The organism is Acinetobacter sp. YH12155 (assembly GCF_013418255.1).
GTDB classification, from domain to species: domain Bacteria; phylum Pseudomonadota; class Gammaproteobacteria; order Pseudomonadales; family Moraxellaceae; genus Acinetobacter; species Acinetobacter indicus.
This window is the reverse complement of the sequence record NZ_VPCK01000006.1, coordinates 1-221404: the sequence shown is the minus strand read 5'-3', so window position 1 is coordinate 221404 and position 221404 is coordinate 1. Positions and strand designations below refer to the sequence as shown.

The 221404-nt window shown below is 46.3% G+C and carries 208 protein-coding genes, 6 tRNA genes and 1 pseudogene; 144 read left to right on the top strand and 71 right to left on the bottom strand.

The window, feature by feature from the left end; all coding sequences use genetic code 11:
* Positions 1 to 133: 133 nt before the first annotated feature.
* The 4 genes from FTU86_RS06475 to FTU86_RS06460 form a co-directional block, all read right to left on the bottom strand.
* On the bottom strand, positions 134 to 664 hold the full coding sequence (locus FTU86_RS06475; RefSeq protein ID WP_180036655.1) for a gamma carbonic anhydrase family protein: 531 nt from the start codon (positions 662 to 664) through the stop codon (positions 134 to 136).
* A gap of 106 nt (positions 665 to 770) precedes the next feature.
* Positions 771 to 1919 carry a D-alanyl-D-alanine carboxypeptidase PBP5/6 gene (gene dacC, locus FTU86_RS06470; protein WP_160241460.1) on the bottom strand — a complete coding sequence of 383 codons (1149 nt, stop codon included), beginning with the start codon at positions 1917 to 1919 and terminating at the stop codon, positions 771 to 773.
* A gap of 119 nt (positions 1920 to 2038) precedes the next feature.
* Positions 2039 to 2434: an MCR_0457 family protein gene (locus FTU86_RS06465; RefSeq protein WP_016658407.1), complete on the bottom strand. Its 396-nt coding sequence runs from the start codon at positions 2432 to 2434 to the stop codon at positions 2039 to 2041.
* 197 nt (positions 2435 to 2631) lie between these two features.
* On the bottom strand, positions 2632 to 3003 hold the full coding sequence (locus FTU86_RS06460; RefSeq protein WP_005176804.1) for an MCR_0457 family protein: 372 nt from the start codon (positions 3001 to 3003) through the stop codon (positions 2632 to 2634).
* Between the two features lie 110 nt (positions 3004 to 3113).
* Here FTU86_RS06460 and surE point away from each other — a divergent pair, with 110 nt between their 5' ends.
* The 3 genes from surE (at position 3114) to FTU86_RS06445 (ending at position 5859) form a co-directional block, all read left to right on the top strand.
* The gene (gene surE, locus FTU86_RS06455; RefSeq protein WP_075174788.1) at positions 3114 to 3890 is read left to right on the top strand and encodes a 5'/3'-nucleotidase SurE; all 777 of its coding nucleotides are present in this window, start codon (positions 3114 to 3116) and stop codon (positions 3888 to 3890) included.
* Positions 3891 to 4000: 110 nt separating this feature from the next.
* A complete protein-coding gene (locus FTU86_RS06450; protein ID WP_045795088.1) occupies positions 4001 to 4837 on the top strand; it encodes a peptidoglycan DD-metalloendopeptidase family protein in 837 nt (278 codons plus the stop codon).
* 92 nt (positions 4838 to 4929) lie between these two features.
* On the top strand, positions 4930 to 5859 hold the full coding sequence (locus FTU86_RS06445; protein ID WP_005176807.1) for a LysR family transcriptional regulator: 930 nt from the start codon (positions 4930 to 4932) through the stop codon (positions 5857 to 5859).
* Positions 5860 to 5941: 82 nt separating this feature from the next.
* On the opposite strand, the gene FTU86_RS06440 is transcribed toward FTU86_RS06445, so the two are convergent.
* On the bottom strand, positions 5942 to 7153 hold the full coding sequence (locus FTU86_RS06440; RefSeq protein ID WP_160255666.1) for an aspartate aminotransferase family protein: 1212 nt from the start codon (positions 7151 to 7153) through the stop codon (positions 5942 to 5944).
* 162 nt (positions 7154 to 7315) lie between these two features.
* On the opposite strand from FTU86_RS06440, the gene grxD reads away from it, so the two are divergent.
* Positions 7316 to 7657, top strand: a complete 342-nt coding sequence (grxD, locus tag FTU86_RS06435) for a Grx4 family monothiol glutaredoxin (RefSeq protein ID WP_005176812.1) — start codon at positions 7316 to 7318, stop codon at positions 7655 to 7657.
* A gap of 56 nt (positions 7658 to 7713) precedes the next feature.
* Here the strand turns inward: grxD and FTU86_RS06430 are convergent, their stop codons facing one another.
* Positions 7714 to 10326: a Lon protease family protein gene (locus FTU86_RS06430; protein ID WP_218945232.1), complete on the bottom strand. Its 2613-nt coding sequence runs from the start codon at positions 10324 to 10326 to the stop codon at positions 7714 to 7716.
* Positions 10327 to 10528: 202 nt separating this feature from the next.
* On the opposite strand from FTU86_RS06430, the gene FTU86_RS06425 reads away from it, so the two are divergent.
* From FTU86_RS06425 to rpmE, 4 genes are all read left to right on the top strand, one after another.
* Complete coding sequence (locus FTU86_RS06425) at positions 10529 to 12685, top strand: MFS transporter (protein ID WP_160241458.1); 2157 nt, start codon at positions 10529 to 10531, stop codon at positions 12683 to 12685.
* A 1-nt stretch (position 12686) separates the two neighbouring features.
* Positions 12687 to 13088 carry a lactoylglutathione lyase gene (gloA, locus tag FTU86_RS06420; protein ID WP_005176820.1) on the top strand — a complete coding sequence of 134 codons (402 nt, stop codon included), beginning with the start codon at positions 12687 to 12689 and terminating at the stop codon, positions 13086 to 13088.
* A 156-nt stretch (positions 13089 to 13244) separates the two neighbouring features.
* Positions 13245 to 14225: a bile acid:sodium symporter family protein gene (locus FTU86_RS06415; protein ID WP_104488747.1), complete on the top strand. Its 981-nt coding sequence runs from the start codon at positions 13245 to 13247 to the stop codon at positions 14223 to 14225.
* Between the two features lie 206 nt (positions 14226 to 14431).
* Positions 14432 to 14659, top strand: a complete 228-nt coding sequence (rpmE, locus tag FTU86_RS06410; RefSeq protein ID WP_005176824.1) for a 50S ribosomal protein L31 — start codon at positions 14432 to 14434, stop codon at positions 14657 to 14659.
* Positions 14660 to 14745: 86 nt separating this feature from the next.
* Here the strand turns inward: rpmE and FTU86_RS06405 are convergent, their stop codons facing one another.
* From FTU86_RS06405 to epmB, 3 genes are read right to left on the bottom strand one after another with little or no spacing between them, the layout of a single operon-like run.
* The gene (locus FTU86_RS06405) at positions 14746 to 16863 is read right to left on the bottom strand and encodes an EAL domain-containing protein (protein ID WP_180036653.1); all 2118 of its coding nucleotides are present in this window, start codon (positions 16861 to 16863) and stop codon (positions 14746 to 14748) included.
* A complete protein-coding gene (locus FTU86_RS06400) occupies positions 16845 to 18590 on the bottom strand; it encodes a GTPase (protein ID WP_180036652.1) in 1746 nt (581 codons plus the stop codon). Before FTU86_RS06400 ends, FTU86_RS06405 begins: the two co-directional genes overlap by 19 nt.
* A 20-nt stretch (positions 18591 to 18610) precedes the next feature.
* Positions 18611 to 19627: an EF-P beta-lysylation protein EpmB gene (gene epmB / locus FTU86_RS06395; protein WP_180036651.1), complete on the bottom strand. Its 1017-nt coding sequence runs from the start codon at positions 19625 to 19627 to the stop codon at positions 18611 to 18613.
* Between the two features lie 377 nt (positions 19628 to 20004).
* Between epmB and efp the strand changes: the two genes are divergently transcribed.
* The 7 genes from efp (at position 20005) to FTU86_RS06360 (ending at position 27239) form a co-directional block, all read left to right on the top strand.
* On the top strand, positions 20005 to 20574 hold the full coding sequence (efp, locus tag FTU86_RS06390) for an elongation factor P (RefSeq protein ID WP_005176835.1): 570 nt from the start codon (positions 20005 to 20007) through the stop codon (positions 20572 to 20574).
* A gap of 172 nt (positions 20575 to 20746) precedes the next feature.
* Entirely contained in the window at positions 20747 to 22846 is a 2100-nt protein-coding gene (locus FTU86_RS06385) for a carbon starvation CstA family protein (protein ID WP_005176837.1), read from the top strand.
* Between the two features lie 11 nt (positions 22847 to 22857).
* Positions 22858 to 23157 (top strand): YbdD/YjiX family protein, encoded by a 300-nt coding sequence (locus FTU86_RS06380; RefSeq protein ID WP_005176838.1) that lies wholly within the window; start codon positions 22858 to 22860, stop codon positions 23155 to 23157.
* Positions 23158 to 23254: 97 nt separating this feature from the next.
* Complete coding sequence (locus FTU86_RS06375) at positions 23255 to 24205, top strand: MoxR family ATPase (protein WP_180036650.1); 951 nt, start codon at positions 23255 to 23257, stop codon at positions 24203 to 24205.
* Between the two features lie 2 nt (positions 24206 to 24207).
* On the top strand, positions 24208 to 25119 hold the full coding sequence (locus tag FTU86_RS06370) for a DUF58 domain-containing protein (RefSeq protein ID WP_005176842.1): 912 nt from the start codon (positions 24208 to 24210) through the stop codon (positions 25117 to 25119).
* Between the two features lie 2 nt (positions 25120 to 25121).
* The gene (locus FTU86_RS06365) at positions 25122 to 27131 is read left to right on the top strand and encodes a DUF3488 and transglutaminase-like domain-containing protein (RefSeq protein WP_180036649.1); all 2010 of its coding nucleotides are present in this window, start codon (positions 25122 to 25124) and stop codon (positions 27129 to 27131) included.
* Positions 27132 to 27162: 31 nt separating this feature from the next.
* A tRNA-Val gene (locus FTU86_RS06360) sits at positions 27163 to 27239 on the top strand.
* A gap of 572 nt (positions 27240 to 27811) precedes the next feature.
* Here the strand turns inward: FTU86_RS06360 and FTU86_RS06355 are convergent.
* The 3 genes from FTU86_RS06355 to FTU86_RS06345 all read right to left on the bottom strand — a co-directional run bounded on the left by FTU86_RS06355 (position 27812) and on the right by FTU86_RS06345 (position 32089).
* Positions 27812 to 29524, bottom strand: a complete 1713-nt coding sequence (locus FTU86_RS06355) for an electron transfer flavoprotein-ubiquinone oxidoreductase (protein ID WP_180036648.1) — start codon at positions 29522 to 29524, stop codon at positions 27812 to 27814.
* A gap of 107 nt (positions 29525 to 29631) precedes the next feature.
* On the bottom strand, positions 29632 to 30876 hold the full coding sequence (locus FTU86_RS06350) for an MFS transporter (protein WP_180036647.1): 1245 nt from the start codon (positions 30874 to 30876) through the stop codon (positions 29632 to 29634).
* 58 nt (positions 30877 to 30934) lie between these two features.
* A complete protein-coding gene (locus FTU86_RS06345; protein ID WP_180036646.1) occupies positions 30935 to 32089 on the bottom strand; it encodes an acyl-CoA dehydrogenase family protein in 1155 nt (384 codons plus the stop codon).
* A 308-nt stretch (positions 32090 to 32397) separates the two neighbouring features.
* Here FTU86_RS06345 and FTU86_RS06340 point away from each other — a divergent pair, with 308 nt between their 5' ends.
* From FTU86_RS06340 to rnhB, 13 genes are all read left to right on the top strand, one after another.
* Positions 32398 to 33177: an enoyl-CoA hydratase gene (locus FTU86_RS06340; protein WP_180036645.1), complete on the top strand. Its 780-nt coding sequence runs from the start codon at positions 32398 to 32400 to the stop codon at positions 33175 to 33177.
* Between the two features lie 3 nt (positions 33178 to 33180).
* A complete protein-coding gene (locus FTU86_RS06335; RefSeq protein ID WP_180036644.1) occupies positions 33181 to 34698 on the top strand; it encodes a 3-hydroxyacyl-CoA dehydrogenase in 1518 nt (505 codons plus the stop codon).
* A 12-nt stretch (positions 34699 to 34710) separates the two neighbouring features.
* Complete coding sequence (locus FTU86_RS06330; protein WP_180036643.1) at positions 34711 to 35913, top strand: 3-oxoadipyl-CoA thiolase; 1203 nt, start codon at positions 34711 to 34713, stop codon at positions 35911 to 35913.
* A 12-nt stretch (positions 35914 to 35925) separates the two neighbouring features.
* Entirely contained in the window at positions 35926 to 37143 is a 1218-nt protein-coding gene (locus FTU86_RS06325) for a CaiB/BaiF CoA-transferase family protein (protein ID WP_180036642.1), read from the top strand.
* A gap of 127 nt (positions 37144 to 37270) precedes the next feature.
* Complete coding sequence (locus FTU86_RS06320) at positions 37271 to 38122, top strand: IclR family transcriptional regulator (protein WP_180036641.1); 852 nt, start codon at positions 37271 to 37273, stop codon at positions 38120 to 38122.
* Positions 38123 to 38371: 249 nt separating this feature from the next.
* Positions 38372 to 38800, top strand: a complete 429-nt coding sequence (locus FTU86_RS06315) for an I78 family peptidase inhibitor (protein WP_005176977.1) — start codon at positions 38372 to 38374, stop codon at positions 38798 to 38800.
* Positions 38801 to 39008: 208 nt separating this feature from the next.
* Entirely contained in the window at positions 39009 to 39245 is a 237-nt protein-coding gene (locus FTU86_RS06310) for a hypothetical protein (RefSeq protein WP_075166657.1), read from the top strand.
* A gap of 344 nt (positions 39246 to 39589) precedes the next feature.
* Complete coding sequence (locus FTU86_RS06305) at positions 39590 to 40912, top strand: NCS2 family permease (protein ID WP_005176982.1); 1323 nt, start codon at positions 39590 to 39592, stop codon at positions 40910 to 40912.
* A gap of 67 nt (positions 40913 to 40979) precedes the next feature.
* Positions 40980 to 41978, top strand: coding sequence for an adenosine deaminase (locus FTU86_RS06300; RefSeq protein ID WP_168381847.1), 999 nt, complete (start codon positions 40980 to 40982; stop codon positions 41976 to 41978).
* A gap of 145 nt (positions 41979 to 42123) precedes the next feature.
* Positions 42124 to 42882, top strand: coding sequence for a mannosyl-3-phosphoglycerate phosphatase (locus tag FTU86_RS06295; RefSeq protein ID WP_160241452.1), 759 nt, complete (start codon positions 42124 to 42126; stop codon positions 42880 to 42882).
* A 13-nt stretch (positions 42883 to 42895) separates the two neighbouring features.
* On the top strand, positions 42896 to 44107 hold the full coding sequence (locus FTU86_RS06290) for a glycosyl transferase (protein WP_180036640.1): 1212 nt from the start codon (positions 42896 to 42898) through the stop codon (positions 44105 to 44107).
* 102 nt (positions 44108 to 44209) lie between these two features.
* Positions 44210 to 44587, top strand: a complete 378-nt coding sequence (locus FTU86_RS06285) for a hypothetical protein (protein ID WP_005177001.1) — start codon at positions 44210 to 44212, stop codon at positions 44585 to 44587.
* Between the two features lie 61 nt (positions 44588 to 44648).
* Positions 44649 to 45227, top strand: coding sequence for a ribonuclease HII (gene rnhB / locus FTU86_RS06280; protein WP_104500160.1), 579 nt, complete (start codon positions 44649 to 44651; stop codon positions 45225 to 45227).
* Positions 45228 to 45292: 65 nt separating this feature from the next.
* Here rnhB and csrA read toward each other — a convergent pair whose 3' ends face one another.
* The 3 genes from csrA to alaS all read right to left on the bottom strand — a co-directional run bounded on the left by csrA (position 45293) and on the right by alaS (position 49826).
* Positions 45293 to 45547, bottom strand: coding sequence for a carbon storage regulator CsrA (csrA, locus tag FTU86_RS06275; RefSeq protein ID WP_016658388.1), 255 nt, complete (start codon positions 45545 to 45547; stop codon positions 45293 to 45295).
* Positions 45548 to 45791: 244 nt separating this feature from the next.
* Positions 45792 to 47072: an aspartate kinase gene (locus FTU86_RS06270; protein WP_160232502.1), complete on the bottom strand. Its 1281-nt coding sequence runs from the start codon at positions 47070 to 47072 to the stop codon at positions 45792 to 45794.
* 60 nt (positions 47073 to 47132) lie between these two features.
* The gene (gene alaS, locus FTU86_RS06265) at positions 47133 to 49826 is read right to left on the bottom strand and encodes an alanine--tRNA ligase (protein ID WP_180048281.1); all 2694 of its coding nucleotides are present in this window, start codon (positions 49824 to 49826) and stop codon (positions 47133 to 47135) included.
* 405 nt (positions 49827 to 50231) lie between these two features.
* On the opposite strand from alaS, the gene FTU86_RS06260 reads away from it, so the two are divergent.
* The 7 genes from FTU86_RS06260 to FTU86_RS06230 all read left to right on the top strand — a co-directional run bounded on the left by FTU86_RS06260 (position 50232) and on the right by FTU86_RS06230 (position 56863).
* Positions 50232 to 51266 carry a type I glyceraldehyde-3-phosphate dehydrogenase gene (locus tag FTU86_RS06260; RefSeq protein ID WP_075166664.1) on the top strand — a complete coding sequence of 345 codons (1035 nt, stop codon included), beginning with the start codon at positions 50232 to 50234 and terminating at the stop codon, positions 51264 to 51266.
* A 163-nt stretch (positions 51267 to 51429) separates the two neighbouring features.
* A complete protein-coding gene (locus FTU86_RS06255) occupies positions 51430 to 51744 on the top strand; it encodes a hypothetical protein (protein ID WP_005177014.1) in 315 nt (104 codons plus the stop codon).
* 297 nt (positions 51745 to 52041) lie between these two features.
* The gene (locus FTU86_RS06250; protein ID WP_104498237.1) at positions 52042 to 53208 is read left to right on the top strand and encodes an ATP phosphoribosyltransferase regulatory subunit; all 1167 of its coding nucleotides are present in this window, start codon (positions 52042 to 52044) and stop codon (positions 53206 to 53208) included.
* Positions 53209 to 53279: 71 nt separating this feature from the next.
* Positions 53280 to 54599, top strand: coding sequence for an adenylosuccinate synthase (locus tag FTU86_RS06245; protein ID WP_005177019.1), 1320 nt, complete (start codon positions 53280 to 53282; stop codon positions 54597 to 54599).
* A 136-nt stretch (positions 54600 to 54735) separates the two neighbouring features.
* Positions 54736 to 55521 (top strand): M48 family metallopeptidase, encoded by a 786-nt coding sequence (locus tag FTU86_RS06240; RefSeq protein ID WP_075166666.1) that lies wholly within the window; start codon positions 54736 to 54738, stop codon positions 55519 to 55521.
* Positions 55522 to 55609: 88 nt separating this feature from the next.
* A complete protein-coding gene (locus tag FTU86_RS06235; protein ID WP_005177024.1) occupies positions 55610 to 55918 on the top strand; it encodes a hypothetical protein in 309 nt (102 codons plus the stop codon).
* A 162-nt stretch (positions 55919 to 56080) separates the two neighbouring features.
* On the top strand, positions 56081 to 56863 hold the full coding sequence (locus FTU86_RS06230; protein ID WP_005177027.1) for a M48 family metallopeptidase: 783 nt from the start codon (positions 56081 to 56083) through the stop codon (positions 56861 to 56863).
* A gap of 82 nt (positions 56864 to 56945) precedes the next feature.
* Here FTU86_RS06230 and FTU86_RS06225 read toward each other — a convergent pair whose 3' ends face one another.
* Positions 56946 to 57995 (bottom strand): NADP(H)-dependent aldo-keto reductase, encoded by a 1050-nt coding sequence (locus tag FTU86_RS06225; RefSeq protein ID WP_168382978.1) that lies wholly within the window; start codon positions 57993 to 57995, stop codon positions 56946 to 56948.
* 170 nt (positions 57996 to 58165) lie between these two features.
* On the bottom strand, positions 58166 to 58870 hold the full coding sequence (gene crp / locus FTU86_RS06220) for a cAMP-activated global transcriptional regulator CRP (protein ID WP_005177031.1): 705 nt from the start codon (positions 58868 to 58870) through the stop codon (positions 58166 to 58168).
* Between the two features lie 147 nt (positions 58871 to 59017).
* Between crp and FTU86_RS06215 the strand changes: the two genes are divergently transcribed.
* Complete coding sequence (locus tag FTU86_RS06215; RefSeq protein ID WP_005177032.1) at positions 59018 to 59440, top strand: OsmC family protein; 423 nt, start codon at positions 59018 to 59020, stop codon at positions 59438 to 59440.
* A gap of 324 nt (positions 59441 to 59764) precedes the next feature.
* Positions 59765 to 62344 carry an ATP-dependent chaperone ClpB gene (clpB, locus tag FTU86_RS06210; RefSeq protein ID WP_180048282.1) on the top strand — a complete coding sequence of 860 codons (2580 nt, stop codon included), beginning with the start codon at positions 59765 to 59767 and terminating at the stop codon, positions 62342 to 62344.
* Positions 62345 to 62611: 267 nt separating this feature from the next.
* On the opposite strand, the gene rlmKL is transcribed toward clpB, so the two are convergent.
* A complete protein-coding gene (rlmKL, locus tag FTU86_RS06205; RefSeq protein WP_075174773.1) occupies positions 62612 to 64816 on the bottom strand; it encodes a bifunctional 23S rRNA (guanine(2069)-N(7))-methyltransferase RlmK/23S rRNA (guanine(2445)-N(2))-methyltransferase RlmL in 2205 nt (734 codons plus the stop codon).
* A gap of 215 nt (positions 64817 to 65031) precedes the next feature.
* Between rlmKL and FTU86_RS06200 the strand changes: the two genes are divergently transcribed.
* From FTU86_RS06200 to FTU86_RS06185, 4 genes are all read left to right on the top strand, one after another.
* The gene (locus tag FTU86_RS06200; RefSeq protein ID WP_016658379.1) at positions 65032 to 65373 is read left to right on the top strand and encodes a hypothetical protein; all 342 of its coding nucleotides are present in this window, start codon (positions 65032 to 65034) and stop codon (positions 65371 to 65373) included.
* A gap of 236 nt (positions 65374 to 65609) precedes the next feature.
* Positions 65610 to 66626 (top strand): aspartate carbamoyltransferase catalytic subunit, encoded by a 1017-nt coding sequence (locus FTU86_RS06195; protein WP_180036636.1) that lies wholly within the window; start codon positions 65610 to 65612, stop codon positions 66624 to 66626.
* Positions 66627 to 66636: 10 nt separating this feature from the next.
* Positions 66637 to 67872 (top strand): dihydroorotase, encoded by a 1236-nt coding sequence (locus FTU86_RS06190; protein ID WP_005177048.1) that lies wholly within the window; start codon positions 66637 to 66639, stop codon positions 67870 to 67872.
* 149 nt (positions 67873 to 68021) lie between these two features.
* Positions 68022 to 69476 (top strand): OmpA family protein, encoded by a 1455-nt coding sequence (locus tag FTU86_RS06185; RefSeq protein WP_180048283.1) that lies wholly within the window; start codon positions 68022 to 68024, stop codon positions 69474 to 69476.
* A gap of 122 nt (positions 69477 to 69598) precedes the next feature.
* On the opposite strand, the gene FTU86_RS06180 is transcribed toward FTU86_RS06185, so the two are convergent.
* The 7 genes from FTU86_RS06180 to FTU86_RS06150 all read right to left on the bottom strand — a co-directional run bounded on the left by FTU86_RS06180 (position 69599) and on the right by FTU86_RS06150 (position 77571).
* A complete protein-coding gene (locus FTU86_RS06180; RefSeq protein WP_005177056.1) occupies positions 69599 to 70237 on the bottom strand; it encodes a CoA transferase subunit B in 639 nt (212 codons plus the stop codon).
* A gap of 3 nt (positions 70238 to 70240) precedes the next feature.
* Positions 70241 to 70945: a CoA transferase subunit A gene (locus tag FTU86_RS06175; protein ID WP_127799225.1), complete on the bottom strand. Its 705-nt coding sequence runs from the start codon at positions 70943 to 70945 to the stop codon at positions 70241 to 70243.
* A gap of 96 nt (positions 70946 to 71041) precedes the next feature.
* Positions 71042 to 71944: a hydroxymethylglutaryl-CoA lyase gene (locus tag FTU86_RS06170; protein WP_104469901.1), complete on the bottom strand. Its 903-nt coding sequence runs from the start codon at positions 71942 to 71944 to the stop codon at positions 71042 to 71044.
* Entirely contained in the window at positions 71941 to 73935 is a 1995-nt protein-coding gene (locus tag FTU86_RS06165) for an acetyl/propionyl/methylcrotonyl-CoA carboxylase subunit alpha (protein ID WP_180036633.1), read from the bottom strand. Before FTU86_RS06165 ends, FTU86_RS06170 begins: the two co-directional genes overlap by 4 nt.
* A 20-nt stretch (positions 73936 to 73955) precedes the next feature.
* Positions 73956 to 74750, bottom strand: a complete 795-nt coding sequence (locus FTU86_RS06160) for an enoyl-CoA hydratase/isomerase family protein (RefSeq protein ID WP_180036632.1) — start codon at positions 74748 to 74750, stop codon at positions 73956 to 73958.
* Between the two features lie 12 nt (positions 74751 to 74762).
* The gene (locus FTU86_RS06155) at positions 74763 to 76364 is read right to left on the bottom strand and encodes a carboxyl transferase domain-containing protein (RefSeq protein WP_180036631.1); all 1602 of its coding nucleotides are present in this window, start codon (positions 76362 to 76364) and stop codon (positions 74763 to 74765) included.
* A 34-nt stretch (positions 76365 to 76398) separates the two neighbouring features.
* Positions 76399 to 77571 (bottom strand): isovaleryl-CoA dehydrogenase, encoded by a 1173-nt coding sequence (locus FTU86_RS06150; RefSeq protein WP_005177068.1) that lies wholly within the window; start codon positions 77569 to 77571, stop codon positions 76399 to 76401.
* Between the two features lie 147 nt (positions 77572 to 77718).
* Between FTU86_RS06150 and FTU86_RS06145 the strand changes: the two genes are divergently transcribed.
* The 5 genes from FTU86_RS06145 to FTU86_RS06125 all read left to right on the top strand — a co-directional run bounded on the left by FTU86_RS06145 (position 77719) and on the right by FTU86_RS06125 (position 82711).
* Entirely contained in the window at positions 77719 to 78348 is a 630-nt protein-coding gene (locus FTU86_RS06145) for a TetR/AcrR family transcriptional regulator (protein ID WP_005177074.1), read from the top strand.
* A gap of 102 nt (positions 78349 to 78450) precedes the next feature.
* A complete protein-coding gene (locus FTU86_RS06140; RefSeq protein ID WP_104488771.1) occupies positions 78451 to 80139 on the top strand; it encodes an AMP-binding protein in 1689 nt (562 codons plus the stop codon).
* 178 nt (positions 80140 to 80317) lie between these two features.
* The gene (locus tag FTU86_RS06135; RefSeq protein ID WP_180036630.1) at positions 80318 to 80989 is read left to right on the top strand and encodes a class I SAM-dependent methyltransferase; all 672 of its coding nucleotides are present in this window, start codon (positions 80318 to 80320) and stop codon (positions 80987 to 80989) included.
* Between the two features lie 63 nt (positions 80990 to 81052).
* On the top strand, positions 81053 to 81850 hold the full coding sequence (locus tag FTU86_RS06130; RefSeq protein WP_104469905.1) for a thioesterase family protein: 798 nt from the start codon (positions 81053 to 81055) through the stop codon (positions 81848 to 81850).
* Positions 81851 to 81934: 84 nt separating this feature from the next.
* Positions 81935 to 82711: a Rossmann-like and DUF2520 domain-containing protein gene (locus FTU86_RS06125; protein WP_180036656.1), complete on the top strand. Its 777-nt coding sequence runs from the start codon at positions 81935 to 81937 to the stop codon at positions 82709 to 82711.
* Between the two features lie 156 nt (positions 82712 to 82867).
* Here the strand turns inward: FTU86_RS06125 and trmB are convergent, their stop codons facing one another.
* Positions 82868 to 83584, bottom strand: a complete 717-nt coding sequence (gene trmB, locus FTU86_RS06120; protein ID WP_075166682.1) for a tRNA (guanosine(46)-N7)-methyltransferase TrmB — start codon at positions 83582 to 83584, stop codon at positions 82868 to 82870.
* A 194-nt stretch (positions 83585 to 83778) separates the two neighbouring features.
* Here trmB and FTU86_RS06115 point away from each other — a divergent pair.
* Positions 83779 to 86104 (top strand): annotated as a pseudogene (locus FTU86_RS06115) (ExeM/NucH family extracellular endonuclease).
* A gap of 69 nt (positions 86105 to 86173) precedes the next feature.
* Here FTU86_RS06115 and FTU86_RS06110 read toward each other — a convergent pair.
* Complete coding sequence (locus FTU86_RS06110; protein WP_005177090.1) at positions 86174 to 87619, bottom strand: SulP family inorganic anion transporter; 1446 nt, start codon at positions 87617 to 87619, stop codon at positions 86174 to 86176.
* 218 nt (positions 87620 to 87837) lie between these two features.
* Here FTU86_RS06110 and FTU86_RS06105 point away from each other — a divergent pair, with 218 nt between their 5' ends.
* Entirely contained in the window at positions 87838 to 88449 is a 612-nt protein-coding gene (locus FTU86_RS06105; RefSeq protein ID WP_160243377.1) for a glutathione binding-like protein, read from the top strand.
* Between the two features lie 118 nt (positions 88450 to 88567).
* Here the strand turns inward: FTU86_RS06105 and FTU86_RS06100 are convergent, their stop codons facing one another.
* The 5 genes from FTU86_RS06100 to FTU86_RS06080 form a co-directional block, all read right to left on the bottom strand.
* Positions 88568 to 89353, bottom strand: coding sequence for a thiazole synthase (locus FTU86_RS06100; RefSeq protein WP_005177093.1), 786 nt, complete (start codon positions 89351 to 89353; stop codon positions 88568 to 88570).
* Positions 89354 to 89365: 12 nt separating this feature from the next.
* On the bottom strand, positions 89366 to 89563 hold the full coding sequence (thiS, locus tag FTU86_RS06095) for a sulfur carrier protein ThiS (protein WP_005177095.1): 198 nt from the start codon (positions 89561 to 89563) through the stop codon (positions 89366 to 89368).
* 32 nt (positions 89564 to 89595) lie between these two features.
* Complete coding sequence (locus FTU86_RS06090) at positions 89596 to 89961, bottom strand: DUF423 domain-containing protein (RefSeq protein ID WP_127801157.1); 366 nt, start codon at positions 89959 to 89961, stop codon at positions 89596 to 89598.
* Between the two features lie 221 nt (positions 89962 to 90182).
* Positions 90183 to 91052, bottom strand: coding sequence for an RNA polymerase sigma factor RpoH (gene rpoH, locus FTU86_RS06085; protein WP_005177101.1), 870 nt, complete (start codon positions 91050 to 91052; stop codon positions 90183 to 90185).
* Positions 91053 to 91188: 136 nt separating this feature from the next.
* Complete coding sequence (locus tag FTU86_RS06080) at positions 91189 to 91425, bottom strand: sulfurtransferase TusA family protein (protein WP_016658363.1); 237 nt, start codon at positions 91423 to 91425, stop codon at positions 91189 to 91191.
* Positions 91426 to 91810: 385 nt separating this feature from the next.
* On the opposite strand from FTU86_RS06080, the gene FTU86_RS06075 reads away from it, so the two are divergent.
* Entirely contained in the window at positions 91811 to 92023 is a 213-nt protein-coding gene (locus FTU86_RS06075) for a cold-shock protein (RefSeq protein ID WP_005177104.1), read from the top strand.
* Between the two features lie 95 nt (positions 92024 to 92118).
* Positions 92119 to 93270: an ATP-dependent RNA helicase RhlB gene (gene rhlB / locus FTU86_RS06070; protein ID WP_005177106.1), complete on the top strand. Its 1152-nt coding sequence runs from the start codon at positions 92119 to 92121 to the stop codon at positions 93268 to 93270.
* Positions 93271 to 93382: 112 nt separating this feature from the next.
* Here the strand turns inward: rhlB and FTU86_RS06065 are convergent, their stop codons facing one another.
* On the bottom strand, positions 93383 to 93763 hold the full coding sequence (locus tag FTU86_RS06065; RefSeq protein ID WP_104488774.1) for a hypothetical protein: 381 nt from the start codon (positions 93761 to 93763) through the stop codon (positions 93383 to 93385).
* 224 nt (positions 93764 to 93987) lie between these two features.
* Here FTU86_RS06065 and FTU86_RS06060 point away from each other — a divergent pair, with 224 nt between their 5' ends.
* From FTU86_RS06060 to FTU86_RS05995, 14 genes are all read left to right on the top strand, one after another.
* Positions 93988 to 94563, top strand: a complete 576-nt coding sequence (locus FTU86_RS06060; protein WP_104471847.1) for a nitroreductase family protein — start codon at positions 93988 to 93990, stop codon at positions 94561 to 94563.
* A gap of 30 nt (positions 94564 to 94593) precedes the next feature.
* Positions 94594 to 95667, top strand: coding sequence for an NAD(P)H-dependent glycerol-3-phosphate dehydrogenase (locus FTU86_RS06055; RefSeq protein WP_005177113.1), 1074 nt, complete (start codon positions 94594 to 94596; stop codon positions 95665 to 95667).
* A gap of 84 nt (positions 95668 to 95751) precedes the next feature.
* Positions 95752 to 96207 (top strand): phosphohistidine phosphatase SixA, encoded by a 456-nt coding sequence (sixA, locus tag FTU86_RS06050; RefSeq protein ID WP_163142241.1) that lies wholly within the window; start codon positions 95752 to 95754, stop codon positions 96205 to 96207.
* A 33-nt stretch (positions 96208 to 96240) separates the two neighbouring features.
* The gene (gspL, locus tag FTU86_RS06045) at positions 96241 to 97380 is read left to right on the top strand and encodes a type II secretion system protein GspL (protein ID WP_075175183.1); all 1140 of its coding nucleotides are present in this window, start codon (positions 96241 to 96243) and stop codon (positions 97378 to 97380) included.
* A complete protein-coding gene (gene gspM, locus FTU86_RS06040; protein ID WP_180036629.1) occupies positions 97380 to 97859 on the top strand; it encodes a type II secretion system protein GspM in 480 nt (159 codons plus the stop codon). The genes gspL and gspM overlap by 1 nt, the downstream gene beginning before the upstream one ends.
* Positions 97860 to 97949: 90 nt before the next feature.
* Entirely contained in the window at positions 97950 to 98951 is a 1002-nt protein-coding gene (locus FTU86_RS06035; RefSeq protein ID WP_180036628.1) for a quinone-dependent dihydroorotate dehydrogenase, read from the top strand.
* Between the two features lie 4 nt (positions 98952 to 98955).
* On the top strand, positions 98956 to 99531 hold the full coding sequence (locus tag FTU86_RS06030; protein ID WP_016658356.1) for a CvpA family protein: 576 nt from the start codon (positions 98956 to 98958) through the stop codon (positions 99529 to 99531).
* A gap of 24 nt (positions 99532 to 99555) precedes the next feature.
* On the top strand, positions 99556 to 101094 hold the full coding sequence (gene purF / locus FTU86_RS06025) for an amidophosphoribosyltransferase (protein WP_180036627.1): 1539 nt from the start codon (positions 99556 to 99558) through the stop codon (positions 101092 to 101094).
* Between the two features lie 90 nt (positions 101095 to 101184).
* A complete protein-coding gene (locus FTU86_RS06020) occupies positions 101185 to 103074 on the top strand; it encodes a M48 family metallopeptidase (RefSeq protein ID WP_180006821.1) in 1890 nt (629 codons plus the stop codon).
* Positions 103075 to 103210: 136 nt separating this feature from the next.
* Positions 103211 to 103882 (top strand): hypothetical protein, encoded by a 672-nt coding sequence (locus FTU86_RS06015; RefSeq protein WP_180036626.1) that lies wholly within the window; start codon positions 103211 to 103213, stop codon positions 103880 to 103882.
* Entirely contained in the window at positions 103879 to 104622 is a 744-nt protein-coding gene (locus FTU86_RS06010) for an NAD(P)-dependent oxidoreductase (RefSeq protein ID WP_180036625.1), read from the top strand. Before FTU86_RS06015 ends, FTU86_RS06010 begins: the two co-directional genes overlap by 4 nt.
* Positions 104623 to 104704: 82 nt before the next feature.
* Positions 104705 to 106144, top strand: a complete 1440-nt coding sequence (locus tag FTU86_RS06005; protein ID WP_180036624.1) for a M48 family metalloprotease — start codon at positions 104705 to 104707, stop codon at positions 106142 to 106144.
* A 38-nt stretch (positions 106145 to 106182) separates the two neighbouring features.
* The gene (locus tag FTU86_RS06000) at positions 106183 to 106578 is read left to right on the top strand and encodes a GFA family protein (protein ID WP_160241430.1); all 396 of its coding nucleotides are present in this window, start codon (positions 106183 to 106185) and stop codon (positions 106576 to 106578) included.
* 48 nt (positions 106579 to 106626) lie between these two features.
* A complete protein-coding gene (locus FTU86_RS05995; protein WP_171293448.1) occupies positions 106627 to 106986 on the top strand; it encodes a hypothetical protein in 360 nt (119 codons plus the stop codon).
* Positions 106987 to 107101: 115 nt separating this feature from the next.
* Here the strand turns inward: FTU86_RS05995 and FTU86_RS05990 are convergent, their stop codons facing one another.
* Together FTU86_RS05990 and rpsU are read right to left on the bottom strand one after the other, a co-directional pair.
* On the bottom strand, positions 107102 to 107548 hold the full coding sequence (locus FTU86_RS05990; RefSeq protein ID WP_005177146.1) for a GatB/YqeY domain-containing protein: 447 nt from the start codon (positions 107546 to 107548) through the stop codon (positions 107102 to 107104).
* A 33-nt stretch (positions 107549 to 107581) separates the two neighbouring features.
* Positions 107582 to 107797 (bottom strand): 30S ribosomal protein S21, encoded by a 216-nt coding sequence (gene rpsU / locus FTU86_RS05985; RefSeq protein WP_001136722.1) that lies wholly within the window; start codon positions 107795 to 107797, stop codon positions 107582 to 107584.
* 147 nt (positions 107798 to 107944) lie between these two features.
* Between rpsU and tsaD the strand changes: the two genes are divergently transcribed.
* Together tsaD and FTU86_RS05975 are read left to right on the top strand one after the other, a co-directional pair.
* A complete protein-coding gene (tsaD, locus tag FTU86_RS05980; RefSeq protein ID WP_075175188.1) occupies positions 107945 to 108961 on the top strand; it encodes a tRNA (adenosine(37)-N6)-threonylcarbamoyltransferase complex transferase subunit TsaD in 1017 nt (338 codons plus the stop codon).
* 79 nt (positions 108962 to 109040) lie between these two features.
* Positions 109041 to 109751, top strand: coding sequence for a hypothetical protein (locus tag FTU86_RS05975; protein ID WP_163142226.1), 711 nt, complete (start codon positions 109041 to 109043; stop codon positions 109749 to 109751).
* A gap of 113 nt (positions 109752 to 109864) precedes the next feature.
* On the opposite strand, the gene FTU86_RS05970 is transcribed toward FTU86_RS05975, so the two are convergent.
* Positions 109865 to 110737 carry an ATP-binding protein gene (locus tag FTU86_RS05970; protein ID WP_005177155.1) on the bottom strand — a complete coding sequence of 291 codons (873 nt, stop codon included), beginning with the start codon at positions 110735 to 110737 and terminating at the stop codon, positions 109865 to 109867.
* 180 nt (positions 110738 to 110917) lie between these two features.
* Between FTU86_RS05970 and FTU86_RS05965 the strand changes: the two genes are divergently transcribed.
* From FTU86_RS05965 to FTU86_RS05940, 6 genes are all read left to right on the top strand, one after another.
* Complete coding sequence (locus FTU86_RS05965; protein WP_075166694.1) at positions 110918 to 112432, top strand: DUF3336 domain-containing protein; 1515 nt, start codon at positions 110918 to 110920, stop codon at positions 112430 to 112432.
* Positions 112398 to 113234, top strand: coding sequence for a protein kinase (locus tag FTU86_RS05960; protein WP_180036623.1), 837 nt, complete (start codon positions 112398 to 112400; stop codon positions 113232 to 113234). Before FTU86_RS05965 ends, FTU86_RS05960 begins: the two co-directional genes overlap by 35 nt.
* A gap of 107 nt (positions 113235 to 113341) precedes the next feature.
* Positions 113342 to 113426 (top strand) — tRNA-Leu (locus tag FTU86_RS05955).
* Positions 113427 to 113459: 33 nt separating this feature from the next.
* Positions 113460 to 113533 (top strand) — tRNA-Trp (locus FTU86_RS05950).
* Between the two features lie 39 nt (positions 113534 to 113572).
* Positions 113573 to 113657 (top strand) — tRNA-Leu (locus tag FTU86_RS05945).
* Positions 113658 to 113743: 86 nt separating this feature from the next.
* Positions 113744 to 113828, top strand: a tRNA-Leu gene (locus tag FTU86_RS05940).
* 158 nt (positions 113829 to 113986) lie between these two features.
* Here FTU86_RS05940 and FTU86_RS05935 read toward each other — a convergent pair.
* On the bottom strand, positions 113987 to 114190 hold the full coding sequence (locus FTU86_RS05935) for a hypothetical protein (protein WP_005177162.1): 204 nt from the start codon (positions 114188 to 114190) through the stop codon (positions 113987 to 113989).
* Between the two features lie 453 nt (positions 114191 to 114643).
* Between FTU86_RS05935 and FTU86_RS05930 the strand changes: the two genes are divergently transcribed.
* Entirely contained in the window at positions 114644 to 114916 is a 273-nt protein-coding gene (locus tag FTU86_RS05930) for a hypothetical protein (protein WP_168397375.1), read from the top strand.
* A gap of 15 nt (positions 114917 to 114931) precedes the next feature.
* On the opposite strand, the gene gloB is transcribed toward FTU86_RS05930, so the two are convergent.
* Positions 114932 to 115666: a hydroxyacylglutathione hydrolase gene (gloB, locus tag FTU86_RS05925; protein ID WP_104469918.1), complete on the bottom strand. Its 735-nt coding sequence runs from the start codon at positions 115664 to 115666 to the stop codon at positions 114932 to 114934.
* A 129-nt stretch (positions 115667 to 115795) separates the two neighbouring features.
* Here gloB and FTU86_RS05920 point away from each other — a divergent pair, with 129 nt between their 5' ends.
* The gene (locus FTU86_RS05920) at positions 115796 to 117772 is read left to right on the top strand and encodes an acyltransferase family protein (RefSeq protein ID WP_180036622.1); all 1977 of its coding nucleotides are present in this window, start codon (positions 115796 to 115798) and stop codon (positions 117770 to 117772) included.
* 60 nt (positions 117773 to 117832) lie between these two features.
* Here FTU86_RS05920 and FTU86_RS05915 read toward each other — a convergent pair whose 3' ends face one another.
* The gene (locus tag FTU86_RS05915) at positions 117833 to 119065 is read right to left on the bottom strand and encodes a pyridoxal phosphate-dependent aminotransferase (protein ID WP_005177173.1); all 1233 of its coding nucleotides are present in this window, start codon (positions 119063 to 119065) and stop codon (positions 117833 to 117835) included.
* A 155-nt stretch (positions 119066 to 119220) separates the two neighbouring features.
* Between FTU86_RS05915 and msrB the strand changes: the two genes are divergently transcribed.
* The gene (msrB, locus tag FTU86_RS05910) at positions 119221 to 119640 is read left to right on the top strand and encodes a peptide-methionine (R)-S-oxide reductase MsrB (protein WP_005177175.1); all 420 of its coding nucleotides are present in this window, start codon (positions 119221 to 119223) and stop codon (positions 119638 to 119640) included.
* Positions 119637 to 120119 (top strand): glutathione peroxidase, encoded by a 483-nt coding sequence (locus FTU86_RS05905; RefSeq protein WP_180036621.1) that lies wholly within the window; start codon positions 119637 to 119639, stop codon positions 120117 to 120119. The genes msrB and FTU86_RS05905 overlap by 4 nt, the downstream gene beginning before the upstream one ends.
* 124 nt (positions 120120 to 120243) lie before the next feature.
* On the opposite strand, the gene dapC is transcribed toward FTU86_RS05905, so the two are convergent.
* The 5 genes from dapC to FTU86_RS05880 form a co-directional block, all read right to left on the bottom strand.
* Positions 120244 to 121413, bottom strand: coding sequence for a succinyldiaminopimelate transaminase (gene dapC / locus FTU86_RS05900; RefSeq protein ID WP_180048284.1), 1170 nt, complete (start codon positions 121411 to 121413; stop codon positions 120244 to 120246).
* Between the two features lie 24 nt (positions 121414 to 121437).
* Positions 121438 to 124101, bottom strand: a complete 2664-nt coding sequence (glnD, locus tag FTU86_RS05895; RefSeq protein WP_180036619.1) for a [protein-PII] uridylyltransferase — start codon at positions 124099 to 124101, stop codon at positions 121438 to 121440.
* A gap of 23 nt (positions 124102 to 124124) precedes the next feature.
* Positions 124125 to 125330, bottom strand: a complete 1206-nt coding sequence (gene purT, locus FTU86_RS05890; RefSeq protein ID WP_373683652.1) for a formate-dependent phosphoribosylglycinamide formyltransferase — start codon at positions 125328 to 125330, stop codon at positions 124125 to 124127.
* Between the two features lie 190 nt (positions 125331 to 125520).
* Complete coding sequence (ygaH, locus tag FTU86_RS05885) at positions 125521 to 125868, bottom strand: L-valine transporter subunit YgaH (protein WP_180036617.1); 348 nt, start codon at positions 125866 to 125868, stop codon at positions 125521 to 125523.
* Entirely contained in the window at positions 125858 to 126616 is a 759-nt protein-coding gene (locus FTU86_RS05880; protein WP_045795021.1) for an AzlC family ABC transporter permease, read from the bottom strand. Before FTU86_RS05880 ends, ygaH begins: the two co-directional genes overlap by 11 nt.
* A gap of 102 nt (positions 126617 to 126718) precedes the next feature.
* On the opposite strand from FTU86_RS05880, the gene FTU86_RS05875 reads away from it, so the two are divergent.
* Positions 126719 to 127213 (top strand): hypothetical protein, encoded by a 495-nt coding sequence (locus tag FTU86_RS05875; RefSeq protein ID WP_163145919.1) that lies wholly within the window; start codon positions 126719 to 126721, stop codon positions 127211 to 127213.
* A 352-nt stretch (positions 127214 to 127565) separates the two neighbouring features.
* On the opposite strand, the gene ychF is transcribed toward FTU86_RS05875, so the two are convergent.
* Positions 127566 to 128657, bottom strand: a complete 1092-nt coding sequence (gene ychF / locus FTU86_RS05870) for a redox-regulated ATPase YchF (RefSeq protein WP_005177206.1) — start codon at positions 128655 to 128657, stop codon at positions 127566 to 127568.
* A gap of 323 nt (positions 128658 to 128980) precedes the next feature.
* Between ychF and FTU86_RS05865 the strand changes: the two genes are divergently transcribed.
* Positions 128981 to 129745 carry a glutathione S-transferase family protein gene (locus FTU86_RS05865; RefSeq protein ID WP_005177208.1) on the top strand — a complete coding sequence of 255 codons (765 nt, stop codon included), beginning with the start codon at positions 128981 to 128983 and terminating at the stop codon, positions 129743 to 129745.
* Positions 129746 to 129804: 59 nt separating this feature from the next.
* Here FTU86_RS05865 and FTU86_RS05860 read toward each other — a convergent pair whose 3' ends face one another.
* Complete coding sequence (locus FTU86_RS05860) at positions 129805 to 131520, bottom strand: hypothetical protein (protein WP_180048607.1); 1716 nt, start codon at positions 131518 to 131520, stop codon at positions 129805 to 129807.
* Between the two features lie 375 nt (positions 131521 to 131895).
* Here FTU86_RS05860 and FTU86_RS05855 point away from each other — a divergent pair, with 375 nt between their 5' ends.
* Positions 131896 to 132366, top strand: coding sequence for an Lrp/AsnC family transcriptional regulator (locus tag FTU86_RS05855; RefSeq protein ID WP_180036614.1), 471 nt, complete (start codon positions 131896 to 131898; stop codon positions 132364 to 132366).
* A gap of 52 nt (positions 132367 to 132418) precedes the next feature.
* On the opposite strand, the gene FTU86_RS05850 is transcribed toward FTU86_RS05855, so the two are convergent.
* Together FTU86_RS05850 and FTU86_RS05845 are read right to left on the bottom strand one after the other, a co-directional pair.
* Positions 132419 to 133168, bottom strand: a complete 750-nt coding sequence (locus tag FTU86_RS05850; RefSeq protein WP_005177213.1) for a YebC/PmpR family DNA-binding transcriptional regulator — start codon at positions 133166 to 133168, stop codon at positions 132419 to 132421.
* 109 nt (positions 133169 to 133277) lie between these two features.
* Positions 133278 to 133844, bottom strand: coding sequence for a 1-acyl-sn-glycerol-3-phosphate acyltransferase (locus FTU86_RS05845; protein ID WP_180036613.1), 567 nt, complete (start codon positions 133842 to 133844; stop codon positions 133278 to 133280).
* Between the two features lie 752 nt (positions 133845 to 134596).
* Here FTU86_RS05845 and FTU86_RS05840 point away from each other — a divergent pair.
* The 4 genes from FTU86_RS05840 to FTU86_RS13815 all read left to right on the top strand — a co-directional run bounded on the left by FTU86_RS05840 (position 134597) and on the right by FTU86_RS13815 (position 137664).
* Positions 134597 to 134673: transfer RNA gene (locus tag FTU86_RS05840), tRNA-Ile, on the top strand.
* 194 nt (positions 134674 to 134867) lie between these two features.
* A complete protein-coding gene (locus FTU86_RS05835; protein WP_180036769.1) occupies positions 134868 to 135422 on the top strand; it encodes a DUF4102 domain-containing protein in 555 nt (184 codons plus the stop codon).
* 406 nt (positions 135423 to 135828) lie between these two features.
* A complete protein-coding gene (locus FTU86_RS05830) occupies positions 135829 to 137187 on the top strand; it encodes an NAD(P)-binding domain-containing protein (protein ID WP_005177227.1) in 1359 nt (452 codons plus the stop codon).
* Between the two features lie 72 nt (positions 137188 to 137259).
* Positions 137260 to 137664: an IS66 family insertion sequence element accessory protein TnpB gene (locus FTU86_RS13815; RefSeq protein WP_227554656.1), complete on the top strand. Its 405-nt coding sequence runs from the start codon at positions 137260 to 137262 to the stop codon at positions 137662 to 137664.
* Positions 137665 to 137978: 314 nt separating this feature from the next.
* Here FTU86_RS13815 and FTU86_RS05820 read toward each other — a convergent pair whose 3' ends face one another.
* The 3 genes from FTU86_RS05820 to paaZ all read right to left on the bottom strand — a co-directional run bounded on the left by FTU86_RS05820 (position 137979) and on the right by paaZ (position 142483).
* On the bottom strand, positions 137979 to 138473 hold the full coding sequence (locus FTU86_RS05820; RefSeq protein WP_005177343.1) for a Dps family protein: 495 nt from the start codon (positions 138471 to 138473) through the stop codon (positions 137979 to 137981).
* A 267-nt stretch (positions 138474 to 138740) separates the two neighbouring features.
* Positions 138741 to 140165 (bottom strand): MFS transporter, encoded by a 1425-nt coding sequence (locus FTU86_RS05815; protein ID WP_168384153.1) that lies wholly within the window; start codon positions 140163 to 140165, stop codon positions 138741 to 138743.
* Positions 140166 to 140365: 200 nt separating this feature from the next.
* Complete coding sequence (gene paaZ, locus FTU86_RS05810; RefSeq protein WP_180036768.1) at positions 140366 to 142483, bottom strand: phenylacetic acid degradation bifunctional protein PaaZ; 2118 nt, start codon at positions 142481 to 142483, stop codon at positions 140366 to 140368.
* Between the two features lie 262 nt (positions 142484 to 142745).
* Here paaZ and paaA point away from each other — a divergent pair, with 262 nt between their 5' ends.
* From paaA to FTU86_RS05750, 12 genes are all read left to right on the top strand, one after another.
* The gene (gene paaA / locus FTU86_RS05805; protein ID WP_104490639.1) at positions 142746 to 143690 is read left to right on the top strand and encodes a 1,2-phenylacetyl-CoA epoxidase subunit PaaA; all 945 of its coding nucleotides are present in this window, start codon (positions 142746 to 142748) and stop codon (positions 143688 to 143690) included.
* A 36-nt stretch (positions 143691 to 143726) separates the two neighbouring features.
* Positions 143727 to 144017 (top strand): 1,2-phenylacetyl-CoA epoxidase subunit PaaB, encoded by a 291-nt coding sequence (paaB, locus tag FTU86_RS05800; RefSeq protein ID WP_005177351.1) that lies wholly within the window; start codon positions 143727 to 143729, stop codon positions 144015 to 144017.
* A gap of 11 nt (positions 144018 to 144028) precedes the next feature.
* A complete protein-coding gene (paaC, locus tag FTU86_RS05795) occupies positions 144029 to 144784 on the top strand; it encodes a 1,2-phenylacetyl-CoA epoxidase subunit PaaC (protein ID WP_168383024.1) in 756 nt (251 codons plus the stop codon).
* A 28-nt stretch (positions 144785 to 144812) separates the two neighbouring features.
* The gene (gene paaD / locus FTU86_RS05790; protein WP_016658268.1) at positions 144813 to 145313 is read left to right on the top strand and encodes a 1,2-phenylacetyl-CoA epoxidase subunit PaaD; all 501 of its coding nucleotides are present in this window, start codon (positions 144813 to 144815) and stop codon (positions 145311 to 145313) included.
* 39 nt (positions 145314 to 145352) lie between these two features.
* The gene (paaE, locus tag FTU86_RS05785; protein ID WP_005177359.1) at positions 145353 to 146411 is read left to right on the top strand and encodes a 1,2-phenylacetyl-CoA epoxidase subunit PaaE; all 1059 of its coding nucleotides are present in this window, start codon (positions 145353 to 145355) and stop codon (positions 146409 to 146411) included.
* 24 nt (positions 146412 to 146435) lie between these two features.
* Positions 146436 to 147206, top strand: coding sequence for an enoyl-CoA hydratase-related protein (locus FTU86_RS05780; RefSeq protein WP_016658266.1), 771 nt, complete (start codon positions 146436 to 146438; stop codon positions 147204 to 147206).
* Positions 147206 to 147997 carry a 2-(1,2-epoxy-1,2-dihydrophenyl)acetyl-CoA isomerase PaaG gene (gene paaG, locus FTU86_RS05775; protein ID WP_016658265.1) on the top strand — a complete coding sequence of 264 codons (792 nt, stop codon included), beginning with the start codon at positions 147206 to 147208 and terminating at the stop codon, positions 147995 to 147997. Before FTU86_RS05780 ends, paaG begins: the two co-directional genes overlap by 1 nt.
* 2 nt (positions 147998 to 147999) lie before the next feature.
* Positions 148000 to 149553 (top strand): 3-hydroxyacyl-CoA dehydrogenase, encoded by a 1554-nt coding sequence (locus FTU86_RS05770; protein ID WP_180036767.1) that lies wholly within the window; start codon positions 148000 to 148002, stop codon positions 149551 to 149553.
* A gap of 14 nt (positions 149554 to 149567) precedes the next feature.
* Positions 149568 to 150794 (top strand): 3-oxoadipyl-CoA thiolase, encoded by a 1227-nt coding sequence (pcaF, locus tag FTU86_RS05765; protein WP_171431971.1) that lies wholly within the window; start codon positions 149568 to 149570, stop codon positions 150792 to 150794.
* A 43-nt stretch (positions 150795 to 150837) separates the two neighbouring features.
* A complete protein-coding gene (paaK, locus tag FTU86_RS05760) occupies positions 150838 to 152130 on the top strand; it encodes a phenylacetate--CoA ligase PaaK (RefSeq protein WP_005177377.1) in 1293 nt (430 codons plus the stop codon).
* Positions 152131 to 152190: 60 nt separating this feature from the next.
* Positions 152191 to 153138 carry a phenylacetic acid degradation operon negative regulatory protein PaaX gene (gene paaX, locus FTU86_RS05755; protein WP_005177380.1) on the top strand — a complete coding sequence of 316 codons (948 nt, stop codon included), beginning with the start codon at positions 152191 to 152193 and terminating at the stop codon, positions 153136 to 153138.
* A 70-nt stretch (positions 153139 to 153208) separates the two neighbouring features.
* Positions 153209 to 153808 carry a hypothetical protein gene (locus tag FTU86_RS05750; RefSeq protein WP_005177381.1) on the top strand — a complete coding sequence of 200 codons (600 nt, stop codon included), beginning with the start codon at positions 153209 to 153211 and terminating at the stop codon, positions 153806 to 153808.
* Positions 153809 to 153915: 107 nt separating this feature from the next.
* Here FTU86_RS05750 and FTU86_RS05745 read toward each other — a convergent pair whose 3' ends face one another.
* On the bottom strand, positions 153916 to 155550 hold the full coding sequence (locus FTU86_RS05745) for a long-chain-fatty-acid--CoA ligase (RefSeq protein WP_163170044.1): 1635 nt from the start codon (positions 155548 to 155550) through the stop codon (positions 153916 to 153918).
* 660 nt (positions 155551 to 156210) lie between these two features.
* Here FTU86_RS05745 and FTU86_RS05740 point away from each other — a divergent pair.
* A complete protein-coding gene (locus tag FTU86_RS05740) occupies positions 156211 to 156420 on the top strand; it encodes a hypothetical protein (protein ID WP_075166751.1) in 210 nt (69 codons plus the stop codon).
* A gap of 42 nt (positions 156421 to 156462) precedes the next feature.
* Here FTU86_RS05740 and bioB read toward each other — a convergent pair whose 3' ends face one another.
* The 3 genes from bioB to queG all read right to left on the bottom strand — a co-directional run bounded on the left by bioB (position 156463) and on the right by queG (position 159020).
* Positions 156463 to 157464: a biotin synthase BioB gene (bioB, locus tag FTU86_RS05735; protein WP_016658258.1), complete on the bottom strand. Its 1002-nt coding sequence runs from the start codon at positions 157462 to 157464 to the stop codon at positions 156463 to 156465.
* Positions 157465 to 157607: 143 nt separating this feature from the next.
* The gene (locus FTU86_RS05730; protein ID WP_005177388.1) at positions 157608 to 157823 is read right to left on the bottom strand and encodes a hypothetical protein; all 216 of its coding nucleotides are present in this window, start codon (positions 157821 to 157823) and stop codon (positions 157608 to 157610) included.
* Positions 157824 to 157943: 120 nt separating this feature from the next.
* Positions 157944 to 159020: a tRNA epoxyqueuosine(34) reductase QueG gene (gene queG / locus FTU86_RS05725; protein ID WP_180048285.1), complete on the bottom strand. Its 1077-nt coding sequence runs from the start codon at positions 159018 to 159020 to the stop codon at positions 157944 to 157946.
* Between the two features lie 41 nt (positions 159021 to 159061).
* Here queG and FTU86_RS05720 point away from each other — a divergent pair, with 41 nt between their 5' ends.
* Positions 159062 to 160519, top strand: a complete 1458-nt coding sequence (locus tag FTU86_RS05720) for an NAD(P)H-hydrate dehydratase (RefSeq protein WP_180036766.1) — start codon at positions 159062 to 159064, stop codon at positions 160517 to 160519.
* Positions 160520 to 160522: 3 nt separating this feature from the next.
* The gene (locus FTU86_RS05715; RefSeq protein WP_005177399.1) at positions 160523 to 160798 is read left to right on the top strand and encodes an acylphosphatase; all 276 of its coding nucleotides are present in this window, start codon (positions 160523 to 160525) and stop codon (positions 160796 to 160798) included.
* Between the two features lie 52 nt (positions 160799 to 160850).
* Here the strand turns inward: FTU86_RS05715 and ruvC are convergent, their stop codons facing one another.
* On the bottom strand, positions 160851 to 161396 hold the full coding sequence (gene ruvC / locus FTU86_RS05710; RefSeq protein ID WP_045795787.1) for a crossover junction endodeoxyribonuclease RuvC: 546 nt from the start codon (positions 161394 to 161396) through the stop codon (positions 160851 to 160853).
* Between the two features lie 482 nt (positions 161397 to 161878).
* On the opposite strand from ruvC, the gene FTU86_RS05705 reads away from it, so the two are divergent.
* Complete coding sequence (locus FTU86_RS05705; RefSeq protein WP_180036765.1) at positions 161879 to 162454, top strand: FxsA family protein; 576 nt, start codon at positions 161879 to 161881, stop codon at positions 162452 to 162454.
* Between the two features lie 116 nt (positions 162455 to 162570).
* Positions 162571 to 163206, top strand: a complete 636-nt coding sequence (locus FTU86_RS05700; protein WP_075166755.1) for a LysE family transporter — start codon at positions 162571 to 162573, stop codon at positions 163204 to 163206.
* On the opposite strand, the gene FTU86_RS05695 is transcribed toward FTU86_RS05700, so the two are convergent.
* Positions 163153 to 163383 (bottom strand): hypothetical protein, encoded by a 231-nt coding sequence (locus tag FTU86_RS05695; protein WP_180036764.1) that lies wholly within the window; start codon positions 163381 to 163383, stop codon positions 163153 to 163155. The genes FTU86_RS05700 and FTU86_RS05695 overlap by 54 nt on opposite strands.
* 319 nt (positions 163384 to 163702) lie before the next feature.
* On the opposite strand from FTU86_RS05695, the gene FTU86_RS05690 reads away from it, so the two are divergent.
* Positions 163703 to 163939 (top strand): hypothetical protein, encoded by a 237-nt coding sequence (locus tag FTU86_RS05690; protein WP_370459256.1) that lies wholly within the window; start codon positions 163703 to 163705, stop codon positions 163937 to 163939.
* A gap of 40 nt (positions 163940 to 163979) precedes the next feature.
* Here FTU86_RS05690 and FTU86_RS05685 read toward each other — a convergent pair whose 3' ends face one another.
* Both FTU86_RS05685 and metK read right to left on the bottom strand, forming a co-directional pair.
* A complete protein-coding gene (locus tag FTU86_RS05685) occupies positions 163980 to 164300 on the bottom strand; it encodes a monooxygenase (RefSeq protein ID WP_306669469.1) in 321 nt (106 codons plus the stop codon).
* Positions 164301 to 164436: 136 nt separating this feature from the next.
* On the bottom strand, positions 164437 to 165603 hold the full coding sequence (metK, locus tag FTU86_RS05680) for a methionine adenosyltransferase (RefSeq protein ID WP_005177421.1): 1167 nt from the start codon (positions 165601 to 165603) through the stop codon (positions 164437 to 164439).
* Positions 165604 to 166245: 642 nt separating this feature from the next.
* Between metK and tkt the strand changes: the two genes are divergently transcribed.
* The 3 genes from tkt (at position 166246) to FTU86_RS05665 (ending at position 169468) form a co-directional block, all read left to right on the top strand.
* Positions 166246 to 168234: a transketolase gene (gene tkt, locus FTU86_RS05675; RefSeq protein WP_180036763.1), complete on the top strand. Its 1989-nt coding sequence runs from the start codon at positions 166246 to 166248 to the stop codon at positions 168232 to 168234.
* An 87-nt stretch (positions 168235 to 168321) separates the two neighbouring features.
* A complete protein-coding gene (locus tag FTU86_RS05670) occupies positions 168322 to 168771 on the top strand; it encodes a GNAT family N-acetyltransferase (RefSeq protein WP_180036762.1) in 450 nt (149 codons plus the stop codon).
* Between the two features lie 112 nt (positions 168772 to 168883).
* Positions 168884 to 169468 carry a YceI family protein gene (locus FTU86_RS05665; RefSeq protein ID WP_005177424.1) on the top strand — a complete coding sequence of 195 codons (585 nt, stop codon included), beginning with the start codon at positions 168884 to 168886 and terminating at the stop codon, positions 169466 to 169468.
* Between the two features lie 86 nt (positions 169469 to 169554).
* Here the strand turns inward: FTU86_RS05665 and FTU86_RS05660 are convergent, their stop codons facing one another.
* A complete protein-coding gene (locus FTU86_RS05660; protein WP_180036761.1) occupies positions 169555 to 170265 on the bottom strand; it encodes a glutamine amidotransferase in 711 nt (236 codons plus the stop codon).
* A gap of 237 nt (positions 170266 to 170502) precedes the next feature.
* Positions 170503 to 172014, bottom strand: a complete 1512-nt coding sequence (locus tag FTU86_RS05655) for an aldehyde dehydrogenase family protein (protein ID WP_016658247.1) — start codon at positions 172012 to 172014, stop codon at positions 170503 to 170505.
* A 244-nt stretch (positions 172015 to 172258) separates the two neighbouring features.
* Here FTU86_RS05655 and FTU86_RS05650 point away from each other — a divergent pair, with 244 nt between their 5' ends.
* Complete coding sequence (locus FTU86_RS05650; RefSeq protein ID WP_180036760.1) at positions 172259 to 173440, top strand: transcriptional regulator; 1182 nt, start codon at positions 172259 to 172261, stop codon at positions 173438 to 173440.
* Between the two features lie 57 nt (positions 173441 to 173497).
* Here FTU86_RS05650 and FTU86_RS05645 read toward each other — a convergent pair whose 3' ends face one another.
* Both FTU86_RS05645 and FTU86_RS05640 read right to left on the bottom strand, forming a co-directional pair.
* Positions 173498 to 174493 carry an alpha/beta hydrolase gene (locus FTU86_RS05645; protein ID WP_180036759.1) on the bottom strand — a complete coding sequence of 332 codons (996 nt, stop codon included), beginning with the start codon at positions 174491 to 174493 and terminating at the stop codon, positions 173498 to 173500.
* A gap of 247 nt (positions 174494 to 174740) precedes the next feature.
* Positions 174741 to 175913 (bottom strand): iron-containing alcohol dehydrogenase, encoded by a 1173-nt coding sequence (locus FTU86_RS05640; RefSeq protein ID WP_180036758.1) that lies wholly within the window; start codon positions 175911 to 175913, stop codon positions 174741 to 174743.
* Positions 175914 to 176367: 454 nt separating this feature from the next.
* On the opposite strand from FTU86_RS05640, the gene FTU86_RS05635 reads away from it, so the two are divergent.
* From FTU86_RS05635 to FTU86_RS05620, 4 genes are all read left to right on the top strand, one after another.
* The gene (locus FTU86_RS05635) at positions 176368 to 178386 is read left to right on the top strand and encodes a hypothetical protein (RefSeq protein ID WP_180036757.1); all 2019 of its coding nucleotides are present in this window, start codon (positions 176368 to 176370) and stop codon (positions 178384 to 178386) included.
* Between the two features lie 87 nt (positions 178387 to 178473).
* Positions 178474 to 180189: an AAA family ATPase gene (locus FTU86_RS05630; protein WP_104488997.1), complete on the top strand. Its 1716-nt coding sequence runs from the start codon at positions 178474 to 178476 to the stop codon at positions 180187 to 180189.
* 252 nt (positions 180190 to 180441) lie between these two features.
* Positions 180442 to 181362 (top strand): LysR family transcriptional regulator, encoded by a 921-nt coding sequence (locus tag FTU86_RS05625; RefSeq protein ID WP_005177438.1) that lies wholly within the window; start codon positions 180442 to 180444, stop codon positions 181360 to 181362.
* Between the two features lie 173 nt (positions 181363 to 181535).
* Positions 181536 to 182717 carry a CynX/NimT family MFS transporter gene (locus FTU86_RS05620; RefSeq protein ID WP_228153082.1) on the top strand — a complete coding sequence of 394 codons (1182 nt, stop codon included), beginning with the start codon at positions 181536 to 181538 and terminating at the stop codon, positions 182715 to 182717.
* Between the two features lie 43 nt (positions 182718 to 182760).
* Here FTU86_RS05620 and FTU86_RS05615 read toward each other — a convergent pair whose 3' ends face one another.
* On the bottom strand, positions 182761 to 183213 hold the full coding sequence (locus FTU86_RS05615; RefSeq protein WP_034597660.1) for a DUF441 domain-containing protein: 453 nt from the start codon (positions 183211 to 183213) through the stop codon (positions 182761 to 182763).
* A 151-nt stretch (positions 183214 to 183364) separates the two neighbouring features.
* On the opposite strand from FTU86_RS05615, the gene FTU86_RS05610 reads away from it, so the two are divergent.
* Positions 183365 to 184075: a pseudouridine synthase gene (locus FTU86_RS05610; protein ID WP_005177444.1), complete on the top strand. Its 711-nt coding sequence runs from the start codon at positions 183365 to 183367 to the stop codon at positions 184073 to 184075.
* A 21-nt stretch (positions 184076 to 184096) separates the two neighbouring features.
* Here FTU86_RS05610 and FTU86_RS05605 read toward each other — a convergent pair whose 3' ends face one another.
* The 3 genes from FTU86_RS05605 to FTU86_RS05595 form a co-directional block, all read right to left on the bottom strand.
* Positions 184097 to 184540: a GNAT family N-acetyltransferase gene (locus FTU86_RS05605; RefSeq protein ID WP_005177446.1), complete on the bottom strand. Its 444-nt coding sequence runs from the start codon at positions 184538 to 184540 to the stop codon at positions 184097 to 184099.
* A gap of 92 nt (positions 184541 to 184632) precedes the next feature.
* Complete coding sequence (locus tag FTU86_RS05600; RefSeq protein WP_005177448.1) at positions 184633 to 184968, bottom strand: type II toxin-antitoxin system RelB/DinJ family antitoxin; 336 nt, start codon at positions 184966 to 184968, stop codon at positions 184633 to 184635.
* Positions 184969 to 185080: 112 nt separating this feature from the next.
* Entirely contained in the window at positions 185081 to 185983 is a 903-nt protein-coding gene (locus FTU86_RS05595; protein WP_016658238.1) for an RluA family pseudouridine synthase, read from the bottom strand.
* Between the two features lie 128 nt (positions 185984 to 186111).
* Here FTU86_RS05595 and tsaE point away from each other — a divergent pair, with 128 nt between their 5' ends.
* The 4 genes from tsaE (at position 186112) to hfq (ending at position 190128) form a co-directional block, all read left to right on the top strand.
* The gene (gene tsaE, locus FTU86_RS05590; protein ID WP_180036755.1) at positions 186112 to 186588 is read left to right on the top strand and encodes a tRNA (adenosine(37)-N6)-threonylcarbamoyltransferase complex ATPase subunit type 1 TsaE; all 477 of its coding nucleotides are present in this window, start codon (positions 186112 to 186114) and stop codon (positions 186586 to 186588) included.
* On the top strand, positions 186581 to 188566 hold the full coding sequence (mutL, locus tag FTU86_RS05585) for a DNA mismatch repair endonuclease MutL (RefSeq protein WP_180036754.1): 1986 nt from the start codon (positions 186581 to 186583) through the stop codon (positions 188564 to 188566). Before tsaE ends, mutL begins: the two co-directional genes overlap by 8 nt.
* A 6-nt stretch (positions 188567 to 188572) precedes the next feature.
* Positions 188573 to 189517: a tRNA (adenosine(37)-N6)-dimethylallyltransferase MiaA gene (gene miaA / locus FTU86_RS05580; protein WP_104484295.1), complete on the top strand. Its 945-nt coding sequence runs from the start codon at positions 188573 to 188575 to the stop codon at positions 189515 to 189517.
* A 92-nt stretch (positions 189518 to 189609) separates the two neighbouring features.
* Complete coding sequence (gene hfq, locus FTU86_RS05575; RefSeq protein WP_005177462.1) at positions 189610 to 190128, top strand: RNA chaperone Hfq; 519 nt, start codon at positions 189610 to 189612, stop codon at positions 190126 to 190128.
* Between the two features lie 133 nt (positions 190129 to 190261).
* Here the strand turns inward: hfq and FTU86_RS05570 are convergent, their stop codons facing one another.
* Both FTU86_RS05570 and FTU86_RS05565 read right to left on the bottom strand, forming a co-directional pair.
* Positions 190262 to 191560: a peptidylprolyl isomerase gene (locus FTU86_RS05570; RefSeq protein ID WP_016658233.1), complete on the bottom strand. Its 1299-nt coding sequence runs from the start codon at positions 191558 to 191560 to the stop codon at positions 190262 to 190264.
* Complete coding sequence (locus FTU86_RS05565) at positions 191560 to 194040, bottom strand: LPS-assembly protein LptD (RefSeq protein WP_180036753.1); 2481 nt, start codon at positions 194038 to 194040, stop codon at positions 191560 to 191562. The genes FTU86_RS05570 and FTU86_RS05565 overlap by 1 nt, the downstream gene beginning before the upstream one ends.
* 120 nt (positions 194041 to 194160) lie before the next feature.
* On the opposite strand from FTU86_RS05565, the gene FTU86_RS05560 reads away from it, so the two are divergent.
* The 28 genes from FTU86_RS05560 to pyrF all read left to right on the top strand — a co-directional run bounded on the left by FTU86_RS05560 (position 194161) and on the right by pyrF (position 216288).
* Entirely contained in the window at positions 194161 to 195174 is a 1014-nt protein-coding gene (locus FTU86_RS05560; protein ID WP_180036752.1) for an aminoglycoside phosphotransferase family protein, read from the top strand.
* On the top strand, positions 195174 to 195863 hold the full coding sequence (murU, locus tag FTU86_RS05555; protein WP_168398619.1) for an N-acetylmuramate alpha-1-phosphate uridylyltransferase MurU: 690 nt from the start codon (positions 195174 to 195176) through the stop codon (positions 195861 to 195863). The genes FTU86_RS05560 and murU overlap by 1 nt, the downstream gene beginning before the upstream one ends.
* 86 nt (positions 195864 to 195949) lie before the next feature.
* The gene (gene rsmG / locus FTU86_RS05550) at positions 195950 to 196582 is read left to right on the top strand and encodes a 16S rRNA (guanine(527)-N(7))-methyltransferase RsmG (RefSeq protein WP_016658229.1); all 633 of its coding nucleotides are present in this window, start codon (positions 195950 to 195952) and stop codon (positions 196580 to 196582) included.
* Between the two features lie 24 nt (positions 196583 to 196606).
* Positions 196607 to 197389: a ParA family protein gene (locus FTU86_RS05545; protein ID WP_005177476.1), complete on the top strand. Its 783-nt coding sequence runs from the start codon at positions 196607 to 196609 to the stop codon at positions 197387 to 197389.
* A complete protein-coding gene (locus FTU86_RS05540) occupies positions 197386 to 198273 on the top strand; it encodes a ParB/RepB/Spo0J family partition protein (RefSeq protein ID WP_005177477.1) in 888 nt (295 codons plus the stop codon). Before FTU86_RS05545 ends, FTU86_RS05540 begins: the two co-directional genes overlap by 4 nt.
* A 31-nt stretch (positions 198274 to 198304) precedes the next feature.
* Positions 198305 to 198937, top strand: a complete 633-nt coding sequence (locus FTU86_RS05535; RefSeq protein WP_005177480.1) for a MotA/TolQ/ExbB proton channel family protein — start codon at positions 198305 to 198307, stop codon at positions 198935 to 198937.
* An 8-nt stretch (positions 198938 to 198945) separates the two neighbouring features.
* Positions 198946 to 199368 (top strand): biopolymer transporter ExbD, encoded by a 423-nt coding sequence (locus FTU86_RS05530; protein ID WP_005177483.1) that lies wholly within the window; start codon positions 198946 to 198948, stop codon positions 199366 to 199368.
* Positions 199368 to 201092, top strand: coding sequence for a lipid A export permease/ATP-binding protein MsbA (msbA, locus tag FTU86_RS05525; RefSeq protein ID WP_180036751.1), 1725 nt, complete (start codon positions 199368 to 199370; stop codon positions 201090 to 201092). Before FTU86_RS05530 ends, msbA begins: the two co-directional genes overlap by 1 nt.
* A 6-nt stretch (positions 201093 to 201098) precedes the next feature.
* Positions 201099 to 202115 (top strand): tetraacyldisaccharide 4'-kinase, encoded by a 1017-nt coding sequence (gene lpxK / locus FTU86_RS05520; RefSeq protein WP_075174512.1) that lies wholly within the window; start codon positions 201099 to 201101, stop codon positions 202113 to 202115.
* Complete coding sequence (gene kdsB, locus FTU86_RS05515) at positions 202112 to 202876, top strand: 3-deoxy-manno-octulosonate cytidylyltransferase (RefSeq protein ID WP_168389794.1); 765 nt, start codon at positions 202112 to 202114, stop codon at positions 202874 to 202876. The genes lpxK and kdsB overlap by 4 nt, the downstream gene beginning before the upstream one ends.
* 8 nt (positions 202877 to 202884) lie before the next feature.
* Entirely contained in the window at positions 202885 to 203868 is a 984-nt protein-coding gene (locus FTU86_RS05510; RefSeq protein ID WP_005177500.1) for a DNA polymerase III, delta' subunit, read from the top strand.
* Between the two features lie 11 nt (positions 203869 to 203879).
* Positions 203880 to 204221 (top strand): PilZ domain-containing protein, encoded by a 342-nt coding sequence (locus FTU86_RS05505; protein ID WP_005177501.1) that lies wholly within the window; start codon positions 203880 to 203882, stop codon positions 204219 to 204221.
* A 29-nt stretch (positions 204222 to 204250) separates the two neighbouring features.
* Positions 204251 to 205024: a TatD family hydrolase gene (locus tag FTU86_RS05500; RefSeq protein ID WP_005177502.1), complete on the top strand. Its 774-nt coding sequence runs from the start codon at positions 204251 to 204253 to the stop codon at positions 205022 to 205024.
* 60 nt (positions 205025 to 205084) lie between these two features.
* Entirely contained in the window at positions 205085 to 205699 is a 615-nt protein-coding gene (locus FTU86_RS05495; protein ID WP_075166784.1) for a TetR/AcrR family transcriptional regulator, read from the top strand.
* Positions 205700 to 205704: 5 nt separating this feature from the next.
* Positions 205705 to 206277, top strand: a complete 573-nt coding sequence (locus FTU86_RS05490; RefSeq protein WP_160241360.1) for a prepilin-type N-terminal cleavage/methylation domain-containing protein — start codon at positions 205705 to 205707, stop codon at positions 206275 to 206277.
* Positions 206278 to 206392: 115 nt separating this feature from the next.
* A complete protein-coding gene (gene gspI / locus FTU86_RS05485) occupies positions 206393 to 206764 on the top strand; it encodes a type II secretion system minor pseudopilin GspI (protein WP_228289532.1) in 372 nt (123 codons plus the stop codon).
* The gene (gspJ, locus tag FTU86_RS05480; RefSeq protein WP_160241358.1) at positions 206761 to 207396 is read left to right on the top strand and encodes a type II secretion system minor pseudopilin GspJ; all 636 of its coding nucleotides are present in this window, start codon (positions 206761 to 206763) and stop codon (positions 207394 to 207396) included. The genes gspI and gspJ overlap by 4 nt, the downstream gene beginning before the upstream one ends.
* A 20-nt stretch (positions 207397 to 207416) precedes the next feature.
* A complete protein-coding gene (gene gspK, locus FTU86_RS05475) occupies positions 207417 to 208376 on the top strand; it encodes a type II secretion system minor pseudopilin GspK (RefSeq protein ID WP_171296439.1) in 960 nt (319 codons plus the stop codon).
* Positions 208377 to 208523: 147 nt separating this feature from the next.
* Positions 208524 to 209120, top strand: coding sequence for a 6-carboxytetrahydropterin synthase (locus FTU86_RS05470; RefSeq protein ID WP_005177512.1), 597 nt, complete (start codon positions 208524 to 208526; stop codon positions 209118 to 209120).
* A gap of 41 nt (positions 209121 to 209161) precedes the next feature.
* Positions 209162 to 209875 (top strand): uracil-DNA glycosylase, encoded by a 714-nt coding sequence (gene ung, locus FTU86_RS05465; protein ID WP_005177514.1) that lies wholly within the window; start codon positions 209162 to 209164, stop codon positions 209873 to 209875.
* Positions 209872 to 210996, top strand: a complete 1125-nt coding sequence (locus FTU86_RS05460) for an enoyl-CoA hydratase/isomerase family protein (RefSeq protein ID WP_005177517.1) — start codon at positions 209872 to 209874, stop codon at positions 210994 to 210996. Before ung ends, FTU86_RS05460 begins: the two co-directional genes overlap by 4 nt.
* A gap of 3 nt (positions 210997 to 210999) precedes the next feature.
* Positions 211000 to 211521 (top strand): tRNA adenosine(34) deaminase TadA, encoded by a 522-nt coding sequence (gene tadA / locus FTU86_RS05455; RefSeq protein ID WP_160241357.1) that lies wholly within the window; start codon positions 211000 to 211002, stop codon positions 211519 to 211521.
* A gap of 57 nt (positions 211522 to 211578) precedes the next feature.
* On the top strand, positions 211579 to 212010 hold the full coding sequence (locus FTU86_RS05450) for an SRPBCC family protein (protein WP_104473640.1): 432 nt from the start codon (positions 211579 to 211581) through the stop codon (positions 212008 to 212010).
* 27 nt (positions 212011 to 212037) lie between these two features.
* Positions 212038 to 212721 (top strand): (d)CMP kinase, encoded by a 684-nt coding sequence (gene cmk, locus FTU86_RS05445; protein ID WP_016658215.1) that lies wholly within the window; start codon positions 212038 to 212040, stop codon positions 212719 to 212721.
* A 106-nt stretch (positions 212722 to 212827) separates the two neighbouring features.
* On the top strand, positions 212828 to 214504 hold the full coding sequence (gene rpsA / locus FTU86_RS05440) for a 30S ribosomal protein S1 (RefSeq protein ID WP_005177527.1): 1677 nt from the start codon (positions 212828 to 212830) through the stop codon (positions 214502 to 214504).
* 160 nt (positions 214505 to 214664) lie between these two features.
* On the top strand, positions 214665 to 214970 hold the full coding sequence (locus tag FTU86_RS05435) for an integration host factor subunit beta (protein WP_005177533.1): 306 nt from the start codon (positions 214665 to 214667) through the stop codon (positions 214968 to 214970).
* Between the two features lie 25 nt (positions 214971 to 214995).
* Positions 214996 to 215361: a lipopolysaccharide assembly protein LapA domain-containing protein gene (locus FTU86_RS05430; protein ID WP_005177535.1), complete on the top strand. Its 366-nt coding sequence runs from the start codon at positions 214996 to 214998 to the stop codon at positions 215359 to 215361.
* Positions 215362 to 215607: 246 nt separating this feature from the next.
* Entirely contained in the window at positions 215608 to 216288 is a 681-nt protein-coding gene (gene pyrF / locus FTU86_RS05425) for an orotidine-5'-phosphate decarboxylase (protein ID WP_075166793.1), read from the top strand.
* Positions 216289 to 216357: 69 nt separating this feature from the next.
* Here the strand turns inward: pyrF and FTU86_RS05420 are convergent, their stop codons facing one another.
* Together FTU86_RS05420 and FTU86_RS05415 are read right to left on the bottom strand one after the other, a co-directional pair.
* Positions 216358 to 217266 carry a lysine exporter LysO family protein gene (locus FTU86_RS05420; protein ID WP_104488984.1) on the bottom strand — a complete coding sequence of 303 codons (909 nt, stop codon included), beginning with the start codon at positions 217264 to 217266 and terminating at the stop codon, positions 216358 to 216360.
* Positions 217267 to 217307: 41 nt separating this feature from the next.
* Entirely contained in the window at positions 217308 to 218837 is a 1530-nt protein-coding gene (locus tag FTU86_RS05415) for an NAD(P)/FAD-dependent oxidoreductase (protein ID WP_180036750.1), read from the bottom strand.
* Between the two features lie 157 nt (positions 218838 to 218994).
* Between FTU86_RS05415 and FTU86_RS05410 the strand changes: the two genes are divergently transcribed.
* Together FTU86_RS05410 and zapE are read left to right on the top strand one after the other, a co-directional pair.
* Positions 218995 to 220002 (top strand): AraC family transcriptional regulator, encoded by a 1008-nt coding sequence (locus tag FTU86_RS05410; RefSeq protein ID WP_075166796.1) that lies wholly within the window; start codon positions 218995 to 218997, stop codon positions 220000 to 220002.
* A gap of 83 nt (positions 220003 to 220085) precedes the next feature.
* Positions 220086 to 221240 (top strand): cell division protein ZapE, encoded by a 1155-nt coding sequence (gene zapE, locus FTU86_RS05405; protein WP_005177549.1) that lies wholly within the window; start codon positions 220086 to 220088, stop codon positions 221238 to 221240.
* Positions 221241 to 221404: the final 164 nt, after the last annotated feature.

The window sequence follows — 221404 nt, the reverse complement described above, 5'->3', positions numbered from 1 at the left end:
CCACGTAGACGAGCACAGAAAACAGCAATTCAACAACGAAATCTGAATCCTGTGCTTGACTTGGAAATGTCTGTATAGGACATTTCTATTTGGTTATTAGGTAGGACATTTCTACTTGGGAATAACACCAATTTTACTTATAATTCCACGAAACCTTCACATAATTCTGCGCCGAATATGGCAAAAAGGCTTTTTCTTTATCAGTCAGCGGGCGTACTTTTTTCACTGGACTGCCAACATATAAATAACCACTTTCTAAACGCTTGCGTGGTGGTACTAAAGAACCTGCACCAATCATCACATCATCTTCAACAATCACATCATCCAGAATAATGGTGTTAATTCCGACCAGAACACGGTTACCAATCGTGCAGCCATGCAAGGTCACATGATGACCAATGGTAACATCTTCACCAATAATCAGCGGTGAGCCATCCGGTTTATCGGCATTTTTATGGCTGACATGCAGCATAGCATGATCTTGCACATTCGAATTTTTCCCAATACGAATAGAGTTAACATCCCCACGAATTACGGCAAAAGGCCAAACCGAGACATTTTCGCCGAGAACCACATCACCAATGACTACGCCCATCGGGGCGATATAACAGGAATCATCAATCTGTGGATGGGTATCTAAATAAGGACGAATGTTCTGACTCATAGTGATCTGCTCGTAAAAGTGGAATGATCAAGACAATAGTATAAAAGAAAAAGCACCCATTCGCTGAATGAGTGCCTTCACTTAAGTCTAAAGTCGTGCTTTAAACTTAGAACAGGTTGCTAAAGAACTGCTTGATATGGTCAATGAGGCGCGAGAAGAAGCCAGCTTCTTCAACTGCGTTTAAAGCCACCAGTGGTTTTTCAGCAATTACTTTACCATCTAAGCTTGCGACATATTTACCAATGACCTGGCCTTTTTGTAGCGGCGCAGTCAATTTCGGCTGAACCACCAATTGCGTTTTAATTTCATTGGCTTTGCCTTTAGGCATGGTCACATTAAAGTTTTCAGCCAGACCAATTTGTACTTCATCCGACTGACCAAACCAGACTTTAGATTTGGCCAGGACCTGATTTGCAGGCTGTACATTTTTGGTTTCAAAGTTGGCATAACCCCAAGCCAGCAATTCACGTGTTTGTGTCGCACGTTCCTGCATGGTTGGCGCACCAAAAATCACAGAAATCAGACGCGTTGGGCCACGTTTTGCAGAAGTCGTTAAACAGTAGCCGGCTTCATTGGTATGACCGGTTTTTAAACCATCAACACTTGGGTCTGTATAGAGCAGGGCATTACGGTTGCCTTGACGGATGCCATTAAAGGTAAATTCTTTTTCTGAATAAATCGGATAATATTTAGAACTGTCTTTAATGATGTGCTGGGCCAAGGTTGCCATATCTTTGGCTGTTGAATAATGGCCGTCTGCTGGCATACCGGTCGAGTTAATAAACTGGGTATTGGTCATGCCAATTTTTTTGGCTTCTTCGTTCATCATGTGTGCGAAGGTGCCTTCATTGCCGGCAATGTGTTCCGCCATGGCTTTAGAGGCATCATTACCCGACTGAACAATAATTCCACGCAGCATTTCAAGTACAGTTGCAGTGCCATTCAGCGGAACATACATACATGATTCCGCGCTACTGCCGCGACACCATGCTGACTCGTTCATGCGCACTTGTTCATCTTCAGTGAGTTCACCGCTCAATAGTTTTTGTTCGATGATGTAGCTGGTCATCATCTTGGTCATTGACGCCGGGGCTAATTTTTCATTTTCATTTTTTGAAGCGAGAAGTTGCCCTGTCTCGTAGTCCATTAGCACGTAGGATTTATTATTCAATTCTGGTGGTGCAGATAGGACAGTTGCTGCAAAGCTAAAACTAGGAACTAATAATAATGCAGCAAGGGCAGTTTTTTGGGTCATTTCTAGTGGGTTCCTATATCTTGATGTAAGCACGAAGAGCCTAGCATTTTAGGATAAAGCAAAGCCGACTTCTATGGGAGAAATCGGCTTATCGGAAAAAGTATTGTAACCAAATAGTTTTATTTGCTGTACGCGGTCAATTCCTGGCAAATGGCCTTATTTTTCTGGCTTCCCGCTTTTTTGGCATCGGCCTGTGCTTCAACCAGCATCGGCTTAAAACTTTTTTGCTTGCTTAGGGCTTGTAAAGCTGCAACCGGATCTTTTTCTGCCGGCATATATTCTTTGGCCAGTTTGGCATAGCCCTGATTAAATTTAGTCTGGTCTTTGTCCTGAATTAACGCTGGGCACACTTCAGATAATACATAAATGGCTGCCAGTTCCTGCTGGGTGACTTTTTGAAGTGGTGTGACTTCAATATTTTCATTCTGTGCCAGTGCGGTTTGCCCCAAACCCAAAGTAATGGCGATACCAGCCAGAAGTTGCAAAGATTTCGTTTTTAATTGGGAAGTGTACATAAAAAAATAGACCTAAAACTTAAAAATACCACATGCCCATAAGCTTAATGATTTTTGACAGAATGAAAAGAAAAGAAGTGTATCTGAGCAGGCTGACACACAACCAAAATTAAAAAGCCAAATCAGAAATGCAATAAAAAAGAGCAATCAACCTATGCTGATTACTCTTGATGTGAAGATGGTGCGTCAGTACAAACCTAAAGTTCGATTGCAGCAGCATCCTGACAAACAGTTTTCTGTTCATCTGCCGTGGTTTCTTTAGCAGCATCACGTGCTTCAATCAGAATATTCTTATATTCAGCATCAGCCTGCAGTGCGCTGTAGCTTAAAGTCTGACCTTTTAAGTCTGCCAGGTAAGTTTCAATTAAAGCCTGAATATTGCTATCCAGTTTGGCGTTTTTGCCAATAATGGCCGGACAAACCTCAGCCATCACCTGAGCGGCAGCAATGTCTTCTTTCACAATGGTATTGGCTTCTTCTACCGTCAAGCCTTCAGCATTGACCGCTTGAGAGAGAATTACCGCAAAACCAAGCCCCAGTAAACGACGTACAGATAAGCGACGAATCATGTTATACACACTTTTTATTGATGGAAGTTCGACACTAAATATATATACTTCTCATTATATTTCAATGAAATGTGCTGACCGGTCATTTATTTAATTTGAAGAGTAAATTTGTGAATATCTTAATTGCCAATGATGATGGCGTTTTTGCGCCAGGGATCCAGGCGCTTGCACACGCATTAAAACCTTTGGGCCGTGTGGTAATTGTCGCGCCAGAAAGTGAGCGTAGCGGGTTTTCCAGTGCCTTGACCTTAGATCGTCCTTTACGTCCAATTCCGATTGCTGAAGATATCTGGGCGGTGAATGGCACTCCGGCAGACTGTGTCTATTTATCTATGAATGGTCTGTTTGATTTTGAATTTGATCTGGTGGTGAGCGGGATTAACAGCGGCGCCAATCTGGGTGATGATGTACTGTATTCAGGTACCGTTGGTGCTGCTTTTGAAGGGCGTTTAATGACGCAGCCGGCCATAGCTGTATCACTGGCTGGCCCTAATGTCCGAGCTTATCAGCATCCGGCCGATTATGCAGTTGCCGCGCAGTGGGTGCATGATTTTATTGCCAACGGCTTGCCAACCTTGCCGCCACGCCACATTTTGAATATTAATATTCCAGATGTGGCGGAATTAAAAGGCGCAAAAATTACCTATCAGGGCCGTCGCAGTCAATCTAAACCGATTACCAGCCATGTCGATCCGCGCGGTCGCCAGGTGTACTGGATTGGACTGGCCGGAGAAGCCGTTGCAGACCCGCGTAAAGATGTGGGTGAAATCCAGTCGGATTTCTTTGCTGTGGCCAATGGCTATGTCAGCATCACCCCAATTCAGATGGATGCGACCAATTACGATATTCTGGGGCATCTGCATGACAGCTTGAGTCCAGCCCTGTAAAGAATGTTATAACTTTGTGAAAAAGTACCGTCTGAAACTCTTTTTCGGTGCTTTTTTGTTAATCTTAGCGCAGTTCAATAATTACATTTAAGATGTAGAGAGGAAGATTAATGCCTTTGGTGTCACACGGTCGTTTATTTGCAGCACCGACAACATTGTTGAAAACTTTATTTGTATCTACAGCCGTTATTTCTACGCTCATCATCAGTGGCTGTGCGTCTAAACCTCAAGTACATAATTCTGCACGTTATGCGGCTGCGCCAAATTTCTATACTGTACGCTCAGGTGATACTTTAAGCGGCATTGCAGCACGTTATGGTTTAAGTTATCTCAGTATTGCGGAAATGAACGATATTGCCGCACCATACCGGATTTATGTGGGCCAGTCGATTCGTCTGAAAAGTGGCAGTGCACCGCGTACCACCACGACGCGTCCGGTAACGCAGCCAGCACCAATCCAGCGTCAGACCATTGCTATTCCAAAAACTACGCCAGTACCGACTGCACCGGTAACCACGACGACCACAACCACACCACGAACCACTACTCCGGCGCCGACAGTGAGCTCTACCGTAGGTTCTTTACGCTGGGTGAAACCATCTAATGGTGCAGTAATTGAGAACTTTAATTTAGCGTCGAATGTGAAAGGGATTCGCTATGGCGGCAATGTCGGTGATCCGGTCTTTGCAGCTGCAGACGGGCAGGTGGTTTATGCCGCAGATGGCCTGAAAGAATACGGTAACCTGGTGTTAATTAAGCATATTAATGGCTACATTACGGCTTATGCACATAACAGTAAACTTAACGTGAATAGTGGACAAAATGTAGCAGCAGGGCAGAAAATTGCCGAAATGGGCTCATCGGGCACCACCCGCACCATGCTGGAATTCCAGGTCCGCCTGGATGGCAAGCCGATCAACCCGACTAATGTTTTACCAATAAATTAATTTTTTAAGTGCAAAACGTAAATTTCACCGTATAATACAATGAGTTGCTTTTATCAAAGGTAGGAGCATCTCATAAGTTCAGAGGGAAATTTATGTTAGATCAACTTCGAGCAATGGGTGTATTTGCTTGTGTTGTTGAAAAAAGCTCGTTTAGTGGCGCTGCGCGTGAACTCGGTATCACCACAAGTGCTGTAAGTCAGCAAATTCGTTCTTTGGAAAATGAAATGGAAGTAACGCTGTTACACCGTTCCACCCGAAAACTGAGTTTGACTGAAGCTGGACAAGCTTTTTTCCACAGCTGTCAGGAAATGCTCGCCGCTGCGGAGCGTGGTAAAATACGCATTAATGAATTACGCGATGACCTGGTTGGGGATTTGCGTATCGCAACCACCCCGGAACTGGGTGCGAATCATGTCATTCCGGCATTGTCGCACTGGATGTCAGCCCATCGTGGCCTGGCCATACATGTCGAAGCAGACAATCAGTTTATTGACCTGATTGAAGGTCGGATTGATATTGCTTTGCGCATGAGTTCAAAAATTGAAGATAGTCAGCTGAATGTAGTGCCACTGGCGCGCGTTGAGCAGGTTCTGGTGGCATCGCCAAGTTATCTGAACCAGACCACACCGGTGTCACGTCCTGAAGATTTAAAAAATCATGACCTGATTCCAGTAAATTTGATGAAAAATTATGCCAGTTTTTCATTTCATCACGCCAGTACGGGTGAAGTGGTCGGACTGGACATGAGCTCTCGCCTCACCACAAATAATGTTCTGATTGCCAAATCATTATGTTTACAAGGGCACGGAATCGCGAGACTTTTATATCTAGATGTACAAAAAGATTTAATTAACGGTTCTTTGGTCGAAGTATTACCTGAATGGAAATTGCCGACCTTTACATTGTATGCGATTACGCCAAAACGTGAGCAGCAGCCAATGAAAGTGCATCGTTGTCTGGATGCTTTAAAACAGTATTTTTGTCAGTTACCTGGTGGCAGAATTTACCAGGAAGCCTCATAAAATATAACAATTCAGAAATTAAAAAAGCCGCATCATGCGGCTTTTTTATGCAGATTGAGATCTGTTGAGATCAACACGCGGCTTAAGCCAGGAACGTTTTGATCATTTTCACCAGACGTTCAACCAGCTGATCGGCCTGTTCCTGGCTAATGTTCAAGGTTGGCAGTAAACGCACCACGGAGCCGGCGGTCACATTGACAATCAGTTTGTATTCATCACGGGCAATATCCACCAGTTCTGCGCAGGCTTTAGGTAATTCAATCCCGATCATCAGGCCAAAACCACGCACGCTGACATTTTGGTCAGCCAGCTGGTTGCGTAGCTGCTCAACAATATAGCTACCCATTTTTGCGGCATTCTCGACCAGATTTTCTTTCTGGATAATATCAATCACGGTGTAGACCACACGTGACCCCAGGGCAGTACCACTGTAGGTTGAACCATGGTTACCGGCCGTGAGTACACCCACACCGCGACCTTGGGTCATCACTGCACCAATCGGGAAGCCATTGCCCAGGCCTTTGGCAGTGGTTAAGACATCTGGCACAATATTGGTGTGCTGATAGGCAAAATATTTACCGGTACGGCCGTTACCAGTTTGCACTTCATCCAGCATCATCAGCCAGTTGTGCTGGTTACAGATGCGGCGGATATCTTCTAGGTAGCTAAAGCCTTGAGGCGCGGTATTAACACCGCCTTCGCCCTGAATTGGCTCAACCAGAATCGCGACGATGTCCGGATACTGAATGGCGGCTTCTTCAATGGCTTCAACATCACCAAACGGTACACGGATAAAACCTTCTACCAGCGGTGCAAAACCTTCCTGGACTTTTTTATTGCCGGTGGCAGATAGGGTTGCCAGGGTACGGCCGTGGAACGACTGATCGGCGACAATAATTTTCGGATTGGCAATGCCTTGTAAATAACCAAATTTACGTGCAATTTTAATGGCACCTTCATTCGATTCTGCACCACTGTTAGAGAAGAAGACTTCTTCCATACCAGCGACTTCTGCCAGTTTTTGTGCAGCGGCAGTTTGCCAAGGCACTTCAAACAGGTTGCTGGTATGAATCAGGGTCGCGGCCTGATCCGCGATGGCAGTAGCAATTTCCGGATGGGCATGACCTAAACCACAGACCGCAATACCGGTCAGGGCATCCAGATATTCGGTGCCATCTTCAGTGTACAGATAAGCGCCTCGGCCGCGGACAAAGCTGATCGGCTGACGGCCGAAGACGGGCATCAAATGAGACGGTTGATCAGTTTGCACTGGGGCAAGGGTAACGTTGTTCATGACTAACTCTTATCTGTAAGAAAGAAAGGAAAAAACTTATATAAGCAAAATCTGCCCCCGATTGAAAGTGTAAATGTAAATAAAAATGGAAATATTGCTTTAAGCATACTGTTTTGCTGTGTTTTCGGTATAATGCAAAACAGATTAGTTGAGGATTTATCAATGACTGAACAAGCACGCGATACCGAAGCGTTAATTCGTGACCAAATTGCTAAACATGCAGTTCTTCTTTACATGAAAGGCACACCGCAATTCCCACAATGTGGTTTCTCAGCTCGTGCAGTAGAAGCGCTCAGTCAAATTGGTCGTCCATTTGCCTATGTGAATATTCTTGAAAACCAGGATATTCGTGCAACTTTGCCGAAAATTGCCAACTGGCCAACTTTCCCGCAATTGTGGATCAATGGCGAGTTAATTGGTGGTAGCGATATTATGCTGGATATGTTCCAAAAAGGTGAGTTACAGCCTTTGGTTGAACAGTACAGCCCAGCGCCTGAAGCTTAATTCAGTCGTATAAAAAAAGCGCCTTTCGGCGCTTTTTTGCTTTTTCAGACCGGCCATTATGAGCCAGTCTGGTTACGGGCATCTTCCACTGGAATGGCCTCGATTGCCACTTCAGCCGGTTGATCTTTTTTCTTGGCCTTTTTTTCTTTCTTAGCTTTTTTCTTTTTCTTCGGCTCTTCCTCTTCAATTTCTGCGCCATCTTCAATGGCTTGCCAGTATTCCAGCTGCGCCATCACCATGTCATAAATCGAGCCTTTGCTATAACGGCCTTTTTTGTCCAGTTTTCCGACCGGACGCGCCATCAGAATTTCCAGCGCCTGATCAATCACATCAATGGCATGAATATGGAATTCACCTTTTTGTACCGCTTCAATCACATCTTTACGCAGCATGAGATGCTGCATGTTTTGACGCGGAATAATCACGCCCTGCTTGCCGGTCAGGCCCTGTAATTTACAGGCATCATAGAAGCCTTCAATTTTGGCATTGACGCCGCCAACAGGTTGTACCTGACCCAGCTGGTTCATGGAACCGGTAATGGCCCAGGACTGATCAATCGGTAACTGGCTGATCGCTGAAATTAGGGCAGACAGTTCCGCAACGGTGGCGCTATCACCATCGACCTGACCATAGCTCTGTTCAAAGGCCAGTGCGGCAGAGAAGTGCAGAATCTGTTCGCGGCCAAAATGGGCTTTCAGGAAGCTGGACATTAACAGCACGCCTTTGGCATGCAGCGAGCCACCCAATTCAACACTGCGTTCAATATCCAGAATATCGCCGCCGCCCTGATAGACCGATGCCGTCAGGCGTGAAGGCAGACCAAACTCGACATCGGCATAATGAATCACGGACAGGGCATTGATCTGACCCAGACGATGACCCTTGGTTTCAATCAGCTGGGTGCCGCGCGACAGGTCCTGCCAGTACAGTTCACGTAAATAGCCTAAGCGATATTTACGATGATCCAGCGCCATGTTGATATGTTCTTCTGACACCATCTTTTTGTCGGCTTGTACCGCATGATGATGTGATTCCCGAATCAGATCACCTAGCGTTAGCGCATGTAAGGACAACGAGCTTTGGTCTTCGGCCAGACGACTCGAGTCGGTTAACAGCGCAGCCAGGGCAGAGCGGTCAAAGGGCAGCAGTTTATCAGCCTGAACATAATCAGCAATCAGCTGCATATAAGCCTGCTCATTGGTGTCATTACGTTGTAATGTATCGGTGAAGTCAGCACGGATTTTAAAGACGCTGCCCAGCTCTGGTTCGACTTCCAGAATTTCATAATAGATTTCCGGCTCGGCCAGTAGAATGACCTTTAAGGTCAGGGGAATTGATTCCGGTTCAATCGAAATACTGCCGGTTAAAGTCAGCATATGTTCCAGTGAGGACAGTTTTAGCTGGCCCGATTTCAAGGCACGTTTCAGCCCTTGCCAGGCATAAGGCTGTTCCAGTAACTGTTCGGCTTCCAGAATTAAAAAACCGCCATTGGCACGATGTAAGGCACCGGAACGGATTAAGGTGAAGTCAGTGGTGATGGTGCCGTTCTGGGTCATCTGTTCCACATGACCGAGCAGGTTGTAGTGGGTCGGGAAATCTTCAAAGATCACCGGCGCACCCGAATTCGGTTTATGCGTGACAACAATATTGGCCTGATAACGCGCTGGCACCCGGCTAAACACTGCCGGAGTGAAGTCATCTTCTTCCTGTTCCAGCACCATTTCAACATTGTTGATAATGTCTTCGGCATAGTATTTCAGATAGTCTTCAAGCCCTTGAACCTCTGAAAATTTATTCAGCAATAAATCAATCCGCGGCATCACCACCTGTTTGGCAATGTCACGATTCAGGACCTGAACCCGATCTCGTGCATCATCTTCCAGATCGCCCAGATGCAGACCCAGACGTTCCAGTTTTTTATCCATATAGCGCATATTGGCGGCAATTTCGGCGCGCTCTTTGCTACTTAAGGCATTGACATCTTCCTGGGTCATTTCCTGCAGCTGGTCATCTTTAAACTGCACCGGAATAAAGCAGTGCTCGTCATTGCGCGAGACCAGTTTTAAATCCAGCGTTTCACCTTCTTTGGTCAGTTCAATGAGGGCCTGTTGCTGTTCATCGCCAGTTTGCTGGCGAATCTGTTCAATGCGGTTGTGATAGGTTTCGGCGCTAAAACGGCGTTCCAGCTGTTTTAAAATGGTCTGCCAGTTCTGATGCAGCTGGGTCTGGAATTTTGGTGCCTGACCGGCCGGCAGTCGCAGGGCAATGGGCTGACGCGGGTTTTTAAAATTATTGACATACACCCAGTCATTAGGCGTGGCCATGGTTTTGGCATGTTGTTGCAGTAAACGCCGGATCATGGTGCGTTTACCCAGTCCTGCCGTACCGACCGCAAAAATGTTATAGCCGGAATACGGCAAGGCAATGCCGGCTTCTACTGAAGCGCGGGCGCGATCCTGACCCAGAAAATTATTTAAAGGTTTAATCCGTTTGGTGGAGGCCGGAATTTTGTCCAGATCGGGAATATGGGTCAGCTGTTCCGGAGTTAAGCGGGTGTTATTAAGTGTCGTTTGAATTTCGGCTTGTTCGAAGGCTGAGGTAAGAGTTTGTTCTGGTTGTAAAACTAATGTTTGTTGTTCGGTAATTGAAGCAGATAAAGAAGAGGTCATGTGCTCGTGTCTTTGCGTCACTGTGAAATCCAAAACGAAATTATTGCAATAGAGATTTAAGGTATACAGGTTTAATAGAAAATTTCAAGCCAGGCTGCTGCATTTCTCCAGAAAATCGCAGGGCGTTTGCATAAATCAGGTTGAAACCAAATCCATTAAACGATTGAATAGCAACATTCAGTTTTTTGACAAAAATAATGTAATGACAACACAATCTACAGGATGGAAATCTGCCTTTACCGCATTTTTAGATCGGCGTGCGCTGATCATGCTGTTTCTTGGCTTCTCGGCCGGTATTCCCATTCTTCTTATTTTTTCCAGTTTATCGTTATGGTTAGGTGAAGCCGGCATTAGCCGTAATGCCGTAACTTTCTTTAGCTGGGCGGCGCTGGGTTATTCATTTAAGTTTGTCTGGGCACCATTAATTGATGAGTTACCAGTGCCATATTTAACCCAAAAACTGGGCCGGCGCCGGGCCTGGCTTTTAATTGCCCAGGTCCTGATTATATGCGCCATCTGTATTATGGCCTTTTCAGATCCGGCCTTAGGGCAGACGCATCTCTACCAGATGGCGGTGGGTGCGGTGCTGCTCGGTTTTGCTGCGGCCACGCAAGATATTGTGATTGATGCCTATCGTATTGAGCTGGCTGAAACCCAGATGCAAACTGTATTGGCTTCGACCTATAACGCCGGTTATCGTATCGGGATGATTGTGGCCGGTGCGGGTGCTTTATTTCTGGCGGCGTATCTAGGCACGGCCAAAGGCAACTATATTTATGAGGCCTGGAAATACACCTATCTGGTGATGGCCGCGGTGATGCTGATCGGGATGTGTACCACGCTGGTGATTCGTGAGCCGGTGGTGGAGCGTGTCCGTAAAGAATATAAACGCAGCGATTATTATCGACTGGTGGTGGTGTTTTTTGTTGCCGTGATCAGTTTTGTGCTGAGTTATATCTATTCCGGTCAGGCGCTGGATGCGCTGAAAAACCAGCTCAGTATTCAGGATTCCTTCCTGCTGTTTACGCTGGAGGCGATTCGCTTTATTGGCTCGGGTGCGGTGGCTTTACTGGTCGGAACTGTGCTGGTCAAACTGGGTGCAGTCAATAAACAGATGGCTTTTGAAACCTGGGTGCATCCGGTCGCGGATTTCTTTAAGCGCTATGGTTTAAAGCTGGCTTTGGTGTTATTGCTGCTGATCGGGTTTTATCGGGTTTCGGATATTATTGCAGGGGTCATTTCCAATGTGTTTTATCAGGACCTGAACTTCAGCAAAGAACAGATTGCTGAAGCAGTCAAAGTCTACGGGGTGATTTTCTCGTTGGTGGGTGGCTTCCTGGGTGGTTTGCTGGCCCAAAAAATGAATATCATGAAACTGATGTTTCTGGGCGCAGTGCTGGCCAGCTCGACCAACCTGATTTTTATTGGACTGGTCAAATCCGGGCAAAGCCTGAGTGATGTGCAGGTGAATGTCGGGGCGCAGCAATATAAGGTACAGGCTGATGAAGCCGGTTACTGGAGCATACAGGTACCGAGCAATGTGCTGGCTCAGGCCAATCAGATTCAGGTACAGGCACAATATGCCAATCAGTCCGATCAGGCACAATTAAGCATGCCGTATTTGCAGCAGACCGGCACAGCCCAAATCCAGTTATTACCGATTACTTCGGATGACCGGATTTCTGTACAGGAAGCCGAGCAAAGTCTGGTGATTCGTGGTCAGTTGAGTGGTCTTGATGCTGCACAGCTACAACCTGAACAGCCGCTGAGTTTGGTTCTGGATGGCAAGGAATATCCGGCCAAGCTGGAAGAGGGTGGCCTGTTTAGTGGCGTGATTGAAGGCCAGCAGTTACAGACAGCACAAAATAGCACGATTCAGGTCCAGGCCCGATTGCTGGATGGCAGTACACTCAGTGCTAACCGCAGCTATCAGCTGGCACCGCAGCATCCGGTGCTGGATATTGATATTCAGGCCCTGACACCGGTGGATATCAACGCTGATGCAGCGGTAGAAGTTCGCGGTAAGGTGATTAAACCGTATAGCAGTTTATGGCTCTATCTGGCAATTATTATTGATAACCTGGCCTCCGGTCTGGCCGGTGCGGCATTTATTGCCTTCCTGTCCAGCTTAACCAGTGTGTCGTTTACCGCTGTACAATATGCGATCTTTAGTTCGCTCATGACCCTCACTCCTAAAATTTTAGGTGGATATTCAGGTACCATAGTCAATAATATCGGTTATCCGAGTTTCTTCCTCATGACCACGCTGCTTGGAATTCCGATTCTGATTCTGGTGGTGTGGGTGGCAAAATTATTGCGTGCTCATGAACACGCTCAAATTCAACAAAAGGACGAATAATATGCGCATGCTGCATACCATGTTACGTGTAGGCAATTTAGAACGGTCATTGCAGTTCTATACTGAAGTACTTGGCATGACTTTACTCCGTAAACGTGACTACGAAGAAGGCCGCTTTACCCTGGCATTTGTCGGCTATGGTGATGAAGACAACCATACCGTGCTGGAACTGACCCATAATTGGGATACAGACAGCTATGAGCTGGGCAATGGCTATGGTCATATTGCCATTGCAGTGGAAGATGCCTACAAAGCCTGTGAAGAAATCAAGGCACGCGGCGGCAATGTGGTGCGTGAAGCGGGGCCAATGAAAGGCGGCGTGACCGTAATTGCCTTTGTGGAAGATCCGGACGGTTATAAAATCGAGCTGATCCAGCAGGATGACAATGCCCGCAATAACTAAGTTGGCGCAGTAGTATAGCGCCACAAAATAGTGAACATTAAGCCAGCAGACTAGCTTTATTGTTCCGGCCCAGTAAGATGGAACTTTACCGTGAGGTAAAACCCGCTGACTGGGCTTTTTTATGTCGATGCAAAAATAAAATCACAGGATGTAGACATGCTAAAACTACTTGCATTGGATCGCTTTACCATATTGTTAATTGTGATGGTGATACTGGCCAGTATCGTGCCGGTGTCTGGACAGGTCGCTGAAGTCTTTGGCGTTATTACCACGGCGGCCATTGCGGTGCTGTTTTTTTTACATGGCGCAAAGCTGTCCAGAGAGGCGGTGGTACAAGGTATCATGCACTGGCAACTGCATACGCTGGTGTTTGCATTTACCTTCTTGTTATTTCCAGTGTTGGGTCTCATGGCCAAACCCGTATTACTGCCATTGCTGGGGCAGGAGCTGTACTGGGGCTTTCTGTTTATGTGCTTCTTGCCTTCTACAGTGCAGTCTTCCATAGCCTTTACCTCGGTTGCACGCGGCAATGTCGCCAGTGCAGTCTGCAGTGCGTCTTTTTCCAATATTGCCGGTATGTTCATTACCCCGGTTCTGGTCAGCCTGTTTATTTTTGGCCAGTCGCAGCACGATTATGATCCGACCTCATCCATTATTCAGATTACCTTATTGTTATTGGTGCCTTTTATTCTGGGGCAATTGCTGCGGCCGTGGGTCTATCCATTTCTGGTCAAGTTCCCAAGTCTGGTTAAAGGCTTTGATCAGGGCACCATTTTAATGGTGGTCTATGGCGCCTTTAGTGGCGCCGTGGTGGCCGGACTGTGGAATGAAGTCAGTGGCACAACGTTACTGATTTTAACTGTGGCCTGTTCGGTGTTACTGACCATCATCATGCTGCTGGCGCTGTACATCCCAAAATGGCTGGGCTTTAAACGTGAAGACCAGATTGCGATTTTCTTCTGTGGCTCTAAAAAAACCCTGGCCAGTGGTGTACCGATGGCGCAGATTCTGTTTATTGGCCAGCCTTTGGGCATGATTGTGCTGCCGATCATGATTTTCCATCAAATCCAGCTGATGGTCTGCGGCATTATTGCCAATTACTGGTCGAAGCAGCCTGAAATTGAGGACAAAGAATAATTCGCATATTGGCATAGATTCACGTATAATATGCCCCAACTTGTTGTGCTTAGCTCTGACGGTATCCGTCTCGGTGGGCCAAAAGAATGGTCTGTTGTGGTGTTGGTCTGCAGTTTATCTCGAATAAACAGCTTTTTTCCTCAGTCTTGAGAGTGATCAATTGCGACGACAGCAAAACCTTCTTTAATCTTATGGAGTAATCGACGATGCGCGCCGATATTCACCCAAAATATGAAAAATTAGTTGCTACTTGTTCATGTGGTAACGTGATCGAAACTCGTTCAGCTGTTGGTAAAGACACTCTTTACCTAGACGTATGTTCAGCTTGCCACCCATTCTACACTGGTAAGCAAAAGAACGTTGACACTGGCGGTCGTATCGACAAGTTCAAACAACGTTTTGCTGGTATGTCACGTTCTATCAAACGTGGTTAATACCCAGAATGAAAAAAACGGGCATTTGCCCGTTTTTTTGTGCCTTAAATTTTAGGGTCTACAAATAGACCCTAATGCACAAGACCTTATTGGTCTTGCACATCAATTAAATGATCGAGTTTTTTCTGGAAATAATCACCCTGAATAAAGCGCGCATCGACATTCCACGCATTCGCAAACAGGTTCATATCATTTAAGTCACGCAATAACACTTCTACAGGTTTAATTTCACTATAAATGCTCAATTGTTCCTGTAATTCTTGCGTCGAGTCATCAGCAGCCAGTTTTTCAGTCAGTGCACTGTGCAAGGTCAAGTAGTGAATATCGACTTGTTTCAAGATAGATTCACTATAAATCGAATGACCAAAATCACGCAGAGAAATTTCAGCGCCGTGCTGACGTAATAAACTGATTTGTTTCTGCGCATCACCTAAGTTTTGGCTGATGTCTTCTTCAGAGAATTGCAAAATTAATGGATGGCTGAGGCGGCTACCAATAATCGTTATCAGTTTAGACACAAACTCAGGGAAGCTGCGGTCTTGTAATAAAACAAATTTGTTTAAATTGATAATCAGCTTCGCTTCAGGATATTGGGTGATGAAGTTGTGCAATTGTTTACAAGCTTCGACCAAAATCCAACGATCCAGTTTAATGGATAATTCTGGGTCTTCAGCCAAATCTATTAAGCCTGTCAGTGATTTCCATTCACTATTGAAAATAAAGCCACTAGTTACTTCATAGGTATATAAATTGGTGTCTTGCTTATCATAAAGTTGTTGATACTTCAGATGAATTTCATTACGATCCAGGCTGTGGCGTAAGGCGCCTAATAGCGATGAAGCAGCGGTTTCGACCACAGGTGCAACCTTTGGCTCGACAATTTCCAGCGACAGATCGGTCATGGATAAATCCAGTCCGAGGCTTTGCTCATCTTTTTGCTGATAAGGCAGTGCGGTTACAAAGGCACGTTCCATCAGCTGTTCAAACTGGGTGCTGTCGGCAATTTCACCTTCTAGTACCGCATAGCCCATACGTAAATTCAGCGGATAACTTTGCCCATTGACGCTCAATAACTGCGGTTTACTCAGTGAGCTGAGACCAATCAGTTTGGAATGCAAAATGGTGGTTGATTCTGCCTGAAACAAGCCAATATAGATCGATGAATTGACCTTGAATAAAGGCACATTGGTCTGTTCTTTCAGGAAGGTTTTAATATTACCGAAATAGTTTTTCAGCGTAACCCAGTCCGATTGCAAGACTTTTTCAGGGCAGGAGGCCAGGGCAAATACCACCAGCGCATTAATTTTGGATGGCTGATTGTTCAGGGTGCGGTTAATCAGCTGATGGGTCGGCTGCTGACCAGCTGTGCTTTCATTGCTGGCCTTGGCTGGTGCTGTAGCAGCTTGCTGAATATCAATGGTCAGCTGCAAGGCATCTTCATCAGTGGCCGGTAAAAATTCCAGCTGTAGCGGATTTTGCGCGGCGACATGACTATTTAAAGAGCTGTAGCTGAAACGGCCTAAATCAAACAGACCTTGCGATACTTTTTTAAAGCGCAGTTTAAAATCGGCTAGATCTTCCGGTTGCAACAGGTCAAGCAAAGGCAGACCAATAATCTCATCTTCATTCTGAAAGCCAAACAGCTGTAAATATTCCTGATTGGCCTGCACATGAATGCCTTCCTGAATAATCGCCACCGCCTTGTTGCTGTCTTCCACCAGAGACTGCGCCTGCGTCTGGGCATTTTCCAGCTCTTCTTTGAGCTGGGCATGGGTTTGCTGCAAACGGCTGAAAGAGAGGGCACGAAGCAGACCCAGATAGAAACTGTCACTATCGTTCAGGTTGACCAGATCATAAATGCCTTTGCGGATGAGGGCGCTATATTGGGTGGCATCATAGTCTTCAGGTTGCAATAACACCAGCGGTAAATTCGGCTGTTTTGAGGCGCGAATCAGGGTCAGGGCCTGATCAATTTTCAAGTCGTAGGCACGGCCAAAAATCACCACATCCCAGGTTAAATTCAGCTGTTTTTCAAAATTTTGCAGGTCATCGAGCAGGGTGGCCTGCACGGTATGTTCCTGTGCATTCAGCTGTTCGCAAATCTGATTAAAACGGATTTGGTTATCATCGATAATGAGTAAACGTGTTTCGGTACGTTTAAATTTTTTAGATAGTAAAGGATTTCTCACTTCAACGCTTCCCATAAATCTTGATTCTTAACGTCATTCATCTGCTTGTGAATAAAGGCATCGACTGTGGCTTGCTGCTGGTCATTTAACAGTTCAAAGTCAAAACGCATAAAGCTTTGAGTAATGAGTAACGGTTTAATTAAAAAGACTTTAATGTCTTCATCCCCCAAACGCAGCTGTACGGTCTGCTTGTCTCTTAATAATTGAATCCCCGGTAAAATAAGATGAGTGCTGACTTCATTCAGCTGAGAACTTTGCATGAGCAGGGCAGGATGATAATGCCCGCTATGCCGGTCAGATTTCACATAGACGGCACATGGAATAATGTCCTGCGCCAGTACTTCAAGGCCCAGTTCCAGGGTTTTGTCAGTCGACTGTTTAATCCAGCGAATCACGCCGCCACGCCACGGACTTTGCGGATTTTCCTGCACCAGAATAAATTCACCGGTTTTAAGATGTTTCGGCGTTTCACCTTCCCATTTAATCCGGTAACCATTCACACTGATATCCAGCACTTCCGCGCCGTAAATCTGTTTGGCTTCACGGTCCAGACTCTGGATTTTGCTGATGTCGGCAGTGGCATGACTGTGCATCTGGTTGATGAACTGGCTTTCACTCTGGAACTGGTAATTTTCACCCAGTTGCAGGGTTTCCTGAAAATTCTTGCCTTTAGACAAATAGAAGTGCGCCACGCTTAAGCCAAAACAGATTTTGACCCGGGCCGAATATTCATAACGTTCATGGCGACGCTCAGGATTATGAGTGAGCAGGGTATGAATATGAAAATGCAGGGCCGGAGTTAAAAACAGCTTTTCATTGCGGGAGAAATGTTCGGCCTTGCGGCCCTGATTTTCACTAATATGATCCAGCAGTGCCTGCGTCGAAATAAAAATATTCGGCTCAAAATCACCCGATTGATGCGAGTTATAAATTGGCGGATAGTCTTTGTTGGTATCGACAATATAGCGTGACAGGGTGGTTTCTTTGGGCAAAATCTGAATCAGCTTGACCCAGTCAAAACTGCAGAGATACAGCCCCTGAATTTCGGCCGGACGAATCTGATGGGTATTGAAAATATCCAGCAGGATTAATTGCGCATATGCCTGACTGATATTTTGCAGCTGATGCTGGGTGCCTTGCAGATGGTTAATATTGTTCTGATGAAAATTGTGCTGCAGCGCGCAGTTAAACAGTTGATGCGCAGTGAGCCATTGCCCGGAAAATGGCGAGCTATATAGCATCTGTTGCTGATACAGCAATAAGGTCAGTTGTTGCAGCGCATAATAGGTGGCCACAGTCCGCGCAGTCTGCAGGTTCTTTTTCAGGTTAAAGGCAAAAATGGAAAACTTCTGCTGGGCCAGCTGGCGGTGACTGCGGCGCGCGATTTCAATATAGACTTTGGCAAAATGACTACGTAACAACAGCGCCAGCTCGATAATGTGCTCATTGCGGTCGCTGCTAATCAGACCCTGGTTAAAAAAGTGTTTTTCCAGGCTGGTCAGGACATTTTCCAGCGTCGGGTGAATGGCCTGAATCAGGTCAAAGCGCAAGGTTTCCTGACATTTGAGTTCAGAAATTTCCAGTAAGGCTTTGAACAAGGCTTTTGACGAGTCCCCAAGCTGTAAAATGGATAAGTCAGCTGCCCACTCCTGAATACTTTTGACAGAATTCTGGCAAAAACTGAGCTGTTCCAATTTCAGCTCAGTGGCAACCTGAAAAATATCTGAATGATTCATAGTCATCGTTGTTATTTAACTCAAATTCAAGCAGTTGAAACCCCAAAAAGCGGTGTTTTATTCTTTTCGCCCGCAATTTCCCTAACGAGTTTAGGAACCAGATAACCCGGCAAGTTCGCTAAAACCTCTTTATAAATAAGATCGATGTCCTGTGGCATCAGATCGAAATGATGTGCACCTTTCACTTTATCTAATACATGCAAGTAATACGGCATCACCCCAGCATCGAACAGGCGATAACTTAAATCGACCAGAACCTGAGCAGAATCATTCACCCCACGAAGTAAAACTGCCTGATTCAGGACGGTAATTTGATATTTCACCAGTGTATTTAATGTACGGCAAGTGAAGTCATCCAATTCTGATGCATGATTTGAGTGTACCACCAGAATAATCCGTAGCCTACTGTTTTTTAATATGGAAATCAGCGCTTCATCGACACGGTTGGGGATTACAATCGGAACGCGTGAATGAATTCTCAAAAATTTAATCTGCGGCAGCGATTCCAGACGTTCAATCCAGCTCTGTAAACGTCGATTGGTTAACGTTAATGGATCACCGCCACTTAAAATCACTTCATTAATGTCGGGCTGAGATTCAATATATTGTTTGATGTTTAGCCAATCTTCATTTTTAGGCAGGTTGTCCTGATAGGGAAAATGGCGGCGGAAACAGTAGCGGCAATGTACCGCACAAGCCCCGGTCAGGGTCAGTAAAAAACGCGACTTATATTTGTGCAGGACACCCGGTTGCTGATTGGCCTGTTCTTCACCTAAGGGATCGGTGACAAATTCAGGATGATCTTCCAGTTCCAGATGATGTGGCAAGACCTGTAACAGCAGCGGATCAAAGGGATCGGCGACTTTCATTTTTCCGACGAATGCACGCGGCACACGTAATTTAAACTGTTCAGATGCCAGAATTGCGCCGGAGAGTAACTGTTCAGGCGACAGTTGCAGAAGACTCAGCAACTCCTGAGGATCGGTAATTAAATCACTGAGCTGTGATTGCCAGTTTTGCTGTTGATACAAATAGTTTGTCATGCCGGAAAAGAATCATGGAAGTGGGAGGGCAAGGCCTAATCATGCTAGTTTAACAGTTTGCAGGCGCTGGGAATGTGCTTTGTGTGCGAAAAATCAGGACATCCGGGCCAGGTGGAGTCCAGAGCGAGCTGCGCTGATTTTAAGCATCTGCCAGTTGGGAATAAAGCCGGTAGATGGATATCTGCTTGTAACTTAGGCAGCAGCGGCCGGTTAAACAAGAATTTTTCATTGCGGCAAGGCATATTGGTCATTTAGAATACGTCACATAAAATGAATGTGCATGTGGCAACTAATGTTCGTGTCAGACTTGCTAAATGACATCGCAACAGCCCGTAGCATCGATAGCTTAAAGTTAGTAAGTTTGGAGTGTGCCAGTCATGGCCAATTATTCTACGAATGAATTCAAGTCAGGCCTTAAGGTTATGCTTGATGGTAACCCATGTTCAATCATGGAAAACGAATACGTAAAACCAGGTAAAGGTCAGGCCTTCAACCGTGTGAAATTACGTAACCTTAAAACAGGTAAAGTATTAGAAAAAACTTTCAAATCTGGTGATTCACTAGAAGCTGCTGACATTGTAGAAGTAGAAATGGACTACTTGTACAACGACGGCGAACTGTGGAACTTCATGGATCCTGTAACATTTGAACAGATCGCAGCTGATAAAACAGCTATGGGCGATGCTGCAAAATGGTTAAAAGACGATTCTAATGAAAAATGTACCATTATGTTGTTCAACGGCGTGCCTTTAAACGTCAGCGCTCCGAACTTCGTGGTATTAAAAATTGTTGAAACTGATCCAGGTGTTCGTGGTGATACTTCTGGCGGTGGTGGTAAGCCAGCGAAACTTGAAACAGGTGCTGTGGTACGTGTTCCATTATTCGTTCAGCAAGAAGAAAGCGTTCGTGTAGATACTCGTACTGGTGAATATTTAGAACGTGCATAATGGTGTAAAAATATACTATTATCGAAGGGATGATGATCAATCATCCCTTTTTTTATGCCAAAGTCTTAGAGGAAAAGCAAAAGAACAGGCGTAAAGTCGCAAGGGAAAACAGCAGTACCTCGAACAACAACAATCACGCTGATTTAAATGCATCGAAAATATGAGGGATTGAATGGAAACATTACCAACGAAGTCGAGCCTAACTTCGAAAATTATCTGGCTGCTCGTCGCTATTGTGGGTGCAGTGTCTTTCGGGATTCTGGCACTCAGCCGTGGTGAGCATGTAAACGCAGTCTGGCTGGTCCTCGCCGCCGCCTGTGTCTATAGCATTGCTTACCGCTTCTACAGTTTATTTATTGCCAATAAAGTCTTTGAACTCAATGCTAGGCGTTTAACTCCCGCGCATCGCCTGGCCGACGGTTTAGATTATGTTCCGACCAATAAAAGTGTCTTGTTCGGCCATCACTTTGCTGCAATTGCCGGTGCCGGACCGCTGGTTGGTCCTATTCTGGCAGCACAAATGGGTTATTTACCGGGCACCATCTGGCTACTGGTCGGGGTGGTGCTGGCCGGTGCGGTACAGGATTTCCTAGTGTTGTTTATTTCGACCCGTCGTGACGGCCGTTCACTGGGTGAAATGGCCAAGCAGGAACTGGGCAGCTTTGCCGGTATTATCGTGATGCTGGGTGCACTTGGGGTGATGATTATCATCCTGGCGGTACTGGCGCTGGTGGTGGTGAAAGCCCTGACCAACAGTCCGTGGGGTGTATTCAGTATTGCTGCCACCATTCCGATTGCCATTTTCATGGGTATTTACATGCGTTTTATCCGTCCGGGTAAAATTGCAGAAGTGTCGATTATCGGCTTTGTGCTGATGATGCTCGGTATTATCTACGGTGAAAATATTGCACAGCATCCGTACTGGGGGCCGTTCTTTACCTTATCGGGGACTGAACTGACCTGGGCATTGATCATTTACGGTTTTATTGCGTCGGTTTTACCAGTGTGGCTGTTACTGGCACCGCGTGATTATCTGTCGACTTTCTTGAAAATTGGTGTCATTGCAGGCTTGGCCATTGGTATTTTATTTGCCATGCCGGAAATGAAACTGCCAGCAGTCACCAAGTTTGTGGATGGTACTGGTCCGGTATTTGCCGGTTCGCTGTTCCCATTCTTGTTTATTACCATTGCCTGTGGTGCGATTTCCGGTTTCCACGCCCTGGTGTCTTCAGGCACCACGCCAAAACTGGTCAACAACGAACGCGATATCCGTATGATTGGTTATGGCGGCATGTTGATGGAATCTTTCGTGGCGATTATGGCACTCATCTGTGCCGCGGTACTTGATCCGGGCGTATATTTCGCGATTAACTCGCCAGCGGCTTTACTGGGGACGTCGGTAGATACGGCAGCAGAAGCTGTGCGTAACCTTGGTTTTGTGGTGACGCCTGAAGCCTTGACCTTGCTGGCCCAGGAAGTCGGTGAAAACTCGATTCTGTCCCGTACCGGTGGTGCGCCAACCTTCGCAATTGGTATGGCCCATATCATCACCGAGATTTTCAATAGCCGCGAAATGATGGCGTTCTGGTATCACTTTGCCATTCTGTTTGAAGCATTATTCATTCTGACAGCAGTGGATGCCGGTACCCGTGCCTGCCGTTTTATGGTTCAGGATACCGTAGGTATTGTGATTCCTGCGGTGAAAAAATCTCACAACTTCTTTGGTAACTTGCTGGGGACTGCGGTTGCGGTGGCGGGTTGGGGCTTCTTCGTCTATCAGGGCGTGGTCGATCCACTCGGCGGGATTAACAGCTTATGGCCGCTATTTGGTATTGGTAACCAGATTCTGGCTGCGATGGCGCTCATCCTTGGTACTGTTATCCTGTTCAAGATGAAGAAACAGAAATATGTCTGGGTGACGATTATCCCGACCGTGTTCCTGTTTATCACCTCGATGACTGCTGGCTGGCAGAAGATTTTCCACGAAAATCCGAAGATCGGCTTCCTGGCACAGGCAGAGCGTTTCAATACCGCCATTGCCAATAATGAAATTCTGGCACCAGCCAAAAGTATTGCGGAAATGCAGACTGTGGCAATGTCGAACCAGATTAATGCGGCATTGTGTGGCTTCTTTATGATTGTGGCGTTTGTGATGCTGTTTGCTGCGATTGGGGTGATTCGCCGTGCCTTGGCCAATCCGGAACCAACCGTGCATGAAGCAGAAGCAATTTACCGCGATCCTGAAGATATTCAGCCGGCCAAAGGCCATTAAGGAGCGAGAAGATGAATCTGAAATTTGCTCGAGCGGGTAAAACGGTGATTTATAAAATCATCAAAATGACCGTGATGTCGCAGAAGGATTTAATCCTGAATCCTAAAAACTGGTCGCGGATTGCCACACTGTGGCAGCGTTTGCAGCAAAGTTTCCGGCTGATGGTGGGGGTGCCTGATTATCAGACCTATCTGGAGCACATGCGGCAGCATCATCCGGATCTGGAAGCGATGGATGCCAAAACCTTTTACCGGCACTGTGTCGATTCACGTTATCCATCTTCCGGAAACCTGAAGAAATGTCCGTGTTAAAAGTCTAGAAATCATCTGATTTCTTTAGAAAAAAAACAAAACGGTGTATGTTAGGGCATACACCGTTTTTATTTGGGGAATGAAGGTGATTTGGGGCATGAAACAGGATAAGAAATCGGAACCAGTACACGATCAGGCGCAGCTCCAGAGCGAGCTGCAGCGCTATGCACCCAAAATCCAGCAGTTCCTTGAACAGGTTAATCAGATTGTTCTGGATAAACAGCAGCAGACCAAACTGGCACTGGTCTGTTTACTGGCCGGCGGCCATGTGCTGTTTGAAGATTTACCCGGTCTGGGCAAAACTACCTTATCCAGCAGTCTGGCGCATTTGGCCGGACTGAAATTTCAGCGGATTCAGTTTACCAATGACATGCTGGCCAGTGATGTAATTGGGGTGAACATGTTAAATCAGAAAGAACATCAGTTTGAGTTTAAGCAAGGCCCGATTTTTACCCAGATTTTATTGGCCGATGAAATTAACCGCTGTAGCCCGAAAACCCAGAGTGCCTTGCTGGAAGCGATGGAAGAGGGTAACGTCACGGTCGATGGCGTGCGTTATGAACTGCCGCAACCATTTTGGGTCATTGCTACCCAGAATCCGCTGTTTCAAAGCGGAACCTATGCATTGCCTGAATCACAACTGGATCGCTTTTTAATGCGTTTATCACTGGGCTATCCATCGCGTTATGCAGAAAAACTATTGCTGCAGCAATCTTCCCGGCAGAGCCTGATTGCCAGTTTGCAGCATGTGTTTAGTGAAGATGAAATCCTGGAATTACAACAGCAAGTGCATCGGCTATATGTCAGTGACGCCGTGCAGGATTATATTCTGGATCTGGCCGAAGCCAGCCGTAAAAACCGGCATGGACTATCGACGCGCGGAGTACTGGCCCTGAAAAAAGCCGCCCAGGCACATGCGTTAATTGAACAGCGCAGTTTTGTCACTCCGGATGATGTACAAGCGGTTTTTGTGGCGGTGGTGGCACATCGTATTGGTTTAAGTGAGGGTGAAACCCAGCAGCTGCTGCAACAGGTGCAGGTCAGCTAAGTATGCTCGGGCAGAATTTTTGGCAGCACTGGCTGGAAAAGCGTTTTCAATTTCAGCAGAAAAAACGCCTCACGCAAAAAGATGTGCTGGTATTTATTTATCAGCAGGGTTATTTATATCTGGTGCTTATCCTGATTACCTTTGTGGCCGGTATTAACTATGCCAATAACCTGATTCTGGGCTTCTGCTTTTTAATTAGCGCGATTTTATGTATCAGTTTTTATTTGACCTTTAAGCAGCTGCATGGCTTGCAGCTTGAAGTGGTGGCACAGCAGGTCGGGCAGGCCGGGGAAAATGTCCAGCTGCACCTGTTTTTTCAGCAGGATACGCCACAGCTGCGTTATCTGTGGATTCAGGTTGATCAGCAATTACATAAACTGGCGCTGAGTGAAGCCAAACAGCAGTATAGCTTAGCTTTTTATACTGCCCAGCGCGGCAAGTTTCATTATCCGGCCATCCAGTTATATTCGGTTTATCCCTTTGGTCTGGTACGTGCCTGGACCTATCTGTATTTCAATGACTTTGCCTGGATTGCACCGAAAGCGGCGCAGCACACCACTGAAAATAAACACAACCGGCACAATGAAGAACCTGATTTAGATGAATTCCGGGAGCTGCGCAGTTATCAGCTCGGAGATTCCTTGCAGGCAGTGTCCTGGAAACAGGTGGCGCGTGGCCAGGGCTTATACGTCAAGGTCTTTGAGCAATATCAGAATCAGCAGCAGCTTGAAATTGACTATGCGCAGATGCCCAGCACATCGCATGAAGAAAAACTCAGCCTAATGATGGGCCTAGTCGAGCAGTGTGAACAGCAGCAATGTGCCTATGCCCTGTATTTGCCGCAGGTAGAATTACCGGCCGCCTGTGGCGAGCAGCAATTGCTGCTCGCCAAACAACTGTTGGCGCAGGCATAAAGATGAATTCCAGTATCCGTATTTCGATTCTCTCAAGCCTGGGCCTGCTGTTACTGGCACAGCTGATCTATCTGCCTGTGCTGCTCAGTATAATTTTTATCATCATCCTGATTAGTCTGTATTTCAGTCTGCAGCCCGGGCGTCAGCCGATTGCCAAATACTGGACCTTTAGCCTGATTGCGCTGGCGCTGCTGAGTATTTATTTACAGTACCGCGCCTTTATTGGGGTAGAGGCCGGCGTGGCAGTGTTATCAACCTTTTTATTTGCCAAGGCCCTCGAAACCCGAACCCGGCGCGATGTGATTATCCTGTTCAATTTCGCGCTATTTGTCAGTGCCAGTTCCTTCCTGTTTAGCCAGTCAATCTGGATGGCCTTTATGGTCATTTTAAGCCTGCTCAGTTGTCTGATCGGGCTGTATCGCCTGCAAACCAGCGAATTTGAATATCAGGCTTCGGCTGTACAGGCCTTAAAACGCGATGCCCGCCATGTGGGGCGTTTTGTGCTGTATGCACTGCCATTTTTTGTCTTGCTGTTTATGTTTTTCCCGCGGCTACCGCCACTGTGGCATATTCCGATTCCGGAAAATAAAGGTATTACCGGAATTAGTGACAGCATGTCGCCGGGCGATATTGCCGAGCTGTCACAATCTAGCGCGCTGGCCTTTCGGATTATTGGCGATGTGCAGCAACTGCCACCACGGCATGAGCTGTATTGGCGGGCGATGGTGCTGGATGAATATGATGGCCAGCGCTGGCGTAGCAGCTTTGTTAACCAGCAGCCGTTAATGCGTAGCGATGTATTGCAGCCGGCGCATGCGCGTAGTTTTGATTATCAATATCTGGCGGCTGACCCGGGCGTGCGTTGGGTGATGGGGCTGGAGAAATCGGTACCGCTGGAGCGCCGTTATTATAGCCAGCAGGATTGGGGCATTGTACCGCGGCGTTTAACCCAGCGGGTCGAGCCGATTCCATTGCGCTGGATCGGCGATATCCAGACCCAGACCGTGAGTAATGCTCATCTGAATTTACGCATCAATACTCAATTTCCGGTACAGCAGGATCTGCAAGCACAACAATTGGCCCAGCGTTTATTTTTGCACAGCGGACAAGATCCTGAGCGTTATGTACAGCAGGTGCTGCGCTGGTATCGGGAAAATGGCTTTGTATATACCTTAACCCCGGGGCGATTAGGGCAACATCGTGTTGATGAGTTCCTGTTTCAGTCACGTCAGGGCTTTTGTGAACATTATGCTTCCAGTTTTGTGATGCTGATGCGTTATGTCGGAATTCCGGCGCGGGTGGTCACCGGTTATCAGGGTGGAGAGCTGGCCCCGGATGGTAAAAGCTGGGAAGTACGCCAGTTAGATGCGCATGCCTGGACCGAAGTGCTGTTAAACGGCAAATGGCAGCGTTTAGACCCCACAGCAATGATTAGTCCGCAGCGGGTTGAGCAGGGCATGCAAAACCTGATTGCGGAAGATCAGGCGGTATTGGGCGAGCGTGGCAGTGGCTGGACTTATCGGCATTATCATTTAATGAATAAACTGCGTATCTGGAGCGACTATGCCAGCTATCAATGGCAAAGCAAGGTGGTGGGCTATAATGCCGAGTCGCAGCGGGGCTGGCTGGCCAAACTGGGGCTACATTCCAGCTATGCCAATATCCTAATGCTGATACTGACCATTTTAGGTCTGCTGGGGCTATATATGGCCTGGTTGTATTATCAGCATCTTCGCCGGCAGCCAAAACTTGCCCAGCTGTTGCAGACGTTTTCGAAGCCGTTACCGTCTGAATTACAGAAAAAGCCTGCTGAAACGTTTAACATGTGGATGTCTCGTTTGGCGGCTCAGGCTGAGTCACAGCAGCATCATGTGTTTAAGCAGACCGTGCAGTTATATGAGCAGATGCAGTATGCATCTGAGCAGGTTTCTGAGGCAGATTTGAAAAAATTCAAAGCATTGCTGAATTCTTGTGCATCTGCATTGAAAAATCATAGAAAAGGCTTGTCATAAAATTTAAAAGTGAATATGATGCGTCACATATAGGCGTATAGCTCAGTTGGTTAGAGCGCTACGTTGACATCGTAGAGGTCTCCAGTTCGAGTCTGGATATGCCTACCAAATTTTAAAGGCTTATAAGTGAAACACTTATAAGCCTTTTTTAATGTCTGTAATTTGTCGAAAATGGCGCAAATGTTATTTCTTAGGAATAAAATGCGACATAATTTACGCCAAGACCTGTACGCATGAAACTACCAAAGCCAAGAAAAAGAGGGGGATGTCTACCGCATTGCAATAATATTGAATGGAAAGCGCATCTCTGCGACTAGAGATACCGCTAAAGACTATGAAAAGTTTAGAAGACTTATAGCTGTGATCTTGCCCAATTGTTTAAAAAATACAAATTATGAGTTTTTAAGATTCAAATCATGAAACTTATTTTTCAGCAATCAATGGGCAAAGCCTAACTTTTGTATTTCCATGCTCAATGACATTCTATAATCAATATAAGAGCCTTATCTTGTTTTCATTCTTGTTATTCAAATTCACTAGGGTATAGGTTATTTCATTTTTTAATCCCAGCTCCCGAAGGAACTGGGATTACCTACAAAATTAAAGTGAAGAGTTATTCATAACGTCTTCAGGATTGGGTAAATGAGCCAGAAGCTTCGTTCTGACTCAGCGGAATTACCTTACATATTCGGGTAATTCGGACCACCACCACCTTCCGGTGTTACCCAGGTGATGTTCTGTGATGGATCTTTAATGTCACAAGTCTTGCAGTGTACGCAGTTGGCTGCGTTAATCTGGAAGCGCTTGGAACCATCATTATTTTCCATAATTTCATACACACCCGCAGGGCAGTAACGCTGTGCTGGCTCATCCCATTTAGGCAAGTTCACATCGACCGGAATCGAGGCATTGGTTAGCTTCAAGTGTGCAGGCTGGTTTTCTTCATGTACGGTATTGGAAACGAATACTGAAGACAAACGGTCAAAGGTTAATTTGCCATCCGGTTTTGGATAATTCGGCTTAAAGCTCACTGCATCTACAGTTTTTAATGCACTGAAGTCAGGCACTAAATCATGCAGGGTAAACGGCACTTTAAAGATGTTCTGGTCGATGAAGTTAAACGCACCGCCAAACCATTGACCAAACTTATGCATTGCCGGGCCAAAGTTACGCGCGTTGTAGAGCTCTTCTTTCAGCCAGCTGTTGTTGAACTTCTCGGTATAAGACGTTAATTCTTTTGTAAAGAAATCTTCACCCTCAGTCACGCGGGCAATGGCCAAGTCACCACCTTTTTCGACACCGGCAGCAATCGCTTCAAAGACTGCTTCACCACAAAGCATGCCGGATTTCATTGCGGTATGAGAGCCTTTGATTTTGGCAAAGTTCAGGAAGCCGGCATCATCACCAATTAACGAACCACCCGGGAAAGTGAATTTTGGTAGCGAGTTAAAACCACCTTTGGTTACGGCACGCGCACCATAAGAAATACGCTTACCACCTTCCAGATACTGTTTGATTAATGGATGAGTCTTCCAGCGCTGCATTTCCATAAATGGATACATGTGCGGGTTTTCATAAGACAGATCAACGATCATCCCCAGTGTGACCTGGTTGTTTTCAGCGTGGTAGAGCCACCAGCCGCCTGAAGAACCGGTTTCAGACAATGGCCAGCCGGCACCGTGCATCACCAGACCTGGTTTGTGTTTGGCCGGATCAATTTCCCACAGTTCTTTAATGCCGATACCGTAGTGTTGAGGGTCGGCATCTTTATCCAGATTAAATTTCTGGATCAGGCGTTTGCCTAAGTGACCACGACAGCCTTCAGCAAACAGGGTATATTTGGCATGCAGTTCATAACCTGGGGCAAAGTTATGGGTCGGTTCACCATCTTTACCAATGCCCATATCACCGGTTTGAATGCCTTTTACGGTGCCATCTTCATGGTACAGAATCTCAGACGCCGCAAAGCCCGGGAAAATAGACACTTCCAGCTCTTCGGCTTTCTGGCCTAACCAGCGCACCACGTTGCCGAGTGAAATGACATAGTTGCCATCGTTGTGCATGGTTTTTGGTACCATCCAGTGTGGCGCTTCTTTCGAAGTGGTTTCAGACAGCAGGAAGAACGTTTTATCTTCTGTCACCGGTACATTTAAAGGTGCACCTTCTTCTTTCCAGTTCGGGAACAGCTCATTGATGGCACGTGGTTCCAGCACCGCACCTGACAAGATGTGCGCACCGACTTCGGAGCCTTTTTCTACGACACAAACGGACAGATCATTCAGGTTATTTTCAATTGCAAGTTGACGGATTTTAATCGCCGCAGACAGACCCGCAGGGCCAGCACCTACGATAACGACATCAAACTCCATGGCTTCTCGGTTAATATCTTTCATAAAATAAAACTTAATTTCGCTTAGCGGTATTTTATCATCGCTACTCTAGGTTTTCGACAAAATTTAGCTCTCAATATAAAAAAAGCCTCCGAAGAGGCTTTTCATGTTTAGGATTTTTGAGGGTCGTATTGTTTTTCTTTAATGAACAGGGCTGGAATCACACCACAGATGAAGTAAGCCACACCCATCACCACGAAACCTAGACCAATCGAGCCGCCTGTTGCCAGATAACCGATCACGGCTGGTGCGATTGCTGCACCAAGACGACCAACGTTGTATGCACCACCGATTGCGGTACCACGAACTGAAGTCGGGAAGCTTTCGGTCATATAGGTTGCATTTACACCGTATGGAATACCATAAAGGAAACCAAAGATAACCAAGAGATACAGGATATTATCTGGTGAGTTATAGAACACGATCAGTGGAAGGAAGATCGCTGTACCGATTGCACCGAAGGCATACGTAAAACGACGTCCCAGTTTATCTGCCATATAGCCTGCAAGGATTTTACCCAGAATCATTGCGGTATAGGTACCTACCATATAGGCAGTCATTTCTTTGAACTTCATACCCAGTTCACTTTCAAGGTATGATGGCATCCAGTTATTGACACCGTAGTAACCGAACTGCAGGAAGCCCGCGGTGAGTGCCCAAAGAATAAACATATTACGGTTGCGTTTGTCCTGGAAAATCATCTTCCAGGTAGATTCGCTTTTCGCCACAGCTTCTGCTTCAAGTTTCTTGTGACGGTTTTCTTGCCATACTGCAGGTTCAGGCACCATATAGTGCATCATGATGGCCATGACAACAGGAATAGCAGCCACATAGAACAGCATACGCCAGCCATGATCTGGAATTAACCAGCCCGCCAGTAAGGTTGCCACGATATAGCCTACCGTCCAGCCGGCCTGAAGGGTACCCAAGGTGGTGGTACGGTATTTTGTTGGAACGTACTCTGCCATTAAGGTATTACATGCGATATAGAGCGAGCCTAAACCGAGTGCCGCCAGGAAACGTAAAATACCGAATTCCCAGAAAGAATTTGTGAAACCTAAACCACAGGTTAAAATTGAGAATAATAAAATTGAAATGACCACGGTGCGCACACGACCAAACTTGTCACATGCCCAGCCACCATAAATCCCGCCAATTGCCATACCTGCCAGGGTGAAGCTACCCAGCATCCCTGCTTCGACAGGTGTTAAGCCAAACTCCGCTTTAATACTATTTAAGCTATAGGAAAGCAGCATTAAATCTGCGCCATCGACCAACAGGGCGAGGAATGCAAAAGTAAATGCAACTTTCCAGGTGTTTGGCCCAATCTTAGAAACTGTATTCGTTGTCGCCATCGTCCATTACCTATAAAAAAGGCCTGATCTCAACAAGATAGGATCAAGCCAAAATTGATTATTGGGTTGCTTCTCGAATCATATTGCGGGCAATAATGACCTGTTGAATTTGTGTTGTGCCTTCATAAAGACGGAATAAACGCACGTCACGGTAGAAACGCTCAATCGCGTATTCACTGATATAGCCCGCACCACCATGAATTTGCACACCACGGTCTGCTACACGGCCACACATTTCGGTAGCAAACATTTTCGCGCAAGACGCTTCGGTACTGACGTTATGTCCAGCATCACGACGACGTGCTGCATCAAGTACCATACATTTTGCGGCATAAATTTCTGCCTTAGAGTCAGCTAACATGCCTTGAATTAACTGGAAGTTGGCAATGGCCTGACCAAACTGTTTACGTTCAATGGCATATTGCAAGGAGTCATCGAGCATACGTGTTGCAGCGCCCACACTGAGGGCAGCAATATGAATACGGCCTTTATCCAGGACCTTCATTGCTGTTTTAAAACCAACGCCTTCAACGCCACCAATTAGTGCAGAAGCAGGAATACGGCAGTTTTCAAAGATCACGTCACAGGTATGCGCACCTTTTTGTCCCATTTTCTTGTCACGTTTACCCAAGGAAATGCCCGGTAATTTGCTATCCACAATAAAGGCAGAAATAGCAGATGCACCTTTTAACTCAGGATTAGTCCGCGCCATGACGGTAAATACACCGGCATGGGGTGCATTGGTAATAAAACGCTTGGTACCGTTCAGGATATATTCATCGCCATCTTTTACGGCTGTGGTTTTCAGGGATGCAGCATCTGAACCGGAATCTGGTTCTGTTAAACAGAATGAACCAATGATTTCGCCGCTGGCCAGTTTAGGTAAGTAATACTGTTTTTGTTCTTCAGTACCATCAATAATCAGGCCAGATGCGCCAATCCCGTTGTTGGTTCCAATTAGTGAACGGAAGGCTGGAGAGGTGCGTCCAAGTTCAAACGCAATATAGACCTCTTCTTCCATGGTTAGGCCAAGACCTTCATACTCTTCAGGAATGGTTAAACCGAATAAGCCCAACTCTTTCATTTGCTGCACGATTTCTGCAGGGATCTCGTCTGTTTCTGCAACGATCTCTTCATTTGGGATTAATACGCCTTCAACAAATTGGCGAATCATATCGACCAACTGGTCTAAGGTTTCCTGATCACGAACCATGTCCTAACTCCGTATCTAGGATTATGTTTTGTTCACATTCTGATCAATGTGAATAAAAACTCATCACTACGCTAAATTTAAGCGGATACTAATTAAAATTAAAACTGAGATCAATATATACGAAAGTATATTTCGCATAGCGGTATTATTGTTTTGATCTTGGTTTTATGGATAAATCTTTGATTTAATTTGATTAAGCTTATTTTTAGGCAGATTTAAAAAATACTTGTTTCAAGAAGGAATGATTTACTTTGATGCAAAAATATGTATATTGATAACTAAATACCGCTGTGCGAAATGAGAAAATTATGGAAAGCACTGAAATTTTAAAGTTAACTGTACAGGCAGATGGCGTAGCGATTGTCGAAATCCATCGTCCAGAGGCTCGCAATGCATTAAATCTGGAATTACGACAACAACTCTCTGAAGCATTTCAATATCTCTCAAAATCAGATGCTGTAAGAGCTATTGTTTTGACCGGCGGTGAAAAAGTTTTTGCGGCAGGTGCAGATATTAAAGATTTCACCACTGCGACCACAGCACAGATGTATTTACGCCATACCGAACAATACTGGCAGAGCATTACCGACTGTCCAAAACCAATTATTGCAGCGGTCAATGGGTATGCCTTGGGTGGCGGCTGTGAGCTGGCGATGCATGCCGACATTATCATTGCTGGTGAAAATGCCAAATTCGGTCAGCCTGAAGTGAAACTCGGCTTAATGCCAGGCGCAGGTGGTACGCAGCGTTTACTGCGTGCCATTGGTAAATATCAAACCATGCTCTGGGTACTCACCGGCAAGCTGGTCAAAGCGGCTGAAGCTGAGCGTATGGGGCTGGTGTCGGAAGTGGTCGCTGATGAACAGACCATTTCACATGCAATTGAAGTTGCCCAAACCATCGCATCCTTCTCTCCAATTGCCGTACAGCAAATTAAAGAAGTAACCAACCTGGGGCAGGATCAATCCTTACAAGGTGCGTTAGCACTGGAACGTAAAGCCTTCCAGATTTTATTTGATACCAAAGACCAGAAAGAAGGCGTAACGGCATTCTTTGAAAAACGTCCTGCACAGTACACTGGAGAATAAGACATGAGCATTCAATCTATGGCGCTGATAGGGACTGGTGTAATGGGCATGGGCATTGCGCAAATTGCAGCCCAAGCCGGTCTGGAAGTACGTTTGTTTGATGCCAAAGCCGGTGCAGCAGAAGCCGGATTGGCTAAACTCAAAGTTATGCTGGAAAAGCTGCAAGCCAAAGGCAAATTCTCTGCAGAAGAATTGCAGGCAACCTTGGCGCGTTTCAAAATTCTAAACAGTATTGAAGAAATTGCTGGGGTCGATCTGGTGGTCGAAGCCATCATTGAAAACCTGGACATCAAACAAGGCTTATTTAAACAGCTAGAAAGCATTGTTTCCCCTGAAACTATTCTGGCCACCAATACATCATCTCTTTCGGTCACTGCGATTGCTTCAAATCTAGAGCATCAAGGTCGCTTGGCGGGTTTTCATTTCTTTAATCCTGTACCGCTGATGAAAATTGTCGAAGTTATTGCTGGCTTGGCAACAGATGAACAGGTGGTTGCCGATCTGCTGGAGCTGGCACAGCGTATGGGACACTTTGGCGTACGGACCAAAGATACCCCTGGATTTATCGTCAATCATGCTGGCCGTGCCTATGGCACCGAAGCGTTAAAAGCGCTGGGTGAAGGCGTGGCTTCGGTTTCTGAAATTGACCGGATTTTACGGGAGGGTGCCGGTTTCCGTATGGGGCCACTCGAATTATTTGACCTGACGGCTTTGGATGTTTCACATCCGGTGATGGAGTCGATTTTTAATCAGTATTATCAGGAAGACCGTTACCGTCCCCATGCTTTAACCCGTCAAATGCTGGCTGGTAAAAAAGTGGGTCGTAAAGTGGGTGAGGGCTTCTATAAATATGTTGATGGTCAGAAGACCAATGAAGCCCCGGCACAAGCTGTTCCAGCGGTCACAGATTTTTGCCCGGTGTGGATTAAAACCGATGATGAAAAAGATGCCCGCATCTTGCGTGATTATCTCCGTGAGCAAGGCTGTGTCATTGACAGTGCTGAAACCCCAGCGGCCAACAGCTTAATTCTGCTTGCGACCTATGGTGAAGACACTACCACAGCTGCGCTACGCTTTGATGTTGATGCAAGCCGTGCCGTCAGTATTGATATGCTAACGGACTTTGCCAAGCATCGCACCTTAATGCCGTCGATTGCGACAGAAAAAGCTTATATCGATCAGGCACATGCACTGTTTGCTAAAAATGGTCATGGCGTGTCGGTTATTGCAGAAAGTATCGGCTTTATTTCACAGCGTGTATTGGCCATGGTGGTCAATCTGGCTTGTGATATTGCCCAGCAACAAATTGCCACGGCGGAAGATATTGATAAAGCCGTCAAACTGGGATTGGGGTATCCGCATGGACCAATCTCCTGGGGAGATGTTTTGGGTGCAGAACGTATTCTACTCATCCTGGAACGTATTCTGGCCAATAGCGGCGATCAGCGTTACCGCCCAAGTCCATGGCTACAACGTCGAGCCCGTTTAAAACTATCTCTTCTTCACACTGCAGCAGTTTAAGGAATCAAACTCATGTTAAATGCTTATATTTATGATGGATTACGTACGCCCTTTGGTCGTCATGCAGGTAGCCTGGCCACAATTCGTCCAGACAATCTGGCTGCGCATGTGATCAAGGCCCTGGTAGAAAAACACCAGTTACCGGCCAATATCTTTGATGATGTGATTTTAGGAAATACCAATCAGGCCGGTGAAGACAGCCGTAACATTGCACGTCATGCGACATTGCTTGCCGGCTTAGACGTTAAAACACCGGCACAAACTGTGAACCGTTTATGTGCTTCAGGTTTGGCAGCTGTCATTGATGCTGCACGTGCTGTGACCTGTGATGAAGGCGATATTTTCCTGGCAGGCGGGGTCGAGTCGATGTCGCGAGCGCCATTTGTCTTTGCTAAATCAGAAACCCCGTTCAGCCGTGATTTTAAAGTATTTGATTCAACTATTGGCGCCCGTTTCCCGAATCCATTAATTGAAAAACAGTTCGGTAATGACACCATGCCACAAACCGGTGATAACGTTGCGGTGGAATATGGAGTAAGCCGTGAAGATGCTGATCAGTTTGCTGCTGCATCTCAGGCCAAATACGAAGCAGCCAAACAGGCCGGTTTCTTTGCCGATGAAATTGTGGGTATAGAAGTACCACAAGGCCGCAAGTTGCCGCCAAAACTCATCGACCAGGATGAACATCCGCGTCCATCTTCTACTCTGGACGCATTGCAAAAGCTACGTCCACTATTTGACGGTGGGGTAGTCACCGCAGGGAATGCTTCTGGTGTGAATGATGGTGCTGCTGCCCTGATTATTGGTTCGGAAGCAGCCCAAGAAAAACTGGGCATTCAGCCAATGGCGAAAATCATTGCATCTGCCGCCGCTGGAATTGAGCCGCGTATTATGGGTGCCGGTCCGGTTGATGCCATTAAACTGGCGTTAAAGCGTGCTAAGCTGACTTTAGCAGACATGGATATTATTGAGATTAATGAAGCATTTGCATCTCAGGTTCTGGCCTGTCTGAAAGGCTTAGATGTGGCTTTTGATGATATGCGGGTTAATCCAAATGGTGGTGCGATTGCAGTTGGTCATCCACTGGGTGCTTCGGGTGCTCGTTTAGTGCTGAGCACTGCACGAGAATTGCAGCGTAGCCAGAAAAAATATGCTGTGATTAGTCTGTGTATTGGTGTAGGGCAAGGCCTTGCGCTTGTGATTGAACGCGTATAAAAGGAAAAACACATGGGTGCATTAGAGGGTATTCGCGTACTGGATTTAAGTCGCGTACTGGCCGGTCCTTGGTGTGGTCAAATCCTTGCGGATTTAGGCGCGGAAGTGATTAAAGTTGAACGTCCTAAAACGGGTGATGATACCCGTATGTGGGGACCACCATGGATGAAAAACAATCAGGGTGAAAATACGCGTGAAGCTGCGTATTATCAATCTGCCAACCGCAATAAAATGTCGGTTGCCATTGATATCTCGACCCCTGAAGGGCAGGAGCTGGTAAAGGCGCTGGCGGCTGATTCAGATGTGGTCATTGAAAATTACAAAGCCGGCTCTTTGAAAAAATATGGCTTGGATTATGACAGCCTCAGTGCGATTAATCCGAAACTGGTGTATTGCTCGATTACCGGATTTGGCCAGACTGGACCACGTGCCCCTGAACCTGGCTATGACTTTATCATTCAGGGGATGGGCGGCTTGATGTCGGTCACCGGTGAGAAAGATGATTTACCGGGTGGTGGACCGCAGAAAGTCGGTGTGGCTTTTGCTGACTTAACCACAGGTCTTTATTCAACAATTGCAATTCAGGCTGCTTTGCTGAACCGTCATATAACGGGACTGGGGCAGCATCTGGATATGGCTTTACTTGATGTTCAGGTTGCTTTGCTGGCTAACCAGGGTATGAACTATTTGGCCTCGGGTAAAATCCCGGGTCGTTATGGTAATGCACATGCCAATATTGTGCCGTATCAGGTCTTCCGTGCTGCCGATCAGGACTTTATTATTGCGTGTGGTAACGACAAGCAGTTTGTGGCTTTAAGTAATGCTATCGGTTTACCAGACCTGCCAAATGATCCGCGCTTTGTAACTAATGCGCTGCGTATTCAGCATCGTACTGAAATTACTGAGTTATTGGCCCAGCATTTCTTGAGCAATACGGCTAAACACTGGGTAGAAGCGATTCATGCGGTGCAAGTTCCGGTAGGCTTAATTAATAATCTGGAACAAGCCTTCCAGGAACCGCAAGTTCAGGCGCGTAATATGCTGGTGGACATGCAGCATCCGTTAAAGGAAAACTTAACTGTCATTGGTTCGCCAATTAAAATGTCACGTACACCAGTCGAGTACCGCAAGGCACCTCCGATGCTGGGTGAGCATACTGATGAGATCCTGTCTCGCGTGATTGATTCAGAAAAGCTCGACTTGCTGAAATCGAAAGGAATTGTGGGTTAATTCAAACCTGCGTGTATTAAGTTTTATCAAGAAGCAACTTTAATCAAGTTGCTTCTTTGCTATCTCGTCAATAATTATCTATAATTTCGCAATGCGAAACAGAATTTGAATGCAAGGACGGTAAAACATGCCAGATGATGTACCTGAAAACGATCAGTCGGAAAAGTTACTGACTACACCTCTGCGTCATGAATTATTACATCCGATTGAAGACATGCAGGATGAAAATGACCGTCAATTTATTACTGCCCTGGCACGCGGTTTAGAGTTATTGCGCTGTTTCAGTCCAAAGCATCAGCATCTGGGCAATCAAGAATTATCACAAATGACCGGTTTGCCAAAACCGACCATTACCCGTTTAACCCATACTTTGTCGCGTTTGGGCTATTTAAAGCAGGTGCCCAATTCGAGTAAATTTCAGCTTTCCGTTGGGGTGCTGTCTTTTGGCTATTCCATGTTAGCCAATTTATCTTTGCGTTCAGTTGCACATCCGCTCATGAAAAACCTGGCAGATTATGCTGAAGCCGCAGTTGCCATGGCGACACGTGACCGCCTGAACATGATTTATCTGGATGTGGTACAAGGCAAGGGGAATGTCACCATGCGACGTCAGGTCGGAACGCACTTGCCCATTCATTTAAGCTCGATGGGGCGTGCCTGTCTGGCTGCAATGCCTGAAGATGAGCGTGAGTTTTTACTGGATGCCATTCGCACCAAACATGCTGCAGATTGGCCTAAAATTAAAGAAGATCTAGACCAGGCATTTAAAGACTATCAGGAATATGGTTACTGCTTTTCGATTGGAGACTGGCATAAGGATGTGAACTCTGTTGCCGTACCTTTTATACATGAGCAACATGGTTTACTGGTCTTTAATTGTGGTGGCCCAAGCTTTCTGCTGAATCGCGAAAAAATTGAAACAGATATTGCACCAAGGTTATTGCATATGGTGAATAATATTCGCACTGAAGTGGGTTAACTTTTATCTTGAAACTGTTAGGTGGGGCAGACGCCCACCAAATTCTAAAGGCTTATAAGTGAACTACTGATAAGCCTTTTTTTATCTCTGTAATTTCTCCATCCATCATTTTATCAGTGACTGTTCTATATAAGTCAAAGCTGCCCCTCATCAAGACTAACAAGAAGCTTTCTCCCTCTTTTGCAAAAAAGACACAGCAGGTCCAGTAAAATTTGCTAGGCTAATATTTTTTATACAAGAATACTGCCCATGAAAAATATTGTTCTTTTTGCTGCGCTTGCAGCCTCGCTTATGGCCTGTAGCACCGTACAGCAACCCCCAGCACAGGTAGGACTTGCCAATCCGGCCAGTCAATATTGTATTGAACAGGGCGGCCGACTGGAAATTAAAGACGAACACAGTGGTCAGGTGGGCTATTGCCATTTGCCAGATGGCAGTATCGTTGAAGAATGGGCGCTGTTCCGTCAGCAGCCAGGCCAGTGTGTGGCAGAAGAAGCCAAAAAACTGATTGGGCAATCGGGCAGTTTGCCACAGAGCGAAATCAAGCAGCGGACCCAGGCCAAAATTGTTCGCAGCGTCCATCCTGGCCAGCCGGTCACCATGGATTATCGCGCTGACCGAGTCACAGTAACCATTGATCCGAACAGTAATAAAATTGTGCAAGCATCCTGCGGTTAAGGCTAAACAGTCCGCCCAGTGCGGACTTTTTTATGGGTGTCAGGAAATTGAAATTTCAATAGGTGAGGGTAGGAGTGAGTTAAAGGCCAATTGAATGCTTGAATTGTTAAAATTTGATTAATACACAAAATGAAAGTTGTGACATAGTTCACGTATTGTTTATTTTTCTGTTAGTATAAATTAAATTTGTTTAATAATAGTAAAGAACATGAGGCAAATCCTGATCGTGACCTTTATTGTCATGGTTGTCCTGTTAATGGTCTGGGTGTTTCAGCAGGAACAACACCGCAGACAACAAGAAATGCAGAATATTGTGCAGGAGGCACGCGACTCTCTGCATCTGATTGAACAAGATCGGGCTTCACATCGTTCATCGCTGGATGATCACATGCGACAGATCGAACCCTCTATTGAGCGGGCTGGAAGTTTAGGCCAAAAATTCTAATTCAGCATGAAATGCTCTGAATGAAAATTAAAGATAAATTTTAGAAACAATGAAAAATCAGTGTGATATAATTTACCCATTAGACAATTAAATTAGCGTATTTATTTTTTAAATAGTTGATTTAATTATGGTAAGTAAAGCTGCATAAAGTTATGCGGCTTTTTTGTTTAGAATTTATCTGATTTGAGCTGTTAAGGGCTCAAAGCATAATGGCTAAATAGACTTATCCTGTGCGTGTAACTTTTGGCATATCCGTTGCTTGGCAATGCTAGGGGTAGGGATGAATTTTCTCCGTACTTTCGCATCACTGTTGGGTATTTAAGTTTATTTACAAGGGCGAGGTCATGACGACTCCTAATCCATCTTCAGAAAATGTGCTTGAGCGCTTATTTAAGTTAAGCGAAAACAAGACCAGTTTTCGTACTGAGGTTCTTGCCGGTGTAACCACATTCTTAACTATGTGTTACATCATTATTGTCAATCCAATGATTTTATCCGAAACCGGGATGGATCACGGGGCTGTCTTTGTTGCAACCTGTCTGGCAGCCGCAATTGGCTGTCTGGTGATGGGACTGATTGCCAACTATCCGATTGCGCTGGCACCGGGTATGGGCCTGAATGCCTATTTCACCTATTCGGTTTGTCTGGGCATGGGTGTGCCTTGGCAAACTGCGCTGGCTGCGGTGTTTGTATCCGGTCTGGTGTTTATTGCCATCAGCATGTTCAAAATTCGTGAAGCCATTGTCAATGCCATTCCAATGTCCCTGAAACTGGCCATTGGCGGCGGGATTGGTTTATTCCTGGCCTTAATTGCACTAAAAAACGCAGGCATTATTGTCGATAACCCGGCGACTTTGGTGGGTCTGGGTGACTTGAAACAGCCTTCAGTGCTGTTGGCCTTATTTGGCTTCCTGATGATTGTGGTGATGCACCAATTCAAGGTGCGTGGTGCAATTATCATCAGTATTCTGGTGTTAACGGCTATTTCTACGGCTTTGGGCTTAAGCGAATTTAAAGGTGTGGTCGGTGAAATCCCGTCTATCGCGCCAACGTTCATGCAAATGGACTTTGAAGGTCTGTTTACTGCCAGCCTGATCGGGGTGATTTTCGTCTTCTTCCTGGTCGATCTGTTTGACTCCACCGGTACCCTGGTCGGCGTTTCACACCGTGCGGGCCTGCTCAAAGATGGTAAATTGCCACGTTTGAAAAAAGCCTTATTTGCCGATTCATCTGCCATTGTAGCGGGTGCAGCACTGGGTACCTCTTCAACCACACCGTATATTGAATCGTCTGCCGGTGTTGCTGCTGGCGGCCGTACCGGTCTGACTGCGGTAGTGGTCGCGGTGCTGTTTGTACTGTGTTTATTCCTGGCACCACTGGCCCAATCGGTACCAGGCTTTGCTACTGCACCTGCCTTGTTATTTGTGGGTGTGCTGATGATTCAGGGCATTGTACATATTGACTGGGAAGATATTACTGAAGCGGTTCCAGCCTTCCTGACCATCGTATTTATGCCATTTACCTACTCGATTGCAGACGGTATTGCCATGGGCTTTATTAGCTATGCGTTGATCAAGCTGTTGACCGGTAAAGCTTCATCTGTGCCATATATGGTGTGGATTATTGCAGTATTGTGGGCATTAAAATTCGCGTTATTTGGCGGTTAATCCCCAGCAACCATTTTGAGGGTGTAAACTCGGTTTGCACCCTTTTTTATTTTCATGAGGATGAGAGATGAATCAACTTGAGCTGATTCGCGCCTTACCCAAGGCAGAGTTGCATGTCCATATTGAAGGGACGTTTGAGCCGGAACTGATGTTTGCCATCGCGCAGCGTAACAACATTGCCATTCCATATCAGTCAGTCGAGGAAGTCAAAGAGGCCTATAACTTTCATAACCTGCAGTCGTTTTTAGACATCTATTATGCCGGTGCCAATGTACTGGTACATGAGCAGGACTTTTATGATCTGGCCTGGGCCTATTTTGAAAAGTGTGCAGAAGATCAGGTGGTACATACCGAAATGTTCTTCGATCCGCAAACTCATACTGACCGCGGGATTGCCTTTGCGACAGTAATTAACGGTTTGCAACGTGCCTGTGATGATGCACAAAGCAAACTGGGCATCAGTTCCCGTTTAATCATGTGTTTCTTGCGTCATCTTAGCGAAGAAGCAGCATTTGTAACGCTGGAACAGGCACTGCCGTATAAAGAACAGATTATTGCAGTCGGTCTGGATTCCAGCGAAGTGGGGCATCCGCCTGCTAAATTTGCCCGCGTTTTTGCCAAAGCCCGTGAATACGGTTTCTTGGTGGTGGCGCATGCCGGTGAAGAAGGTCCACCAGAATATATCTGGGAAGCACTGGACTTGCTGAAAGTGAATCGTATTGACCACGGCGTGCGTTCTGAAGAAGATCCGGCACTGATGCAGCGTCTGATTCAGGATGAAATGCCGCTTACGGTGTGCCCGCTCAGTAATTTAAAACTGTGCGTGGTGCAGGATATGCGGCAGCACAATATCCGCCGTTTGTTACAGCAGGGCGTGAAGGTGACGGTTAACTCGGATGATCCGTCTTATTTCGGCGGCTATATGAATGACAACTTTATTGCCATTACCGAAGCGTTAGATTTAAATGCAGATGAGTTAAAGCAACTGGCGATTAACTCTTTTGAAGCCTCGTTCCTGCCAGCAGCGCAGAAACAGGCCTGGATTGAAAAAATCCAGGCGTTATAAGCGCATCTAGCTTCATAAAATGATGAAAAAAATAGGCCTACTTCATGTAGGCCTGTTACTTTCTTGTTATAAAAAAGTAAGTTAAACCAATATTAGGCTAAGAATCTTATAGGATTCTACACAGATAAAGCCAATATAAGTACAGATGCCAAAATTTATAATTTTTACAGATTTAGATGGGACTTTATTAAATCATGATAATTACAGCTATGGGCAGAACATAGAGCTGATCCAGCGTTTAATTCCGGATTCTCCGGTTATTTTATGTAGCAGTAAAACCGCAGCGGAAATCCGCCATTTGCAGCAACAGCTCGGTTTAAGCGGCATGCCTTTTGTGGCTGAAAATGGGGCATATATCTATTTTAATGCGCAGCATGACTATCAAAGTCCCTTATCCAGTACCGACATTGCGGTGCAACTACAGCAGTTAAAAGCAGACTATGGCTTAAATTTTCAATGCTTTAGTGATTGTGATGCCGCGCAGATTGCAGCGCTGACCGGTTTGGCGCTGGACGATGCAGCACGGGCTTTAGAGCGTCCGTATAGCGAAGTCATTATCTGGAATCCGGACAGCCGAGCCGAAGATGAAGCGACATTGTCGCAATATCTGGCCAGTAATTTGCATATGCTTCATGGTGGACGCTTTAGCCATATTTTAAGCCGGGACTGTGATAAATCACTGGCGGTGAACTGGCTGAAACAGTTTTATCCGGCACAAACGGTATGTATCGGGCTGGGGGACAGTGAAAATGATCTCGATATGCTGAAAGCCTGTCAGCATGCTGTGGTGGTCAAACGGCCGTATAAAGCAGCATTGGCATTAGAACACGATTCTGTGTACTTCACCCGGCAGCAGGCACCAGCGGGTTGGGCAGAAGGATTACAGTACTTTTTACAACAATAAACTGGAGAGGAAGATGGTCGATTTTGCACAAGAAGGCATGATTACAACAATACATGATTTAAAACAGCGCCATCTACATGAATACGAACAGGAACTTCGTGAATTTACCAAGTCCAAACCGGTCACCTTAATTTTACCTTCCTTATATTCCGAGCTTGAACATCCGGCCTTAACCCAGATTGTCGAAGAATTAAAAGGCGCCGATTATATCCAGCAGATTATTATTGGTCTGGATCAGGCCAATGCGGAGCAGTTTGCTCATGCGCGGGAATTTTTCTCGGTATTGCCGCAGAACCATGTAATTTTATGGAATGATGGGCCACGTTTGCAGCAGCTGCATCAGCAGTTAAATCAGTTAAATGTCGCGCCTTTGCAGCGTGGCAAAGGTCGTAATGTCTGGTATTGTGCCGGTTATGCCATGGCCGAAGGCAAGAGTCAGGTGGTGGCGATGCACGATTGCGATATTCGTACTTATAAACGTGACATGCTGGCCCGGCTGATTTATCCGATGGTACATCCACAATTCAGCTTCCAGTTTTCCAAAGGTTATTATGCGCGGGTGGCTGACCGGAAAATGAATGGCCGGGTATCACGTCTACTGGTGTCACCTTTATTACAGGCGCTGAAAAAAGTCTTCGGGCCGCTTGATTATCTGCTTTATCTTTCAGCCTTTCGTTATCCCTTGTCGGGGGAAATGGCAATTCATGTCGAAGCGTTACGTGATCTGAAGGTGTCAGGCGATTGGGGTCTGGAAATTGGCGTGCTGTCGGAAATTTACCGCAACTATTCCACCAAGCGCATCTGTCAGGTCGATATTGCCGATGATTATGAACATAAACATCAGGAAGTCACTACCGCCAATGGTGATGGCGGCCTAAAACGGATGAGCCGGGATATCGCACTGGCATTTTTCCGTAAGCTGGCGGCGCTGGGGGTGCAGGTCAGTCTGGACAATATCCGGATTATCCGTGCGGCCTATTATCGCAATGCGCTAGATTTGATTGATCACTATTATTATGATGCCACCACCAATGGCCTGAATTATGACCGGCACAGCGAAGAAAATGTGGTGGAATTATTTGCCCAGAGCATTGTTGAGGCAGGGGAGCAGTTTATGAATTACCCGAACCAGCAGTCTTTTATTCCAAGCTGGAACCGGGTGCAATCGGCCTGTCCAACGGTATTTGCGGATATGAGGCAGGCAGTTGCCCTGGATAATGCTTAAATTTGCCATTTATTTGTGCATTGCGGTCAAAAAGATAAACCGAATCTGCACTAAAGCCCTTAAAATAGGCCGGTAAAATGACGTAAAACTGAAGGAAAATACATGAAAAAGTTGGCTTATGTTTTAGCACCGCTGGCGTTACTGTTAAGCGCATGTGCATCTACAGGCACCACTCAGCCTACAGCGGCAACGACAACCCAGCAATTGGGCGGCGCAGCACTGAAAATTGCGATTAATGCCAAATGTGTCACCGAGCTAAACAACATTCCGGCATGGCAAACGGCCACCAAAGTCATGACCAGCACCCAAAAGCAAAATATCCAGACTGAAATCTGTGGTTGTGTCAGCGAAAAAGCACCACAAAATGTGACTGCGGTAGACTTGGCGACAGCAGCGATTGACCCGGCAGCGCGTGCCACCATTGTGAGCAATGTTGTATCAAAAACCATTCATGCTTGTGTGCAAGAAGCAGTACAATAAGCGCAAGATGAAAGAAATAGGCTGACAGGTTCAGCCTATTTTATTGAAGGTAATAATGTCGATGAAAATTGCTGGTGTAGATGAAGCAGGGCGCGGGCCTCTGGTGGGAACCGTGGTGGCTGCGGCAGTCATTCTGGATCCGAATAATCCGATTGCGGGCTTGAATGATTCCAAGAAACTGAGTGAAAAGAAACGTGAAAAGTTATTCATTGAGATTCAGGAAAAAGCCTTGGCTTGGGCCATTGCTGAAGCCAGTCCGGCTGAAATTGACGAGCTGAATATTTTACAGGCCTCATTGCTGGCTATGCGCCGTGCGGTTGAAGCCTTGCAGGTCCAGCCCGATCAGGTCCTGGTCGATGGCAATAAAATTCCGCAAGGACTAAACATGCCGTGTGAAGCGGTGGTGGGTGGAGATGCCTTGCACGCCGAAATTTCCGCAGCCAGTATTCTGGCCAAAGTCACCCGTGACCGGCAGATGCTGGAACTGGACCAGAAGTTTCCACAGTTTGGTTTTGCCAAACATAAGGGCTATCCGACCAAAGCGCATTTTGAAGCAATAGCTTTGCATGGCGTGACTACAGAGCATCGCCGTAGTTTCGGACCAGTACGTAAAGCGCTGGCTTTGCTGGAACAGCAATAATTTTGAAGCGCTAAAAAAACTTAAAGCGGCCGTAGAGCCGCTTTATAACAAGATAACTTTAAGTCTTAACGGTTAAAGTTATTTTGTGGGTAATTATCATCTTCATAAGAAGGCTGATAATCCTGATCGAGATGTTGCAAATGCTCATGCATGGCACGTTCATGTTGAATACGTTGATAAATTTCTTCACGATGAACAGACACTTCTTTTGGCGCATTCACACCAATACGCACCTGGTTGCCTTTGACACCAAGTACAGTAACACTGACTTGATCCCCAATCATTAATGTTTCTCCGACACGTCGGGTCAGAATCAGCATGTTTATCTCCTTGCAAAATGCTAAACCTGCATTGATTTGAAAGTTTTGAAAAGCACAAAATATTTCAAGCGAAATTTTATCAGAACTCTCCCTGACAAAACCTTGTCGGATACAATTCTGTTAAGATTTCTAATTCTCATTATTTCAATATAACAGAGCCACTATAAAAAATACTATAGTGGCTCTGATTTTTTGTAGTTTTTCGCAATATTGTCTGACAATTCCAATAATTGCTGACTACAGATTAAGCACGCGGGCTTGATTCACCTGACTCGCGGTCTAAACCGAACGCCGTGTGCAGTGAACGAACTGCAAGCTCTAAATAGTTTTCTTCAATAATCACTGAAATTTTGATTTCAGAGGTCGAGATCATCAGAATGTTGATGCCTTCATCTGCAAGTGCGGTGAACATTTTGCTCGCTACGCCAGCATGTGAACGCATACCCACGCCAACAATTGACACTTTTACGATGTCATCACGGGTTGCAACTTCACGTGCACCAATTTCCTGTGCAGTCGCTTCAAGAATCGCTTTGGCTTTGGCCAGTTCACCACGGTTTACGGTAAAGGTGAAATCAGTGGTGCCATCTTCTTCAACGTTCTGGATAATCATATCCACTTCAATGTTGGCAGCGCCAATTGGGGCCAAGATTTTAGAGGCAATACCTGGCTCATCTGGCACACCGAGAATAGTCAGTTTAGCTTCGTCACGGTTAAACGCGATACCTGAGATAATTGGCTGTTCCATGTTGTCTTCCAATTCAGTAGTAATAAGAGTTCCGACGTTGTTTTTAAACTCTTCGTCAAATGCACCATCGTTGTCGTTATCGAAGCTAGATAGTACGCGTAAAGGCACCTGATATTTGCCAGCAAATTCTACAGAACGGATTTGCAGGACTTTTGAGCCTAAAGATGCCATTTCCAGCATTTCTTCAAAAGAAATACGATCCACTTTTTTTGCTTTTGGCGCAACACGCGGGTCAGTGGTGTATACACCATCAACATCGGTGTAGATCTGGCATTCATCTGCTTTTAATGCTGCGGCTAACGCAACACCGGTTGTATCTGAACCACCGCGGCCTAAAGTTGTGGTATTGCCTTGCTCATCTACACCTTGGAAGCCTGCAACCACAATCACACGGCCGGCATCTAAATGACCAGTCATGACATCGGTGTCAATCGCTTCAATACGGGCTTTGGTGAACGCGCTGTCAGTTTTAATTCCGACTTGGCGACCGGTTAGAGATTTAGCTTCTACGCCAATAGAATTGAGCGCCATAGCTAACATGGAAATCGTTACCTGCTCACCCGTAGATACCATCTGGTCAAGTTCACGTGGGTCAGGGGTGTCGGTAATGGCTTTTGCGAGAGCGAGCAGGCGATTGGTTTCGCCACTCATTGCTGATACAACAACGACCACCTTGTGGCCATGGTCATGCCAGCGCTTTACGCGACGAGCAACATTTAAAATGCGCTCGGGCGTACCCATAGAAGTACCGCCATATTTTTGAACGATTAATGCCATAGTTGTTCCATATAAGCCATGACCCTGATTGCCGCCAGGGTCAGTTACACAAAAGTGAAGTTATTTTGCTTCCAGCCAGGCAGTTAACTCTGCCATCACGGTTGCAAACTTCTCGTTTAGTGGCGCGCCACCTTGTGCTAAGTCAGGTTTACCACCACCTTTACCACCAAGCTCAGAGGCCAAGTGTTTGATGATGTCACCTGCTTTAATAGACGCAGTAAAGTCTTTTGCAACAGATGCGATCAGGCTCACTTTGTCACCCTCTACACCGGCAAGTACAATCACTGCGTTGTCTAATTTTGATTTCACACCGTCATGCAGGTTGCGCAGTGCTTTGGCATCCATACCCTGAACAGTGGTAATAAGTGTTGCACGGCCAGCAATGGTCTGAACTTGGCTTAAAAGTTCACCCGCTTGCAGGCTGGCCAGTTTCTGATTCAGCTGTTCAATCTGTTTTTGCAGGCTAGAGGCTGTTTCAACAATTGCTTCAACTTTCTCAATGGTTTGCTCTTTCTGTGCTTTTAACAGCGCATTAATGGTGTTGATGTCACGATCAGCTTTTTGCGCAGCTTCAATCGCTTTGGTGCCTGTCTCCGCTTCAATACGACGCACGCCTGCAGCCACACCACCTTCAGAGGTGATTTTGAACAGACCGATGTCACCAGTGCGTTTCACGTGAATACCGCCACATAGTTCGATCGAGAAGTTTTTCTCTTCAATTACTGAACCCATAGACAGTACGCGAACTTCATCACCGTATTTTTCCCCGAACAGCATCATCGCGCCTTTGGCTTTCGCAGATTCAATATCTAACAGCTCAGTGGTCACTTCGGTATTGGCAATCACTTCCGCATTCACCAGACGCTCAATTTCTTGCAGCTGTTCAAATGAAACCGGCTGGTCGTTGGCAAAGTCAAAACGTAATACGTCTGATGCAACCAGTGAGCCTTTTTGCTGTACGTGTGAGCCCAGAATTTGACGCAGCGCAGCGTGCAGCAGGTGAGTCGCCGAGTGGTTGCGTGCAGTTGCAGCACGAATGTCCGCTTTGACAATTGCTTCCACGTTTTGTGCTGCTTTCAGGCTACCCATGGTCACAATACCCTGGTGTACAAAAGCGCCGCCCGATTTTTTGGTGTCTTGCACTTCAAAAATACCGGTGTCGTTTTTGAAAATACCGGTATCACCGATCTGACCACCGCTTTCTGCATAGAATGGCGTCTGGTTCAGGACGATCAGTGCTTCATCACCTTCAGCGACTTCGTCAACCTGTTCGCCATCTTTATAGATGGCAATGATTTGACCTTGACCTGCAGTGGCATCGTAACCATCAAACTGGGTTTCACCATCCACTTTGACTACGCTGTTATAGTCGATGGCAAATTTACCGGCATCACGTGCACGTTGACGCTGTGCTGCCATTTCAACTTCAAAGCCAGCTTCATCAATGGTTAGGTCGCGTTCACGGGCAATATCTGCGGTTAGGTCGGTCGGGAAACCGTAAGTGTCATACAGTTTAAATACCACTTCGCCTGGAATCACAGAACCTTTTAAGTTCGCCAGTTCGCCTTCAAGCAATTTCAAACCTTGCTCAAGTGTTTTGGCGAATTGTTCTTCTTCTTTCAGTAATTGCGCTTCAATACGTGCTTTTTGAGCTTCCAGTTCAGGATACGCCGCACCCATTACTTCAATCAGCGGTTGCAGCATTTTGTGGAAGAATGAACCGGTTGCACCGAGTTTGTTACCATGACGCACGGCACGGCGGATAATACGGCGCAGTACATAACCCCGTCCTTCGTTAGACGGATTGACGCCATCTGCAATCAGGAAGCAGCAAGAACGGGCATGGTCAGCCACCACTTTAAGTGAAGCTGGATATTGTACCGGTGTGCCTTTTTCTTTGGCTTCCGCTTCAAGTGCAGAGGTATCTAGACCAATAATTTCAGCTGCTGCTTTTAAAAGATGCTGGAACAGGTCAATTTCGTAGTTGGAGTTAACGTGCTGTAATACGGCAGAAATACGTTCCAAGCCCATACCGGTATCGACCGAAGGAGCAGGAAGCGGGTGCAATACGCCATCAGCAGTACGGTTGAACTGCATAAAGACGTTGTTCCAGATTTCAATGAAACGGTCGCCATCTTCTTCAGGTGTGCCTGGTAGGCCACCCCAGATATGATCGCCATGGTCAAAGAAAATTTCAGAACATGGACCGCATGGACCGGTATCACCCATAGCCCAGAAGTTATCAGATGCGTATTTCTCGCCTTTGTTGTCGCCAATACGGATAATACGTTCTGGTGCTAAACCGATTTCCTTGTTCCAGATGTCGAATGCTTCGTCATCGGTGTGGTAAACCGTGGCATACAGTTTGTCTTTTGGCAGGGCTAACCATTCATCACCGGTCAGGAATTCCCAGGCAAACTTGATCGCATCACGCTTGAAGTAATCACCAAAAGAGAAGTTACCCAACATTTCAAAGAAGGTGTGGTGACGCGCGGTATAACCGACGTTATCTAAGTCGTTGTGTTTACCACCGGCACGTACACATTTTTGTGAAGATACGGCACGGACATAATCGCGCTTTTCCAGACCTAAGAAACAATCTTTAAACTGGTTCATACCAGCATTGGTGAACAGCAACGTTGGGTCGTTGGCGGGAACCAGAGAACTCGACGCGACACGTGTATGCCCTTGCGATTCAAAGTAACGCAAAAATGCTTCACGAATTTCAGCTGATGTCATAAAACGAGTACTCACAACCAAGTCACTCCATAATTCTCGATTTGGCTAAAAGCATAACAGTCTGACAAGATTTTCTCTGCTGTTATACGGGCTTAAAATTTAAAAACGCCAAATTATAACGGAAAAAGCCACACTCACCAATGATTTTAAAGTGTTTTGATGACAAATCTGCGGCGAAAACCCAAACCTTAAAGTCATCTAAACTGCTGTGAAATCACAAGCTGTTGTCATTGCTGCGGTTTAGCCAGTTACCGTGCATCCTGCTTCTTTTTATCAAGCAGAAAATAGTGCTGCTAACTGCTTAAATATTGGACAGGTTTAAATTAATTGCTGAGTTTGGCAGGAATTATTCGCCGTGTCTGGCGGAAATCCTTTAACATAAGCACAGACAAGATTGATGTGCAGTTTGAAGGAATACGGATGCAACGAGTGGCGATTAATGGCTTTGGGCGAATTGGGCGAAATGTACTGCGTGCCTGGTTTGAAAATCCTAAAGAATTTCATTTTGATATTGTCGCGATTAATGACGTTGCCGATGTTGCCACGCTACTACATCTGTTTAAATACGATTCAACCCATGGCCGTTTTCCGGGGCAGGTAGAAATCCAGCTGGAACAGGAACAGATTTATCTGTGCATACAATCGGGTGAAGCCAAGCTGAAAGTTCAGGTGCTGAGCCAGCCACAGCCGGCACAGTTGCCATGGCAGCAGTTAAATATTGATGTGGTGCTGGAATGTACCGGCCTGTTCCGTTCGCGTGAAGCCGCAACCCAGCATATTCATGCCGGTGCCAAACGGGTGATTATTGGCGCAGCACCGTTTGACACGGTTGATGCCGCCATTGTTTACGGGGTCAATCATCATGAGGTCAAAGCCTCAGACCAGATTATTTCCAGTGTTTCCTGTACCACTCAGGCCTTGGTGCCGTTGGTTAAAATTGTGGATGATGCTTTTGGTATTGAAACCGCGCTGATGACTGAAATTCATGCTGTCACGGCTGATCAGTCGGTGCTGGATCATGCGCACCGTGATTTACGCCGTGCACGTGCATCCGGTCAGAATATTATTCCAACCACCTCAAGTGCTTTAGGCGCCTTAAAACAGGTGATGCCCAAAATGGAAAACCGTATTGATGGCTATTCGATTCGGGTGCCCACCATTAATGTCGCCGCCATTGATGTCAGCTTTATTTCCCAGTCACCCATTACCGTGCATAAATTGAATGAAGTGCTGGTGAAAGCCGCGCAGCAGGATTATGCCGAAATTATGCAGGTCACCGATGAGCCACTGGTATCGAGTGACTTTAACCATTCGCCGTATTCTTTAATTGTCGATCTTACCCAGACCATGGTGGTCGGGCATCAGGCCAAAGTCTTTGCCTGGTATGACAATGAATGGGGCTATGCCAACCGTTTACTGGATTTATGTGAATCTTTTGCCCATCAGGCGCATTAATTTCTATCTGTCCAAATCTTTGCCTAAGCTTGGACTGTACGATGGTGGTCTAACCGGGCGAAATGCGATAACAGCCGAGTATTGACAGGTTGGAGGCGATTTTTCGCCTTTTTGCTATATTTTTCGTTAAGATAAAACAAAACAAATAAGTCGAGCACTACACATGATGTTTATTCTACTTTGGGGATTTATTTTACTGTTGGCCGTAGCGGTGATTTTTCTGATCTGGCTGCAGTTTAAAAACCAGCATGATCATTTGAATCGCCAAAGCGATAATCATCAGCTCGAAAACAAAGTCATCAGTCTGGAAGAGAATCTGAAAAAGACTTTAGAGATCATGCAGGATCTGGCCAAGAAAATGCACGTGCAGCAGGAAGCGCTGGATAAATCAGCGCAGCGTATTCATCAGCTGGAAACCCAGAATGTTGAGCTGGTGAATTTAATTACTCAGGTGCTGGATCCGAATAAAGTCAAATAAGTCTTTTTTAAGCAGATGGACGCAGGGCAGAGGGAAAATGATTTCCATCTGCGCTGAAAAAAAGATGATGAGTTTGGGATGTGTCCAGCTCCTTTATCTTCCTCAGCAAAAACAGCTTTTACTCTCGAAATGACAACTCCAGCCGGGCAGGATTGCAATGGAATTGATCAGACAGAGAAAATTATCAAATTTGCGATGCACAGCCCATTTGATCGTGCTAAACTAGGAGAAATCGGGTGTGCTCCCGATTTTTTTATGCGGATTTGTTCCGCGCAGACAAGAATTTAGGTTTACAACATGCCCATTTCAGAGACATGGTTATTACCTGATGGTGTAGCTGATGTATTACCAGAACAAGCGCAAGTCATCGAAACATTGCGCCGTAATTCACTGGATTTCCTCGCATCTCGAGGTTATCAGTTGGTGTACACGCCATTTATTGAATATATCGAATCTCTCTCTTCTCTTTCAGAATCGAATCAGGATTTAGACCTGGCCACGTTCAAGGTGATTGACCAGCTGTCTGGCCGTCTGCTTGGCGTGCGTGCCGATATGACACCACAGGTGGCGCGTATTGATGCGCATGTGCATCCGGTAGATGGTGTGGCGCGTTATTGCTACGCTGGTACGGTTTTGCATACCAAGCCACAGGGCTTTAATACCACCCGTGCGCCTTTGCAGCTGGGTGCCGAACTGTTCGGTTCCGACAGCATTGATGCTGATGTGGAAATGGTTGACCTGATGATCAGCCTGATTCAGGAAGCCGGTCTGGCCGATGGTATCCATCTGGATTTAGGTCATGTGGGTCTGTTCCGCAGTCTGGTACAAAAAGCTGGTCTGAACAAAGCCACTGAGCGTCAACTGTCCGATTTATATCAGCGTAAAGCCTTGCCAGAACTGGCGGACTTTACCCAGGATTTAGCCTTTGGTTCAGATTTCTATGCGCTGGGCCGTTTTGCCAGTGATCTGGATGCACTGGAAGCTCATTTAAGCACCGATGTGCTGGCCAATGTGGAATTCAAACATGCCTTTGATGCGGTAAAAACCACCCAGGCAGAAATTCAGGCACGCTGGCCAAATCTGCATATCGGGATTGATGTGGTAGAACTGCGTTCGTATCACTACCATACCGGTTTAATGTATGCCGTTTATGCACCAAACCGTGCAGCACCACTGGCTCAAGGCGGCCGTTATGATGGTATTGGCCAGCATTTTGGTCGTGCCCGTCCGGCAACCGGTTTCTCTTGCGACTTATATGCGCTCAGCGCCGGTCGTTTCGAAGCAAAATCGGTGGTGGTTGCACCAAAGGGCAATCAGGCAGATTTATTGGCTGCAATTCAGGCCACCCGTACCCAAGGCTTAAGTGTAATTCAGTTATTGGGTCAGGATGATTTAAGCTCTGTACCGTATGCAACTCACCAGCTGGTGAATCGTAACGGTGAGTGGACGGTCGAAAAAATTTAATCGCCAGCGCATGTGTTCATGTCACATGCGCCTGGTTTTCAATTTTAACAGCATGATGTAATGAGGCTATTATGGGCAAGAATGTTGTGGTACTTGGTACCCAATGGGGCGACGAAGGTAAAGGTAAAATCGTCGACCTGCTCACAGATCAAGCGGCTGCGGTAGTACGTTATCAAGGCGGACACAACGCAGGTCATACTCTCGTGGTTGGTGGTAAGAAAACTGTATTACACCTCATTCCATCTGGTATTTTACGTGAAAACGTACTGTGCTTAATTGGTAACGGTGTGGTGCTTTCACCTGAAGCGCTGATCAAGGAAATGACCATTCTTGAACAGGAAGGCGTGCCAGTTAAAGAACGTTTACGTATTTCTCCAAACTGTCCATTAATTCTTCCGAACCACATTGCGCTGGATCAGGCACGTGAGAAAAAACGTGGCAATGCCAAAATTGGTACTACCGGTCGTGGTATTGGTCCTGCCTATGAAGATAAAGTGGCGCGCCGTGCAGTACGTGTGGCTGACCTGGTGCGTGGCGGTGACGCATTACGTGCGCAACTGGCTGAATTGCTGGATTACCACAACTTCCAGTTAACTCAATACTACGGTGTTGAAGAAGTTAAACTGGACGACGTGATTGCGCTGTGTGACCAATGGCGTGAAGTGATTGCACCATTAGTGGTGGATGTAACTACTGAAATTCATAATTACCGTAAAAACGGTGACAACATTATGTTTGAAGGTGCGCAAGGTTCATTATTGGACGTTGACCACGGTACTTATCCGTACGTGACTTCTTCAAACACCACTGCGGGCGGCGTAAGCTCAGGTTCTGGTTTAGGTCCATTGCATCTTGACTATGTGCTGGGTATTACCAAAGCCTACACCACACGTGTGGGTGCTGGTCCGTTCCCAACTGAGCTGGTCTACGACGCGGCAAATGATGTGGGTGATGCAATTGGTAAACACCTGGGTACAGTGGGTCACGAGTTTGGTGCATCTACTGGCCGTCAACGTCGTTGTGGCTGGTTCGATGCAGAAATCCTGCGCCGTTCAGTTGATGTAAACTCACTGTCTGGAATTTGCCTGACCAAGTTAGACGTATTGGATGGTTTAGAAGAAATTAAAATCTGTGTGGGTTATGAAAACACCGATTCAGGTTGTGTCGGTTCTTCTGACGCGCTGGCTTATGAAAACTTGAAGCCAATTTACGAAACCATGCCAGGCTGGTCTGAGTCAACTGTGGGGGCGACCAGTGTTGAACAATTGCCTGAAAATGCAATCAACTACATCAAGCGTCTTGAGCAGTTAATTGAATGTCCAATCGACATCATTTCAACCGGTCCAGACCGTGCAGAAACCATTATTCTGCGCCATCCGTTTGAAGCTTAATCGTTTAAGCTGAAATGAGAAAACCCTGTGCCTGCACAGGGTTTTTTATTTTTGGCCGAGAAAAATACTGCGCCATCTTGAGAATTCCCTGATTTTGTTTATAGTGCTAAGCACTTTCGAACAATTAGAGAATGTTATGAAATATAAGAACTTAGCCATTGGAATTGTACTGGCAGCGCATTTGACGGGCTGCGCCACTGTAGCAGAATTGGCCGGGGCAGATTCAGCGACCTTAAACTTAAACGCCAGCCAGAGCTATCAGCAAATGTTGCAGGAAGCTGAGCAGAAAAAGGTGCTAGATACCCGTTCTGCCACCTATAAGAAAGTCAATCGTGTGTTTTTAAAGATGAAGCCCTATGCTGACCAGATGAACCAGACCGGGCAGACCTTTGAGTGGCAGGTGGCCGTCATTAAATCGCCTGAAATTAATGCCTATGTGGCCCCGGGTGGCAAAGTAGTGTTCTATACCGGCATTGTTGAAAATCTGAAACTGACTGACAATGAAGTCGCGGCGATCATGGGCCATGAAATGGTACACGCACTGGAAGAACATGCCAAAAGTAAAATTGGCGCCCAGACCCTGACCAATCTGGCGGTTAGTATTGGCTCGCAATATGTGGGCCAGTCGGTGGGTGGTTATGGTGGTTTACTGCTGGATTTGGGCAGTCAGTTTGGGGTGGGGTTGCCTTATTCGCGTAATCTGGAAAGCCGCGCCGACAAAGGCGGTTTACTGTTAATGGCCAAAGCCGGTTATGATCCGAATGCAGCCATTACGCTCTGGCAGAAAATGAATGCCAACGATGCCCGTGGAAATAGCGCCATTGCCAAGTTTATGTCGACCCATCCCAGCAATAATGACCGTATTGCCGCGTTACAGCAGATGATGCCGGAAGCAATGCAGTATTACCGCGCTGCGAAGTAATTCAAGACTAAAGTTGCACACATCAGCACTGTCTATTCAGATGGTGCTTGCTAGAATAAAACACAGCAAAAACATTGGGTCAGGCAGGATGCATAAAAATATTTCAAGCACCATTTTCTATTCGTTATTATTTGCCATGGGCGGTGCACCGACCATTGCGATGTTGCTGATTCTGTTACAAAAGCATGATCCGAATATTATGTATCAGGCCTTTATTGGTCTGAGTGTGATTTTTGCCTGTATTTTGGTGCCACTGGTACTGATCCAAAACGCCTATTTATTCTATAAACGTAAAAATCCGGCACTGGAAGAGAAAATGGAAGTGGTTTCGCAGATGTATCTGGGCCTGAATATTTTCTGTCTGGTATTCTGGATTTTCTATCAGTTTGCCTATTAAGGCCGTATTTCGCTCGTTGCTGCTGATGTAGCTACAGTTTACACAGCACTGCCATTGTTTACATAAATGATATGATTATGAAGCCATTTCAGATTTAAAGCATTGAAATGATTTCATATAATTCATGAGTATGTGTATAGCCGAATGGCGGAGATTATTATAATGAACAAAAAATTGGTATTGAGTTTTTGTGCCGCAAGTGCAATCACTTTTTCAGGCTGTACCACCGTGGCTGATATGGCCGGTGCAGATACCGCAACCCTAAATGCAACCGCGGCGCAAAGTTATAGCCAGATGGTGCAAGATGCGCGTAACAAGGGGCAGCTGGACACCAGTTCAAGTACCTATAAACGTATTAATACAGTCTTCCAGCGTTTAACGCCGGTTGCTAACCAGATGAACCAGACTGGTCAGCCATTTAGCTGGCAGCTGGCAGTATTAAAATCTGACCAGATTAATGCCTTTGTCGCGCCGGGCGGTAAAGTGGTGTTCTATACTGGTATCGTCAATAAACTGAACCTGACTGATGCCGAAATTGCTGCGATTATGGGCCATGAAATGGTGCATGCTCTAGAAGAACATGCCAAGAGTAAGATTGGTGCGCAGGCACTGACCAATTTGGCTTTAAATATCGGTTTAAGCGCAGCAGGCAGTAACGTTGGCCAGTTAGGCGCTGCAGCGGCACAATTGGGTGCACAGGTGGGTGTGGGCTTGCCATATTCACGTAATCTGGAAAGTCGTGCTGATGAAGGCGGTTTAATGCTGATGGCGCGTGGTGGCTATAACCCGCAAGCGGCAATTACCTTATGGGAGAAAATGAACCGCTTAGAAGGTGGTGGTGGGGCATCGTTCCTGTCGACTCACCCATCGAACAGCCAGCGTATAGCAGCGATGCGTGAGAACTTGCCGGCTGCTCAGGCCATTTATAACCAGAACCGTCGTTAAGCTTCTGGGTTTAAAATAGATTTAAAAATGCCTCATATGATGAGGCATTTTTTTATGCATGAGGTTTTGTTAATACCTGTCATCAAGGTGCCGGGTTGGGCTGCTGACGGTGAATCGCTTCAATGCCTTGTAAAATGTCATCGGACAGATTGACTTCAAAGGCATCAATATTTTCTTTTAGCTGTTCCAGCGAAGTCGCACCAATAATGGTACTGGTGACAAAGAACTGCTGCTTAATAAAAGCCAAAGCTAGTTGGGTTAAGCTGAGGCCATGTTGCTCGGCCAGTTGCGCATATTGTTCAGTGGCCCATTCACTTTCTGGATTGCTGTAGCGGCTAAAGCGTGAATACAGGGTAACACGCGCATTGGTCGGACGGGCACCATGCCGGAATTTCCCGGTTAAATAACCAAAGGCCAGAGGAGAGTAAGCCAGTAAGCCGACGCCTTCATATTTGGCAATTTCCGACATGCCAATTTCATAAGTGCGATTCAGCAGGTTATACGGGTTTTGTACGCTGACAAATTTGCTTAAACCGAGTTTTTCCGCCAGATGCAAAAACTTCATGGTGCCCCATGGGGTTTCATTGGAGAGGCCAATATAGCGAATCCGGCCGTTCTGGATTTCCTGCTGCAATGCGGTCAGGGTTTCTTCAAGGTCGGTGACATGCTGCTGTGCATGGGCTTCGGTATTGCCATAACCCAGTTTGCCAAAGAAGTTGGTCGGGCGCTGTGGCCAGTGCAGTTGGTATAAGTCAATATAGTCGGTTTGCAGGCGTTTCAGGTTGCCATCCAGGGCAGTGCGAATATCGGTAGCGTTGTAACGGGTTTGACCATCACGAATATGGCTGCCGCCTTGAGCCGGTCCGGCAATTTTTGAGGCCAAAAACAGCTTGTCCCGTCCACCGCGCGTCTTGAGCCAGTTGCCAATCATGACTTCGGTGGCACCTTGAGTTTCTGGTTTCGGTGGCACCGGATACATTTCGGCGGTATCCCAGAAATACAGGCCACGTTCCAGCGCATAATCCAGCTGGGCAAAGGCTTCATCCTGGGTATTCTGTTCACCAAAGGTCATGGTGCCCAGACAGATTTCAGGCAATAAAATACCGGTATCAGCAAGGGGATTGAACTGCATAAGATGTCCTTATTCAAAATATCATCAAGCGAATAGGGACTAGGCTAAACTATCGCAGGCAGACTGTTAAATCAATATTTTAGGTTAGTTTGTAAATATTTTTCACATAGCGAACAGACACAAAAAAGGCAAATCCGAAGATTTGCCTTAAGCATGCTGTAGTTTAAAACTTATTCATCATCAAACTGTTCATCTGCTGCATCATTTTGCTCTAAAGAGGCATCAAAAATCAGAATGGCTTTACCATCAGTTTCGATCATGCCTTGTTCTTCCAGGGTTTTCAGAACACGGCCGACCATTTCACGTGAACAGCCAACAATGCGGCCAATTTCCTGACGGGTAATGCGGATTTGACGGCCATTTGGCAAAATCATGGCTTCAGGCTGCGCAGACAGGTCAATCAGACAACGCGCAATACGGCCTGAAACATCAATGAAGGCCAGATCGGTCACTTTACGCGTGGTATTTTTTAAACGGCGCACCAGTTGGGCAAATACCGCATAGCTTAAATCTGGATATTGCTTGCTGAGCTCGTGGAAGTTTTCATAAGTCACTTCGGCAATTTCACAAACGTCACGTGTGCGTACTTCTGCAGTACGTTGTGGATTTGCTTCGAATAGACCCATTTCCCCAAAGAAGTCACCCGGATTCAAATACGCCACAACAATTTCGCGATCATCATCTTCACGCAGAATGATGGAAACAGATCCTTTCAGAATCAAATAAAGTGATTTTGATTCAGACCCCGCATCAACAATTGTTGTCCGTTTCGGATAACGGTTGATATATGCACGTTTTAATAATGCCTTGACTGAATCTGGTAATTGACCAGGAGACAGGGCATCGGTGCTTAATTGTGAAAAGTTTGAAGTCATGCTAACGGTTCCGAAAATGGATAAATAATAGATCGCACAAGACCTAGTATGAACTTGTCACACAGTAGAGATGAAATTCCTTATCAACTCAAATTATGTTAGTGTACAGGCACCTTGTAAATTTATAGTTTTTTTGAAGGACTTGCAATGCAAACGAGTGTTCATTGGCTAGAGAATGTTGCTTTTGAAGCAAAATCGGAAAGTGGCCATAGCGTGGTGATGGATGGTTCTGCCGAGTATGGTGGAGAAAACCGTGGACCACGTCCCATGGAGCTCATTTTAATGGGACTTGGTGGTTGTGCATCGTTTGATATTGTGACCATTTTAAAGAAATCACGTCAGGATGTGACTGGTGTGGTTTGTCAGCTGAAAGCAGAACGTGCCGATTCGATTCCGGCGGTGTTCACCAAAATTCATCTGCATTTTGTGGTGACAGGCAAGGCAGTCAAGGAAAAGCAGGTCGCCAAGGCAGTTGAATTATCCGCAGAAAAATACTGTTCAGCCAGCAAAATGCTGTCAGATGGTGGTGTTGAAATTAGCCACGATTTCGAGATTATCGAAGCAGAATAATCATGACTGTAAAGTCATGTAAAAAGTCGGTTAATTACCGGCTTTTTTATTTTTCCATGGTTTTAGACCTCGCAAAAAATTGGCCGCAATGGGCAGAGCTCTCAAAATATGTGTTTCCTATTACATAGGTCGCAGCTGCATTACTGTATAAAAATAATCCTGATGCTGACTTGAAATTGGCCGGTCACAGACCAATATTATAATTGAGTTATATCTGTTGCATTAAAATAACACTTTGAAAAATATATGAAAAATCATTTGAAATTGCCAAAAGTACTCCCATATATGTTTCAAGTGAAAAAATTGTTGTGAGGAATAACAAGAATGCGTTTTGAAAAATTTACAAATCGCTTACAGCAAGCTCTCTCCGATGCGCAATCGCTGGCGATGGGCAAAGACCATACCGCCATTGACGGCATTCATGTCTTGGCCACTCTGTTAGAAGAAGCATCCAATGTCAGCTTGTTACAGCAGGCCGGTGCCCAGTTGCGTGATTTGCAGAGCAAGTTGCAGCAGGCACTGAATGATGCGCCAACGCTAGCCAATCCGACTGGCGACATTAATTTAAGTCCGGAAGCGGTTAAAGCCTTAAACCTGGCCGATAGCTATGCCCAGAAAGCGGGCGATGAATTCCTGTCTACCGACTGGGTATTACTGGGCCTGAGCGAAGTTGGGACCACTAAAAGCTTATTGAACAGTATCGGTGTCAGCGCAGACAGTCTGCGTCAGGTGATTTTAAAAATTCGAGGTGATGAAAAAGTGATGAGTAATAATCATGAAGATCAACGTGATTCACTCAATAAATACACTGTAGATTTAACCGAACGTGCGCTGGCTGGCAAGCTCGATCCGGTGATTGGTCGTGATGATGAAATCCGCCGTACCGTACAGGTCTTGTCACGTCGGACCAAAAATAACCCGGTACTGATTGGTGAGCCTGGGGTCGGTAAAACCGCAATTGTAGAAGGTCTGGCACAGCGTATTGTGAATGGTGAAGTGCCAGAAAGCTTAAAAGGCAAACGCGTGTTATCGCTGGACCTGGGTTCATTGCTGGCCGGTGCCAAATATCGCGGCGAGTTTGAGGAGCGTTTAAAAGCGGTCCTGAAAGATCTGGCCAAGCATGAAGGCGAAATCATCCTGTTTATTGATGAGTTGCATACCCTGGTTGGCGCAGGTAAAGGTGATGGCGCGATGGATGCCGGCAACATGCTGAAACCGGCGCTGGCACGCGGTGAATTACGCTGCGTGGGGGCAACCACGCTCGATGAATATCGTCAGTACATTGAAAAAGATGCCGCCCTTGAGCGCCGTTTCCAGAAAGTGCTGGTCGATGAGCCAAGTGTCGAAGACACCATTGCCATTTTACGTGGTCTGAAAGAGCGTTATGAAGTCCACCACGGGGTGAAAATTCTCGACTCGGCGATTATTGCTGCAGCGAAAATGTCACATCGTTATATCACTGACCGTCAGTTGCCCGATAAAGCCATTGACCTGATTGATGAAGCAGCATCGCGCATCAAGATGGAGCTGGACTCTAAACCGGAAGCGCTGGATAAGCTGGAACGCCGTCTGATTCAGTTAAAGCTGCAACTTGAAGCTGTGAAAAAAGATGAAGATGCCGGCAGTCGTGCAGAAGTCAGTCATCTGGAAAAACAGATCGAAGACGTCCAAAAAGACTATAATGATCTGGAAGAAGTGTGGAAGTCTGAAAAAACTCTGGTCGAAGGCACTAAGCAGATTCAGGCGCAGCTGGATCAGGCGCGTATTGCCTTGCAAAAAGCACAGCGTGAAAATGATCTGGGCGAGATGTCGCGTCTGCAATATGGCGTGATTCCGGAACTGGAAAAACAGCTGGCCCAAGATGAGCTGGTGGAAGAGAAAGAAGAACCGAAGTTATTGCGCAATAAAGTCACCGATAATGAAATTGCGGAAGTGGTCAGCGCAGCCACCGGTATTCCGGTTGCGAAAATGCTGCAAGGCGAGCGTGAAAAACTGCTGCAAATGGAAAGCTTCCTGCATCAGCGTGTGGTAGGGCAGGATGAAGCGGTGATTGCGGTATCCAATGCGGTGCGCCGTTCACGTGCCGGGTTGTCGGATCCGAACCGTCCAAGTGGTTCTTTCCTGTTCCTGGGTCCAACCGGTGTCGGTAAGACCGAGTTAACCAAAGCCTTGGCCAATTTCCTGTTTGACAGCGATGACGCCATGATCCGGATTGATATGTCCGAATTTATGGAAAAACATTCAGTCAGTCGTCTGGTCGGTGCGCCTCCGGGCTATGTCGGCTATGAAGAAGGCGGGGTATTAACCGAAGCCGTACGCCGTAAACCATATAGCGTGGTGCTGTTTGATGAGGTGGAGAAAGCCCATCCGGATGTATTTAACATCTTGCTGCAGGTGCTGGATGATGGTCGCTTGACCGACTCGCAGGGCCGTGTGGTGGACTTTAAAAACACCGTGATTGTAATGACCTCGAACCTGGGTTCAAGCGATGTGCGTGAACTGGGCGATAATCCAAGCCGTGATGATGTACGCAATGTAGTGATGGCGGCCGTGTCTGAGCATTTCCGTCCGGAGTTTATCAACCGTATTGATGAGCTGGTAGTATTCCATGCCCTGGAAAAAGCGCAGATTCGTGGTATTGCCGATATCCAGCTGGACCGTTTACGTGCCCGTCTGGCCGACCGCGATATCAAGTTAACGGTAGATGATTCTGCCTTTGACCAGCTGATTGAAGCCGGTTTTGACCCAGTTTACGGTGCGCGTCCATTAAAACGTGCCATCCAGCAACAGGTAGAAAATAATCTGGCGCAGAAAATTCTGGCCGGTGACTTCCAGCCGGGAGATACCATTGTGATTACGGCAGATGCAGGCCAACTGGATTTCCAGAAGCTGAAACTGAACTAATCCGCACACGGTTCATCTAAACTGTTTAATCAAAGACCTGGCTTCGGCCGGGTTTTTTTATGGAGGTATCTGCAGCAAAAAGCCGGGCAGATGTCGTGATTCATTCTGCAAAGTAAGTCCACGCTGGATGATGAGTGATAGCGTAAAGTTTCCGATGTAAAAAAGCCTGCTATAGGGTAGCAGGCTTTTTTATTGCTGATCGAATGAATTGCGAATAGAAAAGGATCAAATCATCCTTTGCCATTCACCGTCCTTGCCAATAACATTTTAGATTTGTGGATGCTGGATTTTCCAGGCGCGGTGAATCTTCTGGTTACGCTTGAAATCTGGACCAATGGTTTCATGGCTGATTTCCTGAATATCAAACAGCGCTGGCAAGGTTTCATCCATTTCAAAACCGCGATAGTTGTTCGAGAAGTACAGGGTGCCTTCTGTGGTTAAACGGTTCATGGCGCGTTTAATTAGCGAAACATGGTCACGTTGTACATCAAAAGTGCCGTAGAATTTCTTCGAGTTAGAGAAGGTGGGCGGATCAATAAAGATCAGGTCATATTGCTCATGACCTTCTTTTAGCCACTCAAAACAGTCGCTGGCAAAGAACTGGTGTTGTTCATCGGCATGGTCGACGGTTAAGCCGTTTAAGACAAAGTTTTCTTTGGACCAGTTCAAATAGGTGTTGGACAAGTCCACACTGGTGGTGCTGGCTGCGCCGCCTAAAGCAGCATGCAAACTCGCCGTCGATGTATAGCTGTACAGATTGAGGAAATGCTTGCCTTTGGCTTCTTTGGCAATACGTAAACGAATCTGGCGATGGTCCAGGAATAAACCGGTATCCAGATAATCAGTCAGGTTAACCAGAATTTTGGCTTGACCCTCCTGCACAATAAAGCGTTTCGAGGCAGTACTTTGTTTGGTGTACTGGTTTTTACCTTCCTGACGGGCACGGGTTTTAATAAACACGGCATCACGGCCTAAACCGGTCACGGCACGAATCGCTTGTAGCGCCAGGTTAAAACGTTTTTTGGCTTTTTCCGGATCAATTTTTTTCGGTGGTGCATATTCCTGCACATGCAGACGATCACCATATAAATCGACCGCGACATTAAAGTCTGGTAAATCGGCATCATACAGGCGCAGGCAGTAAACGTTTTCTTTAACCGCCCATTTCTTTAAAGCCTGCATGTTCTTTTGCAGACGGTTAGTAAAGTCTTCGGCACCTTCAATTGGTTCAAACTGCTGTGGCTGCCAGTCTGCCAGGAACGGTTTTACCACGGCTGATGGTTTGACCGTACCAAAGCGAATGTAAATTGGCAGCTTACCATTCATTAAACGCAAGGTTTGCGGCTCATTAAATGCCAGCACATCGGCCTGTTCCACCTGAGCTGCAATGACAGCAGCAGACTGGTTCGGGAAATGTTTTTGTAGCAGGGCTGACAGACCTAAATACAAGGCACGGTTCGAGGCTTTATCACCCAGACGTTCACCATACGGCGGGTTGGTCACCACAAAGGCAGTTTTGCCTTCGGCCTGAAAATCTGGCCAGTCTGACAAGGTGCGTTCTTCAATCTGGATATGATCGAGCAGACGTTCAAAACCGGCGGCAATAATATTCTGTTTGGTGGCTTTGACTGCTTCCCAGTCGGCATCAAAAGCATAGAATTTTGGCAGTGGCTGTTCCAGCGCCTGTTGATGACGCTCAGCCGCTTCTGCCTTTAATGACATCCACAGTTCATGGTCATGGCCATTCCAGCCATTAAAGCCGAAACGGCGTACCAGACCCGGCGCACGGTCGGTTAAAATCAGCAGGGATTCAATAATAAAGGTACCTGAACCACACATCGGGTCCAGAATAATGTCTGGATTTTTTTCTTTGAGTTTGGCTTTTTGCAAAATTGCCGCGGCCAGGTTTTCTTTAATTGGCGCATCGGTCATAAAACGGCGGTAGCCACGTTTATGTAGCGAATCCCCGGACAAGTCGAGACAATAGGTATGCTCGGTTTTGCCGGCCAGAATATAGAGGGTAATTTCCGGTTGCTTGGTGTCAATACTTGGACGGCGGCCTACCGCTTCCATAAAGGAATCGACCACACCATCTTTGGCGCGTAAGGTGGCAAACTGGGTATTGACCTTGATTTCACGTTCCACATGCAGGCGAATGGCAAAGGTGCTTTGTGGTGCAAAAATCAGTGACCAGTCGAAGCTGATTGCACCTTCATAAAGCTCTTCAGCTACATCACGTGCGTCGTGATGGCGTTCCAGCTCATAAGTATGAATTGGCATTAAGACACGGGAAGCCAAACGTGACCACATACAAATGCGATACGCCTGTTCCAAGCTGCCTTTGAAAATTAAACGACCCGGTAAACGTTCAATATTTTGAACCCCTAAACCTTCTAATTCCTCTTGAAGCAAGGTTTCAAGTCCATCTGCACAGGTGACCCAGTATGTAGAAAGACGCGGTTTCGAATGCATGTAAATTTCCAAAAGCAACAAAGCAATCTGATATTTTAACGTATTTTCACGGCTTTGGGCGGATGTTGTGCTGAAGATATACAAGATTTATTTGTACTAAAACCCACACAAATTTGATCCATTTTCTGTGCTTCCCATCGGTTGGTATACATTTTGCAAAATAGATAACGATAACGAAAAATGACCTTAACTTTAAAATTGGAGAACGGGGAAATATGCGAGTCGAAAGCAGTGATCAGTTAATTGCCCACAATGAAGCCTTTTCAGTGGCTACCTTATTGTATACACGTTTACGCCGGGTCAGCGGCAGGGTAATTGATGCCTTGTATCTGGTCGATCATCCGGGCTATGCCAAAGATGTGATTGAGCTGGCCTTAGCCACCGGAGATGCTGAATTAAGCCGTTATGCCGAACGGCTGACCAGGCTACTGGATTTAAATGCACCGTTGCTGAACCCGCTAGATGAGGTCATCGACGAACAGGTTGAACCCGAAATTACCGAGGAGGAAATTTACCGGGCACAGGTGTCGCATCATTATATTGGTGCTTTACGTTAAAACCGCCATCATCCACATCAACAAGCTCTCGATTCTGGGGGCTTTTTTATCTATCATCCAAAAATAGCCTAAGCAATATTGACCAAAACCGGTTGAATTATCCTGTTGAATTTATGGTAATGATTGAAGAAAACTTGATTCCTTGGCAGGAAAAGGGCTTTAAATGTTGAAATCTTCAGCGCCATCTTTTGGGAATCTCTGTATAATACGTTGACTTAACGTATAAGGAATCTCTCATGCACTTGGCGGCATTGCATACTCCGAGCCAGATTCAACTCAATAAAGATGGAAATCTAAAACATTTCATCACCATCGAAGGGCTTTCCAAACAAACCCTCACCAAAATTTTGGACACCGCGCAGTCCTTTTTTAATGACCAAAATCAGCTGATCACTAACAACCTGCTGGAAGGTCGTACGGTTATGAACCTGTTTTTTGAGAATTCAACCCGTACCCGTACCACCTTTGAAGCTGCAGCCAAACGTCTTTCGGCCAACGTGCTTAACATTGACATTGCCCGTTCCAGTACCTCTAAAGGCGAAACCCTGCGCGATACGCTGTGGAACTTGGAAGCCATGGCCGCCGATATTTTTGTGGTGCGTCATTCCTCTTCAGGTGCAGCGCATTTTATTGCCAAAGATGTCTGTCCAAATATCGCGATTATTAATGCCGGAGATGGCCGTCATGCGCATCCGACTCAAGCGATGCTGGATATGCTGACCATTCGCCGTGAAACCCAAAAAGACTTTGCTGACATGAGCATTGCCATTATTGGCGATATTAAACATTCACGCGTGGCACGTTCTGATGTGGCGGCGTTGCAAACTTTAGGCTGTAAAGATATTCGCGTGATTGCACCGAATACCTTGCTGCCATTTGGTTTTGAAGAATACGGAGCCGATGTACGCCTGTTTAATAAAATGGAAGATGGCATCCGTGACTGTGATGTGATTATTACCTTGCGTATCCAGAATGAACGGATTGATTCGCCGGCGCTGTCCTCACCAGCAGAATTCTACAAAATGTATGGTCTGAACAAAGAGCGTCTGGCGCTGGCCAAACCGGATTGTATCGTGATGCACCCGGGACCGATGAACCGGGGTGTGGAAATTGATTCCAGCATTGCCGATGGTCCGCAATCGGTGATTTTAAATCAGGTGACCAATGGTATTGCGGTGCGTATGGCGGTGCTGGCACTGGCGATGCAGGGTCAGCTGCAGGAACAAGGTTTAATTGAAGCGATTGCGGTATAAGGAATCAGTCATGCGTATTGTAAAAATTGAAAATGTCCGCGTTCTTGATCCAATGCAAAAGACTGATCGCGTGCAAACGGTATATCTGGAAAATGGCAAGCTGGTTGCAGAAACAGCAGATGTGACTGAAACCATTGATGGGCAAGGCAAATGGCTGATGCCAACCATGGTCGATCTGTGCGCGCGGATGCGTGAACCGGGTCAGCAGCAGCACGGCACCTTAAAATCTGAAGGCAAGGCGGCACGTGAAAACGGTATTCTGCACGTATTTACTCCACCAGATTCCAAGCCGATTGTGCAGGACAATGGTGCTTTGATTCACGGTCTGGTCGAAAAAGCCATGCTGGATGGTGGTATTTATTTACAGGTGATTGGCGCACAAACCCAAGGCTTGCAAGGCAAACAGCCTGCCAATATGGCCGGTCTGAAAAAGGGCGGCTGTACTGCAGTTTCCAATGCCAATGCATCCTTTGCTGATGATGATGTCGTGATTCGCACGCTGGAATATGCAGCCGGTCTGGACCTGACCGTGGTGTTCTATGCCGAAGAACCGCAAATTGCCAAAGATGGCTGTGTGCATGAAGGCTTTATTGCTTCACGTCAGGGCTTGCCTATGATTCCGGCGCTGGCCGAAACCGTAGCCATTGCCAAATACCTGTTGATGATTGAAGCGACCAAAGTCCGTGCGCATTTCGGTTTACTGTCCTGTGGCGCTTCGGTCGAGCTGATTAAAATTGCCAAAGAAAAAGGCCTGCCAGTAACCTGTGATGTGGCGATGCATCAGCTGCATTTAACCGATCAGGTGATTGATGGCTTTAACTCGCTGGCGCATGTGCGTCCACCGCTACGTGCTGAAAAAGACAAAGAATTGCTGCGTCAGGGCTTAAAAGATGGCGTAATTGATGCGATCTGTACCCATCATGAACCCTTAAGCAGTTCGGCCAAAATGGCACCGTTTGCTGAAACCTTACCGGGCTTTACCGCTTTTGATACCTTTGTGCCCTTGGGTGTGCAACTGGTTGAGGAAGGTCTGTTCAGTCCATTGGAATGGGTGCATACCGTGACACTGGCACCGGCGACGGTTGCGCAAATGGCAGATCGCTGGATGCAGGAAGCCGGCTGGATTCTGATTGATCCTGAACTGGAGTGGACGCTGGACAAAGACAGCATTCTGTCCCAAGGCAAGAATACACCGCTGATTCAGCAAACCGTGAAAGGCAAGGTAATTCAGACTTTCCTGGCCTAAATTCACCTGTTCAAGAGCCAGCATTTGCTGGCTTTTTTTATGTTTTAATTTAAGTACATAAAGAAAAATACAATTATTTACAACGTCTAAAAAATGACCAGATACACTAAAAAATGCGAGTAGAACAATGACAAAAATGAGGCCATATCATGCAAACCAGATTGATAGAATTATTGAAAAATAGCGTGTCATCCATTGTGCTAGACGGGGAAACGGATTACCTCATTGAGAAAAACCGTGCCTTAAATGATTTTTATCCGGTATTTTTATCGGTGTTAAGACACCGGCCATCCCTCATTGACAGCCTGAGAAATCAGCTTAATCCGCGGCTGGCTGAAATTTTTGGTACCAACCTGAACCTGAAACAGCAGTTTCTGGAATTTAGCCGCGGTCAGGCGCCGGCAGATGAAATTGAATCCACCCTGAACCGGGCCATCGTACCAACCTTAGGTTTTTTAGAAAGCGAGGCCGGCTCGACCGATCCTGAGGCGATTGTGCATTTGCTTGATCAGCATATGCCGGACATTCAGGCTGCTTTGCCGGAATGGGCCGCTGCGCTGCTGGCCGGTTTGGGCGTCAATGCCACTGCCGGGCAGACTATTCATCAGGCGCCTGAGTTATATGAAGAGGTGCCGGAACAGAAGCGCTCGCCGTGGGTACCGATTCTGATTTTTATTATTCTGGCATTGTTACTGGCCTTTTTATTTAAAGCCTGTTCTGAACGTAATGAAGAAGAGGTGCCTGTTACCCAGGCAGCAGCGACGGAACCGGCCTATTTGCAGGTCAATACCGGTTCCAATGGCGATCTGGTCACCTGTCAGTTGTATCTGAACAATCCGGCTTATACCGACATTCTGCAAACAGAAGTTAAACGGATTTTTAACCATCCGACAGGGTGTGGGGTGAATAGCGCCAGCAATTATCATAGTGAATTTATTGATCAGGATGTGATTCCAACGGCATTGAAAATCCTGAAAGATGTGCCGAATACCAATATGACCTGGATGGGTGAGCAGATTGCGATTCAGTCCACCAATCCGGCAGATGCGCAGCGTGTGGCCAATCAGCTGCGTCCTTTGGCCAAGAATATGACCATTACGGTGCAGCAGGATCTCGATGTACAGACCGCCACACCAGCCACCACAACCGCAGCACAAGCCTTGGCTGTGATTAACCCGGATAATATTCAGGCGCTGGATGTCGCCACCGCCTTAAATCTGGAAGCAATTCATTTTGAGTCGGCATCTTCGACTGTACCGGAAGCCAATCAGCCAATTCTGGATCAGGCTGCGGCCTTAATCCAGCGTGCGCCGCATGTACATTTGACCATTAAAGGCCATACCGATGCGGTAGGTAGCAATGAAGCCAATAATCTGTTGTCCTTACGCCGTGCTGAAGCGGTACGTGATTATCTGGTACAACGCGGGGTTGATCCTTCCCAGTTACAGGCCGTGGGGTATGGCCAGCAACAGCCGATGGAACCAAATGCAACCCCAGAAGGGCAGTTCCAGAACCGTCGTATTGAGTTTGAAGTATTAAATACAGAAACCGGGGTGGTACGTGCGGTCGATGACCAAGGTATTGTCGAGAAAAAAGCAGAGTAAGGATTGAGTTAAGGAAATAGAAAAGGACGACGTCAAGTCGTCCTTTTTGGTTTAGTTGAAAAGCGGAGGTAGCGGTGGGGATGTATTCACGACCATCCGATGCCCGCTTTTAAAACCAGCCATTAAGCTGCATTACGTATTAAAGGCACCCCGGTGACTTTCTGGATTTCATCAAAACTGACCTCCGGTGCCAGTTCCACCAGCTGCACGCCGGTTGGGGTAATATCCAGAACGCCCAAATCGGTAATTACGCGATGAACCACGGCTTTACCGGTCAGCGGCAGGCTACACTGTGAAACGATTTTAGGTGTCCCATCTTTGGCGCAGTGTTCCATCAACACCACCACTTTTTGCACACCTGCGACCAGGTCCATGGCACCGCCCATACCTTTGACTTTTTTGCCCGGAATCATCCAGTTGGCCAGATCGCCCTGTTCAGAGACTTCCATAGCCCCCAGAATGGCAATATTGACATGGCCGCCACGGATCATGGCAAAAGAGTCTGCGCTAGAGAAAAACGAAGCACCTTGACGAGCTGTGACCGTCTGTTTGCCGGCATTAATCAGGTCAGCATCGACCGTGGCTTCAGTTGGGAATTCCCCAATCCCGAGCAGGCCGTTTTCTGACTGTAGCCAGACGTTGATATTTTCTGGAATATAGTTAGCGACTAAAGTTGGTAAACCAATCCCTAAATTGACATAGAAACCATCTTCCAGTTCTTGTGCGGCGCGCTGCGCCATTTGATTACGCGTCCAAGCCATGGTTTAAGCCTCCGCCTTTAAAGTCATTTGTTCAATACGTTTTTCAGGATGTGCATTTAACACAATGCGGTTGACATAAATCCCCGGCAGATGAATTTCATCTGGATCGAGCGCGCCAATCTCTACAATTTCTTCGACTTCGGCAATGGTGATTTTGCCCGCCATGGCACAGACCGGATTAAAGTTTTGTGCAGTTTTACGGAAAATCAGGTTGCCGGCCTTGTCGGCTTTATAGGCTTTGACCAGGGCAACATCGGCAGTTAAAGATTCTTCTAAGATATAATCCTGACCTTTAAACTGGCGCACTTCTTTGTCTTCCGCGATGACGGTACCGACACCGGTGGCGGTAAAGAAGGCTGGAATACCTGCACCGCCGGCACGTAATTTTTCTGCCAGCGTACCTTGCGGGGTCAGTTCAACTTCTAGTTCACCACTCAGGAACTGGCGTTCAAACTCCTTGTTTTCACCGACATAGGATGAAATCATTTTTTTAATCTGTTTGGTTTCAAGCAGCAGCCCCAGACCAAAACCATCAACACCGGCATTGTTGGAAATACAGGTCAGCTGTTTGGCACCGGTGTCTTTTAACGCGGCAATTAATGCTTCGGGAATCCCGCACAGGCCAAAACCACCCACGGCCAGGGTTTGACCATCCTGAACCACGCCATTTAAGGCGGCTTGTGCGCTGTCATAGACTTTATTTGCCATGTGTCACCTCTATTTTTATCCTTTTTTCAGCAGATTGCTGCTGTTACATCCTTGAGTGGCTTGAGGGCATTGCTCAAGCCGGGTTTTATTCGGTTATTAAGCGCAGGCTTTTTGCCAGTAGGCATTGGCATAATTGGATGGATTATTGCGCTGTAAAACATTGCTGATGTTACGGCTGGCCTGCATCAAGGCATCCAGCTGAATGCCGGTTTCATAGCCCATGTTGGACAGCAGGTAATACAGATCTTCGGTTGAGACATTGCCGGATGCGCCTTTGGCATAAGGACAGCCGCCTAAACCGGCAATTGACGAGTCAAAAACGCGAATACCTTGCAGCAGTGACTGGTAAATATTGGCGATGGCCATGCCATAGGTATTATGGAAATGACCGGCCAGCACCGTCGTATCCAGTTCGGCCAGACAGGCGTCCCAGACTTTTTTCACCCGGTCGGGTGTGGCGGTGCCAATGGTTTCACCCAAAGACACTTCATAGCAGCCCATATCCAGCAGGCGCTGCGAAACTTTTGCCACCTGCTGCGGATCAATTGCGCCTTCATACGGACAATCGACCATACAGGACACATAACCACGCACACGAATGTTGTGCGCTTTGGCTTCACGCATTACATCGCTGAATTTTTCAAAGCTTTCATCAATCGAACAATTGATGTTTTTGCGGGTAAAACTTTCAGACGCGGCGGTAAAGACCGCAACTTCTGTACAACCCACTGCTAGCGCAGATTCAAAACCTTTCAGGTTTGGCGTGAGCAGGCTGAACTGAATATTTGGATCTTTGGGCAAGCCGGCAAACAGCACATCGCTGTCTGCCATTTGCGGTACCCATTTGGCCGATACACAGGAACCAACTTCAATGGCCTGTAAACCGGTTTGCATTAAATCCAGAATCAGCTGTCTGCGGTCATCCAGGGTTAAGGGTGTTTTTTCATTTTGCAGGCCATCGCGTGGCCCGACTTCAACAATTTTGACAAATTCGCTCATGCGACTTCCTCCGCCAGCGGCTGGAATTCCACCAGCTCATCGCCAGCTTTAACCTGATCACCGGCCTGGAAGTAAGAGCTGGCCACGATGCCATCATGCGGTGCACGAATCGAGTATTCGATTTTCATGGCTTCGAGGGTCATCAGGACATCGTCTTTTTTGACTTTGTCATTGGCCGCGACCAGTACCTGAGTGATGACACCCGGCATTGGCGCAGTCAGGTTGTTTTCAGCACCTTGTTCATCATCCTGGTTAAATACCGGTTTTAGATAGGTAAATTTATAGCTCTGGCCATTCTGGAACAGGGTAATGCCATGTTCAGTCTGGCTAAAGGCCAGTTTTTGCTGTTTGCCGGCCAGCTTGAATTGCAGGGTATGCGCATCCAGTAACTGACCCTCAAGCTCAAAAGTCTGACCCTCATACTGTGCGACAAAGCCATGTTCTTGTGCTGCAAACTGGATATTTAAGGTTTTGTCATTACATTGTAATTTGATTGTCTGCCCCGATTGCAGGTTTAAACGCCAGAAAGCATTGGTCTGCCAGACCGGATTGCTGGCGCTCGGGTTCTGGGCCAAACGTGACAGCAATTCGATGAAGGCCGCGCTGACCACTAGCGTACTGTTCAGCTCTGTGGCCGGTTTTAGCAGGAATTCTTCTTCGCGCTGAATCAGGCCAGTATCCAAATTGGCATTCTTGAAAGAATCGCACAGTACCAGACGATCCAGGAAGGCAATGTTGTTGCCCAGACCATCGACATGGAACTGACCTAAAGCATGGTGCATTTGCGTTAATGCTGCTTCACGGTTTTTGCCCCAGACAATCAGTTTGGCAATCATCGGGTCGTAGTAGGTGCTAATTTCATCGCCTTCAACAATACCGCTGTCGACACGTACCGCTTCATTTTGTGCTGGATAATGCAGATAGCTGATTTGACCAATCGCCGGAATAAAGCCTTTTTCAGGTTCTTCGGCATAAACACGTGCTTCTAAAGCATGGCCGTGAATCTGTAATTCATGTTGCTGTTTCGGTAAAGGTTCACCGAACGCGACACGTAACTGCCATTCCACCAGATCCTGACCGGTGATCATTTCAGTGACCGGATGCTCAACCTGTAGACGGGTGTTCATTTCCATGAAATAAGCAGTACCGTCTTGCTCGACAATAAACTCGACTGTACCGGCACCGACATAATTTACTGCACGTGCAGCGTCAATTGCGGCTTGGCGCATCGCTTCAAGTTTATCTTCAGGCATTTTAGGTGCAGGTGCTTCTTCCAGAACTTTCTGGTGACGACGTTGCACAGAGCAATCGCGTTCAAACAGATGCACATAATTGCCATGTGTATCACCGAAAACCTGAACTTCAATATGGCGTGGCTGCACGACATAGCGTTCAATCAATACATCTTCATTGCCGAAACTAGAACGTGCTTCGCTTTTACAGGAAGCGAGTGAACTCAGAAAGTCTTCGCTGCGCTCGACCAGACGCATGCCTTTACCACCACCGCCGGCACTGGCTTTGATCAGTACCGGATAGCCGATACTATCGGCTTGTTGTTTCAGGAAATCGGCATCCTGATTGGTACCATGATAGCCTGGGGTTAACGGTACACCGGCTTGTTCCATTAAGGCTTTAGAGGTGGCTTTTAAACCCATCGCCAGAATGGCGTCAACTGGCGGGCCAATAAAGACAATGTTGTTGTCCTGACAGGCCAGTGCAAACTGGTCATTTTCAGACAGGAAGCCATAACCTGGATGAATAGCCTGAGCACCTGTAGTTTTTGCTGCCTGAATAATACGTTCAATCTGTAAATAACTTTGTGCAGCAGGCGATTCACCAATATGGATGGCTTCATCTGCCAGTTTGACATGCTGTGCCTGAGCATCTGCATCTGAATAGACTGCAACAGTTGCAATCCCCAGTTTTTGGGCAGTACGAATGACACGGCAGGCAATTTCACCACGGTTGGCAATTAAAATCTTTTCAAACATCGTTAGGATCCTTCTAGTTGTTATGCCGTGGTCTTGATCCAGGCCGGGCTTTTTTTGTTTAAAAATGCATTCAGTCCATTTTTCGCCTCATCTCCCTGGCGAACGTGGGCAATATGCTGTGCGGTTTGCAGCAAGAGGTCCTCGGTCAGGACTTGCTGGTTCACCATCTGAATGAGCTGTTTCGATGCATGCTGTGCTTCTGGGCCACCGAGTAATAAGACCTGCACAATTTCATCAATTTTGCTGTCCAGCTGTTCCGGTGCGGTCACTTCATGTGCCAGACCAATAGCGTGTGCCTGTGCTGCAGAAATCCGTTCAGCAGTTAAAAAGTAACGTGATGCCTGACGTGCGCCAATGGCACGAATGACATAAGGGCTGATGGTGGATGGCGCCAGGCCTAAACGTACCTCAGAGGTGGCAAATTTGGCATCGGTGCTGGCCACACAAATATCACAAGCTGAAGCCAGACCCATACCACCACCAAAAGCAATACCATGGACACGGGCAATGGTGGGTTGTTTCAAGGTAGCCAGACTTTGTAGCATTTTTGCCAGTTTTAAAGCATCGGCTTCATTGTCTGCCTGTGAGGCCTGACCGGCCTGTTTCATCCAGTTCAGGTCGGCACCGGCAGAGAAGCTCTTGCCACGACCGGCCAGAATCACCACACGTACATCAGCGCGGGTATTCAGTTGCTGAAAGCAGGCGTGTAATTCTTCAATGACCTGCGTATTAAAGGCATTGTGCAGTTCGGCACGGTTAATCCACACCGTGGCCACCTGATCTTGCTGTTCGAGTTGTAAAAATTGATAATCCATTTTTGTCACCTCTTACATGCGGAACACGCCGAATTTGGTTGGCTGGATTGGGGCATTTAATGCCGCCGCCAGACTGAGCGCCAATACTTCACGTGATTGTGCTGGATCAATAACACCATCATCCCATAAACGCGCAGAAGCATAATATGGATGACCCTGACGCTCATACTGGTCACGAATAGGCTGTTTAAACTGATCTTCTTCTTCCGCTGACCAGCTGCCGCCTTTGCTTTCAATCTGGTCGCGTTTTAAGGTCGAGAGTACACTCGAAGCCTGCTCACCGCCCATCACCGAAATACGCGAGTTTGGCCAGGTCCACATAAAGCGTGGTGAATAGGCACGGCCACACATACCGTAGTTGCCGGCACCAAAAGAACCGCCAATCACCAGGGTCAGTTTCGGTACATTGGCTGTCGCCACCGCCATCACCAGTTTGGCACCATTTTTGGCAATACCTTCATTTTCATACTGACGGCCAACCATAAAGCCGGTGATGTTCTGAATAAACAGTAGGGGAATGTTGCGCTGGGTGCACAGTTCAATAAAGTGTGCGCCTTTTTGTGCCGACTCGGAAAACAGAATCCCGTTATTGGCAATAATACCAACCGGCATACCGTACAGTTTGGCAAAGCCGGTGACCAGCGTGGTCCCAAAACGTGCCTTGAACTCGTCAAAACGTGAACCATCGACAATACGGGCAATCACTTCACGCACATCAAACGGTTTACGTGCATCAGTCGGGACAATGCCGTACAGCTCTGACGCATCGAATAATGGTGCTTCGACATTTTTCGGCTGCGGATTTGGTTTTTTATTTAAATTGGCGACGATGTTGCGGGCAATCGCCAAAGCATGTTCGTCATTTTCTGCCAGATGATCGGCCACCCCTGATAAACGGGTGTGTACATCACCACCGCCCAGATCTTCACTGCTGACCACTTCACCGGTGGCAGCTTTCACCAGTGGCGGGCCCCCCAGGAAAATCGTACCCTGATTCCGCACAATAATGGTTTCATCGGACATGGCAGGGACATAAGCACCGCCAGCAGTACAGCTGCCCATCACCACGGCAATCTGGGCAATGCCCATGCTCGACATGCGCGCCTGATTGTAGAAAATACGGCCGAAGTGGTCACGGTCTGGGAACACTTCATCTTGCAGCGGTAAATAGGCACCGCCAGAATCGACCAGATAGATACAGGTCAGATGGTTCTGCTCGGCAATTTCCTGAGCGCGTAAATGCTTTTTCACAGTCAGCGGATAATACGTTCCGCCTTTGACTGTCGCATCATTGGCAATGATCATACAGGTCACGCCATTGACCTGACCGACACCGGCCACCACACCGGCAGCAGGCACATCATCCTGATACACCTGATAGGCAGCCAGCTGACCAATTTCAATAAAAGCCGTACCCGGATCAATCAGGTGGTCAATCCGTTCACGTGGTAATAATTTACCGCGATCCAGATGTTTCTGACGTGCAGTTTCACCACCGCCCAGGGCAATTTTCTGGACTTTCTGTTTCAGGTCATCGACCAGGGTTTGCATCGCTGCGTGGTTGTTTTTGAACTCTTCGCTGCGAATATTGATTTTGCTCTGTAATTGATTCATGCCAACATCCTTGTCTATTCTTGTGATTTATTTTTTAGGCAGTTTCGTTAAACAGTTCGCGGCCAATCAGCATACGGCGAATTTCCGAGGTGCCTGCACCAATTTCATAGAGTTTGGCATCACGCCATAAACGTCCAGCAGAAAATTCATTGATATAACCGTTCCCACCTAGCGTCTGAATGGTTTCACCGGCCATCCAGGTGGCTTTTTCGGCTGCATATAAAATTGCGCTGGCAGCATCTTTACGCAGGCTGCGGCTATGCTCGGCTTTGTCACATTCTGCACCTACGGCATAGACCAGTGCTTTACAGGCCAGCCAGGTCGAATACATATCAGCAATTTTGCCTTGCATCAGCTGGAATTCGCCCAGTGCCTGACCAAACTGTTTACGCTCGTGGATATACGGAATCACGGTGTCTAGGCAGGCATCCATAATGCCCAGTGGGCCTGCGCTTAATACAGCACGTTCATAGTCCAGACCACTCATCAGCACTTTTACACCATTGCCGACACCGCCGAGGACGTTTTCTTTCGGTACGCGCACGTTGTCAAAGAACAGTGGATAGGTATTCGAGCCGCGCATGCCCAGTTTGTCCAGGTGCGTACCGTGGCTAAAGCCCGGCATGGTTTTTTCAATCAGGAAAGCGGTCATGCCTTTGGCGCCGGCTTGGGTATCAGTTTTGGCATAGACCACCAGCACATCTGCATCGCCACCGTTGGTGATCCACATTTTTGAACCGTTTAGCAGATAATGATCGCCCTGATCTTCAGCTTTGAGTTTCATGCTCACCACATCGGAGCCGGCATTCGGTTCTGACATGGCCAATGCGCCGACATATTCACCTGAAATCAGTTTCGGTAAATAGCGCTGTTTCTGTTCTTCGTTACCATTACGCTTAATTTGGTTCACACATAGGTTAGAATGTGCCCCGTAGGAAAGGCCAATGGATGCTGAGGCACGTGAAATTTCCTGCATGGCAATAATATGTGCCAGATAACCGAGGTTGGTGCCACCATATTCCTCACTTACAGTCAGACCGAGTAAACCCATGTCCCCAAACTTTTTCCAAAGATGAGCAGGGAATTCGTTGTCACGGTCGACCTGTTGAGCAATTGGTGCGATCTCTTTTGCACAAAATGCAGCAACTGAATCACGAAGGGCGATCAGTGTTTCATCCAAACCGAAATCCAAGCTTTGTAAATTCATTTCTTCATCCATCCTGCGGTTATATTTGTTGTTTCCAAAAAAGCATTTTTGTTGTGCTTGGTTTTTAACATACATCGAAAATTTAAAAAAGTGAACTAAAATTCACAAAATGATTTACAATTCATTTTATCTGGTTGAGAATAAGATATGAGTTATAAAAGATCATCATTGATGCAGGAACGAATGGAACAGAATCGCCTGTCGATTTTGCAGTCCGCTCGTGAACTAATTGCTCAAGGGGGCTTTAAAGAGGCGTCGATTCAGGCCATTGCGGAACGCGCCGGTGTATCTACCGGTCTGGTCTATCGATATTTCGAAAACAAAAGCCAGATTTTAATTGAAGTGTTGTCGAATGCGATTCAGCATGAGGTTGAAATTTTGAACCACATTGCCGGCTCGGATTTATCGCCAAAACAGAAATTGCAAAAATCTGTTACAACTTTTGTGAAGCGTGCCATGAACAGTCCCCAACTGGCGTATGCGCTCATGTTTGAACCGGTTGATCCGGAAATGGAACATGAACGTTTTCGCAGTAAACAGCTGATCAAGCAGAGCATTAAGGAAATTTTGGCTGAAGGAAAAGTCAATGGTGAGTTTGAGTTTGAAGATTTGAACACCGCCGCACTGGGCGTGGTTGGCTCTATGACTTTTGTGGTGATTGAACCTTTAAACCCATCTCGCAATGTGATGTTTGATCAAAACTATAAGGATTACTTTGTCAAACAGATTGCCGATTTTTGTGTGAACGCAGTACGACGACAGGAGGGAAGTGAGTAAAAAACGATAAAAACGGCAGGGAAGACAGACAGGTAGTCGTGGTTCAAAAACAATTAGTAGAGTTGAAAATCAGAATTACAAAGAATCAAGGAGAACGATTCAATGACACAAGTACGGTTAAGCTACGCCTACGGAACGAGCAGCCAGCCTTTACTGGGCACAACGATTGGTGAAAAATTTGATCAGGCTTGCGCGCAATACGCCGAACAGGATGCGGTGGTCAGCCTGCATCAGAATGTGCGTTTGAGCTACCGGCAGTTGCAAGAGCAGGTGAATGCCTTTGCCTGCAGTTTGCTGAAACTGGGCTTTCAAAAAGGTGACCGTCTTGCAATCTGGTCGCCGAACTGCGTGGAATGGACCATTACCCAGTTTGCGGCCTTTAAAGCCGGCATTATTCTGGTGAACCTGAACCCGGCCTATAAAAGCAATGAGCTGGAATATGTACTGAATAAAGTGTCGTGTAAGGGACTGGTGATTGCCTCGCAGTTCAAGACCACCAATTATCAGGAGATTCTGACCAAAATTGCCCCGGAGCTGAACCAGGCAGCAAGCAAAGTGCTGAAAGCCGAGCGCCTGCCGCATCTGAAACATATTATTAAAATTGATGATCAGGAACATGCCGGATTACACCGCTTTCAGGATTTACTGACCCCGCCAAGCAAAAAAATGCTGCAAAAACTGCAGCAGATTTCTAGTGAATTGCAGTTTGATGAAACCATTAATATCCAGTTCACATCGGGCACCACCGGGAATCCGAAAGGCACCATGCTGACCCATAACAACATTTTAAATAATGGCTATTTTGTTGGTGAAGCAATTCATCTCAGCCCGGCAGATCGGGTCTGTATTTCAGTGCCATTATTCCACTGTTTCGGGATGGTGATGGGGAACTTGGCCTGTATCACTCATGGTTCAACCATGGTCTATCCATCAGCCGTATTTAACCCGCTGGATACTTTAAAAGCCATTCAGCAGGAAAAATGTACCGCCGCTTATGGCGTACCGACCATGTTCATTGCCATTTTAGAGCATGAACAGTTTGATGAGTTTGACCTGTCAAGCTTGCGCACCGGTATTATGGCCGGCAGTCCATGTCCGCAGGAAATCATGCAGCGCGTGATTGACCGCATGCATATGTCGGAAATTACCATCTGCTATGGCATGACTGAAACAGCACCGGTAAGTGCGCAAAGTTCAACGGAAGATTCGGTGGAACGTCGCGTCAGTACCGTAGGCCGAGTCCATCCACATCTGGAAGTCAAAATTGTCGATGAAGAGGGCAAGGTGGTACCACGTGGACAGCTCGGTGAACTCTGTGTTCGCGGTTATTCGGTAATGCTCGGCTATTGGGAAGATCAGGAAAAAACCGCAGAAGTGATTGATGCTGCACGCTGGATGCATACCGGTGATATCGCTGAAATGGACGATGAAGGCTTTGTCAAAATTAAAGGCCGGATTAAAGATGTGGTGATTCGTGGCGGTGAAAACCTGTTCCCGAAAGAAATTGAAGATTTCCTCTATACCCATCCGGCGGTTTGCGATGTACAGGTGATTGGCGTACCTGACCATAAATATGGCGAAGAACTCTGCGCCTGCATTATCTTGCATGAAAACGACCCTTGCACAGAAGAAACCATTCGCCAGTACTGCGCCGAGCATATTTCACACAATAAAGTGCCACGTTATGTGCGTTTCTTTAGCGAGTTTCCAATGACGGCATCGGGTAAGGCGCAGAAGTTTAAGCTGCGTGAATTTATGCGTGAAGAGTTAAACCTAAAAGAAATTGCTTGATTCATGCAGGCATCTAATCACATGACAGGGCGACAGGGATATCGCCGGTCATGTGATTGAATCTCGGGGAAAATCAAATCAGAGCAAAATTGCTTTGCTTTCTGCGAGCTGTCATGACTTTCCAACAAGAATGATCTTCGCAAGTCTATTCAAGAGTCAGAGGTAGAGTGAGTTAAAGATGGCCAAAAACTTTCACAGTGAAGTCATTGTCGCCGGCTATGATGATCACATCCGTAAACTGATTCCCGGCTATGAGCTGGTACATCAACAGATTGATGCCATTCTAACGGCAGAATTACCGGAAACTGCGCATATTCTGGTGGTCGGGTGCGGGACAGGCTATGAGCTGACCTATTTATTGGCGCATCATCCACAGTGGCAGATTACCGCCATTGATCCCTCCCGTGCCATGCTGGAACAGGCACAAAATACGATCCGCTCAATTGCAGGTGCCGAGCGGGTGCAGTTTATTCAGGCCGATACCCAGAGTTTAGAGTCCCCTCAGCCTTTTGATGCGGCACTGGCCATTCTGGTGGCGCATTTTATTCCCATGCCGGCCAAAGCCGATTTCTTTCAGGACATCTGCCAGCGCTTAAAACCGGGTGGTGTTTTCTTCAGTTATGACCTGATGCAGCCTGAAACATTGGCTGAACAGCAAGTGCTGCAGCATGTAGCGGTGCAACAGGGCTTAACAGTGAGCCAGAGTGAAAAGATGATTGCACGTCTGGATGATGATTTTGAACTGGTTTCGGCTGAACAGACCAAAGACGTATTAACAAAAGTCGGATTTAAAAGTTGCAGGGTTTATTGTCAAATCATGAATTATTATGGTTTTTTTGCACGAAAATAAACGAAACAGAGGCTACACAGGCAGGTAGCACACAGACCAAAGAGCAAGGAAGTAGGGAAAATAATGTCGGCATATTACAGTTTTATCAGACGTGAACAGCATGCAGATGGCAGCAGCACAGCTTATTATGAATCGAATATTCATGCTCAGGGCGCGTGGAATCCGCATGAGCAGCATATGGCACCTGCCACCGGTATTCTCTGTGCAGAGCTGGAGCAGTTCCAGCCACGTGCAGAAATGCGCATTGGCCGGGTCGGGCTGGATATTTTTGGGCTAATTGCCTTTGGTGAATTTTCGATTACTACCCGCATGATTCGCCCAGGCAAAACCATTGAGTTGATTGAAGCGGAAATGTGTGCCAATGGCAAAACCTGTATTGTGGCACGTGCCTGGAAAATGCTAACCTCCGACACTCGGGCCATTGCCGGTCTGGAAGATTTACCGGCAGAAAGTCCGGACTATTTACCCGAGTGGGATGGCATGCGCTGCTGGCCAGGCGGCTATATTCAAAGCATTCAGACCCGTGCCCATCTGGACCATCGTCCGGGCAAAGGCATTGTCTGGCTCAGTAATCAGCTTGAAATGATTGACGGCCAGCCGACATCGGATTTTACCCGCTTGATGGGTATGGTAGATACTGCCAATGGCGTGGTGCCACGTCAGGACCCAAATGCCGGTTGGGGTTTTCCAAACCTGGATTTGCAAATTCATCTGCACCGCTTGCCGCAAGGCCAGTGGCTGGGCCTGGAAGTGGTACAACAATATGGTGAAGACGGTATTGGTCTGACCAGCGGTATTTTACATGATATTCATGGGCCATTTGGACGCAGTGAACAGATTCTGACCTTAAGAAAGTTCTAAAACTGGCTCAAATTTATCAGGACGAATTGATTCGTCCTTTTTTTATTGGCATGCTGTGGGCAGTTTAAAATATAGATGAAACAGATGCGAATCGGGATTATTGGCGCGGGACGGGTAGCACATCATCTGGCACGGGCATTGAGTGCACGGCACCAGATAGTACAGATTTATAGCCGCAGTTTGGATAAGGCAGCGCAGCTGGCACAGCAGGTACAGGCCAGTGCAATTCATAGCCCTGAACAGTTTGATGCGACACTAGACTTGGTGATCATTGCGGTGAGTGATCAATCCATTGCCGCGGTGATTGAGCAGGTGCATCCTCATTTGCCTGAAGTGCTGATGGTCCATACCTCCGGCAGTACCTCGATGCAGCTGTTACAGCAGGTACATGCACGTGCCGGAGTATTTTATCCGCTGCAAACCTTTAGTCTGGAACGTGAGATTGACTGGTCCAATACCCCTTTATTTATTGAAGCGGCAGATGAAGACGATCAGGCTGTATTGTTGCAGCTGGCCAATGAACTCAGTCAGCGGGTTTATGCCTATAGCTCCGAGCAGCGCTTGAGCCTACATCTGGCCGCGGTGTTTGCCTGTAATTTCAGTAATTATTGCTATGACATGGCCCGGCAAATTGTTGATGCCCAGCAGGTCGATTTTAGTCTGCTGTATCCGCTCATGCTGGAAACGGCACAGAAGGCCATCCAGGCCGATCCTAAAATCATGCAGACCGGCCCGGCCATGCGTGGTGATCAGAATATTTTACAGATGCATCAGCAGTTATTGGCTGATGCGCAGCGACCTGATTTACAGGCGGTCTATCAACTATTCAGCCAGCAGATTTTAGAACGTCATCAGTCATAAAACATTGTTGTTATCTTCGGTTTTATACTGGTTAATCGAGTCGTTGATCTGATCTTTTAAATCACTTTTGACTGGTAGATCATCTATTTTGTCTAATCTCAAGATAGGGACGTATAAAAAAAGCGCTGAGATTTCAGCGCTTTTTCAACTTTGTGATTAAGAAATTTTCTTAAAGATAAAGTCGTTAATCTTGTGACCGGCTTCAATACCGCGGCGTTCAAATTTGGTTTGCGGGCGCCATTCCGGACGTGGATAGCTGTTGCCTTTGCCTGCCAGGTTTTCTAAACGGGAACGGTTGTCCAGCACGTCCAGCATCCATTCTGCATACGGTTCCCAGTCAGTTGCTGCATGGAAAGTGCCGCCCATTTCCAGTTTTTGCTCGACCAGTTCCATACGTTCATCCACCACAAAACGGCGTTTGAAGTGGCGTTTCTTCTGCCATGGGTCTGGGAAGTACAGTTGTACGGTGTTAATGCTGTTGTCTGGCATTTCACGCAGCACCTGAATTGCATCGGCATCCAGGACGCGCAGGTTGCTTAAACCGGCCGTGCCTGCTTCATATACGCACTGGGCAATACCTGGCACATGCACTTCAATACCCACAAAGTTACGCTCCGGATTGGCCTGTGCCATTAAGACCAGTGAACGGCCCATCCCAAAACCGATTTCCACCGTTAAAGGACGTTCTGGATGTTCAAAATGCTGACGTAAATCGCCAACCGGATATTCCAAAATTAGGTGACCATATTGTTCAAGCGCAGTACGTTGAGAGGTGTTGAGTGGTGAGGAACGACGCATAAACGTCACAATTTCACGGTGCTCGTTTAAGTTGTCCAGCTCGACGACTTGCTGGTCTAATTGATCATTCGACATAACTTTGGCAATCGTAAAAAATTCAAATGCGGTATTTTAAGTCCTGAGCAGTTGAAGTCAAATTTTTTCATGCATTGCGCTATTTTTTTCACGGCAGCTGTCATGAAAATGCAGAAATAGTTTCATCAAATGTTCATACATCTGTCATGTCTAAAAAATAGCCTGAATAAGCTTTAACAACTGATAAAAAAACAATGAAATTACATACTTTATGCTGGGCCATGGCACTCATGGGTTGTGGATTTTCTGCACATGCAGAGCTGATGTTCAGTCAATATGTCGATGGTACGTCGAACCGTAAGGGACTGGAGATTTATAACCCTGATGCGACAGCGGCCGATTTATCTCAGTATCAAATCAAGATTTTTTCCAATGGCTCAACCACAGCCGGACTGACGGTGTCTTTAGAGGGAGTGTTGCCGGCCAAAGCTGAATATCTGGTCGGGCGAAGTGAATTGGAGCTGGTGCTGGGCGATCTGGTCAAAAAAATCGCAAGTCTGAATTTTAATGGTAATGATGCGGTTGTGCTGTATAAGCATAATACACCGGTCGATCGTTTTGGTGTGCTTGGACAGACTACGAGTTGGGCAGAGGGCACCAGTTTAAGCCGCAATAAAACCACGCATAGTGTTAGCTCAGTTGACCCAACAGCACCTTTTGATGTGAACAGTGAATGGACGGCCTGGTCTGACCGGAATGCTTTTAGTCAGTATTTGCTGCCAGAAGGAGAGCAGCCACCGCCTGTGACGGAAACGATTAGCTGTAGCAGTTCTGATACTGCCATTGCCGATTTGCACAGTGCCAGCAAGAACCAGATCTATACCGTGCGTGGGGTGATGACCGCAGATTATCGTTATAGCAATGGTTTTTCCGGTTTTTATCTGCAAACGCCAGATAGCAAAGCCAAACCAAACCTGAATAATGCGATTTTTGTTTATATTCCGGCCAGCAGCCAGATTAAAGGCGGGCAGGTTGGAGAAGAGGTGATTTTACGTGGCCGCCTCACTAGCTATCAAAACCAGCTGCAGCTGGACCAGCTGACTCAGGAGATTCAAACCTGTAATCTGCAAGCGGCAAGCTGGGTGGCACCAAAAACAGTAAATTTACCCTTTGAAAGCCTGACGGATATTCAGCAACACGCACCGCAGCGTTATCAGGGTGCACTGGTTAAACTGCCGCAAACTCTGACCGTCAGTGAAAACTATAATTATGGCCGTTATGGCGAGCTGGCCCTAAGCCTTGGGCGCTTATATATGCCGACCAATCTGTATCCTGCCAAATCCGACGAAGCACTCAGCCTGGCCAAGCAAAACCTGCTATCCAAAATTATTCTGGATGATGGCTATAACAACCAGAACCGGACGCCGTGGTTGCCGCTGAACTTTAATGCGCAAAATACCTTAAGAGTCGGCTATGAGCTGCAAAATGTAGAAGGGATTTTGGAATATCGCTTTAACCAGTGGCGTATTCAGCCTGTTCAGGGCAGAACCTTGCCGAATATCGTGGCAGACAAAAATGAGCGCAGCAGCGTCAGCGCCAAAAATACTGCCCAGATTCGTGCTGCGGCCTTTAATGTCCTGAACTATGACAATGGGGCGGCACAAGGCTTCCCGACCGAGCGCGGTGCAAAAACCAAAGCAGAGTTCGACAAGCAGCATCAGAAAATTGTCAGTGCCTTAAAAGCCATTGATGCCGATGTCTATGGCCTGAATGAAATTGCCAACAATGGTTATGGCCCAGACAGCGCCATTGCCTATTTAACCCAAAGTCTGGGGCCAGACTGGAAGTATGTGACACCGCCAAATGCAGATCGCTTGGGCACCGATACCATTGCCGTAGCCATGATTTATAACAGCAAACGCCTGACGCCGGTGAATGCCGCTGCCGTGTTTGATGATGGTACACAATTGAACCGTGTCACCATGGCGCAAAGTTTTAAACCTGTGGCGGGTGGCGAAAGCTTTACCGTAATTAATGCAATGGCTGGCGACCAATCCAACCAAAGTAACGCAGCCCAATGTCCTGATTCTGGGCGACTTAAACAGTTATGCCAAGGAAGATCCGATTTTGGCGCTGGAAAAGGCCAACTATAAAAATCTGTTTAATGATGAAAAAATCGGACAGGGCAAACAGGCTTATAGTTATGTGTTTGGTGTAGCCAGTAATACCCAGGGCTATGGCGGCGCCGGTAATTTAGACCATGCCATTGCCGATGCGCAATTGTATCCACGGGTTAAACGTGCTTTTGCATGGGCCATTAATGCCGATGAACCGACGGCGCTGGCCTATAACGAAGACTATAAAACTGCCGAGCAGATTCAGGCCTTTTATAGCCCGGATGCTTTCCGTTCATCTGACCACGACCCGATTATTATTGATCTGGACCTGTCAGATGCACCGGCAGAGCCAAAGCCAGCGGAAGACTCCAAAGCGGATACCCATGGGGGGAGTACCGGTCTATGGTCATTATTGGGATTATTCGGTCTGAGTGCTGCGGCTTGGTTACGTCGCCGTAAATAAGGCGGGTATTGATCTGCCATAAAAAAACGCCTGATTATCAGGCGTTTTTTTATGTGGTTTTACTCAAGCTTAATTCGGACTTAATTTATCAATCAGGGTGTCACTGGCTTCATTCAAGCCAATCAGCTCGACCTGAATCCCGCGAGCTTCAAATTTTTGCACCACGGTATTCAGCATATTCACTGAGGTTAAATCCCAAATATGCGCGTGAGTCAGATCAATCTTTACCTGTTGCAGATTTTCCTTAAAGTCAAAGAACTGGAAAAACTTGTCCGAGCTGCTAAAGAAAATCTGTCCGGTAATCTGATAACGGCGTGTATCCTGTACGCGTTCAGACTGAACTTTGACTTCACTTTCCAGCTTATTCACCAGGAATAAGGCCGACAGCAATACCCCAACGAAAACACCCAAGGCCAGGTTGTGTGTGGCCAGTACAATCGCCACCACGGTCAGCATCACAATATTACTTTGCTTTGGATGCTTGCTAAAGTTACGCACCGAATCCCAGTTAAAGGTGGTAAAGGCCACCATAATCATAATCGCCACCAGCGCCGCCATTGGAATATAAGCCAGCCAGTCTTTAAAGAACACCACCAGACACAGCAGGAAAACGCCGGCGACCAAAGTCGAAAGACGGGTACGTGCACCAGAGCTGACGTTAATAATCGACTGGCCAATCATGGCACAGCCGGCCATCCCGCCCATAAAACCGCTGACAATATTGGCATAGCCCTGACCACGACATTCCTGATGACGGTCACCTTCAGTTTCCGTCACTTCATTCACAATGGTGGTGGTCATCATGGTTTCCAGTAAACCCACTGTCGCAAGGGTGATGGAATAGGGGAAAATAATCGCCAGTGTTTCAAAATTCAGCGGAATTTCAGGAATTAAAAATACCGGTAAGGTGTCTGGAAATTGTCCCAGATCACTCACCGTACGCATATCGGCACCCAAAAATAGCGCCAGCAGACTCAGCACAATAATGCAGATTAACGGTGAGGGCACCGCCTTGCCAATTTTAGGCAGATAGGGAAACAGATAAACTACCGCCAGCCCCAGGCCGACAAAGACATAGCCCCACAGATCCATTTGCATCAGCTCTGGAAGTTGCGCGACAAAAATTAAAATCGCCAGCGCATTCACAAAACCATAGACCACCGATTGCGACACAAAACGCATCAGCTTGGCCACTTTAAAATAGCCGGCCACCACTTGAATGATTCCGGTCAGTACCGTTGCCGCCAGCAAATATTGCAGCCCATGCTCTTTGACCAGGGTAATCATCAGCAGCGCCATGGCACCTGTCGCGGCCGAAATCATTGCCGTGCGGCCACCAAAAAAGGCAATGGTCACGGCAATACAGAAGGAGGCATATAGGCCAACTTGTGGATCGACACCGGCAATTGCAGAAAAGGCAATGGATTCAGGAATCAGGGCCAGCCCCACCACCAGACCGGCCAGCACATCGGTCCGGATATTGGAAAACCACTCTTCTTTTTTCAGACTAATCACAATCGGCTTTTCATGAAACTTTAAAGGCGACTATGGTAAAACAAATGAAGTGAAAAAAGCAGCCGCAATCCACTTGAAAAAGCGCCGCGCTTGCTCAATATTGAAAAGGTAAATGTTTTTTACGCATTTACGCTTTTTTGCAATTTACAGGTTCGATCACTTGAAAGTTTGTTAGAAGCCATTTAAAACAGTTAGTAGTTATATAACAAGGATCAGATATGAAGCTTTATTATTCACCGGGTGCATGTTCTTTAGCGGCCCATATTATTTTAAATGAAATTAATGTAGATTTTGATTTAGAACGTGTCGACCTGAAAACCCATAAAACCGAAAAAGGTCATGATTATTACGAAATTAATCCAAAAGGCTATGTTCCGGCGCTTGAGATTAATCCAGGTCTAATTCTGACCGAGAACGTGGCAATTTTACCGTTTCTGGCCCAGCACGATCCAAAACAAGATTTAATTCCGCCATCTGGCATGGGCCGTGCCAAAGTGCTGGAATGGTTAGGTTATCTCAACTCGGAACTGCATGATGCCTACGCGGTATTCTTCGGTGGCCAGTTAACCGATGATGAAAAAAATAAAGCCTATGCTGAAATTGACCGTCTGTTAAGTTATATTGATAAAACTATTGATGAATCAGACAATGAGTATCTGGTCGATGATAACTTTGGCCCGGCCGATGCCTATTTATTCGTACTGACCAACTGGTCGAACCATATTCATCATGATTTAACCCCATATACCCATATTATTGCGCTACGCAATAAAGTGGCCGAGCGTCAATCGGTGCAGATTGCCATGCGTGATGAAGGCTTGATTCCTTGATTCAGGTCTAAAAACCGCAATAAAAAAGGACTCAAGCAGAGTCCTTTTTTCATGTTTAGCTTTTAATCAAGTAAAACCTGAAGGAGTAACTTATCTCTCAGCGCAGATAATGTCCGGATTATTTAAAGAAATAACCGGTTTCTGGCGAGCTGGCATTGGCCATACGTTTACGCGGCATCCGACCTGCCAGATAAGCTTCACGACCTGCTTCCACTGCTTTGCGCATTGCCGAAGCCATCAGGACCGGATTTTGCGCTGCTGCAATTGCAGTATTCATTAATACGCCATCACAGCCCAGTTCCATGGCAATTGCTGCATCGCTGGCAGTGCCGACACCCGCATCGACCAGTACCGGTACTTTGGCATTTTCTTTAATAATAGAAATGGTATGCGGGTTTAAAATTCCCAGCCCTGAACCAATTAAGCTGCCTAAAGGCATAATTGCCACACAGCCCATGCTTTCCAGTTCTTGTGCCACAATCGGATCATCCGAGGTATAGACCATAATCTCGAAACCATCATCAATAAGCGTGCGCGCTGCCTTTAAGGTTTCGGTGATGTTTGGATACAGGGTTTTTTCATCGCCCAGTACTTCCAGTTTTACCAGATTGTGACCATCGAGCAGTTCGCGCGCCAGCATACAGGTACGCACTGCACTGTTGGCATCAAAACAGCCGGCAGTATTCGGTAAAATGGTATATTTTTCTGGTGGAATCACAGACAGCAAATTTGGCTGATCGGGATGCTGACCAATATTCACGCGACGAATAGCAACGGTCACAATTTCCGCACCACTGGCCTGAATGGCCAGATCTGTTTCCTGCAAATCTTTATATTTTCCCGTGCCCACCAGCAAGCGCGAGTTAAAAGTGCGTGAACCGATTTTAAGTAGGGTGTCTTCCATACGTGCTCCGTCTTAGCCGCCGCCAACGGCATGAATAATTTCAATGCGGTCTTGATCATGAATAGGGGTGCTTTCCAGTCGGCTTTTCGGCACAATCATCTCGTTTTGTTCTACCGCAAAACGTTTGCCTTCCAACGCCAGTTGTTGCACCAGTTCTAGTAAATTATGGCACTGTGTCTGTTGTAATTCGCCGTTTAAATAAATGTGCATACCTGCAGTTTCCTAGCTGTTTCCTTCCCGAATTATCGGGCATATTTCATGGCATTCCAGGCCAGTACCATCCAGCCGGCAATCATTAGCGCACCACCAATCGGGGTAATGGCACCCAGACCACGCGGCAAGCCTAGCGCCATCACATACAATGAGCCACAGAAAAACACAATCCCGACCTGAATCAGCAGGAAGCTGGCTTTAATGGGAAATTGAGTCATGACTTTGGCCAGAATCGCCAGTGCCAATAATCCGAGGGCATGATAGAAAAAATAATCAGTCGCTGTTTGCCACCACGCCAGTTGAGCTTCTGTTGCGCGTGCTTTTAAGCCATGTGCCCCAAATGCACCTAACATCACCGCAAGTGCTAAATTAAGGGCAGAAATTGCAATCCACATAGCAAGAATGACCTGAGTAAATTTGCGCTCAACCTTAACATTTTTCCGGGCAACGAGAAAGTGAAAAACTTTCACCCTGAAATGTGGTATTGAATCCAGCTTTTTGATTTTAGGGGGGAAGAAAATGGATTTCTTTAAGATCATCGCCCGGTTTCAGCAAGCACAGACAGCAAAAAAGGGCAGATCGCCCTTTTTTAACTTTAGCACTCTGGAATCATCACTTAGTTAGATGACATTGCCACTTTAATTTTTTCCATGGCATTTTTTTCAAGCTGGCGAATACGCTCCGCAGACACATTATATTCAGCAGCCAGCTCATGCAGGGTCGATTTGTCATCATCTAACCAGCGACGCTGCAAGATATTACGCGAACGGTCATCCAGCTGCTCCATGGCTTCATGCAGGGCAGAGGTACTTTGTGCCTCATAATCTTCATCTTCGACCAGACGGGCCGGATCGTAACGGTTATCTTCTAAATAAAGCGCCGGCGCAACATGGGTAGTGTTTTCACTTTCATCATCATTTTGCGCTTCGAAAGCCGCGTCATAAGCGGTCAGACGGCCTTCCATTTCCAGGACCTGTTCCGGAGTGACATTCAGGTCGTTGGCAATCGACTTGGCTTCTTCCAGCGTCAGTTTTTTGCTGGATTTTTTCAGGCTGCGTAAATTAAAGAACAGTTTACGCTGTGCCTTGGTGGTGGCAATTTTAACAATACGCCAGTTACGGATCACGTATTCGTGAATCTCGGCTTTAATCCAGTGCACGGCAAATGACACCAGACGCACGCCCATATTCGGGTCGAAGCGTTTCACGGCCTTCATTAGACCGAGGTTGCCTTCCTGAATCAGGTCACCTTGTGGCAAACCATAACCTGCATAACTACGCGCAATATGGACTACAAATCGCAAATGCGACATGACCAACATTTTCGCTGCATCTAAATCTTGATCGTAATAATAACGTTCAGCTAACTCTTTTTCTTGTTCAGCCGTTAAAATAGGAATTTGATTGACGGTACTAATATAAGCACCGAGATTTACGCCTGGCGCAGATAATGACAGGGGCATCAACTGATTGCGGCTGTCACTCATGAGTTCTCCTTATAGGATCGGTGGGTCGTATTACCTGTAAATTTCATCTTAATACCAATATCCTTGCAAATTAAGGAAAAAAGGTAGAGAAATGTAAAGTTTTATGCCAATGCATGCTGTTTACTTTAATTGAAAATTATTTAATTTCAATAAAGTAATGAAACTCGTTGGCAGAAATTTGTGTCAATTCACAGCCGTACTGGTGAATCTGACAATAGCGGCTGACATCTTGCTGACTATGCGGGTCAGAGGACTTGAGCAGAAAGTGTCCGGCGCCGGTTTTTTTTAAAGCGCGTTTTAGCATCAGTAAGGGCATGGGGCAGGGTTGTCCCATCGCATCAATGATGATCATTTCATCGACAGAGTTGTCCATAATCTGCTTCAATCGGGTCTTTAAAAAAGGACTCAAAATATTAGCAAATTTGGTGCCAAATCTAAAGTTTATTTGCGGTTTTTATCAAAATATAACATTGAAAAATCTTGAATTAACTTTGTCAAAAAAAGCATGAATTCTGAATAAGATAAATCAAAAAAAATCTATTATTTGTCATAAACCCGTGTTAAGCTCGATGCGTATTTAGGATTTGAGATAGGCAGTTGTTGTTTGTCGCCCTATTACAAATTGGATGTAACCGGGATTTTGTTAATAGTTATACAGAATGATTACAAGCTTAGAAATAAAAATATTTTTAAACTTTGTTTACTCTGCTGTTTGCAACACCGGGTGGTCCTTCTTTTTAATCAATGAGGATTAACTTATGACAGCTCGTGAACAAGGCGTAGTTAAATGGTTCAACGACACTAAAGGTTTTGGCTTTATTCAACGTAACGGCGGCGACGATGTATTCGTTCACTTCCGTGCGATTCAAGGCGAAGGCCACCGTTCACTTCGTGACGGTCAACGTGTTGAGTTCAGCGTAGTTAAAGGTCAAAAAGGCTTCCAAGCGGAAGAAGTACAACCTTTAGACTAATCGTTGGATTAATCTGAAAAACGCTCCATCTATTGGGGCGTTTTTTGTTTATAATATGATACGTTTTTGTGATTAATAAGTTAGAGCACATTTTTATGTCATCTGGTTTTGAAACCTTAAATTTACATCCGAAACTGAGACAAGCTATTGCGGCCTTAGGTTTTAAGGAAATGACGCCCATTCAGCAAAAGGTTTTAAAATTTACTTTGGCTGGACATGATGCCATTGGTCGCGCCCAGACCGGTACCGGCAAAACCGCTGCCTTCCTCATTAGCGTAATCAATGACTTATTGAATAATCCGGTGAAAGAGCAGCGTTTCCGTGGTGAGCCGCGTGCCCTGATTCTGGCACCGACGCGTGAACTGGCCTTACAGATTGAAAGCGATGCCAAAGAGCTGGTGAAGTTTACCGACCTACATGTAGTGACCTTGTTGGGCGGTGTCGATTTTGACAAGCAAAAAGCGCAGCTGGATAAAAACTTTGTCGACATTATGGTCGCGACCCCGGGTCGTCTGATTGACTTTGTCGAGCAAAAAGAAGTCTGGCTGGATCAGCTGGAATTTCTGGTGATTGATGAAGCCGACCGTTTACTGGATATGGGCTTTATTCCATCGGTAAAACGGATTGTGCGTTTTTCACCGCGTAAAGAGCAGCGTCAGACTTTAATGTTCTCGGCCACTTTTAGCTACGATGTGCTGAATCTGGCCCAGCAATGGTTATTTGAACCGGTGACTGTCGAAATTGAACCGGAAAAGAAAACCAATGCCGATGTCGAACAGCGCGTATATATGGTGTCGAACTCAGACAAATATAAACTGCTGCAAGATATTCTGCGCGATGAGCCAATTGAAAAAGTCATGATTTTTGCCAACCGCCGCGATCAGGTGCGCCGTCTGTATGACCATCTGAAACGTGATGGCTATAAAGTGGTCATGCTATCTGGTGAAATTGCCCAGGATAAACGCCTGAAAATGCTGGACCAGTTTAAAAATGGCAAGCACAACATCATGATTGCCACCGATGTTGCCGGACGCGGCATTCACGTCGATGGCGTGTCGCATGTGGTGAACTTTACCTTGCCAGAACAATCAGATGACTACGTGCACCGTATTGGCCGTACTGGTCGTGCTGGTACGCGTGGGGTCAGTATTAGTTTCCTGGCCGAAGATGATGCTTTCTATTTGCCAGAAATTGAAAAAGCCATCGGACAAAAACTGCCATTAACCCGTTTAGATGGTTATTGCTAGACTTTACTATGTCGTGTTGTTGCTGAGGCAGCTACCCGCATCAAAATGAAAAAATGGATCAGCTCCAAAGGACCTGATCCATTTTTTATTGCATCTTTTGATTACGTTCAGATTAGTTGGCCTGACAGCGGAAGGTGAGTACGGTCTGATAATCATCATCCTGTGCCAGCTGGGCATTACGACCCGAGATGGTGCCGAGCACAGTCGCGGCAGCCTGAATCATCTGTCCGGTCTGTTCATCGACCACGCCTTTTAAAGCGCCGTTATAAGTGGTCTGTTCATCGACCACCACCGGTGTAGCGCGGCTACCACAGGTTTTGTTGGCCGCACTAATTGCGTTGTTTTTGGAGATGATATTGCTTTTCCCTAAACCGGTGACTTCGTACTGATTATTTTCTTTCTGAATTGCCAGCGAAGAGGTCGGGTTTGAGGCACAGGCGGTAAAAAACAGCGCAGCGGTGGCTGCAGCACTTAAACCAATCAGCTTGTTCATATGTAGTCCCCATATTTTATTTGTTGAATCAGTCATCTATCTAAACATATCTACACTTTTAGAGTTTGTAGAAGCTGTAAAGAAATGCAGTTTTATATAGTGGCTCTGTGACAGATAAGCCGGCCATTAAAACTCAGGATTCATACAAATAACCCAACGCAAATAGAGTAAATTCTGTGGTTTATGCTAATCTTGAAGCAGATTTTACAGATAGATATAAGCCAATGACGGATACAGTGGAAGCTACGGTTCATCAGAATATTCATCAACGTCAGTCGATTGGGCATCTGGTCGAGCCGGCACCGAATGCAGCGCAGCTGGAGCGTGCCTTTCAGGCAGCCTTGACCGCGCCTGATCATCATCGTTTAAAACCGACCCGTTTTGTGGTAATTCCGGCAGAGCGCCGTGAAGCCTTTGGCGAATTGCTGGTACAGGCCCTGGCCGATTTGGGCCAGACCGATGCGGTGCAGCTGGAACGTGTGAAACATCATCCTTTTCGGGCGCCATTACTGGTGCTGGCACTGACCAAATTCCAGCCGCATCCTAAAGTTCCGGATTTTGAGCAAACCTTAAGTACCGGGGCGGCGGTACAGAATTTCCTGCTGTCTTTGCAGGCCCAGGGCTTTGCCAGTATGTGGCGCAGTGGTGCCGTGGTTGAATCAAAATTATTGAAAAAAGCTTTGAAATTAAATGAAGATGATTTAATTTCAGGCATCATCTATATTGGAACTGCCGCAAAAGCGATTGCGCCGCGTGCGGACATTCAGACTGACGCCTATGTCAGTTACTGGACGGAATAAGCATCGCATACGGCTGAGGATATAAAAATAATGTCAGAATTGAATTTTGCCAGTCTGGTAGAACCGGTCAATATTGATCAGAAAACCGCATTAAGAATTACCGTCTTGGGTGGGGGCAGTTTTGGTACCGCCATGGCCAATACCGCGGTGCGTAACGGCTGCGATACCATGATCTGGATTCGGGATGAAGCCACCGCTGAAGAAATTAACCGCACTCATATCAATAAACGCTATTTGCCAGATTTTCCTTTAGAGCCGGGCTTAAAAGCAGTATCGGATCTGGAACTGGCGGTGCGCGACCGAGATATTATTCTGGTCGCCATTCCAAGTCATTCTTTTCGTGATGTGCTGAAGCAGATTAAGCCGTTTATCACCTCGCAAGCGGTGGTGTCCCTGACCAAGGGTATTGAGGCCAAAACCTTCTGCTTTATGAGCGATATTATTCGCGCCGAATTGCCGGAAGTGCCGTATGGGGTGCTGTCTGGCCCGAACCTGGCCAAAGAAATTGTAGCCGGGCAGCCTGCCGGAACCGTGATTGCCAGCCAGTCAGAACTGGTACGTTATGCGGTGCAGCAGGCACTCCATAGTGCTTTATTCCGTGTATTCGGTAGTGATGATGTACACGGGGTGGAACTTGGTGGGGCGTTAAAAAATATTTATGCCGTGGCCATGGGCATGGCCGCCGCGTATAACGTCGGTGAAAATACCAAAAGTATGATTTTAACCCGTGCTTTAGCTGAAATGAGCCGTTTTGCGGTCAAGCTGGGCGCCAACCCGCTGACATTCTTAGGTCTGTCAGGTGTCGGTGATTTATTTGCCACCTGTAGCAGTCCACTGAGTCGTAACTATCAGGTCGGGTTTGCACTGGGCAAAGGCAAAACCCTGGAACAGGCCACACAGGAACTGGGCCAGACCGCAGAAGGGATTAATACCATTGTGCAGGTCAAAGCGCGTTCTGAAGAGCTGGATGTGTATATGCCAATTACCAGCGCCTTGTATGATGTAATTTATGAAGGACAGCCGCCGCTGACGATTGCACTGGCACTCATGAAAAATGGCCATCGTAGTGATGTAGAGTTTGTATTGCCACATCATGAGGTATAAATTGGTTAAAATATGACAGTTTGATGAACCGAACTGTCATATTTACTGCTTATAATGCGGACAAAATGAAATAAGGAAATGTATATGCAATTGACCCTAGTGCGTCATGGTGAAGCTTCACCACCCGTGCATGGTAATGATATTAAACGTCCCCTGACCGAACGTGGGCATACCCAGGCACAGCAAACGGCAGAGTATTTAAAAGATCTGATCCGTCCGGATGTGTTTGTGGTTAGTCCGCTGTTACGTGCCCAGGAAACGCTGGCGCATATCCAGACCTATTTTAAAGATGTGCCTGTGGTGATCTGCAATACCATTAAACCGGATGATGATGCGACTCAGGCTATTGAGTGGTTATCGCATTTGCCTTATGAATCAATTGCGGTGGTGTGTCATATGAATGTGGTGGCACATATTGCAGAGCAGTTAACCGGGGAATCTTTCCATCCTTATGCGCTGGCAGAAGCGCGTATTTATGAGCAGGCGGTTATTGCTGCAGGTTTATCGACACAAATAAAAAGTTTTATTCCAGACGCATAACAACACACTTTATTTCATGGCAGTACAATAACAATGTTGCAAATATGGATGCCGGAAGCCAATGGGGTTTGGCAATGGTCAAGCGGGGAGTACTGGGTTCAGGCCAATACCCTGGAAGACCTGATTCAGGCGATACAGCTTCATCAGGGTGAAGAAGCAGTGGTGTATTTTCCGAGCCGGGATATACAGATGCTGCAACAGCAGATGAGCAAGGCCCAATACAAGCAGCTGGGGCCAGACGGAATTAAATTCCTGCTAGAAGAATTTGTGGTATTGCCAATTGATGCCATGAAAGTGCTGCATCATTTTCAGCAGCCGGACCGCCTGACTTTACTTGGTGTGGCGCAAAGCCATGTCGAAACCTTGCAACATGCTTTGGCGCTATTGCCGGTCAAAGTCACGGCCTTATTGCCAGACTTTTTATTGCTGCCAGTGCCTGAGCCTGATCATATTGTGCTGGCCAATGTCTGTGGCCGGTTGCTGGTACGTGAAAATGAATATCTGGGCAGCTCGGTCGATGATCTGGCTTTATTTCTGGATTATCAGGCGCCTGAACAGCGTTATCAGATCAGTAATTTTACCGCCGAACAGATGCACAGTATTGAGGCTATCAGCACGCATGAGCAGTTAAGCTCTTTCCATTATGAAGTGCCGGTGCTGAAAAAAGTCAAACAGCATCCTTTTAATATTTTACCCAAAGCCAAAAGTGAATCGGGCATTTCGGGTTACTGGAAAGCCTGTGCTGCGGTATTTTTGGGGATTCTGGTGGTGCAGTTCAGTTATGATGCCACGCGCTGGTATCAGTATAAAAAAGTTGCGAATCAGACCGCGGTGCAGGCGATTGATCAGTTTAAATACTGGTTTGGGCAAAACTATCCGGTCACCGAGCAAAATATTAAAAGCCAGTTTGAATATCAGTTAAAACAAAGCCAGACTGCCGATACCCAGGCCTTACAGCTGCTCAGTCGGATCGGGCCGGTATTGATGCAGAATCAGATTGTGGCCAGACGGGTCAATTATGATCTGTCCAGTCTGAATATGGAATTACAGGCCAGCTCTGCAGCCAGCTTGCAGGCATTGACCCAGCAATTAAACCAGCTGGGCTTTAAAGTCGAGCTGGGTAATATTCAACCGGCCGCCAACGGCGCAATCGGACTGGTGAAAGTACAATAATGAAAGCAGTAGAAAAAATTCAGCAGCGTTGGGATCAGTCGCTGGAAAAATTAAATGACTATTTAGATACGCTGAGCTTGCGTGAACGGATCATGGTGATTTTTACCGGTATTTTTGTACTGGTAGCCGCCATCGGATCGGCGCTGTGGTATATGCACGGCGCGGCAGATCAGCAGCAAAAACGGCTCAATACCTTAAAAGATCTGATGGTGTGGATGCAAAGCAACGCCGTGACCATGAAGCCGGCCGGGGATGTACAGCTCAGCAGTCTGGAAAAAGTACAGCGCGTGGCACAGCAGCAGGGTTTATCGGTTGCATCGCAGCAGTCGGGTGAAAAAATTCAAATTGTAAGCAGTCATGCACAATATTCAGTGCTGGCCAATTTCCTGACCCAGCTGGCACAAATGGGATTAAGCATTGAAAAAATGGAATTAATTTCCGATGCCGGGCAGATTAAATTAACGGCGACAGTGCAATAACCGGTAAAAATAAACAATGGTCAAGCATGGTGTTTTCAACAATCTGGGCCTATAATAGGCCGACTTAAAAAGCCGTAGACTTTTGCCGATATGTTGTATTCTCTTGCCCGCCCTTTGTTGTTTTCTTTGGCACCGGAGCGTGCACATGAGCTCACATTATCTTTATTAAAATCAGGTCATAAAATGGGCCTGATGCGTCAGCAGGTGGCAGCAAAACCAGTCACCTGTATGGGTATTGAATTCCCGAATCCGGTGGGTCTGGCTGCAGGCCTGGACAAAAATGGTGCCTATATTGATGCGCTGGCCGCTTTAGGTTTTGGTTTTATTGAAATTGGTACCATCACCCCGCGTCCGCAAGCCGGTAATCCACATCCGCGTCTGTTCCGTTTACCGCAGGCCAAAGCCATTATTAACCGCATGGGTTTTAATAATGATGGCGTCGACAAGCTGACTGAAAACGTCAAGGCCGCCAAATTTAAAGGCGTACTGGGGATTAATATTGGTAAAAATGCCGATACTCCGGTAGAAAAAGCGGTTGATGATTATCTGATCTGTTTAGAAAAAGTTTATAATTACGCCTCTTATATTACGGTCAATATCTCATCACCAAACACCAAGAATTTGCGTAGTCTGCAAAGCGGCGATGCCCTGACCGAGCTGTTGCAAACCTTGAAACAGCGTCAGTTGGCGTTGGCCGAAGAGCATCAGCATTATGTACCGTTGGTGCTGAAAGTCGCGCCAGATCTAGAACCGTCCGATATTGAATTTATTGCCCAGCAATTACTGCAATTTAAAATTGATGGTTTAATTGTGACCAATACCACCTTGTCTCGTGAAGGGGTAGAGAATTTGCCACATGGCGATGAAGCCGGTGGTTTATCGGGTGCGCCAGTATTTGAAAAGAGTACCGCGTGTCTGGCAGCCTTTGCCAAAACCTTAGAGGGCAAAATTCCTTTAATTGGTGTTGGTGGTATTCTTTCAGGTGAGCAGGCAGTTGCGAAACGCAATGCCGGTGCAACTTTGGTACAAGTGTATAGCGGTTTGGTCTATACTGGCCCGGAACTTGTGAAAGATTGTGTAGACGCACTTTAAAGTCATGAACGCCATCGATATCTTTATACTGATTATTCTGCTCATTGGAGGGCTTAACGGTTTGCGTCAAGGATTTATTAAAGCCTTTGCGAACTTGGTCGGTTGGATTTTTGCCCTGATTGTGGCGGCAAAATATGCTTCCGTTCTAGCGCCTTCAATGACCGCTCTCAGTGCTGATCCGGTGGTTCAGAAAATTGCGGCCTTTGCTTTTATTGTGTTGGTGATTGTGGTGCTGACCTGGATGGTGAGCGCATTATTAAACCGCATCTTGAAATCGCTGAAACTGGGCCCATTAAATCGTTTAGCCGGTGGTGCGTTTGGTACCCTCAAAGGTCTGCTGATTGTGCTAATTGCCATTCAGGGCATTGGGCCGTGGGTCGAAAGTTCGCCGCACTGGAAACAGTCCAAATTTATTCAAACCCTTTTACCTTATGCGCCTTGGGCCACACAAATGTCCAAAGATGCCGCCAATGAGGCTTTACAGCACATCAAATCAGAAGATGCTCCGAAATCTTCTGGTTCTTCATCTGAACCTGAACGAAAGGGCGCAGATGAGTCAACGAATAATCCTTTTTATTAATCCTAGCTGGTCTGCGAGGTTGCTATGTGTGGAGTAGTTGGTATAGCTGGTAAATCACCTGTTAACCAAATGTTGTTTGATGCATTAACGATGTTACAACATCGGGGACAAGATGCAGCTGGGATTGTCACTTGCCATGAAGGTCGCTTGTTCTTGCGTAAAGACAATGGCATGGTGCGTGATGTATTCCATACCCGTCACATGCGTGCCTTGCTGGGCAACTACGGGATTGGTCATGTGCGTTATCCGACGGCAGGTTCATCTAGCAGTGCAGAAGCGCAGCCGTTTTATGTGAACTCACCATACGGTATTACCTTGGCGCATAACGGTAACCTGACCAATGCCGAAGAAATTCATGAAGACCTGTTCAAGACCGATTTACGTCACATGAATACCGATTCAGATTCAGAAGTACTGTTAAACGTTTTTGCCCATGAATTACAAAAACGCGGCAAGCTGGAGCCGGCAGCAGAAGATATCTTCCATGCGGTAACGCGTGTGCATGAGCGTTGTAAAGGGGCTTATGGCGTGGTGGCCATGGTGACCGGTCAAGGGATTGTGGGCTTCCGTGACCCGCATGGGATTCGTCCGTTAATTTACGGTTCGCGTGAAACCGATGAAGGCATGGAATACATCATTGCCTCTGAATCGGTGGCAATTACGGCCCTGGGCTTTAAAGTCGAGCGTGACCTGGCACCGGGTGAAGCCATCTTCATTGACTCTAACGGCCAGATGTTTACCCAGCAGTGTGCGGCACAATCTGAATATCATCCATGTATTTTTGAATATGTGTATTTTGCGCGTCCAGATGCGACCATTGACGGTATTTCGGTTTATAAAGCCCGTTTAAAAATGGGTGAGAAGCTGGCGCAAAAAATTCTGCGTGAATGGGGTGAGGAACACGATATTGATGTCGTGATTCCAATTCCAGATACTTCGCGTACTTCGGCCTTGGAACTGGCCAACACCTTAGGTGTTAAATTCCGTGAAGGCTTTATGAAAAACCGTTATATCGGTCGTACCTTCATTATGCCAGGTCAGCAGCAGCGTAAAAAATCGGTACGTCAAAAGCTGAACCCGGTTGAGCTGGAATTTAAAGGCAAGAACGTGTTACTGGTAGATGACTCGATTGTGCGTGGTACCACCTGTAACGAAATTATCCAGATGGCACGTGATGCTGGTGCCAAACGCGTATTTTTCGCTTCAGCGGCGCCAATGGTGAAATATCCAAACGTGTATGGTATTGATATGCCGGCTAAATCTGAGCTAATTGCCTCTAGCCGTAGCGTCGAAGAAATTCGTGAAATTATTGGTGCTGACCGTCTGATTTTCCAGGATCTGGAAGATTTAAAAGCTGCAGTACGCACCCATAAAGTGCCAGAAGTCAATAATTTCGATTGCTCGGTGTTTGATGGAGTCTATGTTGCTGGCGGTATTGATGAAGCCTATCTGGATAATCTTCAGCAAAAACGCAGCGATACAGCCAAAAAGAAAAAAGACAATTATATCGATGTGAATATTGATGCTGCATCGGTAGATTTGACCGGTTTGAAAGAAGAATAATTCTTGTAAAACTGGCAGGAAAAGCGGGAAATTCCCGCTTTTTTCATTTATGATGTCGCCTAAAGACAATGTAATTTAAGGAAATTTACATTGAAAGATGTAGGTTACTACTTTATTAAAAACAAGAATATGATGTGGTCTGCAAGCCTGTGTCTGCTTGCGGTCATCCTGACCATTTTTATTTTAAATACTGTACTGGGTTTGCTGGTGCATTATATTGATGCTTCGCAGTCCATTTACTGGCATAGCTTAAGTCCTTATCTGGTCGCGGTACTGCTGTCTTTAATGGGCATTTCCATTGCCATTGAATTATATATTTTCCGTTCTGGCGGCCACTCACTGGCCAAGCAGCTGTGTGCACGTCGTTTAAGCCTGATTGAAAGCACGCCGGAAGAAAGTGTTGCCTTAAAAATTACCGAACAGCTGGCCGATACCTTCGCGATTGATACGCCGGCGCTGTATGTCCTGCCGGATGAAGTCGGGGTAAATGCACTGACCGCCGGTTTTTATCCACGCGATATTGCGATTATTCTGACCTGGGGCGCCTTGCAAAACCTGGATGAGCAGGAACTGTATGGCTTGCTCAGTCATGAGTTTCATCAAATTTTAAGTGGTGAAACTGCGGAAAATACCAAGCTGAAAATTCTCTACAGCAGCCTGACCACGTTTAGCCAGTGGGGCAGTAAAGTGGCCAAACTCGGCTTTGGCAAGCAGTATTACAACACCGCTTATGCACCTGCCACGCCTTTTGTTGCACTGGGCGGCATGATCTGGCTGATTGGCAGCTTAGGCATGCTGATTACCCGTTTTATTAAATATTTAAACCTGAGCGGGCGTACCTTTAAAAACGACCTGAAAACCAAACGTTTAATCCAGAACAATGCCAATATTCAAACCCTGCTCAGGATTTATGTGCACCATGCCGGTTCGCAAATTCACAGTGAATATTCGGAATCAATTGCGCATATGTGTTTTGCCAACTCGCTGAGTCCGCAAAGCTGGTTGAATATCCATCCGAGTATTGATGCGCGGATTTATGAGTTAAATCCGGCACTGGTGCAGGATCTACAACTGGAAAACCTGAAAAAGCTGCGCAGCCAGCCCTGGTTTGGTCTGTTTCGTTCACTGGAAGAGGTCAATGGTGAATATTATGCGCCGTGGAGTTCGCCGCAACCTTTGCCTTTATTGCGATTATCCCCGATTAGCTTTGCCATTAAAGATGCAATCAAGCCGCTGAAACCGGAAATCCGCCGTAATATGCCGCGTCCGGAACTGATCCAGCGTGCCTTGCAGACGGCCACTGGTTCGCGTGAGGTGATGATGGCAATTTTAATGATTCGCCAATACCGCGAATTTATTCCGCCTGAAGTAGAAGTCAGCCGTGCCATTGTCGATGCCTTGTTAAATCTGGATGGTCGGGTGCATATCTCCATTTTTCTGGAAGCCTGCCAGAATATTGGCGGTATGCCGGCCAGTATCGCGCGGCAGTTTTTGACCAAGCTGGCCAAAATTATTCAGGAAGATGGGGAAATTGGACTGCTGGATGCCTTGCTGCTGGAGCGGGTCAAATCCGAGTTGAACCTGCTGCCGCTGCATACCCCGACGGCGTTGGATGAAGTTAAACCGCAAATTGTACGTTTAATTGATGCCTTGCTGCATGTGCAGCAAATCAATAGCGGCAACCAGCTGGAAGTGCGGGAAAAAATTTTACAGCGCGTACTGACACCGTATGAAATGTCGCTGTATGAAGAAATTTCCGATGAGCCAATTGATCTGTCAGAAATTCTGAATGATATGGCCGGGCTGTTGTTGCGTGACCGTTTAAGTATTCTGGGTATTGCCGAAGCCTGTTTGTGGAATGACCGGATTATCACCCAGGATGAGCTGGATGTACTGGAGCTGCTGTACTGGCGTTTAGGCTTTGCCACCGAAGAAATGGTTGAGCGTATGCAGAAGAAAAACAGTTTAATGATTATCTAAGCACTCTATTTCTGAGTGCGGTAGGTGGATCGTGTCATCATCATTGAGCAGCTTTGATATGACTGGATGCAGAAAGCACAGCAAAACCGGACTAATCCGGCTAGAATAGCCCTATGGACATAAGTGACGATAGCAGATGATTGGGCATCAACGTGAGATTTTGGCAAGTTTGGGAATTGATATATGGATTCCCCGAGATGCTGCATCTCAAAATTTACCCGCATCTTCCTTATGGCGCGATCAGGCCCCGGCAGAACTGCTGACTGAAATTGTCATGCCGGCAGCTGTCGCGGCGACAGTACCTCAAGATATTGCCTTACAGCTTAGACAGCCTGTTGCGGAACCACAAGTCTCTCCGCAAGAAAATCCAGTCGAAAGCCCGGCAGAACCTGTCACACCTGCAGCCCTGGTGGAAGTGCAGCCCGCCTTACAGATTGATGCATTTCATCTACAAGCCATTGTTAAAGAACAATATACGATTGTGCTGGATGCCACCCACATCAATGAGTCGCAGCAACAGTTATGGCGCAATATCCAGCGTGCGGCACAGGCAGAATTTTTTGAGCTGAATTGGCCTTTTGCTTTGCCTGAGCTGCAAGATGGTCGAGCGGTTTCGGTATATGTACAAGGTTTTCTGGATGCGATTGCACTGGAGAAAAAGATCATTGTGTTGGGTCAATTGCCTCATGTACAGTTAACGCAAGCTACAGCATTGCCCGCTTTGGCCGAGATGCTAGAACAGCCGCTATTGAAAAAACAGCTATGGCAGGCTATGCAAGATAAAAAACACATGACGGATCAGGAATGAAACAAAAAGTTATCGCATTTAGTCAGGTTGATCAGGACGTTTTAAGCCAGCTGAAACAGCAGTATGACGTGGTAGAAATTAGCCCGAAACTGGGTGATGTTAATGAGCAGATTCGTGCTCATGTCCAAGATGCTGATGGCATGATTGGTGCGGGGCGTTTGCTCAATGCCTCTAACCTGACGGGTGCAAGCCGTCTTAAAGTGGTTTCCAGTATCAGTGTCGGTTATGACAATTATGATGTGGACTATCTGACTGAGCAAAAGATTTATCTGTGCCATACACCGCATGTGTTAACCGAAACCACTGCTGATTTAGCTTTTAGTCTGTTAATGGGAGCCGCGCGTCAGCTGGCCTATCTGGATCGCTGGACCAAACAGGGCGAATGGAAACGTACCGTTGGCCCGGCCCAGTTCGGTCAGGATATTCATGGTAAAACTTTAGGGATTATTGGTCTGGGGAATATTGGTGCGGCCATTGCCCGTGGTTCCGTGGTCAATGAACAGGCCTTAATTGAAGCGCTGAAACAACAGAAAATTTTTGCGGCCGGTCTGGATGTCTATGAAAAAGAACCGCTGCAAAGTTCGGAGCTCTTTGGTCTGGACAATGTGCTGACCTTGCCGCATATTGGCTCAGCGACCGCAGAAACCCGTAAAAAAATGGCCTGGCTGGCCTATAAAAATCTGGTGGATGTGCTGGAAGGCCGGCAGCCGGGCTACGCGGTCAATGGCGGATTTGCGTAAAACTTCCTAACACTTCGTTGCATATTTCTTCGATATTGAATGCTATATTCAAGACACGAGCAGATAATTTGAGAACGGCAATTTGAAACGGTTGTTTTTAGCAGGTAGTTTAGGCCTGCTTACAGCATTCACTTCGACACATGGGGCAAACTTCACCACTTCACCACAATTTAATGTGCCAGAAATTGGTGCAGGGGTGGGGCTGATCGATCAGCAAAAAGAACGCATGATTGGTGAAAAAGTCTATCGTGAAGTGCAGCGTCAAATGCCGGTGGCGCAAAATCCGTGGCTGGAAGACCAGCTGTTCTCGGTCTTCTCGCATCTGCTCAGCCAGACCCAAATGGGCCAGCCCATTGGTCTGCTCATTATTAATGATCCGCAAATTAATGCCTTTGCCGTGCCAGGCGGTCTATTTGCCTTAAATACCGGTCTGGTGACTTCTGCGCGTAATATGGATGAAGTGGCCGGGGTGATGGCGCATGAAATTGCCCACGTGACCCAGCGTCATTATAGCCGTTCACAGGAAGCTTTTAAGGGACAGGGTCTGCTGGCACTAGCAGGTGTGCTGGTGGGTGCATTGGTGGCATCCCAGGCCGATGGTGATGCCGGTGCTGCCGTAATGATGGGTTCACAGGCTGCATTAATGGATAAGCAGCTGACCTATAGCCGTAATCAGGAACGTGAAGCCGACCGGATTGGCATGCAATATATGTATACCGCCGGTTATAACCCGCAAAGCATGGCCGATTTTTTTGAGGTAATGCATCGTGCCACCAGCCGGGTCAGTTTCCTGCCAGATTTCTGGTTTACCCATCCGCTGACCACAGAACGGATGAGTGAAGCGCGTTTACGTGCCAACCAGATGCCACGGGTGAAATCATCATTACGTGATGAAGAATTTGATATTTTAAAACAGTACACCTTGGTGGTATCCAATCAGGCGACAGAGCAGCAATTGCAGGTGCTGGCCAGCCGTAACAACTTTGCTGCACAACTGGCTTTAGCGGCCTTTTATACCCGGCAGGGAGATTATGCCTTGGCACAGCAAACGCTGGACCAGGCCAAAAATCATCGCCGTTTACATCATCTTATTAGTTTAATTCAAACTGACATCTATTTAGGGCAGAATAAGCTGAGTGAGGCTTATAAAGTGATCAGTTCACCTGCGCGGATTATGCCGGAGAATCGGGCCTTGAATTACAAGCTGGCTGAAGTGCTGATCCGGCAGAATCAGCCGGCTGAAGCACAGGCACTGGTGCAAAAGTTCCTGAACCGGAATGAGCGTGATTTAAGTGCCTGGCGTTTGATGCAGCAGGCCGCCAATATTGATCGTAGTTCGCCATTACGCACGGTGAATGTATTGCGTTATCGTGCAGAACTGCAGTACTGGTCTGGATGGGAGGAAGAAGCGATTAAATCCTTGCTGCATGCCCAGCGTCTGGCCAAGGATAATCAGGCCATGACTGCCAAACTGAAAACACGTACCACAGAAATGCAGCGGGAACGACAGCTCAAAATTTAACAGCATGAAAAATCATAATAACAATAAGGAGAATAATGATGTTACAGGGACAATGTTTATGCGGGCTGGTGTATTACCATTATCAGGCCGAGCTGGAAAAGACCATTTTATGTTTTTGCCAGCATTGCCAGCGTGCGCAGGGGACCATGCTGGGCTGGAATAGCCCGATTGATCAAGCCAAATTTAAAATTGTACGCGGCCAGCAATATTTAAAAGAATATTTTCACAGTCCGAATAAGGCGCGGGTGTTTTGTCAGGAATGTGGCAGCCCGATTTATTCTTACCGTTTAGATTTACCGGGGGTTCTGCGTTTGCGTTTGGGAACGGTGACTGAAGGCTATGTGCCGGCACCCATCGAGCAGGCTTTTGCACATCGAAAACCGCAGTTTTTGCAAGTCAGTCTGCTGGAAACCTCTGTAAGGCATGGGGTTTAAAATGCTAGAATTCCGGCTCCTGGCTAAATAATGATTTTAAATAACGCGATGAAAAAATTATGGATGGGCGTATTGCTCTGGGGGAGTCTGTCTGTGGTCCAGGCAGCAAGTGTGGAGCAGTATGTACTGGCGGTTGAGCAGATTAACCAGAGTTATAAGCAGCAGACCCGGCAGTTTTTAAAGGGCTTGAATCCGCAGCAATCGGGTTTTAGTCCGGCGCAGCAACAGCAGTTTTGTGGCATTGTGCAGAATTATATTGATCAGCTATATAGCGCTGCAGATGAAAACCGTGCCTATCTGGATCCGCAATATCGCAACATGACCAAGCAGGATGTGGCTCAGCAGGTGTATTCATCTAAAGAAATGCAGATGCTGAAAAAATATCAGGTCAATTGTGCAAACGGATAGAAGTGACTCAAGAACTGCTTAAAACTTTAGGCAGTTTTTTATTTTCGGGAAAATAAACTGATACAGCTGTTGATGCTGTTCGGGGGGGGAACGTGAGGCGTATGCCTGACTTGAATTAGCTTAATTTGGCTTTAATTTTGGCAGATACTTGTGCAGGATCGGCGCGCCCGGCTATGAGCGGACGCAGAGAATTCATCACCTTACCCATATCTTTCATGCTAGTAGCTTCTTGCGCTGCAATCGTTTGCGCAATGATGGAATCAAGTTCTTCCTCAGTCATAGCTTCTGGTAGAAACTGAGATAACACCTCAATTTCGGCTTGTTCCTTACTAGCTAAATCTTCTCGGCCAGCACCTTCAAAGGCTTTAACCGATTCTTTACGTTGTTTAATTTGCTTTTCAATGACCGCAAGAACCTGAGCATCGTCAAGCTCTTTGCGCTCATCGACTTCGATTTGCTTAATTGCCGCCTGTAGACTACGAATGACCGTTAACTTGTCCATTTCTTTAGCGCGCATTGTCGCTTTCAAAACGTCAGTAATCTGGCTTTTTAAAGTAGTCATGTTTTAATCCAGGCAGTCAATCACAAATTAATCTTAGTAAAGGCGAGTAGTACGTACTGATTCACGCGCCAATTTCTTTTGGTAGCGTTTAACAGCAGCAGCTTTTTTGCGCTTACGTTCTTGAGTTGGTTTTTCGTAGAATTCACGCTTACGTACGTCAGCTAAAACACCTGCTTTTTCGCAAGAACGTTTGAAACGACGGATAGCTACGTCTACTGGTTCGCCTTCTTTCAATTTAACTTGTGGCATGAAGAATCCTCATTAAGTTATGGATAAGATCTGGGGCCGAATTGCCCTCGATCACAAGTGAAGGTCAGTATTTTACTCATTTACATCTCATATCACAAGTCTATAATAGTTCCCGCAATAAATTTGATACAGGTTATAGGCAGTTTAATGATCGTTTTAGGCTTAGAAACATCGTGTGATGAAACAGGACTCGCGCTGTACGACAGTGAGTTGGGTTTACGCGGACAGGTGCTGTATAGCCAGATCAAACTGCATGCCGAATATGGCGGCGTGGTGCCAGAACTGGCCTCACGGGACCATGTGCGTAAACTGATTCCATTAATGAACGAACTGCTTGAGCAAAGCGGTGTGAAAAAATCGGATATTGATGCCGTGGCCTATACCCGTGGTCCGGGCCTGATGGGCGCATTAATGACGGGTGCACTGTTTGGTCGGACTTTGGCCTTTGCCTTAAATAAACCGGCAATTGGTGTGCACCATATGGAAGGGCATATGCTGGCACCGTTATTGTCTGCAACGCCGCCTGAATTTCCATTTGTTGCACTTCTGGTCTCAGGGGGGCATTCACAGCTGATGGCCGCGTATGGCATTGGTCAGTATGAACTGCTGGGTGAGTCAATTGACGATGCCGCCGGTGAAGCTTTTGATAAAGTGGCCAAGATGATGGGCTTGCCGTATCCGGGTGGACCGAATATTGCCAAACTGGCCGAGCAGGGTGATCCGAATGCTTTTGCTTTCCCGCGTCCGATGCTGCATCAGGATTTAACCTTTTCCTTTAGTGGTTTAAAAACTGCCGTTTCGGTACAGATGAAGAAACTCGGTGATGAAAACCGTGATGCCGATATTGCCGCCAGTTTCCAGGAAGCGATTGTAGATACCTTGGTAAAAAAATCGGTGAAAGCATTAAAGCAGACCGGTTTAAAACGTCTGGTGATTGCGGGTGGCGTGAGTGCCAACAAGCGTTTGCGTGAACGTCTGGAAGCTGATTTAGCCAAGATTAAAGCCACGGTTTATTATGCAGAGCCTGCGCTGTGTACCGATAATGGTGCCATGATTGCCTTTGCCGGTTATCAGCGTTTAAAAGCAGGGCAGCAGGATGGTTTGTCTGTGACCACGACTCCGCGCTGGCCGATGACGGAATTGACCAATCCAGAGCAAGCATAAAAGATCATGTAAAAGAGGCGAAAGCCTCTTTTTTAATGCTTATAATGCAATGAATTTAATAATTTTTTATTGAGTTAAAATGAAATCAGTCAGATATAAAGATTTCAATTTGGGTAATGGGATATTTGAAGGTTGGAATGATCAGCAGGGTTTGATGATATGCGGTTATGAATGGGGTAACTCTAAGAAAGATCAGGAGCAGTCACAGGACGCAAAGCCAGTTGATTTTAATATCGCTTGTACCTTTAGTAACAAAGTTCCGAGATATGGGCAGGGTGCTTTATCATGGCCCTATGATAATAGAATTAAACGGTGGTTTGCTTTATGGGGGCATCCGCTAGATAGTAATGAATATGGTCAGGATTTTGATAAGTCCATTATACAGACCAATTGGGCCAATACCTGCAATCATCAATTAGCGAATTACTCGCATCTGTTGAGCGAAGAACAGGTCAATAATTTTATAAATCATATCAGTACCTTAAAACCTAAGATTATCCTGTTTATGGGAAGTCAGCTGATACATCTTTTAAGAAATTCTATAGTTAAAGCCCGTTTTGAAGAAATTGTGGGTACAGAAATTCCAGATAGTTTTGTAGTGAAGCAAAAGAAAGAGTTTTCAGGAAGAAAATTTAAAATATATTTTTGTGAGTTTGAAAACTGTCAGATTATAGGTTTACCACATCCATCTTCAAGCCGCGGGTTATCTGATCGGTATATTGAATTATTTGAACCTGAAATGAATACGATCATTTCACAATTTAAAAAAGAAAAAGCGATTAATCCTTAAAATAGAAAGCCCAATCTCACAAGGTTGGGCTTTTCAACATGAGCGAACAGATTGTAGATGAGGATTTTCAATCCATAATCGCTATTTCTGTCTGGCAGAGCAATATAGGCAACTTAAAGTTGCTTTAACTGCGCAGACCCAATCCAGTGCTTCGAGAATTGATAAGCGGCACGACCAGAACGCTGCCCACGCGCCTGACACCAGCGTAAAGCTTCGGCACGCGCTTCAGCGGTGAGTTCCATCTCCGCCTTTTGCAGATAATGCTCGACAATTTCTAAATACAGATTCTGATCCATTGGATAAAACGACAGCCACATCCCGAAACGATCGGACAGCGAAATTTTTTCCTCAATCGCTTCCTGTGGATGCAGCTCGGTATATTGCGGCACATCTACCCGTGTTACCGGTGTATTTTCATGCATAAACTCAGGTAATAAATGCCGGCGGTTACTGGTGGCATAAATCACAAAATTACTTGAACCGGACTGTAATGAACCATCTAGCACGCTTTTTAAAGAACGATAATTTTCATCTTCGGCGTTAAAGGCCAGATCATCACAATAGACAATAAATTTTTCCGGCCGATCTGCAATCAGCTTCTGAATTTCAGGCAAATCCGATAAATCATCACGTTCAATTTCAATTAACCGTAACCCTTGTGCTTCATACTCGGTTAGCAGGGCACGCACAATGGAAGATTTTCCGGTACCACGTGAACCGGTAAGCAGTACATCATTGGCCGGTAAGCCTTTTAAAAACTGCAAGGTATTTTGAATTACTTTTTCTTTTTGTTTTTCAATGCCTTTTAAATCTTCCAGATAGATTTTTCGTGGCTGGTAAATGGCTTTTAACTGTTGATCCTGCCATTTAAAGGCCGATGCAGAAAAATCGGTGGCTTGCTTGAGTTCAGGCAAATGTTGCTGGAGCTGCTGTAAAATGGTTGCAAGCGAGGTGAGAATATTATCGGGTAAATCAATATGCGCCATGATTATTCAGCTTTTCGGTCTAGGTCAAAAGATTATCGGGTGCACAAACGACTGTATACCAAGGCGAAATGATTTAGCAATGAAAACATGAATTATGCAATTGAAGAATGTCTGAAATTTCTGCATAGTTAGGAGACATCGACAGATCAGCGCCTATTCAGCGAAGCGCAGAGGGAAGCTATGTTGTTTAAAGAGTTTAGCCAGGACATTAATCCTCATCAGGCCTATCGGATCAAAAAATTAAAACGAAAAATAGAACATGCCGAGAGTTACGAAGAATGGAAAAATCTGGCACTAAAAATAGATGAAGAATCGGGGGCGCAGGAATGGAAGTATGACAACACCTCGCCGTATTTTGATGCTGAAATTATTGCCCATCGTCTGAACTTATTACGCCGTTATCGCCTGGCAGAGCGAACTAGCGATCTGATGTATATTCTGCGTGAAGGCCTGACCTATGATGTGGCCAATATTGCCCATCCAATGCTGTTTACCGCGACCTATGTCGGCACTAAAAAAATTATTGAAGATTATATTGAAGAAGTCAGCAACAGTCTGGCCTTTATTGCATCCAAAGAATGCCATTTACTCAGTACTCAGGAAAAGATCGAATTTTTTAAAAACTGTCAGGTGGCTTATGGCCAGCCGGCGATTATGTTTTCAGGCGGGGCAACCTTGGGCCTGTTCCACACCGGCGTGTGCAAGGCGCTGCTCGAGCGTGACCTGATGCCGCAAGTGCTGTCTGGCTCCAGTGCCGGGGCGATTATGACCGCTATGCTTGGTATTTCCAAACCGTCGGAGATGATGCACATTTTAAATGGTGAATCGTTCTTTACCGAAGCTTTTCATTTTCGCCGCTGGGAAGACATTTTAAAGGGCAATGGTGGTATTGCCGATGTGCGCTATCTAAAAAAATTCCTGCTCACCAACCTGGGCGATGTCACCTTTGAAGAAGCCTTTAAGATGTCCGGGCTGCATATCAATATTGCAGTTGCGCCGTATGATGCCTCACAAGAAGCACGCATCATGAACAGTTATACCTCGCCAGATTTGCTGGTCTGGAGTGCGGCTTTGGCCTCCTGTGCGGTACCGGTGCTGTTTCCACCGGTGCGTTTGACCAGTAAACGGCAGGATGGGGAACATACGCCCTATATGGGCAGAACCCGCTGGGTCGATGGCAGTGTGCGTAGTGATTTCCCGCAGGAAAAAATGGCGCGTTTGTATAATGTCAATTACACCATTGCCAGTCAGGTCAATCCGCATGTGGTGCCGTTTATGCAAACCGATACCGAGCGTTTCCGTAAAGATATGCTGAGCTGGCCGGAGCGTATTGTACGCCGCCAAGGTAAAGTGATTAGTAAGGGGATTATGGACTTTACCCGTGAACGTGTCGGTGGTGTGCCGGCAGTACGCCGTCTGCTCGATCATGGTCATGGCATTGTTGATCAGCGTTATTATGGTGATGTGAATATTGTTGGCAAATATGGCTGGCGTCATTATAGCTATATGTTGCAAAATCCGCGTCCACACCTGTTCCGATTGCTGCAACGCGAAGGTGAACGCGCCACCTGGCCAAAAATCTCCATGATTGAAACCCATGCCCGCGTGGGTAAAACCATTCAGCATTGTCTGGAACTTTTAGAATATCAGCAGAACCCCGTTGAACACGCCAAATCCGAATTTATTGCCGTTTAGTCCGGCTGAACTTGAACACTATTGTTTTGAGTTACAAACCAAGCCGCAAAGCTTCAAGATGGGGCGGCGTCTGTTTCAGTTTCAACAAGGGCAATCTGTATACTGGTTGAAAGCCCAGCAGAGGGATGCGCATCCGCAACTGAGCGCAGGTTTTTGCCGAGAGCTGGATTTCTATCGCCAGTTTCAGCAGGCAGATGCACCGGATTTTCTGCTACCTTTCTATTGTGCGCAAAATACCGAAATCCTACGCATCCAGCAGGAGAGCTTTCAGGATTATCTGATTGTGCCGAATGCGCCGGCGTTTTTTGCTTTAGCCCCCTCACAATTTAGCCAAAGCCAGATTCAAACACGCTTGCTACAGGTACTGGACAGTCTGGAACAGCTAACACGGTTGGGCTATCTACATGCAGATTTAAAAGTCGAACATTGGCGCGAATGGACAGGGCAGGTCAAACTGATTGATTTTGAGCAGCTACAGGCCATAAATGCTCCAGCAGCTTCGAATATGACCGCCACACCACGCTATATGGCACCTGAATTATTTCATGGTGAAACCAAAACGCTGGCCAGTGATCTCTATGCATTGGGGATTATTATCTATGAATGGCTGACTCAGCGCCGTTTACAGGCCAAAAGTTATCAGGATTGGGCCTATTTGCATTGTCAGCAGCTTAAAATTGAGTTACCCGCAGCGTATTTGGGCTTTCAAGACTTGCTTGAGGTGATGCTCAACAAACAAAAAAGCCAGAGAGAAGTCAGTTTTTTTGCCTTAAAAACGCTGTTAAGCACTGAAAATGCTTAAGAAAAAACCAAAATAGAGGCTTTTGTTTTTTATTTAAACAAACAAGTGGCTTTTTCATAAAAAGGGCTTGTCATCGGGAAGTGATCTCTATAATATACACAGCCATCGGGGGCGTGGCGAAATTGGTAGACGCACTGGATTTAGGTTCCAGCGCTGCGAGGCGTGAGAGTTCGAGTCTCTCCGCCCCCACCACTTAAATATCAAGTGAGCTTGATTTTAGGTAACAGAGGATTGGTGTAATGGTAGCATGACGGTCTCCAAAACCGTTCGTCAAGGTTCGAATCCTTGATCCTCTGCCAGAATTTTGAGAAATCCAGCATTAAGTTGGTACCCGGTATGGGGGCGTGGCGAAATTGGTAGACGCACTGGATTTAGGTTCCAGCGCTGCGAGGCGTGAGAGTTCGAGTCTCTCCGCCCCCACCACTCAAAATTAGCAAGGTCAAAATCCTCGCTTTTTTGTTGAACCGGCCAGCTTGAGTATTTCTTAAAAAAAATTGGCATCTTTATATGGGGATGTGGCGGAATTGGTAGACGCACTGTGTTCAGGTCGCAGCGCCGCAAGGTGTAAGAGTTCGAGTCTCTTCATCCCCACCAAATTCTGAAAAAGCAGGGCAGATGTCCTGCTTTTTTATTGCCTGTTATTTTGTCAGGCCTTTATCTCGCCCAAAGAAAAGCCCGCAGAACAGACGGTTCAACGGGCTCAAGTTATGAGAACACTTTATTTTTCTCGATCAAAGAGTGCGTAAACGAATTCAGGCTTTTAAGTGGTCCTCAAATTCTTCACCCAGTTGTACCGCCAGTGCATTGCCGGCTAGTTCACCCGTGACCAGACCATATTCTTTTTTAAAACTAAAGGTAAAACCACGGCCATCGGCTAAATTTTTGACTGAATATCCCAGTTTTTCTAACCAAATACGAAAGGCAATTAAATTTTTAGCTTTTACCACTTTTTTCACGAGCGTACTCCCTTATCTTCAATAAAGTATAGATATGGTTATATCAAGATTTTTTAAAGGGCAAAATTCAAGAATGTGTCAAAAAATATTGAGATTGATGATTTTTGCAGCAAAAAATCCAGAATTTGAGCGCCTAAAAAACGTGTATTGATGAATAAATCAGCAGAATTTTAAGCAAATTTTAAATTAATTGATTGATATATTTGATGTATTTTTATTCTAAATTTTCAATATTATCTATGGGCTATTTTAGCCGCCTTGAAATAATTTGTTAAATATTGATGACAACACATCTTTAAGTATTTCTTACAACCTCAGCCCAGCGCGAGATAAAAAGCTGTAGAGATCTGTGCCTGCTATGACCGTATGCGCTGAGTGATTGATGGCTTTATTTTCAGCCATCGCGGGCGTGGAGATCGGGTATCATAAAGCACAGCAACAGGAGTGAGTAAGATGACGCCAAATACCATTGAAGCTGACGTACAGCAGGCCATTCAACAGATGCAGCAACAGGGCCAAACCCCGGTGGCGGTCATGTTGGGCCACGAAGACTGGCTGGTCTTTGCCGAACAATCGCAGGTGGCCTACACTCCATTTGGCAGTGCGCGTCGTTATCAACCAGCATTGGGCGGCTTGCTGCTGGTACGCATTGATGAAATGAATGCGGTACGTGTGGTGACACAGACCGAGCTGGATGCGTATGCGGCCAGTCACCAGCTGTTATAAACCGGTTAAACCGCTTTAAAAATTATCTTTCATTTCACGTAATTTTTGGAATTCTTCGACGCTATCTACCCGTAAAAAAGGATTGGTCTGCAGTTCCAGTTCAATGGTACTTGGCAAGGTCGGCTGATTTAGCAGGCGTAAATCTTCCACCTGCTGATAACGCTGTTGTAGCGCCAGATTATCCGGTTCAACATGCAGGGCAAATTTGGCATTGGACAGGGTATATTCGTGGGTGCAGTACACTTGGGTGCGCGCTGGTAATGCCGCCAGACGGTTTAAAGAGTGATACATCTGCTCAAAGGTGCCTTCAAAAACCCGGCCGCAGCCCATCGCAAACAGGGTATCACCGCAAAACAGGGTATCGATGGCATCCATAAAATACACAATATGCCCCAGGGTATGGCCGGGAACCGCCAGTACATCCACCTGCAGATCATGAAATTTAAAATGGGCTTCATGCTGCAAAGGGTGGGTGATAAACGGAATTTTACTCAGCTCTTCGCGTGGTCCATACACTGGAATATTGCGTGATTGCAGCAGCTCCGGCACACCCCCAATATGGTCTTTATGCCAGTGGGTCAGCCAGATCTGGCTTAAATTTAAACCATGTTCACGGCAATACTGTTCCACCGGTTCGGCTTCGGTGGGGTCGACCACAATCACATCTCTGGATATGGTATGTTCCAGCAGCCAAATATAATTCTGTAACTGGTTCTGAATATCCAGCAGATGCACTTTATAGTTGCTCATCCCTCACCCCCACATAATATAATGCTCAGTATAGCCTGAAAGCGATGTTGTCGTCGCTGTGTATCCAAAATTGATCTTTGACTGAAAAGGTCTACAATAAGCCACGTTTCAATTTTCCCCTGCACGTTCATGAGTTTTGCCTATCGCGCCGATATTGACGGTTTAAGAGCGATTGCCGTCCTGTTGGTGATTTTTAATCATATTGGCCTGTCTATTTTCCCCGGTGGTTATATTGGCGTCGATATTTTCTTTGTGATTTCGGGCTATTTAATTACCTTGATTTTAAGCAAAGAAATCCAGAACCAGACTTTCTCAATCGGTCGCTTTTATAAAAAGCGGGTGGTGCGTTTGGCACCGGCCTATTTTACTGTACTGAGTGTGGTGAGTCTGGTGGCCTGGCAGGTGATGCTGCCCGATGAGCTGAGTCGTTATTTCGACAGTGTCTTTTATGCCACGTTTCTGATGGCCAATATTTATATGCAGCGTGAAGTCGGTGATTACTTCAGTCAGAGTGTCAATGAAGTGCCGCTGCTGCATTTATGGTCGTTGGGTGTTGAAGAGCAGTTCTATATTTTCTGGCCGCTGATTCTGCTGTGCTTTATGAAAAGAAGTAACCGGCAATGGGGTCTGCTGATGGTCGGATCTTTTATTCTCATGTCGTTGCTGTATGCGCAGCAGCAGTTGAGCGTGAATGCCGAGAAAGCCTATTACAGTATGCCGGTCCGCGCCTTTGAACTGCTCTTGGGTGCGCTGATCTGCTTTTTGCCACAAATAAAATGGTCAAAATGGCTGGCGCAAACGCTGGTCTGGAGTTGTCTGGCGCTGTTGTTAGGCACGGCAATGTGGTTGGATCATGCCACACCATTTCCGGGCGCAATGGCGCTGATTCCATGTCTGGCAACGGCCTTGATTATTTATATCGGCCAGAGCGTGCAGTCGCAGAATGTGGTACTGACCAACCGTTTTAGCCTCTGGATGGGCAAAATTTCCTATCCTTTATATTTATGGCACTGGCCGGTAATTGTACTGTTCAGTATCTATATGCTGCCGGTTAATGCCGGTTATCAGCTGGCTATGGTGCTGCTTAGTATCGCGCTGGCCTATCTGACTTATCGTTATATTGAACAGCCGAGCAAAGGTTTTGTGATGGCTGCCAATTACAAGGTCATTCTGAGCGGTTTTGTGGCGCCGGCGCTCTGTTTTATTGGCGTGGCGCAGCTGGTCAGTCAGCATCAGGGTTTTCCGGAGCGCCTAAGTCCGCAAGTGCAAAACCAGATGGCAGCCTTAAATTCGTTTGCGCATGGCATCCGGCAGAAATGTCACAGCTTTCCCAATCCTGGAACGCTGGCCAATCCGCAAGACTGTGTGCTGGGTGTGGAAAAACCGCAGATTGATTTTATGCTGATTGGTGATTCACATGCCAACAGCTATACCGGACTGCTGGATGTCTGGGCCAAAGATGCCGGACTGCGCGGTTATGACAGCACTCAGGACACCACTATTTATTTACCGGGTGTCCAGCGTGGCCGTGGTGAGCATGAAGTGACTGCCTTTCAAGCCCGCAATGACGCAATTGAAGCGCATTTAAAACAGCATCATTATCAGTTTGTGGTGATGTCAGCTGCCTTTAGCCAGTATCTGGATGCCGGGCATGATCTGCATCCGAGCGCAGAAGAGGACAGTCAGGTCGCGAATCATTTAGACAGTTATTTTGCCGGTTTACAGGCCGCGGTAGATAGTGCGCTGGCCAGCAGCGAGTATGTGGTGATGCTGATGGATGTCCCGGTGATTGATCCAGATCAGGCCAATTGTTCATTACGCCGTGAATGGCTGGGGATTGAGCGTGAATGCGCGGTGTCGGCAGAGGAGTTCCAGCAGAGCAATGCACCAATTTATCAGTGGATGAGCGAATTGCAGCAGCAGTATCCACAACTGATTGTGGTCGAGCCGACCAAGGTGCTGTGTGATGCGCAGCAATGTGATTTAAGTGTCGAGGGAACGCCGCTGTACCGAAATCAGGATGATGATCATCTCAGTTTTAAAGGTTCGGAAGCGCTGGGGCAGGCCTATTTACAGCAATACGGCAATCCGCTGAAATCACTTTAAGCTTTCTCGTCTGCACAAAAAAGCCGTGAATTGATCACGGCGTTTTTATTGTATTTCAGCTTAGCGGATTTTCGCCAGGAAACGGCCTAAACGGCTAAGCGCTTCACGTAATTCATTTTCAGCCGGCAGGAACACCACACGGAAATGATCTGGGGTTGGCCAGTTAAAGCCGGTGCCTTGAACCAGTAGCACTTTCTCGGCTTTCAGGAAATCCAGCATCAGCTTTTCATCATCTTCAATGGCGTAGACATTTGGGTCCAGTTTCGGGAAGCAGTACATTGCACCTTCTGGCTTGACGCAAGACACACCCGGAATTTCGTTCAGCATTTCCCAGGCAATATTGCGCTGTTCATACAGACGGCCACCTGGACGGATCAGGTCATTAATTGACTGATAGCCACCAAGCGCGGTCTGAATCGCATATTGCGCCTGATGGTTGGCACACAGACGCATAGAGGCCAGCATGTCCAGACCTTCAATATAGTCGGCTGCGCGTGAACGGTCGCCAGTAATGGCCATCCAGCCAGAACGGTAGCCGGCAATACGGTAGGCTTTAGATAAACCGTTGAATGAAATACACAGCTGATCACCAGCCAGGGCTGCAACCGACACATGCTCAATGCCGTCATACACGATTTTGTCGTAAATTTCGTCGGCAAATAAAATCAGATCATATTTTTTTGCCAGCGCGACAATCTGTTCCAGCACATGACGTGGATAAACTGCACCGGTCGGGTTGTTCGGGTTAATAATCACAATACCGCGGGTATTGGGTGTGATTTTGCTTTCCATATCGGCCAGATCTGGATACCAGTGATTTTCTTCATCACATTTATAGTGAATGGCCGTACCACCCGACAGATTAACCGCCGCCGTCCACAGTGGATAGTCCGGCATTGGAATCAGCATTTCATCGCCATCATCCAGCAGGCCTTGCATGGCCATTACGATTAGCTCAGACACACCATTGCCGATATAGACATCATTAACGTGCAGGTCAAAAATGCCTTTTTGCTGATAATACTGGCAAATAGCCTTACGTGCCGGGAAAATCCCTTTGGAGTCGGTATAACCGACTGCATTTGGCAGGTTCAGCGCCACATCGTTAATAATTTCCTGCGGGGCTTCAAAGCCGAAGGGGGCGGGGTTACCAATATTCAGTTTAATAATTTTATGGCCGGCCTCTTCCATTTCATTGGCCGCTCGTAACACAGGTCCGCGAATGTCGTAGCATACATGCTCGAGTTTTGAGGATTTTTTAATTTCGCGAGGAGTCGTGTTACCTGTGGACATAATTCCATCCAATTATATGTTTCTGTTAGCAAAAAATAGATTACGCAATTATCACAATCTATACTGAAATTTAGCTAGATATTTTGCAAGCTCTAGCGTAAATATGGAAGTACTGAAGCATGACATTGAATGTCAAAGATTTAAAGGAGTTAGTGATGGGAAAACTCAATAAAACAGACCGAGAATGGCAAAGAGAGTTATCACCAGAAGAGTTTCGGATTACACGACAAAAAGGAACCGAACCGGCCTTTACAGGGAAATACTGGAATAGCAAACAGGATGGGGTGTATGTGTGCCGTTGCTGTGGAGAAGCCTTATTTTCTTCCGACACCAAATACGACAGCGGCAGTGGCTGGCCAAGTTTCTACCGTCCAATTGCCCCGGGGGTTGTGGAAGAACATAACGATCAGTCGCATGGCATGGTGCGTACTGAAATTGTCTGTCATCATTGTGATGCACATTTGGGCCATGTTTTTGATGATGGACCGCAACCGACCGGCTTGCGCTATTGCGTCAACTCGGCGTCATTAGAACTAAAAACACAAGAAAAAAGTGATGAGGAAACCTATCCATGACCAACATTTATCAGTTTGAGGCTGAGTTGTTAGATGGGAAAAATAAATCATTTGCCGATTATGAAGGCAAGGTTTTATTGGTGGTGAATACCGCCAGCAAATGCGGTTTTACCCCGCAGTTTGCCGGACTGGAAAAGCTGTATGAAAAATACAATACCCAAGGCTTTGAGGTGCTCGGCTTTCCCTGTAACCAGTTTGGTGGCCAGGACCCCGGTTCCAATGAGCAGATCGGGGCCTTTTGCCAGAAAAATTATGGGGTCAGCTTTCCCATGTTTGCCAAGGTTGATGTCAAAGGCCCGGAAGCACACGCGATTTTCCGTTATTTAACCAATAACAGCAAAGGCATTCTGGGCAATGGCATCAAGTGGAACTTTACCAAGTTTTTAATTGGCAAAGATGGCAAAGTGCTGAATCGCTATGCACCAACCACCAAGCCGGATGCGCTGGAACAGGATATTGAACAGGCCTTACAGGGTTAAGATAGGGCAGATGATTTCAGCATCAGCTTTAATTTTGGGGATGATCTTCATCCATGCAAACAGTGTTTAGTCCTGCCTAAAATGAAAAATCCACTCAATAGAGTGGATTTTTTAATATCAGCACCTACAAAATCGCTTTGAGGCGTTGAATCACCTGTTCGCACTGGGCGATATCGGCCACCAAGGCTAAACGGACATGGTTTTCACCCGGATTACCTTGTTCGGTTTCACGCGATAAATACCGGCCCGGCAACACTTTAATATGCGCTTTTTCCATCAGCATTTTGGCAAAGGCTTCATCATTATCAACTTTGAGCCAGTAATAGAAACCGGCATCCGGTTTTTGTAAAGGGAGTAGTTGCCCCAGCTCGCTTTGGAACAAGTCAAATTTGGCGCGGTATTGCACGCGGTTGTCTTCAACGTGCTGCTCATCATCCCAAGCCGCAATAGAGGCCAGTTGATGCTGTACCGGCATGGCTGCACCGTGATAGGTACGGTATTGCAAATACGGTTTCAGTAAATCGGTATCGCCGGCAACAAAGCCTGAACGCATCCCCGGCAGATTGGAGCGCTTGGACAGGGAATGGAAAACCACGCAGTTTTTATAGTCGTCGCGGCCTATTTCGGCACAAACTTCGAGCAGGCCAGTCGGTGCTTCATCAAACCACAGTTCTGAATAGCATTCATCTGAGGCAATTACAAAACCGTATTGATCGGACAGTGCAATCAGCTTTTTAAACTGGTCTTTGGACAGTACCGCACCGGTCGGGTTGCCCGGCGTACAGACAAATAGCAACGCGGTTTTTTCCCAGACTTCGGCTGGTACGGCATCAAAGTCACCTAAATACTGGTTGTCTTCGGTACAGTTAATGAAATACGGCTTGGCCCCGGCCAGTAAGGTTGCGCCTTCATAAATCTGGTAAAACGGGTTTGGCATCACCACATACGGTGCATCTTCACGTTTCACCAGTGCCTGTACAAAAGAGAAGATCGCTTCACGGGTACCTGAAACCGGTAAAACATGGTGATCTGCACTGACGCTGTTCAGCTTGAAACGGCGACTTAGCCACTGGGCAATGCTGTGGCGTAATTCAGGCAGACCCTTGCTGTTCGGGTAAGTCGATAAATGCTGGAAGTTGTCAATAATGGCCTGTTTTACAAATTCCGGTGCCGGGTGCTTCGGTTCTCCAATTGAGAGGGGAATCAGCGGTAAATCGGCCGGTTGTATATCCTGAAAAAGTCGGTTTAACTTTTCAAATGGATAAGGGTGCAATAAAGACAAACTTGAGTTCATGTAATCGTTACCGATAGGTTGATGTTAATGTTGGCACACCTGATTTGAGGCTTCATCAAGTGCTGCCTTTAATTTGGCCGCAAAGCTTTTGGCTTCTTCTGCATTCATAGGCGTACCATCTTTTTTGGTGACAAAGAAAATATCTTCAGCACGTTCGCCTAGAGTGGCAATTTTAGCAGAATGAATATCCAGCCCCTGCATCATAAACAAGCCGCCGACTTTGGCAAGTAAGCCCGGCTGGTCAAGTGTCGCAATTTCCACCATGTTCTGGTTGAGTGCGGCATTCAGGCTGATGTCGACAGTATTTTCAATATCAAAATGGCGCAGCTGGCGCGGAATCAGGCGCTGCATCAGCCCCGGATATTTGTCTGACTGGCTTAATGCAGTGACCAGTGATTGAATCACGGTGTCCTGACGCTCGGCATCGGTCAGCAGGGTACCAAAACGGTCCAGTACCACATAAGTATCTAAACTAAAGGCTTTGGTGGCGGTAATAATCCGCGCGTCCTGCACATCCAGATTCATGCGGTCTAAAATCGCCACGGTGGTGGCAAACAGGTTTGGCTGATCCTGAGTATAAATAAAGATCTGCACGGCATCTTGCGCATATTTACGATGCGCGCGCATCAGTACTAAAGGTGCCGGATTGTCACCGTGCTGCAAGATGGCGCGGGTATGCCAGGCAATTTCATCGGCGGTTTCTTTCAGGAAGTATTCATCGCCCAGTTCCTGCCAGACTTTTTCCACTTCTTCCAGCGAGAAATCCTCGACCAGTAATTCGCTGGCCGCAAATTTGGTGTCTTCAATCAGCATCTGATAATCCACCGGACGACCCAGGCCGGAACGGATCACATCACGGGCATGGGTGTATAGCTGGCGCATCAGCGAGGCGCGCCAGGTGTTCCATAAGGTTGGATTGGTGGCGTTAATATCGGCCACAGTTAGGGTATACAGATAATCCAGATGCTCCATATCGCCCATTAGTTCGGCAAAGGCTTTGACCACATCCGGATCGGAAATATCTTTTTTCTGTGCAGTGACTGACATCAGCAGATGGTTTTGCACCAGCCAGGCCACCAGATTACATTCACGCTCGGTAAAGCCATGCGTGCGGCAGAAGGCAATTGCATCGGCGGCACCAAGCTCACTATGATCGCCGCCACGACCTTTGGCAATGTCATGGAAAATTGCGGCGAGATAGACAATGTCACGACGCGCCAGACGCTGGAACACCGAGCTGACCACCGGAAAATCTTTGGCAAATTCCGGTTCTTTAAAGCGGTTCAGGTTGCGAATCAGCAGCAGGGTGTGCGCATCGACGGTATAAATATGGAACAGGTCATATTGCATCAGGCCGGTAATTTGCCCGAAAGCCGGAATATAGTTGCCCAATACACCATAGCGTTTCATTGCCACCATGGTGTCATATAAACGGTACGGCGAGCGTAAAATCGCCATAAACAGCGCCTGATGGACTGGATTATCACGAAAATCGCGGTCAATCCGTTTGGCAGCCAGGGTCAGCAGGCGTAAGGTGCGGGCACGAATCCCGGTAATTTCAGGACGATTGGCCAGCAGATAGAAAATTTCCAGAATCGCACTGGGCTTTTCAGAAAAAATCTTGTGATGCTGCACCGCCAGTTTGCCATCGACCAGTTTGAAGTTTTCATTAATTTCTTCAATCTGGCGTTCATATTGCGGCAGGCGCGGGGTAATCACCGATTCATTAAAATAGGCCAGTAACATTTCATTTAGCGTCGACACCTGCTGCGCGGTGCGGTAATAACGCTTCATGAACTGTTCAATCGGATAATTGGGTGATTTGCCTTCTTCACGGACATAGCCGAACTTGGCTGCAATATCACGCTGATAATCAAACAGCAGGCGGTTTTCATCGCGTTTGGTCAGCAGGTGCAAATAATGGCGAATTTCCCAGAGGAAACTTTCGGCTTCTTCCAGTACGCCCAGCTCAAACTCGGAAATAAAACCCAGATGCACCAGATCATAAATACGGTTGACACGGAAATGCCGTTTGGCAATCCAGCCAATCTGGTTAATATCGCGGATGCCACCCGGTGCAGTTTTAATATCCGGCTCTAAATTGCTTTCGGTATGGTTGTGCTGAGCATAGCGTTTGGCTTGCTCTTCCATCTTGGCATCAAAAAAGGTTTTATCGGTCCAGGTTTGCGACACAATCCGGCGTGGCCATTTGGCCAGATGTTCATTGCCAATAATCAGTCGTGCTTCAATTAAAGTGGTGGCCACAGTCAGGTCATTGGTGGCCTGAATCACGCAATCCTGAATGGTACGCACGCTAATGCCGGGTTTGAAATTACCGACATCCCACAGCGATGAAATAAAGGTTGAAATCAGCTTTTCCTGTTCCGGCGAGATTTCATCTTCTGACAGGATCATGATGTCGACATCGGAATAGGGCAACATTTCGCGGCGGCCATAACCGCCCACCGCAAACAGGCCTAAATCGGTCTGGTCCAGTCCGGCATGTTGCCACAGGAATTTTAGCGCCTCATCAATAAAATTGGAGCGCGCCAGAATAATGTCACGGATCGAATGTCCATTTTCAAAACATTCCCCCAGCTGATGTTCAACATCACTTCGCCACTGATTAATGGCCTGAATGTCATGGTTACTTTTTACGTAATTCAGCAAGGGTAAGGTGTTGATCATGAACAGCGTTCCGTGTTGTGCGACTAGTTTTGATTGACACTGACGTTTTGTGCAGTAGCGTAAGCCAGCTCACGTGCCTGCTCAGTGGTTTCTGCGCGGGCGGTGGCCACACCCATGCGGCGACGCTTGAAGCCTTCCGGTTTGCCAAACAGACGTAAATCAGTATCCGGGTGAGCTAAAGCAAGATTCAAGCCAGAAAATGACAGGTTCTGGTCATCCACACCGGCATAAATCACTGCACTGGCAGCCACACTATGACGCACCGTGTTCACTGGCAAGCCGAGAATCGCACGGGCATGTAATTCGAATTCACTCTGGTATTGTGAGGCCAACGTGACTAAACCGGTATCGTGTGGACGAGGTGACACTTCACTAAACCACACTTGATCGCCTTTGACAAACAGTTCTACCCCAAAAATACCGCAGCCGCCAAGTGCGCTGGTAACCTTGTGGGCAATACGTTTGGCTTCTGCTAAGGCCTGGCTGCTCATTGGTTGTGGCTGCCAGCTTTCGACATAATCACCGGCATCCTGACGATGGCCAATCGGGTCGCAGAATGAGGTTTCAATTTCACCAGTTTCTGGATGTTTAGAGCGTACCGTGAGTAGGGTAATTTCAAAATCAAAATCAATCTGCGATTCAACAATCACGGTGCCCTGATTCACACGGCCACCGGTTTGCGCATAGTCCCAAGCGGCATCGACTTCATCAAAGCTTTTTACCCGGGATTGGCCTTTGCCTGAGGAGGACATCACCGGCTTCACAAAGTTTGGATAGCCAATATCATCACAGGCTGCGCGGAAGCTTTCCAGCGAGTCGGCAAAACGGTAGGCAGAGGTTGGCAGTCCCAGTTCTTCTGCAGCTAGACGGCGGATGCCTTCGCGGTTCATGGTCAGATTGACTGCCTTGGCTGATGGAATCACGGTAGCAACGTTTTGCGCTTCAATATCCAGCAGTACTTCTGTGGCAATGGCTTCAATTTCCGGCACAATCAGATGCGGTTGCACCTGAGCAATCAGCTGTTTCAGTGCGTTAGGATCGGCCATATTAATCGTGTGGGCATGATGCGCCACTTGCATGGCAGGGGCATGATCATATCGGTCGGCGGCATGCACTTCTACACCTAAACGTTGTAAAGAAATCACCACCTCTTTCCCCAATTCTCCTGAACCCAATAGCAATACTTTAAATGCCGAAGCTTGAAGAGGAGTACCAATCGTCACGCTCATGTAATTCATCCATGCTTGATTTTATGGGCTTTTAGCATAGCAGAACTGCACCGCGATGTTAGTGCCGATTCGGAGAAAATCGTGATTTTGTCCAACAATTTTTAGACGCAGTGGACAAGAGGAAATACAGCGTTGAAAACGCAGCACAACTGCAGCACTGCGTCAATGGGTCTGGTGTTGAAGTCAAAACCTAGAAGGAAAATGGAATATAGGTATAAATCAGGCCATAGGTCACGGCCGCAGTCAAGGTGGCCGGTACAATTTTCTTGTATTTAAAATACAGCCCGGCCAGCACTATAAATCCGACCAGCATGGCAGAACTTTTATTGGGCGTTTCCAGTAACGGTGGCAAGGTCGCGACCACCAGCATTGAACTGATTGCGGCAATACCAATTGAACCCAAAGCAATCTTTAGCCAGAGGGCACCCCGTTTTTGTGAGTCCTGCTGAAACTTCTGAATCACAAAAAACGGTCCAAAGCGTGAAGCAAAATTGGCGATGCCGACCACAATTCCGACCAGAATAATTTCAAGATTCATGTGAGCCTCCTGCGTATGCATCATCCGGTTGTTTTAAGACATAGTGTTTGAACAGACCTGCAAAAATGCCCGATAAAATACCAATAAAGATGGCAGCGGACAGGTCAATGAAATAGCAGGCGATGGCAGATACCACCAAAGTCACACTGACCACAAAGGTATGTTTTTTCTCAAAGGCGGCCAGCAGGAAACTCAGGAACAGGGCCGGTAACAGGAAATCCAGTGCGGCTTGTAAAAACTGCGGCAGCTTACTGACCTGATCGGCAAACAGACCGCCCAGTAAAGAACCGAGCGCCCATGACATCCAGCTAAACAGACTTAAGCCGAGCATCCAGGATTCCGACCATTGTTGCCGGCGCTGCGACAGCTTGATCATGCCAGAAGCAAAGACTTCATCGGTCAGGCCCCAGGCCCAGATCGCGGTTTTCTTTAAATTGAGCCGGTCCTGAATCAGGTTGGTTAAGGCCGGGCCATAGAGCAGATGGCGAATATCCAGTGCAATGACAGTCAGGGCGGTCATCCAGATGGAGGTGCCGCTGCCTAACAGGGCCACCACCAGAAACTGGCTGGCACCGGCATACATGGTGCAGGATAAAAACAGGGCTTCCCAGGCGCTAAAACCGAATTGGGTCGCCGAAACGCCAAATGCAAAAGAAACGGGGAGATAAGTAAAAATAATGGCTTGGCTATCTTTAGCGCCTTGCCAAAAACCGGCTGGCTGTGTGGAAAGCGTTTTGTGTTCAGACACGACACACCTGAAGGAGAGTTGAACAAGGAGTCAAATGATGATTGTGTATTGTACCCGAATTCACTAGCATAGTGCCGAAATGTTTGTTGAAGCGAGCCAGATATGTGGATGTTCAAAACACGTCAATTTGTGGTTGCGACTGTACTGGGCAGTAGCCTGTTATTACAGGCCTGTGGGAGCGATCAGTCCGGTGAAAAACCGGAAATTAAACCTGCACCGAAACTGACCAATGATGCAACGGCGTATGCAGAAGCGGCCTGGAAGCTGATGAATGAGGTGGAACCTTATGTTTATCGCAAACAGCGCAATTTAATTGAAGATAATGTACGCAAACCGGCGCGCCAGTTAAGCACCGAATGGCGCATTAACGTCAAAATGACCGATTCAGTCACCGAAGGTAAATATGCTTTATGCCGTAAAGCACTCACCAGCCTGGAAATCTGGGCGCGTGCGACGTTAGAAAGTAGCGCAGCAGTAAGCCAGAAACAGGCCGATTATGAACGCGATAAACAGCAATGTGCCGATGCAATTGCCCATCCGGAACTGGGCAATACCGATCCCAAACAAAAGGGCAATGCGATTGCGACAGCATCCTGAAGTATTGAAAAGCGGAGTTCTGGCTCCGCTTTTTTAATGGCGGCGCCGTATTGAATTGATCTTCGCAATCAGAACAGCAATTACACTACACCCTCAACCTTGTAATATTCTGGTGCAGTTCTGGAATTGATGAGCACTTGTAGTGCGGAGGAGTGCACTGAAATTAAGCGCTTTCGAAAACTGGAAGCTTAGGGAATTCAATAACATCTCAGTAAATCAAAGAAGACATCAAGATCGGTTCGCTGATTGATTAATTTTCTTGCTTAAATTGTGGTGAGCCAAAGATTGCTCTTCAAAAAAAGAGTATAAAAAACCCTCAAATATTTGAGGGTTTTTCATTGATATCAGGCGATTACACGTTAAAACGGAAGTGTAAAACATCACCATCTTGTACGATGTAAGTTTTACCCTCTAAACGCCATTTACCTGCTTCTTTGGCACCGGCTTCGCCGTTGTATTGTACGAAATCATCATAGGCCACACATTCAGCACGGATAAAGCCTTTTTCGAAGTCGGTATGAATGACACCTGCCGCTTGTGGAGCGGTTGCACCGACTTTCACCGTCCAGGCACGTACTTCCTGCACACCGGCAGTGAAGTAAGTTTGTAGGCCGAGTAAGCCATAACCTGCGCGGATGACCACGTTCAGACCAGGTTCTTCCATACCCATTGCTTCTAAGAATTCAGCACGTTCATCATCTTCTAATAATGAAATTTCGGCTTCAATCTGGTTGCAGAGTGGTACTACAATCGCATTTTCAGCTGCTGCCAGTTCACGTACTGCATCTAAATGCGGGTTGTTTTCAAAGCCATCTTCCGCCACGTTGGCAATATACATGGTGGGTTTTAAGGTTAATAAACCAAAACCACGAATCAGTTTACGTTCGTCATCGTCCAGATTGGCTGCACGTGCTGGTTTGCCTTCATCCAGTAATGGCAGGATTTTTTCTAAAACGGCTTTGGTCGCAACCGCTTCTTTGTCACCGCCTTTGGCTGTTTTGGTTAAACGGGTCACGGCTTTCGATACCGTTTCTAAGTCGGCCAGCGCAAGTTCAGTGTTGATGGTGGCAATATCGTCCAGCGGGTCAATTTTACCATTGACGTGAATGACGTTTTCATCTTCAAAACAACGCACCACGTGAGCAATCGCGTCAGTTTCACGGATGTTGGCCAGGAACTGGTTACCCAGACCTTCACCTTTTGAAGCACCTGCAACCAGACCGGCGATATCCACAAATTCCATGGTGGTCGGCAGGACACGTTGTGGGTTTACAATGGCCGCCAGTTTGTCTAAACGCGCATCCGGCACCGGCACAATACCGGTGTTTGGCTCAATGGTACAGAACGGGAAGTTTTCAGCAGCAATTGCAGCTTTGGTTAAGGCGTTGAAAAGAGTCGATTTACCAACGTTAGGCAGACCTACAATACCACAATTAAAACCCATGAAATGACTCACAAAGTGTTATTCAAAAATTGTCGCTGATTTTACATGAAAGCCAGCATAAAGTCAGGTCATGGCGGGGATGTTTGTTGAAAAAGCATATTTCTGAAATATGTGCTGCGGATGGTGGTGTAATGCGTGCCGTATCTGTGTTGATTTTTAAACAGGATAGCCTGACCTAGATACGCTTGATGAAGCGTTTGGCCGAATACCGGCGATTTTTGAATAAAAAGCGCATTGTTTTTCGGCAGCAGTATGACTAAAGTAGCCAATGGATGTTGGCTGTTCAAATTATTGAACAAAAAATAAAAATTGACGGAGAAGATATGCGTATTTTGTACCAGTTTCCCTTATCTCATTTTTGTGAAAAAGCACGCTGGTTGCTGGATCATAAGGAACTGGATTATAACGCGCAGAATTTAATTCCGGGTGTGCACCGTGCTTTTGCCAAGCTAAAAACCGGACAAAACAAGCTGCCGATTTTACGCGATCAGGATCAATGGATTGCAGACAGTACCCAAATTGCCCTGTATTTAGATGAAGTGTATCCGGAGCATACCTTATTACGCCCAGACCCGACGCAGCGCAATGAAGCACTGGAGATTGACCAGTTGGCCTCGACTCTGGGTTATCACGTTCGCCGCTGGGGACTGGCACATACTTTATCTGAAAGTGAACAGCCTTTAGATTTGCTGATTGGTGAAAAAGGTTATTTACGTCAATTTGAAAAATATTCCAAACCCATTATGAAGATGCTGATTTCCAAAGGCTATCAGCTGGATCAGGACAAGGTTGATGAATCGGAACGGGAAATGCGCCGTTTAATAGCCGAATTAAACCAGCGTCTGATAGCCAATGGCGGCGCATATTTTGTCGGTGAGCGTTTAGGCCTGGCGGATATTGCGGTCTGTTCCATGCTGGCTCCGATTCTGGAAATTCAGGATACACCGTGGGAAAAAGAGCAGGGCGAAACCTTGTCCGAACAATTCCTGCAATTTAAACAGGAACTCAGTGATTTACCTTTAGGGCAATATGTACTGAGAATTTATCAGACCGAGCGTCATGCCCGTGTGGACTGGCGCGGTATCTAAACGGCAACCATAAAAAATACGCGCCTGTAGCGCGTATTTTTATGACTTTATCAAATCCATTAAATGAATGGGGTAGATGAATCCAGATCAATTGCAGGCAGTTGCGGCGCAAGGCTGAGCAGGTCAAAGTTGCTGCTACTGCTTTCTGTACTGGTCGATTGCAGAGCTTCTTGAAGTTCAGGTAACAGGTTGTCCAGACTCAGACTGCTGTCTGCTCCTGTACTGGCGCCTTGTAACAGATCTTCCAGATTAAAGTCAGTTGAACCAAATGCATCGCCCAAGCTGTCAGTAAGATTGCCTAGGTCAAAGTCTGTGCCACCGTCAGTCAGACCTTCCAGTAAGCCACCTAAATCAAAACCACTGCCGATGTCTGGGAGACCGCCAAGTAAGGCACTTAAGTCAAACTCACTGCTGCCACCTGTTAAGCCTTCAAATAACTGGGTCAGTGTTTCAAGGTTCAGATCACCGGTGTTATTGCCGATGAGTCCTTCAAGCAGTTCAGAAATCGTTTCAAGGTTAATTTCACCCGTATTACCACCGATTAAGCCACCGACCAGTTCTGAAATTGCACCAATATCAAAGTCGCCGGCACCACCGCCGATGAGACCACCGACCAGGTCAGCAATGGCTGCAATGTCGAGATCACCTGAACCACCACCAATTAATCCGCTGACTAATCCGGCAATTGCACCGATATCAATATCGCTAGCGCCACCACCGATGAGACCACCGACAAGCTCAGCAATCGCTGCGATGTCGATATCGCCTGAACTACCACCCATCAGACCGCTTACCAGCTCTACGATTGCACCGATATCAAAGTCACCCGTACCGCCGCCAATTAAACCACCAACCAATTCAGCAATCGCTGTGATATCGAGATCGCCTGAACCACCACCGATTAATCCACTGACTAATCCGGCAATTGCACTGATATCAATATCGCCAGCGCCACCACCAATTAAACCGCCAACCAATTCAGCAATCGCTGCAATGTTGATAGCGCCTGAACCACCACCGATTAATCCACTGACTAATCCGGCAATTGCACTGATATCAATATCGCCAGCGCCACCACCAATTAAACCGCCAACCAATTCAGCAATCGCTGCAATGTTGATAGCGCCTGAACCACCACCGATTAATCCACTGACTAATCCGGCAATCGCGCCAATATCAATATCACCAGCACCGCCGCCAATCAACCCACCAACCAATTCAGTAATCGCTGCGATGTCGAGATCATCCGAACCACCACCCATCAGGCCGCTCACCAGTTCTACGATTGCGCCAATATCAAAGTCGCCGGCACCACCGCCGATGAGACCACCGACCAGGTCAGCAATGGTACCAATATCCAGGTCGCCCGTATTACCGCCAATCAAGCCACCAATCAGCTGGCTGATGGTTTCAAAATCCAGATCAGCAGTATCACCGCCAATCAGACCACCGATTAAATTGCTAATTGAGCCCAGATCAAAACTGCCCCCATTGGCTTGGGTCAGTTGATTAATCAGGCTAGAAATATCCAAACTGCCGCTATTACTTCCTGTAAACTGGCTGATTAAATTGCTAAGACTGCTACTGTCCAGGCTGTTTCCAGACAACAGACTTTGCAATAAGCTGTCGAGGGTTGGGGTAGAGGGGCTGGTGAGTTGTCCAAACCAGTTCGACAAGGTCGAGCTGATGCCACTGAAAAAGCTGCTGGTTTGGGTTTCGACAGTTAAAACCGGGCTGAGCTTGCTTTTCAGCAAACTGAAAGATTTAAAAGCCATGAAGACGATTCCTTGTGTTCTTATGTTTTTGTTTTGCTGGTGTTGAAACGCATCTTTTTTTAATCTATTTGTATACACTTGTAAAAGATGAACGGTCTGGAATCAGCTGCTTTTGGGCAGAGAAGGCAATTTAAACGCAGTAGAGAGAAGGAAATTTTTGAGAAAACAGCGGTTTATTGAAGCTAACCGTTTATCTGTTTTTAAAAGATCAAGATAAATGGCAGAGGTCTGATCCGTTAGGCTACAGTTGTGTCTGCACATCATATCTTGAAAAAAAATTTCAATAGATGAAAAAATAATGAGAAATAAATATTGTTGTGGTACTGATTCGGCTAAAATTATAAAGTGTCATTGCCTGTTAAAAAGAGTATAAAAATGGAACTGGATCGCTTTGATAAGCATATTCTTGAAATTTTAAGTCATGAAGATGTCAATTTAAATGAACTGTCGGAGCGGGTGAATTTGTCGGTGAGTTCGGTACATCGCCGGATTAAAAGCCTGATTGATCATAATATTATTTCAGGTTTAAAGCGGGAAATTAATTACCAGAAACTCGGCTTTAATCTGCATGTCCTGTTGCAGGTGTCGCTGAGTAAACATGATACCGATACCTTTGCCAAGTTTCTGGAAGAACTGGAAAATATTCCCGAAGTGATTAATGCCTTTTTGGTGACCGGGCAAACCGCTGACTTTATTGTAGAAGTGATTGCGCGGGATATGGAAAACTACAGTGAAATTTTACTCAAACGCATTGGTAAAATTGACCATGTGGTGGCGCTGCATTCGAGCTTCGTGATTAAAGAATATAATGTTTTAAACTGCTCGAATTTGCTCAATAAAGTTTAATTTCTAAGAAATAAAAAACGCGCCAGATGAGCGCGTTTTTTATCTGTAAGTTTTAAGCATCTAAGGCTGCTAAAACGTCATCAGAGAATTCAACGTTGGTATAAACGTTCTGAACATCATCCAAATCTTCAAGCATATCAATCATTTTCATGATTTTTTTAGCCTGGTCGATGTCGGTGATTTCAGCTTTGGTTGATGGGCTCATCACCACTTCAGCATTGTCAGATTTTAAACCTGCTGCTGCTAAAGCATCCTGAACGGTACCAAATGTTTCTGGAGTGGTAATCACCAGAATTTCATCTTCAGAGACTTCAATATCTTCTGCACCGGCTTCTAATGCCACGTCCATGATCTGATCTTCTAAAGACACATCTTCAAACGTAATTTCACCACGTTTGGTGAATAAGAAGGCCACTGAACCGTTGGTGCCTAAGTTACCATCGGTTTTAGAGAAGCAGTGACGAACGTCTGGTACGGTACGGTTTAAGTTGTCAGTCATGGTTTCAACAATCACGGCCACACCGCCGACACCATAACCTTCATAGGTGACTTCTTTTAAGTCATCGTTATCTTCACCGCCAGCACCACGTTGAATCGCACGGTTAATCACATCACGTGTCATGTTGACTGATAATGCTTTTTCGACTACAGCACGTAAGCGAGGGTTGCTCCCTGCATCCGGACCGCCGAGTTTAGCAGCAGTTGTCAGTTCACGAATGTATTTGGTAAACAACTTACCACGACTAGCATCTTGTTTGGCTTTACGATGCTTGATATTGGCCCACTTGGAATGACCCGCCATGCGAAATATGCTCCTTGTAGATTGGCTGTATGCCGATCGAATTGCACAGATTCTACCATAAGCCCTTTTTCTGAAAAAAGGGCAGGGTTTTAAGTTTTAACTGAAAAATTTACGCTGTTTTCACGTCTGGAATAATAATATCCAATCCGGTGTTTTCTTTATAGAGTTGTTTGATCAGCGCGAGATCATGCGCCAGGTCGGTTGGATAAATTTTACCAAAAATCCCGCCTTGCTTGGTTTTAGAGTTGGCATACATCAGCACAATCGGCACATTGGCGGCTTTGGCAATATGCCAGAAACCGGTACGAATTGGCTTACGTGCTTCACCATTTTTGGCACGGGTCGCTTCAGGAGCAATCACCAGATTGAATTTTTCATTGCGCTGGAACAGCTCCACCATTTGTCCCACGATGTCCTGATTGGCTTTACGATCAACCGCAATACCGCCCACGGCTTCAAGTACCGGTTTAAGTGGACCTTTGAATAATTCTTTCTTGATTAAGGTATGAATTTTCATGTCGAAAATTTGGAAGATGGCCAGTGATAGCACTGCATCGAGCATCGAGGTATGCTCAAAACCAATAATGACCTGTTTATCTTCCAGAATATCAGGTTCGACGTTATAGCGCCATCCGGCAACTTTAAATGCAGCTTCGCCAATAAATTTTTTTAACATGGGTACAGAGTAAAACAAACGAAAGCGCATAATTTGTGCTTGTTCGGCTTTAGAGTCAAGGGTTAATTTGTGCAACTGTGCAGAAAAAATAAAGACCTGTTTAGCCGCAGAATATAATCTAACAACTTATTGTTTTTAGATATAAATTAAAAGTTATTAAGACTTAAAATAAATGAGTATATAGAAAATTACTATTAAAAAAGTGAAAAAAAAGCTATTCAGCAGATAATTTAAGCATTAGACTTTTGTCGTAGATAGGTCGTAGTTCAGGCCAATGTCCAACTTTAGGCTTAACCTCAACAGGAATAGCAAAATGACATATTTGACCGCACTAATTGTTGCTTCGCTCATTTTAATGGTGATTGTGCTTTGGTCTATTGCTGAACTTGTGTTCGAGTCGCGCAAAGAAAAGTCACTGAACTCAAAAAGAGTTTAAAATTTCAGCAATACGAATACTTTATAAGTTTTTGTACTCACGATATAAAGTTATTTCAAAAAAGTATAATTTTTTATTGATTTATTGCTTTTTTATCTTAAAAAAATAAATTTCGAATTTACCTCTCATGATATGAGCGCAGTTTCAGTGCAATGCTTGATGAGATGATGTTGTGCAATTTCCTGCTAATTTTTGAGCTTCTGGTTAACTGTTGTCTTACTGTACAAGCGATTTTGAAAGGGCTTGTATTTTAAAAAAATCTTCGATAGTATTCATGGCGCCTGAACTTGTTGATATATAACAATTTCAGTGAAAAGGGCCTATAGCTCAGTTGGTTAGAGCAGCGGACTCATAATCCGTTGGTCGACAGTTCAAGTCTGTCTGGGCCCACCAGTTTTTTGTAATCATATGCACAGTTTTGTAATGATTTGATATATAAACCCATGAATTATAATGATTCATGGGTTTTTTATTTCTGCTTTTTGCACAACTATGTTTGGCTATGCACAGCTTTATTTGACCCTCTTGTGTATCCAATCTTGTATCCGATACTCTTTCTGCATTACTCGGATACAAGAGATTTTGTTATGAAAAGAGCGGCTTTAGATAACATCAAACAAATCAAAGATACCCATCTTCTCAATCTTGAACCTGAGGATAAGGAGTATCGTATTTCATGTGATGCTGGGCTTTATTTTCGTGTATCACCAAAAGGAAAAAAAACTTGGCAAGTCCGCTTTAAGGATGAGGTAGGGAAGTGGAAATGGCACAGTATTGGAAGTTATCCGCAGTTATCGCTTGTAGCAGCTAAACTTGAAGCTTCAACTATTTTTCTTAAGTTACAGCAAAATGAAAAAGTATTAACAAAAAAAGAAATTGAATTGCAAAAGATTGAGGAACAACAACTTAATTTAAAAAGTTTGATGTATGACTGGCTTGATACTAAGAAAACAACTTGGGCTGCAATAACAATAAAGAAAGAAACTCAATCAATTGAAAAACGTATCTTATCTGTTTTTGGTGAATTGGATTTCACCAAAATTTCACCTCAACAATGGCTGACATTTTTTCAGGATATGCTTAGAAGTGAAAGTATTTACAATCGTGTAGAGAAATTAGTTTCACATGGCTTTGTTGCATAAATATGTAAGCATCTGATTTAAATAAATTTAATTTTGGATCAAAAACAATCAAAACTTTTAAAATCATATAGTTATGAAATCTTTGTGCAACAAAGCCTTAATGGAATGACTTTAAATTCACTTTTATAACTAAGCAAAGCCACAATTAATCAGAAATTATGATAAGATCAGCTTTCTTAAAAAATGTGTTTTTTATAAAGATGAATTGCTTAGGTAATTTTTACTGTCTTTAGCACATTTTATTATTTTTTCTTTTTTTTAATTCACATCCTATTTTGAACAGATTTTTAATCGCTCAATTTAGGATTGTATTTGCTTATCTTTATAATGCTTATATTTCAAATCCTAAATTGTGACACTCAAAATTGGAGAGGTAATTAAGAACTCAAAACTAATGGAGATAGCAATGGATCGAATTGCAATTATTGGTGCTGGCCCAAGTGGCATGGCCCAATTAAGAGCGTTTCAGTCAGCAAAGGCCAAAGGTCTACAAGTTCCTGAAATTGTATGTTTCGAAAAACAAAATGATTGGGGCGGGCTATGGAACTATACTTGGCGCACTGGTATAGATGAACATGGGGAACCTGTCCACGGCAGTATGTACCGCTATTTATGGTCAAATGGCCCCAAAGAAGCGCTAGAATTTGCCGATTATACTTTTGATGAACATTTCAAAAAACCAATCGCTTCATATCCGCCACGTGCAGTACTGTGGGATTACATCAAAGGCCGTGCAGAAAAAGCACAGGTCAAAGATTTAGTCCGTTTCAATAGTGCCGTTCAGCATATTGCCTATGATGAAACAACGCAAAAATTCACGGTAGATGTCGAAGATTATGCACAACAACAGCACTATTCAGAACAATTTGATTATGTTGTCGTTGCATCTGGACACTTCTCTACCCCACGTGTTCCTGTTTATGAAGGCTTTGATCAATTCCATGGTCGCATTTTGCACGCACACGACTTCCGTGATGCGCTGGAATTTAAAGGTAAGTCTGTGTTATTGGTTGGCAGCAGCTACTCTGCCGAAGACATTGGTTCACAATGTTATAAATACGGTGCTAAGCAAATTTACAGTTGCTATCGCAGTAAAGCCATGGGTTTTAAATGGCCTAAAAACTGGTCTGAAAAGCCACAATTACTGCGTGTAGATGAAAATACTGCTTATTTTGGTGATGGAACATCTGCCAAAATTGATGCCATTATTTTATGCACAGGCTATTTGCACCACTTCCCATTTATTGAAGATAACCTACGCCTCAGAACACATAACTGCCTTTATCCGCAGGGTTTATATCAGGGTGTGGTGTGGGAAAAGAATCCTCGCTTGTTCTACTTGGGCATGCAAGATCAATGGTACACCTTCAATATGTTCGATGCGCAAGCATGGTTTGTCCGTGATGTGATTTTGGGCAAAATTACTTTACCAAGCACGGCAGAAATGCAGAGCCATACGCAGACCTTACATGAAAAAGAGCAGCGCCTATTGAACGATGAACAATCTGCCCGCTTCCAAGGCGATTACATCAAACGCCTGATTGCGCAGACGGACTATCCATCATTCAATATTGATGCAGTGCATGATATTTTCATGCAATGGAAAAAGCATAAAAAAGAAAACATTATGGGCTTTAGAGATAAAGTCTATCGCTCAGTAATGACTGGAAAAATGGCTAAGCCACATCACACGCCATGGTTATATGCGCTAGATGATTCTTTAGAAAGCTATTTGGAAGATGAAGCGCAGCGTGAAGCGATGTAAGGCTTAATCACAAAAAGCCACACAATACGCAGCAAAATAGCCAACAAGCCCCATAAGTTATGGTCATGGGGTTTGTTGTTTGGACTGCCACCACTCTCCGAGATAAATAAGGCCGTACAGCCTTTACGACGTAACAACCCTGATGAACATGAACCTCTCGAAGCAAAGAAAGAAATCCTTTGCCTTAAAGCACCGAACGTTTCAATTGCTTCGGTCGCTTTGCAACATGGATTGAATACAAATCTTGTATCCAAATGGATTCGCTTAATTGATGGTAAGCCAGGGAATGATCGCTCACCACTACCGAATAAACCTGCATTTATTGCCTTATCTTGCTCTGCACCATTAGATCCTACTCCTACTGACATGTTAACGGTTCAAATTACTTTACCCCACTCAAAAGCAGAAATTGGCTTGAAATGGCAAGTATCAGAAATATCTGCTTTAGCAGAATTACTCAAGGCACTTGCAACATGATCCATATCGATGAAATCTGGCTCTCTACCCAGCCGATGGACATGCGTGCGGGTATGGATACGACCCCCATACAGGCAGCTTAGAAAATTCCGCTCTGCTGGCTGGAAATACCTGTCTAGTTCACTGCCATATAGGCAGCTTAGAAAATTCGCCAAAGCAATCAGCGCCTCTTCACCACGTTCACTGCCATGTAGGCAGCTTAGAAAATTCACCAGAATTTTCAGTATGACAGGACCAGGTTCACTGCCATGTAGGCAGCTTAAAAACACCCAAAATAAAACCGGAGCATCGCCCCGGTTTTATTCTTCATCTATTTATTCTTCTAACAGGCTTCTTAACATCCAGGCAGTTTTTTCATGGACTTCCAATCGTTGGGTCAGTACATCCGCAGTTGGCTGGTCATTGGCTTCTTCCACCACATCAAAAATACTGCGTGCGGTACGGGCAACTGTTTCATGGGCACGAACCAATAACTCCACCATTTCATTGGCTTTTGGTACACCTTCGACTTCTTCAATCGACGCCAGTTTTACAAATTCTTTATAGGTTCCCGGCGCCGGAAAACCCAGCGCACGAATCCGCTCGGCAATAACATCCAGTGCATTCCATTGCTCGGTATATTGCGTCATAAACATGGTGTGCAGGCTGTTAAACTGTGGCCCGGTCACGTTCCAGTGGAAATTATGGGTCATTAAATATAGGGTATAACTGTCGGCCAGAAGTCGGGAAAGCCCTTCGACAATTTTGGCCCGGTTATCTTCAGAAATACCAATATCAATATGCATCGATGCTTTTTTCATTTTCGCCATGAGTCGCTCCCAAAGCTTGTCGTTATAAGGAATCAGATGATCAACATACATGAATGTAGCACAGTTGCTGCTGCAAAAAGATTGCAGATGGTAGTAATACTGTATAAGCATCATCACCAGAAATCAGATGAATTTTGAAGATGCTGAAAACGCGCAGATCAGGAGATAGAAAAGTCAATTTGAACAGGGAAGATGAGATAGGATGGATGATCTGCCAGAAATAAATGAAGAATGAGGCCGGCTCATTCTTCATCAGGGATGGAGCACTTAGTTCAATTTTTCATGCTGGATACTGTCACGATAATAGCGACAACCTTTATACAGCAGGAATACGCCAATCACACCGGCTACTGCATTGACAATTGAAATCGAGTTGCCAACCATCAGTGTGTTTTCAAAATAGTTATCGGTAATTAAAGCCACAGCCGTAGTACCCACACCCAAGGCAATCAGGTTGGAGATCAGCAGGAATTTGGCAGAAACCTGAGCGCGGAGTTGGTTGGGGGTCAGCATTTGTGTCGCGGCAGCCGAGGCTGGAATCGGGAAGGTCGAGAAGAACATCGCCACAAAAATCAGTGCAAACGATAAGTACAGATTATCTACCTGGGTAAACAGCACACTTGGAATAATCAGCGCTGCACAGCCCAAAGCACCGGCACGAATAGCCGCATCGCTATAGCCACGTTTGGAGAAAAAGTCGATGAGCCAGCCGCAGAACAGCGCGCCCGCCGTATTCGCCACCAGAATAATACAGCCCAAGACATAACCGGTCTGACTGGCATCGAGGCCAAAATGACGCATGTAATAGGCCGGTGCCCAGCCTAATAGGGAATACAGCATCATGGTGTAGAAAGAGAAGCCAATAAAATGACAGAAGAAGGTTTTCTTGTGCAATTTAATAAAAGCCACCGAGTTTTTAAATGAGGCTTTAACGACTTCACCATCCTGACCGACTTTCACACCTTTACGGCTGGGTTCACGTACGGTCAGAATCATCACCAGGGCCAATAATACACCCGGTAAACCGACAATAAAGAAAGTCAGTTGCCAGGTTTTTAATTCACCAATTATTGGCAATACCACAAAATCGACTTCTTTTAATAAGCCAATCACGTAGCCGCCAATCAGGAAGGCCAGACCAGAACCAATAAAGGCGCCAATCGCATAAACACCCAAAGCACGGCCGAGTTTTTCTTTCGGGAACAGGTCAGCCACAATCGAGTAGAAGGCAGGTGACAGGGCCGCTTCACCGGCGCCGACACTTAAACGTGCTAAAAACATCTGGATGAAGTTTTTACTTAAACCACAAGCCGCTGTGGCCAGACTCCAGAAGGCAATGCCGATAGAAATAATTTTAATCCGTGATTTTTTATCGGCCAGTGCGGCAATGGGCACACCCATAAAGGCATAGAACAGCGAGAAGGCCAGGCCTTGCAATAAGCTGAACTGGGTATCACTGAGCATTAAATCGGCCTTAATTGGCTCAATCATTAAGGACAGAATCTGGCGGTCTACAAAAGACAGGATATAGGCCACCATACAGATAATCACCACATACCACTGATAGGTACTGCTGCTGTCCTGCGAACTAGGCGTGGCCGGCAGGTCAATGGGATGAGCCGCTTCAAACTGTTTGCTTTCGGGTTGAATATTCCTTTCAACCGCATCTATCTCTAGAGTTTTATCATTCATTGTGCAACTTCCTGTGCTGAACGTATAAGATAATATGATACGTTTTAAACCTTGTTATTTTTGTTTTGTATCGTCTATCTTCAATTTATTCCTTTCTGCACAGCGGGTCAATCTGTTCTGAATAAAAAGATACATATTTTTAAGTATAAATAAAAAAAGGAATCATAAAGATTCCTTTTTTGGAGCTAAAACAGATCGGCTTAAACTTCGCCACGTTCTACCAGGGTCAGAATATCGTAGGTGGCGACCAGTTCATTACGCTGGTTTTTCACTTTAATATCCCACACCACCACGCCGTGTGGCTTCTGGCTTGGGTCGCGTTGCTGTTTCGGGGTTTTCTGTTTGCAGGTCAGCTCGACCTGAATGGTATCGCCAATTTTCACCGGCTCGACAAAGCGCAGGTTGTCCATGCCGTAGTTGGCAATCACCGGGCCAGGCGCAGCATCAACAAACAGACCGGCTGCGGCCGACACCACAAAGTAGCCGTGTGCGACACGCTCTTCAAACAGCGATTCTGCCGCGGCAATTTTGTCCATATGTGCATAGAAATAATCACCGCTTAAGCAGGCGAAGTTCACCAGATCGGCCTCGGTTACGGTACGGCGTGCGGTGAGCAGACGTTCACCAACACGTAATTCATCAAACGATTTTTTAAATGGATGAACCCGATCTTCAAACACCTGAGCACCGGCGGTCCAGCTATGCCCAATCTGGGTCATGGCATTCGGTGAACCTTGAATTGCGGTGCGTTGCATATAATGTTTTACCGCGCGCAAGCCGCCCAGTTCCTCACCTCCACCAGCACGACCCGGACCACCATGCACCAGATGCGGCAATGGCGAACCATGACCGGTACTTTCTTTGGCGCTTTCCTCATCCAGCACATGCACACGGCCATGCCACGGGGCAATCTTGGCAATCAGCTGTTCAATATTCTGCTCGCAATCACGTACCACCGAGGCCACCAGACTACCTTCACCGCGTGCCACCAGACCGGCCAGTTGTGCCAGATGATCATATGCCATCAGCGTTACCACCGGACCAAAGGCTTCAATCTGATGCAGGCTGCTGGCCTGTTCAGGCTGTTCACAGACCAGTACAGTTGGTGGATAGAATGCGCCGAGTTCAGGTTGATCAGCCTGAATACTAAAGTCCTGACGTAAATGGCTACCAAAGACAATTTGAGCTTCCTGGCTTAACTGTTCCACCTTGGCCGCCACATCCTGTTTCTGTTTGAGGCTGGCCAGTGCACCCATGGTGACCTGATCCAGCTCCGGATTACCGACTACCACTTTTTGCAGCTTGGCAATCAAACGTTCTTGTACGGTCGCTAAAAGTTCACGTGGCACAAAAGCGCGACGAATTGCAGTACATTTCTGGCCTGCTTTGCTGGTCATTTCACGGAAGACTTCACGCACAAACAGATCAATTGCCGTGTCGCTGGCCTGTTCCGTCAGAATGGCGCTGTTGACGGAATCGGCTTCCATGCTAAAGGGAATCGAGTACTGATTCAGGTGCGGATGCGCACGTAATTTCTGGCCGGTTGCCGCAGAACCCGTGAAAGTCACGGTATCTTGTGGAGTCAGCTGCTCAAACAGGTCATAAGTCTGGCCGCAAATCAGCTGCAATGCACCTTCTGGTAAATACCCACTGGCATGAATGGCTTTGACCACCGCATGGGTTAGCTCGGCACCTTCGGTCGCCGGTTTAACAATACACGGTACACCGGCCAATAAGGTTGGCGCGATTTTTTCCAGCATGCCCCAGATCGGGAAGTTAAAGGCATTAATATGCACCGCCACGCCTGCTTTCGGGCTTAAAACGTGTTTGGCACCAAAAGAGCCATGCTTGGACAGCGGAATCCAGCTGTCTTCCACCCAGGCGGTTTCATCACTCAGTTCGCGGCGCACCAGACTGGAGTAGGCAAACAGGGTACCAATACCACCTTCGACATCAATCCAGGCATCTTTACGGGTACAGCCGGTGGCTTTGGCCAGTTCATAAAAATCTTCTTTACGTTCCAGTAGATATTGCGCCACCTGTTTTAGTGCATTGGCACGCTGATGAAAAGTCCAGGAGGCAATCGCCGCGCCATGCTGTTTGGCATAGTCGACCACCGCACGGGTATCGAGGCCAAAGCTGCTGACCTGATAAATGGTTTCACCGGTAATGGCATGCTGTACCGGACGGAAATCCTGACTCGCAACAAATTCCTGACCGCATACCAGTGAGCTTAAGGTCTTCAGTGCCGGGCGAACGCTTGAATAATCAGTCGCTTGTGATTCCGTCTGCGCTGTCTGGGTGTCTAACTCAAGCATGATATAACTCCTTTTATGATACGTTTTGAGTAATATTTTAGTTTTGATGTTTCATAATTTCTGACTTTAACGCGCTTTTGTCAATCATATTTCTGCTCAAATTTTGCAATAAAAAATTTTTTAAAAAATAAAAATATTAAAAAACAATAAATTGAGTTAATTTTGTGAATTATTTTATTTGATACTTAAAAAACTAATATTGATTTTTAAAATGTATCGTTTTAATTTTAATACCAGAACACTTGGGATAAGTGAGGATAAAATGACAAATCAACTTCACAGCTTTGAGCAGGCAATTGAAAAGGACATTTCAATTGAACCTAAAAACTGGATGCCAGAGGCTTACCGTAAAACCCTGATTCGCCAGATTGGCCAGCATGCACATTCCGAAGTGGTCGGCATGTTGCCAGAAGGCAACTGGATTACCCGTGCACCTAGCCTAAAACGTAAGGCCGTATTGCTGGCCAAAGTGCAGGATGAAGCCGGTCATGCGCTGTATCTGTACAGCGCGGCAGAAACTCTGGGCGCCGATCGTGACGACATGATGGACAAGCTGATTGCCGGTCGCATGAAATATTCATCCATCTTTAACTATCCAACCCTGAGCTGGGCCGATGTAGCCGCGATTGGCTGGCTGGTCGATGGCGCAGCGATTGTGAATCAGGTCGCGCTTTGCCGTACCTCTTATGGTCCGTATGCCCGTGCCATGGTGCGCATCTGTAAAGAAGAAAGTTTCCATCAGCGTCAGGGCTTTGAAGCCATGATGCAACTGGCCAACGGTACGCCAGAACAAAAACAGATGGCGCAAGATGCAGTTAACCGTTTCTGGTGGCCGGCGCTGATGATGTTTGGTCCAAGCGATGACAACTCGCCGAACAGCGCGCAAAGCATGGCCTGGAAAATCAAACGTTTCAGTAATGATGAACTGCGTCAGAAGTTTGTCGATAACACCGTACCGCAAGTGTTGCAGCTTGGCCTGAGCGTGCCAGATCCAGATTTACGTTTTAATCAAGACACTGGCCATTACGAGTTTGGTGAAATTAACTGGACCGAATTCTTTGATGTGATTGCCGGCAAAGGCCCATGTAACCACGAACGCATTGAAGCACGTCGTAAAGCCTGGGAAGGCGGCAAATGGGTGCGTGATACCGCAGCCGTTTATGCCCAGAAACAACAGACCCAGCAACAACAACAGAAAGTTGCTTAAACAGCTCACATACGGAAATGAAGAAGGAATACGCTCATGGACAATAAAAATCACTGGTCTTTATATGAAGTGTTTGTACGCAGCAAACAGGGTTTAAGCCATCGTCATGTTGGCAGCCTGCGTGCATCTGATGATGAAGTGGCACTGCAAAATGCACGTGATGTTTATACCCGCCGCAATGAAGGGGTGAGCATCTGGGTGGTGAAATCGGAACTGATTACTTCATCTCAACCAGATGAAAAACCGGAATTTTTTGATCCTTCACTGGACAAAGTCTATCGTCACCCGACGTTTTACAATATTCCAGATGGCATTGAGCACATGTAAGGAGTAGTACAATGAATCAAACTGTATTAGCACAATTTCTCCTGCATGTGGGCGACAGCCAGCTGATTTTATCGCACCGTCTGGCTGAGTGGTGTGGCCATGCGCCGGAACTGGAGCTGGACATTGCACTGGCCAATATCGGTCTGGACCTGCTCGGTCAGGCACGTACCGCTTTAAGTCTGGCTGGTGAGATCGAAGGTTTGGGCCGTGATGAAGACAAACTGGCTTATTTCCGCACCGAACGTGAATACCGCAACCTGTTGTTATGTGAACAGCCGAATGGTGACTTTGCCCAGACCATGGTACGCCAATGGTTGATGGATCTGTATCACCTGGAGCTGTTAACAGCTTTAAGCGAGAGCCAGCAGGCCGATGTCGCTGCTTTTGCGGTGAAATCTTTAAAAGAAGTCAAATATCATCTGCGTTTTTCTACCACCTGGATGGAGCGCTTAAGTCTGGGCACTGCCGAAGCGCATGAGAAAACCCAGCAGGGTTTGAACCAGTTATGGCGTTTTACTGCAGAGCTGTTTGAACAGACCGCAGATGAGCAGCAGCTGGTCGCACAGGGCATTTTACCAGACTTTGCACCTTTAAAAGCCGCCTGGACGGCACAGGTACAGACCGAACTGCAACGTTTTGGCCTGAGCCTGCCAGACACGGGTGCGTATCGTAGTGGCGCCAAACAGGGCCTGCATACCGAACACCTGGGCTTTATTCTGGCCGAACTGCAATATATGCAGCGTTCCTATCCAAATATGGCCTGGTAATTCAGCTTGATCACAGGGAGTGAGTCGCATGAATTTAATTCGACATTGTCTAGATGAATGCTGGGATGCGCTGGCGCAGGTGTCTGATCCGGAAATTCCAGTGCTGTCGGTGCTGGATCTGGGCATGATTCGCGGCGTTGAACTCAACGCGCAAGATGAAATTGTGGTGCGACTGACCCCGACCTATAGCGGCTGTCCGGCCACCGATCTGCTTAAAGATGAAATTACCGCGGCGTTCCAAAGTAAAGGTCTAACCCCGGTTCAGGTGGTGGTGGATTTATCGGAAGCCTGGACCACCGACTGGATGAGCGAAAGTGGCAAGCAGAAGTTGCAGCAGTACGGCATTGCGCCACCACAAGGCCAGTCACATCAATGTGGCACGCATGTGGCGCTCAGTGATGGCATTCGCTGTCCACACTGTCATAGCCAGCAGACCAAATTATTAAGCGAATTCAGCTCCACAGCCTGCAAAGCCTTATACAAGTGTCAGGACTGTCTTGAACCGTTTGACTATTTCAAATGTATATAAGTATGACAAGCATCGTCGGCATGCAAGAGGGATTTTCACATGAGCCAATTTATACCTTTAACCATTAAATCAATTCAGCCACAAACCGAACAGGCCATCTGTATTGCCTTTGATCTGGCACCTGAACAGGCCGATTTATTCCAGTATCAGCCAGGCCAGCATCTTACCATCCGTCATTTGACCGAGCAGGGTGAAATCCGTCGTTGTTATTCAATTTGCAGTGATCGTGCTGAAGACATGAGCATTGCCATCAAGAAAATTGATCAGGGCCAGTTTTCGACCTGGGCCAATGAACATCTTAAAGCCGGTGATGTATTGGAAGTGATGCCACCACAAGGCGTATTTTTTCAAAAAGCAGCCAAAACTGGCGGCCAGAATTATCTTGGCTTTGCTGCTGGTAGCGGCATTACCCCAATTTTGTCGATTGTGAAATCGGTGCTGAACCATCAGCCGGGTGCGCATTTTACCTTGGTTTATGGTAACCGTTCCTGGAAACAGACCATGTTCTCGGAACAGATCATGGATTTAAAAGACCGTTATAAAGAGCGTCTACAACTGGTCAATGTTTTCTCGCGTGAACTCAATGACAGCCAGTTACTCAATGGCCGGATTGATGCGGAAAAACTGCAACAGCTGTTTCAGGCCGGTTTAATTCATTCCCAGTTCGATCACTGCTTTGCCTGTGGCCCGGAAGAGATGATGAATGCAGTGGAAACAGTGTTACCAGAACTGGGCATCGAGCGCAGCAAAATTCACACCGAGCGTTTTAATACCGGCACTGCACCGAAAGCCAGCGCGGCACAAATTGAAAGCCGTAGCGAAGAGAAGGTTAATATTATTCTCGATGGCCGTGAGCTGATTGTCGACGTTTCCAAACAGGATGACAGCATTCTCGATGCCGCCTTACGTGCCGGTGCTGACTTGCCTTATGCCTGTAAAGGTGGGGTCTGTGCGACCTGTAAATGCAAGGTGCTGGAAGGTGAGGTCGAAATGGCCATCAACTACAGCCTGGAAGAAGATGAAGTGGCCAAAGGCTATGTGCTGAGCTGTCAGGCACGTCCGACCAGTGCCAATGTACGCTTAAGTTTTGACGAATAAGTAGCGGACAGGGAGTGACAAGCCATGGATTATTTAAAAAGCAGTCTGGCCGCGCCGGGTGTGGTGTTAATTGAACTGAATCGCCCGGAAAAGCGTAATGCCCTGAATAATGCCACCTTAAAAGAACTGGCTGATCATCTGCAGCAGCTGGATGCAGATTCCAGTGTAAAAGCCGTGGTGATTACCGGCAATCCGCAGTGTTTTGCTGCCGGGGCGGATTTAAATGAACTAGCGCAACTGGATGTGGTGAGCATCCAGCAGGATCAGCGTCCATTGCTGTGGAAAGGCATTGATGAGTTTTCCAAGCCACTGATTATGGCGGTCAATGGTTATGCACTGGGGGCAGGTTTTGAACTGGCCCTGCATGGCGACATGATCATCACCGGTGAAAATGCCCAGTTTGCACTCCCTGAAATTGGTTTGGGCATGTTACCAGGCGCCGGTGGGACCCAGCGTTTGGCGCGTCTGGTCGGACAGCAACTGGCGATGCGCTGGGCCATGACCGGGGAGATGGTCTCCGCCACGACCGCCTTGCAACACGGCATTAGCAGTCAGGTCTGTCCAAGCGGCCTTACGGTGCAATATGCACTGGAACTGGCAACAAAAATTGCAGCGCAGGCGCCACTGGCTATCCGTGCCATCAAACAGTCCTTAAAGTCGATTCATGAAGTGACCTTGAGCCAGGGCCTCAAATTAGAACGTCAACATTTTGTCTGGCTGGCCGCGACCCAAGACCGTCAGGAAGGCATTCAGGCATTTTTAGAAAAAAGAAAACCGGAATTTAGAGGTGTGTAATGGATTACCAAACAATTATTGTCGAAGAAAAAAATGCAGTGGGCTATTTGACCTTTAACCGTCCGAAGCAGCTCAACAGTTTTAATGAAACCATGCATCAGGAAGTGTCCAAGGTTATGAAGGCATGGGCCAAAGACAGCAAGATTCGCGCGGTGGTCATTTCTGCCGAAGGTCGTGGTTTCTGTGCCGGACAGGATTTGAATGACCGCGTGGTCGATCCGAATGCCGATGCACCAGATTTAGGCCTGTCAATTGAAAAATATTACAACCCTTTAATCAAGCTGATTACCGATATGCCCAAACCGGTGCTGTGCGCAGTCAATGGGGTTGCGGCCGGTGCTGGTGCCAATATTGCTTTGGCCTGTGACATTGTACTGGCGGCAAAATCGGCGTCTTTTATTCAGGCTTTCTGCCGTTTAGGTCTGGTTCCGGATTCTGGCGGCACCTGGTTCCTGCCGCGTCTGGTTGGCCGTGCCCAAGCCATGGGGCTGGCCATGCTGGGTGATAAAGTCAGCGCAGAACAGGCGCTGCAACTGGGCATGATCTGGCAGGTGGTAGAAGATGATCAGCTGAAAGCCGAAGCCGAGAAAATGGCCGAGCATTTAGCCAAACAGCCGACCTATGGCCTGTCCTTAATTAAAAAAGCCATTCATGCTGCAGCCGACAATAATCTGGATGAACAGCTCATTCTGGAACGTGACCTGCAGCGTCTGGCCGGCCGTTCAAGTGATTATAAAGAAGGCGTCCAAGCCTTTATGCAAAAACGCACACCGCAATATACAGGATGCTAATCATGGAACAACTTTGTTTACAGCAGGCCCGTGTCGCGGTGATTGGCGCCGGCACCATGGGCATTGGTATTGCCCAATTGGCAGCGATGTATGGCCATCCAACCCAGCTGTTTGATGTGGATGTGCAAAAATCTGAGGCCGCTTTGGCGCAATTAAAAACACAGCTGGAAAAACGTGTCGCGGCCGGGAAAATGACAGCGCAGCTGTTAGAGCAAACGCTGGCCAATTTAACGATTGCCAGCGATCTTCAGGCACTGGCGAATGCGCAACTGGTGGTTGAAGCCATTGTGGAAAAGAAAGAGGTCAAACAAGCGCTGTTTCAGCAACTGGCAGCACTGTGTCCGGTAGAAACCATTTTTGCCTCTAACACCTCATCCATTTCCATTACCGCCATTGCCGCGGCAATTCCACAGCCTGAGCGTGTGGTTGGACTGCACTTTTTTAATCCGGCACCGGTAATGAAACTGGTAGAAATTATTCGTGGCCTGAAAACCTCAGCAGAGATTGCACAGGCATTGTTCAGCCTGATGCAAAGTTGGAATAAAGTGCCAGTGACGGCCAAATCAACTCCGGGTTTCATTGTCAACCGGGTAGCGCGTCCTTATTATGCCGAAGCTTTTCGTGCCTTACAGGAAAATGTCACCACGCCTGAACAATTGGATTTTATCATGCGTGAATGTGGCCGCTTTGCCATGGGGCCATGTGAACTGACCGACTTAATCGGGCAGGATGTCAATTTTTCCGTGACCCAAAGCGTCTATCAGGAATTCTTTTATGAGCCGCGCTATCGTCCGTCTTTAATCCAGAAAGAGCTGGTGGATGCCGGCTGTTTCGGCCGTAAAAGTGGGCAGGGTTTTTATGATTATCGTCAGGCTGAACGTTCACCGGCCTATCGTTTACCGGCTATGCCGAGCGTTGCACCGGGTGAACTTGAGCTTGCAGTCAATGGAAGCTGGTCACATTCTAGCGGCTTGATCTCGCGGATTCAGGCAGCCTCACAGCTGAAAGTGCAGCGTCAGCCACAGGCAGATGAAGAAATTGTACTGGGTGATGTACGCCTGCGTTTAAGCCGCGGTGAATCGGTCGAGCTGGACTATAGCAAGGACAAAGTAGTGCTGATGGACTGGCATGCTGACTGGAATGTGGCACAGGCGTTACCAATCGTGGCATCACCGGCCTGTAACGCAGCCGATATCGCCAAAGTCGAGCAGTTTTTTGCTGCGATTGATCTGATACCAATCTGGACTAAAGATCATGCAGGTCTATATGTGCTGCGTACCATTTCCATGCTGGTCAATGAAGCCAGTGAAGCAGTACTGCATGCGATAGCAACCGAACAAGATATTGATTCAGCAATGAAATATGGTGTGAATTATCCGCAAGGTCCATTCCAGTGGGCAGAAAAAATTGGATATAACACTATTTTACAAATTTTTAAAAATATGTATCGTATTTATGGTGAAGAACGCTACCGTTGTAGTATATATTTAAGCAAGAAGGCTGCACAGGAACGTACGCAGTCAGAGCAAGAATTAGAATTTCGCCAAGCAGGCTAAGGAAACCACAGGACATGGAACAGGTATTTATTTGCGATGGAATTCGCACCCCAATTGGCCGTTATGCCGGTGCATTCAGCAGCATCCGTGCAGATGACCTGGCTGCCTTGCCAATACAGTATTTAAAAGCCCAGCATCCTGAACTGCCTTGGCAGGAACTGGATGAGGTGATTTTAGGCTGTGCCAATCAGGCTGGTGAAGATAACCGTAATGTGGCGCGTATGGCTGCCTTGCTGGCCGGCATGCCGGACAATGTCGCGGGCATTACCCTAAACCGTCTTTGTGCCTCAGGTTTAGATGCGGTTGCCACAGGCGCGCGTATGATCAAGGCCGGTGAAGCGCGGTTTGTACTGGCCGGTGGGGTTGAGTCCATGAGCCGTGCACCTTTTGTCCAGTCCAAACCGGAAACCGCTTTTAGCCGCACCCCGGAAATTTTTGATACCACCATCGGCTGGCGCTTTATTAACCCGAAATTTAAAGCGCAGTTTGGCGTCGATAGCATGCCGGAAACCGCCGAGAACGTTGCAGAAAAATACCAGATTCATCGTGCCGATCAGGATCTGTTTGCCTATCGTAGCCAGCAGAAAACTGCAGTGGCCCAGCAAAACGGAATTCTGGCCGAAGAAATTATGCCGGTTGAAATTAAAGACCGTAAGAAAAACAGCATCATCTTCCAGACCGATGAGCATCCACGTGCTGACACCACGCTGGAGGCTTTAGGCAGCCTGAAAACCCCGTTTCGTAAAGAAGGTGGTTCAGTCACTGCTGGTAATGCTTCCGGGGTAAATGATGGCGCTGCCTGTGTCATGCTGGCCAATCAGGCTTTTGTCGATCAGCATCAGCTCAAGCCTTTGGCAAAAGTGGTGGCTTCGGCCAGTGCCGGTGTTGAAGCTAAATATATGGGCATTGGGCCGGTGCCGGCGGTACGTAAAGTACTGGCGCTGACCGGGCTAACCCTGGACCAGATGGATATCATTGAGTTGAACGAGGCCTTCGCCGCACAGGCACTGGCGGTGACCCGTGAACTGGGCTTGCAGGATGATGATGCCCGGGTCAATCCAAATGGCGGCGCGATTGCCTTGGGACATCCACTCGGGATGAGTGGAACGCGTCTGGTGATTACCGCCATGAAAGAATTAAAACGTCGTCAAGGGAAATATGCACTGTGCACCATGTGTGTCGGTGTGGGCCAAGGCGTGGCCATGATTATCGAAAATGTGGATGAGGACACATCCAAGTAAAAAATACAGCACTCAATCAGGATGATTGAAAAGGAGTAATAAGATGAATAACAATGCAATGGAAAAAATCGAAACTGTTTCAATCGATGAATTACGTAGCATCCAGCTGCAGCGCATGAAAAAAACGCTGCAGCATGCCTACCAGAACAGCCCGGTGTATCAAAAGAAGTTTGATGAAGCAGGGGTCCATCCTGATGATTTCAACACTTTGGAAGATCTGGCCAAATTCCCGTTTACCACCAAACAAGATTTACGTGACAACTATCCGTTTGGCATGTTTGCCGTGCCACAGGAACAGATTGTGCGTGTGCATGCCTCATCAGGCACCACCGGCCAGCCGACCGTGGTCGGGTATACCCAGCAGGATATTCAGACCTGGTCAGATGTGGTAGCACGTTCCTTACGTGCAGCCGGTTTAAGTGCCAAAGATACCATTCAGGTGTCCTATGGTTATGGTCTGTTTACCGGCGGTTTGGGTGCGCATTATGGCGTAGAGCGTTTGGGTGCCACGGTTATTCCAATGTCGGGCGGCCAAACCGAGCGTCAGGCGCAGCTGATTCATGACTTTAAGCCCACCGCTTTAATGGTTACGCCATCTTACTGCCTGAATATTATTGAAGCGCTGGAAAAGAAATTTGGCACAGCCAAAGACTGTTCTATCCGTACCGGTATTTTTGGTGCCGAGCCGTGGACCAATGAAATGCGCAAGGAAATTGAAGAGCGCTTGGGCATTGATGCGCTGGATATTTATGGCCTGTCCGAAGTAATGGGACCGGGTGTGGCAATGGAATGTCTGGAAAGCAAAGACGGCCCAACCATCTGGGAAGATCATTTCTATCCGGAAATTATCAATCCGGAAACTGGTGAAGTCCTGCCAGATGGTGAACTGGGCGAGCTGGTCTTTACCACCATCACCAAAGAAGGCATGCCGGTGATCCGTTACCGTACCCGTGACCTGACCCGTCTGTTACCTGGCACGGCACGCACCATGCGTCGTATGGACAAAATCGTTGGACGCAGCGATGATATGATGATTATCCGCGGTGTGAACGTGTTCCCGTCACAAATTGAAGAGCAGATTTTACATATTCCGCAGCTGATTCCGAATTATCAGATTCATATTTGTAAACAGGGACACCTCGACACATTGCATATTCAGGCAGAAATGCGTAAAGATACCAATGATGTTATGGCGCACCAGTTGGCCGGGCAGTTAAAAGCCCAGATTAAAACCATGGTGGGCATTAGCGTGACGGTGGATGTGTTGCCGGAAGGTAGTCTGCCACGCTCAGAAGGTAAGGCGCAGCGGGTATTTGATATCCGAAAGTCTGCATAGGTTCAGTGGGCGATTGACTGCGGTCAATTGCCCTCACAAACAGGGTGTGAATACATCGCAATGAATCCAAAACTAAAACAAAGTATTGATGATTTTATTCAGCATGAAGCCTTAAGTGGCACATCGCTGATTATGACCGTATTTGGTGACTGTATTTTTCATCGCGGTGGGATTATCAGTCTGGCTAGCCTGATCCAGCTGATGGATGTGTTTGGCCTGAACGAACGTTCGGTGCGTACCGCTGTGTTTCGTCTGGTACAAAACGGCTGGCTGGTGTCGGAAAAAATTGGCCGCACCAGTTATTACCGTATTACCGAAAACAGCCGCCAGCGTTTTATTATGGCGGACCAGAAAATTTACAGCTTCCAGCACAAGGAATGGGACCAGAAATGGGATCTGGTACTGCTCAGTTCGGTCGAGCTGGAAAATAAAGCCATTTTAAAGAAAGAACTGGAATGGCTCGGTTTTGCCAATATTGCCACCAACGTGATGGCTTATCCGGGTTGTGATCATCTGAAACTGCAAAATCTGCTACTGAATCTGCAAATGACCGATCAGGTGGTGATCTTTAAAGCCGAAACCTTGCAGTTATGGCAGGAGTCGTATCCAACCATTAAACGCATGGTGGCAACCAACTGGCCGGTGCCTGAACTGCATCAGCGTTATGAAAAATTCATGGGTGATTTCCGTGAATTTCTGAATCTGGTTGATGCTGAAGATGAACTGGACCCGGTGCAAGCCTTCCAGATCCGGATTTTGCTGATTCATCAGTATCGCCGGATTTTGCTGAAAGATCCGAACCTGCCGTTTGAGCTGCTGCCATCGGACTGGTTATCGCTGAATGCACGCAACTTAAGTAGCAACCTGTATCAGCGTGTGGTCAGTGCCGGAGAAGAATTCTTTATGGAACTGGCGCGCACGTCGGAAGGTTCAATGCCACCGGCGCATCCGCAATTCTTCAAGCGTTTTGGCGGTATTAAAATAGAAGAACCCAGCTCATTGGCTTGAGCTTATTCATAGAGCTTCCTTGCCTCGTGGTGGGGAAGCATCTACTCCGCTTATTTTAAAGGAATAAAATATGCCGTGTTACTCCATTGATGGTGTGATTCCTGTGGTGCATCCGCAGGCTTATGTGCATCCAACTGCTGTACTTATTGGTGATGTGATTATTGAAGCCGGGGCTTATATTGGCCCATTTGCTGCCTTACGTGCCGACTTTGGCCGAATCCATATTCAGCAGAATGCCAATGTGCAGGATTCCTGTACCGTGCATGGTTTTCCAGACAGCGTGACGCTGGTAGAAGAATATGGGCATATCGGACATGGGGCAATTTTGCATGGCTGCATCATTCGTAAAAACGTACTGGTTGGCATGAATAGCGTGATTTTGGATGAAGCGGAAATTGGTGAAAATACCATTATTGGTGCCAACAGTACCGTGAAAGCCAAAGCCCAGATCCCGGCCAATGTCCTGGCACTCGGCAGTCCGGCTAAGGTGGTGCGGCCACTGGAAGACAAGGAAATTGCCTGGAAACGTCATGGCACCCAGCAATATATTGAACTGACTGCACGCTGTCTGCAGAGCATGCACGAGGTTGAGCCATTGCCTGAACAAACTGCCTCACGCCGTACCTATCGCGATTTTTCCGCCGAGCATGTGATTAAAAAACAGGCTTAAGTGAATATAAAAACCTGTGATCTTTAGGTATATCGCATTGTTGATCCCATAAAAAAGCGCTGAATCTATCAGCGCTTTTTCTATCTTATCTCTACATAGACCAATATTTACACGGGCGCTTCCATCAGCACCTGACCATATTGTTCGCGTAAATCTTTTTTCAGCATTTTGCCGGTCCCACTGAGTGGAATACTGTCAACAAAAATAACCTTATCGGGAATCTGCCATTTGGCCACCTTATCGGCATAATAATCCAGTAGTTCGCTTTCGGTAATCTGGCTGTCCGGCACTTTCATGGCAATCACTACCGGACGTTCATCCCATTTTGGATGGCTGGCGGCAATCACTGCGGCCATGGCAATTTCCGGATGGCACATGGCCAGATTTTCCAGTTCTACCGATGAAATCCATTCACCACCCGATTTAATCAGGTCTTTAGAACGGTCACTAATGTGCAGGAAACCATCACTGTTCAGACTGGCAATATCGCCGGTATCGAACCAGCCATCACTGGTCAGGGCAGATTCCTCTTTGCCAAAGTAACGCTCAATAATCCAGTGGCCTTTAATCTGTAAATTGCCGGTGGTCTGGCCATCACGTGGCAGCAAGTCGGTGCCTTTTTCTGCCGAAGCCAGACGTAAATCTACCCCAAATGGTGGACGACCTTGAGACAGTCGTAACTGGGTTTTCTCCTCCGGACTGAGCAGTTCATGCTTGGCTTTGAGCTGGTTGGCAGAACCCAGCGGACTGGTTTCAGTCATGCCCCAGGCATGAATGGTGTCGCAGTTATACTGCTCTTTAAAGGTTTTCAGCATCGCTGGCGGGCAGGCCGAGCCACCGACCACATTGCGGTTCATGCTTTCCAGCGTGCTGCCAGCCTGTTTGGCTGCGGCCAGTAAACCTTGCCAGATGGTCGGCACACCCAAGGCCACCGTCACTTTATAATTATCAATGAGCTGTACCAGACTGGCACCATCCAGCCCTGGTCCCGGCAACACCAGGGTTGAGCCAACCATCGCCGCAGCATATGGCGTGCCCCAGGCATTGACATGGAACATTGGAACCACGGGCAGCATTACATCTTTGGCCGATAAATTCAGGGAGTCGGGCAGGCTGATGCCATAACTGTGCAGCAAGGTGGAACGGTGGCTGTAGAGCACGCCTTTTGGATTACCGGTGGTGCCTGAGGTGTAGCACAGGGAACTGGCCATATTCTCATCCAGTTCTGGCCAGTCAAATGTCTTGGACTGGGCGGCAATCAAATCATCATAAAACTGAACTTCAGGCAATTTTTCCCGGACCGCATCATCCGGTGCATCCAGACAGATAAAATGCTCCACCTGCGGCAAATGCTGTTTTACCCCGACAATTAGCGGCAGGAAGGTTTTATCAAAAATCACCACCCGGTCTTGAGCATCATTAATAATAAAAATCAGCTGTTCAGGAAACAGACGCGGGTTAATGGTATGGCAGACCAGACCACTCCCGGAAATTGCATACCAGCTTTCCAGGTGACGATGATTGTTCCAAGCAATGGTTGCCACACGGTCACTCTGTTCTAGGCCCAAGGCCTGCAGTGCATTGGCAAAGCGTTTGGCATTCTCTGCCACAGCGGCCCAGTCAGTGCTGCTCATGCTGCCATCGGTATTTTTTGAAATGATGGGTGTATCGCCATGATAGCGTGCTGCATGTTCAATCAGCGAGCTAATCAATAACGGTTGATACATCATACGTCCAAGCATGTTGATATCCTTATTCCATTTTTTTGTTGTTTAAATAATGTCTTGTTTCTTGACTACTTTTCCGAGGCATCATTGCCGAAAAAGGCTGTTTTTTTCATCCTAAACACTTGCGTGATGAAATCAAGAGGGGATTACAAAAAATCTGTTTTGTGCAGACTTAAACCGAAAAATGCGCTAGCTATTTGAATATAGAGTAAAAGCTTCAATAAGTATGATGAATGACGTTCAAAAGAAGTCCTTGAAATAACACTTGATCTTTTTAAAAAATGTGTTAAAAAATGAGTATAACCAATTTTGGTTATGCTTGTTTCAGGATGAAATAAGCGGCAAGAAGCTGAATGAAAAAATAATCAAAAATAGGAGTGTTAGGATGCTTCAATTATTAAAAAACTTTTTCTGCTTACATATTTATGAATATGAGCAAATGGAGGAAATTGGTGCGCATATTGAGTGTCGTAAGTGTGGGGCCAATAAATCATAGAGGGGATCAAACCAGATTCAAAAAAGAAGTGGGCTAGACTCACTTCTTTTTGTTTATAGATTGCATTAACATCCGCGCAGGCTCATCTCAGCCTTTAAATATCTAAATCTCATTCCAAGCTGCTTTATTTACTGCCATTTCAGGCTAAAATCCTGTCATCTCTCTATAACTGAATGCACATGGCCAAAGATTTTAATGCCCCGACCTATATTGTAGATGATCAGCTCAGCGATACCTTGGCCTGGCTGTGTCAGCATCAGGACTGTTTTGATGCCTTTCATTTTGATGTCATCAAGCAGGAACTCACGGTTTATCATGCCAATGGTGCCGATCTGATTAAACCGGGTATGTATCTGAATGCCAATTATGGTCTGTTAATTACCTCATAAAAAAAGCCCATCCAGAAGATGGGCTTTTTCGTGTGATGAGGATTAAACCGCCATCGCATCTACCGACAGTTCCTGAACGGTCGGTTTGGCTTTTTCCGCCACCAGTCCCAGTTTCTGGAACAGTTGACGGTCTTTACCTTCACCGGCATTCGGGGTGGTCAGCAGCTTTTCACCCGAGAACAGCGAGTTGGCACCGGCCATAAAGGCCAGGGCCTGATCTGAATCAGATAAAGATTCACGACCGGCAGACAGGCGGATATAACTGGTTGGCATGATAATGCGTGCCACGGCAATAGTACGAATCCATTCGGTGACATCGAGTTTTTCTACATCGGCCAGTGGTGTACCTTCAATTGGCACCAGCATGTTAATCGGTACAGATTCCGGATGAATCGGCAAGGTGGCCAGTTCATGTAACAGGCCAATCCGGTCCTGAGTATCTTCACCTAAACCGACAATACCGCCGCTACAGACTTTCATGCCGGCATTACGCACATGCTCCAAGGTATTTAAACGGTCATCGAAGCTGCGGGTACTAATAATGTTGGCATAGTATTCGCGTGAAGTATCGAGGTTATGGTTGTAATAATCCAGGCCGGCATCTTTCAGACGTTCTGCCTGAGACTGGTTCAGCATACCCAGCGTCATACAAGTTTCCAGACCCAGCGCTTTTACTTCACGCACCATTTCCAGCACATAAGGCATATCGCGTTCATGCGGATTGCGCCACGCTGCGCCCATACAAAAACGTGAAGAACCTGATTCCAGCGCTTCCTTGGCTTCCTGAATCACTTTTTCAACGGCAATACGTTTTTCAGCTTCCAGCTGTGAATCATAATGAGCCGATTGAGAGCAGTATTTGCAGTCTTCCGGGCATTTACCGGTTTTAATCGAGAGTAAGGTACTCACCTGAATGGTATTGGCAGCAAAATGCTCACGATGTACACGCTGCGCCTCAAAAACCAAATCTAAAAACGGTTGCTGATAAAGTGCCTCAATTTCTTCACGAGACCAATCATTACGTACCGGACGCATACTGCTCATAAGTCTGTCCCTAATTATCCATATTTTGCATACTGCATATTAAGCAAAAGCGGCAGGCGCTTCATTAGCAAAATATGACGTAATCCAAAAACAAAGTCCACCTGAAGTGGACTTTGTTGAGTGAGGGAACATGAACTTCAGCATTATTCACGATGGTTGCCGTGCATGTTCTGGTTTTGCAGATCGGCACGGTGCTGTTTATTCAGCATCCGGTCATCCTGTTCATGCTGGTTGTTTTTAGGGCTATCAATAGGCCCTTGGGGTTGCTGCTGTTGCTGTTTTAAATGTTCAGTCTGCTGTTCAAGTTCCTGCTTTTGCTGTTGTTTCTGCTGCTGTTGGTTTTTATGATGCGTTTGCATAATAAGTTCCTCCTGATGACAACATCTTTTCTGTTGGATTCCTCTATTAAGCCACAATTCAGTACCACGCGCTGTAGGGCTTGTGTGGGGATCTGTGAGCTCAGGTAAAGAAATGAAAAATTATGCAGATTTGGTCAACTGCTCCTGAATGGCCCAGTCGATATGCACATTCACCACCTCATCATGCAGCGTTTTGGCCTGTTGCAGCTGGGCAATAATATCTGCGGAATAAGGCGCATTGCCCAGACCAATCGCAATATTGCGTTTAAAACTCTGATAACCGGTCCGTCTGAGTGGACTGCCTTCGGTGCAGGCCAGGAAGGTGGCTTCATCCCATTGCCAGAGCTCCAGCAGGCTCATCCGGTCCAGCCCATGACGCGGGGCAAAATCATCCAGCGGAGTCAGCTGGGCAAAACTGTTCCAGGGGCAAATTAACTGGCAGTCATCACAGCCAAAAACCCGGTTGCCAATCGGCCGGCGCAAATCTTCAGGAATAATTCCCTTATATTCAATGGTTAAATAGGCAATACATTTACCAGCATCCAGCACGTAGGGCTCGACAATGGCTTTGGTCGGGCAGATGTCGATACAGGCGCTACAGGAACCGCAGTGCGCCGTGGCCGGTTCATCAAACGGCAACTCAAGCGAGCTAAACAGCTCACCTAATACAAAGAACGAACCGGATTTTTTATGAATCAGCAGGGTATGTTTACCGGTCCAGCCCATGCCGGCACTTTCGGCCAGCGATTTTTCAAAGATGGGGGCTGAATCGGCAAAAGGGCGCGATTCAAAATCACCGATTTTGTCCCGAATCAGGCTGGCCAGAGTTTTAAGACGACCGCGCATGACTTTATGATAATCGCGGCCGCGGGCATAACGCGCAATAATGGAGCTATTGGGTGCATCTGGCACGTGTCGTGGCGCAGGCCGATCGACCAGATAATTCATGCGCACACAAATAATGCTTTTGGTGCCCGGCACTAGTAAGGCCGGGTTGGCACGTTTCTCCAGATTTTCGCCCAGAAAATGCATATCTGCCTGATAACCTTGCGCTAAATAGGCTTCCAAACGAGGTAATTCTGCTTGAGCATCGGGCCGGGCAATGACACAATCAGCAAAGCCCAGTGCTAAAGCCTGCGCTTTAATCCATGCTTTTAACTGGACGGGATCAAGTTGATTGACCGGAATATTTTGCATGGCAGGTGATGAGTTCATAATGACAAAACAAGGGAAAAACAATGCATCCACAAGTTTATCATAGCCGTGATATTCAAGCATGGGAGCAGCGCTGGTTTGCTCGGCAAAACTCGTCTTATGGCCTGATGCAGCAGGTGGCCTGGTCGATTGCCCAGCGCGTCGTTCCCGTTTTACAGCAGCACGACTATCAATCTGTCGCCGTTTGCTGCGGGCAGGGCAATAATGCCGGGGATGGCTATCTACTGGCCAAATATTTACAGCAGGCCGGTTTTCAGGTGCATATTTATGCGGCTGAACTCGGACCCTCGCCTGATTTGCAGCAGGCTGAACGCGAGGCCCAAGCGGCTGGCCTGGATATTCAATCCGGTTTTCGGTTTCAACAGGCTTATGAGGTCTATGTTGATGCGCTGTTTGGGATTGGCCTGAATCGTGAACTGAGCGTTGAGTGGCAACAGATTATTCATCAGATGAATCAGCAGCGCGGCTTGAAAGTCGCAATTGATATTCCAAGTGGCCTGGATGCCAATTGTGGTCAGCCTTTACCTTGCGCAATTCAGGCTGATTTGACCTATAGCGTATTGGGTTTAAAAGCCGGACTCTTTACCGGTAAGGGCAAAGCCTACGCTGGACAGGTGGAGCTGATTGCCGCCATTCCTCCCGATGCCGAATTACACGCCATCGCCCAGCTGGCACCCACCCAGATTCAGTTGCCGCCACGTCAGGCTTTTGGTCATAAAGGCAGTTATGGGCATGTGCTGGTGGTCGGCGGTCATGCCGATATGGGCGGCGCGGTAATAATGGCGGCGGAAGCAGCGTTTGCGGCCGGTTGTGGCAAAGTGACCGTGGTTTGTGATGCCAAACATCATACGGCTATTTTAAGTCGTGCTCCGAATATCATGCTGCGCGATATTAACACTCTGCAGGATGATGCCATTGAACAGCTGTTACAGCAGGTCGATGCCATCTGTTTTGGTATGGGACTTGGACGTGATGACTGGGCGGCTTGTCAATATGCGATGTGGTTGCCGAAACTGTTACAGGCTGAACTGGAACGGGTACTCGATGCCGATGCCTTATGGTTTCTGGCCGCACATCCGCAGCAGTTACTTGAAGGTAGTTATTTAACGCCACATCCGGGTGAGGCGGCGAAACTTTTAGGCCTAACGACAATGGAAGTTGAGCAGAACCGCTTACAGGCTATTCAGGAATTACAGGCTCGTTATGGCGGCCAGTGGGTGCTTAAAGGCGCGGGCAGCCTGATTCTGGAAGATCAGCTCTGGCTATGTACTGCCGGCAATGCCGGAATGGGCACAGGTGGCATGGGCGATGTCCTGTCCGGCATGATCGCCAGTTTAAAAGCGCAATATCATACTGAACTCAGTTTACATGAGATTGTCACTTTACATGCGCAAGCTGGAGATGTACTGGCGGAATCCGGTATGCGCGGACTTCAGGCACAGCAGATGAATCAGGCCATTTATCAGGTCGTGAACAGGTGAGAGATGCAAGCACTTAAAATTATTATTCAGGGAAATGTGCAGGGCGTGGGGTATCGCCGCTGGTTTGAACAGCAGGCGCAAGAACTGCAGCTAACCGGCTATGTCAAAAATCTGGACAATGGTGATGTCGAAGCAGAAATTATTGGCGAGGAAATGCAGATTCAGGAAATTCTGAAACGCAGTCTGGTAGGACCATTGCGGGCACAGGTCACTAAAATTGAGCGCATCCCGTTTGATCCGGCAGAACGTGAATACACCCATTTCCAGATGATCCGTTAAGTAGAAACTCCCGATTTGGACATCCCCTCACCGGGATCAAGATGGCTTCCAGTTAGCGCCGTCTGCTGCTAGAACGGCTACGGCCGCGCGCCATACCACCCAGGGCATTCAGTACCGCCATTTTGCTCATACTGCCGGAGGCGTGGGCATGGCAGATGGCAGCGGCCAGCGCATCAGCTGCATCAGCTTGCGGTTTAATGCTTAAATTTAACAGCTTCATCACCATCATCTGCACCTGTTCTTTATCGGCTGCCCCATAGCCGACCACAGACTGCTTGATTTGGCGGGCGGTATATTCCGCCACCTGTAAATCCAGATTGGTCAGTGCGGCAATGGCAGCACCACGCGCTTGACCCAGTTTCAGTGCCGAGTCCGGGTTTTGCGCCATAAAAACCTGTTCAACTGCGGCCTCAGTCGGGCCATGAAATTTTACAATCCGGTCAATACCACCAAAAATACGTTTCAGGCGTTCAGGCATTTCCGTGGTTTCGGTCCGAATGGTGCCGGCATCTACAAAACGCAATTTTGAGCCATCACGCTCAATAATGCCGTAACCGGTAAGCCGGGAACCGGGATCGATACCAATAATCAGTGACATGCCAAGCCTTAAAAAATTACATCAAAATGAATTATATGATTTTACAGCGGTATTGTGTGAGGGAATTTGCAGCAACCGGTGCGGATACTCAAGACTATCAACAATGCTTCAAACTCGCTGGAGCTGCTATTAAAAATAGCAGGGACAATATATAGGTTATCTTGGTAAAAAAGGCTGCATCTTCATTTTGGCTTAAGTTTCGGGGTTTATACTGTACATCTACAGTCAAAAGCCGTGCAGTACAGTGGCCGCGGCAGTGTTTATCGGGCTGTGGCTGCTGCTCGTGTATGCGGCTTATGTTTATTTTTATCGTACTACAGCATAAAGCTCAGGTCTGTCATTGAAAATATTAATGACAGGCCTGCACTTTAAAAATAGAATAATGCCCATATTGTTACATAAGCGTGTCAAAAAAAGCTTGATGCTGATTAAGCAGTTGATGCCTGCACTCTATTTATTTTGTTGAGATTAGATTAATTTTCATGAAATTATTTCTTATTATTCTGGCTGGTTTAATTCTGGAAGTATTCGTCTGGATCGGCGTGGGTGACCTGGTCGGTAGCATGTGGTACGTGTTCTTCTGGTTTATTGCCGCCTTCTTTATTGGTATGAATCTGATCCGTAAGTATTCTGCGGACATCATGCCACAAATGCAGCAGATGCAGATGGGACAAATGAGTGCAGATCCGGCATTAAGCAATAACTTGCCTAAAATCTTTGCAGGTTTCCTGCTGTTGATTCCAGGTCTGATCACCGATGTGCTGGCTGTGCTGATTATGATTCCGGGCGTACAAAATGCCTTTAAAGCGGCCATGATGAAAGCGATGATGAAACGTCAGCAAGCCATGATGAACCAGATGATGGGGGGCATGATGGGCGATATGAATGGCATGGGTGGTGGTGCACAAGGCCAGAATCCGTTCGCCGATCTGATGCGTCAGATGCAGGACATGCAAAACCAGCAGGCGGGCCGCGACTCGACTATTATTGATGGTGAAGCGCGCGAAGTGACGCCAGAAGCAAAAAAAATTGAAATGAAAGATGTGAATAAACACTAAGCCATCTTTATTTGAAAAACCGGATCTGCAAGGATTCGGTTTTTTTATGCTTGCAGTGCTCGTATATTTTTGAACGGGCGATATAATAAATGACTTTTTAAGCTTCTCCCTGTGTTATGTCCTTACTGTTGACCATTTGTGCCTTACATTTTGTGGCACAGCTTAGTCCCGGCCCCGATATTATTCTGATTGCCAAAAGCTCGGCATCGACCACACGTCGCAATACCATTCATATTATTGCCGGAATTTCATTGGGCATTGTGCTGTGGGTGGTTTTAACCCTGCTGGGCTTTACCGTTCTGGTCGAGCAGTTTCCATGGATTCAGCAGGTATTGATGCTGATAGGCGGTTTGTTTCTGGCGAAAATGGGCTGGGCCATGCTCAGTGGCGGACTACGCAGTTTAAAACAGTCGACTGCACTGGAGGATGTACCGGCACAGAGCTCTGCACAGAAAAACTATTTTTTACTGGGCCTGTTCACCAATTTATCCAATCCTAAAACCCTGATTTATTTTAGCAGTGTATTTTCATTGGCGCTCAGTTCATCGGCCAGTGATTATTTAAAAGCGCAGCTGGCGGTGATTATTCCGCTGCAAACCTTCCTGACCTTTGTGTTGCTGATGCTGTTATTGTCACAGCCGAAAATTAAGGCGGTGTACCAGCGTTCAGGCAGTTATATTGATATTTTATCGGGCGCCTTATTCCTGATTTTTGCCCTGTGGCTGGGCTATGACGCCATCGGTATGTTCTGATTCAGAATCTGGTTGATCCTGTTCACTAACCAAAGCAGAAACAGCCCTTTCTGCTTTTTTATGGGCAGATGAATAACGGTTTGGTGCCAGAGTGGTTTCGGTATTTTCAGAGCCATGAAAACGGCGGCTGCGGTTGGCGCGTTCGCGTAATCCGCCTTTTTTGATCAATTGTACCATCTTCATCCTCCTGTATTTCAGTCCGCTAGTTTAAACAAAAGGGCAGCCGGATGCATCTGACTTAAGAGTAGTCCGATAAAATTATTGGCAGAGAATACGGTGTTAAAGCAGCAGCTTAAGTGTCTGAAAGCGTGCATAAAAAGATAAATAAAGCCAACAAAAGCAGGCAGGGTTTACTTAAGCTTACATAGACTCACCAGTAATAGGGCTTGCTATGCTGCACAGGCTCACATAAGATAAAACAATATTACAAAAAGCGTTTTTCGCATGATGTAAAAATAAAAACAAGAATTACAGTAAATTAGGAGAACTGCCTATGCTGTACCATCAATACCATTGCTCATGTTGCAATCAAGTGGTGGCGTCAACAGAAAAAGAATGTCCAAATTGCGGTTCACACAATATTCGTAGTCCTTATGGTTTCTGGATGTTCTGTATTTTAAGTTGTCTGGCCTTTGCGGTTATTTTTAAAGTCGTGCATGTCTATTTGCAGGATCATCAGGAAACCCCGACACAGCCGACTTTATTGGAAGTCTTAAAACAGGAATCCAGCTAACTGGATTCCTTGAATCTGATGAGCTTAACTCAACTTTCGTTTAGCGGGATGACGCCAGAAAAGTGGCCTGATTCAGTGCCGACAGTTCAGTATTAATGTCAAAAATTTTCCCGTGAATCTTGTCGATGCCAAAACTTTGCAGACGCGCCGTGTGCATCTGTAAATATTGTTCTGCATGATGCTTTGTATCAAACAGGTAAATCCCGCCAGCCTGCTGGGTGTCACTATTTTCGGTCCAGATTTTCCAGATGAGACCTGGTTCCTGGTTAATACTGGCTGCCAGCTCGCGATAGGCCGTGGCCATTTCTGCGCCAAAAGGGCCATTTGAAGGGAAATCAACCTGAAGAATTACCGCCATCATGTTCATCCTGTTTTAAATGTTCCATCTTATTGTAAACAGTTTATGTTTTTATAAAATGATATTTCTGCCCAGAATTGCGATAAAGCAGACAATAAAAGACCCATCACGTGGATGGGTCTTTTAATATCTTCAGAGCTTAAAGGCCAGCAGCGGCTTTTAAGATATCGACTTTGTCGGTTTTTTCCCAGGTAAAGGCAGTGTCTGAACCTTCGCGGCCAAAGTGACCGTAGGCAGCAGTCTGCTTGTACATTGGTTGTAACAGGTCCAGCATACGGGTAATGCCGTATGGACGCAGGTCAAAGTGTTCACGAACTAGCTGAACAATCAGTTCATCAGCCACTTTACCGGTGTTAAAGGTGTTAATTGAAATTGAAGTTGGCTCCGCCACACCAATTGCATAAGACACCTGAATTTCACATTTGTCTGCCAGGCCAGCAGCGACAATATTTTTCGCCACATAACGACCCGCATAAGCAGCAGAGCGGTCTACTTTCGATGGGTCTTTACCAGAGAAGGCACCACCACCATGACGCGCCATACCACCGTAGGTATCTACAATAATTTTACGGCCAGTCAGACCACAGTCACCCACTGGGCCACCAATCACAAACATTCCGGTCGGGTTGATGTGGAATTTGGTGTCAGCATGGAACATGTCCGCAGGGATGATCTTTTTCACGATTTCTTCAATCACAGCTTCTTTCAGCTGTGCTTGACTAATTTCAGGATCATGCTGGGTTGACAGCACCACCGCATCTAAACGTACTGGTTTGCCATTTTCATAGGCAAAAGTCACCTGGCTTTTCGCATCTGGACGTAACCAAGGCAGGGCACCGCTACGACGCAGTTCAGCCTGTTTTTCCATTAAGCGATGCGCATAAGAAATTGGCGCAGGCATCAGCACATCCGTTTCACGGCTGGCATAACCAAACATCAAGCCCTGGTCGCCGGCACCCTGATCTTCAGGTTTTTGACGGTCTACACCTTGGGCAATTTCCGGTGACTGCTTACCAATCATGTTAATTACGGCACAGGTTGAACCATCGAAGCCGAGGTCAGAATGATGATAGCCAATACCATTTACGGTTTGACGTACAATCGCTTCAAAGTCCACATTGGCTGTGGTTGTGATTTCACCCGCGAGTACGACCGCACCGGTTTTTACAAGCGTTTCACAAGCAACCCGCGCATATGGGTCTTCTTTTAAGATTGCATCCAAAATGGCATCACTGATTTGGTCAGCCATTTTATCTGGATGGCCTTCGCTTACAGATTCCGAGGTAAATACAGCGTACTCGCGCATAAGTCCTATCACAGTTATTTCAAAAGACGCAATATGTTACATCGAGTTAGACTTTAGGACTAGCTCAATACGACCAAATTGGCTGAATTTATTTCAATTCAATGACTTTTTATCTGATATAGGCATTTAAAAAACTGATATAAAATCCAAAACGGTATAGATTCATCATCCGGATAAACTTGAGTTTTAATTCAATAAATCACTATTTTAAAAGCGGCTGTATTTTTATAATTTATATTAAAAATCAATTAATTATATTATTTTAAACGTGTGAGGTGCATTCTACCTGTCATCTTTTGGTCGTCATCATGCTCTAAAATGAAGTCTGTTGCTGTTGAGCAGGATTGTGCAGTTTTGAATTAAATTGAATGAATTTCACAATGAGCGCTTTTTTGTATAAAAAACCATCCAAATAGGCCAGTTGTGTAACATGAAAATCTGGATAAGCCACCCGGTTATTCGCCAGAACTTCAATTTTCTCATGCCTCTAGCCAGGAATTGTACGAAAATGCGCAGGCAAACGAATAAATACCGAAAAATTACCGCTGAGGCTTTACCCCATACGCTTTTTTTAAGACAATAGACGTGTTTTGAATTCCTATTCATCTTCCTTTATTAAACGATTTATTTGGACTCTGACCTATGACGACCCCGCTTAATGAACGTCGTATTGCAAACGCAATTCGTGTATTGGCTATGGATGCCGTGCAAAAAGCAAATTCCGGACATCCAGGTGCGCCGATGGGGATGGCAGACATCGCTGACGTGGTGTGGCGTGAATTTTTAAATCATAACCCGACGAACCCGCAATGGGCTAACCGCGACCGTTTTGTTTTATCCAATGGTCATGGTTCTATGCTGCATTATGCACTGTTACATTTAACCGGTTATGATCTTTCAATTGAAGATTTAAAAGCATTCCGTCAACTACACTCTAAAACACCAGGTCATCCGGAATACGGCTATGCACCAGGGGTTGAAACCACCACTGGTCCACTTGGTCAGGGTATTGCCAATGCGGTTGGTTTTGCTCTGGCTGAAAAGACGCTGGCAGCGCAGTTCAATAAAGATGATATGCAAGTGGTTGACCATTACACCTACTGTTTCCTGGGTGATGGCTGCCTGATGGAAGGTATTTCTCACGAAGTATGTTCACTGGCCGGTACTTTAGGTCTGGGTAAACTGGTGGTTTACTATGATGACAACGGCATTTCAATTGATGGTGAAGTTGAAGGCTGGTTCTCTGATGACACTGAACAACGCTTCCTGTCTTATGGCTGGCAAGTGCTGAAAGTTGATGGTCATGATGCAGATGCTATTCGTGAAGCAACTGTGGCTGCCAAAGCTGAAACCGCTAAACCAACCATTATTATCTGTAAAACCATTATCGGTTTAGGTTCACCAAACAAACAGGGTAAAGAAGACTGTCACGGTGCACCGCTGGGTAATGATGAAATCGTGTTAACCCGTGAAGCACTGGGCTGGACCGATGAAGCGTTTGTAATTCCTGAAGATGTGTATGCTGCTTGGGATGCGAAAACCAAAGGTGCTGAAACTGAAGCAGCCTGGAACACTACTTTTGCAGCGTATGCGGCAAAATATCCTGCAGAAGCGGCTGAATTAAAACGCCGTTTAAGCGGTGAATTGCCAGCAGAATTCCTGGCACAAGCCGATGCCTATATTGCTGAAGTAAACGCGAAAGCAGAAACCATTGCGACCCGTAAAGCCAGCCAGAATACGCTACAGGCTTTTGGTCCATTATTACCTGAATTATTGGGTGGTTCTGCGGACCTGGCTGGTTCAAACCTGACGCTTTGGAAAGGTTGCCAGGGCGTACAAGACAATGCCGCAGGTAACTATGTGCACTACGGCGTACGTGAATTTGGTATGACCGCGATTGCCAACGGTGTGGCGCTGCACGGCGGTTTCATTCCTTATGTAGCAACATTCTTAATGTTCATGGAATATGCGCGTAATGCCGTGCGTATGTCTGCGTTAATGAAGCAACGCGTAATTCATGTTTATACCCATGATTCGATCGGTCTGGGTGAAGATGGTCCTACGCACCAGCCAATTGAGCAGATTGCATCGTTACGTGGTACGCCAAACCTGAACACATGGCGTCCATGTGATACGGTTGAAGCAGCGATTTCCTGGAAATCTGCTTTAAGCCGTGCGGAAGGTCCATCTGCGTTAATCTTCTCTCGTCAAAACCTGCCATTCCAGGCACGTACTCAAGCACAAATTGAAAACGCGGCCAAAGGTGGTTATGTGCTGGCTGAAGAAAAAGGTGAATTGAAAGCAATCATCATTGCGACCGGTTCTGAAGTGGCCTTGGCGATGGAAGCACATGCACAGCTTGAAGGTGTACGTGTGGTGTCTATGCCATGTGCTGAAGAATTCATGCAGCAAGATGCGGCGTATCGTGAAGCAGTTCTGCCATCGAATATCCGTGCCCGTGTTGCAGTTGAAGCAGCGCATGTGGATTACTGGTGGAAATTTGTGGGTCTGGACGGCCGCGTGATTGGTATGACCACTTACGGTGAATCTGCACCAGCCAAAGATTTGTTCCAGCACTTTGGTATTACTACTGAAGCAGTGGTTGCTGCAGTGAAAGAACTGATGGCTTAATCGCTCAGACATTTTCAAAAAGACGCTCCGAAAGGGGCGTTTTTTTATGCTAGTTTAAAAGGCTGAATGATATAAAAGAAGACCCACATGACAGCAATTAGTATTGTGCCTTTGGCACAGACCAGTCAGCCGCAATGGCACGCACTTTGGGCCGGTTATCAGGCCTTTTATCAAACCAAGTTATCAGATGAACTGAGTGCCCATACCTGGCAGCGTCTGACATCAGCCGAGTCTGCGCATATGTATGGTTTTGCGGCACTGTTTGAACAGCAGATGGTCGGCTTTGTTCATGTGATGGAACATGACAGCTGCTGGACATTCAGGCCTTATGCCTATTTGCAGGATTTATTTACTCACCCCGATTATCGCGGGCAGGGTGTGGCCAGATTACTGATTGAACAGGTCTATATGGAAGCCAAAAAACGCCAGTGCGACCGAGTTTACTGGCTGACACAAGAAGCCAATCAAACTGCACAAATATTGTATGATAAAGTGGCACACAAGACCGGATTTATTCAATATAAACAAAGTCTGTAACGGCATCCATGCGTTAATCGTTTCATTGCTGCAACAGAACGTTTTATCTGTAGCAATGAACTCTAACAAGAAATCTATACACTAATAAGCATTCAAAAAGCGAGATAAAAGCATGAACTTTAAAGCACTTGTACTTGGTTTGGCGGTTACTTCAGTAGCAACAGCTGCGTTGGCAAAACCAGTGGCGTATCAAATTGACCCGACCCATACGGCAACTGTATTTAGCTGGGATCACTTCGGTTTCTCTACGCCATCAGGTAACTTCTCTAACATTCAAGGTACCATTAATGTTGATGAGAAACAGCCAGAAAAATCATCTGTCAACGTGACTATTCCATTAAACAGCCTGAACACCAACGTCAAAGCGCTGGATGAGCACTTAATGGCAGCAGACTGGTTTGATGCAGCAAAATATCCAACTATTACTTTCAAAAGTACCAAAGTTGAAACTCAGGACAAAAAGAACTTTAAAATCACAGGTGATTTAACTGTGAAAGGTGTAACGAAACCTGTAGTTCTGGATGCGGTACTGAACAAACAAGGTCCACATCCAATGACCAAAGCGGCAACTGTTGGTTTTAATGCCACCACGTCATTTGACCGTTCAGCATTTGGTATCGCCGGTTTTGTACCAAATGTAGGTGATAAAATTACTGTAAACATCACCACTGAAGCTTCTGTTGCTGCGAAAAAATAATTGCAAAAACAGCTAAAAAAAGCACCCGCTTCAGGGTGCTTTTTTTATGACGATGATAAATGTAAGGACAATCTAAAGCTTTCCAGTCAGCTTTGAGATTTTAAGCCGGCTAGAAACTGACTCAGAATCGTCGCGCTGACCTGTTGCAGTTGCGGCGCGTATTGCTGATGATTGGCGCGTAAGGCGGGAATATTAATCTGGGCCTGACGTAATTCACAGGTATGGCCAATCAGCCATTTTTCTAAACTGTCTGCAGCAACTTCAGCGTGAAATTGTAACGCCAGAATATGTGGTCCGACCCGAAAGGCCTGATTCGGATACAGGTCGGAGCTGGCCAGTAATTCAGCCTGTGCTGGTAAATCAAAAGTATCGCCGTGCCAATGTAAAACCGGTGTATCGGCTAATGCCGCCAGTGGATGATGGACGGCATCTGCCAGACTGAGCGTACTCCAGCCAATTTCTTTGGTATGGCCGGCATAGACTTTGGCACCCAAGGCATAAGCAATGAGCTGTGCACCCAAACAAATACCAATAGTTGGTAAATTCTTTTCTAAACGTACTTTTAGTAAGTCTATTTCTTGTTGTAAGAAAGGATAGTCTGTGATTTCATAAACGCCAATTGGGCCACCCAAAATAATCACCAATCCTTCATGTGCAAACGCCTTTTCTAGATTTTCCACACCAGCTTCAAAATACCGTACCCGTAAACCTTGTTCATACAGGACATCTTCCCACGCGCCGAGGTCTTCAAATGCAAGATGTTGAATGGCATAGACAGTGTCGGGTAAATCGAACATGGCAGATACTTCAGGCTGAAAGGGAGATTTAATGTAACGTGAAATACACTCGAACTAAAGCGTAGCGTATGAATAAAGGATAGACTTTTAACTTGATCTTCCGGTTTATACAACGCTGAAAGAGCGTGCTGCGAAAGTCATAGTATTCCATGTTGCAATAAAAACGCCCGATGCAAATACATCGGGCGCAGCTTGAAACGGTAACTTCAACGCTGTTGGAATCCTAAAGATGAGTCTTTAGAAGAAGCCAGCAGGTTTAGTTGAGTAGCTCACCAACAAGTTTTTGGTTTGTTGATAATGTTCTAACATCATCTTGTGGTTTTCACGGCCAATACCTGATTTTTTATAACCACCGAAAGCGGCATGTGCAGGGTAGATGTGGTAACAGTTCGTCCAAACGCGACCCGCTTGAATAGCACGACCTGCACGGTAAGAAGTGTGCGCAGAACGTGACCAAACACCTGCACCTAAACCGTAAATGGTGTCATTGGCAATTTTAATGGCTTCATCAAAGTCTTTAAATGTAGTCACAGAAAGCACTGGGCCGAAAATTTCTTCTTGGAAAATTTTCATGTCATTGGTGCCTTTGAAAATTGTCGGCTCAATATAGAAACCACTGCCAACTTCATGACGTTCACCGCCACCTGTTAAAACTTGCGCGCCTTCGGCACGACCTGTCGCAATACAACCCAAGATTTTGTCTTGTTGTTCTTGTGACGCCTGCGCACCAATCATGGTTTCAGTATCAAGCGGGTGACCTGTTTTAATACGTTTAACACGTTCGATGGCTTTTTCAAGGAAACGGTCAGCAATACTTTCCTGTACGAGCGCACGTGATGGACAAGTACAAATTTCACCCTGATTCAGCGCAAACATAGCAAAGCCTTCGAGTGCTTTGTCTAAGTAGTCGTCATCTTGCGCCATAATATCTTCAAAGAAAATATTTGGAGATTTACCACCAAGCTCCAAAGTCACTGGAATGATGTTTTCAGTGGCGTATTGCATGATCAATTGACCGACCTGGGTCGAACCTGTGAATGCAATTTTGGCAATACGTGGATTGGTTGCCAATGGGCGACCCACTTCTACACCGTAACCATTGACTACGTTTAATACGCCTGCTGGCAATAAATCTTGAATCAGTTCAACCAAAACTAAAATACTAGCAGGGGTTTGCTCCGCAGGTTTAAGTACAATACAGTTACCCGCAGCCAAAGCAGGTGCAAGTTTCCATGTTGCCATTAAAATTGGGAAGTTCCATGGAATAATTTGCCCCACAACGCCCAACGGCTCATGAAAGTGATAGGCAATGGTATCTTCATCAATTTCAGAAATTCCGCCTTCTTGGGCACGAATACAGCCTGCAAAATAACGGAAATGGTCAATCGCCAATGGAATGTCGGCAGCCAATGTTTCCCGAACAGGCTTACCATTATCCCATGTTTCTGCCACTGCCAATAATTCTAGATTTTGTTCTAAACGATCTGCAATTTTAAGCAGAATGTTGGAGCGTGTGGTTGGAGATGAGCTGTTCCATTGTGCTTTGGCTTTATGGGCTGCATCTAAAGCCAGTTCAATGTCTTCTGCCGATGAGCGTGGGACTTTGGTAAATACTTTGCCATCTACAGGAGAGATATTTTCAAAGTATTCGCCTTTTACAGGGGCGACCCACTCGCCACCAATAAAGTTTTCGTATTGTGCTTTAAATTGAACTTTTGAACCGGGTTGATTGGGATCTACGTAACGCATAATTCTCTTCCTTTGATGGTTTTTTATAATCTGCCGTCACTTTACCGTTTAGAACAATCCTGTGTCTAAAATCAGGTTAAATTTACGGCTATGGTATAAGGTACTTTGGTACGTTATTTGTTTAGCATACCAATATAAGGTTGGAAAAAGGTTGGAAAGTTGCAGGTTTACAAGCAACGAACAAATCCTTACAAAAACAAGCACTACATTGGATGTAGTGCACACAGGATTGTGAGAATCAGTCATGATGAAAAAACAAGATCTATTGGAAAAAAAACTGCATATTGAACAGTTTAGACAAAGCAGTAGTTTATCGCCGCTGCATGCGCAGCAAATTCAGCAGAGTATTTTAAATTCTTGGCAACGCTCTGAAATTGCAGAAATTCCTGTAGATCGGCAGGCTGCTCCGTTAAATTCCAGTTTATCGCATCCGCAAGGCGGTTCGGCTTTACAGAGAGCTGTGCAAAATTGCGCAGAAGATTTAAAACATATCGCGCAGCAGTCCGACATGGTGGCAGCCGTGGGCGATGTGGGCAGTACGATTATTTGGACGGCAGCGAGCGCTCAAATGCGTAATGTGGCGGAACGAGTACATTTTGTAGAGGGTGGACAGTGGCGTGAAGAGTTGGTGGGTACCAATGCTTTGGCTTTGTCACTCAAAACTCAGCAAGCCAGTTGTGTGTTTTCCAGTGAACATTATATGTCATCGTTACATGACTGGGTTTGTTATGCCGCACCAATTTTAGACCCACATTCCAAACAAGTGTTGGGCGTGATTGATTTATCGACCACTTGGAAAAATCATAACAGTTTGGGTTTGTTGGCAGCAGAGCGCTGTGCTTCTTTAATTCAAAATGCGTTGCTGGAACAGCAAAAACAGCAGCTTTATATTCGCGCGTTTCGTGTGCCACAGGTGTTATTTAATGGCAAAGTGGTGGTGATGACACCGCGTCAAATTGAAATATTGGTGATTTTGGCACTTTGCCCACAAGGCATGAGTTTAGACACTTTACACCAAGCACTATATGGTGAGCGTAAAGTCAGCATGGGAACGCTAAAAGCTGAAATGTCGCAATTACGCGATATTTTAGGGGGGATGCTCGGCTCGCGTCCTTACCGAGTTTTGGCGCATATTGAAGCCGATTTTTTACAAGCTGAGCAGGCTTTAGATGCAGGTTATGTGCAGTCTGCCTTGCAAACGTGTGCAGGGGTATTTTTGGCGAAAACTGAAAGTCCATTTTTATGCGCATGGCGAGATTGTTTAGAATCACGCCTGAGTGATGCCATTTTTAATGCACAAGATACCGATGTATTGCTGAAACATTTGGCGCATAGCCCTGAAGCGATTGATGCGGTAGAGCGTTTAATTGAACTGATGCCAAAGCATCATCCTGCACATCAAATTTTATTAAAATACAAAGCCTAAGGGATGCATCAAGTCATTTAGCCGTTAATTCAATTCCTTTAGTTCTAGTTTTTAGTTTTATAGCTCTTTGCGGTTTAACCAGTCAAACAAGGACTGATACACTTCCGCACGGACTTCGGGCGCAGAAAGTACCAAATCATGCACGCCATTTTCAATTTGGCAAAGCACAATATCACCATGCATGTGATGCCCATATTTTTGCATATCTGCAACATTTAAAATTACGTCAGTGCGTTGCGCAATCTCATTCCATTGGCGTGGATAACTACTTTGACTCGAATGCATAATTAAGGTTGGTACACCCAAATGTACGCTGGCATGAATTTCCTTTTGTGCTTCATGAATTGCACGTACAAAACTTAATCGCACTTTTGGATAACGCGGTTTCTTCCATTCCAAATTAAATAACCATTCACCATGATATTGTTTGTGTAGACTTGGTACATAAAATGGATTAAGGCGGCTTGGAAATTTCATTTCTGGCAACAATTTGCCCAATTGGCTCAAACGAGGAATGCCGAATTTTTTCTCAATCTCGCTCATATTGAAATCATAAAAAGGGCTGTTACACCATAAACCACGAATCAGTGGATGATTGGGATGATGTGCTACATATAACGTGGTGATTAATCCACCTGTTGAATGTCCCGCCAAAATTACCGAGTCATGTTCTTCTGTGGCAATTTGCTCAAGTGCAGCGGCAATTTCTGCATCATATTCAGACAAGCTGCGCACATTGTACCAATGTTGATGTGACAAATGCGAACGCCCGTATTTACGCAAATCTAAGGCATAAAAGTCATAACCGCGCTGATTAAACTGGTCTGCCATTTCTGTTTGAAAAAAATAGTCAATAAAACCATGAATATAAAGTACGGCTTTACGGGTTTTCTGTTCGGCTTTTTTGCGTACCAAGGTAGCAATCACTTTGCCTTCATAATCCGAAGGAAAATCCAGCGTCATTTGTTGGTAATCGGCACCCAAAATATCGGGTTGATAGCTTGGTGTTGTTTTTTGTTTTTTACCTAACAGCATAAGGTGTTCGTCATCCATTTTATTTTGACTATATCCTTGATGCGCTGTGCGCATTTGTCAAATTGAATTATGCAAACCCTCTGCATCTACATCGCTTTAGTTTTATGCTGCGAGTTCATTTTGTTCTGAACAGCAAAAAAAAGCAGAACGCATCTGAGATGGTTCTGCCAAAGGGAAGGATAAAAATAAAACAGCAAAAGAGGAAAATTGAAAAAAAGATGGGAGATGCTGAGCAAATCGTGATTCACTCAGCAGGAGATTCAAATTACATCGCGGCTTTAAAAATTTCGACCACTTGTGCATGATTGGCTTTACGTGGGTTGGTGAGCATGCAGGCATCTTTTTGTGCATTTTCAGCCATAATAGCCAAGTCATTTTCTTTCACGCCTAACTCTGCTAAACCTGTTGGAATACCAATCGAGCTAGATAGTTCACGAATTGCATCAATCGCGGCATAGGCGGCTTCTGTGGTGGTTAATCCGTCAGTATTGACTCCCATCAATTCTGCAATATCTGCATAACGCTCAGGGCAGGCAATCAGGTTAAATTCGCAAACATGCGGCAATAAAATTGCATTACAGACGCCGTGCGGCAAGTTGTAGAAACCACCGAGTTGATGCGCCATGGCATGCACATAGCCCAATGAGGCATTGTTAAATGCCATACCTGCCAAATATTGCGCATAGCTCATGGCATCACGCGCTTCAATATTTTCACCATTTGCCACGGCAGGGCTGAGCCACTGACTAATCATACGGATAGCTTTTTCAGCACAGGCATCGGTAATAGGATTGGCTGCGGTTGAAACGTAGGCTTCTACAGCATGGGTTAAGGCATCCATGCCTGTTGCTGCGGTTAAACCTGCAGGTTTGGCAATCATGAGTTTTGGATCATCAATGGCGATGAGTGGTGTACAGCGCCAATCGACAATTGCCATTTTAACGTGCGTGTCTGTATTGGTAATAATACAGAAACGGGTCATTTCCGAAGCTGTACCTGCAGTGGTGTTAATGGCAATCAGTGGGGTCATTGGCACAGTACTTTTATCAATGCCTTCATAATCACGAATATGCCCACCACCTGCGGTCACTAAGCCAATGCCTTTGGCACAGTCGTGGGAAGAACCACCACCTAAGGACACAATGAAGTCGCAGTGATTGGCATTGTAGGCATCAACACCGTTATGCACGTTAATATCGGTCGGATTTGGCTCTGCACCAGCAAATATATGGCTGGCAACGCCTGCTTCGGTGAGGTAGCCTGCAATGGTATCGGCAACGCCAAATTTAAACAGTCCTTCATCAGTCACAATTAGGGCTTTTTTAGCGCCTAAATTTTGTGCTCTTTCGCCTATTTCTTTGGCACAACCAGGGCCGAAGAGTGACACACAAGGAATATAAAAACCGTTGGTTTGATCTGCAATATTTTTAAAAGCCATGCTCAGATTCCTTCTTGCATTGGATATTGGAATAATGTGTTGTTATCGCGGTGTTGAACCGTAATTTGAGTATCCAATGCTTTGTTGTGAAATCCTACCTACCAAATACCAACCCTATTTTGTGAGGAAATAGTGCAAATTAATCTATTGTAATTTATGGGGTTTTAAAGGAGTTATATTTCATCTGAAGCTTTATAAAAGCTATAGGCAAGGCCAGAAATCTTGTTTATAGTGGTTTGTATATGTGGTTTTATGTGTAGATACTGTGCATAAAACCAGTCTAGTGGAAGTTGACGCATAGGCAGGTTGAAGGAAAATTCAAGCATCAAGCGCTTTATGAAAATGGAAAATAAAACAAAAAACAGGGATTAATCACGAGTTTGGTCTAGTCGCTGCAATTAAATAAAAATAAGATGCAACTTAGATAGACCGTACTTAAGCATGAGGAGTGTGTATGCAGCCAAGTCGCCAGCATAGCCAATTGCATGCCGTTGCACAGCAATTGGTACGTATTTCCAGTGTGGCCGCAGAAATATATCAAGATCAAATGGAGCTAGTTGGGCATCTCACTGCGCAAAATATGTTCCGTATTGATCCTTTGCAGTATCGGGTTGAATTGCTAAACGGTCTATTTAGCCTCGAATTTTATCCGCCTAAATCTAACACCAGTTTAATTCAGGCGCAGTTTGAGTTTGCGGGGCAGCATCAAGAAGCGTTTGAAGATTTTTTTCTGCATGATTTACAGTTTCATACGGGCGATTTAAAGCCACAACACTCCTTATTTTTGCGTAATCAGGCGCAGCAATTACGACATCTGATTATGCAGCAAGCCTATATATGGGTGGATGGTGCTGCACGTGTTCAACAATTGCTACTGCATTTAGATGCCATGCAGGCGCAAATTTTAGATCAGGCATTAATGCAGGCAGACGATCAGTATCAACCAGTATTGACCAAATTTGTGCAGCAAGGGCAGCCGATTCCTGAAGATGTTTTAACTGCTTTATCGACACTATGCGCTTTGGAATTTGTAGAGGGTGAAACCTTTTTGCCAGTGCAAGCACTGATGCTAAGTTATGATGATTTTTGTTTTAGTGCAGCAGAATTTCTACCTAAAGCCATGTATCGTATTTTAAGTATCTCATTTCCAGAGCGATTTAATTTACAGGATTTAATCGATCATCAGGACGATATTCGGCTGTTGTATCGACACGCGGTAGAGCAGAGTCATTTATTAGGCTTTGTCCGGATTATGAACCGCGCGGTCTGGGCCGAAGATAATATTCTGGCCAAACGGCATTTTCTGGAAAAAAATACCCGCATCTGGCAGACCAAAGTTGCGCGCTTGCCACTGTTTGATTATCCACGCGCAGTCAACTGGCTGTTTCGGCAATCGAAGCTGGTGCTGGACTGGCTCAGTGACAATATTCATCATTCCAGTGTCCGTGTCGCGGTGGTGGCGCTAAGTTTTGTTGATTGCAGCCAGATTCATCCACGCATTATTCTGGCCACCTTGCAGTATTTCCAATATGCCTCGGCGCGGCTGTTTATTCAGAGCTGTGATCATTTCGCGCTGCAACATCAATGGTTTGAACATCAGCATAATTCCCGGGTGGTGCAAAAAGGCCAGCGCCAGTCACTGGAAGACCCGCGAATTAGCATCAGCCCGTCTATTTTGTATTTAGATGAATGGATGAATTTGCTGGCGATTGTTGCGGCACAGGATGAACTGCAGGTGAAACAGGTTTATGCACGTTTAAGCCGGGTGATGCAGGCCTATATGCTGCATCTGCATAAGGTCACGGCAGAACTGCCGGCTGAATTAATGCAGTTTATTCATCCGGAGAGTCAGCAATCGCGTGACTTTATGCACTGTTTACGCCGTCATCAGTTGACGCTGGAGCAATTCCGGCAGCTGTTTTATTTAAAGGCCGGGCCGGTGCGTGAATCGGTGTTTGATGCTTATGTGCGCGATTATCTGGTCGATTATTTTAATGAAAAAAATTACACCCCGAAAAATGTCAGCTGGAGCAGTATTTTTCAGCGTGCGGTGCGCTGGCATCATGAGGTGCATAAAGCCGAAATTCTGGCTAAGCTGAAAAAACAGTTAAACGTCCGCCACTGGCCGCCCGTATCGCTACAAGGCAGAACCCAGTATCTGGGCTGGTGCTTTGAGGAACTGAACAGTCTGGACCGGATTATTCAGGAGTCGCGCAGTTTTCATCATTGTCTGGCAGTGAGTTATAGCCAGAAAATTATTGAAGGCGAATATGTGGCTTTTCATATGTCATCGCCGTGTTATCGCCAGTCCTTAACGCTGGGTTGTCATCTGCTCGATGGACAGCTGCGCTTTGATCAGCTGGAATATCCGAACAATCATAAAGCCGAACAGTTGCTGGTCAATATTGCGGAACAGTTTATTCAATGGCTGAACAGCCGCTTAAAACAGGACCCATCTGCCGGAACTTTATGACAAGTGATGTCGCCAGATGTAGTTTTTGCCTTAACTTTTTGCTGAAAAATGGGTAGGCTATAGCCGTTCATCTACGGTATAGGTCTTATGAAACAGGAAACTGCACTCAAACTCTTAAAAGCGGGCGAAAATGTATTTTTAACAGGCTCGGCCGGTGCAGGGAAAACCTATACGCTCAATCAGTACATCAACTATTTAAAAGCACGTAAAGTGCCGGTGGCGATTACGGCCTCGACTGGAATTGCCGCCACACATATGAATGGTATGACCATTCACACCTGGGCCGGCATTGGTATTAAAGATGTCTTGTCTGATGCCGACCTGAAAAATATGAAAGAGCGCAAATACCTGAAAGAACATCTGGAAAATGCGCAGGTCTTGATTATTGACGAAATTTCGATGCTGCATGCCAAGCAGTTGAATCTGGTCAATCAGGTGCTGAAATATTTTAAGGAAAGCGATGAAGCCTTTGGTGGTATTCAGGTGATTGTCGCTGGTGATTTCTTCCAGTTGCCGCCAGTGGGCAGAAATGATGAACGTAATCGCGATAAATTCTGCTTTATGTCGGAGGCCTGGGTCGAGGCCAAATTCCGGGTCTGCTATTTGACCGAGCAGCATCGTCAGGGCAATGACTTTTTAAATGATATTCTCAATGCGATTCGTCGTCAGAATATTGGCCCGCAGCATCTGCAGGCGCTGCAAAATACCCGTCAGCAGGATATTGGCGACACCTTTACCCGTTTATATACTCACAATATGGATGTCGATACCATCAACTTTAAGCATTTAAATGAAATTGATGCTGAAAGTCGCCAGTTCGATGCCAGCTGTGATGGGAATGACAAACTGATTGAAACCTTAAAATCTTCGGTGCGTGCGCCTGAAACCTTGACCCTGAAAAAACATGCCAAAGTGATGTTTGTTAAAAACAACTTTGATATGGGTTATATCAACGGCAGTCTGGGCGAGGTGATTGGCTTTGAAGAAGATGATGAATATGGCTGCCTGCCGAAAGTCAAACTGACTGATGGCACGGTGCTGCTGGTCGAACCGGAAACCTGGTCGATTGATAATGAAGCCGGAAAAACCATTGCCAGTTTCCAGCAAATTCCGTTGCGTCTGGCCTGGGCAATTACCATTCATAAATCGCAAGGTATGACTTTAGAAGCGGCAGAAATTAACCTGAGCCATACCTTTGAAAAAGGTCAGGGCTATGTGGCACTGTCACGATTAAAAACTCTAGATGGCCTGCGTTTATTGGGCTTTAACGAGCAGGCGCTGGAGCTGGACAGTCTGGCAATTAAAGCCGATCGCCGTTTTCAGGAACTGTCAGAGGAAGCAGAACAGAATTTTGCCGAAATTGACCTGACCGCACAGCATAAAGCCTTCATCCGGCATTGTGGCGGCACCTTGAATGAGGTTGAAATTGAACGCAATGAACGGAAAATCGCACGCAGTGGCGGCAAGCAGAATTATGCCTCAGCAACGCTAGATGAAACCCGGGCCTTGTTTGAAGAAGGTTATGAGATTGAAGATATTGCCCATGAACGTGGCCTGACTCCAGCGACGATTATTAACCATCTGGCGCGTTTGCATAAGGAACAGGGACTAGATATTTCGGTGGCGCATCCGGGTGAGGAAGTGGTGGAGCAAATCCGCAAAATTTATAAACGCCTGCAAAAACGTCAGCAAAGTGATCATTTTAATGATGATGGCACGATCAAGCTGCGCCCGATTGTCGAGCTGACCAGTCCGCGCATGGGCTATGATCAGGTGCGTCTGGCCTTGCTATATGTAGAATAAACTTTTCATCCTTCCGTAATAAAAGAGCATCTTAAAGATGCTCTTTTTTATGCTTATTCGTTATTTAGACGTATTTCAACTCATCTTCATCTTGCTTAAAAACAGCGCCATCTCTTAACAGCTGCCTTATTTAGAATAATGAAACCAACTCATGGAATTTATGCTAAGATGAATTTAATTCATATTTTTATTTTTAAGGCGACATTGCATTCAGCGCAGTGCATCTCCTGATTTTGAGATACTTCATTTCCCATGCTTGAAATTCGTCATTTAAAAACCTTATTGGCCTTACGCGAACATGGTTCACTGGTGGCCGCGGCCAATGATTTATGCCTGACCCCATCTGCCATTTCCCATCAGTTGAAAGAGCTGGATCACTGGTATGGGGTGGAAGTGGTCAATCGTCGCTCGCGTCCGGTGACGTTTTCCAATGTGGGGCAGCGTTTGCTGAAACTGGCAGATGATATTTTGCCGCAGATCCAGATTGCCCAAACCGATATTACCCGGATTGTGCATGGGCAAACCGGCCGGATTATTTTTTCTTCGGAATGTCATAGCTGTTTTGACTGGCTGATGCCGCTGTTAAATCAGTACCGCCAGCAATATCCCGATGTTGATTTGGATTTTGCTTCCGGCTTTGAAGCCAATCCGCATGAATTATTACAACATGCCGAATTTGATTTGCTGATTACCGCCGACCCGATTGCCTTAAAAGGCATCGAGTATTTCCCGATTTTTGAATATGAGTCGCGTCTGGTGCTGTCCAATACCCATCCATTGGTACGTGCTGCGGACATTTCGGTGCAGGACCTGGCCGAAGAAACTTTAATTACCTATCCGGTGGATAAACACCGCCTGGATATTATGGCCAAGCTGTTTATTCCGGCCAATATCTATCCGAAAGCCATTCGCACCACAGATTTAACCCAGATGTTAATCCAGCTGGTGGCCAGCGGTCGGGGTGTGGCGGCCTTACCGGACTGGGTGGTAAATGAATATGAACAAAAAGGTTGGGTCACTTCACGCCGTCTGCATTGTGTTTCGGCAGAAGGACTACGCCGCACGCTGTATGCTGGTTATCGCAGTGAAGAAAAAGAAAAAAGCTATTTTGAAGGCTTCCTGAAACAGCTGGAAAAATTTTCGCAAAAGCGTAGTCATTACTATGCACAATAACATCCGCACAAATAGCGTAATTTTTGAGTAAATAATGGTGAGGATTCAGGTCGTTGAATCATCTGCCAGCTATGCCATTTATTCAGGAAAAACATAAGATGAGATGTTTTTTTAATAAATGGCAGTTACTGAACTTGATAAGCTCAAGTCACAAGATTGAAGTGAGTAAGGGTATGTCCAAAGTACAATGGTTCAGCAGGGATATTTGGATTATTTGTGCAGGTTTTGTCGCGGCGATGCATGTCGGTAAATTACCGCCAGCGGTGCCGGTATTACAGCAGGAACTGGGGATCGGGCTGGTACAAGCTGGTTTGTTGCTGTCGCTGGTGCAAGGGGCTGGTATGCTGTTTGCACTGACCTTGGGCAGTTATGTCGAAAAAATTGGACTGAAACGCTGTGTCTTGCTTGGACTGGGCTTACTAAGCGCAGCCAGTTTGCTCGGTGGGTTTAGCCAAAGCGTCAGCAGTTTGCTGCTGCTGCGGGTAGTGGAAGGATTTGGCTTTTTACTGGTGACCTTAAGTGGTCCGGCCTATATTCGCCAGCTGGTGCCGGCAGAAGAAATTTCCGCCAAAATGGGCTTGTGGAGTGCCTATATGGGCGGCGGCATGGGGATTTCCTTATTACTGACGCCGTGGCTAATCACCATGATGGGCTGGCAAGGGGTATGGCTGACGCTAACACTACTGACCTTAAACCTGTTTGCGCTGGTCGCCACCCGAGTGCCGAAACCGCAACAATCAACCCAGAAAATTGAAGTGTTTCAGCTGATCAAAACCACGCTCAAACATCCACCAGCGTGGATGCTGGCATTGATGTTCGGCACCTATGCCGGACAATGGTTTAGTCTGGTCGGTTTCTTACCGACGATTTATCAGCAAAACGAGATTTCCTTGACGCTGGCAGGCGCATTAACTGCCTCGGTGGCGATTGCCAATGCAGTCGGGACCTTTGCCTGCGGCATCATGTTGCAGCGCGGTTTGCTGCCTAAAACTTTAGTCCAAACCGGTTTTATCATCTTGATGCTGTGTGCCTTAAGTTTCTATATCTTTCAGGCCCAGTTACCATTTTTACTGCAGTTTGCCTGCGTATTTAGCTTTTCGTTATTTGGTGGTCTGGTCGCCGCGGTGGTCTTTGCTCAAGCCTTGCGTTTTGCGCCTAGTCCGGTGGCCATTAGTGCGACCATTGGCATGATTTTACAGTGCTCAGCGACATCGCAGTTTCTGTTGCCACCAGCAATTGCTGCGATTGTTTCTGCCACCGGAGACTGGTTCTGGGTCGGTATTGTGATGGCTGCGTTCTCGGCAATGGGCTGGCTATTATGCCAAAAGCTGTTTCAGGCCGATGTACGTGCCTAATCGTGTATCCGTATCTCTTTAAAGCCGTGTCTGTATGAAGCGGCTATTTAGAACCAATCAATAACGATAAAATGCCGGCGGCAATTAATGGTCCGACCGGCACACCGCGCAGCAAGGCCACACCGGCAACCGTACCAATCAGCAGGCCAGCGACAATATTCGGTTGATGGCTCATCAGCTGTACCCCACGTGCACCGAGCCAGGCCACAAACAGGCCTATGCCAATCGCGAGTATGGATTTCCAGTGCATAAATGATTTCAGGATTTCATCACCGGGGATTTTACCGCTGGCAATGGGCGTTAGTACGCCAATGGTCAAAATGATAATGCCAATATTTAAACCATGCTGTTGCAAGAGCGGAAAATATACTTCCAGTGGTGTGATGCGAAACACGATTAACACCGCGGCGGCAATGGTGACGGCAGTATTGTGACTAAAAATACCGCAGGCCAATAAAATAAGCAGAACAATCAGGTTTAAATCGAGGTGTGACATACAGGCTGAACACGGTGGCATGGGAGAAAAAGAGGCCATTATTGTAGCCTTTTTCAGCGGGGCCTGCTGATAGATTCCAACTCCAGCGCGGTTTCAGTATAAAATACGCCATCTTCCATATTGATACAGCTTTCACTCCACAGGTAATTCGATGACTTTAGAAAAAATGTTGCAATCGCAAGGCTTTGGTTCACGCAAACACTGCCAGCAGCTGATTCAAAATGGTGCGATTGCCATTGAGGGTGAAGTCATCACCCAACCCAAACAGAAACTGCAGTTGCAGGGTTTAAAATTTTCGGTCTATGGGCAGGACTATACCTATCGGGAGAAGGTCTATATCGCGTTAAACAAACCGCAAGGTTATGAGTGTTCACATCAGGCTACCCATCATTTTAGTGTGTTTGATCTGTTTGACGATATTTTGCTGAACCGTGGCCTGCAATGTGTGGGACGTTTAGATCAGGACACCACCGGTTTGTTATTGCTAACTGATGATGGCCAGTTTTTACAGGCGCTGACCCATCCGAAAAAGCATGTGGCCAAAGTCTATCGCATGTACACCGCAGATCCGGTCACAGATGCGCAAATCCAGCAACTGGCAGATGGAGTCGAACTGCGCAATGAAAGCGGCATTTTTGCTGCCACCGATATTTGCCGTCTGGCCGAGCACGAGCTGGAAATGACCATTCATCAGGGTGTCTATCATCAGGTAAAGCGGATGCTGGCAGCAGTTGGCAATAAGGTGGAAAAGCTGCATCGTCAGCAAATTGGCGCTTTAAACCTGCCAGAACTCGAGTTGGGGCAGTGGATCTATTTAGATGACGCCCAGGTACAGCAGGCGCGTACCCGGATGCAGGATTAAACCGGCTTTTAATAGATTGGGCTATTTTAAGAAACAGTGGTAGGTCTGAAACTCATTGTCTTTAATAAAGCCCATCTGTTCATACAGTTGATGCGATTGATAGTTGTTGTTCTGGGTTTGCAGACTAATCCGTAGTGCATTGTTATGACGGGCAAAATGAATTGCGGTATCAATCAGCTGTTTGGCCGAGCCTTGACGACGATAGACCGGCGTCACATAGACATCATCCAGAATATAATAGGTGGTACAGGCCACCGAAGAAAAGCCTAAATACAGCAGGATAAAACCGGTAATCACCTCATCTTTCACATGAATAAAAATCACGCTTTCATGATTTTCAAAACGCTGTTGTAAAAACTGGTGTGAAAGCTTCAGGTTAGAAGATGCACCATAAAATTGACGATATTCATCAAATAATACGGCCAGCTGCTCGAGATCTGCTACGGTTGCGCGTCTGACAATCATCCATGACTCCCTGCATATCTTATTGTTGTCTATGCAGCATAACCAAGTTTTTAGCAGATTAAATTAAAATATTGTTTATAAATACAACACTGTTAACTTTTGTCAGTTTCACCCAAGAGGGCATTTAATTCGGCAAACAGGTCCAGATCTTCATCGTCCAGTGGGGAAGTGTCGGTGCTGACGGGCGCAGGTGTTGGTGTGGCCTGAGTATTTTGCTGTTCTTGCTTGAGCTTTCTTAACTTGATCAGCTGCTCCAGATTAATATTCTGGTTTTCGATAGAAAAAGGAATAGATTTGGTCAGAACGACCTGTTTAAAGAACAGACGAACCGCTTGTGCCGGTGTAATCCCCAACTGTTTAAACACGGCAAAAGCCTGTTTCTTTTCCTGAGAATCCAGGCGAATTTGATAAACTTCAGTTTTTCTCATGATTTTAATTAATTTAAGTGCACTTAACTGTGTAGACACATTTTAATCTAACCATTTGTAATTTCAATATTCATACACAGGAAAAATTGAAATAAATGTAATGACAATTAGATTACAGTGTCAGGTCAAATTGGGAGCTAAACGCCATTGCTGCTTTGCTGATTGGGTCCTGAAAGCAAATATCTTTGGCCAGAAGCTGTAAAGGCGCAGAAAAATCATCTTCCGTTTTATGCTGCACCTGCGGATAAAATGGATCGTTTAAAATAGCAATTCCAAGCTGATTTAAATGCACCCGCAATTGATGCTGCTTACCGGTGACAGGTTTAAGCAAATACTTTGCCAAATGACCGTTATGCGCTAACAGCTCAATATCGGTTTCGCTGTTGGGTACTCCATCCACCACCTGCATGGTATAAAACGGCTGACCTTTTTCCATGCGGTAACGGGTGGTGCAAGGAAAACTTAAATCGGCACGAAAAGGTGCAATCGCATGATAGGTCTTGCGGACCTGACGTTCGGCAAACATTTGCTGATAAAGACCACGACTGGCCGGCTGTTTGGAAAATAGCACCACGCCGGCAGTTTCCCGGTCTAAACGGTGAATCGGGGTCAGCTGTTCATTGCCAGTTTGCTGTTTCAAACGCACCAGTAAGGTTTGCTGCACATATTGTCCGGTTGGGCTCATGGTCAGAAAATGCGGTTTATCTACCACCAGCAAATCTTCATTTTCAAATAAAATCTGATGCTGAAACGGCACCGTTACTTCATGGGCCAAAAAACGATAGTAAAAACAGTGCGTATGCGCCTGAAAAGGACTGTCTGTGTTTAGACGCTGACCATGTGCATCATAGACCAGACCATCCTGAAAGCGCGACAGCCATTCAGCTGCAGAAATATGCGGAAACTGCTGGCACAGGTAGGCATACACTGTACTTGCCGATGATGGCTGCAAGTAAACTTTGCTGGCGCTAACACCATTAATCATCGGGGGAATAAAATCGGCAGTGGAGCTCATGAACGGGTGCACATCTCAAATTAGGCAACAAATGCTGTGAAAAAATACAGATTCTGACGCAGTCGAATAGGCTTTTAAACGGCTGCGATGCTATCATAATTGCTGTTTTGAATCATGTCGCGAGTATTATGCAGTATTCATTTTGTCTGAACCTGAACAATGAACAAGAGACCCAAAATCTGGCTCAGGTTTTGGCGGCGCATTTCCCGCGCGGGGTGATTTATCTGATTGGGGATTTGGGCGCAGGGAAAACCACGCTAACCCGTTATCTGTTACAAAGCTTAGGTCATCAGGGATCGGTAAAAAGTCCGACCTATACCCTGGTGGAGCCGTATCAGGTCAATGGCCAGGATATTTTCCACTTCGACCTGTATCGCCTGAATGACCCGTATGAACTGGAACTGATGGGTATTCGTGATTATTTAGAAACTCCAAATGCCTTATTTTTGTTTGAATGGCCTTCTAAAGGTGGCGATGAAATTCCAGCTGCCGACCTCATTATTGATATTAAAAAATCAGAAGATGAATTAAGCCGTTTTGCAACACTGAGTTCATCTTCGGCTGAGTTACAACAAGCTTTGGAGCAACAGTTTAATCATGCCTAATGATGCGTTAAATCTACGTCGTATTCATACGCTTGAACCTGCATTAGCCAACCAAATTGCTGCAGGGGAAGTGATTGAGCGGCCTGCGTCTGTAGTCAAAGAATTATTAGAAAATGCGATTGATGCAGGTGCAACTGAGCTGATTATTCGTGTGGCACAAGGCGGCAGTACACTGATTGAAATTATTGACAATGGTCGTGGGATTCATGCCGAAGACCTACCTTTGGCGGTCACTCGTCACGCAACCAGTAAAATTCAGACAGCTGATGATTTACATGCCATTGTCAGTTTAGGCTTTCGTGGTGAGGCCTTGGCTTCAATTGCAGCGGTATCTCGTTTGACTTTAGTCAGTAGTCAAACGGAAGATGGTGTGGGTTATCAAGTTGAAGTGAATGGCACGGCTTTTGATCATCAGGAGATTGTGCCGGTGGCTGCGTCGAAAGGAACCCATATTCGGGTGCAGGATCTGTTTTTTAATGTGCCGGCACGCCGTAAATTTTTAAAAAAGCCGGGTACCGAATTTGGCCATATTGAAGAAATTGTGCGCCGTCTGGCACTGACGCATTTTGATATCCGTTTTGTGCTGGAACATAATAACAGCATCAAGCTGAACCTGCCGGTTGCTGACAGCGGCGAGCTGCGTTTTCAGCGTGTACAGCAATTGCTGGGACGACAGTTTACCGAAAATGCTTACTGGATTGATGCCGATAGTATCAGCATGCGTCTGTCGGGCTGGTTGGGCCATCCTTCCGATGCGCGGGCACAGGCCGATTTACAATATGTCTATGTAAATGGCCGGATTGTTAAAGACAAGACCATCTCACATGCGCTGCGCATGGCCTATGATGGTATTTTGCATGGTCATCAGCATGCGGCGTATTTGCTGTTTCTGGAAGTTGAACCTGAAAATATTGATGTCAATGTGCATCCAACCAAGCATGAAATCCGCTTTTTAAACCAGCGTGAAGTGCATGAGTTTGTGCGTCATTATGGCAAAGAAACCCTAGCACAGTTCCAAACCGCCAGTGCCGACTTGGCCACGGCCATGAAAACTGAAACCCCGGAGCCGGTGTTTGCGGCGCAGCCACGTTATCAGGAACAGTTCCAGCTGCATAAAGCAGCCGAAGCCATCGTGCCAGTATCTAATCAGGCGGCACCAGAATTACTGACAGATTTTAGCGATGCCCGCCCGCAAAGTGTGGATTATGCACTACCACAAGGCCAGAAAATGGCCAGTGGCCAGAATACCGGTTATAGCAATGCCTATACCGGTTCACAGCAGCTGAACAATGCGCTGAAAAGCTATCTGGCACCGTTACGTGAGCTGGATGAATCTGCATTATCCAGCCCACAGTCGGCCGCAGGTGAGACGCAGCCAGCTCCGGTAGATGAACATCCGCTTGGGATTGCCATCGCCCAGTTACATGGAATTTACATTCTGGCGCAAAATACCGAAGGCTTGATTATTGTCGATATGCACGCGGCACATGAGCGGATTTTATTACAGCAAATGAAATCGGCTTGGGATAAGCCGGAATTCTGGACCTCACAGCAGCTGCTAATTCCTAAAGTGATTAGCATTAGCCGGATGCAGGCGATGCGGATTGAAGAGCTAAAACCGCAGCTGGCACGTTTAGGGCTGGATCTGGATCAATATGGTGATGAGCAGGTCATTGTGCGTGGGGTGCCGGCGATTTTGCATAAGGCCAATTTTGATGCGCTGATTCCTGAATTGTTGAATGATCTGGACCCGGCCGATGAAGCACAAGCGCTGCTACAAAAACGTGACCAGATTCTGGCCGGCATGGCCTGTCATGGTGCCGTGCGTGCGCATCGTATGCTGAGCCTGTCTGAAATGAACGCCTTGCTGCGCCAGATGGAACAAACCGAATTTGCCAGCCAATGTAATCATGGCCGCCCGACCTGGCGTGCCTTTCCATTGGCTCAATTAGATAAACTTTTTGCTCGAGGAGAGTAGTGGTACATGTCAAATCAATTGCCGGTCATCAATTTAATGGGACCTACTGCAAGCGGTAAAACTGCTTTGGCGTGTGAACTCTATGAACTGGGGCATTTTGAGCTGATTTCAGTCGATTCCGCTTTGGTGTATCAGGATATGGACATTGGCACCGCCAAACCAAGCAAAGCCGAGCAGGCGCGTTATCCGCATCATCTGATTGATATTATTACCCCTTTAGAGGTGTATTCTGCTGCGCAGTTTGTAGAAGATGCCTGTGCTTTAATTGATGATATGCATGCGCGTGGCAAAACCCCGATTCTGGTGGGCGGAACTATGCTGTATTTCAAGGCCTTGCTGGAAGGGTTATCCAGTAATTTGCCAAGTGCAGATTATGCGGTGCGTGCTGAAATTGAAGATAAGGCGGCACGTGAGGGCTGGGAAGCCGTGTATGCCGAATTGTGCGCAGTAGATGCTTTAGCCGGACAGAAATTTAAAGTCAGCGATAAGCAGCGGATTATCCGGGCCTTGGAAGTGTTCAAGTTAACCGGTCAACCTATTACCAAACTACAAGCAGAACAACCCAAAAATGTACCATATCGTTACACTTTTCATAATCACGCCTTGCTGCCAGATCGGGTAGAATTGCATCAACGTATAGAAAAACGATTAGAAATAATGTGGTCAATGGGTTTTTTGAATGAAGTAGAAAGGCTTATTGAAAAATACGATTTAGATGAGAATTTACCCTCTATGCGCTCTGTTGGATACCGACAAGCTTTAGAATTTCTAAAGAAAAGTGATAAAAGTCTCAATAAAAAGCAGGAAATGGAGGATAAGGCCCTATTTGCAACACGACAACTTGCAAAACGTCAATATACTTGGCTCAGATCGTTGCAGGAATCGCATAAAATTCAAACATATTTTACGATAAAGCAGGCTCAAGAAGACTTGCGAAACTGTTACGGATAAAGCAAAATTTATGAACTGTCTTTTTTATAAATTTTAATTGAAAAATAAAGATAGTTTTTGCGCTGATTTTTAATTATTTTTGGAGTTATAACATGTCTAAAGGTCAAACTTTACAAGATCCGTTCTTGAATTCTCTCCGTAAAGAACGTATTCCAGTTTCTATTTTCCTTGTAAACGGTATTAAATTACAGGGTCATATCGAATCTTTTGACCAGTATGTGGTGCTATTAAAAAATACAGTAAGCCAAATGGTTTACAAACACGCGATTTCTACAGTTGTACCTGCACGTAATCCACGTCCTGCTGGTGCACCTGCTGGTGCTCAAGGTGCTGGTGGCTTCGGTGGTCAAGGTGGTGGCTTCGGCGGCGGACAAGGTGGTGGCTTTGGTGGTCAAGGCGGCTTCGGTGGTCAAGGCGGCGGCTTCGGTGGTCAAGGCGGCTTCGGTGGTCAAGGCGGCTTCGGTGGTCAAGGCGGCTTCGGTGGTCAAGGCGGCGGCTTCGGCGGTCAAGGTGGCTTCGGTGGTCAAGGCGCTGGCTTCGGTGGTCAAGCTTCTGGTTTTGACAACGACTCTAAATTTGAAGATTCTCAAGAAGATGACAACAACCGTTAATCAATATTAATGGCTTAAGTCCTCTTATAAAAAAACCGCTGAATTCAGCGGTTTTTTTATTGCTATTGATGGTGAGGTGAAAAGCCAGAATTAAAAAAACCAGTGCAGGCACTGGTTTTTCATTTTTTAAGACCTAGTTATTTTTACGGTCCAGGTTTGGATCTTTAATATCGACAAAGGCATTGCTGCGAATTTCACGTAACCAGCTGTCCAGTTCGGTATCAAACTGACGTTCACCTAGAATCTGGCGTGCCATACGTTCCTGGTATTCGCGGGTCATGTCCTGCTGGCGGGTATCTGTCACCTGTAGAATATGCCAGCCAAACTGGGTTTGAAATGGCTGGCTGATTTCACCTACCGGGGTGCTTTTCATTTGCTGTTCAAATTCAGGCACCATCACTCCAGGGCTAACCCAGCCCAGGCTACCGCCATCACGGGCAGAACCGGTATCGGTTGAGAAAGTACCGGCTAAGACTGCAAAATCTTCACCGGCTTTGAGGCGGTTATACAAGCTGTCAATCATGTGCTTGGCATTTTCTGGGCTTACCACTTCTGTCGGCTGAATCAGAATATGACGGGTTTGATATTGTGGGACCAGCGCGCGCTGTTCACCGGCTTTACGATCGACCAGTTTCAGCACATGAATACCATCATTGACTGCAATCAGCTCAGTGGTCTGACCGACGTCAAGTGCACTTACACGTGCAGCCAGTTCAGCCGGAATTTCAGAAAGGCTGCGGAAACCCATATCAGCCGATTCAACTTTGGTGGCAGCTGTACTGAACTGCTTGTTAATGGCATTGAGGTCATTGCTGTTATTCAGTGCAGTTTTAACCTGTTCCGCGGTGGCCTGTGCATTTTCACCGGATACGCGCACATGCAACACATGCGCCTGACTGCCTAAAGCGGCCTGACCTTGCGGGGTTTTCAGGAAGTTATCGACATCCTGATCGCTAATTTTAATTCGCGACATCACCACTTGCTGACGCAGACGGTTAATTGCCAAATCTTCAGCAATACGGTTGCGTAAAGAGGCATAGGTCCCCGGTGCAATACGGTCGACTTTCTGCTGGAAATCTTCCAGACTTTTGCTGCCATTTTGTTGGGCCACACGCATCACCGCTTCATTTAAGGCTTTTTCATCAGGCTTGATGTTATAGCGTTTTACCTGTTCCAGCTGTGCCTGACGCACGATCAGTTGTTCTAAGGCCTGTTGTTGTAGATATTGAGCCGGTGGCACGGTTTTGTTCTGTGCCTGTAATTGTTGCTGCATTTCAGCAGCGGTTTGCGCTAAATCACTTTGTAGGATGACACTGTTATCCACCACGGCCACGACCTGATCTACAGTTTGTGCAAAAGCAGGTGCAGCTGAAGAAATACATAAAGCTAAGGCAGTGGCTTTAAAAAATTGTTTTAACTGTGGTGTCTTCATTAACGTTGTGTCCAAGTTTGATTAGTTCTATTAAACCCTAAAATACGGTTTTCAAGTAAAGATGCAAGTTTATTGTTGAAACTGCCGAGGCCTTTCAGGTTTAATTCGGCCATGATGGCGCGTTTCGGCTTGACGTTGTGATCGGAGACATCATCCAGATCATTATAATAAGAGCGGCCGTAGACCGAGATGCCCCAGCAGCAGGATTCATAGTTCACACCGAGTAAATATTCACGGGCGACGCTATTGTCCAAATCGTATTGGGCATGACCCAGAATACGCCAGTTGTTGTAGACCGGTTGAATGAACGAGGCCACCACCTGATCATAATGATCCTGACGGTTTGGAATATGACGACGGTTAATATAGCCGACATTGTATAAATTGCCTTGTTCACCGGTATAGAACAGGTGCAGATCGCGCTGGGCATTGTCACCGTTTGACATCCAGGCGGCATTGGCACCAATATTCAGGTTTTCGGTTAACTGGCTGACCAGACTCACTACCGGGCCGGTGCGGCTTTCGGTATCAAAGCTGTCTGCAGTATTTTCCAGGGTCACACGACGATCTTCAAAGAAGAAGCTTTGACCCAGGCTGGCGCGAATCCGCTCTAAACCTACTTCATCAAACAGGCTATAGCTTAAACCGAGTGACAGGAAGTTGTTGTCTTCCAGGCGGTCATGACCATAGAAACGGTACGGACTAAACAGCTGGTCATAGTTAATGGAAGAGGTGGCTGAATCAAAGTTTGGATGGCCATCCTGATTCTGATACGGCGCGTAGGCATAGAAGGCACGCGGGGTAATGGTTTGTAGGAAGTGGCCTTCTTTTTCAAAGGTCAGGCCGGCGTCCAGGGTAAACTGCGGTACTGTTACCGATTTATTTTCACTTGAGCTATTGGTCAGAGTACCGCTGTTATTGTCATAAAACGCGATGGTGTCTTTATCAAAGAAAGTATTGACGTTGCGAAGTGACACTTCTGGAATTACAAAAGACCACGGGTTGCGGTAATTATAACGTACTTTAAAATCGTTATAGATACGGGTACCGCTTGGCTCATACGTATTTAGATCATTGGTATGACCTTCAAGATGGTTGATATCTTTTTTGAAATAAGCAGTATCGTGATTGAATTCAAGCTGGAAGCCTTGTGGATTACCAGTTTTATAATTTAATAAAAACTGAGGTAAACGCGCATACGGACGGTCTTCATCTGGAATAGTCGGGTCCAGCGTGTGGAAATCTTCAACTTTTAGCTGCGCTCTTAAACCCGGAATGCCATTGCGATAATTTAGTTCCCAGGCGCGGCGTAAGTTCAGGTCGGTTCTGGAGTTCGGGTTGTTGTTTAAGTCAGCAAAATAGTCTTTATCTGAAGCGTAGTTATATTCCAGATTGGTATTGAACTGCTCGTTAATCTGCCAGTTATGCAGAAAGTGAAAATCCTTACGATCTTCATCATTGTATTTATTGTCAGAGGCCAGGTAGCCGCCCCAGATCTGACCCTGACCAAAATTCTCGGTCAGATAGCGGAATTCACCTTCCAGCATCGGGCCACGGTCACCAATATAGCGTGGTGTCACGGTGGCATCATAGTTTGGAGCCAGGTTCAGGTAGACCGGTACCGCCAGTTCAACTCCACCATCATTGGTAAAGCCAAAACTCGGGGTCAAAATACCGGTAGTACGACGGTCATCAATCGGGAAGTTAAAATATGGCACTGCCAGCACCGGCACATCTTTTACATACAGTTTGGTGCCACGGGTTTCACCGCGACCGGTTTCCTGATTTAGCTTGATTTCATCGGCCTGAATTTTCCAAGTCGGTGCCTGTTCAGGCGGGCAGGTGCTATAGGTGGCATTGTTCAATACCAAGGTATTGGTTGAAGTGCGGGCAATCTTTTCCGCCATGCCATGTGCGTGCTGTTCTTCTGCAATATAGAAGCTGTTGTGTAAATCGCCTTGCTGGGTTTTCAGGTTGTAATTGATCTGGTCGCTTTGCGCCAGTAAACCGGCTTGCGCCATTTGTACCCGGCCTTCGGCACTGGCATAGGTCTGGGTCTGGTCAATGGTAATTTTATCGGCACGAATCTGGCGGCCTTGCTGGTCAATGACCACATTGCCTTCTAAAACCGAATCCCCATTAGGATTATAGTGACCATAATCAGCGGTAACGGTCGAGGTGGCTTCTTCAGCAGCAACGGCCACGGTGTCCGGGCTAATTGGCGTGACCCAGGCGCCCTGGCAATAGGCTGAACTCAGCTCTTGGCCAAAACGCTGCTGGGCTTCCGGCGCGGTTTTATCGACATAATACTGTTCAAAAAACGACTGGCCCGGATAAGCATCCTGAATGCTCTGTTTGAGTTGTTGATTGGTGATGGATGAAGCGGGCTCTGTGGTCTCTGCATGACTGCTCATCGCGTGTCCACATAACAGGGTCAAGATCGCAGTCGCTAAAGGATTAAATTTAAACTGATGCTTCATTTGTCTCATTAACCAAGAGTGCTTAATCGCAATTAATTATTGTCGCATCATAGAGAAAAAGCGCAGAAGTAGCTACACTTAGCACTTTAAAAACTCAGCCTGTATTAGAATTTATTGCAAATGAATACACAACGTGAACAATTGATACAAACATGGATTACATCTGTACTCGGTTCAGATCAATTTGAAACTCATTTTTTAGCAGGCGATGCAAGCTTCCGTCGTTATGCACGAATCAAATTGAATAATAAAACATTTATGCTGATGGATGCACCACCAGAAAAAGAAGATTGTGGTCCTTTTGTGACGATTGATGAATTTTTTGATGCGCATGGTGTACGCGTGCCGCATATCATCGCCAAAGATCTGCAGCAGGGCTTTTTGCTACTGGAAGATTTTGGTGATGTATTGCTCTCGACCCTGTTAAATGAACAGACCGTCGATGACTACTATGCACAAAGCTTCAAGCAGCTGATTCAGTTGCAGTCCATTGCCGGCGAAGGCCATTTCCCGGACTATTCCTATGAAAAACTGATCAGTGAAATGGAGCTGCTCACCGACTGGATGTTGCCATCATTACAGATTCAGCCAACCGCAGAAGAAAGCGCGCTAATCAAGCGTACCTTTGCCATTCTGGCCAATGTGGCTTTGGCTCAGCCACAAGTGATTGTACATCGTGATTTTCACAGCCGGAACCTGATGAAAATTGCAGGTGAAACCGAACTTGGGGTGATTGATTTTCAGGATGCGGTAATTGGCGCCGATACCTATGATCTGATTTCAATTACCCGCGATGCCTATGTGCAGTGGAATGCAGATCGTGTCTATCGCTGGTTTAAAACCTTTTATGATTTGCTGCCGGAAAGCGCCAAGCAGGAGCGTGATTTTGAGCAGTTCAAGAAAGACGCCGACCTGATGGCGATTCAGCGTCATATCAAGATTCTGGGTATTTTTGTGCGCCTGTTCGAGCGTGATGGCAAATCGGGTTACTTAAAAGATTTGCCGCGCGTGATGTGGTATCTACTGGAAGAATCGCAGCCTTATGCCGAATTGCAGCCTTTTATGCAGTTTATTCGTGAAAAAGTTATGCCGGCATTTGAAGCCAAATATGGCCGTTATGAGGTAGCTGCCTGATGAAAGCCATGATTCTTGCTGCCGGTTTAGGTAACCGGATGCGTCCTTTAACCTTGCATACGCCTAAACCCTTGCTGGAAGTGGGCGGTAAGCCGCTGATTGTTTGGCATATCGAAAAACTGCAGCGCATTGGCGTAACCGAAATTGTGATCAATACCGCCTGGCTGGGTGAAAAACTGGCTCAGGCTTTGGGGGATGGCAGCCAGTTTGGCGTTAATATTCTCTGGTCGCATGAAGGCGAAGGTCTGGAAACCGCAGGCGGGATTATTAACGCGCTGCCGCTGCTCGGCAATGAGCCCTTTATTCTGGTCAATGGCGATGTCTGGACCAGCATGGATTTTGCGCCATTATTGTCGGTACAACTACAGGAACAGCTGGCGCATCTGGTGCTGGTGGAGAATCCGGCGCAGCATCCGCAAGGCGATTTCACCTTATCGGAACAAAAAGCTTATACCTTTGATCAGGGTAAATCGGGTGAAAATCTGACCTATAGCGGTATTGCCGTGATTGATCCGCAGATGTTCCAGGGCTTGGAAGGTGGCAAGCGTCCACTGGCACCGTTATTGAAACAGGCCATGCAGGATGAAAAAATTGCCGCCAGCAAATTGCAGGGTGTCTGGGTAGATGTTGGCACTCCTGAGCGATTAAATGCACTGGATCAACAAATTCAGCAAGGTGTGTACGCTTAAGTGCATATTCACTAAGCACTCGCTGCTGTGACTTGGCAGATAAATCGGTATACTTTCAGCTAACTTTTTCGAGACGTTCATTGTTTATGCATACGTTTTTTCAGGAACTCAAGCAGGGTAGTCAGGCCTTGGGTTTAGAGCTCAGCGATGAGACTTTAAATTTATTACTCCAATATCAAGATGCTTTGGTGCTATGGAACAAAGCGTATAACTTGACCGCAATTCGTGATCCGAAAGAAATGCTGGTCAAGCATTTGCTCGACAGCCTGAGTATTCTCAACGATTTACCTGCCGGCCGTTTGCTGGACATTGGTACCGGTGGCGGTATGCCGGGCATGATCATTGCCTTATGTCAGCCGGAACGTCAGTGCGTGTTGCTGGACTCGAATGGCAAAAAAATCCGTTTCTTGAAGCAGTTTATTGCCGATCTGAAACTGCAAAACGTGGTGGCGGTCCAAACCCGAGTCGAAAATGAAGACAGTATCCGTGAGTTAGGCCAGTTTGATGTCATCACCAGCCGTGCCTTTGCATCTCTGACCGATTTTGTGGCGGCATCAAAACCGTTTATGCATGGACAGAGTATTATTGCTTCCATGAAAGGTCTGATTCCGGCCGATGAGGTTGAAGCATTGAAAGATGAGTTCAGCTGTGAAATTATCGAGCTAAAAGTTCCACGTCTGGACGAACAGCGTCATCTACTTTTATTAAAACATATTTAATTCATTCTAAGGATTGGGGTTACCATGGCACAAATTATTGCGATTGCGAACCAGAAAGGTGGTGTCGGTAAAACTACAACCGCAGTAAATTTGGCAGCATCGTTAGCTGTTTTGAAAAAGCGCGTTTTACTTGTGGATATGGATTCACAGGGAAATGCCACGATGGGTTCTGGTATCCAAAAAAACGACCTTCTATATTCCATTACCGATGTGTTGCTAGGCGAAGTGCCAATTGAAACGGCCATTACCAAATCGGAAGTGGGTTATAAGGTTTTAGGCGCAAACCGTGATTTGTCCGGTGTGGAACTGGCTATTGCCGAGCAGGAAGGGCGCGAGTTTATTCTGCGTGATGCACTGGGCGAAATTGAAAAAAGTTTTGACTACATTATTGTCGATTGTGCGCCAAGCTTAAGCTTAATTACCGTGAATGCGCTGGCTGCGGTACAGGGCGTGATGATTCCAATGCAATGTGAATACTATGCGCTGGAAGGTCTGGCCGATTTAACCCAGACCATCGACCGGATTCAGCAGGCTTTAAATCCAGAGCTGGAAATTATTGGTGTGCTGCGAACCATGTACGATGCGCGTAATGCATTAACCCGTGATGTGTCTGAAGAGCTGCAACAGTATTTTGGCAAAAAGCTGTATGACACCGTGATTCCACGTAATGTGCGTCTGGCCGAAGCACCGGCGCATGGTTTGCCTGTAATTTATTTTGAGAAAAGTTCAAAGGGTGCAGTTGCTTACCTGAATCTGGCAGCTGAAATGTTAAAGAAAAGCAAAGTGAAAAAAGGAAGTAAAGCATGACCATAAAAAAACGCGGACTCGCCAAAGGTCGTGGTTTGGATGCCTTACTTGGGTCGATCCAGAAAGAAAAATTACAACTTGAAGCCCAGTCTTTGGATCATGGTCAGCTAAAACAGATTGATGTGCATTTATTAAAACGGGGTGAATATCAGCCACGCCGTTTTATCCATGAACAGGACTTACAGGAACTTGCCGCCTCGATTGAAAAACACGGGGTCATGCAACCGATTGTGATTCGTCCGATTGATGACGAACAGCATCCGTATGAAATTATTGCTGGTGAACGTCGCTGGCGTGCCGCACAGCTGGCGGGACTCACCGAAGTTCCGGCAATTGTCCGTGACCTGACCGATCAGGTGGCGATTGCACTGGCTTTAATTGAAAATATTCAGCGTCAGGATCTGAATCCGATTGATCAGGCCATGGCCTTGCAGCGCTTCCATGACGAGTTTGGTCTGAGCCATCAGGAAATTGCCGACACCGTCGGTAAGGCACGAACTACGGTCAGTAACCTGTTGCGTTTGTTGACTTTAACTGAAGAAGTTAAAGACCTGATGCAGCAAGGGCTGCTGGATATGGGCCATGCGCGCGCCATTTTGACCTTAAAAGCCAAAGATCAGCTGAAAGTGGCTGAACTGGTGATTGAAAAGAGTTTGTCGGTCCGTCAGACCGAACAGCTGGTGCGTGACTGGAGCGCACCAAAAACAGAAAAACCAAAAGCAGAACCGGCACCGGATATTCAGCAACTGACACAACGTCTGTCAGAGCGTTTCAGTGCCAATGTCAAAATTGATCATAACAAGCAGGGTAAGGGGAAGCTGGTGATCAGCTATCACTCCTTAGAAGAACTAGATGGTATTTTAAATATCTGCTTGGCTGATTAATTTTTATTGTAGATTTATTGGGGAAAATCGAATGTGGGAATTGGTAAAAGCAGGCGGCTGGCTGATGCTGCCGTTACTGTTGTGCTCTGTGTTTACGTTGGCCATCAGTATTGAACGTTTTTTACGTCTTAAGCGTGCCGGTGTGGTGCCGAAAGCCTTGCAATTACAAACCGGACAGCCGGTGCAAGGCGTGTTACAGCAGTTGCAGCAATCGGAAAATTTACAGCACAGTACTTTGGGCCGAATCTTTATGGCTGGTGCGCAAAATAAACACCAGTCTGAACAGTTTGCGCGTGCGCAGATGGAAGCGACAGCCTCTCAGGAAATTGGCTATCTGGAAAAAAATATTAATTTCCTCGGGACTTTAAGTGCTGTGGCGCCGTTGCTGGGCTTATTGGGGACCGTTCTGGGGATTATTGAATCTTTCCTGATGATTGATATCAGTTCAAGCAATCCGACTTTAATGATTCCAGGGATTTCCAAGGCGCTGATTACCACCGCAGCGGGTATGCTGATTGCGGTGCCGGCCTTATTTGCTTACCGTTATTTCCAGCGTCTGGTACAGGAATATGTGGCCGAGCTGGAACAGCAGGCGACATTGTTTCATGCTGCGCTGTTTCATCAAACCCAGATTGTTGATGAAGACATTAAAAAAGCAGGCTAAGGTGACCTATGAAATTCAAACGCTCGCAAGTGGAAGATATTCATATTAACCTGACACCGATGATTGACTGTTTGCTGTTTATTCTGGTGTTCCTGTTACTGTCCACCAGTTTTAACCAGTTTAGCCGGATGAACCTGACCTTGCCGGAAGCGCAAGGGGTGCCACCGAAAGCCTATGACCAGAAAGTCGAGGTGGTGGTCGATGCCTCCGGGCATTATTCGGTTAACGGGCAGGCGCTCTCCAGCAAGGAAGTTGCTGATTTAAATACAGCAATTAAACAAATTTCCAATGATCGACGTGATTTAATGTTTATCATTGCGGCAGACGCGAAAGCTTCTCATCAGGATGTGATTCGTGTCATGGATGTTGCGGGACAACTGGGTTTCGTCAACATTAACATCAGTACGAAAGTACCAACTCGAGGCTATTAGTGAATCCGGATTATAAAGTCTACCTGCGTCTACTCGGTTATTTAAAACCTTTCTGGGGAATCGCGATTCTGGTTGTGGTGGGTTTTGCCATCAATGCGGCGACTGAAGTTTCAGTGGCCAAGTTGCTGGAAAAAATTATTACGGCAATTCAGGTAAAAGACTACACCTTCACCCACCTGTTTCCTTTTCTGGTGGTGTTGCTGATGTTTTTCCGTGGTGTCGGCCTGTTTCTGGGCGGCTACTATACCGCGGTCATTTCACGTAATCTGGTGTTTAATGTGCGCCAGGAAGTATTTGCCAAATTGCTGCGCTTACCGTCGCAGTATTATCTGGACAATACCAGTGGCCACATTACTGCCAAAATCATGTATAACGTGGAGCAACTGACAGCGGCCTCCACCGAATCTTTACGTACCTTGCTGCAACAGGGTTTAATTACCATCGCCTTGCTTGGTTACCTGTTTTATAGCAATTGGCGTTTGACCATCTGTATCCTGATTTTTGCCCCGCTGATTGGCCTGTTAATCCGGAAAGCCGCCAAGCGTATGCGTAAGCTGTCAATTCAGGTGCAGGATACCATGGGTGATGTGAACCACGTGGTGCAGGAAACTGTAAACGGCAATCTGGTGGTGAAAGGTTTTGCCGGTCATCAATACGAGCAGGAACGCTTTAAACAGAACTCACTGGAAAACTTGCGCCGCGGCCTGAAAATGGTAGCTGTGCAGCAGCTCAACAGTCCGGTGGTACAGCTGATCATGTCGATTGCACTTTCCATTGTGATCTGGATTGCACTGCGCCCGGAAATTTTACGCGATACCTCAGCTGGTGAATTTGTGGCTTATATTACTGCTGCCGGGATGCTGAGCAAACCAATTAAAGCGCTAACCGATATCAACGAAAAACTGCAACGCGGTATGGCGGCGGCGCATTCTGTATTTGAACTGCTGGATATGCCGGAAGAAAAAAATACTGGTACCTTAACTCCAGCCTTAAAAGGCAATATTGAATTTGATCAGGCCAATCTGGTCTATGCCGATGGCCATCATGCCATTCATGACTTTAGCCTGAATGTTAAAGCCGGTGAAACCGTGGCACTGGTCGGACGTTCAGGGGCGGGCAAAAGCTCACTGGTCAATTTGCTGGTGCGTTTTCAGGAATTATCTTCAGGCGGGATCAAACTGGATGGGCTGGATATTCATCAGATTGAACTGAATAGCCTGCGTACCCAAATTGCCATGGTCAATCAGCAGGTGGTGCTATTTAATCGTACCGTGCGTGAAAATATTGCGTATGGTCAGCTGGAAGGTGCCTCGGATGAAGAGATTATCGCGGCGGCCAAAGCGGCGTATGCGCATGATTTTATTATGGCCTTACCACAAGGTTATGACACACCACTCGGTGCGCAGGGTTTAAACCTGTCCGGTGGTCAGCGTCAGCGTATCGCGATTGCCCGTGCCATTTTGAAAAATGCGCCGATCCTGATTTTGGATGAGGCGACCAGTGCATTAGACAATGAATCTGAATACTTTATTCAACGTGCCTTTGATGCAGCGATGCAGAATCGTACCACCATTGTCATTGCACACCGTTTATCTACCATTGAAAATGCCGACCGTATTGTGGTGATGGATCAGGGGCGTATTATTGAGCAGGGTACCCATCAGGAACTGTTAAACCAGCAGGGTGCTTATTATCAGTTGCATCAGCGCAATTTCGAGGAATAATCAGCCATGTCATTTGCACAATTCATTCAGGACGCTTGGAATAAGCAAGCCAAATGGTTGGTTGTGCTACGGCCATTGGCGCTATTATATCGTGGTGGCAGTGTGCTGAATCAGAAGCTGTATGCTTCGGGGATGAAAGCAGCCTATACCGCACCAGTGCCGGTGATGGTGATTGGCAACATTACCGTAGGCGGTAGCGGTAAAACACCGCTGCTGATCCATCTGGTCAATTATCTGCATAGCCTGAATGTGCGTGTTGGGGTAATTAGCCGCGGTTATGGTGGCAAAGGACCATTTCCGGCCTATGTTGATTTTGAATCGACGCCGGACATGGTCGGCGATGAACCCTGTCTGATTGTACAATCTACCGGTGCGCCAATGGCGGTCGGTGCCAATCGTCAGCAGAGTATTGAATTGCTGCTGTCCAGACATGAACTGGACCTGATTATCAGTGATGATGGTTTGCAACATCTGGCGCTCAATCGCCAATTGGAATGGATTGTGCTGGATAATAATCGCGGTCTGGGCAATGAAAAAATTCTGCCTGAAGGTTATTTGCGAGAGCCGAAAAGCCGCCTGAATACAGCAACCGTGATTGAACATGCGGCACAGCCAAGTTCAGCGCTGAATATGCATCTGGAAGTGGCTGAGCCTTATTTACTTAATGCCATAGAGGGTAAGGTGTTTAATCCGCAAGATGCTTTTTATGCCGTGGTTGGGATTGGTTTTCCGCAGCGTTTTTATCGCACCTTAGAGTCGATGGGCATCCAGCAATTCCAGTGCCACGAATTTCCAGATCATCATGATTATGAAATTGATGACTTGCAGTTTGAAGATCATCAACCGATTATTACCACCGAAAAAGATGCGGTGAAAATTTTGCCCTTGCTGAAACAGTATCCTGATTTTAACCGGGAAATCTGGGTGGTGCCGGTTGAAGCGGTATTGTCACCTGCTTGTTATCAGGTTTTGCATCAACAGTTAGCGCAACTGGGTTTGACCCTGAATGAAGGACAGTTATGAAACACATCGTTATTCCTGCACGTTTTGCCAGTTCACGCTTACCGGGTAAGCCCTTACTTGAAATTCATGGCCGTCCCATGATTTTACGGGTGGTGGATCAGGCCAAAAAAGTTGAAGGTTTTGATGACTTATGTGTGGCGACAGATGATGTGCGTATTGCCGATGTCTGCCGCGCTGAAGGGGTGGATGTGGTCTTGACTTCAGCGGATCATCCTTCTGGGACTGACCGTTTAAGTGAAGTAGCGCGGATTAAAGGCTGGGCCAGTGATGACATTATTGTCAATGTGCAAGGTGATGAACCTTTGTTGCCCGCGCAGCTGGTGAAACAGGTGGCGCAGCTCTTGGTCGATCAGCCTGGCTGTTCGATGTCGACACTGTGTGAACCGATTCATGCACTGGATGAGTTCCAGCGTGACAGCATTGTCAAAGTGGTGATGTCCAAGCACAATCAGGCTTTGTATTTTAGCCGCGCGACCATTCCTTATGATCGTGACGGGGCGAAAAATGCCGTGCCGCAATTGCATGATCAGGCTTATCGTCATTTGGGCCTGTATGCCTATCGGGTAAAACTGTTACAGGAATATGTGACTTGGGAGATGGGGCTGCTGGAGCGTCTGGAAAGTCTGGAGCAGCTGCGGGTGCTGGAAAATGGACATCGGATTGCGATTGCCGTGGCTGAAGCCAATTTACCACCGGGTGTCGATACCCAGGAAGATCTGGATCGCCTGAATACGCTTGATCTTGCGCATTTTGAATCGTAGAGCTGGCCATGCAGAATGAAGTGACTGCGCAGATTTATCCCTGGCAGCAAACAGTTTGGGATACACTAACGGGCAGATTTCCCCAGTTGGGCCATGGACTGCTGTTTTATGGTAAAAAAGGCTGTGGCAAAGAAGCTTTTGCGCAGCAGTTTCTGGCCTGGATTTTGTGCCAGCATCGTCATGAGCGCAATCTGCCCTGTGGCGAGTGCGGCAGTTGTCAATGGTTAAAATCAGATACGCATCCGAATTATGTTTATGTCACGATCGATGAAGAGAATAAAAAACAAAACGCGAAAATTAAGATCGAGAAGATCCGTGATTTATTACCATTTGTGCAACAAACCGTAGATGGCTGGCGGGTCATTGTGATTGAGCCGGCAGAAGCCTTGAATATTGCTTCTGCCAATGCCTTGCTAAAAACACTGGAAGAGCCGGGCGAGCGGGTGGTGATTATCCTGCTGGCCGATCATTACCTAAAGCTGCCCGCGACTATTCGCAGTCGTTTACAGCATTTTGCCCTTGACCGGATTGCTCCGGAACTGGCCCATGATTTTTTAAGCCAGCACTTGCCGGAAAGCAGCGAGCAGCAAAAACAGCTGCTGATGAACCTGTCCAATCAGATGCCGCTGCAAGCCATTCAGGTGGCCGAGCAGGACTGGTTCTTTAAGCGCGCTGACTTTGTGCAAGACTGGCAAAAATTGGTCAGTCAAAAAAATATGCCGATGGCAATTGCGACCAAGTGGAATAAAGAGCTGAGTTTTAGTGAATTTGGTCAGATGTTTGAATACTTGTTGTCAGATTTGATTTGTGTCAAGCTAAATCAACCGGTGAAAAACATCGACCTGACACTAAGCGCGCTGGCCGAGCAGTATTCGCTGGAAGCATTATTTGATATTTATAGTGATATACAACAATCAAAACAGATGACAGAGCAGAACGTTCAAAGCAATCTGATTCTTGATCAGCTGTGTATAAAATTGATGAATCTTTAAGGGGAAACAGTATGCAGCCACGTATGGGCGGAATTATCCAGGCCAATATTCCAGATCTAGAAACGCTCTATTTAAGTTATATGCCCTATGTGGTCGATGGCGGACTGTTTATTCCTTCCAAGCAACCGGTGCAGATGGGCGAAGAAATCTTTGTACTGGCGACCTTGCCGGAACAATCACAAAAAATTCCACTGACCGGTAAAGTAATCTGGATTTCACAAAAACAGAATGGGGTGAAATTACAGGGCTTTGGTATTCAACTCAGTGGTGAAAAGGGTCTGTATTACAAAGCAGAAGCAGAAAGACTACTGGCAGGACTTAAGTCTTCAAATCGAAACAGTTACACTATGTAGTCTGTTCTAAGCTGTTGTAGGAAACGCCTGTGTTTGTAGATACGCATTGTCATTTAACCATGCTCGATTTAACTCCGTATGATGGAAATCTGGATCTGGCATTGGCGCAGGCGCGAGAAGCCGGCGTATCTAAATTTATGAGTATTTCGGTCGATCTGGATGACCATATCGAACTGGCAAAAATTGCCGCACGTCATGCAGATGTCGGTTATACCGTGGGTGTGCATCCTTGTGAAGATGCGGCCACCATGGCGCGTGCCACCACTGACTATCTGGTCGAGCTGGCACAACCGGAAAAAGTCTGGGCGCTGGGGGAAACCGGGCTGGATTATTATCACAGTACCGATTTTATTGCCGAGCAGAAAGACTGTTTTGCCAGACATATCCATGCCTCGCAAATTGTAAAAAAACCGGTGGTGGTGCATACCCGTTCAGCCAAGCATGATACGGTTGATATTATCCGCGCGGAAAAATCAACCCATGGGATTTTGCACTGTTTTACCGAAGATTGGGAAACCGCCAAAGCGGTACTGGACTGCGGTTACTATGTCTCTTTCTCGGGTATTGTGTCTTTTAAAAATGCCCAGGATTTACGGGATGTGGCCAAGCAGGTGCCACTAGATCGCGTTCTGATTGAAACCGATTCACCGTATCTGGCACCAATGCCATATCGTGGTAAATCAAATGAACCAAAATATGTCCCATATGTAGCCAAAGCCCTGAGTGATGTATATGATAAGTCACTGGAAGAGATGGCTTTCATAACCATGCAGAATTTTGAAAACCTCTTGAACCAAAAGTAAAAATCTAGAAATTTTTAAAACTGACCGATAAGTGCATAAGAGAGAGTTTATAGGGTGAAGATGGATCGTCAGGCTCAATTTCGAGCAAGAGAAACCTTAATTTTTCAAGTTGCAGAGCAGTTGCTATTAGAAAATGGCGAAGCAGGGATGACGCTTGATGCCTTGGCTGCAGAATTAGACCTGGCCAAAGGCACGCTTTATAAACATTTCCAGAGTAAAGACGAGCTGTACATGTTGCTGATTATTCGTAATGAGAACATGCTGCTCGAAATGATCAAGGATGCTGAGAAAAAGTTTCCTGAACATTTGGCCTTCTTTATGCTGCATCACTTGCATCATCCAGAGCGCACGGTACTGTTCCATCAGATTGAAGAGCGCCTGTCGACTACCGGTATGGGCATCAACCATCTGTTTAATGAGCTGTATCAGGTGCGTAAACAGCGCTTACGCCTGATTATTCGCATGACTGAGCATTATCTGGAATCAATTCAGAGCAAAATGTCGGTGCGTGACTATCTGGCTTCGATCTGGTCCTTGACGCACGGCGCGGCGGCCATTCTAAACTCCAGTTTCTATCAGCGTTACCTGGGTTCACGTGACACCTTGCGCGTGGCCTATATTGACCAGGCACTGGCCTTGCCGAAACAAGTTCAACATCTCGAACAGATCGCTTAAACCTCATGACTAGATCGCATCACTTCTCATCTGTTCGTGGTTTTACACTCATTGAATTGATGGTGGTGATTGTGGTCATGGCCATTGCCGCCTCACTGGTGCTGATGAATATTGGCGGGGTGGACCAGCGCAGCGCCATGCAGGCACGTGAAGTGTTTTTGATGGATGTGAAGAAGTTGCAACGCGAAGCAGACGATCAATCGCGTGTGCTGGCTCTAAATGTTCAAAATGCCACCGATGTGTCACCATTTCGTTATGAAGTTCTGGAATATTTGCCAGCAACCACCGCTACCGACAGTTCAAGCGTCATGCTCAGTCAAACCGCGACCCGCTGGCAAAAATATGCCGAATTTGAGATGCAAAGTTTGCCCGATGGGGTGAGCTTTCAGATTCAGCCCTTACAACACGGCTTTGAGAATGCGCAGAATGCCGCCTTGCTGCAAGGCGATGCGCCGAAACTGATCTGGCTCGGTAATGGCGAAATTAAACCGGTACGGATTCAGTTTTATTTCGAGCAGCGTCCGGTTGGGGCTGAAATCGAAATTGATCATCTGGGTAAGATCGTGAATGAAGAATAGATTATTTTCAGCCTTCTTATCGCCTGATCTGCAAAAACTGAGCCGGCTTTTTTCCAGCTGTTCAACATCCGCGTACCGATTACGAGCATATCCGCATCAGACCCGATTCAAGCGTATTGCCGGTTTTACCTTATTAGAAGTGATGGTGGCACTGGCGATTTTCGCTACAGCGGCCATGGCGCTGACTCAAGTGGCCATGCAATATACCCAGTCCACCTCTCATGCCATTTTAAGAACCAAAGCGCAGTTTATGGCCTTAAATGAACAGGCTCTAATGGAAATCCAGCAGGACTGGCTGACGGGTACGCAATCAAAACAGGTCACCCTGCAAGGTGAAAGCTGGCAAATTGATAAAAGCGCACAGCCCACCATTAGCCCGAATGTGCAGCGGGTAGAGGTGCAGGTCAGCTTATTTAACCCCGATACCGGACAAGTAGAAGCCGGGATCACCCATTTGGTGTTTTTTAATCATCGGGTGGCGCAATGATTAAGGCTAAACGCGGATTTACTCTGGTCGAGCTGCTGGTGGCCATTGCCATCTTTGCGGTGCTGTCTGCCTTAGGCTGGAAAGTATTTGATTATCTGGTCAAGGTCAAAGACCGTAACCAGTGGCATGAACAGCAGTTAGAAGGATTGCAGGGTGCCTATCAGCAAATCTTGCGTGACAGCATTCAGATTGTACCGCTGACGGCCAACATCAATAATGATATTCAGCCAGCTTTGGTACTACAAAACGGCCGTTTTAATTTTAGCAAGACCGGTGTGACCGATCCTTTGCAGCAGGGCATTGCCCCCACTGAACGGATTGAATATCAGTACCGGGCCGATGAACAAAAACTGTATCGTCTGAAATATGCCAATTTGCATCAGTCCGGGCATGATCAGCCGGTTTCCAGTGTATTGTTGGACAATGTTAGCCAGTTTCAGGTTAGTGTGCTGAATCCGCAGGAACTGAGTAACTGGCCAGACAGCAGTATTGACTTAAATGATAATCAACAAAAACGCAAACTGCCAAAAGGCATTAAAATAAATTTAACCGTACAAGATGTACAATATGAATGGATTTTTAGCCTGTTAAATACTGACTTCCTGAAATCAGACAATAAAACCACATCATAAGACAGGCAGTGAATGGGGCAATGAGACAGAACATAAAACAGCAACAGGGTATTGCGCTAATCACTATTTTAATGATGGTGGCATTGGCCACCATTTTGGCGGCGACCATTGCCAAACGTCAGGCCTATACAGCAGAAAGTACCGCTTATTTAATGCGGCAGAACCAGTCCTTGCTCTATGCCAAAAGTGCCGAAGCCTTCTTTGCTGAATTGCTCAAAGATGATGCTGAAAATGCTGCCGAGGTCGATCATCTGCAAGAGAACTGGGCCCAGCCAATGCCAGCTTTTCCTGTTGATGATGGTTTTGTGGCGGGTGTGTTGAGTGATGAATCGGGGAAGTTCAATTTAAATGCCTTGCTGAATGACAATGGCAATGTTAATGAAAATGCCAAACTGTATTTTGAACGGCTGCTGGTGCGTGTTGGCTTGCCTGCCCAAATCAGTGAAGCGGTAATTGACTGGCAAGATGCCGATGATTTACCCATCGGGCCGATGGGTGCCGAGAGTAGCTATTATCAGGGCCTACCTAATGGTTATTTACCTTCAAATTCCCTGTTTTATAGTGTCGAAGAACTGAAACAGGTGCGCGGCTTTGAAGAAGGTCAATATCAGCTGTTACTGCCTTATGTCAGTGCTTTGCCGAACCGCAGTACCAGTATCAACATCAATACGGCACCGGCTTTGGTGCTGGCCAGTATTGATGACAAGCTGGATGTGAACCAGATTCAGCAGGTGCTGGAACAGCGTCAGGCCAATCTGGAGCATTTTGCCAATACGCAGGAACTGTGGGAGCTGGATGCCTTTAAACAGGTGGATGCCGCCCTGAAAGCTCAGGTCGGTGCTTTACTGGGGGTACAGTCCAATTACTTTAAGGCAAAAATTGAAGTGATGCTGAGTGAACGCAAACGCCAGTTTAGTAGTGATCTGGTGCGCGATAAAAAAACGGTTTATGTGGCCTATCGCAGCATGGCACCATTTTAAAACACAGCCTTTCAGCGCAATTTTCACTGTGCATAAAGCGAGATAGGTTTTAGCTATCAAGTTAAACAGCAAATTTAATGCTTATTCCTTTAATTTTGCTTTATAATTAATAGTCGATTCACAAATAATCTGGCCTGATCGGGACACATGTTAATTCGTAAGTTATTTAAGTTTGAAAATGCTCATATTGTGCGTAACTGCACTTCAGACCGCTGTAAACGTTCAATACACGGCCATAGCTATAAAGTTGAGCTGTTACTTAAGGCAACGAAATTAGATCATGGTCAAATGGTCTATGATTTTGGCTTGCTAAAAGGTGTGATTAAAGAAATTTTTGATTCTTTCGATCATGCGATCTGTTTCTGGCAACAGGACAATCCGGATTATATTCAGGCCTGCCAAAACTTCAGTGCACGCTGGGTCTCTTTACCAGTATCGCCATCTGCCGAGCAGTTTTCCCGTATTTTCTTCTTTTTGGCACAGCAGGTGCTGGCCTCAACCATCACCCAGAATGGTGAAGGTGATGTCGAAGTCTATTCGGTAATTGTGCATGAAACCGATACCGGTTATGCGCAAAGCTTTTTGGAAGATATTGAAAATGAACAAATGGGACGGCTTGCCTTGGATCAGATCGAGTTTTCAGCGCAGGTGCGCGCGGAATGGTCAGATCCAGAGATGTATGAAAAATTGAAACAGGGTATTAAATTCCAAAACCCAAGCGTAGATTTACAGGTTAAACTCTAATACACACATCCTGACATGGATATAAAGGATTTAATACAGGTATGTCTTTAACTGAACAGCAACACGCGAAACTGGAGAAGGTTCAGTTAGATGCGAGCTGGAAATATGCCCTGAGCGATTTTTTGCTGGGTGAGAAAATGGATGCCTTAAAAGCATTCCTACTCGAAGAAAAACAAGCCAATAAAGTGATTTATCCACCAAGTGGCTTAATTTTTAATGCACTAAATACCACGCCGCTAGAGCAGGTCAAAGTCGTTATTCTGGGCCAAGATCCTTATCATGGTCCGAATCAGGCACATGGCCTGAGCTTTTCTGTGCAGAGAGGGGTTGCATTACCGCCATCTTTACGTAATATTTTCCATGAGTTACATACCGACTTGGGGCTAGATATTCCCAAGCATGGCGATTTAACCCGTTGGGCGGAACAGGGTGTGCTGCTGTTAAACAGTGTCCTGACTGTTGAGGCTGCACAGCCAACATCGCATCAGAAGCGGGGCTGGGAAGAATTTACAGATCATGTGATTGATGTCCTAAATGAACAGCGTGAGCATATTGTGTTCATTTTATGGGGTGCCTATGCACAGCGTAAGGGACAACGCATTGATCCGAATAAACACTTAATCTTGAAAGCCGCACATCCGTCGCCGCTGGCGGCAAATCGTGGTGGTTTTTTTGGATGTAAAGTGTTTTCAAAAACAAATAATTACCTGAAACAACATGGCATTGAGCCTATAGACTGGCAGCTGGACGCATGACACAAACTCCCGTATTGAAACAGTATCATCCCGATTTAATTGTTGAAGAAGCACAAAATGGCTGGCGTATTGTTCGTTTGAACCGTCCAAAGTCGTTGCATGCACTGGATGAATCTATCGTGACTGCTTTACTGGAAGTCTTTCAGGACTTTCATACGGATGAGCAGGTGAAAGCCATTTGGCTCGATTCCACTACACCAAAAGCCTTCTGTGCCGGTGGCGATGTGCGCAAACTGCGTCAACTGGTGATTAATGACGAAGTTGAGGCAGCCAATAAATTCTTTGAACAGGAATATGCGCTGGATTTGTTGCTGCATAACTATGCCAAACCGGTTCTGGTCTGGGGTGAAGGTTATGTGATGGGCGGTGGTTTGGGTCTGTTTATGGCAGCGCCGTTCCGTCTGGTAACCCCGCATTCACGTCTGGCAATGCCGGAAATTAATATCGGTCTTTATCCAGATGTAGGTGCATCGCGCTTCCTGGCAGATCGGGGTGCTATTGGTCTGTTCACTGGTTTAACCGGTTCGATTATGACTGCCGCCGGTGCTTACGGAATTGGCTGGGCCACGCATATCTGTGATGTCGCACGTGACGTGGTGCTGGACCGGATGATCAATATTGACTGGGATCATTATCCGGCCGGGGATTTCCGTGCAATTGATGATACCTTGAACAGTATGCATCGTCCGGTTGGACCAGGACCATTACAGAACTCGTTAGATGTGATTCATAGCGTGTGTCGTGGAGTCAACTTTGAACATGACTATGAAGCAATTGTCGGTCTAAGTGATGCGCGTAGTGACTGGTTGCGTCAGGCCAGTGAAAACCTGCAAAAAGGTTCACTGACAACTGCAGCCCTAAGCTGGTTATTATGGCAATGGGGCAAGCAGGTGCATTCATGGAATGAAGTGTTTGAGCTGGAAACCCAGATTTCGGCCTGGAAAATCAATCATCCTGACTTTGTTGAGGGTGTGCGTGCCCGTCTGGTCGATAAGGATTTATCTCCAGAGTGGAAGCAGGGCGCTGATCGCAGTCTGAAAGGTATTCTGGCTGATGATCCACCAGTGACTTCAATTCAAAGCTGGAATGATCTACTGAAACGTCATGGTGTTATCAGCTGATTTATGTCTGATGTAGAAGCTTATTCTGATGAATACTGGATGCAGCGTGCTTTTGAGCAGGCTGCATTAGCGGCCTCGCAGGGAGAAATTCCTGTCGGGGCAATTTTAGTCAGTCAGAACCAGATTATTGGGTCGGGCTATAATGCGCCCATTTCCCTGAATGATCCTACTGCGCATGCTGAAATTCTGGCGATTCGTCAGGCCTGTAGCCACATTGAAAATTATCGCTTGCCGGAAGATACCACGCTCTATGTTACGCTAGAGCCGTGTACCATGTGTGTGGGTGCACTGATTCATGCCCGGGTAAAACGGGTAGTATTTGGCACCACCGAGCCGAAAGCTGGTTCTCTGGTTAGTGCACGCCAATTGCTGGACAGCGGCTATTATAATCATCTGTTTGAATTTGAAGCGGGCTGTTTGCAAACCCAGTGTGCAGCCCAGTTGAGCGATTTTTTCAAGCTGCGTCGTGAGCAGAAAAGACAGCAAAAATTACAACAAAAGTCCTTAAATGATCAGAATCTTTAAAGCATTTTCCTCTACACTAAGCCGTGTACGTGATTGAATCCCTTTAGGAACAATAAAATGAACGCTATTCAAATTAAAAAAGAATTTAATGCGCCTGTAGCACAGGTATTTGAATTAATGTCGAAACATGCCACCTATAACACCGCTTTTGCACCTTTACAGGTTAAGCGTGTCAAGGATTCCGCTGATCCTGAACGCCCGGATGGTGTGGGTTCAGTGCGCCGGATGGGTTTTGGCCCGGTTAAGCCTTTGCAGGAGCAGATTACGGTGCTCGAGCCAAATCAGCGGATTGAATATAAAATTATTAAAAATCCGTTGGTGAAACATCATTTGGGCGTGATTGAATTTGAGCCTGTGGCAGAAGATAAAACCCTGGTGACCTACCGGATTGAGCTGCAGGCACGCGCGCCTTTTGTCAGTAAACTCATTCTTGCCCAGTTGAAAACTGCAATTAAAATCGGTTTAAGTAAACTGGCTAAATCTGTATAAAAATCTGTAAATATGTCTGGAAACGCAATGACAGTTCAAATTATTACCATTGATGGGCCAAGTGGCTCAGGTAAAGGTACGCTTGCCGCCAAACTGGCTGCACATTATCAATTTCACTTGCTGGATTCAGGCGCGCTGTATCGTCTGCTTGGGCTGTCATTGCATAAGGCAGATTTGCTGGAAAGTCTGAGTAACGAACTAAGCAAATGCATCGAAATTGCAACAAATTTAGACATCAAATTTCAGAGCACAGCAACCGGCACTCAGGTCATGCTGGATGGCGAAGATGTCAGCCAGACCATCCGTACCGAACGTGTCGGAGAATATGCTTCAAAAGTAGCAGCAATTCCGGAACTTAGAACGGCATTGTTGGCCCGTCAGCGTGCTTTTGCCCAGGCGCCGGGGCTGGTAGCCGATGGTCGTGACATGGCCACCTCCATTTTTCCTGAAGCACAAGCCAAAATTTATCTGACTGCATCGGCAGAGTCGCGCGCGCAAAGACGTGTAAAACAGTTGCAGGGTATGGGGCTGGATGCTAAAATAAACGACATTTTAGCTAATATCGAAGCTCGCGACAAACGAGATATGGAGCGCGAAGTTGCTCCACTCAAGCCAGCGGTTGATGCTTACATCATTGACAGTTCAGATTTGAACATCGATGAAGTCTTTCAACTGATGACACGTTATGTCGATCAGCAGTTAGCAAACTAAATTTATTCAGCGAATGCATAGCTTGATCAGTTTTATACGGACTATGTAAACGCTTAACTAAACCGGCCTTGTCTGATCCAAGACCGCTGACTTTATCGGAAATATCATGACCGAATCTTTTGCAGCCCTCTTTGAAGAAAGCGAATTAAACCTCAACGTTGAAAAGGGTGCTGTCATCCAAGGCGTTGTAGTAAGCATCGACTCTGATTGGGTAACAGTTGACACTGGCCTTAAATCTGAAGGTATTGTTGACCGTGCTGAATTCTTAAATGAACAACGTGAACTTGAAGTTCAAGTTGGTGATACTGTTGATGTTGTTGTTGAAGCTCTCGACAACGGTATGGGTCAAACAGTTTTATCACGTGAAAAAGCGAAACGTGCTGAAACTTGGACTAAACTTGAAAAAATCTTTGAAGACGGCGAAATCGTTACTGGTGTTATCTCTGGTAAAGTTAAAGGCGGTTTCACTGTTGACATCGGTCCAGTTCGTGCGTTCTTACCAGGTTCTTTGGTAGACACTCGTCCTATCCGTGACACAACTCACCTTGAAGGTAAAGAGTTAGAATTCAAAGTTATCAAGCTTGACGCTAAACGTAACAACGTTGTTGTTTCTCGTCGTGCTGTTATGGAAGCTGAATCTTCAGCTGACCGTGAAGCGCTTCTTGCTCAGCTTGAAGAAGGTCAAACAGTTACAGGTACGATCAAGAACCTTACTGATTACGGCGCGTTCGTTGACCTTGGCGGTATCGACGGTCTTCTTCACATCACTGACATGGCTTGGAAACGTATCAAGCACCCATCAGAAGTTGTTGAAGTTGGTCAAGAAGTTACTGTTAAAGTACTTAAGTTTGACAAAGAACGTAACCGCGTATCTTTAGGCCTGAAACAATTAGGCGAAGATCCATGGTTAGCGATCATGAGCCGTTATCCTAAAGGTTCTATCGTTAAAGCTCGCGTAACTAACTTAACTGACTACGGTTGCTTCGCTGAAATCGCTGAAGGCGTTGAAGGCTTAGTACACGTTTCAGAAATGGACCACACAAACAAAAACATCCACCCATCTAAAGTTGTTCAGATCGGTGACGAAGTTGACGTTATGGTTCTTGAAGTTGATGAAGAGCGTCGTCGTATTTCTCTTGGTATCAAACAAACTCGTGCTAACCCATGGGAAGAGTTTGCTAAGAACCACGATAAAGGTGAAAAAGTTTCAGGTACAATCAAGTCAATCACTGACTTCGGTATCTTCATCGGTTTACCAGGCGGTATCGATGGTCTAGTTCACTTGTCTGACATCTCTTGGAACGAACAAGGCGAAGAAGCGATTCGTCGTTACAAGAAAGGTGACACTGTTGAAGCGGTTATCCTGTCTGTAGACGCTGAAGGCAACCGTATCAGCCTTGGTATCAAGCAATTGAACAGCGATCCATTCAACGATTTCTTGGCTGCTAACGAACGCGGTGCGCTGGTTAAAGGTACTGTAACTGCAGTTGACGCGAAAGGCGCGACTGTTAAGTTAGCTGACGAAGTTGAAGCAACTCTGAAAGCATCTGAAATCAACCGTGATCGCGTTGAAGATGCAACTAAGTTCTTAGAAGTTGGTCAAGAAGTTGAAGCGAAAATCATCAACGTTGACCGTAAGTCTCGCTCTATCAACTTGTCTATCAAAGCGAAAGACGAAGCTGAAGAGAAAGAAGCAGTAGCTAACTTACGTCAAGCAACAGCTTCTCAAGACAATGGTCCTAAGACTATTGGTGATCTGATCAAAGCTCAGATGAACCACTAAGTAGCCGTGGAAAAGTATGATTAATGTAATTTAAATCTTACTTTTTACACAAATACTGTAAACGGTAGCGTAGTATTAACTTATTGCGCTACCGTTTTGTATTTAAACAGGTTATTATCGGTTTTAAGTTAAAGTAGCTTGATAATTAAAGAGGTCGCAGATGACTACTGAAGCACTTAATAAGTCTGACTTAATAGAGCGAATTTCCCTAAAAAATCCACATTTAGCGGAACCTTTAGTTGAAGAAGCTGTTAAGATTATGATTGATCAAATGATTGAATCACTGTCTGCAGATAACCGAATTGAAATTCGTGGATTTGGTAGCTTTGCATTGCATCATCGTGAGCCACGTGTAGGTCGTAACCCGAAAACGGGCAAGTCAGTTAAAGTGGCGGCAAAAGCGGTACCTCATTTCAAACCAGGTAAAGCATTGCGCGATGCAGTGAACGCATCTGCAGAGAAATAATTAATTTATATCCTGAGGTGTGTTTATGCGTTACGTCTTAGTCGCATTATTGATTGTACTGTTTGGCTATTCATTGGCTCTGGTTTTACAAAATGGGACCGAGCTGTCGGTTGACCTTTTGTTCACTCAAGTTCCAGCCATGCGTTTGGGGTTATTGTTATTACTGACCCTGGCACTGGGTGTTGTTGTTGGACTTTTACTGGGTGTGCAGATTTTCCGCGTATTCCAGACCAGCTGGGAAATCAAGCGACTGCGTAAAGATATTGACCATCTGCGCAAAGAGCAAATTCATACGGCACAGTTGGCAGCGGCTGAGGCGGCTGCAAATACACGCCATGAAAAAACAGTGGTAGATATTCATCCGAATGATCGTTCATCTACACCTTTATAGTGGGCGCTTGAATAAAGTTGAATGGCTTTATTCAGGGTCTGCAACTTGAAATATTTAACGCTTAAGAGCTGATCTCTTAAGCGTTTTTTTATACAGCCATGTTTTGAAATGCTTAGTTTGATCTATAAGGTTTTATAAATAAGCAGCTTAATTTAACTGCTTTGCTTATATTCAATAAAATTCACTTGGTTGCCAGATTTGAAATTCGTATAATGCTTTAATTTTGTCAGTTTTAAGGGTCTTCTCATGAGTATTATCGTTGCTTTAGATGCAAAAAGTCATTACGACGCAATGACAATTGCCGAGCAGCTAGACCCAGCTTTATGTCGGGTCAAGGTCGGTAAAGAGCTGTTTACCCATGAAGGGCCAGCAGTGGTTAAAGCACTGCAAGATAAAGGCTTTGAAGTTTTTCTGGATTTGAAATTCCACGATATTCCTAACACCACAGCTCAGGCGGTATGTGCGGCAGCAGACTTAGGGGTGTGGATGGTGAATGTGCATGCTTCTGGCGGCCGAAAAATGATGGAAACCTGTGTAGAGCGCTTAAAAGCAGGGAATTACAATACCCAGCTTATTGCTGTGACTGTTTTGACCTCAATGGGCCGTGAAGATTTACGTGATATCGGTTTAGATATTGAGCCATTTGAACAGGTGAAGCGTTTAGCCACCTTAACCAAAGACAGCGGTTTAGATGGCGTAGTTTGTTCAGCGCAAGAAGCTAAAATGCTGCGTGAAAGCTTAGGTCAGGAATTTGCTCTGGTAACGCCGGGGATTCGCCCTGAAGGTTCAGCTGCAGATGACCAGAAGCGTATCGTTACGCCTAAACAGGCGATGCTGGATGGTTCAACACATCTGGTGATTGGTCGCCCAATTACCAAGGCGGAACATCCTCGTCAAATGCTTAAAGATATTCTAGCGACGTTGTAATCTCCCTAAACCCCCCTTTTCCAAAGGGAGACTCCTCCCTTTGTAAAGGGAGGTTGGAAGAGGTTAAATCTAAATCACTGCCAGAATACTGACCACGATAGGTGCCAATACTGACAACACAAAACCACTGACCATGGCATGAGGAATAAAGTCATTGCCACAGGCCTGTTTCACCATTGGTAAGGTCACATCCATCGCTGTAGCGCCGGCAGAAGAAATGGCCGCACGCGGATAACGCCAACCAATCAGATACATCAGCACAATCGCAAAGATTTCGCGGAATAAATCATTCATCAGGGCAATACTGCCCAGTTCAGCTGTACGCAGTTCACTAATTACAATCCCGCTCATGGAATAAAAGCCATAGCCTTGCGACAGCATGATCAGATCTTTTAGGGAAATGTGTGATAGCCAGAATAAGCAGAACAGCGCCCCTAAAATCGAGCCAACAATACAGCCCACTGGCACCAGCAGGATGTTCCAGTTTAACCAGGAGTGGTCAAGTGGCGCACGTGCGAGATCAAAACCAATCATTAGCATAAAGACCAGTAATAAATGCCAGGTACTAATATGTAAATTGAGCTGCCAATATTCACTGCCCAGATAAAGCAGATAACCAGCGGCTAAAGCAATGAAGGCATAACTGATATTGAGTAAGGATTGTAGTACCAGACTGAAGGATACGCGTCCTTGGCTGGGCTGAAAACCGGCCCATTTAAACAGGCCATAACAGCAGGCGAAAGCGCCGAGACTGGTGCTAAATGAAATCAGCATTGCGCTGGTTAAAATACGTTCCGGTTGAGGGATTTGGTTTAAAGTCTGGGCAAATTCAAGTGAAATGGCGATCAGTAGAATATAGCTGAAATAAGGTAACAGTTTCAGCATAAGCTGTTGCAGCCAGCGGGGAAACCGGGCTGCAAAGGCATAGCCGAGATAGAGACAAAATAGTAGCTGGAAAATAAGCCAAAAGGATTGCATCTATACTCGCCTAAAATCAATTCCTGCTTATTATGCCTGAATTAGCTGGCCAGCTGTTGTTTTGCACGTTTATTCAGTAAGCGATAATCAGCCGGATTCACTTTCTGGGTTTTTAACCAGTATTTCCAGGTATAGGTCGGCCAGAGGGCAAAGTTTTTACCGCCATCTTGCTGATACCAGCTGACACAACCGGATTGCCAGATGGTCCCGGCCAGCATCTCCTGAACATAACGGTTATAGTCATCATGAACCTGATCTTTAATGACTATGGCATCGGTCTGGGTTTGTTCGACCAGCTTGATCATCTGCAAAATATAGTCAACCTGTGCCTCAATCATAAACACTACGGAATTATGCGCCAGCACGGTATTGGGGCCTAGCAGCTGGAACAGGTTGGGAAAGCCTTTGGTGCAAATGCCATAATAACTTTCGGCGCCACCTTTCCAGGCCTGTTTCAGCTCCACGCCATGTTCACCGACACAATCAAACGATTTCAGATAAATGCGCGGATCGGTAATAAAACCGGTGCCATAAATCAGACAATCAATTGGGCGTTCTTTGCCATCTTTGGTGATAATGCTGTGTTCGGTCAGTTCCTGAATGGCATCAGTCACCAGTTCGACATTGGTGCGATTAAAGGTCGGATAATATTTATTGGAGACCAGAATACGTTTACAACCCATAATATAGTCAGGAATCAGCTTGGCGGCGATGCGTTTGTCCTTGACCTGATATTTTAAAAAGGCTTCGGCCAGTTTCTGGGTATATTTCATTACCCCTGGTTTTACAATCGGCACCACGCGGGATTCATTGGACCAGTACAGGCGGGCGCGGTGCAGTTTTCTAAACCAGTCAAACTTTTTAAACAGCTTTTTTTCAAGCTGGCTATAGAGTCGTTCATCGCGTGGAATCACCCAGGCGGCGGTACGCTGAAACACATACAGCTGTCTGGTTTGTGGGGCAATTTCCGGAATATATTGAATGGCACTGCCGCCAGTACCAATTGAGGCGACATTTTTACCGTTTAAGTCGTATTGATGATCCCACTGCGATGAATGAAAGACCTTGCCTTTAAATTTTTCGATCCCCTGAATATGTGGAATTTGCGGCACATGCAAGGGTCCGGAGGCAAATACCACGTATTGGGCAATTAGCTTGCGCTGCTGATTGAGCTGTAAATGCCATTCGCAGTCCTGTTCCTGATAATGTGCAGACAGAACTTCAGTCTGAAACTGGCAATAATCTCTGAGCTGGAACTGATCGGTCAGGCCCTGAATATAGGCAAAAATCTCTGGCGCTTCGGCATAGCGTTTTGACCAGTCGGTTTTGGGCGCAAATGACAGGGAATACATATGCGATTGCACATCACAGGCCGCACCCGGATACTGGTTTTCCCGCCAGGTACCACCAACCTCATTGGCTTTTTCCAGAATAATAAAATCGGTGATCTGTTGCTGCAGCAGGCGAATGGCCATCGCCAAGCCACCAAAACCGGCACCAATAATGGCAATTTTAGTTTTTTGAACGGCATGATTTGTAGAAAAATCATGATTTGACAATGCATCATGCATAGTTGTATATCCTTTTCTTTTTATTTCTATGATTAGCATATAAGCGGGTCAGTGCAGATGCCATGATAGCACTGACAAAAAAATTGATATTTTCGGCAATTTAAAAATAGTGAATGATATAGTAAAACAGATACACAGACGTGACTCAAGCGCCCCTATGAAACGATCCATTCTCGGTCTCATGTACTTAATTCAAGGTATGCGAAATGCCGGAATTGATGTGGATGAGCGTTTGCAAAGTATCGGACTGCATGCAGATGCACTGGATGCCAGTTCGGTGATTCATCCGCGACTGGAACTGGATATTCTGAAGATTATTGGCGCCGGGGTGCGACCTGAGCAGGGTATTTTTATTGGCCAGCATTATGCACTGGCCGGTTATGGTCCCTTGCTGATGTTACTGGTGACCTCTGACACTATTGCGACCGCGATTGAAAAAGGCATTCAGTATCAGGGGCTGACTCATCTGACCGGGCAGCTAAAGCTGAAACATGAAGCAGATCGGGTGGCGCTGCAATATCTGCCGAATGATCTGGATAGCGATTTGGGTATGCTGCGGGCACAATGTGAAATTTCCGGGACTTTCAAGTTTATTCAGGATCTTTACAAGATGATGAGCCTGAATGTGCCGCAAATCCGTATTGAACTGCCATTTGCACGGCCAGATCAGGCACAGGCCCTGGCGGCTTATCATGACTATTATGGTCATGACTTGTGTTTTGGCCATGACCATGCAGCGTTCTGGTTCGAGCAGTCGGTGCTGGAAGTGAAAATTCCATCCGCTGATTCAATTACCTTCAAGACCTTTGAAGAAAAGTGTATTGAAGAGCTGCAGCGCTTAAAACTGGAAGATCAGGCACCGACCTTGGTGCAGCGGGTCAAAGATTATCTGGAATTGCAGCAGGGCGTGATGCCGACTATGGCCGAAACCGCGCAGGCCTTACAGATTCCAGAACGTACCTTGCGGCATCAGTTGCAGCAGTTGAACACCAGTTATAAACAGATTCGTGAAGATTTAATTAAAGACAAGGCATTGAGATTAATTGAATATCAAGCTTATTCAATTGAAATGATTGCAGAGTTACTGGGTTATTCAGAACCTGCAGCTTTTAATCATGCCTTTAAACGCTGGTTTGGACAAAGTCCGCGCCAGTATGGGAAATAGCCTAAGCATTTTAAACCCAAAGTGGTATATTGTGCGGCGGTTATCTTCGTTATCATTTATTAACCCCAAAAGTACTGAATAATATGTCTGACTTCAACTCATCCCACAACACAGCATATACTCCATTGTCTCCGGCAGAACGCTATGCACAGGCGTTGGCGTCGGGGCAGTTCATGCCAGATGAAGCACAGGCCGAAGCGGTACACGAGCTGGACCGGGTGTGGCAAGAGTTAATTCAGCGTTATAAAGCCTCGAAAAAGGCCTTTCGCCGTTTTCGTCGTCAGACATCCCCGCGCGGTGTGTATATGTGGGGCGGGGTTGGACGCGGTAAAACCTGGCTGATGGACCAGTTCTATGAATCAATTCCGTTTCGCCGCAAAATCCGTATGCATTTCCATCACTTTATGCAGCATGTGCATCGTGAACTGAACAAACTGTCAGGGCAGCGTAACCCGCTCGATACAGTGGCTGATCAGATTTATAAAGATGCGGTAATTATCTGTTTTGATGAATTCTTTGTATCTAACGTGACTGATGCCATGATTCTCAGCGACCTGTTCCAGAAGCTGTTTAATCGCGGCATTACTTTGGTGGCCACCTCAAACATCGCGCCAGATGGCTTGTATAAAAATGGTATTCACCGTGACCGCTTTATTCCGACCATTGAAATGGTGAAAAAGAACTGTGCCATTTTAAATGTCGATGCAGGAGTGGATTACCGTTTACGCGTGTTAAAGCAGGCACAACTGTTTAAATCGCCGCTGACGCATGACCATAATGTCTGGATGGCGCAGCGTTTTGATGCGCTGACTCATACCCAAACCCATTCGGATGAGCCCATTACCATCAACAACCGTTTAATTGAAACGGTGGCGCATACTGAAGATGTGTTGTGGTGTGAATTCTCGGAAATGTGCCTGAAACCGCGTAGCCCGGCTGACTATATTGAAATTGCCAACCTGTACAATACCGTGCTGGTCAGTAATGTGCCGCATTTAACCGATTATCTGGCCGATGGTACACGCCGTTTTATTTATCTGGTCGATGAGTTTTATGATCGTGGTGTAAAACTGCTATTAACCTCTGAAGATTCGATTATTGAACTGTATCAGGGTGAAAAACTGGCCTTTGAAATTGAACGGACGCGTTCACGTTTGCTGGAAATGCAGTCAGATGATTATTTACATGCAGCGCATCGTCAGATTTCAGCTGCGGGTGCATCGACTGAAGCATCTTAATACTGAATTCGACATATTTAAAAAGCGTCCAACCGGGCATTGCTGTCCCACAATTTTTCACAAGAGGAAGCTCATTTGAGCTTCCTCTTGTTTTATGGGTATTTTATCGGGTGAAAATAAAGCTTTTAAAGTTCTTCTTTCAAACAAATTCACTTGAATTATTC

Bases quoted from the DNA above. Each gene is read 5' to 3' on its own strand.
- lpxK (WP_075174512.1), top strand. From the start codon at position 201,099: ATGTCATTTGCACAATTCATTCAGGACGCTTGGAATAAGCAAGCCAAA.
- FTU86_RS05995 (WP_171293448.1), top strand. From the start codon at position 106,627: ATGAAAAAATTATGGATGGGCGTATTGCTCTGGGGGAGTCTGTCTGTG.
- FTU86_RS06140 (WP_104488771.1), top strand. From the start codon at position 78,451: ATGACACAAGTACGGTTAAGCTACGCCTACGGAACGAGCAGCCAGCCT.
- paaE (WP_005177359.1), top strand. From the start codon at position 145,353: ATGAGCCAATTTATACCTTTAACCATTAAATCAATTCAGCCACAAACC.
- FTU86_RS05410 (WP_075166796.1), top strand. From the start codon at position 218,995: ATGAAACGATCCATTCTCGGTCTCATGTACTTAATTCAAGGTATGCGA.
- FTU86_RS06440 (WP_160255666.1), bottom strand. From the start codon at position 7,153: ATGAACAACGTTACCCTTGCCCCAGTGCAAACTGATCAACCGTCTCAT.
- FTU86_RS06300 (WP_168381847.1), top strand. From the start codon at position 40,980: ATGAATCAACTTGAGCTGATTCGCGCCTTACCCAAGGCAGAGTTGCAT.
- FTU86_RS05905 (WP_180036621.1), top strand. From the start codon at position 119,637: ATGACCAACATTTATCAGTTTGAGGCTGAGTTGTTAGATGGGAAAAAT.
- FTU86_RS06250 (WP_104498237.1), top strand. From the start codon at position 52,042: ATGCCCATTTCAGAGACATGGTTATTACCTGATGGTGTAGCTGATGTA.
- rsmG (WP_016658229.1), top strand. From the start codon at position 195,950: ATGCATACGTTTTTTCAGGAACTCAAGCAGGGTAGTCAGGCCTTGGGT.
- FTU86_RS06285 (WP_005177001.1), top strand. From the start codon at position 44,210: ATGAAAAAGTTGGCTTATGTTTTAGCACCGCTGGCGTTACTGTTAAGC.
- FTU86_RS05450 (WP_104473640.1), top strand. From the start codon at position 211,579: ATGAACGCTATTCAAATTAAAAAAGAATTTAATGCGCCTGTAGCACAG.
- FTU86_RS06325 (WP_180036642.1), top strand. From the start codon at position 35,926: ATGGGTGCATTAGAGGGTATTCGCGTACTGGATTTAAGTCGCGTACTG.
- paaK (WP_005177377.1), top strand. From the start codon at position 150,838: ATGAATAACAATGCAATGGAAAAAATCGAAACTGTTTCAATCGATGAA.
- FTU86_RS05875 (WP_163145919.1), top strand. From the start codon at position 126,719: ATGTGGATGTTCAAAACACGTCAATTTGTGGTTGCGACTGTACTGGGC.
- rpsU (WP_001136722.1), bottom strand. From the start codon at position 107,797: ATGCCACAAGTTAAATTGAAAGAAGGCGAACCAGTAGACGTAGCTATC.
- FTU86_RS06365 (WP_180036649.1), top strand. From the start codon at position 25,122: ATGAATTCCAGTATCCGTATTTCGATTCTCTCAAGCCTGGGCCTGCTG.
- efp (WP_005176835.1), top strand. From the start codon at position 20,005: ATGGCCAATTATTCTACGAATGAATTCAAGTCAGGCCTTAAGGTTATG.
- FTU86_RS06320 (WP_180036641.1), top strand. From the start codon at position 37,271: ATGCCAGATGATGTACCTGAAAACGATCAGTCGGAAAAGTTACTGACT.
- FTU86_RS05845 (WP_180036613.1), bottom strand. From the start codon at position 133,844: ATGTTAAAAAAATTTATTGGCGAAGCTGCATTTAAAGTTGCCGGATGG.
- FTU86_RS05510 (WP_005177500.1), top strand. From the start codon at position 202,885: ATGCAGAATGAAGTGACTGCGCAGATTTATCCCTGGCAGCAAACAGTT.
- FTU86_RS06150 (WP_005177068.1), bottom strand. From the start codon at position 77,571: ATGAATTTACAAAGCTTGGATTTCGGTTTGGATGAAACACTGATCGCC.
- FTU86_RS05665 (WP_005177424.1), top strand. From the start codon at position 168,884: ATGAACTTTAAAGCACTTGTACTTGGTTTGGCGGTTACTTCAGTAGCA.
- FTU86_RS06015 (WP_180036626.1), top strand. From the start codon at position 103,211: ATGATTGGGCATCAACGTGAGATTTTGGCAAGTTTGGGAATTGATATA.
- FTU86_RS05420 (WP_104488984.1), bottom strand. From the start codon at position 217,266: ATGCAATCCTTTTGGCTTATTTTCCAGCTACTATTTTGTCTCTATCTC.
- FTU86_RS05720 (WP_180036766.1), top strand. From the start codon at position 159,062: ATGCATCCACAAGTTTATCATAGCCGTGATATTCAAGCATGGGAGCAG.
- paaG (WP_016658265.1), top strand. From the start codon at position 147,206: ATGGATTACCAAACAATTATTGTCGAAGAAAAAAATGCAGTGGGCTAT.
- FTU86_RS05860 (WP_180048607.1), bottom strand. From the start codon at position 131,520: ATGGCTTTTAAATCTTTCAGTTTGCTGAAAAGCAAGCTCAGCCCGGTT.
- FTU86_RS05670 (WP_180036762.1), top strand. From the start codon at position 168,322: ATGACAGCAATTAGTATTGTGCCTTTGGCACAGACCAGTCAGCCGCAA.
- FTU86_RS05730 (WP_005177388.1), bottom strand. From the start codon at position 157,823: ATGCAAACGCATCATAAAAACCAACAGCAGCAGAAACAACAGCAAAAG.
- FTU86_RS05560 (WP_180036752.1), top strand. From the start codon at position 194,161: ATGAATACACAACGTGAACAATTGATACAAACATGGATTACATCTGTA.
- FTU86_RS06370 (WP_005176842.1), top strand. From the start codon at position 24,208: ATGCTCGGGCAGAATTTTTGGCAGCACTGGCTGGAAAAGCGTTTTCAA.
- FTU86_RS06235 (WP_005177024.1), top strand. From the start codon at position 55,610: ATGCATAAAAATATTTCAAGCACCATTTTCTATTCGTTATTATTTGCC.
- gloA (WP_005176820.1), top strand. From the start codon at position 12,687: ATGCGCATGCTGCATACCATGTTACGTGTAGGCAATTTAGAACGGTCA.
- metK (WP_005177421.1), bottom strand. From the start codon at position 165,603: ATGCGCGAGTACGCTGTATTTACCTCGGAATCTGTAAGCGAAGGCCAT.
- sixA (WP_163142241.1), top strand. From the start codon at position 95,752: ATGCAATTGACCCTAGTGCGTCATGGTGAAGCTTCACCACCCGTGCAT.
- ychF (WP_005177206.1), bottom strand. From the start codon at position 128,657: ATGGGTTTTAATTGTGGTATTGTAGGTCTGCCTAACGTTGGTAAATCG.
- FTU86_RS05505 (WP_005177501.1), top strand. From the start codon at position 203,880: ATGCAGCCACGTATGGGCGGAATTATCCAGGCCAATATTCCAGATCTA.
- FTU86_RS06185 (WP_180048283.1), top strand. From the start codon at position 68,022: ATGCAAACCAGATTGATAGAATTATTGAAAAATAGCGTGTCATCCATT.
- FTU86_RS05750 (WP_005177381.1), top strand. From the start codon at position 153,209: ATGCCGTGTTACTCCATTGATGGTGTGATTCCTGTGGTGCATCCGCAG.
- FTU86_RS06135 (WP_180036630.1), top strand. From the start codon at position 80,318: ATGGCCAAAAACTTTCACAGTGAAGTCATTGTCGCCGGCTATGATGAT.
- FTU86_RS06465 (WP_016658407.1), bottom strand. From the start codon at position 2,434: ATGTACACTTCCCAATTAAAAACGAAATCTTTGCAACTTCTGGCTGGT.
- gspM (WP_180036629.1), top strand. From the start codon at position 97,380: ATGAAAGCAGTAGAAAAAATTCAGCAGCGTTGGGATCAGTCGCTGGAA.
- pcaF (WP_171431971.1), top strand. From the start codon at position 149,568: ATGGAACAGGTATTTATTTGCGATGGAATTCGCACCCCAATTGGCCGT.
- FTU86_RS06230 (WP_005177027.1), top strand. From the start codon at position 56,081: ATGAACAAAAAATTGGTATTGAGTTTTTGTGCCGCAAGTGCAATCACT.
- FTU86_RS05685 (WP_306669469.1), bottom strand. From the start codon at position 164,300: ATGATGGCGGTAATTCTTCAGGTTGATTTCCCTTCAAATGGCCCTTTT.
- FTU86_RS05615 (WP_034597660.1), bottom strand. From the start codon at position 183,213: ATGTCACACCTCGATTTAAACCTGATTGTTCTGCTTATTTTATTGGCC.
- zapE (WP_005177549.1), top strand. From the start codon at position 220,086: ATGTCTGACTTCAACTCATCCCACAACACAGCATATACTCCATTGTCT.
- murU (WP_168398619.1), top strand. From the start codon at position 195,174: ATGAAAGCCATGATTCTTGCTGCCGGTTTAGGTAACCGGATGCGTCCT.
- FTU86_RS06375 (WP_180036650.1), top strand. From the start codon at position 23,255: ATGAAACAGGATAAGAAATCGGAACCAGTACACGATCAGGCGCAGCTC.
- FTU86_RS06335 (WP_180036644.1), top strand. From the start codon at position 33,181: ATGAGCATTCAATCTATGGCGCTGATAGGGACTGGTGTAATGGGCATG.
- FTU86_RS05820 (WP_005177343.1), bottom strand. From the start codon at position 138,473: ATGGCGAAAATGAAAAAAGCATCGATGCATATTGATATTGGTATTTCT.
- paaC (WP_168383024.1), top strand. From the start codon at position 144,029: ATGAATCAAACTGTATTAGCACAATTTCTCCTGCATGTGGGCGACAGC.
- FTU86_RS06000 (WP_160241430.1), top strand. From the start codon at position 106,183: ATGTTACAGGGACAATGTTTATGCGGGCTGGTGTATTACCATTATCAG.
- miaA (WP_104484295.1), top strand. From the start codon at position 188,573: ATGTCAAATCAATTGCCGGTCATCAATTTAATGGGACCTACTGCAAGC.
- FTU86_RS05540 (WP_005177477.1), top strand. From the start codon at position 197,386: ATGACCATAAAAAAACGCGGACTCGCCAAAGGTCGTGGTTTGGATGCC.
- FTU86_RS06445 (WP_005176807.1), top strand. From the start codon at position 4,930: ATGTTAGATCAACTTCGAGCAATGGGTGTATTTGCTTGTGTTGTTGAA.
- bioB (WP_016658258.1), bottom strand. From the start codon at position 157,464: ATGAGCAGTATGCGTCCGGTACGTAATGATTGGTCTCGTGAAGAAATT.
- FTU86_RS05535 (WP_005177480.1), top strand. From the start codon at position 198,305: ATGTGGGAATTGGTAAAAGCAGGCGGCTGGCTGATGCTGCCGTTACTG.
- FTU86_RS06355 (WP_180036648.1), bottom strand. From the start codon at position 29,524: ATGAAAGATATTAACCGAGAAGCCATGGAGTTTGATGTCGTTATCGTA.
- FTU86_RS06175 (WP_127799225.1), bottom strand. From the start codon at position 70,945: ATGGCAAATAAAGTCTATGACAGCGCACAAGCCGCCTTAAATGGCGTG.
- FTU86_RS06035 (WP_180036628.1), top strand. From the start codon at position 97,950: ATGTTGTATTCTCTTGCCCGCCCTTTGTTGTTTTCTTTGGCACCGGAG.
- FTU86_RS06200 (WP_016658379.1), top strand. From the start codon at position 65,032: ATGCGAGTCGAAAGCAGTGATCAGTTAATTGCCCACAATGAAGCCTTT.
- FTU86_RS06145 (WP_005177074.1), top strand. From the start codon at position 77,719: ATGAGTTATAAAAGATCATCATTGATGCAGGAACGAATGGAACAGAAT.
- FTU86_RS05645 (WP_180036759.1), bottom strand. From the start codon at position 174,493: ATGGATGACGAACACCTTATGCTGTTAGGTAAAAAACAAAAAACAACA.
- paaZ (WP_180036768.1), bottom strand. From the start codon at position 142,483: ATGCTTGAGTTAGACACCCAGACAGCGCAGACGGAATCACAAGCGACT.
- FTU86_RS05565 (WP_180036753.1), bottom strand. From the start codon at position 194,040: ATGAAGCATCAGTTTAAATTTAATCCTTTAGCGACTGCGATCTTGACC.
- dacC (WP_160241460.1), bottom strand. From the start codon at position 1,919: ATGACCCAAAAAACTGCCCTTGCTGCATTATTATTAGTTCCTAGTTTT.
- msrB (WP_005177175.1), top strand. From the start codon at position 119,221: ATGGGAAAACTCAATAAAACAGACCGAGAATGGCAAAGAGAGTTATCA.
- crp (WP_005177031.1), bottom strand. From the start codon at position 58,870: ATGACTTCAAACTTTTCACAATTAAGCACCGATGCCCTGTCTCCTGGT.
- FTU86_RS05930 (WP_168397375.1), top strand. From the start codon at position 114,644: ATGACGCCAAATACCATTGAAGCTGACGTACAGCAGGCCATTCAACAG.
- gloB (WP_104469918.1), bottom strand. From the start codon at position 115,666: ATGAGCAACTATAAAGTGCATCTGCTGGATATTCAGAACCAGTTACAG.
- FTU86_RS05470 (WP_005177512.1), top strand. From the start codon at position 208,524: ATGTTAATTCGTAAGTTATTTAAGTTTGAAAATGCTCATATTGTGCGT.
- rlmKL (WP_075174773.1), bottom strand. From the start codon at position 64,816: ATGCATTCGAAACCGCGTCTTTCTACATACTGGGTCACCTGTGCAGAT.
- FTU86_RS06305 (WP_005176982.1), top strand. From the start codon at position 39,590: ATGACGACTCCTAATCCATCTTCAGAAAATGTGCTTGAGCGCTTATTT.
- ruvC (WP_045795787.1), bottom strand. From the start codon at position 161,396: ATGTCACTGATTATTGGTATCGATCCCGGTTCCCGGCTTACCGGTTAC.
- FTU86_RS05460 (WP_005177517.1), top strand. From the start codon at position 209,872: ATGACACAAACTCCCGTATTGAAACAGTATCATCCCGATTTAATTGTT.
- FTU86_RS05850 (WP_005177213.1), bottom strand. From the start codon at position 133,168: ATGGCGGGTCATTCCAAGTGGGCCAATATCAAGCATCGTAAAGCCAAA.
- epmB (WP_180036651.1), bottom strand. From the start codon at position 19,627: ATGACAAACTATTTGTATCAACAGCAAAACTGGCAATCACAGCTCAGT.
- FTU86_RS06340 (WP_180036645.1), top strand. From the start codon at position 32,398: ATGGAAAGCACTGAAATTTTAAAGTTAACTGTACAGGCAGATGGCGTA.
- FTU86_RS06385 (WP_005176837.1), top strand. From the start codon at position 20,747: ATGGAAACATTACCAACGAAGTCGAGCCTAACTTCGAAAATTATCTGG.
- rhlB (WP_005177106.1), top strand. From the start codon at position 92,119: ATGTCATCTGGTTTTGAAACCTTAAATTTACATCCGAAACTGAGACAA.
- FTU86_RS05625 (WP_005177438.1), top strand. From the start codon at position 180,442: ATGCTTGAAATTCGTCATTTAAAAACCTTATTGGCCTTACGCGAACAT.
- rpsA (WP_005177527.1), top strand. From the start codon at position 212,828: ATGACCGAATCTTTTGCAGCCCTCTTTGAAGAAAGCGAATTAAACCTC.
- FTU86_RS05650 (WP_180036760.1), top strand. From the start codon at position 172,259: ATGATGAAAAAACAAGATCTATTGGAAAAAAAACTGCATATTGAACAG.
- FTU86_RS06090 (WP_127801157.1), bottom strand. From the start codon at position 89,961: ATGTGGATTGCAATTTCTGCCCTTAATTTAGCACTTGCGGTGATGTTA.
- FTU86_RS06330 (WP_180036643.1), top strand. From the start codon at position 34,711: ATGTTAAATGCTTATATTTATGATGGATTACGTACGCCCTTTGGTCGT.
- trmB (WP_075166682.1), bottom strand. From the start codon at position 83,584: ATGTCGAATGATCAATTAGACCAGCAAGTCGTCGAGCTGGACAACTTA.
- tkt (WP_180036763.1), top strand. From the start codon at position 166,246: ATGACGACCCCGCTTAATGAACGTCGTATTGCAAACGCAATTCGTGTA.
- pyrF (WP_075166793.1), top strand. From the start codon at position 215,608: ATGAGTATTATCGTTGCTTTAGATGCAAAAAGTCATTACGACGCAATG.
- purF (WP_180036627.1), top strand. From the start codon at position 99,556: ATGTGTGGAGTAGTTGGTATAGCTGGTAAATCACCTGTTAACCAAATG.
- FTU86_RS06065 (WP_104488774.1), bottom strand. From the start codon at position 93,763: ATGAACAAGCTGATTGGTTTAAGTGCTGCAGCCACCGCTGCGCTGTTT.
- FTU86_RS05705 (WP_180036765.1), top strand. From the start codon at position 161,879: ATGAAATTATTTCTTATTATTCTGGCTGGTTTAATTCTGGAAGTATTC.
- paaB (WP_005177351.1), top strand. From the start codon at position 143,727: ATGGACAATAAAAATCACTGGTCTTTATATGAAGTGTTTGTACGCAGC.
- FTU86_RS06165 (WP_180036633.1), bottom strand. From the start codon at position 73,935: ATGTTTGAAAAGATTTTAATTGCCAACCGTGGTGAAATTGCCTGCCGT.
- FTU86_RS06030 (WP_016658356.1), top strand. From the start codon at position 98,956: ATGAACGCCATCGATATCTTTATACTGATTATTCTGCTCATTGGAGGG.
- FTU86_RS06125 (WP_180036656.1), top strand. From the start codon at position 81,935: ATGCGAATCGGGATTATTGGCGCGGGACGGGTAGCACATCATCTGGCA.
- FTU86_RS05770 (WP_180036767.1), top strand. From the start codon at position 148,000: ATGGAACAACTTTGTTTACAGCAGGCCCGTGTCGCGGTGATTGGCGCC.
- FTU86_RS05865 (WP_005177208.1), top strand. From the start codon at position 128,981: ATGCGTATTTTGTACCAGTTTCCCTTATCTCATTTTTGTGAAAAAGCA.
- FTU86_RS06295 (WP_160241452.1), top strand. From the start codon at position 42,124: ATGCCAAAATTTATAATTTTTACAGATTTAGATGGGACTTTATTAAAT.
- FTU86_RS06195 (WP_180036636.1), top strand. From the start codon at position 65,610: ATGCACTTGGCGGCATTGCATACTCCGAGCCAGATTCAACTCAATAAA.
- grxD (WP_005176812.1), top strand. From the start codon at position 7,316: ATGACTGAACAAGCACGCGATACCGAAGCGTTAATTCGTGACCAAATT.
- FTU86_RS05630 (WP_104488997.1), top strand. From the start codon at position 178,474: ATGAAACAGGAAACTGCACTCAAACTCTTAAAAGCGGGCGAAAATGTA.
- FTU86_RS06215 (WP_005177032.1), top strand. From the start codon at position 59,018: ATGCAAACGAGTGTTCATTGGCTAGAGAATGTTGCTTTTGAAGCAAAA.
- FTU86_RS06350 (WP_180036647.1), bottom strand. From the start codon at position 30,876: ATGGCGACAACGAATACAGTTTCTAAGATTGGGCCAAACACCTGGAAA.
- clpB (WP_180048282.1), top strand. From the start codon at position 59,765: ATGCGTTTTGAAAAATTTACAAATCGCTTACAGCAAGCTCTCTCCGAT.
- FTU86_RS06260 (WP_075166664.1), top strand. From the start codon at position 50,232: ATGCAACGAGTGGCGATTAATGGCTTTGGGCGAATTGGGCGAAATGTA.
- FTU86_RS05595 (WP_016658238.1), bottom strand. From the start codon at position 185,983: ATGAGCTCCACTGCCGATTTTATTCCCCCGATGATTAATGGTGTTAGC.
- paaA (WP_104490639.1), top strand. From the start codon at position 142,746: ATGACAAATCAACTTCACAGCTTTGAGCAGGCAATTGAAAAGGACATT.
- FTU86_RS06460 (WP_005176804.1), bottom strand. From the start codon at position 3,003: ATGATTCGTCGCTTATCTGTACGTCGTTTACTGGGGCTTGGTTTTGCG.
- FTU86_RS05495 (WP_075166784.1), top strand. From the start codon at position 205,085: ATGGATCGTCAGGCTCAATTTCGAGCAAGAGAAACCTTAATTTTTCAA.
- FTU86_RS06155 (WP_180036631.1), bottom strand. From the start codon at position 76,364: ATGAATCAATTACAGAGCAAAATCAATATTCGCAGCGAAGAGTTCAAA.
- FTU86_RS06245 (WP_005177019.1), top strand. From the start codon at position 53,280: ATGGGCAAGAATGTTGTGGTACTTGGTACCCAATGGGGCGACGAAGGT.
- tsaD (WP_075175188.1), top strand. From the start codon at position 107,945: ATGATCGTTTTAGGCTTAGAAACATCGTGTGATGAAACAGGACTCGCG.
- FTU86_RS05635 (WP_180036757.1), top strand. From the start codon at position 176,368: ATGCAGCCAAGTCGCCAGCATAGCCAATTGCATGCCGTTGCACAGCAA.
- FTU86_RS06180 (WP_005177056.1), bottom strand. From the start codon at position 70,237: ATGGCTTGGACGCGTAATCAAATGGCGCAGCGCGCCGCACAAGAACTG.
- FTU86_RS06380 (WP_005176838.1), top strand. From the start codon at position 22,858: ATGAATCTGAAATTTGCTCGAGCGGGTAAAACGGTGATTTATAAAATC.
- FTU86_RS06225 (WP_168382978.1), bottom strand. From the start codon at position 57,995: ATGCAGTTCAATCCCCTTGCTGATACCGGTATTTTATTGCCTGAAATC.
- gspK (WP_171296439.1), top strand. From the start codon at position 207,417: ATGAGACAGAACATAAAACAGCAACAGGGTATTGCGCTAATCACTATT.
- tsaE (WP_180036755.1), top strand. From the start codon at position 186,112: ATGCAGTATTCATTTTGTCTGAACCTGAACAATGAACAAGAGACCCAA.
- kdsB (WP_168389794.1), top strand. From the start codon at position 202,112: ATGAAACACATCGTTATTCCTGCACGTTTTGCCAGTTCACGCTTACCG.
- FTU86_RS05780 (WP_016658266.1), top strand. From the start codon at position 146,436: ATGGATTATTTAAAAAGCAGTCTGGCCGCGCCGGGTGTGGTGTTAATT.
- FTU86_RS05655 (WP_016658247.1), bottom strand. From the start codon at position 172,014: ATGCGTTACGTAGATCCCAATCAACCCGGTTCAAAAGTTCAATTTAAA.
- FTU86_RS06270 (WP_160232502.1), bottom strand. From the start codon at position 47,072: ATGGCATTAATCGTTCAAAAATATGGCGGTACTTCTATGGGTACGCCC.
- FTU86_RS06315 (WP_005176977.1), top strand. From the start codon at position 38,372: ATGAAAAATATTGTTCTTTTTGCTGCGCTTGCAGCCTCGCTTATGGCC.
- FTU86_RS06255 (WP_005177014.1), top strand. From the start codon at position 51,430: ATGATGTTTATTCTACTTTGGGGATTTATTTTACTGTTGGCCGTAGCG.
- purT (WP_373683652.1), bottom strand. From the start codon at position 125,330: ATGAGCGTGACGATTGGTACTCCTCTTCAAGCTTCGGCATTTAAAGTA.
- FTU86_RS05545 (WP_005177476.1), top strand. From the start codon at position 196,607: ATGGCACAAATTATTGCGATTGCGAACCAGAAAGGTGGTGTCGGTAAA.
- FTU86_RS06130 (WP_104469905.1), top strand. From the start codon at position 81,053: ATGTCGGCATATTACAGTTTTATCAGACGTGAACAGCATGCAGATGGC.
- FTU86_RS05970 (WP_005177155.1), bottom strand. From the start codon at position 110,737: ATGGCGCATATTGATTTACCCGATAATATTCTCACCTCGCTTGCAACC.
- hfq (WP_005177462.1), top strand. From the start codon at position 189,610: ATGTCTAAAGGTCAAACTTTACAAGATCCGTTCTTGAATTCTCTCCGT.
- FTU86_RS05610 (WP_005177444.1), top strand. From the start codon at position 183,365: ATGACTTTAGAAAAAATGTTGCAATCGCAAGGCTTTGGTTCACGCAAA.
- FTU86_RS06290 (WP_180036640.1), top strand. From the start codon at position 42,896: ATGGTCGATTTTGCACAAGAAGGCATGATTACAACAATACATGATTTA.
- FTU86_RS05715 (WP_005177399.1), top strand. From the start codon at position 160,523: ATGCAAGCACTTAAAATTATTATTCAGGGAAATGTGCAGGGCGTGGGG.
- paaX (WP_005177380.1), top strand. From the start codon at position 152,191: ATGAATCCAAAACTAAAACAAAGTATTGATGATTTTATTCAGCATGAA.
- FTU86_RS05920 (WP_180036622.1), top strand. From the start codon at position 115,796: ATGAGTTTTGCCTATCGCGCCGATATTGACGGTTTAAGAGCGATTGCC.
- FTU86_RS05700 (WP_075166755.1), top strand. From the start codon at position 162,571: ATGTCCTTACTGTTGACCATTTGTGCCTTACATTTTGTGGCACAGCTT.
- FTU86_RS06425 (WP_160241458.1), top strand. From the start codon at position 10,529: ATGACAACACAATCTACAGGATGGAAATCTGCCTTTACCGCATTTTTA.
- ung (WP_005177514.1), top strand. From the start codon at position 209,162: ATGTCTTTAACTGAACAGCAACACGCGAAACTGGAGAAGGTTCAGTTA.
- FTU86_RS06430 (WP_218945232.1), bottom strand. From the start codon at position 10,326: ATGACCTCTTCTTTATCTGCTTCAATTACCGAACAACAAACATTAGTT.
- FTU86_RS05530 (WP_005177483.1), top strand. From the start codon at position 198,946: ATGAAATTCAAACGCTCGCAAGTGGAAGATATTCATATTAACCTGACA.
- FTU86_RS05640 (WP_180036758.1), bottom strand. From the start codon at position 175,913: ATGGCTTTTAAAAATATTGCAGATCAAACCAACGGTTTTTATATTCCT.
- FTU86_RS06415 (WP_104488747.1), top strand. From the start codon at position 13,245: ATGCTAAAACTACTTGCATTGGATCGCTTTACCATATTGTTAATTGTG.
- FTU86_RS06475 (WP_180036655.1), bottom strand. From the start codon at position 664: ATGAGTCAGAACATTCGTCCTTATTTAGATACCCATCCACAGATTGAT.
- FTU86_RS06055 (WP_005177113.1), top strand. From the start codon at position 94,594: ATGTCAGAATTGAATTTTGCCAGTCTGGTAGAACCGGTCAATATTGAT.
- FTU86_RS06100 (WP_005177093.1), bottom strand. From the start codon at position 89,353: ATGGAAGACACCCTACTTAAAATCGGTTCACGCACTTTTAACTCGCGC.
- FTU86_RS05975 (WP_163142226.1), top strand. From the start codon at position 109,041: ATGAAATCAGTCAGATATAAAGATTTCAATTTGGGTAATGGGATATTT.
- dapC (WP_180048284.1), bottom strand. From the start codon at position 121,413: ATGAACTCAAGTTTGTCTTTATTGCACCCTTATCCATTTGAAAAGTTA.
- FTU86_RS06010 (WP_180036625.1), top strand. From the start codon at position 103,879: ATGAAACAAAAAGTTATCGCATTTAGTCAGGTTGATCAGGACGTTTTA.
- FTU86_RS05965 (WP_075166694.1), top strand. From the start codon at position 110,918: ATGTTGTTTAAAGAGTTTAGCCAGGACATTAATCCTCATCAGGCCTAT.
- FTU86_RS06170 (WP_104469901.1), bottom strand. From the start codon at position 71,944: ATGAGCGAATTTGTCAAAATTGTTGAAGTCGGGCCACGCGATGGCCTG.
- FTU86_RS05830 (WP_005177227.1), top strand. From the start codon at position 135,829: ATGGATCGAATTGCAATTATTGGTGCTGGCCCAAGTGGCATGGCCCAA.
- rnhB (WP_104500160.1), top strand. From the start codon at position 44,649: ATGAAAATTGCTGGTGTAGATGAAGCAGGGCGCGGGCCTCTGGTGGGA.
- FTU86_RS05835 (WP_180036769.1), top strand. From the start codon at position 134,868: ATGAAAAGAGCGGCTTTAGATAACATCAAACAAATCAAAGATACCCAT.
- FTU86_RS06405 (WP_180036653.1), bottom strand. From the start codon at position 16,863: ATGGGAAGCGTTGAAGTGAGAAATCCTTTACTATCTAAAAAATTTAAA.
- rpmE (WP_005176824.1), top strand. From the start codon at position 14,432: ATGCGCGCCGATATTCACCCAAAATATGAAAAATTAGTTGCTACTTGT.
- FTU86_RS05740 (WP_075166751.1), top strand. From the start codon at position 156,211: ATGGCCAAAGATTTTAATGCCCCGACCTATATTGTAGATGATCAGCTC.
- FTU86_RS06080 (WP_016658363.1), bottom strand. From the start codon at position 91,425: ATGGACAACTCTGTCGATGAAATGATCATCATTGATGCGATGGGACAA.
- thiS (WP_005177095.1), bottom strand. From the start codon at position 89,563: ATGCACATTTATTTAAACGGCGAATTACAACAGACACAGTGCCATAAT.
- queG (WP_180048285.1), bottom strand. From the start codon at position 159,020: ATGCAAAATATTCCGGTCAATCAACTTGATCCCGTCCAGTTAAAAGCA.
- FTU86_RS06400 (WP_180036652.1), bottom strand. From the start codon at position 18,590: ATGACTATGAATCATTCAGATATTTTTCAGGTTGCCACTGAGCTGAAA.
- ygaH (WP_180036617.1), bottom strand. From the start codon at position 125,868: ATGAATCTTGAAATTATTCTGGTCGGAATTGTGGTCGGCATCGCCAAT.
- FTU86_RS06105 (WP_160243377.1), top strand. From the start codon at position 87,838: ATGAAGCTTTATTATTCACCGGGTGCATGTTCTTTAGCGGCCCATATT.
- paaD (WP_016658268.1), top strand. From the start codon at position 144,813: ATGAATTTAATTCGACATTGTCTAGATGAATGCTGGGATGCGCTGGCG.
- FTU86_RS05620 (WP_228153082.1), top strand. From the start codon at position 181,536: ATGTCCAAAGTACAATGGTTCAGCAGGGATATTTGGATTATTTGTGCA.
- FTU86_RS05415 (WP_180036750.1), bottom strand. From the start codon at position 218,837: ATGCATGATGCATTGTCAAATCATGATTTTTCTACAAATCATGCCGTT.
- FTU86_RS05695 (WP_180036764.1), bottom strand. From the start codon at position 163,383: ATGGTACAATTGATCAAAAAAGGCGGATTACGCGAACGCGCCAACCGC.
- FTU86_RS06075 (WP_005177104.1), top strand. From the start codon at position 91,811: ATGACAGCTCGTGAACAAGGCGTAGTTAAATGGTTCAACGACACTAAA.
- rpoH (WP_005177101.1), bottom strand. From the start codon at position 91,052: ATGAGTGACAGCCGCAATCAGTTGATGCCCCTGTCATTATCTGCGCCA.
- FTU86_RS06450 (WP_045795088.1), top strand. From the start codon at position 4,001: ATGCCTTTGGTGTCACACGGTCGTTTATTTGCAGCACCGACAACATTG.
- FTU86_RS05745 (WP_163170044.1), bottom strand. From the start codon at position 155,550: ATGCTTGGACGTATGATGTATCAACCGTTATTGATTAGCTCGCTGATT.
- cmk (WP_016658215.1), top strand. From the start codon at position 212,038: ATGACAGTTCAAATTATTACCATTGATGGGCCAAGTGGCTCAGGTAAA.
- gspL (WP_075175183.1), top strand. From the start codon at position 96,241: ATGTTGCAAATATGGATGCCGGAAGCCAATGGGGTTTGGCAATGGTCA.
- mutL (WP_180036754.1), top strand. From the start codon at position 186,581: ATGCCTAATGATGCGTTAAATCTACGTCGTATTCATACGCTTGAACCT.
- FTU86_RS05855 (WP_180036614.1), top strand. From the start codon at position 131,896: ATGGAACTGGATCGCTTTGATAAGCATATTCTTGAAATTTTAAGTCAT.
- gspJ (WP_160241358.1), top strand. From the start codon at position 206,761: ATGATTAAGGCTAAACGCGGATTTACTCTGGTCGAGCTGCTGGTGGCC.
- FTU86_RS05600 (WP_005177448.1), bottom strand. From the start codon at position 184,968: ATGAGAAAAACTGAAGTTTATCAAATTCGCCTGGATTCTCAGGAAAAG.
- FTU86_RS06310 (WP_075166657.1), top strand. From the start codon at position 39,009: ATGAGGCAAATCCTGATCGTGACCTTTATTGTCATGGTTGTCCTGTTA.
- FTU86_RS05570 (WP_016658233.1), bottom strand. From the start codon at position 191,560: ATGAAGACACCACAGTTAAAACAATTTTTTAAAGCCACTGCCTTAGCT.
- tadA (WP_160241357.1), top strand. From the start codon at position 211,000: ATGTCTGATGTAGAAGCTTATTCTGATGAATACTGGATGCAGCGTGCT.
- FTU86_RS06190 (WP_005177048.1), top strand. From the start codon at position 66,637: ATGCGTATTGTAAAAATTGAAAATGTCCGCGTTCTTGATCCAATGCAA.
- FTU86_RS05605 (WP_005177446.1), bottom strand. From the start codon at position 184,540: ATGATTGTCAGACGCGCAACCGTAGCAGATCTCGAGCAGCTGGCCGTA.
- csrA (WP_016658388.1), bottom strand. From the start codon at position 45,547: ATGCTGATTCTGACCCGACGTGTCGGAGAAACATTAATGATTGGGGAT.
- FTU86_RS06060 (WP_104471847.1), top strand. From the start codon at position 93,988: ATGACGGATACAGTGGAAGCTACGGTTCATCAGAATATTCATCAACGT.
- FTU86_RS05915 (WP_005177173.1), bottom strand. From the start codon at position 119,065: ATGTCCACAGGTAACACGACTCCTCGCGAAATTAAAAAATCCTCAAAA.
- glnD (WP_180036619.1), bottom strand. From the start codon at position 124,101: ATGATCAACACCTTACCCTTGCTGAATTACGTAAAAAGTAACCATGAC.
- FTU86_RS05435 (WP_005177533.1), top strand. From the start codon at position 214,665: ATGACTACTGAAGCACTTAATAAGTCTGACTTAATAGAGCGAATTTCC.
- FTU86_RS05815 (WP_168384153.1), bottom strand. From the start codon at position 140,165: ATGAATGATAAAACTCTAGAGATAGATGCGGTTGAAAGGAATATTCAA.
- FTU86_RS05430 (WP_005177535.1), top strand. From the start codon at position 214,996: ATGCGTTACGTCTTAGTCGCATTATTGATTGTACTGTTTGGCTATTCA.
- FTU86_RS06345 (WP_180036646.1), bottom strand. From the start codon at position 32,089: ATGGTTCGTGATCAGGAAACCTTAGACCAGTTGGTCGATATGATTCGC.
- FTU86_RS06160 (WP_180036632.1), bottom strand. From the start codon at position 74,750: ATGGATTATCAATTTTTACAACTCGAACAGCAAGATCAGGTGGCCACG.
- FTU86_RS05490 (WP_160241360.1), top strand. From the start codon at position 205,705: ATGACTAGATCGCATCACTTCTCATCTGTTCGTGGTTTTACACTCATT.
- FTU86_RS06240 (WP_075166666.1), top strand. From the start codon at position 54,736: ATGAAATATAAGAACTTAGCCATTGGAATTGTACTGGCAGCGCATTTG.
- FTU86_RS05990 (WP_005177146.1), bottom strand. From the start codon at position 107,548: ATGACTACTTTAAAAAGCCAGATTACTGACGTTTTGAAAGCGACAATG.
- FTU86_RS05660 (WP_180036761.1), bottom strand. From the start codon at position 170,265: ATGTTCGATTTACCCGACACTGTCTATGCCATTCAACATCTTGCATTT.